The 189,701-nt window shown below is 61.9% G+C and carries 195 protein-coding genes, 3 pseudogenes and 2 riboswitches (1 of these 200 running past the window's edge); of the genes and pseudogenes, 130 read left to right on the top strand and 68 right to left on the bottom strand.

The window, feature by feature from the left end; translation table 11 throughout:
- On the top strand, positions 1–1,087 hold a 1,087-nt coding region (locus tag R4P70_RS18465; protein WP_317831068.1), incomplete at its 5' end, for a thioesterase domain-containing protein.
- Positions 1,088–1,244: 157 nt separating this feature from the next.
- On the opposite strand, the gene R4P70_RS18460 is transcribed toward R4P70_RS18465, so the two are convergent.
- From R4P70_RS18460 to R4P70_RS18440, 5 genes are all read right to left on the bottom strand, one after another.
- Positions 1,245–2,168: an esterase/lipase family protein gene (locus R4P70_RS18460; RefSeq protein WP_020969032.1), complete on the bottom strand. Its 924-nt coding sequence runs from the start codon at positions 2,166–2,168 to the stop codon at positions 1,245–1,247.
- 66 nt (positions 2,169–2,234) lie between these two features.
- Positions 2,235–3,248, bottom strand: coding sequence for an alpha/beta hydrolase (locus R4P70_RS18455; RefSeq protein ID WP_020969033.1), 1,014 nt, complete (start codon positions 3,246–3,248; stop codon positions 2,235–2,237).
- Between the two features lie 194 nt (positions 3,249–3,442).
- On the bottom strand, positions 3,443–4,300 hold the full coding sequence (locus R4P70_RS18450) for an ABC transporter permease (protein WP_020969034.1): 858 nt from the start codon (positions 4,298–4,300) through the stop codon (positions 3,443–3,445).
- Positions 4,297–5,160 (bottom strand): ABC transporter permease, encoded by an 864-nt coding sequence (locus tag R4P70_RS18445; RefSeq protein ID WP_020969035.1) that lies wholly within the window; start codon positions 5,158–5,160, stop codon positions 4,297–4,299. Before R4P70_RS18445 ends, R4P70_RS18450 begins: the two co-directional genes overlap by 4 nt.
- Positions 5,157–6,128, bottom strand: a complete 972-nt coding sequence (locus R4P70_RS18440) for a daunorubicin resistance protein DrrA family ABC transporter ATP-binding protein (protein WP_020969036.1) — start codon at positions 6,126–6,128, stop codon at positions 5,157–5,159. The genes R4P70_RS18445 and R4P70_RS18440 overlap by 4 nt, the downstream gene beginning before the upstream one ends.
- Before the next feature lie 404 nt (positions 6,129–6,532).
- Here R4P70_RS18440 and R4P70_RS18435 point away from each other — a divergent pair, with 404 nt between their 5' ends.
- A complete protein-coding gene (locus R4P70_RS18435; protein ID WP_020969037.1) occupies positions 6,533–7,390 on the top strand; it encodes a glycosyltransferase in 858 nt (285 codons plus the stop codon).
- Positions 7,391–7,510: 120 nt separating this feature from the next.
- Here the strand turns inward: R4P70_RS18435 and R4P70_RS18430 are convergent, their stop codons facing one another.
- The 5 genes from R4P70_RS18430 to R4P70_RS18410 form a co-directional block, all read right to left on the bottom strand.
- The gene (locus R4P70_RS18430) at positions 7,511–8,488 is read right to left on the bottom strand and encodes a diiron oxygenase (RefSeq protein WP_020969038.1); all 978 of its coding nucleotides are present in this window, start codon (positions 8,486–8,488) and stop codon (positions 7,511–7,513) included.
- Between the two features lie 6 nt (positions 8,489–8,494).
- Positions 8,495–9,373 (bottom strand): prephenate dehydrogenase dimerization domain-containing protein, encoded by an 879-nt coding sequence (locus tag R4P70_RS18425; RefSeq protein WP_020969039.1) that lies wholly within the window; start codon positions 9,371–9,373, stop codon positions 8,495–8,497.
- 8 nt (positions 9,374–9,381) lie between these two features.
- Positions 9,382–11,466 carry an aminodeoxychorismate synthase component I gene (gene pabB / locus R4P70_RS18420; protein WP_317831067.1) on the bottom strand — a complete coding sequence of 695 codons (2,085 nt, stop codon included), beginning with the start codon at positions 11,464–11,466 and terminating at the stop codon, positions 9,382–9,384.
- The gene (locus R4P70_RS18415) at positions 11,463–11,987 is read right to left on the bottom strand and encodes a chorismate mutase family protein (protein ID WP_141487520.1); all 525 of its coding nucleotides are present in this window, start codon (positions 11,985–11,987) and stop codon (positions 11,463–11,465) included. The genes pabB and R4P70_RS18415 overlap by 4 nt, the downstream gene beginning before the upstream one ends.
- An 85-nt stretch (positions 11,988–12,072) precedes the next feature.
- Positions 12,073–12,549 carry a hotdog fold domain-containing protein gene (locus R4P70_RS18410; RefSeq protein WP_003940943.1) on the bottom strand — a complete coding sequence of 159 codons (477 nt, stop codon included), beginning with the start codon at positions 12,547–12,549 and terminating at the stop codon, positions 12,073–12,075.
- A 575-nt stretch (positions 12,550–13,124) separates the two neighbouring features.
- On the opposite strand from R4P70_RS18410, the gene rpsJ reads away from it, so the two are divergent.
- The 32 genes from rpsJ to truA all read left to right on the top strand — a co-directional run bounded on the left by rpsJ (position 13,125) and on the right by truA (position 31,312).
- Positions 13,125–13,430 (top strand): 30S ribosomal protein S10, encoded by a 306-nt coding sequence (gene rpsJ / locus R4P70_RS18405; RefSeq protein ID WP_003938093.1) that lies wholly within the window; start codon positions 13,125–13,127, stop codon positions 13,428–13,430.
- A 17-nt stretch (positions 13,431–13,447) separates the two neighbouring features.
- On the top strand, positions 13,448–14,104 hold the full coding sequence (gene rplC / locus R4P70_RS18400; RefSeq protein WP_003940826.1) for a 50S ribosomal protein L3: 657 nt from the start codon (positions 13,448–13,450) through the stop codon (positions 14,102–14,104).
- Entirely contained in the window at positions 14,101–14,775 is a 675-nt protein-coding gene (rplD, locus tag R4P70_RS18395; RefSeq protein ID WP_003940723.1) for a 50S ribosomal protein L4, read from the top strand. Before rplC ends, rplD begins: the two co-directional genes overlap by 4 nt.
- Complete coding sequence (rplW, locus tag R4P70_RS18390; protein ID WP_003940990.1) at positions 14,772–15,077, top strand: 50S ribosomal protein L23; 306 nt, start codon at positions 14,772–14,774, stop codon at positions 15,075–15,077. The genes rplD and rplW overlap by 4 nt, the downstream gene beginning before the upstream one ends.
- A gap of 39 nt (positions 15,078–15,116) precedes the next feature.
- Positions 15,117–15,953 (top strand): 50S ribosomal protein L2, encoded by an 837-nt coding sequence (gene rplB, locus R4P70_RS18385; protein WP_003940895.1) that lies wholly within the window; start codon positions 15,117–15,119, stop codon positions 15,951–15,953.
- Between the two features lie 13 nt (positions 15,954–15,966).
- Positions 15,967–16,248 (top strand): 30S ribosomal protein S19, encoded by a 282-nt coding sequence (gene rpsS, locus R4P70_RS18380; RefSeq protein WP_003940820.1) that lies wholly within the window; start codon positions 15,967–15,969, stop codon positions 16,246–16,248.
- Positions 16,245–16,649, top strand: coding sequence for a 50S ribosomal protein L22 (rplV, locus tag R4P70_RS18375; RefSeq protein WP_003940717.1), 405 nt, complete (start codon positions 16,245–16,247; stop codon positions 16,647–16,649). The genes rpsS and rplV overlap by 4 nt, the downstream gene beginning before the upstream one ends.
- Complete coding sequence (rpsC, locus tag R4P70_RS18370) at positions 16,649–17,455, top strand: 30S ribosomal protein S3 (RefSeq protein ID WP_003941003.1); 807 nt, start codon at positions 16,649–16,651, stop codon at positions 17,453–17,455. Before rplV ends, rpsC begins: the two co-directional genes overlap by 1 nt.
- Before the next feature lie 3 nt (positions 17,456–17,458).
- On the top strand, positions 17,459–17,875 hold the full coding sequence (rplP, locus tag R4P70_RS18365; protein ID WP_003940899.1) for a 50S ribosomal protein L16: 417 nt from the start codon (positions 17,459–17,461) through the stop codon (positions 17,873–17,875).
- Positions 17,875–18,111 carry a 50S ribosomal protein L29 gene (gene rpmC, locus R4P70_RS18360; RefSeq protein ID WP_003940734.1) on the top strand — a complete coding sequence of 79 codons (237 nt, stop codon included), beginning with the start codon at positions 17,875–17,877 and terminating at the stop codon, positions 18,109–18,111. The genes rplP and rpmC overlap by 1 nt, the downstream gene beginning before the upstream one ends.
- Entirely contained in the window at positions 18,108–18,389 is a 282-nt protein-coding gene (gene rpsQ, locus R4P70_RS18355) for a 30S ribosomal protein S17 (protein ID WP_003941020.1), read from the top strand. Before rpmC ends, rpsQ begins: the two co-directional genes overlap by 4 nt.
- Positions 18,390–18,746: 357 nt before the next feature.
- Positions 18,747–19,115 carry a 50S ribosomal protein L14 gene (rplN, locus tag R4P70_RS18350; protein WP_003940951.1) on the top strand — a complete coding sequence of 123 codons (369 nt, stop codon included), beginning with the start codon at positions 18,747–18,749 and terminating at the stop codon, positions 19,113–19,115.
- On the top strand, positions 19,115–19,432 hold the full coding sequence (rplX, locus tag R4P70_RS18345; protein WP_003941019.1) for a 50S ribosomal protein L24: 318 nt from the start codon (positions 19,115–19,117) through the stop codon (positions 19,430–19,432). Before rplN ends, rplX begins: the two co-directional genes overlap by 1 nt.
- Before the next feature lies 1 nt (position 19,433).
- Positions 19,434–20,000 (top strand): 50S ribosomal protein L5, encoded by a 567-nt coding sequence (gene rplE, locus R4P70_RS18340; RefSeq protein ID WP_003940924.1) that lies wholly within the window; start codon positions 19,434–19,436, stop codon positions 19,998–20,000.
- A 4-nt stretch (positions 20,001–20,004) separates the two neighbouring features.
- Positions 20,005–20,190 (top strand): type Z 30S ribosomal protein S14, encoded by a 186-nt coding sequence (locus R4P70_RS18335; protein ID WP_003940698.1) that lies wholly within the window; start codon positions 20,005–20,007, stop codon positions 20,188–20,190.
- A gap of 452 nt (positions 20,191–20,642) precedes the next feature.
- Positions 20,643–21,041, top strand: a complete 399-nt coding sequence (gene rpsH, locus R4P70_RS18330; protein WP_003940873.1) for a 30S ribosomal protein S8 — start codon at positions 20,643–20,645, stop codon at positions 21,039–21,041.
- Between the two features lie 14 nt (positions 21,042–21,055).
- Complete coding sequence (rplF, locus tag R4P70_RS18325; protein WP_003940970.1) at positions 21,056–21,595, top strand: 50S ribosomal protein L6; 540 nt, start codon at positions 21,056–21,058, stop codon at positions 21,593–21,595.
- Between the two features lies 1 nt (position 21,596).
- The gene (gene rplR / locus R4P70_RS18320) at positions 21,597–22,004 is read left to right on the top strand and encodes a 50S ribosomal protein L18 (protein ID WP_003940996.1); all 408 of its coding nucleotides are present in this window, start codon (positions 21,597–21,599) and stop codon (positions 22,002–22,004) included.
- A gap of 31 nt (positions 22,005–22,035) precedes the next feature.
- The gene (gene rpsE / locus R4P70_RS18315; protein ID WP_003940718.1) at positions 22,036–22,707 is read left to right on the top strand and encodes a 30S ribosomal protein S5; all 672 of its coding nucleotides are present in this window, start codon (positions 22,036–22,038) and stop codon (positions 22,705–22,707) included.
- Positions 22,707–22,886 carry a 50S ribosomal protein L30 gene (gene rpmD, locus R4P70_RS18310; protein ID WP_003940751.1) on the top strand — a complete coding sequence of 60 codons (180 nt, stop codon included), beginning with the start codon at positions 22,707–22,709 and terminating at the stop codon, positions 22,884–22,886. Before rpsE ends, rpmD begins: the two co-directional genes overlap by 1 nt.
- 2 nt (positions 22,887–22,888) lie before the next feature.
- Positions 22,889–23,332, top strand: a complete 444-nt coding sequence (gene rplO, locus R4P70_RS18305) for a 50S ribosomal protein L15 (RefSeq protein WP_019747555.1) — start codon at positions 22,889–22,891, stop codon at positions 23,330–23,332.
- 257 nt (positions 23,333–23,589) lie between these two features.
- On the top strand, positions 23,590–24,909 hold the full coding sequence (gene secY, locus R4P70_RS18300; RefSeq protein ID WP_020906895.1) for a preprotein translocase subunit SecY: 1,320 nt from the start codon (positions 23,590–23,592) through the stop codon (positions 24,907–24,909).
- Positions 24,906–25,451 (top strand): adenylate kinase, encoded by a 546-nt coding sequence (locus R4P70_RS18295; protein ID WP_003940868.1) that lies wholly within the window; start codon positions 24,906–24,908, stop codon positions 25,449–25,451. Before secY ends, R4P70_RS18295 begins: the two co-directional genes overlap by 4 nt.
- The gene (gene map / locus R4P70_RS18290; protein WP_003940806.1) at positions 25,451–26,248 is read left to right on the top strand and encodes a type I methionyl aminopeptidase; all 798 of its coding nucleotides are present in this window, start codon (positions 25,451–25,453) and stop codon (positions 26,246–26,248) included. Before R4P70_RS18295 ends, map begins: the two co-directional genes overlap by 1 nt.
- A 313-nt stretch (positions 26,249–26,561) precedes the next feature.
- Positions 26,562–26,783, top strand: a complete 222-nt coding sequence (infA, locus tag R4P70_RS18285) for a translation initiation factor IF-1 (protein WP_003418601.1) — start codon at positions 26,562–26,564, stop codon at positions 26,781–26,783.
- Positions 26,784–26,873: 90 nt separating this feature from the next.
- The gene (gene rpmJ, locus R4P70_RS18280) at positions 26,874–26,987 is read left to right on the top strand and encodes a 50S ribosomal protein L36 (RefSeq protein ID WP_003938068.1); all 114 of its coding nucleotides are present in this window, start codon (positions 26,874–26,876) and stop codon (positions 26,985–26,987) included.
- 250 nt (positions 26,988–27,237) lie between these two features.
- Entirely contained in the window at positions 27,238–27,612 is a 375-nt protein-coding gene (rpsM, locus tag R4P70_RS18275; RefSeq protein ID WP_003940834.1) for a 30S ribosomal protein S13, read from the top strand.
- The gene (gene rpsK, locus R4P70_RS18270; protein WP_003940683.1) at positions 27,612–28,025 is read left to right on the top strand and encodes a 30S ribosomal protein S11; all 414 of its coding nucleotides are present in this window, start codon (positions 27,612–27,614) and stop codon (positions 28,023–28,025) included. The genes rpsM and rpsK overlap by 1 nt, the downstream gene beginning before the upstream one ends.
- 22 nt (positions 28,026–28,047) lie before the next feature.
- The gene (rpsD, locus tag R4P70_RS18265; RefSeq protein ID WP_003940769.1) at positions 28,048–28,653 is read left to right on the top strand and encodes a 30S ribosomal protein S4; all 606 of its coding nucleotides are present in this window, start codon (positions 28,048–28,050) and stop codon (positions 28,651–28,653) included.
- A gap of 120 nt (positions 28,654–28,773) precedes the next feature.
- Positions 28,774–29,835, top strand: a complete 1,062-nt coding sequence (locus R4P70_RS18260; protein WP_003941016.1) for a DNA-directed RNA polymerase subunit alpha — start codon at positions 28,774–28,776, stop codon at positions 29,833–29,835.
- Positions 29,836–29,864: 29 nt separating this feature from the next.
- A complete protein-coding gene (gene rplQ, locus R4P70_RS18255; RefSeq protein ID WP_020906897.1) occupies positions 29,865–30,422 on the top strand; it encodes a 50S ribosomal protein L17 in 558 nt (185 codons plus the stop codon).
- 5 nt (positions 30,423–30,427) lie between these two features.
- Positions 30,428–31,312, top strand: coding sequence for a tRNA pseudouridine(38-40) synthase TruA (gene truA / locus R4P70_RS18250; protein WP_283569645.1), 885 nt, complete (start codon positions 30,428–30,430; stop codon positions 31,310–31,312).
- Between the two features lie 57 nt (positions 31,313–31,369).
- Here the strand turns inward: truA and R4P70_RS18245 are convergent, their stop codons facing one another.
- Positions 31,370–32,512 carry an acyl-CoA dehydrogenase family protein gene (locus R4P70_RS18245; protein ID WP_172933403.1) on the bottom strand — a complete coding sequence of 381 codons (1,143 nt, stop codon included), beginning with the start codon at positions 32,510–32,512 and terminating at the stop codon, positions 31,370–31,372.
- Between the two features lie 57 nt (positions 32,513–32,569).
- Here R4P70_RS18245 and R4P70_RS18240 point away from each other — a divergent pair, with 57 nt between their 5' ends.
- Both R4P70_RS18240 and R4P70_RS18235 read left to right on the top strand, forming a co-directional pair.
- A complete protein-coding gene (locus tag R4P70_RS18240) occupies positions 32,570–33,148 on the top strand; it encodes a TetR/AcrR family transcriptional regulator (protein WP_021343562.1) in 579 nt (192 codons plus the stop codon).
- 22 nt (positions 33,149–33,170) lie between these two features.
- The gene (locus R4P70_RS18235) at positions 33,171–33,728 is read left to right on the top strand and encodes an NADPH-dependent FMN reductase (protein ID WP_020906901.1); all 558 of its coding nucleotides are present in this window, start codon (positions 33,171–33,173) and stop codon (positions 33,726–33,728) included.
- Between the two features lie 16 nt (positions 33,729–33,744).
- Here the strand turns inward: R4P70_RS18235 and R4P70_RS18230 are convergent, their stop codons facing one another.
- On the bottom strand, positions 33,745–34,389 hold the full coding sequence (locus R4P70_RS18230) for a hypothetical protein (RefSeq protein ID WP_317831066.1): 645 nt from the start codon (positions 34,387–34,389) through the stop codon (positions 33,745–33,747).
- 19 nt (positions 34,390–34,408) lie between these two features.
- Positions 34,409–35,326 carry a type VII secretion protein EccE gene (gene eccE / locus R4P70_RS18225; protein ID WP_283569688.1) on the bottom strand — a complete coding sequence of 306 codons (918 nt, stop codon included), beginning with the start codon at positions 35,324–35,326 and terminating at the stop codon, positions 34,409–34,411.
- Between the two features lie 157 nt (positions 35,327–35,483).
- Between eccE and eccB the strand changes: the two genes are divergently transcribed.
- Positions 35,484–36,950, top strand: coding sequence for a type VII secretion protein EccB (gene eccB, locus R4P70_RS18220; RefSeq protein ID WP_283569689.1), 1,467 nt, complete (start codon positions 35,484–35,486; stop codon positions 36,948–36,950).
- A 14-nt stretch (positions 36,951–36,964) separates the two neighbouring features.
- On the opposite strand, the gene mycP is transcribed toward eccB, so the two are convergent.
- Positions 36,965–38,377 (bottom strand): type VII secretion-associated serine protease mycosin, encoded by a 1,413-nt coding sequence (mycP, locus tag R4P70_RS18215; protein WP_020906904.1) that lies wholly within the window; start codon positions 38,375–38,377, stop codon positions 36,965–36,967.
- A 14-nt stretch (positions 38,378–38,391) separates the two neighbouring features.
- Positions 38,392–39,858 carry a type VII secretion integral membrane protein EccD gene (gene eccD / locus R4P70_RS18210; protein ID WP_060938797.1) on the bottom strand — a complete coding sequence of 489 codons (1,467 nt, stop codon included), beginning with the start codon at positions 39,856–39,858 and terminating at the stop codon, positions 38,392–38,394.
- Between the two features lie 239 nt (positions 39,859–40,097).
- Between eccD and eccCa the strand changes: the two are divergent.
- The 16 genes and pseudogenes from eccCa to R4P70_RS18140 form a co-directional block, all read left to right on the top strand.
- Positions 40,098–41,678, top strand: a pseudogene (gene eccCa, locus R4P70_RS18205) (type VII secretion protein EccCa); the annotation flags it as partial.
- Positions 41,679–41,694: 16 nt separating this feature from the next.
- Positions 41,695–43,047, top strand: a complete 1,353-nt coding sequence (locus tag R4P70_RS18200; RefSeq protein ID WP_317831065.1) for a recombinase family protein — start codon at positions 41,695–41,697, stop codon at positions 43,045–43,047.
- Between the two features lie 642 nt (positions 43,048–43,689).
- Positions 43,690–43,905: a helix-turn-helix domain-containing protein gene (locus R4P70_RS18195; RefSeq protein WP_042922429.1), complete on the top strand. Its 216-nt coding sequence runs from the start codon at positions 43,690–43,692 to the stop codon at positions 43,903–43,905.
- Positions 43,906–44,168: 263 nt separating this feature from the next.
- On the top strand, positions 44,169–44,675 hold the full coding sequence (locus tag R4P70_RS18190) for a hypothetical protein (protein ID WP_317831064.1): 507 nt from the start codon (positions 44,169–44,171) through the stop codon (positions 44,673–44,675).
- Positions 44,676–44,691: 16 nt separating this feature from the next.
- Positions 44,692–45,057 carry a helix-turn-helix domain-containing protein gene (locus R4P70_RS32740; protein ID WP_411742478.1) on the top strand — a complete coding sequence of 122 codons (366 nt, stop codon included), beginning with the start codon at positions 44,692–44,694 and terminating at the stop codon, positions 45,055–45,057.
- Positions 45,058–45,475: 418 nt separating this feature from the next.
- Positions 45,476–45,670, top strand: a pseudogene (locus R4P70_RS32735) (helix-turn-helix domain-containing protein); the annotation flags it as partial.
- 174 nt (positions 45,671–45,844) lie between these two features.
- Positions 45,845–46,591, top strand: coding sequence for a hypothetical protein (locus R4P70_RS18185; RefSeq protein ID WP_317831063.1), 747 nt, complete (start codon positions 45,845–45,847; stop codon positions 46,589–46,591).
- 77 nt (positions 46,592–46,668) lie between these two features.
- The gene (locus R4P70_RS18180; RefSeq protein ID WP_317831062.1) at positions 46,669–46,995 is read left to right on the top strand and encodes a hypothetical protein; all 327 of its coding nucleotides are present in this window, start codon (positions 46,669–46,671) and stop codon (positions 46,993–46,995) included.
- Positions 46,996–47,048: 53 nt separating this feature from the next.
- Positions 47,049–47,420: a hypothetical protein gene (locus R4P70_RS18175; RefSeq protein ID WP_317831061.1), complete on the top strand. Its 372-nt coding sequence runs from the start codon at positions 47,049–47,051 to the stop codon at positions 47,418–47,420.
- Positions 47,421–47,819: 399 nt separating this feature from the next.
- Positions 47,820–48,500: a hypothetical protein gene (locus R4P70_RS18170; RefSeq protein ID WP_317831060.1), complete on the top strand. Its 681-nt coding sequence runs from the start codon at positions 47,820–47,822 to the stop codon at positions 48,498–48,500.
- Positions 48,501–48,730: 230 nt separating this feature from the next.
- On the top strand, positions 48,731–48,991 hold the full coding sequence (locus R4P70_RS18165; protein WP_042922452.1) for a hypothetical protein: 261 nt from the start codon (positions 48,731–48,733) through the stop codon (positions 48,989–48,991).
- Complete coding sequence (locus tag R4P70_RS18160) at positions 48,984–49,412, top strand: hypothetical protein (protein WP_317831059.1); 429 nt, start codon at positions 48,984–48,986, stop codon at positions 49,410–49,412. Before R4P70_RS18165 ends, R4P70_RS18160 begins: the two co-directional genes overlap by 8 nt.
- 102 nt (positions 49,413–49,514) lie before the next feature.
- The gene (locus tag R4P70_RS18155) at positions 49,515–49,790 is read left to right on the top strand and encodes a hypothetical protein (protein WP_317831058.1); all 276 of its coding nucleotides are present in this window, start codon (positions 49,515–49,517) and stop codon (positions 49,788–49,790) included.
- A gap of 30 nt (positions 49,791–49,820) precedes the next feature.
- Positions 49,821–54,260 (top strand): tape measure protein, encoded by a 4,440-nt coding sequence (locus tag R4P70_RS18150; protein WP_317831057.1) that lies wholly within the window; start codon positions 49,821–49,823, stop codon positions 54,258–54,260.
- Between the two features lie 192 nt (positions 54,261–54,452).
- Positions 54,453–55,199: a hypothetical protein gene (locus R4P70_RS18145; RefSeq protein ID WP_317831056.1), complete on the top strand. Its 747-nt coding sequence runs from the start codon at positions 54,453–54,455 to the stop codon at positions 55,197–55,199.
- Entirely contained in the window at positions 55,192–55,686 is a 495-nt protein-coding gene (locus R4P70_RS18140; RefSeq protein WP_317831055.1) for a type II toxin-antitoxin system VapC family toxin, read from the top strand. The genes R4P70_RS18145 and R4P70_RS18140 overlap by 8 nt, the downstream gene beginning before the upstream one ends.
- 79 nt (positions 55,687–55,765) lie before the next feature.
- Here the strand turns inward: R4P70_RS18140 and R4P70_RS18135 are convergent, their stop codons facing one another.
- From R4P70_RS18135 to R4P70_RS18125, 4 genes are all read right to left on the bottom strand, one after another.
- Positions 55,766–56,473, bottom strand: coding sequence for a hypothetical protein (locus R4P70_RS18135; RefSeq protein ID WP_317831054.1), 708 nt, complete (start codon positions 56,471–56,473; stop codon positions 55,766–55,768).
- A 55-nt stretch (positions 56,474–56,528) separates the two neighbouring features.
- Entirely contained in the window at positions 56,529–56,696 is a 168-nt protein-coding gene (locus R4P70_RS32730; protein WP_080726632.1) for a helix-turn-helix domain-containing protein, read from the bottom strand.
- A 201-nt stretch (positions 56,697–56,897) separates the two neighbouring features.
- Positions 56,898–57,437 carry a hypothetical protein gene (locus tag R4P70_RS18130; RefSeq protein ID WP_317831053.1) on the bottom strand — a complete coding sequence of 180 codons (540 nt, stop codon included), beginning with the start codon at positions 57,435–57,437 and terminating at the stop codon, positions 56,898–56,900.
- Between the two features lie 449 nt (positions 57,438–57,886).
- Positions 57,887–58,042, bottom strand: a complete 156-nt coding sequence (locus R4P70_RS18125; protein WP_317831052.1) for a hypothetical protein — start codon at positions 58,040–58,042, stop codon at positions 57,887–57,889.
- 97 nt (positions 58,043–58,139) lie between these two features.
- Here R4P70_RS18125 and eccCb point away from each other — a divergent pair.
- The 9 genes and pseudogenes from eccCb to R4P70_RS18080 form a co-directional block, all read left to right on the top strand.
- Positions 58,140–60,593, top strand: a pseudogene (gene eccCb / locus R4P70_RS18120) (type VII secretion protein EccCb); the annotation flags it as partial.
- Positions 60,590–62,092: a type VII secretion-associated protein gene (locus R4P70_RS18115; RefSeq protein ID WP_070796259.1), complete on the top strand. Its 1,503-nt coding sequence runs from the start codon at positions 60,590–60,592 to the stop codon at positions 62,090–62,092. The pseudogene eccCb and the gene R4P70_RS18115, both read left to right, overlap by 4 nt.
- Positions 62,093–62,274: 182 nt before the next feature.
- Entirely contained in the window at positions 62,275–62,580 is a 306-nt protein-coding gene (locus R4P70_RS18110) for a WXG100 family type VII secretion target (protein ID WP_003940986.1), read from the top strand.
- Between the two features lie 87 nt (positions 62,581–62,667).
- Positions 62,668–62,961, top strand: coding sequence for a WXG100 family type VII secretion target (locus R4P70_RS18105; RefSeq protein ID WP_003940975.1), 294 nt, complete (start codon positions 62,668–62,670; stop codon positions 62,959–62,961).
- Between the two features lie 289 nt (positions 62,962–63,250).
- Entirely contained in the window at positions 63,251–63,694 is a 444-nt protein-coding gene (gene rplM, locus R4P70_RS18100; protein WP_019747566.1) for a 50S ribosomal protein L13, read from the top strand.
- Positions 63,691–64,203 carry a 30S ribosomal protein S9 gene (gene rpsI, locus R4P70_RS18095; RefSeq protein WP_019747567.1) on the top strand — a complete coding sequence of 171 codons (513 nt, stop codon included), beginning with the start codon at positions 63,691–63,693 and terminating at the stop codon, positions 64,201–64,203. The genes rplM and rpsI overlap by 4 nt, the downstream gene beginning before the upstream one ends.
- A 154-nt stretch (positions 64,204–64,357) precedes the next feature.
- Positions 64,358–65,695, top strand: a complete 1,338-nt coding sequence (glmM, locus tag R4P70_RS18090) for a phosphoglucosamine mutase (RefSeq protein WP_070796113.1) — start codon at positions 64,358–64,360, stop codon at positions 65,693–65,695.
- 111 nt (positions 65,696–65,806) lie between these two features.
- Positions 65,807–66,112, top strand: a complete 306-nt coding sequence (locus tag R4P70_RS18085) for a hypothetical protein (RefSeq protein ID WP_019747569.1) — start codon at positions 65,807–65,809, stop codon at positions 66,110–66,112.
- Positions 66,113–66,288: 176 nt separating this feature from the next.
- On the top strand, positions 66,289–67,257 hold the full coding sequence (locus R4P70_RS18080) for a hypothetical protein (RefSeq protein ID WP_279163697.1): 969 nt from the start codon (positions 66,289–66,291) through the stop codon (positions 67,255–67,257).
- A gap of 46 nt (positions 67,258–67,303) precedes the next feature.
- Here R4P70_RS18080 and R4P70_RS18075 read toward each other — a convergent pair whose 3' ends face one another.
- Together R4P70_RS18075 and R4P70_RS18070 are read right to left on the bottom strand one after the other, a co-directional pair.
- Positions 67,304–67,531, bottom strand: a complete 228-nt coding sequence (locus tag R4P70_RS18075; RefSeq protein ID WP_283569498.1) for a hypothetical protein — start codon at positions 67,529–67,531, stop codon at positions 67,304–67,306.
- Between the two features lie 6 nt (positions 67,532–67,537).
- Entirely contained in the window at positions 67,538–68,377 is an 840-nt protein-coding gene (locus tag R4P70_RS18070; RefSeq protein WP_020969056.1) for a chlorophyllase/cutinase-like alpha/beta fold protein, read from the bottom strand.
- A gap of 122 nt (positions 68,378–68,499) precedes the next feature.
- Between R4P70_RS18070 and glmS the strand changes: the two genes are divergently transcribed.
- Entirely contained in the window at positions 68,500–70,362 is a 1,863-nt protein-coding gene (gene glmS / locus R4P70_RS18065; protein ID WP_020906923.1) for a glutamine--fructose-6-phosphate transaminase (isomerizing), read from the top strand.
- A gap of 54 nt (positions 70,363–70,416) precedes the next feature.
- Here glmS and R4P70_RS18060 read toward each other — a convergent pair whose 3' ends face one another.
- Positions 70,417–70,788, bottom strand: a complete 372-nt coding sequence (locus R4P70_RS18060) for a plastocyanin/azurin family copper-binding protein (protein WP_133728668.1) — start codon at positions 70,786–70,788, stop codon at positions 70,417–70,419.
- A 38-nt stretch (positions 70,789–70,826) separates the two neighbouring features.
- Between R4P70_RS18060 and R4P70_RS18055 the strand changes: the two genes are divergently transcribed.
- From R4P70_RS18055 to tsaD, 7 genes are all read left to right on the top strand, one after another.
- Entirely contained in the window at positions 70,827–72,260 is a 1,434-nt protein-coding gene (locus tag R4P70_RS18055) for an NAD(P)H-hydrate dehydratase (protein WP_283569497.1), read from the top strand.
- Positions 72,261–72,315: 55 nt separating this feature from the next.
- Complete coding sequence (gene alr, locus R4P70_RS18050; protein ID WP_283569496.1) at positions 72,316–73,518, top strand: alanine racemase; 1,203 nt, start codon at positions 72,316–72,318, stop codon at positions 73,516–73,518.
- The gene (locus R4P70_RS18045; RefSeq protein WP_283569495.1) at positions 73,515–74,567 is read left to right on the top strand and encodes an alpha/beta fold hydrolase; all 1,053 of its coding nucleotides are present in this window, start codon (positions 73,515–73,517) and stop codon (positions 74,565–74,567) included. The genes alr and R4P70_RS18045 overlap by 4 nt, the downstream gene beginning before the upstream one ends.
- A complete protein-coding gene (tsaE, locus tag R4P70_RS18040; RefSeq protein WP_283569494.1) occupies positions 74,557–75,048 on the top strand; it encodes a tRNA (adenosine(37)-N6)-threonylcarbamoyltransferase complex ATPase subunit type 1 TsaE in 492 nt (163 codons plus the stop codon). The genes R4P70_RS18045 and tsaE overlap by 11 nt, the downstream gene beginning before the upstream one ends.
- 165 nt (positions 75,049–75,213) lie before the next feature.
- Positions 75,214–75,897: a tRNA (adenosine(37)-N6)-threonylcarbamoyltransferase complex dimerization subunit type 1 TsaB gene (tsaB, locus tag R4P70_RS18035; protein WP_097387601.1), complete on the top strand. Its 684-nt coding sequence runs from the start codon at positions 75,214–75,216 to the stop codon at positions 75,895–75,897.
- Positions 75,898–75,907: 10 nt separating this feature from the next.
- Entirely contained in the window at positions 75,908–76,402 is a 495-nt protein-coding gene (rimI, locus tag R4P70_RS18030; protein WP_020906927.1) for a ribosomal protein S18-alanine N-acetyltransferase, read from the top strand.
- Complete coding sequence (tsaD, locus tag R4P70_RS18025; protein WP_019747579.1) at positions 76,399–77,436, top strand: tRNA (adenosine(37)-N6)-threonylcarbamoyltransferase complex transferase subunit TsaD; 1,038 nt, start codon at positions 76,399–76,401, stop codon at positions 77,434–77,436. The genes rimI and tsaD overlap by 4 nt, the downstream gene beginning before the upstream one ends.
- A 3-nt stretch (positions 77,437–77,439) precedes the next feature.
- Here the strand turns inward: tsaD and R4P70_RS18020 are convergent, their stop codons facing one another.
- Positions 77,440–79,026: an Hsp70 family protein gene (locus R4P70_RS18020; RefSeq protein ID WP_283569493.1), complete on the bottom strand. Its 1,587-nt coding sequence runs from the start codon at positions 79,024–79,026 to the stop codon at positions 77,440–77,442.
- A 161-nt stretch (positions 79,027–79,187) separates the two neighbouring features.
- On the opposite strand from R4P70_RS18020, the gene R4P70_RS18015 reads away from it, so the two are divergent.
- Positions 79,188–79,748: a potassium channel family protein gene (locus R4P70_RS18015; protein WP_020906930.1), complete on the top strand. Its 561-nt coding sequence runs from the start codon at positions 79,188–79,190 to the stop codon at positions 79,746–79,748.
- Positions 79,749–79,767: 19 nt separating this feature from the next.
- Here R4P70_RS18015 and R4P70_RS18010 read toward each other — a convergent pair whose 3' ends face one another.
- Complete coding sequence (locus tag R4P70_RS18010) at positions 79,768–81,483, bottom strand: TIGR03767 family metallophosphoesterase (RefSeq protein ID WP_029254930.1); 1,716 nt, start codon at positions 81,481–81,483, stop codon at positions 79,768–79,770.
- Between the two features lie 233 nt (positions 81,484–81,716).
- Between R4P70_RS18010 and groES the strand changes: the two genes are divergently transcribed.
- Both groES and groL read left to right on the top strand, forming a co-directional pair.
- Positions 81,717–82,016, top strand: coding sequence for a co-chaperone GroES (groES, locus tag R4P70_RS18005; RefSeq protein ID WP_003940763.1), 300 nt, complete (start codon positions 81,717–81,719; stop codon positions 82,014–82,016).
- An 86-nt stretch (positions 82,017–82,102) separates the two neighbouring features.
- Positions 82,103–83,713, top strand: coding sequence for a chaperonin GroEL (groL, locus tag R4P70_RS18000; protein ID WP_019747583.1), 1,611 nt, complete (start codon positions 82,103–82,105; stop codon positions 83,711–83,713).
- Positions 83,714–83,789: 76 nt separating this feature from the next.
- Here the strand turns inward: groL and R4P70_RS17995 are convergent, their stop codons facing one another.
- The 4 genes from R4P70_RS17995 to R4P70_RS17980 all read right to left on the bottom strand — a co-directional run bounded on the left by R4P70_RS17995 (position 83,790) and on the right by R4P70_RS17980 (position 86,413).
- Positions 83,790–84,527, bottom strand: coding sequence for an anti-sigma factor domain-containing protein (locus R4P70_RS17995; protein ID WP_019747584.1), 738 nt, complete (start codon positions 84,525–84,527; stop codon positions 83,790–83,792).
- Between the two features lies 1 nt (position 84,528).
- Complete coding sequence (locus R4P70_RS17990; protein ID WP_019747585.1) at positions 84,529–85,197, bottom strand: sigma-70 family RNA polymerase sigma factor; 669 nt, start codon at positions 85,195–85,197, stop codon at positions 84,529–84,531.
- 88 nt (positions 85,198–85,285) lie between these two features.
- Entirely contained in the window at positions 85,286–85,951 is a 666-nt protein-coding gene (locus tag R4P70_RS17985; RefSeq protein WP_007728616.1) for a fasciclin domain-containing protein, read from the bottom strand.
- A 165-nt stretch (positions 85,952–86,116) separates the two neighbouring features.
- Positions 86,117–86,413 carry a WhiB family transcriptional regulator gene (locus R4P70_RS17980; RefSeq protein ID WP_003940939.1) on the bottom strand — a complete coding sequence of 99 codons (297 nt, stop codon included), beginning with the start codon at positions 86,411–86,413 and terminating at the stop codon, positions 86,117–86,119.
- Between the two features lie 755 nt (positions 86,414–87,168).
- Between R4P70_RS17980 and R4P70_RS17975 the strand changes: the two genes are divergently transcribed.
- The 3 genes from R4P70_RS17975 to R4P70_RS17965 all read left to right on the top strand — a co-directional run bounded on the left by R4P70_RS17975 (position 87,169) and on the right by R4P70_RS17965 (position 89,541).
- Positions 87,169–87,867 (top strand): hypothetical protein, encoded by a 699-nt coding sequence (locus R4P70_RS17975; RefSeq protein ID WP_411742477.1) that lies wholly within the window; start codon positions 87,169–87,171, stop codon positions 87,865–87,867.
- Positions 87,868–88,043: 176 nt separating this feature from the next.
- Entirely contained in the window at positions 88,044–88,622 is a 579-nt protein-coding gene (locus R4P70_RS17970; RefSeq protein WP_003940953.1) for a sigma-70 family RNA polymerase sigma factor, read from the top strand.
- Positions 88,606–89,541, top strand: coding sequence for an anti-sigma-D factor RsdA (locus R4P70_RS17965; protein ID WP_411742476.1), 936 nt, complete (start codon positions 88,606–88,608; stop codon positions 89,539–89,541). The genes R4P70_RS17970 and R4P70_RS17965 overlap by 17 nt, the downstream gene beginning before the upstream one ends.
- A gap of 102 nt (positions 89,542–89,643) precedes the next feature.
- Here R4P70_RS17965 and R4P70_RS17960 read toward each other — a convergent pair whose 3' ends face one another.
- Positions 89,644–90,048: a DUF5319 domain-containing protein gene (locus R4P70_RS17960; RefSeq protein WP_003940777.1), complete on the bottom strand. Its 405-nt coding sequence runs from the start codon at positions 90,046–90,048 to the stop codon at positions 89,644–89,646.
- Positions 90,049–90,291: 243 nt separating this feature from the next.
- On the opposite strand from R4P70_RS17960, the gene guaB reads away from it, so the two are divergent.
- The 3 genes from guaB (at position 90,292) to R4P70_RS17945 (ending at position 94,910) form a co-directional block, all read left to right on the top strand.
- Positions 90,292–91,815: an IMP dehydrogenase gene (guaB, locus tag R4P70_RS17955; protein WP_020723641.1), complete on the top strand. Its 1,524-nt coding sequence runs from the start codon at positions 90,292–90,294 to the stop codon at positions 91,813–91,815.
- Between the two features lie 27 nt (positions 91,816–91,842).
- Positions 91,843–92,982, top strand: coding sequence for a GuaB3 family IMP dehydrogenase-related protein (locus tag R4P70_RS17950; RefSeq protein WP_021332462.1), 1,140 nt, complete (start codon positions 91,843–91,845; stop codon positions 92,980–92,982).
- A gap of 173 nt (positions 92,983–93,155) precedes the next feature.
- Positions 93,156–94,910, top strand: coding sequence for a GMC oxidoreductase (locus R4P70_RS17945; protein WP_020906934.1), 1,755 nt, complete (start codon positions 93,156–93,158; stop codon positions 94,908–94,910).
- A gap of 83 nt (positions 94,911–94,993) precedes the next feature.
- Here the strand turns inward: R4P70_RS17945 and R4P70_RS17940 are convergent, their stop codons facing one another.
- Both R4P70_RS17940 and R4P70_RS17935 read right to left on the bottom strand, forming a co-directional pair.
- Positions 94,994–96,751: an Ig-like domain-containing protein gene (locus R4P70_RS17940; RefSeq protein ID WP_283569491.1), complete on the bottom strand. Its 1,758-nt coding sequence runs from the start codon at positions 96,749–96,751 to the stop codon at positions 94,994–94,996.
- Between the two features lie 51 nt (positions 96,752–96,802).
- A complete protein-coding gene (locus tag R4P70_RS17935) occupies positions 96,803–98,575 on the bottom strand; it encodes an Ig-like domain-containing protein (protein WP_283569490.1) in 1,773 nt (590 codons plus the stop codon).
- Positions 98,576–98,942: 367 nt separating this feature from the next.
- On the opposite strand from R4P70_RS17935, the gene guaA reads away from it, so the two are divergent.
- On the top strand, positions 98,943–100,514 hold the full coding sequence (guaA, locus tag R4P70_RS17930) for a glutamine-hydrolyzing GMP synthase (protein WP_019747593.1): 1,572 nt from the start codon (positions 98,943–98,945) through the stop codon (positions 100,512–100,514).
- 56 nt (positions 100,515–100,570) lie between these two features.
- Here guaA and R4P70_RS17925 read toward each other — a convergent pair whose 3' ends face one another.
- On the bottom strand, positions 100,571–100,804 hold the full coding sequence (locus R4P70_RS17925) for a hypothetical protein (RefSeq protein ID WP_020906937.1): 234 nt from the start codon (positions 100,802–100,804) through the stop codon (positions 100,571–100,573).
- Entirely contained in the window at positions 100,801–102,195 is a 1,395-nt protein-coding gene (locus tag R4P70_RS17920) for a PspC domain-containing protein (protein WP_069145833.1), read from the bottom strand. The genes R4P70_RS17925 and R4P70_RS17920 overlap by 4 nt, the downstream gene beginning before the upstream one ends.
- A gap of 236 nt (positions 102,196–102,431) precedes the next feature.
- On the opposite strand from R4P70_RS17920, the gene R4P70_RS17915 reads away from it, so the two are divergent.
- The 3 genes from R4P70_RS17915 to R4P70_RS17905 are packed head-to-tail and all read left to right on the top strand — an operon-like array spanning position 102,432 to position 105,872.
- Positions 102,432–103,712: an ATP-binding protein gene (locus tag R4P70_RS17915; protein ID WP_037134353.1), complete on the top strand. Its 1,281-nt coding sequence runs from the start codon at positions 102,432–102,434 to the stop codon at positions 103,710–103,712.
- The gene (locus tag R4P70_RS17910) at positions 103,709–104,368 is read left to right on the top strand and encodes a response regulator (protein ID WP_020969075.1); all 660 of its coding nucleotides are present in this window, start codon (positions 103,709–103,711) and stop codon (positions 104,366–104,368) included. The genes R4P70_RS17915 and R4P70_RS17910 overlap by 4 nt, the downstream gene beginning before the upstream one ends.
- A gap of 49 nt (positions 104,369–104,417) precedes the next feature.
- Positions 104,418–105,872: an MFS transporter gene (locus R4P70_RS17905; protein WP_020906941.1), complete on the top strand. Its 1,455-nt coding sequence runs from the start codon at positions 104,418–104,420 to the stop codon at positions 105,870–105,872.
- Here the strand turns inward: R4P70_RS17905 and R4P70_RS17900 are convergent.
- The 6 genes from R4P70_RS17900 to R4P70_RS17875 form a co-directional block, all read right to left on the bottom strand.
- Complete coding sequence (locus R4P70_RS17900) at positions 105,869–107,077, bottom strand: MFS transporter (protein ID WP_283569489.1); 1,209 nt, start codon at positions 107,075–107,077, stop codon at positions 105,869–105,871. The two genes, R4P70_RS17905 and R4P70_RS17900, sit on opposite strands and share 4 nt — an antisense overlap.
- 188 nt (positions 107,078–107,265) lie before the next feature.
- A complete protein-coding gene (locus tag R4P70_RS17895) occupies positions 107,266–108,609 on the bottom strand; it encodes a sensor histidine kinase (RefSeq protein ID WP_283569488.1) in 1,344 nt (447 codons plus the stop codon).
- Positions 108,610–108,656: 47 nt separating this feature from the next.
- Positions 108,657–109,355, bottom strand: a complete 699-nt coding sequence (locus R4P70_RS17890; protein ID WP_283569487.1) for a response regulator transcription factor — start codon at positions 109,353–109,355, stop codon at positions 108,657–108,659.
- A 75-nt stretch (positions 109,356–109,430) separates the two neighbouring features.
- Entirely contained in the window at positions 109,431–110,072 is a 642-nt protein-coding gene (locus R4P70_RS17885) for a phosphatase PAP2 family protein (protein WP_019747602.1), read from the bottom strand.
- Between the two features lie 2 nt (positions 110,073–110,074).
- A complete protein-coding gene (locus R4P70_RS17880; RefSeq protein WP_019747603.1) occupies positions 110,075–110,659 on the bottom strand; it encodes a M15 family metallopeptidase in 585 nt (194 codons plus the stop codon).
- A gap of 110 nt (positions 110,660–110,769) precedes the next feature.
- Complete coding sequence (locus R4P70_RS17875) at positions 110,770–111,447, bottom strand: winged helix-turn-helix transcriptional regulator (RefSeq protein WP_029254940.1); 678 nt, start codon at positions 111,445–111,447, stop codon at positions 110,770–110,772.
- A 151-nt stretch (positions 111,448–111,598) separates the two neighbouring features.
- Here R4P70_RS17875 and R4P70_RS17870 point away from each other — a divergent pair, with 151 nt between their 5' ends.
- The gene (locus R4P70_RS17870) at positions 111,599–112,435 is read left to right on the top strand and encodes a class I SAM-dependent methyltransferase (RefSeq protein WP_317831050.1); all 837 of its coding nucleotides are present in this window, start codon (positions 111,599–111,601) and stop codon (positions 112,433–112,435) included.
- Positions 112,435–113,823, top strand: coding sequence for an FAD-binding oxidoreductase (locus tag R4P70_RS17865; RefSeq protein ID WP_019747606.1), 1,389 nt, complete (start codon positions 112,435–112,437; stop codon positions 113,821–113,823). The genes R4P70_RS17870 and R4P70_RS17865 overlap by 1 nt, the downstream gene beginning before the upstream one ends.
- Before the next feature lie 27 nt (positions 113,824–113,850).
- On the opposite strand, the gene R4P70_RS17860 is transcribed toward R4P70_RS17865, so the two are convergent.
- Positions 113,851–115,050, bottom strand: a complete 1,200-nt coding sequence (locus R4P70_RS17860) for a serine/threonine-protein kinase (RefSeq protein WP_020969081.1) — start codon at positions 115,048–115,050, stop codon at positions 113,851–113,853.
- 227 nt (positions 115,051–115,277) lie between these two features.
- Between R4P70_RS17860 and R4P70_RS17855 the strand changes: the two genes are divergently transcribed.
- From R4P70_RS17855 to R4P70_RS17825, 7 genes are all read left to right on the top strand, one after another.
- The gene (locus R4P70_RS17855) at positions 115,278–116,168 is read left to right on the top strand and encodes a hypothetical protein (protein ID WP_019747608.1); all 891 of its coding nucleotides are present in this window, start codon (positions 115,278–115,280) and stop codon (positions 116,166–116,168) included.
- Complete coding sequence (locus R4P70_RS17850) at positions 116,165–117,718, top strand: DNA polymerase Y family protein (RefSeq protein WP_029254945.1); 1,554 nt, start codon at positions 116,165–116,167, stop codon at positions 117,716–117,718. Before R4P70_RS17855 ends, R4P70_RS17850 begins: the two co-directional genes overlap by 4 nt.
- A gap of 164 nt (positions 117,719–117,882) precedes the next feature.
- Entirely contained in the window at positions 117,883–118,728 is an 846-nt protein-coding gene (locus R4P70_RS17845) for an alpha/beta hydrolase (RefSeq protein WP_070796129.1), read from the top strand.
- Entirely contained in the window at positions 118,715–119,470 is a 756-nt protein-coding gene (locus R4P70_RS17840; RefSeq protein WP_019747611.1) for an alpha/beta fold hydrolase, read from the top strand. The genes R4P70_RS17845 and R4P70_RS17840 overlap by 14 nt, the downstream gene beginning before the upstream one ends.
- Before the next feature lie 67 nt (positions 119,471–119,537).
- A complete protein-coding gene (locus R4P70_RS17835) occupies positions 119,538–119,879 on the top strand; it encodes a DUF6292 family protein (protein ID WP_020906953.1) in 342 nt (113 codons plus the stop codon).
- A 45-nt stretch (positions 119,880–119,924) separates the two neighbouring features.
- The gene (locus tag R4P70_RS17830; RefSeq protein ID WP_283569486.1) at positions 119,925–121,553 is read left to right on the top strand and encodes a sulfatase-like hydrolase/transferase; all 1,629 of its coding nucleotides are present in this window, start codon (positions 119,925–119,927) and stop codon (positions 121,551–121,553) included.
- A gap of 87 nt (positions 121,554–121,640) precedes the next feature.
- The gene (locus R4P70_RS17825; protein ID WP_019747614.1) at positions 121,641–122,597 is read left to right on the top strand and encodes a R2-like ligand-binding oxidase; all 957 of its coding nucleotides are present in this window, start codon (positions 121,641–121,643) and stop codon (positions 122,595–122,597) included.
- A gap of 9 nt (positions 122,598–122,606) precedes the next feature.
- Here R4P70_RS17825 and R4P70_RS17820 read toward each other — a convergent pair whose 3' ends face one another.
- Positions 122,607–123,245, bottom strand: a complete 639-nt coding sequence (locus R4P70_RS17820; protein ID WP_283569485.1) for an HD domain-containing protein — start codon at positions 123,243–123,245, stop codon at positions 122,607–122,609.
- A 126-nt stretch (positions 123,246–123,371) separates the two neighbouring features.
- Here R4P70_RS17820 and R4P70_RS17815 point away from each other — a divergent pair, with 126 nt between their 5' ends.
- Entirely contained in the window at positions 123,372–124,328 is a 957-nt protein-coding gene (locus R4P70_RS17815; RefSeq protein WP_024487375.1) for a GlxA family transcriptional regulator, read from the top strand.
- Here R4P70_RS17815 and R4P70_RS17810 read toward each other — a convergent pair.
- A complete protein-coding gene (locus R4P70_RS17810; RefSeq protein ID WP_283569484.1) occupies positions 124,325–125,158 on the bottom strand; it encodes an alpha/beta hydrolase in 834 nt (277 codons plus the stop codon). The two genes, R4P70_RS17815 and R4P70_RS17810, sit on opposite strands and share 4 nt — an antisense overlap.
- A 292-nt stretch (positions 125,159–125,450) precedes the next feature.
- On the opposite strand from R4P70_RS17810, the gene R4P70_RS17805 reads away from it, so the two are divergent.
- From R4P70_RS17805 to R4P70_RS17785, 5 genes are all read left to right on the top strand, one after another.
- Positions 125,451–126,011, top strand: coding sequence for a TetR-like C-terminal domain-containing protein (locus tag R4P70_RS17805; RefSeq protein WP_070386976.1), 561 nt, complete (start codon positions 125,451–125,453; stop codon positions 126,009–126,011).
- An 8-nt stretch (positions 126,012–126,019) separates the two neighbouring features.
- Positions 126,020–126,523 (top strand): hypothetical protein, encoded by a 504-nt coding sequence (locus R4P70_RS17800; protein ID WP_283569483.1) that lies wholly within the window; start codon positions 126,020–126,022, stop codon positions 126,521–126,523.
- Between the two features lie 9 nt (positions 126,524–126,532).
- Positions 126,533–127,105: a YdeI/OmpD-associated family protein gene (locus R4P70_RS17795; RefSeq protein WP_283569482.1), complete on the top strand. Its 573-nt coding sequence runs from the start codon at positions 126,533–126,535 to the stop codon at positions 127,103–127,105.
- A 30-nt stretch (positions 127,106–127,135) separates the two neighbouring features.
- The gene (locus R4P70_RS17790; protein ID WP_411742475.1) at positions 127,136–128,038 is read left to right on the top strand and encodes a sucrase ferredoxin; all 903 of its coding nucleotides are present in this window, start codon (positions 127,136–127,138) and stop codon (positions 128,036–128,038) included.
- A gap of 184 nt (positions 128,039–128,222) precedes the next feature.
- Complete coding sequence (locus R4P70_RS17785; protein WP_020906959.1) at positions 128,223–128,804, top strand: GNAT family N-acetyltransferase; 582 nt, start codon at positions 128,223–128,225, stop codon at positions 128,802–128,804.
- 14 nt (positions 128,805–128,818) lie between these two features.
- Here R4P70_RS17785 and R4P70_RS17780 read toward each other — a convergent pair whose 3' ends face one another.
- Positions 128,819–129,433: an NAD(P)H-dependent oxidoreductase gene (locus R4P70_RS17780; protein ID WP_283569481.1), complete on the bottom strand. Its 615-nt coding sequence runs from the start codon at positions 129,431–129,433 to the stop codon at positions 128,819–128,821.
- Between the two features lie 77 nt (positions 129,434–129,510).
- Between R4P70_RS17780 and R4P70_RS17775 the strand changes: the two genes are divergently transcribed.
- The gene (locus R4P70_RS17775; protein WP_283569480.1) at positions 129,511–130,095 is read left to right on the top strand and encodes a TetR/AcrR family transcriptional regulator; all 585 of its coding nucleotides are present in this window, start codon (positions 129,511–129,513) and stop codon (positions 130,093–130,095) included.
- Positions 130,096–130,120: 25 nt separating this feature from the next.
- Here R4P70_RS17775 and R4P70_RS17770 read toward each other — a convergent pair whose 3' ends face one another.
- Entirely contained in the window at positions 130,121–131,035 is a 915-nt protein-coding gene (locus R4P70_RS17770) for a LysR family transcriptional regulator (protein ID WP_283569479.1), read from the bottom strand.
- An 81-nt stretch (positions 131,036–131,116) separates the two neighbouring features.
- On the opposite strand from R4P70_RS17770, the gene R4P70_RS17765 reads away from it, so the two are divergent.
- Both R4P70_RS17765 and R4P70_RS17760 read left to right on the top strand, forming a co-directional pair.
- On the top strand, positions 131,117–132,106 hold the full coding sequence (locus R4P70_RS17765) for a threonine/serine dehydratase (protein WP_283569478.1): 990 nt from the start codon (positions 131,117–131,119) through the stop codon (positions 132,104–132,106).
- A 156-nt stretch (positions 132,107–132,262) separates the two neighbouring features.
- On the top strand, positions 132,263–133,381 hold the full coding sequence (locus R4P70_RS17760; protein ID WP_283569477.1) for a transposase: 1,119 nt from the start codon (positions 132,263–132,265) through the stop codon (positions 133,379–133,381).
- A gap of 162 nt (positions 133,382–133,543) precedes the next feature.
- Here R4P70_RS17760 and R4P70_RS17755 read toward each other — a convergent pair whose 3' ends face one another.
- The 4 genes from R4P70_RS17755 to R4P70_RS17740 form a co-directional block, all read right to left on the bottom strand.
- Positions 133,544–133,993, bottom strand: a complete 450-nt coding sequence (locus R4P70_RS17755; RefSeq protein ID WP_230091124.1) for a hypothetical protein — start codon at positions 133,991–133,993, stop codon at positions 133,544–133,546.
- 52 nt (positions 133,994–134,045) lie between these two features.
- Positions 134,046–136,040, bottom strand: coding sequence for an SDR family oxidoreductase (locus R4P70_RS17750; RefSeq protein WP_283569476.1), 1,995 nt, complete (start codon positions 136,038–136,040; stop codon positions 134,046–134,048).
- A 50-nt stretch (positions 136,041–136,090) separates the two neighbouring features.
- Positions 136,091–136,213, bottom strand: coding sequence for a hypothetical protein (locus R4P70_RS17745; protein ID WP_019747629.1), 123 nt, complete (start codon positions 136,211–136,213; stop codon positions 136,091–136,093).
- A gap of 129 nt (positions 136,214–136,342) precedes the next feature.
- Complete coding sequence (locus tag R4P70_RS17740) at positions 136,343–138,463, bottom strand: MMPL family transporter (protein ID WP_019747630.1); 2,121 nt, start codon at positions 138,461–138,463, stop codon at positions 136,343–136,345.
- Positions 138,464–138,534: 71 nt separating this feature from the next.
- Positions 138,535–138,681: riboswitch (cobalamin riboswitch) on the top strand.
- A 115-nt stretch (positions 138,682–138,796) separates the two neighbouring features.
- On the opposite strand from R4P70_RS17740, the gene R4P70_RS17735 reads away from it, so the two are divergent.
- Genes R4P70_RS17735 through R4P70_RS32725 form a run of 5 tightly spaced genes read left to right on the top strand, consistent with a single transcriptional unit; the run spans position 138,797 to position 142,425 of the window.
- Positions 138,797–139,792, top strand: a complete 996-nt coding sequence (locus R4P70_RS17735; RefSeq protein WP_029254958.1) for an ABC transporter substrate-binding protein — start codon at positions 138,797–138,799, stop codon at positions 139,790–139,792.
- Positions 139,789–140,829, top strand: coding sequence for a FecCD family ABC transporter permease (locus R4P70_RS17730; protein WP_029254959.1), 1,041 nt, complete (start codon positions 139,789–139,791; stop codon positions 140,827–140,829). The genes R4P70_RS17735 and R4P70_RS17730 overlap by 4 nt, the downstream gene beginning before the upstream one ends.
- Complete coding sequence (locus R4P70_RS17725; RefSeq protein WP_081098365.1) at positions 140,826–141,659, top strand: ABC transporter ATP-binding protein; 834 nt, start codon at positions 140,826–140,828, stop codon at positions 141,657–141,659. Before R4P70_RS17730 ends, R4P70_RS17725 begins: the two co-directional genes overlap by 4 nt.
- Entirely contained in the window at positions 141,656–142,282 is a 627-nt protein-coding gene (locus R4P70_RS17720) for a hypothetical protein (RefSeq protein ID WP_317831049.1), read from the top strand. Before R4P70_RS17725 ends, R4P70_RS17720 begins: the two co-directional genes overlap by 4 nt.
- Positions 142,261–142,425: a (2Fe-2S)-binding protein gene (locus R4P70_RS32725; protein ID WP_411742474.1), complete on the top strand. Its 165-nt coding sequence runs from the start codon at positions 142,261–142,263 to the stop codon at positions 142,423–142,425. The genes R4P70_RS17720 and R4P70_RS32725 overlap by 22 nt, the downstream gene beginning before the upstream one ends.
- A gap of 37 nt (positions 142,426–142,462) precedes the next feature.
- Here the strand turns inward: R4P70_RS32725 and phoA are convergent, their stop codons facing one another.
- Positions 142,463–143,995, bottom strand: a complete 1,533-nt coding sequence (gene phoA, locus R4P70_RS17715; protein ID WP_047888592.1) for an alkaline phosphatase — start codon at positions 143,993–143,995, stop codon at positions 142,463–142,465.
- Between the two features lie 269 nt (positions 143,996–144,264).
- Here phoA and R4P70_RS17710 point away from each other — a divergent pair, with 269 nt between their 5' ends.
- The 4 genes from R4P70_RS17710 to R4P70_RS17695 all read left to right on the top strand — a co-directional run bounded on the left by R4P70_RS17710 (position 144,265) and on the right by R4P70_RS17695 (position 149,967).
- Positions 144,265–147,552, top strand: a complete 3,288-nt coding sequence (locus R4P70_RS17710) for an error-prone DNA polymerase (protein ID WP_283569602.1) — start codon at positions 144,265–144,267, stop codon at positions 147,550–147,552.
- Between the two features lie 216 nt (positions 147,553–147,768).
- Complete coding sequence (locus tag R4P70_RS17705; protein ID WP_007727425.1) at positions 147,769–148,116, top strand: hypothetical protein; 348 nt, start codon at positions 147,769–147,771, stop codon at positions 148,114–148,116.
- A 14-nt stretch (positions 148,117–148,130) separates the two neighbouring features.
- Positions 148,131–148,901, top strand: coding sequence for a glucose 1-dehydrogenase (locus R4P70_RS17700; RefSeq protein WP_020906972.1), 771 nt, complete (start codon positions 148,131–148,133; stop codon positions 148,899–148,901).
- 58 nt (positions 148,902–148,959) lie between these two features.
- Complete coding sequence (locus R4P70_RS17695) at positions 148,960–149,967, top strand: zinc-dependent alcohol dehydrogenase family protein (RefSeq protein WP_047888593.1); 1,008 nt, start codon at positions 148,960–148,962, stop codon at positions 149,965–149,967.
- Here the strand turns inward: R4P70_RS17695 and R4P70_RS17690 are convergent.
- Both R4P70_RS17690 and R4P70_RS17685 read right to left on the bottom strand, forming a co-directional pair.
- On the bottom strand, positions 149,954–150,844 hold the full coding sequence (locus R4P70_RS17690) for an alpha/beta hydrolase (RefSeq protein ID WP_060938826.1): 891 nt from the start codon (positions 150,842–150,844) through the stop codon (positions 149,954–149,956). The two genes, R4P70_RS17695 and R4P70_RS17690, sit on opposite strands and share 14 nt — an antisense overlap.
- 33 nt (positions 150,845–150,877) lie before the next feature.
- A complete protein-coding gene (locus R4P70_RS17685) occupies positions 150,878–151,717 on the bottom strand; it encodes a CPBP family intramembrane glutamic endopeptidase (protein ID WP_031330946.1) in 840 nt (279 codons plus the stop codon).
- An 85-nt stretch (positions 151,718–151,802) separates the two neighbouring features.
- On the opposite strand from R4P70_RS17685, the gene R4P70_RS17680 reads away from it, so the two are divergent.
- Complete coding sequence (locus R4P70_RS17680) at positions 151,803–152,111, top strand: rhodanese-like domain-containing protein (protein ID WP_019747641.1); 309 nt, start codon at positions 151,803–151,805, stop codon at positions 152,109–152,111.
- Positions 152,112–152,160: 49 nt separating this feature from the next.
- Here the strand turns inward: R4P70_RS17680 and R4P70_RS17675 are convergent, their stop codons facing one another.
- The gene (locus tag R4P70_RS17675) at positions 152,161–152,802 is read right to left on the bottom strand and encodes a dihydrofolate reductase family protein (RefSeq protein ID WP_029254966.1); all 642 of its coding nucleotides are present in this window, start codon (positions 152,800–152,802) and stop codon (positions 152,161–152,163) included.
- A 74-nt stretch (positions 152,803–152,876) separates the two neighbouring features.
- Entirely contained in the window at positions 152,877–153,962 is a 1,086-nt protein-coding gene (locus R4P70_RS17670; RefSeq protein ID WP_044480105.1) for a TDT family transporter, read from the bottom strand.
- 90 nt (positions 153,963–154,052) lie between these two features.
- Between R4P70_RS17670 and R4P70_RS17665 the strand changes: the two genes are divergently transcribed.
- Positions 154,053–154,964, top strand: coding sequence for a LysR family transcriptional regulator (locus R4P70_RS17665; protein ID WP_019747644.1), 912 nt, complete (start codon positions 154,053–154,055; stop codon positions 154,962–154,964).
- A 25-nt stretch (positions 154,965–154,989) separates the two neighbouring features.
- Here R4P70_RS17665 and R4P70_RS17660 read toward each other — a convergent pair whose 3' ends face one another.
- Positions 154,990–155,670 (bottom strand): TetR/AcrR family transcriptional regulator, encoded by a 681-nt coding sequence (locus tag R4P70_RS17660; protein WP_020906975.1) that lies wholly within the window; start codon positions 155,668–155,670, stop codon positions 154,990–154,992.
- Positions 155,671–155,745: 75 nt separating this feature from the next.
- Here R4P70_RS17660 and R4P70_RS17655 point away from each other — a divergent pair, with 75 nt between their 5' ends.
- The 3 genes from R4P70_RS17655 to R4P70_RS17645 all read left to right on the top strand — a co-directional run bounded on the left by R4P70_RS17655 (position 155,746) and on the right by R4P70_RS17645 (position 162,115).
- Positions 155,746–156,909 (top strand): NAD(P)/FAD-dependent oxidoreductase, encoded by a 1,164-nt coding sequence (locus R4P70_RS17655; RefSeq protein ID WP_317831048.1) that lies wholly within the window; start codon positions 155,746–155,748, stop codon positions 156,907–156,909.
- 7 nt (positions 156,910–156,916) lie between these two features.
- A complete protein-coding gene (locus R4P70_RS17650; RefSeq protein WP_317831047.1) occupies positions 156,917–157,750 on the top strand; it encodes a DUF3626 domain-containing protein in 834 nt (277 codons plus the stop codon).
- A 180-nt stretch (positions 157,751–157,930) separates the two neighbouring features.
- Positions 157,931–162,115: a bifunctional nitrate reductase/sulfite reductase flavoprotein subunit alpha gene (locus R4P70_RS17645; protein ID WP_317831046.1), complete on the top strand. Its 4,185-nt coding sequence runs from the start codon at positions 157,931–157,933 to the stop codon at positions 162,113–162,115.
- Between the two features lie 6 nt (positions 162,116–162,121).
- On the opposite strand, the gene R4P70_RS17640 is transcribed toward R4P70_RS17645, so the two are convergent.
- Positions 162,122–162,586: a tRNA (cytidine(34)-2'-O)-methyltransferase gene (locus R4P70_RS17640; protein ID WP_007727408.1), complete on the bottom strand. Its 465-nt coding sequence runs from the start codon at positions 162,584–162,586 to the stop codon at positions 162,122–162,124.
- A 421-nt stretch (positions 162,587–163,007) separates the two neighbouring features.
- Positions 163,008–163,820, bottom strand: coding sequence for a hypothetical protein (locus R4P70_RS17635; RefSeq protein WP_047271803.1), 813 nt, complete (start codon positions 163,818–163,820; stop codon positions 163,008–163,010).
- Between the two features lie 714 nt (positions 163,821–164,534).
- On the opposite strand from R4P70_RS17635, the gene R4P70_RS17630 reads away from it, so the two are divergent.
- From R4P70_RS17630 to R4P70_RS17610, 5 genes are all read left to right on the top strand, one after another.
- The gene (locus R4P70_RS17630) at positions 164,535–164,948 is read left to right on the top strand and encodes a hypothetical protein (protein WP_317831045.1); all 414 of its coding nucleotides are present in this window, start codon (positions 164,535–164,537) and stop codon (positions 164,946–164,948) included.
- A 143-nt stretch (positions 164,949–165,091) separates the two neighbouring features.
- On the top strand, positions 165,092–165,616 hold the full coding sequence (locus R4P70_RS17625) for a hypothetical protein (protein ID WP_047271799.1): 525 nt from the start codon (positions 165,092–165,094) through the stop codon (positions 165,614–165,616).
- Positions 165,609–166,034 (top strand): hypothetical protein, encoded by a 426-nt coding sequence (locus R4P70_RS17620; RefSeq protein WP_317831044.1) that lies wholly within the window; start codon positions 165,609–165,611, stop codon positions 166,032–166,034. The genes R4P70_RS17625 and R4P70_RS17620 overlap by 8 nt, the downstream gene beginning before the upstream one ends.
- 1,336 nt (positions 166,035–167,370) lie before the next feature.
- Positions 167,371–168,042 (top strand): DUF2510 domain-containing protein, encoded by a 672-nt coding sequence (locus tag R4P70_RS17615; protein ID WP_317831043.1) that lies wholly within the window; start codon positions 167,371–167,373, stop codon positions 168,040–168,042.
- Positions 168,043–168,093: 51 nt separating this feature from the next.
- Positions 168,094–168,714: a pentapeptide repeat-containing protein gene (locus R4P70_RS17610; RefSeq protein WP_287483430.1), complete on the top strand. Its 621-nt coding sequence runs from the start codon at positions 168,094–168,096 to the stop codon at positions 168,712–168,714.
- A gap of 6 nt (positions 168,715–168,720) precedes the next feature.
- On the opposite strand, the gene R4P70_RS17605 is transcribed toward R4P70_RS17610, so the two are convergent.
- On the bottom strand, positions 168,721–168,996 hold the full coding sequence (locus tag R4P70_RS17605; protein ID WP_020969121.1) for a DUF1905 domain-containing protein: 276 nt from the start codon (positions 168,994–168,996) through the stop codon (positions 168,721–168,723).
- Positions 168,997–169,027: 31 nt separating this feature from the next.
- A complete protein-coding gene (locus R4P70_RS17600) occupies positions 169,028–169,507 on the bottom strand; it encodes a GNAT family N-acetyltransferase (protein ID WP_019747653.1) in 480 nt (159 codons plus the stop codon).
- 64 nt (positions 169,508–169,571) lie between these two features.
- Here R4P70_RS17600 and R4P70_RS17595 point away from each other — a divergent pair, with 64 nt between their 5' ends.
- Both R4P70_RS17595 and R4P70_RS17590 read left to right on the top strand, forming a co-directional pair.
- Positions 169,572–170,429 (top strand): bifunctional methylenetetrahydrofolate dehydrogenase/methenyltetrahydrofolate cyclohydrolase, encoded by an 858-nt coding sequence (locus tag R4P70_RS17595; protein ID WP_007727401.1) that lies wholly within the window; start codon positions 169,572–169,574, stop codon positions 170,427–170,429.
- A 5-nt stretch (positions 170,430–170,434) separates the two neighbouring features.
- On the top strand, positions 170,435–170,719 hold the full coding sequence (locus tag R4P70_RS17590; protein ID WP_003940740.1) for a DUF3017 domain-containing protein: 285 nt from the start codon (positions 170,435–170,437) through the stop codon (positions 170,717–170,719).
- A gap of 5 nt (positions 170,720–170,724) precedes the next feature.
- Here R4P70_RS17590 and R4P70_RS17585 read toward each other — a convergent pair whose 3' ends face one another.
- From R4P70_RS17585 to R4P70_RS17570, 4 genes are all read right to left on the bottom strand, one after another.
- On the bottom strand, positions 170,725–171,300 hold the full coding sequence (locus R4P70_RS17585) for a hypothetical protein (protein WP_020969123.1): 576 nt from the start codon (positions 171,298–171,300) through the stop codon (positions 170,725–170,727).
- The gene (locus R4P70_RS17580) at positions 171,300–173,129 is read right to left on the bottom strand and encodes a DEAD/DEAH box helicase (protein ID WP_241896052.1); all 1,830 of its coding nucleotides are present in this window, start codon (positions 173,127–173,129) and stop codon (positions 171,300–171,302) included. Before R4P70_RS17580 ends, R4P70_RS17585 begins: the two co-directional genes overlap by 1 nt.
- A 118-nt stretch (positions 173,130–173,247) precedes the next feature.
- A complete protein-coding gene (gene metX / locus R4P70_RS17575; RefSeq protein ID WP_020969125.1) occupies positions 173,248–174,384 on the bottom strand; it encodes a homoserine O-acetyltransferase MetX in 1,137 nt (378 codons plus the stop codon).
- Positions 174,381–175,706: a bifunctional o-acetylhomoserine/o-acetylserine sulfhydrylase gene (locus tag R4P70_RS17570; RefSeq protein WP_080909702.1), complete on the bottom strand. Its 1,326-nt coding sequence runs from the start codon at positions 175,704–175,706 to the stop codon at positions 174,381–174,383. Before R4P70_RS17570 ends, metX begins: the two co-directional genes overlap by 4 nt.
- Before the next feature lie 143 nt (positions 175,707–175,849).
- Positions 175,850–175,990, bottom strand: a riboswitch (SAM riboswitch).
- Positions 175,991–176,295: 305 nt separating this feature from the next.
- On the opposite strand from R4P70_RS17570, the gene R4P70_RS17565 reads away from it, so the two are divergent.
- The 7 genes from R4P70_RS17565 (at position 176,296) to yhjD (ending at position 182,955) form a co-directional block, all read left to right on the top strand.
- The gene (locus tag R4P70_RS17565) at positions 176,296–177,519 is read left to right on the top strand and encodes an NADP-dependent isocitrate dehydrogenase (RefSeq protein WP_019747659.1); all 1,224 of its coding nucleotides are present in this window, start codon (positions 176,296–176,298) and stop codon (positions 177,517–177,519) included.
- Between the two features lie 129 nt (positions 177,520–177,648).
- Positions 177,649–178,857: an MFS transporter gene (locus R4P70_RS17560; protein ID WP_021332495.1), complete on the top strand. Its 1,209-nt coding sequence runs from the start codon at positions 177,649–177,651 to the stop codon at positions 178,855–178,857.
- 36 nt (positions 178,858–178,893) lie between these two features.
- On the top strand, positions 178,894–179,739 hold the full coding sequence (locus R4P70_RS17555) for an exodeoxyribonuclease III (RefSeq protein ID WP_020969128.1): 846 nt from the start codon (positions 178,894–178,896) through the stop codon (positions 179,737–179,739).
- Positions 179,740–179,765: 26 nt separating this feature from the next.
- Entirely contained in the window at positions 179,766–180,314 is a 549-nt protein-coding gene (locus R4P70_RS17550; protein ID WP_046378291.1) for a ribonuclease domain-containing protein, read from the top strand.
- Positions 180,314–180,808: a barstar family protein gene (locus tag R4P70_RS17545; RefSeq protein ID WP_029254979.1), complete on the top strand. Its 495-nt coding sequence runs from the start codon at positions 180,314–180,316 to the stop codon at positions 180,806–180,808. The genes R4P70_RS17550 and R4P70_RS17545 overlap by 1 nt, the downstream gene beginning before the upstream one ends.
- 26 nt (positions 180,809–180,834) lie before the next feature.
- Positions 180,835–181,869: a tryptophan--tRNA ligase gene (gene trpS / locus R4P70_RS17540; protein WP_003941025.1), complete on the top strand. Its 1,035-nt coding sequence runs from the start codon at positions 180,835–180,837 to the stop codon at positions 181,867–181,869.
- A gap of 51 nt (positions 181,870–181,920) precedes the next feature.
- Complete coding sequence (gene yhjD / locus R4P70_RS17535) at positions 181,921–182,955, top strand: inner membrane protein YhjD (RefSeq protein WP_317831042.1); 1,035 nt, start codon at positions 181,921–181,923, stop codon at positions 182,953–182,955.
- Here yhjD and R4P70_RS17530 read toward each other — a convergent pair.
- Complete coding sequence (locus R4P70_RS17530) at positions 182,952–184,274, bottom strand: D-alanyl-D-alanine carboxypeptidase family protein (RefSeq protein ID WP_317831041.1); 1,323 nt, start codon at positions 184,272–184,274, stop codon at positions 182,952–182,954. The two genes, yhjD and R4P70_RS17530, sit on opposite strands and share 4 nt — an antisense overlap.
- A 198-nt stretch (positions 184,275–184,472) precedes the next feature.
- Here R4P70_RS17530 and R4P70_RS17525 point away from each other — a divergent pair, with 198 nt between their 5' ends.
- Complete coding sequence (locus R4P70_RS17525; RefSeq protein ID WP_019747666.1) at positions 184,473–185,045, top strand: dihydrofolate reductase family protein; 573 nt, start codon at positions 184,473–184,475, stop codon at positions 185,043–185,045.
- 62 nt (positions 185,046–185,107) lie between these two features.
- Here the strand turns inward: R4P70_RS17525 and R4P70_RS17520 are convergent, their stop codons facing one another.
- The 5 genes in view from R4P70_RS17520 to iolD are tightly spaced (at most 52 nt apart) and all read right to left on the bottom strand, a layout consistent with a single transcriptional unit that may run on beyond the window.
- Positions 185,108–186,613, bottom strand: a complete 1,506-nt coding sequence (locus tag R4P70_RS17520) for a CoA-acylating methylmalonate-semialdehyde dehydrogenase (protein ID WP_317831040.1) — start codon at positions 186,611–186,613, stop codon at positions 185,108–185,110.
- A gap of 24 nt (positions 186,614–186,637) precedes the next feature.
- Entirely contained in the window at positions 186,638–187,522 is an 885-nt protein-coding gene (locus R4P70_RS17515; RefSeq protein ID WP_317831039.1) for a sugar phosphate isomerase/epimerase, read from the bottom strand.
- A gap of 2 nt (positions 187,523–187,524) precedes the next feature.
- A complete protein-coding gene (locus R4P70_RS17510) occupies positions 187,525–188,565 on the bottom strand; it encodes a Gfo/Idh/MocA family oxidoreductase (protein ID WP_317831038.1) in 1,041 nt (346 codons plus the stop codon).
- A gap of 26 nt (positions 188,566–188,591) precedes the next feature.
- Entirely contained in the window at positions 188,592–189,497 is a 906-nt protein-coding gene (locus R4P70_RS17505; RefSeq protein ID WP_151530929.1) for a sugar phosphate isomerase/epimerase family protein, read from the bottom strand.
- A gap of 52 nt (positions 189,498–189,549) precedes the next feature.
- Positions 189,550–189,701, bottom strand: the end of a protein-coding gene (gene iolD, locus R4P70_RS17500) for a 3D-(3,5/4)-trihydroxycyclohexane-1,2-dione acylhydrolase (decyclizing) (RefSeq protein WP_317831037.1). It continues 1,804 nt past the right edge of the window; the window shows 152 of its 1,956 coding nt (coding positions 1,805–1,956); its start codon lies beyond the right edge, outside the window; it ends in the stop codon at positions 189,550–189,552.

The following is a 189,701-nucleotide window of genomic DNA, read 5'->3' as shown; positions in this document are numbered from 1 at the left end:
TGCTTCGGGGAAGTTGGATCGGAAGTTGTTGCCGGAGCCGGTGTTCGAGGCCGCGGTGTTCAGGGCTCCGGTGACGGAGGTCGAGCGTCTGGTTGCTTCTGTGTTCGAAGAATTGCTCGGTATCGATCGGGTCGGTCTCGATGACGATTTCTTCGAATTGGGCGGAAACTCCCTGATCGCCACGCAGTTGGCAGCGAAGTTGGGCCAAGCGATTTCGGTTGAGGTTCCGCTACGCATGCTATTCACCAGTTCGACTGTGTCGGAGATGTCCGACAAGTTGGTTACCGGTATGCACGTTGGATTTGAACTGGATCTTGATGCGGCACTCGCTGTCACGTTGCCCTTGCGTGCACGCGGATCTGAGCTTCCACTGTTCTGCGTGCACCCAATGGTCGGGCTGGCCTGGCCGTACGCACCTCTCGCCGCGTTCGTCGACAGATCAGTGCCGCTCTACGGGTTGCAGACACCAGCGTTGACCGAGGAGGACTTTTCCGCGACCGCACTGACCGACTACATAGATCGATACGTGTCCGAGATCCGATCAGTGCAACAACAGGGGCCGTACAGACTTCTGGGTTGGTCGTTCGGTGGAGTTGTCGCGCATGGAATCGCGGCAAGGCTCGAAGCCCTCGGCGAGAAGGTGAGTGCCTTGGTGATCTTGGACGGCTCGCCCTTGAGCTTGGATGATGAAGCATTTGCGGCGATGGTCAGACACGAAGTTGCTGGCTTGGGCGTCGTCATTCCGGATGACGAAGACCTTGAGAACCTATCGATCGACTGTGCCAGTGATGTCCTCACTGCAGTGAATGGCGGAGCTATCGGGCTTAATGCCAGCGATATCAGGCGGTTGTTCTCCAGCATCGCGCGAACCGCGGCGCTGACACGTGAGTACGAACCGGACACGTGCACGGGGCCAGTGCTGTTCGTGGGATCCAATGAAACTGAGGCCGATGGGGTCGAACCGTGGCGTTCACTGATCGACGGTGAAATCGATGTTCGTCAGGCAAGCGTGAACCATGTTTCGATGATGACGCCAGAGGGGCTGGAGGAGATCGGCCCGATGATTGCCGCCTCGCTGAATTCCTGACGCTATCTCGGTGGCCGTCGATCCGCGGGCCTGGCTAGGCGTCGTGCCGTCGAGCCAGACCCACGGACGTACATGAAGATACAAAAATAGGCTGGCGGCGCTGGATTTCTCCGCGCCGCCAGCCTGCTTCAATCCTGCTGTTGCTTGTTTGACGTGCCTATTCGCAAGGGAGCGACCGGTACTCCGGGTCAAGCGCTGACTTGACGAGATCAAGAGTGTGAGGGTCTCTGACCAACTGTCCGTGGGACGCGGTGTTCCCGGCACAGTTATCTTGAGTCCAGACATTATGGACCACGGCGCCATCACTTGGACTAAGGAAAGTTGCCTCGGGTGGCGTCGAGATTTCGTCGTGAGCCGAAGCGATGACGGTGTACTCGATTCCGGGTTGCGTCTCGGATTCCGCGTTGAGTGCTGTCAAGAATGGTGTGCCGCTGAGTTGTTGGACGCCAGCAGGCCCCCAAATCGCTTGGACGAGTAGATCGCCAGGGAGGCCCATCGCCGACAGTGATCGTGCATTCGCTTGAAGACCACCGAATGTAGTTCCGTGGTTGGTCGCGCCGAGACTGATGAGCGAGTGCACTTTGTTATTCGACGGATCTTCACGAGTTGCTCCGCCGTTGAACTTAAGATACTGGCGAGCAACGACGCCGCCCTGGGAATGACCGACGATGTCCACCTGTGTCGTACCGGTGTGAAATTTCACCGAGTCAACGAACATTGCAAGCTCCTCAGCGGAGCTTGCAATGTCTGTGATTCCCCAATGCACAGCATTGGGATTCAGAATTTCGCGCACACCGCCATAATTCAGCGCAAAGACGCAGTAGCCCAAATCAGCAAGCTGAGGCGCCATAACATCCCAGGTGTCGGTCATGCTCATCCCGGTCCCGTGTACGAGTACCACCGGACGGGGATGTTCGAGACTTGGCTTGCAATCCCAGTCGTTGGCGCCGGCAGGGGAAGGACCCATGCTGGACAATCCGGGCGCGGGTTCCGCCGGGTCTGCTGATGCTGCTGTTGGCATTCCGGCCAGCACCACACAGGCCGACAAAGACGCCAGCGTTGCCAGAGCGAATCGGTTCATTCTTTCCTTGCGTGCTGAATCTGGTTGCTCGCTTTGCTACTTGCTTACAGAATCCGCGTCTCGGGATCAGACCCCGAGGGACTGGGCGATGAACGGCCATGACTTGTGCAAGTCGTCTTGCCAGTAACCCCACGAATGCGTACCCACCGGCCGGAAGTCCACAGTTGCCGGAATATTCAGGTCGGCAAGTCGTCGAGCGAGGTTTCCGGTGCAGATGCTAGTCGCGAATTCGATTGGTCCTCCCACAACAATCTGGTCGAACATCGCGGCTCGGCCATCCTGGATGCGAGGGTTCTCCGGAGTATCATTCGGAAAGCCGGGCAAGCCACTACCCGTGCTGATGTACAGGGGAGTGCCACGCAACTTTTCGGCGTTGACTACCGGGTCGTGTTCGACCCAGCCCGGACCGTCGAATGGGCCCCACATGTTCTGAATGTCGCCAACTCCGCCGATCCATTCAGTGGTCGCCCGCACGAAGGCCTGCCCCATCGGGTCACTCGTCTGTGCACAACCCGAATAGGATGCAACTGACTTGTAGAACCCGGGATACTCGATCGCAAGATTCAGAACAGAGGTCGCAGACATCGAGATCGCTGCAATCGACTGGTCACCGTTGCTGCCGAGTTCCTTGTTCAGCAGTGGAGGAAGCTCCTTGCCTAGGAAGGTGCTCCACATGTTCTTTCCGAGTACGGAATCTTCCTTCTCCCAGTCGGTGTAGTACGACATCAGACCCTTGGCCGGAATCGCAACATTGACGTTCTTATCTGCGAAGAAGTCGACCACATCAGTTTGGCGGTCCCATGTTGCTGTGCCTTCTCCTCCGTCAGCACCGTTGAGAAGGTAAAGAATGGGGCGCGGCTGCGAGTTGTCTGCAGGCAAAATCACCTGAATGGGGACCGACTTGTCCATTGATGCTGCGTAGACATTCACAACGATTTGACGATCATTGACTCGCTCGACAGATTCGATGTACGAACCGTCCGAATCGTCCTGTGCTGCATCTCCCCCGCCTTGGTGTGCAATGGGTGTGGCACCGGCGATGCCCATGCTGCTGGAAACAAGGACGACGCTCGCCGCCATCAGTGCACCTGCGACGGTGCGCCTCCAGGGGGACCGAAATTTTCGAGTCAAGACAACGCCTTTCGGTTGGTTCAACTGTGCTGCCGGAACTGCTCGGCAATCGTGTTTCGTGAGTCTGAGCTACTTGTAATTCGGATGGTCAGCCGTAGACGTTACCGCGCGTACGGATCCACCAGGCAATACCGAGATGGTTATCAATCCGAAGCGGCGCGTCGGTATCCGAGTATCGCTGGATACACGAACACCACGACCATCCCGAACGACCAGGCCAATGTCTTGAGCAGGGGCTCGGCGACGGGCCCCCCCAAGGAGAGGCCTTTCATCGCATCGATTGCCACGGACATTGGTTGCTCGGCAACAACTGGTTGCAGCCACTTCGGATAAGCCATCACCGGAACAAAGCCGGAGTTGAAGAACATCAACAGCGTGCAGGAGATCGACACGATCTCTACAAGCGGGAGATTGTCTGCCACTGTTGCCAGCGCCGTGACCATCATCGCGAAGCCGATGCCGAAAACGATCGGCAATACCAAGAGTGCCACCGCAGCCAGGGGACCCTGGTTGAATCGGAATCCCAACAGATAGCCGACACCAAGGATGACGATGGAGGTGACGAGAACTCGCACTGCTTCGGCGATCATGCGTCCGACCAGACCGGAGGCACGATGCGCAGGGAGAGTCCAGAACCGGCTCAAGAGTCCAGATGCTCGTTCGCCTTTGAGTCCGACTGCGCTCGCAATCGAGCCGAACATGGCGCCAACGAGGATGATCAGCGGGACCGTTCCGAAGATGCTTGATTGGCCCGTCGCTGCTGTAATCGAATTGCCCAGGACGACTCGGAACATCAACAGCATGAACGCTGGGTACACAAGAGCTTGAATGGTGGTTGATGGATCGCGCAGCCACGTGAGCAACAAACGTTTGGCCTGAATCCCGCTGTGCACGACCAGGGCCTTGAAAGAGCTTTCAGGGAGCGCTTTGTCCGGGTAAGGAAAGTTAAACCCCTCGGCGGGGCGGACGGCCGCCATGAAACGATCTGTCGGTTCGCTCATGACCGCCTCATACTTGCCCAGAACGCAAGTGGCGCGAAGAAGACGATCAACCCGATCGTCCACGCAACGACGGGAAACAGGACGCCCCAGGTGACTCCGCCCTGCGCAAGATCACGCATGGCGAAGGAGAACTGCGATACCGGTTGATTGCGCACGAACGGCCGAATCCATTCGGGAAAGCCAGTCTCGGGCGCGAAACCGCAGGACAACATCCCCAGAATCAATTGGGGGAGTGTCAGCGCCTGACTGGTGGCTTGTGGACTTTTCGACAGTGAACCGATTGCATCACCGGCGAAGGACAGGCAAGTGCTGAACGCGAGGGCGATCGCACAAAACAGAACTGCCTGACCCATGCCTGCTGAGAATCGGAAACCGATCAAGTGGCCGAAGGTCAATGCCGCGGCGAGTGAGACTGTCGAACGGACGAAGCCACTCGATTGACGAGACAACAGCGGCACGGGGCCGACTACTGGCATGGTTTTCATGCGGTTACTGAAGCCGGTGATCGACTCGGTCGAGGACATCTGAGCGGCGGAGATCGACGTGAAGGCCATGGCTTGCAGCACGATGATCGGCATCAGAAACTGGGCATAGTTGATGCCCTGAAGTTGCATGACGAACTTCAACGGAAGGTAGAAACCGATCGTGAAGATCAATGGCGCGACTACCGCGATCAGTAGTTCGTAGCGCTTCACCATGGATTTGACGGTGCGTGCCGTCAGCACCCACCACTGATTGATCGCTGACGGATGTGGTCGGCGGTGCTTTCCAACGCTTAATGCCTCGGGGACTGCAATCTTGCTGCGAGTGTCCTCGCGGACAGTCACTTGATCGACCCCGAATTTTGTAGTTGTCGTCACGGCGTCTCACTCACGTGCTGTTCACCTGTGAGTGAAAGGAAGACATCATCGAGTGACGGGCGACGAAGTGCAATGTCTGCAAGCGGAATCCGTGCGTGGTCCAGACGACGCAGTGCTTCAGAGAGCGTTCCTGCGCCGACAGGTGCGGGGATCGCGATCCGCCCGCTCTCTTGTGCCAGATCGAATCTGAAGTCGCGGGGGACCAGATTGCCGAGTGCATGGACCGCGTGAGGCAGCTGTTTGAGATCTGCGGGCACGATCTCGCAGAAGCTTGCGCCGGTTCGAGCCTTCAATTGGTCAGCAGTCCCCTCGGCAATGACCGCGCCTTTGTCGATGACGATGATGTTGTCGCTCAGTAAATCTGCTTCTTCGAGGTACTGAGTTGTCAGGAGCACGGTGATTCCCTGCTCCTTCAGTGATTGAACCAGCGACCAGACGCTCTGCCGACTGCGCGGATCCAAGCCGGTGGTCGGCTCGTCGAGGAAAACGACCTCGGGGCGGACAACCAGGCCACACGCAATATCGATTCGTCGGCGCATACCGCCGGAGTAGTTCCGGACTACTCGGGATCCTGCTTCGACGAGGTCGAATTGAGAGAGCAGGTCGGCAGCGCGCACCTTCGCGGACATTCGGTCGAGCCCCATCAACCTGCCGAACAGTTCGATGTTCTCGCGGCCGGTGAGTGAATCGTCCAGGGCGGCGAACTGCCCGGTCATCATGATGGAGCGTCGAACCTCTGGAGCATTGCGCACGACGTCGTAGCCAGCCACCATCGCGCGTCCGCTGGTGGGGCGAATGAGCGTGGAGAGGACCTTCACCGTCGTTGTCTTGCCTGCGCCGTTGGGACCCAAGATGCCGAGCACCGTCCCACGTGGTGCGGTGAAGTTGATCCCTCGCAGCGCGTGCACGTTCTTGAAGGACTTGTGTACGTCCTCCACTAGTACCGCTGCGTCCGTGGAAAAGGGCATCAACACTCCGCTGTCTGCATTGTCGGAACGGGCACGCGCTCCCGACGGGCGCACAGATGCCTTCTGTCTTCTATCCGTGATCTCCGCTCAGATGTTACCGGAGGGTCAAACCGACACTCGGGCAATCGGACGCGTGAGAGGGGGTATGTGGCTCCTGCCAGCAACTCTCACCTTCGATTTCACCTTGTGGCAAGAATCACAAATACTCTTTGTAACGTGAAGATCTCCTCTAATTGAACGAATGACCAAATGGATTCTTAGCGCATCTACGCAGGTGGGTATTCAGTTGCACGGACCGAAGGTCTTTGATTTGACCGGTGACGAAAGTCCTCCGATTCCTTCCGGTTGGTTCCCTGGGTCCGTTGCTCAATGTCTTGTGGAGAGATTCGCGATACCGTTGGGAAATGGCGAACGCGACGTTGTCGGTGGTTGTTCCGGCTTTTAATGAATCTGAATACATCGAAACGTGCATCGAAGCGCTCATTGCTCAAGGTGAGTATGTCGACGAAATCATCGTCGTTGACAATAATTCCTCGGACAACACTTCCGAGTTGATCAAGAAGTATCAAAGTGGTTGTCCCAAGGTTCGGCTTCTCAACGAATCCCGCCCCGGTGTGGTGCATGCGAGAAACAAAGGGTTTGACGCAGCTAGTGGCGAAATTATCGGACGTATCGACGCAGATACGATCGTGGGGGAAGGCTGGGCAGCTGCAGTTCACGAATTCTTCGAATGTCGCGACGATTTCTCGGGCGTAACTGGCCTGACTTATCTTTATGAATCTCCGATCGCCGGCCTTCAGCGCCGATGGACGAATTGGCGACTCGGCCGCGGGGTCCAGGGCGCGGTTCGGCCCGTTGTTGCAGTTCCAGGCAGCAACATGGCGATGCGTCAGTCGGCTTGGTTGGCCGTCAGGGGTGCGGTCAGCGATCGAACCGACATTCACGAGGATATCGATCTATCCCTCTGCATGGCGCATGTTCGTTGCACTGTGGGGCAGATCTCGAGCATGGCCGCAAAAGTTTCGGGTAGACGTGGAGTTAGTTCGCCGCGAGTGTATGCGCGATATAATCGAGCATCAAAGAAAACCCTCGAGCATCATGGTGTGTCGAATTGGAAGTTAACATTCTTGATTGCAGCGGACAGTGTCCTGCATGCAATCTTGTGGCCTCTTTATCGAATGTATGACAAGAATTCCGGACAACTCTCTTCCCGGTTTCTGGGTCGGAGGCAGCGTGCGCGGGATCTTCCCGTCTTTTCTTGAGTGATCCGTCCGTATTTATTTGCTCAAGCTCTTGTCTAGCTGAATAATCGGGAGTGCCCGATAATTGCGGAATATTACTGGATCGGGTTTGTTGGGGAAATTCTCATTTATTGCACAGGATTAACTGGGAAGGTATTTTTCTCCAGCGATTGATACTTCTGACGTAACTTGCAACTTATGGAGCAAGGACGATATTCCACTGTAGTCCTGCACGAACTGCTCGTTGCGCCGTCCCGATTCGACGTCGTCGAGCATCTTCTGCCCTCGGGGTATGGCTTCGATCTCCATGATTGCTCGCCAAGCGCCGAAGTCGGTTCCACTGAAAGCGCGCATGGCGCCCTCGAAGCCTTCCAATAGATAGCTGCGATCTCCACGATCCAGGGAATCCCAGACCGACACGGCCAGTTCCCCGGCAATCGAGGCATGGCAGTACTCGTCGCGAGCGTGCAACCGGATCGTCGCGCGGTTGATCGACTGCACGCCCGGGTCATCCGAGATCAGGTCGAGGTATGCGGTGATCGACACCTCGGCGACGGTCATGAACGCCAACTGTGTCAGGGCGATCTTGCGAGGCCCCTCGGCTGCGTCGAGGGCTTGCGCCCGCGTGCGGACCGTCAGGACGTCTGGCAGTGCCTTCGACGGAAGCGCCCAGCCCCTGCCTCGACGGGTCGCTGAACTGGCATTGAAGTGCATGAGCGTGTGATATTGCTCGTCGACCATCGCCTGATTGACGGCCACTGCAGCCCAATCTCCGAGTCCGACGCCGAGTCGGTCTTCGGCGAGAACGTCGAAGCCGGGATTGACGACGTACTTCTCGATGTCCATGACGTTCTTGTTGAACGCGATCCATGCCCAGGCTTGCAGGCGTTGCTTCTGCTCGGGACTCAATGCCAGGTAGGTCGGATGCTCCGCGAACGGGAGAAGTGCTTCGGGGTAGTCGGACAACGACGAATCGAAGAGATCGTCCAGTTCCGGCTCCGCCTTCTTCACGGTTGCCCGGCGCGCCCAATTGCTCGCAAGCCGACTGACGATTGCACTCTCGACCGGATCCGAGGCGTCGTACTCCGGGAGGCTGGGCGGACTCACTCCAGGTCTCATCGTTCCCTACTCTCTGTGCCCTTCGGCAATGCGATCGAACAAGCTCTGGCACTCCGCGTTCAATTCGCCGGAGTGATCGTCGAGCGCTGCCTCGGCGGTTTTCATCAGCGTCGTGAAGTCGCCGAGCGTCTCGGCCGCCGTGTCCACCTGTGAGGTGGCATCAAACAGTGCTTTTCGTGTCGCACCTGCATGCGGATTGCCCGCTTGTACGTCCCAGTACACCTCCGGTTCGCCGCCGGCTATCCGCGCCAGGAGCGCGAGCAAGGTCCGATGCGGGGGAGGGGCGACCGCGAGGAGTTCGTCCGCAGAAACTCCGAGTTCGGCCAGGGCAACGCCGAAAGCCAGCACCGACGCGTGTGTCAGAACCTGGGTAGCCGCGGCCAACCGGTCGTGACGATCGGCGTCCATCACCGCGACCGACGCTCCCCACGAGCGCACGACGTCGAGGAATCTGGCGGACTGCGGACCGTCGACGTACGGCACTGCGATGACGGCCCGACCGCGCGGTCCGAGCGACGGACGGAACATGGGGTTGAGTCCGAGGAACTCCCCTTCTCGGCCGGCGTCGGCGATTGCTGCGTCCATCCGCGATTTGACCGACAGTGTGTCCACAACGAGAGCACCGGATGTTCGAAGGCTCGGTAGTGCGGCTAGAGCGACCTGTTCGGGAACCGCGAGCACGATGACGCTCGAGGACTCCACGTGTGCGAGGACCCGGTCACTGGGTTTCGTGATGTCTCCGACGACTACATCTCCGTCAGGATCGCTGCCTGCTGGGTCGACGACGGTGACCGTCGACCCCCCGGCGCGAAGCAGTTCGACGAACATGGATCCGACGGCACCCAGGCCGCCGACAACCGTCGCGGTGCCTGATGCCGCCGTCATGGCTGGATCTACCCGCCGTACTCGAGGACCCGCGAGGAAACCGCATCGAGCGCACGGAGCAGCGTGGACGCCTTGACCGTGGTCTCGTCGAATTCTTCTTCCGGGTCGGACAACGCTGTAATGGCACCACCGATTCCGAAGGTCACGCCGCTCTCGGTGCAGACCAGCGACCGGATCACGATCGAGAGGTCTGCGGCGCCACCGAGGGCGAAGTACCCGATCGATCCCGAGTAGACCCCACGTGGGCCGGATTCGAGGCGGTCGATGATCTCCATCGTTCGTACCTTCGGAGCACCTGTCATCGATCCGCCGGGGAACGCGGCGCGGACACAGTCCACCGCCGACGACCCCGGGCTCAGATGTCCACGCACCGTCGACACCATTTGGTGAACGGACGAGTACGACTCGATCGCGAACAGCCTCGGAACGTGGACACTTCCCGGAACGCAGACCTTGGTGAGGTCGTTGCGAGTGAGGTCCACGATCATCAGGTTCTCGGCGCGGTCCTTCTCGCTGTCGAGCAGGTCCTGCCGTAGCGCAGCATCACGCGCTCGGGTGACGCCGCGCGGACGGGTCCCTTTGATCGGCTTGGACTCGACGTTGCCGTCCGAGTCGACACGAAGGAACCGCTCAGGCGAGGCCGAGACCACCGAGATGCCGGTGAAGTCGAGAAGTGCGCTGTACGGCGTCGGATTGATCGAGCACAGATACTCGAACGCCTGCTGTGCATCGATCGTCTCGTCGACGCTCGCCATGTTGGTCAGACACACCTCGTAGGACTCACCTGCCCGGATCTCCGAGAGGGCCGTTCCGATCAACGACAGGTACTGATCGCGATCATGCCGCAGGCGAGCCTGCGTCCAGACGGTGTCGCTGATCAGCGGAACCGGGGTGCGTTCCGGAAGGTCCGCGCCGATCCGCGCCAAGGTGTCGACGGTCGATTCGAGCCAATCGTCATAGCCGGCGTCCCGGACTTTCTCGCGCAACCTCAAAACGTGAGTGCGGCCGACGGTGTGATCGATGACGACGGCGCGATCGGCAAACACCAGAGCGGCATCAGGAGTGGGTGCCGGATGGGCTGCCCTTCCTCCGGTCTGTGCTTTCAGTTCGTAGCCGAGGTAGCCCACGTAGCCGAGGTTGAAGTCGAGTTCCGGATGCGAGGGCACGAAGCGCGTCGCGAGTTGTGCGTCCAAGTAATCGAAGAACGGAACTCGAATGTGCTCGTCGGACAAGCCTTTTCGGCTGACAGTCAGTACCTCGGCTTGCACGTCGTACGTGATGAACTCGGCCAGCGGCCCCGACGAATCGCCGAGTATCGAAAAGCGCGCACTCGGCTCTGCGGTTGCCGCGCGGTCCAGCCAGAACGCGTTCGGCCCGTCGGCGAACAGTGCTGCATAGGCCGCCGACGGGTCCACTGCAAAATCGAGAATCACGTCGTCGACGTCGTAGTTGATCGCCGGCCGCAGGTCGGGTGTTTGCGAAGTCGGTTCGGGTCGGATCACCGAATCCAGAGTGCGTCCGACGGACAGATCGCGGAAGTTCGCGAGCAAATCTATGCCGAACTCGGTACTGATGGACTCCGGATGGAACTGAACGCCCCACATCGGCTTGGTCCGGTGCCGGACACCCATGAGCAGTCCGTCGGACGTCCACGCGGTGCGAACGAAGGCGTTCGGCAGATTCTCGACGGTCAACGAGTGGTAGCGAACAGCTCGGAACGGCGACGGAAGTCCGGCAAAGATGCCCGAGCCGTCGTGATCGATCAGTGAAATTCGGCCGTGCATCGGTACGGGCGCAACGACCACGTCCGCGCCGAACAACTCGCACAGGCCCTGGTGGCCGAGACAGACACCGAGAAGTGGGAGAGGCGCTTCTTCGATGAAACGGCGGCTGATTCCGAAATCACGGTCGCGATCCGGCCGGCCGGGACCTGGGGAGATGACCACGTTGTCGTACGACGCGAGATCGAGGGAATCCCAATCCGCGTCGTTGCGGACCACGGTCGGCACAACCCCGTTGACCTCGGTCAACAGGGTGAACAGGTTGTAGGTGAACGAGTCGTAATTGTCCACCAGAAGGGTGCGGGAACTCATGTCGATGATCCTGATCTCGGTCCGACGGATTCCCGAACAGTGTCCTCCTCCTCAACAGGTGCGTTGATCACCAGGTCTTCGAGTCGACAGGTCTCGGCAATCATCAGCTCGTACAGGGCGTTGAAGAAGTCAGGAGAGAGGTCGTGTCTACGAGCGAATTCACGCGCCCGCTCCTTCACGACGCGCACGCGGCCGGGTTGCATCATCGGAACCTCGCGGGAGCGCTTCCACTCACCGATACGCAGGCAGAGTTCCAGCCGCTGCCGCACCGTCTCGAGAAGTAGAGCGTCGATGGCGTCGAGGTCGCGCCGGAAGCTGTCCAATCCCTCGGCCTCGTCCGGATACGACGAGGTCTGCGTGCCTGCTTCGGAACTCGTTGTGGTCAAGAACTCTTCCACGAGGCCTCCCGGTGCTCGGCGTGACGCGAGGTCGACAATGTGGTGCCCGGAACGCAACCCACCTCCGGACACCGGCACCCCGACCGACCATCGCCGTTCGGGGAGGTGTTCCACGATCGTCATTCGCCGAAACCTGCGGTGGTGCCTAATTCTGCGAAACCTGATTGGCGGGCGAATCAGGTTGCGATGCAGGCGGGTTCGTGAGTGCCTACTTGGGGGAGACCCAGGTGGTGATTTCGGCGTGGACTACTTCCTTGCCGCCCCGGTCGAAGATCGAGATGGGAACGAGAAGTTCCGTGCCACTCTCGATCGCCGCGAAGTCCGGCAAAGTCTCGAGTCGGGCGACCGCCCGCAGGCCGGTCTCGGCCTTGGCGAGGTAGTCGACCTTCATCGACTTGGGGATCCAGCGGTGCGAGTTCGGAACCGTCGCTTCGCTCAGCATGCCCATCGCGACCTCCGCGAGGTTGCAGGCTGCGATCGCGTGAAAAGTGCCGAGATGGTTGTGGACGCCCCACCATTTGGGGGAGCGGACCTCGCAGAGCCCTGGTTCCAACTTGGTCACCCGGGGGAGAACGGAGGCGAAGTAGGGCACGCGAATGGACATCGCCGCCGAGAAAACTGCATGTCCGAGGGCGTTGTCCGGCAATTTCTGCCATCCGCGATAGGTGGGGCTGGAAGTAGTCATCGGCCTATCTTACTTCTGAGTAAGGTTGTTGTCGCGCAGCTCACTCGGAAAGGCTGGTTCGGGGGAGTTGAGGAATCGGGCCAGGTACGGCATACTGGTCGGGTTGCCTTGTCCGGGACGCGGTCGTTTGCGGCCGTGATCGGGTAAGGGTAAGACGTCACAGACTATCGATCGCAGATCCCGTCAGGGTAATCGGGTCAACGACTGTGACCATGCAAGACATGCAAGACGAGAAGTAATGCAGGACGGAAGCAGTACCTACTTTGTGTTCGACATCGAACACGTCCGGTACGCATCACGCGCCAGATGATCGAAAGATTGTCCGGCGCAGGATGAGTGAGAAGGCGACACGCCCGACCGCGTGTACCGGAGAACAATGACAAACGAACAGCGGCAGCAGATCCTGATCTGATCCGATGCTCGGTTTACCGCTAACACGGTCTTCCGAACTTTCGGACTTGGTCCCGATCGCTTCAGTGTTCGTCGTGTCATCGTCCAGGCAAGGACTGTGCAGACGAGGTAGCTCGAGCCTGACCAGGCGGGCTACGAAACGCGGCAAGAAAAGGACACTAAGCGTGGCGGGACAAAAGATCCGCATCAGGCTCAAGGCCTACGACCACGAGGCGATCGACGCGTCAGCGCGCAAGATCGTCGAGACGGTAACCCGTACGGGTGCCCGCGTCGTTGGACCTGTGCCGTTGCCGACCGAGAAGAACGTATATTGCGTCATCCGCTCGCCGCACAAGTACAAGGACTCGCGCGAGCACTTCGAGATGCGTACTCACAAGCGGCTGATCGACATTCTCGACCCGACGCCGAAGACGGTTGACGCGCTCATGCGCATCGACCTTCCGGCCAGTGTCGACGTGAACATTCAGTGACGGCGGAGACAAAAACAATGACTGATACCAAGATCAAGGGAATCCTGGGCACCAAGCTCGGCATGACCCAGGTCTTCGACGAGAACAACCGGGTTGTCCCGGTCACCGTCGTGAAGGCTGGGCCGAACGTCGTAACCCAGATCCGTACCGAAGAGCGTGACGGCTACAGCGCCGTTCAGCTCGCGTTCGGCGCCATCGACCCGCGCAAGGTGAACAAGCCGACTTCCGGCCAGTTCACCAAGGCTGGTGTGACCCCGCGTCGCCACGTAGTGGAGCTCCGCGTTGCGGACACCTCCGACTACGAGGTCGGCCAGGAGCTCACCGCCGAGGTCTTCGAGGACGGCGCATACGTCGACGTCACCGGAACCAGCAAGGGCAAGGGCTTCGCCGGAACCATGAAGCGTCACGGCTTCAAGGGACAGGGCGCGTCGCACGGTACCCAGGCTGTTCACCGCCGCCCGGGCTCCATCGGTGGCTGTGCAACTCCCGGCCGCGTGTTCAAGGGCATGCGCATGTCCGGACGCATGGGTAGCGACCGCATCACGACGCAGAACCTCTCGGTCCACAAGGTGGATGCCGAGAACGGCCTGCTGCTGATCAAGGGTGCGATCCCCGGCCGCAAGGGCGGCCTCGTGATCGTCAAGAGTGCAGTGAAGGGTGGTGCACGGGCATGACCAGCACCGAGACCAAGTTGACCCTGGACGTCAAGGTCGCCGGCGGCAAGACCAACGGCACCGTCGATCTCCCCGCTGAGATCTTCGACGCTCCGGCCAACATCGCGCTTCTCCATCAGGTTGTCGTCGCGCAGCTCGCAGCTGCTCGTCAGGGAACCCACTCCACCAAGACCCGCGGCGACGTCCGCGGCGGTGGCAAGAAGCCGTATCGCCAGAAGGGCACCGGCCGCGCACGCCAGGGCTCGACTCGCGCACCGCAGTTCGTCGGCGGCGGAACCGTTCACGGCCCGCAGCCGCGTGACTACAGCCAGCGCACCCCCAAGAAGATGAAGGCAGCCGCTCTTCGCGGAGCCCTCTCTGACCGCGCACGCAACGAGCGCATCCACGTCATCACCGAACTGGTTGCAGGGCAGACGCCTTCGACCAAGGGCGCAATCGCGTTCCTCGGCGAGATTTCGGATCGCAAGAAGCTGCTGCTCGTCGTGGGTCGCCAGGATGTAGCCGCTTGGAAGAGCGTGCAGAACCTGGAAGGCGTGCATCCCATTGCACCCGACCAGCTCAACACCTACGACGTGCTCAATGCAGACGATGTCGTGTTCAGCGTCGAGGCACTCAACGCGTTCATCCACGGGCCCGCAGAGAGCGCTCAGAACAAGGAGGACGCCAAGTGAGCACCATCGCTGACCCCCGCGACATCCTGCTCGCTCCGGTCATCTCCGAGAAGTCCTACGGACTGATCGAGGAAGGCACCTACACCTTCCTGGTGCACCCGGACTCGAACAAGACGCAGATCAAGATTGCCGTCGAGAAGGTCTTCGGCGTCAAGGTGACCAGCGTCAACACCGCCAACCGTCAGGGCAAGCGTAAGCGGACCCGATTCGGTTACGGCAAGCGCAAGGACACCAAGCGCGCGCTCGTGACCCTGTCCGCTGACAGCAAGCCCATCGAGATCTTCGGAGGACCGGTCGCGTAAGCGCCGGGACTTGACGAGACATAGAGGACGAGAAGACTCATGGCAATCCGTAAGTACAAGCCGACAACACCGGGCCGTCGTGGCTCGAGCGTCTCGGACTTCGCCGAGATCACTCGGTCAACCCCCGAGAAGTCGCTGGTTCGCCCGCTGCACGGTCGCGGTGGACGTAACGCACACGGTCGTATCACCACCCGTCACAAGGGTGGCGGACACAAGCGTGCATACCGACTGATCGATTTCCGTCGCAACGACAAGGACGGCATCCCGGCAAAGGTCGCTCACATCGAGTACGACCCCAACCGCACAGCAAACATCGCACTCCTGCATTACGCAGACGGTGAGAAGCGCTACATCATCGCCCCCAAGGGCCTGGTGCAGGGTTCGCCGGTCGAGTCCGGTGCAGGCGCCGACATCAAGCCGGGCAACAACCTGCCGCTGCGCAACATCCCGACTGGTACCACCATCCACGGTGTGGAACTGCGTCCCGGCGGCGGAGCCAAGATGGCTCGTTCCGCAGGCGCCAGCATCCAGCTCCTCGGTAAGGAAGGCAGCTACGCCACGCTGCGTATGCCTTCCGGTGAAATCCGTCGCGTCGACGTGCGCTGCCGCGCATCCGTCGGCGAGGTCGGCAACGCCGAGCAGTCGAACATCAACTGGGGCAAGGCCGGCCGTATGCGTTGGAAGGGCAAGCGCCCGACCGTTCGTGGTGTCGTGATGAACCCGGTCGACCACCCGCACGGTGGCGGCGAGGGCAAGACCTCAGGTGGACGCCACCCGGTCAGCCCGTGGGGTAAGCCTGAAGGCCGTACCCGCAAGAACAAGGCAAGCGACAAGATGATCGTCCGTCGCCGCCGCACCGGCAAGAACAAGCGCTAGGAGGGAGTGAAGGATGCCACGCAGCCTTAAGAAGGGCCCGTTCGTCGATGACCACCTCCTCGCGAAGGTGGATGTACAGAACGAAAAGGGAACCAAGCAGGTCATCAAGACCTGGTCCCGTCGTTCGACAATCATCCCGGACTTCATCGGCCACACGTTTGCAGTTCACGACGGCCGCAAGCACGTCCCCGTGTTCGTTTCCGACTCCATGGTCGGACACAAGCTCGGAGAGTTTGCACCGACCCGCACGTTCAAGGGTCACATCAAGGATGATCGGAAGGCGAAGAGGCGATGAGCAACACCGAAACCGCCAACCCGACTGCCAAGGCTGTAGCGAAGCACGTTCGCGTTACGCCGATGAAGGCACGTCGAGTTGTGGACCTGGTCCGCGGGCGCTCGGTTGAAGACGCCCTGAACATCCTGAAGTTCGCGCCGCAGGCAGCGAGCGAGCCGGTCGCCAAGGTGATCGCCTCCGCAGCAGCCAACGCCGAGAACAACCTCGACCTCGACCCCAGCACGCTTGTCGTTGCTACGGCGTTCGTGGACGAGGGCGCGACCCTCAAGCGGTTCCAGCCGCGTGCACAGGGACGTGCGTTCCGTATTCGCAAGCGCACCAGTCACATCACCGTGATCGTGGAGAGCCTGCCGAAGACCGGAACATCGACCCGTAATCGCCGGAAGGGAAGTGCTCAGTAGTGGGCCAGAAAATCAACCCGCACGGCTTCCGTCTCGGCATCACCACCGACTGGAAGTCTCGCTGGTACGCAGACAAGCAGTACGCGGAGTACGTCAAGGAAGACGTCGCGATCCGTAAGCTCCTCGCCACCGGCATGGAGCGCGCAGGAATCGCGAAGGTCGAAATCGAGCGCACCCGTGACCGTGTTCGCGTGGACATCCACACTGCACGTCCGGGCATCGTCATCGGCCGCCGCGGCGCCGAAGCCGATCGCATCCGCTCCGAGCTCGAGAAGCTGACCGGCAAGCAGGTTCAGCTGAACATCCTCGAGGTCAAGAACGCAGAAGCTGAAGCACAGCTCGTCGCACAGGGTGTGGCCGAGCAGCTCTCGAACCGCGTTGCCTTCCGTCGTGCAATGCGCAAGGCCATCCAGTCGGCCATGCGTCAGCCCAACGTCAAGGGAATCCGCGTTCAGTGCTCCGGTCGTCTCGGCGGCGCCGAGATGTCCCGGTCGGAGTTCTACCGCGAAGGCCGTGTGCCGCTGCACACGCTTCGTGCGGACATCGACTACGGCCTCTACGAGGCCAAGACCACCTTCGGTCGCATCGGCGTCAAGGTCTGGATCTACAAGGGCGACATCGTCGGTGGCAAGCGTGAGCTCGCCGCCAACACGGCCGCACCGGCCGGGGATCGCCCGCGTCGTGAGCGTCCGAGCCGTCCGCGTCGTTCCGGTGCCACCGGTACCACTGCGACCAGCACCGAGGCCGGCCGCGCAGCGACCGCAACCGCCGATGCTCCCGCAACTGAACAGAATCAGGAGGGCTGACGCATGTTGATCCCACGGCGGGTCAAGCACCGCAAGCAGCACCACCCGAGCCGTTCGGGTGCCGCCAAGGGCGGTACCCAGGTGACCTTCGGTGACTACGGCATCCAGGCTCTCGAGCCTGCCTACATCACCAACCGGCAGATCGAGTCCGCTCGTATCGCCATGACTCGGCACATCAAGCGTGGCGGCAAGATCTGGATCAACATCTTCCCGGATCGCCCCCTCACGAAGAAGCCGGCCGAAACCCGAATGGGTTCCGGTAAGGGTTCGCCCGAGTGGTGGATTGCCAACGTCAAGCCCGGACGCGTTCTGTTCGAGATGACATACCCCAACGAGGAGATTGCTCGTGAGGCCCTGCGCCGCGCGATGCACAAGCTCCCGTGCAAGTGCCGGATCGTGACCAGAGAGGAGCAGTTCTGATGGCTACTGGAACCCCAGCAGCAGAGCTCCGCGAGCTCAGTGAAGACGAGCTGGTCACCCGGCTCCGTGAGTCGAAGGAAGAGCTTTTCAACCTTCGTTTCCAGATGGCTACCGGCCAGATGGACAACAACCGACGACTGCGCACCGTTCGTCACGAGATCGCGCGCATCTACACCGTCCTGCGTGAGCGTGAGCTCGGACTCGCTGTGGGTCCGGATGCAGGTGACGCGGCATGAGTGAGGAAAAAGCAGTGAGCACAGAAGAGCGCGCGAGCCGTAAGGTCCGTGTCGGATACGTCGTGTCCGACAAGATGGAAAAGACGATCGTGGTCGAGCTCGAAGACCGCGTCAAGCACAAGCTCTACGGCAAGATCATCCGCCGTACGACCAAGGTGAAGGCGCACGACGAGAACGGCGTTGCCGGCGTCGGCGACCGCGTTCAGCTGATGGAAACCCGTCCGCTGTCCGCGACGAAGCACTGGCGTCTGGTCGAGGTCCTCGAAAAGGCCAAGTAAGCCTGATCGAATCCTCGAGCTGATCGAGTATCACCGAATGGCCCGCTTCCCCTTGGGGGAGTGGGCCATTCGGCTTTCCGGGGGCTTTCCGGGGGCTTTCGGCGCTTTCCGGGCGAAGGGTTCGAGTTGCGTCGAGTACGGCTGATTTGGTATTCGGTGAACCCTTCCCTACAATAGAACGGTTGCCTGTGGCAGAGGTGTGTCTTCACGTGCGCAGCTCGAACGGTGCTTGCAGTGATCGTCTCCCGACGTCAGTCGGTGGGACTGCAGCTCAGACACGACGCAGGTGGCAACAATGACCGCGCGCACCGGGTCGGTAATCCGTTGCGCACGAAATTCCAGGTCTAGGGAGATCAAGTGATTCAGCAGGAGTCGCGAGTTCGCGTCGCTGATAACACGGGTGCCAAGGAAATCCTTTGCATCCGCGTTCTCGGCGGTTCGTCACGTCGCTACGCCGGGATCGGTGACGTCATCGTCGCCACCGTCAAGGACGCAATCCCCGGTGGAAACATCAAGAAGGGTGAGGTCGTCAAGGCCGTCATCGTTCGCACGACCAAGGAGCGCCGTCGTCCGGACGGTTCCTACATCAAGTTCGACGAGAACGCTGCAGTGCTCATCAAGGCTGACAGTGATCCCCGTGGAACCCGCATCTTCGGACCCGTCGGCCGTGAGCTGCGCGAGAAGAAGTTCATGAAGATCGTTTCGCTTGCCCCGGAGGTGCTGTGATGAAGGTGCACAAGGGTGACACCGTTCTGGTCATCGCCGGCAAGGACAAGGGCGCGAAGGGCAAGGTCATTCAGGCCTACCCCGCGACCGACAAGGTCCTCGTCGAAGGCGTGAACCGAATCAAGAAGCACACCGCGGTTTCCGCGAACGAGCGCGGAGCATCCTCCGGCGGCATCGTCACGCAGGAAGCCCCGATCCACGTTTCCAACGTTGCAGTCGTCGACTCGGACGGAAACCCCACCCGCGTGGGCTACCGCACCGACGAAGAGTCCGGCAAGCGCGTTCGGATTTCCCGGAAGAACGGGAAGGACATCTGACATGACCTCCACCGAAAACAAGGTCCAGCCGCGCCTCAAGGCACGCTACCGCGCTGAGATCAAGGACGCGCTCAACAGCGAGTTCGACTACTCGAACGTCATGCAGATCCCCGGCGTCGTCAAGGTTGTCGTCAACATGGGCGTCGGCGACGCTGCCCGTGACGCCAAGCTGATCAACGGCGCTGTCCATGACCTGTCGCTGATCACAGGCCAGAAGCCCGAGATCCGCAAGGCACGTAAGTCCATCGCGCAGTTCAAGCTCCGCGAAGGTATGCCCATCGGCGCACGCGTCACCCTCCGTGGTGACCGCATGTGGGAGTTCCTGGACCGTCTCGTGTCTGTCGCTCTGCCCCGTATCCGCGACTTCCGCGGTCTCTCGGGCAACCAGTTCGACGGCAACGGCAACTACACGTTCGGCCTCAACGAGCAGTCGATGTTCCACGAGATCGACGTGGACAAGATCGATCGCCCCCGCGGTATGGACATCACCGTCGTGACCACCGCAACCAACAACGAAGAAGGCCGTGCACTGCTCAAGCACCTCGGCTTCCCGTTCAAGGAGAACTGAGCGCATGGCTAAGAAGGCATTGGTCAACAAGGCCAACAAGAAGCCCAAGTTCGCGGTTCGCGCCTACACCCGCTGCCAGCGGTGCGGTCGCCCGCACTCGGTGTTCCGCAAGTTCGGCTTGTGCCGTATCTGCGTTCGCGAGATGGCTCACGCCGGCGAGCTTCCCGGAGTTCGCAAGAGCTCTTGGTGATCTGAGGCCCTCGGGCTTCGTCACACCACGCATGTGAATGGGCGTGGGTTCCTTTGGAACCCACGTCCATTCGTGGTTTCCATCGAGTTGTGTATCGCGCCGATCCTGAAAAGAACTGTCCCGCTGCGACTCTGGTTGAAAGCGATCATCGTTCGTCGATGTCGTTCTTCGGTGCCGAACGAGCAGTTCAGATTTCGGGGTGCGTCGATACCTTCCCGATCAGCGACCTTCGGGTGGCGGTGGGGGAGCCGACGTGGCATCCCGGTGGACACCTGCGCCAAAGTTCCCTACACTAGAGCGGTTGCCGTGGCTGACGCATGCGTTCAGCTCGGTGCGGTAACTTACGCCGTCTGACACAAGTCGGACGGCCCAGCCGAATTGCTGGAGGCCCACGATCGGATTCGTCCGGTGTTGCATGGGAACCACAGCGAGAAAGGTGTCGAGGTCGACCTATGACCATGACTGACCCCATCGCAGACTTCTTGACGCGTCTGCGCAACGCCAACACGGCGTACCACGATGAGGTGAAGCTTCCCCACTCGAAGATCAAGGCGAACATCGCCGAGATCCTCAAGCGCGAGGGCTACATCTCCGATTTCCGTACCGAAGACGCAGAGGTCGGCAAGACCCTCATCGTCGATCTGAAGTACGGTCCCAGCCGCGAGCGTAGCCTCGCCGGCGTGCGTCGCGTTTCCAAGCCCGGTCTCCGGGTTTACGCGAAGTCCACCAACCTGCCCAAGGTCCTCGGAGGCCTCGGCGTGGCCATCATCTCCACGTCGTCCGGTCTGCTCACCGATCGCCAGGCGGCCAATCAAGGAGTAGGCGGGGAAGTCCTCGCCTACGTCTGGTAAGGGAGGCCACCACAATGTCGCGTATTGGAAAGATTCCGGTCACCGTCCCCGCGGGCGTTGACGTCACGATCAGCGGCCAGGATGTCACCGTCAAGGGTCCCAAGGGCACCCTCGCGCTGACCATCTCCGAGCCCATCGCAATCGAAAAGGCAGAGGACGGCTCGCTGAGCGTCACGCGCCCCGACGACGAGCGTCGTAGCCGCGCGCTGCACGGTCTGTCGCGGACCCTGGTTGCGAACATCATCACCGGTGTCACCGAGGGTTACACGAAGAAGATGGAGATCCACGGTGTTGGTTACCGTGTGGCACTGAAGGGCAAGGACCTCGAGTTCGCGCTCGGCTTCAGCCACCCGGTGCCGATCGAGGCTCCTGAAGGCATCACCTTCGTCGTCGAGTCGCCCACCCGGTTCTCGGTGTCCGGCATCGACAAGCAGAAGGTCGGGCAGATCTCGGCCAACATCCGTCGTCTCCGTCGTCCGGACCCGTACAAGGGTAAGGGCGTGCGTTACGAGGGTGAGCAGATCCGCCGCAAGGTCGGAAAGACGGGTAAGTGATATGAGCCAGACTGCAAACCAGAAAGCCAAGCGGATTCCGCTGGGCAAGGATGCGTCCACCAAGCGTCGTCTCTCGAAGACGCGTCGTCACTTCCGTCTCCGCAAGAAGGTCTCCGGCACGCCCGAGCGTCCCCGCTTGGTCGTCAACCGGTCCTCGCGCCACATCCACGTCCAGCTCGTGGACGACCTGGCCGGCCACACCCTGGCCTCCGCGTCGACCATCGAAGCAGACGTGCGCGTGGCAGAAGGCGACAAGAAGGCTGCGAGCGCGAAGGTCGGTCAGCTGATCGCCGAGCGCGCCAAGGCTGCCGGCGTGGAAGCAGTTGTCTTCGACCACGGCGGACACGGCTACCACGGTCGCATCGCGGCCCTGGCAGACGCGGCTCGCGAAGGCGGGTTGAAGTTCTGATGACCAACATTTTCAACGGAAGGACAGCCTGATGCCGGGACGTCAAAGGCGTGACGGCGGAAGCGGACCCGCCGGACAGAATGGCCCCAACAGCGGTGACAACAGCAACGCTCGTGGGGACAACCGTGGTGGCGGCCGTGACCGTCGCGACGGTGGCCGTGGCGGAAACGCTGCGGAGAAGTCACAGTTCATCGAGCGCGTTGTCACGATCAACCGCGTTTCCAAGGTCGTCAAGGGTGGTCGTCGCTTCAGCTTCACCGCTCTGGTGATCGTCGGAGACGGCAACGGACTGGTCGGCGTCGGCTACGGAAAGGCCAAGGAAGTTCCCGCGGCCATCCAGAAGGGTGTCGAGGAGGCTCGCAAGAGCTTCTTCCGCGTCCCGATGATCGCCAACACCATCACTCACCCCGTTCAGGGTGAGGCTGCTGCCGGCATCGTCATGCTTCGCCCGGCAAGCCCCGGTACCGGTGTTATCGCCGGTGGCGCTGTGCGCGCCGTGCTGGAGTGCGCTGGTATCGCGGACATCCTGTCGAAGTCGCTCGGTAGCGACAACGCCATCAACGTCGTGCATGCGACCGTTGCTGCGCTCAAGGGTCTGCAGCGTCCCGAGGAAGTTGCGGCTCGCCGCGGCCTCACCCTCGAAGAGGTTGCACCCGCCGGCATGCTTCGCGCTCGCGCACAGGCTGCTGGGAGTGTGAAGTAATGGCAGATCTCAAGGTCACTCAGATCAAGAGCATCATCGGGACCAAGCAGAACCAGAAGGATTCTCTGCGCACGCTCGGTCTCAAGGGCATCCGTCAGACCGTTGTTCGTGAGGACAACGCACAGAACCGCGGTCTGATCAACGTGGTGCGCCACCTCGTAACAGTTGAGGAGGTCTAACCATGACCATCAAACTGCACCACCTGCGCCCCGCTCCGGGATCCAAGTCCAACAAGATTCGTGTTGGACGCGGTGAGGGCGGCAAGCGTGGTAAGACCGCAGGTCGCGGTACCAAGGGCACCAAGGCACGTAACACCGTGCGCGTGGGCTTCGAGGGTGGACAGATGCCGCTTCACATGCGTCTGCCCAAGCTCAAGGGCTTCACGAACCCGTTCCGCACCGAGTACCAGGTCGTCAATGTCGGCGACATCGCCCGTCTGTTCCCCGAAGGTGGAGCAATCACGGTCGAGGATCTCGTTGCCAAGGGCGCAGTCCGCAAGAACCAGCTCGTCAAGGTTCTGGGCGACGGCGAACTGACAGTTGCCGTTCAGGTGACCGTCGACAAGTTCACCGGTTCCGCCAAGGAAAAGATTGCTGCTGCCGGTGGTTCCGCCACCGAGCTGTGAGTAATCACGCGTAGCTAGTCCGATGGCCGCAGCGCAGCGTTTGCTGCGCTGCGGCCATCGGCGTCTACCAGGTCTTGTCACAGATTGGTCGTGCATGCCTCGGATGGGCCAGTATTCTGGTCACCGAGTGGCAAATGTATCTTCGGCTTACCCGGTTTTCGTGGTCTGCCCGCTTAGTTCCCAAATGCTCACTGTTAGAGTTCAAAAGTTCGACAGGTCAAACGATCTGTCTCCCTACCGTCGTGCCAGGAGGATCTTTGCTTTCCGCCTTCGTCTCGGCCCTCAGGACCCCAGACCTGAGGCGGAAGATCCTCTTCACCCTCGGCTTGGTGGCTCTGTATCGGGTCGGCGCTCTCATTCCGTCCCCAGGTGTCGACTACGGCCGCGTGCGTCAGTGCATCGATATCGCCAACTCCGGTGACTCAGCAGGTATCTACTCGCTGATCAACCTGTTCTCCGGTGGCGCTCTGCTGCAGATGTCGATCTTTGCGATCGGCATCATGCCGTACATCACGGCAAGCATCATCGTGCAGCTGCTGACCGTGGTGATCCCGAAGTTCGAGGAACTTCGAAAAGAAGGCCAGTCCGGTCAGGCCAAGATGACGCAGTACACGCGTTACCTGTCCATCGCTCTGGCAATCCTGCAGTCGACCGGCATCGTCGCTCTTGCGGCACGCGGACAGTTGCTCCAGGGCTGTGACGACATCATCGCCGACAAGTCGATCTTCGGTCTTGCCATCATCGTGCTGGTCATGACTGCCGGTGCTGCCATGGTCATGTGGTTCGGCGAGGTCATCACCGAACGTGGCGTGGGTAACGGTATGTCGCTCCTCATCTTCGCCGGTATCGCATCGCGTATCCCGAGCGAGGGCAAGTCGATTCTCGACAGCCGCGGTCCACTGGTCTTCGCCTTCGTCTGCCTCGCAGCGCTGTTGATCATCGCCGGTGTCGTCTTCGTCGAGCAGGGTCAGCGCCGGATCCCGGTTCAGTACGCAAAGCGGATGGTCGGACGCAAGATGTACGGCGGATCCTCGACGTACCTGCCTCTGAAGGTGAACCAGGCCGGCGTCATCCCGGTGATCTTCGCGTCTTCACTGCTGTACCTCCCGAACTTGATCGCACAGCTGACTTCGGCCAGTACAGCGGTCGACCCCAGTTGGTGGCAGCGCCTCATCAACACCTACCTGGTGAACCCGGCCAACCCGGTGTACATCGCGATCTACTTCGGCCTGATCGTCTTCTTCACATACTTCTACGTCGCCATCACCTTCAATCCCGAAGAGCGCGCCGACGAGATGAAGAAGTTCGGCGGCTTCATCCCCGGTATCCGACCAGGTCAGCCGACCGCGGACTACCTCAACTACGTGCTGAGTCGCATCACCCTTCCGGGTGCGATTTACCTCGGCACCATTGCTGTTCTGCCCAACCTGTTCCTCGACATCGGGAATGGCGGCGGCGCGCAGAACCTGCCGTTCGGTGGCACCGCGGTGCTGATCATGGTCAGCGTCGGCCTGGACACCGTGAAGCAGATCGAGAGTCAGCTAATGCAGCGTAACTATGAAGGGTTCCTCAAGTGAGACTTGTCCTCCTTGGTCCTCCCGGTGCCGGCAAGGGCACCCAGGCCGCTATCTTGTCCGAGAAGTTCGGCGTTCCCCATATCTCCACGGGTGATCTCTTCCGCGCGAACATCGGTCAGGCCACCGCTCTCGGTGTGGAAGCAAAGAAGTACATCGACGCCGGCGAACTCGTACCGAGTTCGATCACCAACGACATGGTGAAGGCTCGCGTCGCAGAACCGGACGCAGCAAACGGTTTCCTTCTCGACGGATTTCCGCGCTCGGTCGAACAGGCTCAGGCACTCGAGGGAATCTTGAAGGATCTCGACACCAAGCTCGACGGTGTCCTCTCTTTTGTTGTCGACGAGGACATCGTGGTCGAGCGCATGCTCGCCCGCGGTCGTGCAGACGACACCGAGGACGTCATTCGCAACCGACTCCGGGTCTACCGCGACGAGACGTCACCGCTGTTCGATTACTACAAGGACAGCATCGTCTCCGTCGACGCGATCGGCGAGGTCGAAGAGGTCAACGCACGCGCACTGGCAGCGTTGGGTAAGTAATGGTCTTCGGGCGTAAACGCAAGGTTGTTCCGTTCCGCTCCGCGGGCGAACTCGACGCGATGGCTGCCGCCGGTGCGATCGTGGGTTCGGCCCTGGTGGCGGTGCGCGCTGCGGCAAAGCCCGGTGTCAGCACTTTGGAATTGAACGCGGTCGCAGAATCGGTCATTCGTGACGCCGGCGCCGTGCCCTCGTTCCTCGGGTACCACGGCTTCACCGGTTCGATCTGCTCTTCGGTCAACGATCGCGTCGTTCACGGGATCCCCTCAGCTCAGGACATCCTGGCTGAAGGCGACCTCGTTTCCATCGACTGTGGCGCGATCCTCGACGGTTGGCACGGTGACTCTGCCTGGACGTTCGGAGTCGGTGAGATCAGCGTCGCCGATCAGGAACTCAGCGAAGCTACTCGGCTTTCGATGGAAGCCGGGATCGCGGCGATGATCGCCGGTAACCGTCTGACGGATGTTTCGCACGCGATCGAGGTCGGTACTCATGCCGCCGAGAAGTTGCACGGTCGTTCCTACGGCATCGTCGACGGATACGGTGGACACGGAATCGGTCGGGAAATGCACATGGATCCGTTCCTCGCGAATGAAGGTGCCCCGGGTAAGGGTCCTGAACTGGTTGTCGGATCGTGCCTCGCGATCGAGCCGATGCTGACGCTCGGCACCACCGACACGGTGATTCTCGACGATGACTGGACCGTTGTGACGACCGACGGGTCCCGTGCGGCGCACTGGGAACACACTGTCGCTGTGACCGAGGACGGTCCGCGGATTCTGACACTCCGGCCGGAGTAGTTGACGCCGTTGCTGACAAGTGTTGGCAGCGAGCATGATTCACGTTCGAGAAGTCCCAGCCTCATGTCGAGGCTGGGACTTTTTCGATGGGGGAGCGGTGTGCGTCGTCACCCTGACCGGAGGCGCATTTGGCCTGGTCGTTTACATCGCGTAACATGGCTAGGCGGTGCGCTATGCGCGTCGATAGTTCGTGTGCCTACGCCCGGATCGCTCCGGGATCGGGCCCCCGAGGTGCCGACGATCTTTCCATTGCGTGCCAATGTAACGGAAGCCGATGCACGAAGCATGCCAAACCAAACGGATCGCGGAGGATATGGCTAAGAAAGACGGGGCCATCGAGGTCGAAGGACGAGTAGTCGAGCCGCTGCCCAATGCGATGTTCCGCATTGAGCTCGAGAATGGCCACAAGGTCCTCGCCCACATCAGCGGAAAGATGCGTCAGCACTACATTCGCATCCTCCCGGAAGATCGCGTTGTCGTGGAGCTATCGCCCTACGATTTGTCGCGCGGACGCATCGTTTACCGCTACAAGTAACGAACTTCCCGGACCTGACCTGGGTCAGGGAGAAGTATGTCTGCCGCGGTTCATCGCGGCGGGCTGCGACAAAACAGGAGATCAGAAGACGTGAAGGTTCAGCCGAGCGTCAAGAAGATCTGCGAGAAGTGCAAAGTGATTCGCCGTAACGGTCGAGTCATGGTGATCTGCGAGAACCTGCGTCACAAGCAGCGTCAGGGCTAGATCTAGCTTTTCGAAGATCTGCTTGGCAACAAGCAAAGAAGACCTCCCAGTACCAGCCATTGTTGACGAGACCCCACGCGATCGTTCACCGATCGCCAAGGTCGGACAATGGTTCACCCCCGGCACGGAGGCCGGGGCCCCACTGAGTTAGTTGATGAGATCATCTGCGCCTTCGGGCGTCGGTACTCGGCAAGAGGCACAGGGGAAGGGCTGGGAGCAGACCTCCGCACACCGATAAGGAAATGCCACCATGGCACGTCTCTCTGGTGTTGATCTTCCTCGCGAAAAGCGTATGGAGATCGCACTGACATACATCTACGGCATCGGCCGTACCCGCTCCAAGGAAATCCTTGACGCCACCGGCGTCAGCCCGGATCTCCGGAGCAAGGACCTCTCGGACGAGGACCTGGCAAAGCTCCGCGAGTACATCGAGGAGTCGCTCAAGGTCGAGGGTGACCTTCGCCGCGAGGTTCAGGCCGACATCCGTCGCAAGATCGAGATCGGCTGCTACCAGGGCCTGCGCCACCGTCGTGGTCTGCCCGTGCGTGGTCAGCGCACCAAGACCAACGCCCGTACCCGTAAGGGTCCGAAGCGCACCATTGCCGGCAAGAAGAAGGCGAAGTAATGCCCCCGAAGTCACGTAGCACCGGTCCGAAGAAGACCCAGAAGACGCGTCGCAGGGATAAGAAGAACATCCCGCACGGCGCCGCTCACATCAAGAGCACCTTCAACAACACCATCGTGTCCATCACGGACCCCGCCGGAAATGTCATTTCCTGGGCGTCTTCGGGACACGTCGGCTTCAAGGGTTCGCGTAAGTCGACTCCCTTCGCCGCTCAGCTTGCTGCTGAGAGCGCTGCCCGTAAGGCGCAGGAGCACGGTGTCAAGAAGGTTGACGTCTTCGTCAAGGGACCGGGATCCGGTCGCGAGACCGCAATCCGTTCCCTCCAGGCTGCTGGCCTCGAGGTCGGCACCATTTCCGATGTAACCCCCCAGCCGCACAACGGCTGCCGTCCGCCCAAGCGGCGTCGGGTATAGCGGGAAGGATAGGTAGAAGAAAATGGCACGTTATACCGGACCCATCACCCGCAAGTCGCGTCGTCTGCGCGTCGACCTCGTTGGAGGCGACCAGGCATTCGAGCGTCGCCCGTACCCGCCCGGACAGCACGGCCGCGCGCGTATCAAGGAGAGCGAGTACCTGCTCCAGCTGCAGGAGAAGCAGAAGGCTCGCTTCACCTACGGCGTCATGGAGAAGCAGTTCCGCCTGTACTACAAGGAGGCGAACAACCGCCCCGGCAAGACCGGCGAGAACCTGCTTCGCATCCTCGAGTCGCGTCTCGACAACGTCGTGTACCGCGCAGGCCTCGCTCGCACGCGCCGTCAGGCACGTCAGCTGGTCACGCACGGTCACCTTCTCGTGAACAACAAGAAGGTCGACATCCCGAGCTACCGCGTCTCGCAGTACGACATCATCGATGTCAAGGAGAAGTCGCTCTCCACGCTTCCGTTCCAGGTTGCGCGTGAGACCGTCGGCGATCGCCCGGTTCCCGGGTGGCTGCAGGTTGTCGGCTCGCGTCTGCGGATCCTGGTTCACCAGCTTCCCGAGCGCGCGCAGATCGACATCGCTCTGCAGGAACAGCTCATCGTCGAGTACTACTCGAAGTAAGGCGCTTCGCACCCCGTGAGTGGTTGAGGAGTCTCCGGACTCCTCAACCACTCACAGGGCCGCAGGCCCTTTCCCATCGTGGGCGTCAAATAGTGGACGTCCGTACAGGAGGAAATACCAATGCTCATTTCTCAGCGACCCACGCTGACCGAAGAGGTCATCGCTGATAACCGCTCGAAGTTCGTCATCGAGCCCCTGGAGCCAGGTTTCGGGTACACGCTCGGCAATTCGCTGCGCCGCACGCTGCTCTCGTCGATCCCCGGCGCTGCTGTCACCAGCATCCGTATCGACGGCGTTCTCCACGAGTTCACCACCGTCCCGGGAGTGAAGGAAGATGTCACCGACATCATCCTGAACCTCAAGGGCCTCGTCGTGAACTCCGAAGAGGACGAGCCGGTCACCATGTACGTCCGCAAGCAGGGCCCCGGCGCTGTTACTGCAGGCGACATCGTGCCCCCGGCAGGCGTCACCGTGAACAACCCTGATCTGCACATCGCCACCCTGAACGACAAGGGAAAGCTGGAGATCGAGCTCGTTGTCGAGCGCGGTCGTGGCTACGTCCCCGCCGTCCAGAACAAGGCGTCCGGCGCAGAGATCGGCCGTATCCCGGTCGACTCGATCTACTCGCCGGTGCTCAAGGTCACCTACAAGGTGGAGGCCACTCGCGTCGAACAGCGCACCGACTTCGATCGGCTCGTTCTCGACGTGGAAACGAAGAACTCCATCACCGCACGGGACGCGCTCGCTTCGGCGGGCAAGACCCTGGTTGAGCTCTTCGGCCTGGCCCGTGAGCTGAACGTCGAAGCAGAAGGAATCGAGATCGGACCCTCGCCCGCCGAGGCCGATCACATCGCTTCCTTCGGACTCCCCATCGAGGATCTGGACCTCACGGTCCGCTCCTACAACTGCCTCAAGCGCGAAGGTGTTCACACCGTCGGTGAGCTTGTCGGCCGTACCGAGTCCGATCTGCTCGACATCCGCAACTTCGGACAGAAGTCCATCGACGAGGTCAAGGTCAAGCTGCATTCGCTCGGCCTGTCCCTCAAGGACAGCCCCGCATCCTTCGATCCCACCACCGTTGCCGGCTACGACGCCGCCACCGGAACGTGGAGTGACACTGATGCCGGTTCCTTCGGCGATGCCGAAGGTACCGAGGACTACGCCGAGACCGAACAGCTGTAGCAGCTCAGGTCCTTTACTAGGAGATCATCATGCCCAAGCCCAAGAAGGGTGCCCGCTTCGGCGGGTCGGCTTCCCACCAGAAGGCGATTTTCGCCAATCTGGCTACCGCGCTCTTCGAGCACGGTCGCATCACCACCACCGAGTCCAAGGCCAAGGCACTGCGCCCCTACGCCGAGAAGCTCGTCACGCACGCGAAGGCCGGCACGCTGGCTCACCGTCGTGAGGTGCTGAAGGTCATCCGCAACAAGGATGTCGTTCACACCCTGTTCGCCGAGATCGGCCCGTTCTACGCGGACCGTAACGGTGGATACACCCGCATCATCAAGACGATCCCCCGCAAGGGCGACAACGCTCCGATGGCAATCATCGAGCTCGTCAAGGAAAAGACCGTCACCTCCGAGGCTGACCGCGCTCGTCGCGTCAAGTCCTCGCAGGAAGCTCCCGCCGCAGAGAACGTCGTCGAGGCCGTAGAGGCCGACGCGACCGAGGCTGAGGTCGAGAACGCTGACGCAGTCGTCGAGGCTATCGAGGACGAGACCGCAACTGCGGCCGACGCTCCCGAGGCCGAAGAGGCCAAGAAGGACTAGTTCCCTTGGTTTCGGCACACGCTGAATCGAACGAGCCCGCCGCCCCCATCGGGGACGGCGGGCTCGTTCGATTGCGGCTGGACATCTCCTACGACGGCACTGACTTCTCGGGCTGGGCCCGTCAAACCGATCTGCGCACCGTGTGCGGTCAGATCGAAGACAAGTTGGGAACGGTACTACGGCAACCGGTTCAGCTGACTGTTGCCGGTCGAACCGACGCCGGTGTCCACGCCACCGGACAGGTAGCGCACGTGGACGTCCCGGGCGAGTTGCTCCCCGACGATCCGTCGCGACTCGTGCGCAGACTTGCACGCTTCCTGCCCAAGGACGTTCGGGTCAAACAGATCTCGGTGGTTCCGGGTGACTTCGACGCACGCTTTTCGGCGATGCGACGCTACTACGAGTATCGGGTGACCAACGCGGCATTCGGAGTGGAACCCCTACGCGCACGCGATACGGTGTCGTACCCCAAACCACTCGATCTCGCAGCGATGCAAGAAGCGTCGAATCGGCTTCTGGGCCTGCACAACTTCGCGGCATTCTGCAAGCGTCGAGAAGGCGCTACGACGGTGCGGGAGTTGCAACGCTTCGACTGGGCGCAGGAGGGCACGGTGTTCACGGCGTACGTGAATGCCGATGCGTTCTGCTGGTCGATGGTCCGGAGTCTTGTCGGGGCAGTCCTCTCGGTCGGTGAGGGACGCCGCACCGCCGACTGGGTGGCAGGTTTGCTCGACGAAACGTCGCGGTCGAGTTCGATCCTCGTTGCGCCGGCGCACGGACTTTCGTTGGTTCGCGTGGACTATCCCGACTACTCGGAACTGGCTGCCCGCAACGCGATTACCCGTGAAACCCGCGAGATTCCGTCTTCGGGCGGGTGCTGCGGGGACTGACCGCCTTGATACAAAATGCCCTCCCACTCTGCGTGGGAGGGCATTTCATGTAGACGACTATCCCGCCAGTTGACGCGCGATGACCAGACGCTGAATCTGATTGGTGCCCTCGAAGATCTGCGTGATCTTGGCCTCGCGCATGTAGCGCTCGACGGGGAAGTCCTGGGTGTAGCCATACCCGCCGAACACTTGAACGGCGTCGGTGGTGACCTTCATTGCTGCGTCGGTGGCAACGAGCTTGGCGACGCTGGCGTTGCGCGAGTACGGAACTCCGGCGTCGCGGCGGCGGGCTGCATCGAGGTATGTGGCTCGAGCGGAGTCAACTGCGGCCGCCATGTCCGCGAGCACGAATCCGAGGCCCTGGTGATCGATGATCCGCTTGCCGAATGCCTTGCGCTCCTTCGCGTAGGCGACCGCGTCGTCGAGCGCGCCCTGAGCGATTCCGACGGCAACAGCAGCGATTCCGAGTCGGCCGGAGTCGAGCGCGCTGAAGGCGATCGGCAATCCCTGGCCGCGCTGACCGATCAACCGCTCGTCAGGAACGAAGGCGTCGTCGTAATTCGCGGATGCAGTGGGGACCGCGCGCAGTCCCATCTTCTCCTCGGGCTTGCCGAAGCTGAGGCCTTCGGTGTCCTTGTCCACCAGGAGGCAGGAGATGCCGCGAGAGCCGTCGTCACTGGTGCGGGCGAAGAGGTTGTAGAAGTCTGCCTTGCCGCCGTTGGTGATCCAGGCCTTCGAGCCGTTGATGCGATAGCCACCGTCGGTGGCCGTCGCCTTGCACGACAATGCGGCGGCGTCGGATCCGGCCTGCGCTTCGGAAAGACTGTACGCGCCGATGGTGTTGCCGCCCAGCATGTCCGGCAGCCAGCGGGTCTTCTGTTCGTCGGTGCCGAAGGTGAACAGTGGGAAGCACGAGAGGCTGTGTACGCTCACCGCCACTGCAACCGCTGCCCAGCGCGAGGCGATCTCTTCGAGGACTTGGAGGTACACCTCGTACGGCTGATCGCCGCCACCGAATTCCTCGGGATACGGAAGGCTCAGCAGGCCTGCCTGTCCGAGTGCGGGGAACACGCCTTCGGGATACTTCTCGGCCTTCTCGTATTCGTTGACCTTGGGCGCGAGTACCTTGTCCGCGACATCACGCGTCAGTTCGATGAGATCGCGAGCTTCTTGGCTGGGCATCAGGCGTTCGACGGGCACGGTCGGCTCCTAGCTAGGTAGTAGTACTGAGAACGATACTGCAGTACTGTCTTGCGTATGGCAAGGCTGGTTCACAAGACGACTGCGCGCAGGGCAGAGTTGTTCGATCAATTGGTCGAACTGTTCTTGAGCGAGGGTTTCGCCCACCTCACGCTCGACGAGATCTCAGCTCGTCTGCACTGCTCCAAGAGCACCTTGTACACCGTGGCGGCCGGCAAAGAGGATCTGGTGCGGGCTGTGACGGTGCACTTCTTCCGTGCGGCGACCGATGCGGTGGAGAGTGCCGTCGCTGCCGAAGCGGCACCGACTCGTCGAGTCGCGGTGTATCTCGAAGCAGTCGGTGATCAACTGACCGCGGCGTCCCGTCAATTCATGGAAGACCTGGCTGAATCGGTGTCGGCGAGTCAGGTTTACGAGAAGAACACGTCGATCGCCGCGGATCGTGTGCGAGCGCTCATCGTCGAGGGAGTGGATTCGGGCGCATTCCGGCGGGTACACGCGTCATTTGTCGCTGATGCGGCCGCAGCGACAATGGTTCGGATCCAGCAACGCGCGGTCTATCGGGCTACCGGGTTGGACGATGCCAGCGCGTATCGGGAACTGGCCGCACTCATCACGGACGGGATCACTGCGTGACGAGTCGCTAGCATCGACGTTCATGGCACCTTTGAAGGTCGAAGTCATCGTAGGTTCGGTCCGCGAGGGGCGAATAGGACGAGCAGTGGCGGATTGGTTTGTCGAGCGCGCAACCGCGAACCCGTCGTGGAACGTATCGGTGATCGACCTCAGAGAGCTGTCGTTGCCCCAGGATTTCTCGGATTCACCTGCCACGGAGGTTTTCCGCCAGCGAATCGGACGAGCCGACGCTGTTGTTGCTGTGACCTCCGAATACAACCACGGGTACCCGGCTGCCCTCAAGACCGCATTCGATTCCGTGAAACACGAGTGGCGTGCCAAGCCGATCGGATTCGTGTCCTACGGCGGGATTTCAGGTGGTGTTCGGGCCGTCGAACAACTGAGGCAGGTAGTGGCGGAGCTGCACATGGTCTCGGTGCGTCAAAGCGTGACCATTCACCGGGTACGCAAGCAATTCGGACACGAGCCGTACGGCGTCGATTCGATCGCGATCGATGCGAGCGAGAAGATGATTCGTGAATTGCATTGGTGGGGGAGCGGATTGCGGATGCAGCGTGCGAGTGATCCCTATCCTGGCTGATCTTGGACATACGCGATCACGCCATCTGGTGAGCGTCGCCGGCTCGAGGACGGCCGATGAACGAGGTCTCGGAAGCAATGGTTACCAGAGTCAGTTCGACGCGCGTGCGGCCGGTTTCGACTGTGATCTTGTCACCGAGTGCGAATGGCTGGACTATCGAGATTTCAGGGTCGATCCGAGGCCATTGGCGTGGATGTCCGTACACGTAGATCGCGGTCACGCCGGCACGCGGCGGTAACCCCTCGACTCCGTCGAACACGACAGTGTTGAAAGCGCCCTCGAGCCCACCACCCTGCCCGGACACGCGGAGTCGGTCAGGCACTCCCATGGAGTCGGTGAGCGCGGTCCATGCTTCCGGTCGATCGGTGTGGATGAGTACCAGTGCGCCGGTCGCGATGGCTCGAAAGATCAATTGCTGAGCCAGATAGAGTTCGCCGGCGACAAAAACGGTGTTGACGCCTGGCCCCGAAATTCTGGCCGCGACACCGTGCCCGTTTCGGTCCGAGCCGATGAGCTGGCCGCACCCGGCAAGAGGTAGAGCGAGTGAGTCGAGTGTGCCCCCGTCCATGCGAATGTGCGGCGTGATGCGGTCCAGCGCGGCCAATGCGGTTGGCAGGTTGGTCAGCAATCCGTCGCGCTGGCGCCCACGTAGCGAGACCAAACCGGCCAGCGGTGCGTTCTCAGGTGGATTGCGCGTGGTGAAGCGACATGTCGCACTGACCCTCGCCTCTCCGCGTTCGCCCGTGGGGCGCAACCGAATTGTCACGGACGTCCCGACCGTTGCCACTGCCCAAACTCGGGTCAGGGTCGAGTTGGTGATGAAACGGGGTTCGATTCCGTATCCGACGTTGGACACACCAGGCAAAGGGGGTACTTCGCCACGTTTCGGTGACCTCGTGGCTGGCGACTCCTCTTGTGACCTGGGCAGTGGACGAGGCGATCTCCGGTGCGGTCAGGATCCGCGCCTTGCATCCCGCCGAATCGAGCACCCGGATGACACGATTGGCGGCAACAGCGATCGCGCGGCCCGCGCCCTGTTCGCCCCCGCCTCGGCGTTCGACTGCCGCACCACCCTCCAAAGCGTCGAAACGTAGTGCAAGCCAAACACTTCTGGTGGCGGTGGCTGGTAGTGGCCCGATGAGACGTTCGTAGACTTCGGTGGCCGGCGTTCCTGATGCGGCGCGGTATCCATGACTGACAATGTCGATGCCGGTGAGTGAGATGTCGTGCTGATACAGACAATTGACCAGGGCTGCCGTGGGCAGAAGGTGGGAAGCGTCGAATGAATGACGCCCGATCCTGGTCAGGTAGTCGCGTGGGGGAGCGATCTCGACGACGGCGACGAGTGAAGATCCGTCCACTCGGAGCCCGATCGACTGTTCGGAGGGAGTGTGAAAACTGACGATCGTGCTGCCGTCGACGTCTTTGCGGCGCAAATAGCGAAAGTACTTGACAATCCAGGACATTACCGACCAACCGCCCACATGGAGGAGCATTGATCCGGCAACCACACAACCGATTGCCAGCGCCCAGAGCCAATCCGGCCCACTGGCCGTCGCGATTCCGCCTGCACTGATTCCGAGAATCTGTGCCGACACGAATTCGTGCGTCGAAATCCTGTGTGACGACGGCCAATGCTTCAACCGCGATCGGTCCACGGTTCCTCCCCGATACCTGACCTGCGAACTACCCGAAAATTTCCGCCCCAGCCAAACTGTACTGTGTCTTCGCAAGGGGATGTAAGGCACGGGGGGAATGATGGCTGCAACACCTACCACGCGCTGGCAGGTCAACGGGTACCGATTCTTGGTCAGGCGGATGGAACATGCGCTGGTCAGACGAGACGTGCGGATGCTTCACGATCCGATGCGGTCACAGTCCCGCGCCTTCACCGTCGGAATAGTCCTCGCTGCACTGGGATTGGCGGGTTGCGCGGTACTCGCTCTGTTTCGACCTCAGGATAAAATCGGCGATGCAGAAATCGTTGTTGCAAAGGAATCTGGCGCAATGTTCGTCGCCATGGAGGGTACTTTTCGCCCTGTGCTGAACTTGGCCTCCGCCCGACTGATTCTGGGTTCGCCAGTAAAACCGGCAATAGTCAAGGCGTCTGAGGTCGAGGCGAAACCGAGGGGCGCGCTCGTCGGCATTCCCGGCGCACCGTCCGCGCTGCCGGAATCAGCCGACCCGAGCAACGCCTTGTGGACGGTATGCGATTCCGTCGGATCCGACGGGAGAAAATCGTTGACGACTTCGGTCCTGGTCGGATCGTCCAATGTCGGTGAAAACACGACATATCTGACGAGGGACCGTGCATTCCTGGTGAAGTCGGGTTCCGATCACTTTCTCGTATACGACGGGAAGCGAGCGGAAATCGATGTGGACAATCCGGCGATCATGCGGGCTTTGGGGCTGGAAGGAGCACAGGCGCGACCGATCAGTGCCGGATTTCTCAATTCGATCCCCGAAGTTCCGCGCATCGAGGCTCCGCGAATCCGCGAACTGGGATCAGCGCCCCGGTTCCCGCTGCAGAACAAGACTGTCGGCTCCGTCGTTCAGGTTTCGGTGGGCGCGGACCTGCAGTACTACGTGGTGCTCGAGAACGGTATCCAGAAGGTCGGTGCGGCGCTCGCCCAACTGATCTACTTCTCGGATTCGCAGGGCGCCACCGGGATCGCGAGCGTCACCCCTGACGCCATCAGTCGTATTCCCTCGGTGAGGGAGCTGGCCGTCGACTCGTTGCCGCAGGTGGTTCCGGAGATCGTCGATGATCATGGCGCACCTGTCGGCTGTCTGGAATGGGCTCCCTCGCCTGCAGTCGAGGGCGGCGAAAGTAGTTCTGCAACATTGAAACTCGTCGCTGGATTGCAGGTTCCGATCCCGGCGGGTGGCAAGTTGGTGTCCTTGGCGCAGGCGGACGGATCGGGCGACAATCTCGACAGCGTCCACGTCGGACAGGGCTTCGGTGGGTTTGTTCAAGCGACCGGAATCGAGACGAACAGCACCAGGCACGACGGAGTGTTCTACGTAGCGGATACCGGTGTGAAATACGGAGTACCGGACGAAACCTCCGCTCGCGCGCTCGGATTGACGCGAACGCCTGATCGCGCGCCTTGGCAGATACTCGATCTACTTGCATCAGGTCCGGCGCTCGAGAAGAGGAATGCACTGATAGCTCACGACGGAGTCGCCCCCGATTCAACGCCGGCCGCTCCAGTGAACTGAACACCGTTGACGGTTCAGAGATCGACGTCCCGTCGTTCGGGAAGTCTCCGACGAATTACTCGACGAATGGGCATCGACGCCAACAGCGTCAGTAGGGCTAGGGTGCCGACCGTTCCGGCTCCGACGAGTGCCGCGTCGCGAGATCGGTTGTCGGGGGCCGGCGGCGTGGGTAGGGGATCGATCGTTACCGACTGATGATTGACCTTGACGCGTTCCCCCGGTGCCAATTCGCCCGTTACTGCGGCGAGCGGATCGATGACGCCGTGACCGACGTAGGGATTCCAACCCTGCGCCGGGGCGTGGGCGGTGGCTTCGATACGTTGCATGACCTGAAGTGCAGTCAGTTCCGGGTGAACCGACCGGACCAGCGCGGCGGTTGCCGCGACATAGGGCGCAGCGAAACTGGTCCCGTTGAACGACTGTACGGCGCCGTCGGAGCCGTAGACTCCGTTGGTCAGACCAGGCGACGTCGGGTGAAGTGAGATGATTCCGGTGCCGGGCGCCGCAACGTCGACCCATGGACCGCCGAGGCTGAAGGAGCTGGCGGTGCCATTGGGGTCGACCGACCCGACGGTGAGGACATAGTCGTCGTACCAGGCAGGACTGGCAATCGTCGTAACCGAGTTCCATGGATCGGCTTGTGGATCGAGGGGATCCGGCGGTGGATTCTGGTTCTTGCAACCTCCGGATCCGACGTTCCCTGCAGCAGCGACGACTACGGCGTTCTTCGCGATCGTGGCGTATTCGATTGCAGCGCCCAGTCGTTGGTCGTTGATCCCGTCCCCGGCAGGCTTGCAAGCGACCTCGGAGATGTTGATAACGCTTGCACCCAAGTCAGCAGCGTGACGTACGGCCAGTGCCATGGTGTCGACGTTTCCGTAGCCAGACGAATTCTCGGCTACGGCAGGGTCTTCGCGTTGGCCGGCCACCGAGAAAGCTGCACTGGACTGCCTGATCGAGATGATCTGTGCGTCCGGCGCAGCTCCGGAAAATCCGGAACCGTCGACCTGCTCGGCGGCGATGAGACCGGCGACGACTGTTCCGTGTGAGTCACAATCGTCGGTGCCGTCGGAGGTCCCGACATAGTCACCGCCGCCTTCGAGGGCCGGTAGCCGGGGATGTCTGCTGACGCCGGTGTCGATGACAGCAATTCGCTGCCCTGCCCCTCGGGTGATCGACCACACCGAATCGAATCCCAGATCCTGTTGAGAACGTGGAATATCCGCGCCGTCACCACCCGCTACGGCGGGGACGCACAGGGTTCGTTGTTCGGTGGGTTGGGGAGGCGCGGGTGGACCGTCCTCCGGCAGCATTGCAGGATCGATGGGGGAAGGAACCGCACTCGATGCGCCACCCGCCCCGGCGAGGACTGTTAAGACAACGATCACGAGTGCGGCACAGATGTTCGTCGCGCGTCGAATCACCATCGAGATCCGATCGCTCAGAGACCGCGCATGAGCGCGAAGAGCCCACTGACCCAGCAGATCAGCGGAACGATTGCTGCAATCGCAGCGAGGTCCAACAGTTCGGCCGCGCGTCGCATCACGGGGCTGAATGTGTTCTGGGGGGCGAGGATTCCCAGAATCAGTGACAGGAGGAGAACAGTCATCGTGATGGCGAAGACGACCAATGCATGGTCGCGATGGGTCCATGCCATGCCGCCCAGGAGAACGAGAATCACCGAGATGCCTGCCGCGATGAGTGGGACCGCCTGATGTGCGCCCGCGTAGGTGCGCCCGCGAAACATCAGCACGACGGCCGTCGCGAATGCGAGAGCAAGGTTCGGCCAGACGATTCCCTGACCGGGCCAGGACCACGCGAGCGCGACTGCGGCAGTGAGCGCGACCACTGACGTGGCCACGATCAGTCCGGTCAGGTAGCTACGAGCCCGCCCTGCCCTTTCAGTCAACTCGGTCAGCCCGGGCAGTTCGGGCTCGGGCAGTCCGTCGCGATCGTCGTCGAGGGGATTACTCGGCGTCGGAACCGGGGGAAGCGGTAATCGCGCGAACAGCATCGACAGTCGAGCGGTGAACGTGAGAACGATCAATGCTGCGGCAATCACCGCGCTGCTGACGGTTGCGGTGCGCGCCTCGGGAAGCGTCGTCGCGACGGCGAAGGTGCCCACCGCAGCAAGGAGGACGACGAGAAGTGCGGTGAAGACGGCTAATCCGGCACCGCACAAACGGAGGCAGATCAGACTCACCGCGGCTGCGAATGCCGAACCGAGAAGGAGATGAGCAGAAAGAACAGTGCCGGGTACGCAGAGTGCGCCGGAGACGAACGCCAGTGGCACCGCTGTGCATCCGAGCGTGATGGAGCTTGCAGTGTCTCCGTACACCCGCGCTGCCACGACGGCGGCGACGGTGAGCACCAAAGACGTCACTCCACCGCAGACAGCGCCGATCAGACCTGCATCGCCGAGGACCAGGGCGAGGGCCGCGACGAGCGCAGCGACGAGGGCGGCGGACGAGCCGACAATGCGCGCGGTGATCGGAGTCCACCGTCGGTAGATGTCTGCATCCGTCGCCGCGACGGTGTACATGATGTCGTCGAAGAGTGGGGGCGGGGCAGCGGTGTCCGCGGCCTCGAGTACGAGCAATTCCCCATCGCGGATTCCATGCTCGTGCAGCGACAGCGTCGGTGCCAGCGGTGCCCTGCCGACTTTCGACAGAGTCCAGTCGACGGGCTCGAATTGTTCGGCGCTGTGGTCGAACTCGTTGAAATTGCTGTGGTTGACAATTGTGTCCACAATGCCCGGAATGACCACCGCGAGTGGAACACGAAGCGGCACCGCAAGATCCACCTGCGAATGGGCTGAAAGTACCGTCAACCTGCACAGTTCGGCAGAATGGGTCGCGCGTCGTCCGTTTGCGGTGTGCGCAGCGCTGGTTTCAGTGGTGCTGGTCAAGATCTGTCCCCTCCCATGACGCGATTCCCCTGTCACGTCACCCCAGTTCACCCGAACAATACGACATGAACTGTGCGCCTGTGTCGGCGACAGCGCAGACAACAGGTGGCACCGACCCGAGTGTCGGTGTTGTGATCTACTCTCTTGCAATTGCGTGACTACGCCTTGGGGGGCGGGCCGGCGGTAGTCGGACGAGGCGCGTGGCGGCAACAGCTGCAGCACCGATGGGGGTGGGTGAATTGAGCACTGTCAGATTTGCGCGTCGAGCGCGCCGTGAATCGCCGCGTACACCGGGCGGCGAGGTGACGCTTCAGGCCCCACCGGAGATTCCTCGCGTCACGCCGGGAAACCTACTGACCAAACTACTTCCGGTGATCATGGTGGTTGCCATGATCGGCATGGTGGCGCTGATGTTCTCTTCCGGCATGGCGCGCAATCCGATGTCTCTGCTGTTTCCGGTCATGATGATGGTGTCTATGCTCGGGATGCTCGCCGGGGGCGGTCGTAGCGGTGGGGCACGAGCGTCCGAAGCGAACGAGGACCGCAAGGACTACCTGCGGTACCTGGATCAGATGCGCAGCGATGTTGCTGCGACGTCTGGTGCGCAGCGTGCTGCTCTCGAGTGGAGCAATCCCGAGCCGTCGCAGCTTTGGACACTGGCCGGGACTGTGCGGATGTGGGAACGTCAGATCACCGACTCGGACTACTGCCACGTTCGGGTCGGTCTGGGTACACAGCGATTGGCCACCAGGCTTGTATCTCCGGAGACGGGGCCGGTCGAGGATCTCGAACCCGTCGCTGCTGTCTCACTTCGGCGATTCGTCCGTGCGCATTCGGTTGTAAAAGACCTGCCGACCGCCGTCTCGCTTCGCGGATTTGCTGCGATGTCCATTGAGGGGCAGAGGGATTCCGCTCGAGCGCTCGTCCGCTCGATGTTGATGCAGCTGTGCACTTTTCACGGTCCGGACACCGTCCAAGTTGCAGTGGTGTGCGGTCCCGATACCGAAGCCGAGTGGGAGTGGGTCAAGTGGCTCCCACACGTACAACACCCGGAGTCTCAGGACGGCGCCGGCACTTCACGCATGGTGTTCGGTTCGTATCTCGAGTTCGAAAGTTCCCTCGGGGAAACGCTTTCGATGCGTGCTCGATTTGCTCGCAACACTCCAGCGAGTGCGGGCGTTCCGCATCTCGTGTTGGTCGTGGACGGTGGCTTGCTCGAAGGTGACACCGGCCTGTTGTCCGAATCCGGGCTCGACTCGGTGACCGTCCTCGACCTGTGCGGGTTCTGCCCGCGGCTGGCGGCGGCGCGTGGTTTGCGACTGGTCGTCGGTAGCGATCAGATCGGCGCGGTGAGCAGCGCAGGAGTCGAGAATTTTGCGACGCCTGACGCCGCGACGACGAGCCTGGCGCAGTCGTTCGGACGTCGCATCGCACCGTTCCGTGCGGCATCGCAGAACGCCGTGGACGCGACTGACGACGACCGATCCCTTCGGACCTGGAGCCAGATGTTGGGGATAGGAAATGTTGCGAGGTTCAATCCTGAGCATGGCTGGCTGCCACGTCAGGGGCGCGACCGACTCCGCGTGCCGATCGGTGTCGGACAAGATGGAAACCCTGTCGAACTGGATCTGAAGGAGTCGGCCGAGAACGGTATGGGTCCGCACGGGCTGTGTATCGGAGCCACCGGTTCTGGTAAGTCGGAGTTCCTGCGAACCTTGGTGCTCGGCCTGATCGCGACGCACTCACCCAACGCACTGAATCTCGTCCTGATCGACTTCAAAGGTGGTGCAACCTTTCTCGGCCTGAATGTCAAGTACCACACGCTAAGATGTAGCCATGCGTACCGCGATCTACACCCGCATCTCACTCGACCGAACAGGCGAGGGGTTGGGCGTTGAACGGCACTTCGAAGACTGCTCGGCATTGGCGGAATCGCTCAATTGGGAAGTGGTAGAGCACTATTCGGACAACGATATATCCGCCAGCAGGGGCCTGGTGCGACCGCGGTACGAGGATATGTTGGCCGACATTCAGGCCGGCAAGATCGACGCCGTGATCGTGTATCACGCAGATCGCCTCTATCGCTCGCCGCTCGAACTCGAACGACTAATCGCGATCTTCGCCAACACGGAGATCCGGACAGTCAAATCGGGAACGCTCGACCTGACCACCTATTCCGGACGGATGGTGGCCAGAATCCTCGGCAGTGTCGCCAGAGCAGAAGTTGATGCGATGTCCGATCGACGGAAACGTGCCAACGATCAGAAGGCCGCTTCTGGCCTCTGGATCGCATCGCGCCGACCATTCGGATACACGATTGACGGAGAGCTACTTGAGCCGGAGGCGACGGCAATTCGAGAAGCCGTTCAGTCCGTGTTGTCGGGTATGTCTGTGCGGCAGGTGGCGCGTGAGTGGAATGCGGCAGGACTGAGGACGGCACACGGTGGACAGGAATGGAAGTCGACCAGCGTGCGGCGAGTACTGAAGAACCCGAGATATGCAGCCCTGCGGGTACATCGTGGCGCAGTCGTCGGGACTGGTCAGTGGCCGGCGATCATCGATGTTGATGCCCATTACGGCATCGTGGCGTTCTTGGATGACCCGAAGCGGTCGAGCAGTTTGGGATTTGAGCGCAAGTGGCAGGGCAGCGGCGTCTATCGGTGTGGGGTTTGCGAGGAGCGCATGGTGGTTCACGTAGACGCCAACAAGCGGCGGTCGTACAAATGCCCTCAGAATCATGTTCGCCGGCAGGGTGTGGCGCTCGATGAGTTGGTGGATGGTGTGGTGATTGCTCGGCTTTCGATGCCTGATGCTGCGGTGGTTTCGCAGTCTGACGAAATCGACGTGGCTGGACTTCAGGTTGAGCGGGATTCGTTGCAGGTTAGGGCCGAGCAGATCGCGGGGATGTTCGGTTCTGGGGCGATGGATGCGGGTCAGTTTGAGGCCGCGAACGCAGCTCTGCAGTTGCAGGTCGACAGGGTTGATGCGGAGCTGGGTAAGGCGCGGATGGGGGATCCGCTGGTGGAGCTGGTGTTGGCGGGGGACCGTCTCGTGGAGGTTTGGGAGGGTAAGTCTCCTGATCTGCGAGGGAAAATTATTGATGCGTTGATGGTGGTTCGGGTGCATCCTTCGGATAAGGGGCTTCGGCGCTTTGATCCTCGGTTCATCGAGATTGAGCGCAAGGTGTAGCAGGTGCTTAAGCAGGTGCTTGAGCAAATGGTTAGCAGGTGGTTGCTTTTTGCTAGTCGATCATCCGTGCAATTCGATAGGTCCTATTGAGGATCTAAGTAGGTTCTATATTGACCCGATGGAGACTCTATTGAGACTGTCGGTGCAGTAGTACTACCGTAGTACTTCTCCACGAGAAGCTCCCCAGCATCGAGAACCTTTTAGGCGCGCACCTAAAAAGACTGGTGGCATTGTGGGGTTGTCCCACTGGGACACCTGGTGGGACAACCACCGGGACACCGACCGGGCGTGGTTGTTTTTGGGGCGGTTTTCGGATGGTCTGCTTGTCGAGCAGACCGTTCAACGGTTTCATCAAGGCCGACACCGAGGAAACCTTCTCCGGCAGTCGGAGAAGAGAAAGTCTCCGGAAGACCTTGTTGGAGGGTCGACCCGCCGATTTGAACCAGTCGCGATTCGCCGTATCGGTTCAACCTGCGTCTTTAGCTCATCTGTCTCGTTACATCTCGCATTATGTGTTTCTGTCCGCCACTGGGTGTAGTTTTCTCAACAAAGCGGTGTGGCCGAGCCGGTCGATACGATGCACTTATAGGGAAACGGTTTCCCAGAAAATCAATTATCGACTAATCAAAGTAGGGAGAAACCATGACGGAAGCGATGCTCACTACGCGCCAGGCTGCCGAGCACGTGAACCGCACGCCGCGCACACTGCGGAACTGGCGTAACCGAGGGGACCTGGTGGGACACCCGCGGGCCAACGGATCGATTCTGTATTCACGGGACGATCTTGAGCGTGCTGTGAAGATTCAGGTGGAGCGTTTCGCCACCCAGAACGTCGGCGGCAGGCCGCAGAACACCTAGTGCGGAACTAGGTGGCACGTCGGCGGTGCGGCATATACTCGAAAACACGTTCGAACTGAACGTCTGATTGCTCGACCTGCCCTGAGTTCGCAGCTCAGGGATATTTTCTGTGCTGTTTTTCTGATCGAAGGGCGCAGCTTGCCAACAAAAACGTACCACCCCAACCCTGAAATTTCCAAGTTCATTGACGATCTCATTCGAGACTGGCCTCCGCTCACGCCTGAGACGAAAGCCCGCGTTACGGCGCTGATGAGGTGCGGAGATTGACCACACACGTCTATTCGCTGGAGACAGTGGTCAACGCGATTCCCGAAGTGATCGCACATCTTCGCGGCGGGCTGTACCGACAGCCACGGATCGGTACCGCAGATTCCAATCCGGACTCGAAGCCCACCAGTAAGCCTGGTCCTCGGGCACCAGTAAATCTCGATGCCGTCGATGCAGCTGACGAACAGTTGCGTTGGCTTGCTGAGTGGGCTGAGCATGCGGGTGTTGACATGTCGAATCTGGGTGCTACGTGGAGGTTTCGCTGTGGTGAGAACGCCGGGTATATACGGGGCATTCGTGACAACGACGCACGGCCTGCTGATCGACTCCGTGAGCGACTTCTGCGCGTGATGGCTACTCCGGGTTGGGTTTCCCCACAGGGGATGCACACGCACCTTATGCAGCTGATGGCGCGTCACATGAAACTGTTCCCCGCGATCGGGGACATTCTGTCCGAGTCGAGAGTGGGTGATCCCCTTGCGGGCCTTGCCAATTGTGGATGAGTCCGTGCCAGTTCTCATGCCGGTGCGGTGGATGGGCGAAGTGGAAGCCGCGAGGTTCATTGGTAGGAGTCGTCGCAGTCTACGAAATTGGCGCTCGAACGGGCTGATTCCGGCCCGCTGTCGTGGCGGCGAGTGGGTCTACTTGCCTGCGGATCTGACTGCGGCCAGGGATAAGGCTGACCAGCGAATGCGTCATGGGCTGTTGACGGCATCGAAGCCTGGTCCTGGCAGGGGGCACAAGCATCCCGCGAGACCGCGGATCAGGGAGCTTGTCGAAGCCGGCGGGATGAGTCAGATGGCCATTGCCCGCGAGGTCGGTTGCAACGCCTCGCTGGTCGCGGTCGTCAGCCGGGAACTGAAACGAGCGCGGGGGACGAGTTAGTGAATGTTGGTGATTCTATTGCGGCCACTACCTGAAGTGGACGAGTCAGTCCCTGTGGTCTTGCCAGCCATATGGTTGAACGAGGTTGAGGCACAGAGGTTCATCGGCCGGTCTTATCGCTCGTTGGTTCGTTGGAGGAAGAACGGACACATCCGAACTCGGAAGGATGAGACCGGAGAACGGTTGTATTCGACGGTAGATCTGCTTGCCGCTCGTGACGCCGCTGTTGGCCGAACCCACCATGTCGGCGTGCAGATGCCTGGCCCTCAACCCTCGTCGGGACATCCTGGGCGTCCGCGCATCAAAGAACTGCTCAGGGCCGGGGATTTGAATCAGATTGAGATCGCCACGCTGGTTGGTTGCAGTGTCGATCTAGTTCGACGTGTGAACCGAGAACTGAAGGGCCGGAAGTGAGGCCGTGACAGACAAGTTTCATTGGCACAAGGCGTTCGGGAAGTCTGACGTTCCGAGTCACATCCGTCCGATCGGCTACATCATCTGGGACTACACCAACGAGCGCGGCGAACAGGCGTTCCCTGGCAACGAGATCATCGCGCAGAGCACAGGACTGAACAAGAAGACCGTGGAGCGTGGACTGACGTTCCTTCGTGACGCGGGATGGTTGTTCCGTGTGTCGACGGGGTCGAACTCTGGGCGCAAGGCAATGAACTCGGTTTACCGTCTTTCTTACCCTGCCGGGTACTCGGAACAGGCGACACACACGACCTCTGTTCCATTGGGCGAGGACGGAACAGGCGACACACACGACCCCAACCAGGGGACACCAGTGTCCCGAACAGGCGACACACACGACCCCCTAAACAGATCATTATCAAATCAAGTAACAGATCCTCCTCCTTCGGCGGGCGAGGACGAGGAGGAGGACGACCTCTCATATCTCTACGAACAGGAAATCAACACCGACGACGCTGGGGACACCGAAACACTCAGATACGTCAGGATCACCGAACTCCTCGACAAAGGGTTCGCACGGTCAGCACGAACTGAAGCTGAGAATCAGGAACTCCTCGATGCCGGATTCACCTATGTCGACGGCCCTCGCTTCTCGATCAACGGCGGACCAACAGGCGGGTGGACAGATCCATCCCCCGAGGCTTTCGCCCGACGCCGGTCACTAGTCGACGCCCACCGTGCCCAGCGTCTCGCTGTCCGGCGGTGCAAGTGGGAGGAGATGCAGCGCGTCGAAGCTGAGGCCCGCGCCGAACGTGACCGACAGTTCGAGGCTAAACGTGCACAACGTCAAGCACAGGCAGAAATCGACAACCTCGCCGAACTGAAGTCGATCGAGTGGGTCTCGAGGAACTGGGACCGCTTCGAAAAGTACTGCGCCACCGAGGGCGTCAACCTCGAGCGACAACTCGCCCTCGCCCAACGCGCCCAAGAGAAGGCCACCTCAAGCCCATTCGGTTTGTTCAAGTCAATGGTCGCCAACGGCGTGGATCCTGGCTCATCGAGCAGTGGCTGGGATACAGCCTGCGCCTCACCTTCATCGGGTCATGCGTGGCAGGAATGAGCACAGCGACCCCTGAGCCGTCCTCTGATCGACTTCCAGCCCTAAGGAGACCCGATATCAACAACCCGCCTCCCTACGTGCTCACCGCAGTCCTCCGCCAACGCCCAGGCAGACGCGCCAACAGACGCCACTACCGCCTCGAAGTACCCACAAACGATGGCTACTACTGGAGGTTGACCGCGTCGAAACTCCGGCAACTGTGTGATGCAGCCGGCGATGCCCTCGACACAGGCACCGGCGCAGTCGGACCCTTTCGCGTGACATGCGATGCGAGCGGCATCTACACCGCCCGCGAAGGCCACAAGCAATTCGAACTCCCCGAGCACGATCTCGTCGATCTGATCACTCGGGCAGACGAATTGATCTCCAACCACTCAGCCGACATCAACCCTGACAACGAATGAAACCTATGCCAGTAACAGTCATCTCGAAATCGATCCACATTGAAAGGCGCCACATGCCAGCGCACGAAACGACACTCGAAGCGATGTTCCTCGGACCATCCGATGCCCCGATCCGCCCAAGCCAATACAGGCCGTCACAGGTCGCCCTTACTGAACACCTCGACGTGAAGCCGCTGACGCCCAATCTGGAGCCACGCATCAGTGCGGCCGACGATGAACTCCTGACGCACATCTTGAGTTCCCAGAAGACATACGGTGAAAGGTCACCAGAGAAGTGGCTGGAACCTACGCAACCACCTACTGACGACTCCGCAAAACTCGATGCGATCGCGGCCGATCAGAAGAAGATCTACAGGCAACTCAGGCTCATCACGAACCTCCTCGTCAGTGTTCTCGACGACCGAGACGAGGATTGCGAGCTATGACGGACAAGTGGCGTTGGAGCTACACAAGGTGGGGTCGACGACACAAGCTCAGACGCGACAAGAACGACATCGAGGTTTACTGCTGGCGGCTTGATGACCAGCAACTCCAAGGGTTCTGTGACGCCGGCACCGCATCAATAAGTGGACAACGAGCGCGAGTGGGGGAGTTCTACGCTCGACCACTACGGCACCTCGGAGAGCACCACATCACATGGGTTCGACGCCAGCGTGAGCCATCAAATATGAGAATTGCGGACGCGGACCTAATTGCGATCATCGCCGCGGCCGACCGAGAACTACAGGACAAGGCATTCGGGGATCCCGAAGTTGTTCACATAAGCCGATAGACCTACCAAACATATTGCGTCACAACAATTAACACCGATAGGAACAAATCAAATGGGCATCAACAACCACGAAGCAGCAGCACAGGCCTGCACCAACTACGACAACGCACTCTACGAACTTCGCCAGAAGTACCCCACCGACCTACCAACCGGAGTGGGACAGCCCTACACCAACGCATCAATCAACGAAGCAAACAAAGGCATCCGCACCGTCCTCGCTGCCCGAGCATGGACCGAACGCCGCAACGAACTCCTCGCCCTCAAAGCAGACCAAGAAGCTAGCCGCAAGATCTACCGACTCGAACTGGAACGAAAGCTGTACGGACTCAGCGGAACCCCAGCACCCGAACAACATCGATACTTCCGCGAAGCACGTCGTGAAGTCGCAGCAGCAGAGGGAGACCGACAGGAACTCTCAGCGCTCTACCGAGACGCGCAAGTAACCGGTGACACGACCCTGATGCGTGCCGTAGTCAGGGAAGCATCCGCCCATCAGTACACCGAACTACTCAGCGACCACTATGCCCAGCACCCAAACGACCGTGAACACGTCGAAAACCTCAACGCCCTCGACGCCGTAGACAAGCCAGGGGAAACCGACGACATGATCTACGACCTCGAAAGCCTGCCTGACGAGCTGACCGGCTCCAACAAGGTCGCAGCCCAGATGGCCCACGACGTTGCGCTCACCCCCGAAGGCATCGAACAGATCGCCAACACCGAGGGATTCTGACCAACACAGCAGCAAGGTTGCAACGTCTCTACCTGCACTTATGTCAGATTCACTGCATAAGTGCAGGTCAGGGACTCGCAGAAACCAAGCAAGGGGCGCCCCATCCCCTTAAGGGGCTAATAGCCCCCCTCGGGCGTAGGGCCGAATCCCTCCCCACGGGGTCTGTACACCAAGTTGGTTCTGACCTGCGGCGATGGTGAGGAGTCGAATGAGTATGAAAGGGCGAATTTATGGAAGTCGTCAAAGTTAAGGTCGCGCCGGTCGCCCTCCTGGGTGGCCATCTGAAGACGTTGGAAGCCTTGCGGGACAGGTTGGCGGGGGCGATCGATGCGACGACCTCAGCCCGCGATGTGGCGATGTTGTCGTCGCGGCTAATGGACGTCATGAAATTGATCGGCGAGCAGGATGCGGTTCCGAAATCGCGGACGCCGTTGGACGAACTGCATGAGCGTCGAGAATCGAAATTGAGGGGAAGGCTAGTTGATGGATGAGGACTTGGGTGGGTTGACGACGGCGGATCTCGCTGAGGAGCGCGCTGCCCGTAAGGAAGCCGATAAGGCGGTGAGGGCCGCGAATGCTCGACTGGCCGAGTTCGAATCAGCGTCGGAAAATTCGAGCCCGGAGGATCCCGCGGAGATTGAAGCCGTGACTGCGGAGAGGGATTCAGCGGTCGCTGCCCTGCTTCGGCATCAGGTGCGGGTCGAGAAGAAGCTGCCGGCGGAGTCGCTGGAATTTCTGACTGGCGGCACTCGCGAGGAGTTGGAGGAGCAGGCGGAAGCAATGGCGGCGGTTCTTGCGCTGAGTCGTCCTCCGGCGCCGATTGTGCCGAGTGAGGGGACTGCTCCTGATCGTGTGAACAGTCCCGATCTGCAGGCGCGTCGGATTCTTATCGGTGGGAACTCGTTCTACTGATTGAGGTTCGAAATAACTGAATAGCAAGACATCTCGGAGGCTCGGACCGCATTGGTTCGGGCCTCCTTTGCATGCCCAGATTGGGCAATCTTTGGGGGATTAGTGATCAAAACACATAGGGGAGTCCATCTTTGGGCGCGGCTCTTGGAGTCGAAGGGTGACCCGATCGAGGTTCGGCGACTCCTGGACGCTGAATCTCTAGACGAGGACGGCGAGCAGTTCCTGCGAACGCTGGGGATCGCATTAACGCTCTTTTTCGGATCGAGTTGGGGGCGCATTGTCGCGCTGCTCGAAGACGCAGGCATCAGTCACGAGGAACTTCAGGGGATTTTGGCTCTGGGTCTCGACGCGGACAGCCGTTCGTCTGCGGAGGGCTGAGGCATGGCAGTTGAACTGGCCACTGCTTATGTGAGCCTAATTGTTGACACCAAGCAGGTTCCTGGACAGGTTCGGGCGGCACTCGGTGCGGCTGAGCAAGGCGCGGACGCTACCGGCAAGAACATCGGTTCAAAGATGTCGTCGGGCATCGCCACGGCGCTAAAGGCCGGCGCTATCGGGTCAGGGCTCGCCGTTGGCGGTCTGATGGCCACCGCCCTGGTGAAGGGTATGGGTCGTCTCACGGCGATCGATACCGCTGAGGGCAAGCTCCGCGGACTTGGACACACTGCAGAGTCCACAGCCCAGGTCATGGAGTCGGCTCTTGCCTCGGTGAAGGGCACTGCGTTCGGTCTGGGTGATGCGGCCACGATCGCTGCTTCGGCGGTTGCTGCGGGTATCGCTCCGGGCGAGCAATTGACGAACTACCTCAAGCTCACTGCAGATGCGGCGACGATCGCGGGCACATCTCTCGAAGAGATGGGTTCCATCATCAACGGGACCACCACGAGCGGCGTGGTCTTCACCGACACACTGAATCAGCTCTCGGACCGTGGTGTTCCGATCTTCACGTGGCTCCAGGACGAATACAAAGTCACCGGCGCTGAACTGTCCAAGATGGTTTCGGATGGTGAGGTCGATTCCGCGACTTTCCGAAAGGTCATCTCTGACAACATCGGCGGGGCTGCTCTCGAATCGGGTAACACCGTCAAGGGTGCCTTCGAGAATATGAAGGCTTCGATCGGCCGTCTCGGTGCTGAGGCGATCGGTCCCGGCTTTGAGCGTCTGCCAGCCGCCATGGCAGGTATCACTGCAGCATTCGATGAGACCGCTAAGCATGTCGGCCCTCTGGCACAGGCTGTCGACGAACTGATTTTCGGGAAGCTGTTGCCCGAAAACTTCGATATCGGTGGGGCGATCGCTGGTGTCACGTCCAAGGGTCTGGATTTCGCGACCGCGGCAGTCACCTCGTTTGGAACGTGGGTTGACACTGCCGGGCCGGGGATCGCTTCGAAGATCAGCGGCATCTTCTCCGCGGCACTTGATTCGGATCTCGTTCAGACATCTGGATACCGGCTCACCGAGGTCTTCAACACTCTCCTCGGGACTGTGCAGAAGGTCGGACCCTCTCTCGCGGGGATCGCTACGTCGCTGGTGAATGCTTCTGGCGCTCTGGGTGTTTCTTCGTGGGGTGTGTTCTTGTCAGCTCTCGAAGTGACTGCGAATATCGCTGATGCGGTGTTGGTTCCGGCGTTCGCTGCTTTGTCGGGGCTGATGTCGGCGAATCAGGGCATCGTGACGGCTCTGGTTGGCGCGTACGCGGGCTTCAAGCTGATTTCGATGGTGGCGGCTACCCAGGGGATGCAACGCCTCCAGGGGGCGAGCACAAGTGCTTTCGGTGCATTCCGAAATGGTGCCCGCGGAATCGCTGACACGCAGCGGATGTTCGCGGCAACTGGCACTCAGATCAGTCGTCTGGGCGCTTCGGTCGCCTACCTGTCCACAGGCACCGGGTCTGTGGCTCGTATGGCGTCGTCTTTCCGCAACGCACAGAGCAGTGTCTCTCGCTTCGGTTCTGCGCTAGGTACTGCTGCGGCAGCCGGCACGGGCATGCGGATCGCTGCCGGCGGCTTGATGAACGCAATGGGCGGACCTTTCGGTATCGCAATGGCTGCAGGTATCGGAGCCTTGGTCCTGTTCGGGCAGAACAGCCAGAAGGCAGCGGCACATCAGCGTGAGTTGAAGGAAGCCGCAGAAGGTCTCGGCAAGGCCCTCTACGCATCCAACGGCGAACTGAACGCGACCACCCAGCGTGCTGCGGCGACTGCTCTGGAGACGAGCAAGCTCGCAGGCACAGGGCGCTCGCTGGTCGAGTTCCTCGAAGCGGTGGGTGTGTCCGGCGGTGTCGCATCGAAGGGTCTGGCGGGATCCCGACTAGAGATGCAAGAGACCTTGAAGGTTCTCGAAGAGCAGGCTCGCATCGAAGCTGAAGTGAACAAAGAGCGGGTCGGTAAGGGCTCGGAGGGGTTCGCATCCTCGGCTCTGGGTTCGCTGTTCAATATCGGCGGGTCGAAGGACAAAGCCAATGAAGCTGCAAATGCGTTGGCGGACTTCAAAAAGCTTGACGAGGAAGCACGCAAGGTTCAGGAGTCTCAGACTCGTTTGAGCTTCGCCGCGGGCTTCATCGACGCTTCAGGTACATCGACCGCTCTGGGCACGATGACCGAGACGATGAAGCAGTTCCAAGATTCGACTGGTGGTGCTGCGGCGAAAATCGACATTCTCAATGGTGGTTTGGCGACACTCCGCGGGGACTCGATGTCAGTCGAAGCCTCCCAAAAAGCGGTCAACGATGCTTTGAGGTCGTTTGGTTCTGCTGCGGCTGAGGCCGGTGCGGGTGTTGTCGATGCGGGCGGCAAGATCAACACCACGACTGAGGCTGGTTCTCGGTTGTGGGATGCGATGGCTCAGGTTCAGTCGGCGTTCGATAATGCTGGTTCTGCGGCGTTCACGTCTGCGATGCAGCAGACGAATTCGGTTGAGCAGGCTGCGGCTGCGGCTGAGGCTGCTGGTCAGCGTGTGCGTGACGACTTCATTAACCAGCAGATTCAGTCGGGCAGAACGCGCGAATACGCTGAGGCTCTGGCGAACACGTATCGTCTGTTCCCCGCTGATCTGAAGACGAATGTGTCGGTTGTCGGCATCCCGAAGGCCGGGGCCGAGTTGGATGCGTTCACGAAGCAGCAACGTCAGATTGCCATCGACGTGGAACTTCGCCGGATCAACAGTGTCGACGCGAGCTTGCCGGCTTGGTCTGCCGAGCGTGCTCGGGCTATCTGGGGGATCGAAGGCAACCATCTCGGTGGGCGTTTGCCGCAGTATGCGACTGGTGGGAAGCTGCCGACCACAGGGCCGGGAACCGGCATGGTTGACGGATTCCTCGGAGTCGGCGCAGACGGTGTTCCACGAGCCCGACTCGACAAGGGCGAATGGGTCATCAATGGCCGATCCTCCGACAAGTACGACCGGGAACTGGCGGCAATCAACGCCGGCACATTCCCGAAACTCCCCGGATACGCAGAGGGAGGACGGAACGGCATCGCGAATGCTCTGGCTGCGGGTGCTTCGGTTGATGGGAACAAGTACGCGTGGGGCGGAACGGGGCCGACCAATTTCGACTGCTCCGGATTTGTTGGTTGGTTGCAACAAATCGTGATGGGTGTGACCGGATCCGTAAAGCGGTTGTACACGACCTACAGCCTCCTCGGCTCTAGCGGTGTCGCTGGTCTTCAGCCTGGTCTCGGTCCCGCAGGTACGCAGTTCCAGGTTGGTGTTTCCGAAGAGCATATGGCGGCGACAGTTGGTGGTCACTCTGCTGAATCTGGTGGTGCGCATGGCACTTCGGGTCTTGACAACGGTCGCGCAAATGCGCAGTCGAGCCAGTTCCCGTTCAAGTGGCATCTGCCGAACTCGATGATCGCCGGCTGGAACGAAGCACAAGGAACCAGCATCGGCGCAACCAGTGAGGTGACGTGGACAGACAAGCAGGAACTTGACCTGCAGTCCGCGGACATTGCTGTTCAGCAGGCGAAGGAAGCCCGCGACAAGGTTTACGCCGACGAGAAAAAGTCGCAGGCTGATCGGGATCAAGCTGATGTGAAGGTGCGTCAGGCCGAGCAGAAAGTCGTCGATCTTCAAGCGAAGAAGGATGAGGCCGGAACAGGAAAGAAGGGACCGTCACCACAGGCGCCCGAACTTTCGAAGGCCTACACCGACGCGGAGATTGAACGCCTCGAAGCTCAGATGCAGGTCGATGATGCGGATGAGCGTCGTAATGATGTGTACGCGGACGCCGAAGCATCACCGAATGATCGTTTGCGGGCCGACATCGCACTGCAAGAAGCGAAGGATGGACTCGCCGAGGTCCTGAAGGGCAAGCAGGAAACAGGAAGCAAGGACTACTCGCTGAATGGGATCCTGAAGTCGTTCGGCCACAACGCCGTGGACGCACTCTTCACAGGCCTTGAGGGTCAGGACTACTTCGGGATCGGGGAGTCCCGTTGGTTGTCGACGGACTTCGCCGAGTTGATGGGTAAGCCTGCGATTCCTGCACCGACGCCTGCAACATTCACTCAGGCTGAGATTGATGCGCAGACGGGCGGTATGTCTGCTGCTGAGATTCTTGAGCGTTGGGGTGTGAAGGCGCCGAAAGTTTTTGATGATGGTGGTTGGTTGATGCCTGGTGAGATGGGTATCAATTTGTCTCAGCGTCCTGAGCCGATTTTCAATTCGCCGGGTCAGTTGCAGGCGTTTGCGGGTTCCACTTTGGCGCCTGCGAAACCGACATCGGTCTCGAATGATCACAGCGTGAATTTCAATGCGCCGATCAGTACGGCGAACTTCGAGGAGTTCGCCCGCTGGATGCGGCTCGAACAGCAGAAGAAGGTCCATGGATTCACAGGTTCGTGGTGAGTCCAGTCATAAGGCTAGGAGCGATACCTACAGGAACGTCTGAGTGCGGTCCTGCAGGTTTGCCTGAACCTGCGAGTTAGGCGAGGAGCCGCCCACTGGCCCCGGCTGGTGGGCGGCTCCTCGCCCGCGAAATAAACCGTGACAGTATGAGGCAGGTAGTGGAACATGGACACCAGACGAAGGAGGTGCGCATTGGCAAAAGACGAAGTTCTCGTAAAACTACAGGGGAAGCACGGCGAAATCGATCCCCTGGCGGTCGCCGATGCCATCACCGCTCTCGACAAGATCATGCGAAACATCGACGGCGAGGGTGAGCCTGAACTGACATTGTCAGAACTCAAGATCGGCAGCGCGCAGTACGGAGTTAAGACAGACTTTCATCGAGTTGAGCGGCTCAGCACGGGAATACAGTCGCTGACTTATTCGCCGATCATGCCGGATGGCTGGAACTTGGCCAGCATGGCTGGCCTTGTCGAACTTGAGAAAGTCAATCAGCGACGCGGCGTTAAAGCCATCGTGGTTGACATCGATGGCGCGGTCTGTGCCATCGACGAGGTCATTGCAGACAACGCAAGTCTCGGACTTCGGGATGTCTCAGTTTCCTTAGGATCCGTTCGGGGACAGCTATTCCGCTATGCAAATGACGTTTCCAGGAGGAGCGCAGGTTTGCGGGATCGGAATACAGGTAAGGCCGTTGACCTTAAATTCCCAGAGAGACTTGCTCAGGACGTAAAGGCAAATCTTGACCAGCAGGTGACTGCATGGGGTGAGGTGTATCGGTCTCAAGACGGCACTATTGCCAAGATCAAGCTTGAAGGTATTGAGGCTGTCCCTGGGTCTCAGGAACAACTGACGCTGGACGAAGTTGCGGGTATTTTGGGTCGCGATTGGACGGGTGGCTTAAATCCCGTGGATTGGGTGAGGCATCAGCGTGATTAAAGACCTGCCTCGTGTCGTAGTCGATACGTGCGTTCTGCTGGACTTCCTGGTCGGCGCGGACCTCCAAGACCAGAAACGTGCACGATCAATTCTGGAAGGTCACAACAACAAGCACATTGTGGTCCTTCCCGCGATCGTGGTTGCCGAACTAACTGGGTCCGGGCCGATCCGGGGAAGCGAGGGCGGCAAGTCTGCACGCCAGGATCGGATCGATCGTGCCATGGGATGGCTTAGTAACAGCCGATTTATGGTTGCGGATCTGTCTGCGGATCTAGCTCACCATGCAGCGACGCTGGCGTACACCTATGACCTCAAAGGTGCGGACGCATCAGTCTTGGCTACGGCAGTTCGATGGTCTGAAACTCTCTACACCAGGGACAATGGGCTGTTAAAGGTCAGTTATCCCGGAATCGCGATCATCGAACCACCGGAATCTGATGACGATCTCGCTTTGCTGACGTCGACTGGTGCCGTCCCGGAATATTGAGTCTCCAGGTCCTTACGAAGTTCAGCAGAAACCCACCCGCCAGAGAGCGGGTGGGTTTCTGCGTTTCCGGCGTGGCTGTCTAATTGTCTAACGTCCAAGTGCAGCCTAGAGATTGGACGATTTGGCCTTCATAGAGTTCCATGTATCCGGGCCCGAAAATCGAGGCACCGCCCTCAGCCTCCTCCAATGTTGCGCCCTTACGGGGCAGGAAGGTGTACGCGCACATGCCTACACTGCTGCTCGGACCATTCGTCGAGTAGTTTCCTGCCGAAACATCAGTGCCCACAACAAACGTGCCGCTCGCAAAGGTTGTTCGCGGCCCTGCCGGAACGGGCGCCGCACTCGTTGTAGTAGCGGCAGCACGTGTGCTGCTGGGAGTAGTTCGGGGCGCGCGGGGTGTTTCCGGGAAGATATTGAAATCAGTTTGTGCGCGTGTCAGCGTCGGAACTTGGTCGTCGCAGAGGATTGGAATCATCGTTTTGATGCGTCCGATTCGGTGTGCGGTTGTGCTGTCGAGTCCTGGCGGGCGCGTGATTTTCTCAACTAGAAGTGGGACTGGGTCGCCGCCAGATGCGGCGGTGGTGCGCAGGGTTTCACATAGCGCAATGTCATCTTGGTAGTCGCCGGCAGCTAGTTGAATCTTTGCTGAGGTCATTTTCGCGTTGTATTGCTCTTCGAGAGTGAGCGCTGGCGCTGCTGTTGCCTGACCCTCAGCGTTGCTGGAGCATCCGCCCAGGATGAATGCAGCCGAACTGATTGCCACTACTGCGGCGAATGTCCTGTTCATGCGAGTATTACTACCAGGTTGCTCAGACAGTGGATACCAGTCGGTCCGAAAAATTTCATAGACATAGGAGCCACTTCTCAAGCTCTGAGTTTTCGATCAGCCAGCGACCTTTAAACTTGCGTTGGATTCCTTTCAGCTCGCCGCTCTGCAAAGCCATGTAAATCATGTTTGGGTGGCATTTGGCGATGGCCGCAGCCTCGTTCGGTGTGTGAAGTTCGAGCATTGTGACTCTCCGTTGACGGCAATGGACGACAGCACGTTATCGGCCGTGTGCACTACGATCAACGTCTCCCAACTTTAGGCGTGTCGACTCCCAACTTCGCTGTCATTCTTGGGTTTTCGCACAACTTCTTGCACAAGTTTGACAACGAATGCGCCCCACCTGGCTATGTGTCAGGTGGGGCGCTTTTTGTCGTTTCTGGGTCTATTCGGACTTCGATAGCGACTCGGTGAACCATTCGTGAAGAGCCGCGAGAGTTTCGGGGGTGGCATCCGGGTTGCGTAGGGCGTGAAACGCTGTGCACGAAGCGGCGTCGTCAGCGATGTTCGTTCTGCGGGCGCGGTTGGCGAAGAGCCTGGGGTGCACTGGTTTCGCGTTGGCCCACGGTTCTAGCTTCTTGGCTGGTTCTGCGACGGGCGACGCACAAGCGGATTCTCGTGCAGTCTGAGCCTTTCGGTACTCAACAGTTGCTTCGTGATCAGGCTGCAAAACCATCAGCGTCTCCAATGCTTTCGTCAGTGACTTCAGAAGTTCGAGACCCGTAGTCAGATCCACCTCGAGTTCACGGCCATGACTCTGCTCAACCAGAACGTCATAGGAGGGGACTTCCCCTGGGGTGATCGTGGTGTGTGTCGTTACGCGCATCGCGTAGGCAGATTCGGCGGCGATGTCATGCTTGGTGTGGGTGATTTGGTAGGTGCCGTCGATGTCGACATCGAGTCCGTAGGCGGGTGTTGAGTTCATGGGGTACTCCAAGTGTGATGCAGCGCTACTTGGCGCTGAGAATGCTTCTGGGGCATGTGTATTGGTGACCGCAGAGGGAGCCGAGGGAGTAGCAGCGCAGGGCTGACCCCTGACGCAATAGGTCAGAGGACTGCCACAAGGGCCGCGTCGGTCACGTCGGTCGATTGCTTGGTATGTCCACAGTCCGGGAATTACTCGGGCTGTCAGGGCCGGGATGTTCACCACAGGGCTACAGCTGCCACGCTGTCCTCGTCCGGGCCTGCCTTCAACGAGTGCCTGTGTGTGATCGGAATGGGTGCTACTACCCATCTGACGGGTGACTTCAACGGTGGCTAGCCGTCACACCCGATATGACTCTTGGGCGCAGGAGGTAAATCGAAATCCGAGCGGGGGGAGTGGTGATCTACGGGTGCCGGAATGGTCCGTGCATCACCGTTGCCCCGTTCAGATCAGGCGCACCATCCCAGCGCTATGAGCGCTTTAAGGAAGCCGTATGTGGCGGCGTAGGCGGTAGTGAGGATCAGCATTACGGCGGCGATTTCACGCACGTTCTCGCTGGTCGAAAGTTTGTCGGTAGCTCTTGCTACATTTTTTGTACGGTTCATCGGAGTCTCATTCCGTTTGGGCCGAGGCCCTGGCTGAGTGTTGACGCACTCGCTGGGGCCGTCTTTTTTGTGTGGATCCTTACAGTGGATAACCCTGACATCGGTTGGCCTGGAGGAGGCGCCGCACGTAGCTGCGATCATCACCAACCTTGCCGAGGAATTGGCGATGGTCGATCGTATGAAGGACGCGCTCGCCGGCGAAATGAATCGTCGACAGGAACTGCTGCGTGCGGCAGGAAACTTCGCAAACGTGTCTGACTACGAGAAGGCGAGGCTGGCCGGCGCTGCACTCGATCCGTTGCCTGCACTCTTCGTCGTTGTCGACGAGTTTTCCGAACTGCTCAGTCAACAGCCGGAATTTGCCGAATTGTTCGTGGCCATCGGGCGATTGGGCAGGTCACTTCACATTCACCTGCTGCTGGCCAGTCAGCGGCTCGACGAAGGAAAGCTTCGGGGTCTCGACAGCCATCTTTCGTATCGCGTCGGTTTGAAAACGTTCTCGGCGAACGAGTCTCGTTCCGTTCTCGGCGTTCCCGATGCTTATCACCTGCCGGGCACACCCGGTGCGGGATACCTGAAGTCCGATTCTGCTGAGATCGTTCGCTTCCAAGGTGCATACGTGTCAGGCCCGTACGAGGGTGAGCGGATAGTGCCCACTCGATTCTCGGTAGATTCCCCCGTCGAACTCGCGCCGCTGCCGTTTACCGCGACGCCCGTGGTCGGGCCAGAGGCTGTTGTCGTTCCCGTCGAGCCCGATGTCATCGACATGGGTGAAGTCGGTGACGATGCACGTACTCTCATGGGAGTCCTCGTCGACCGAATGCGCTCTCACGGCCCACGCGCGCACGAGGTGTGGCTACCGCCGCTCGAGGCATCCCCGACGCTTGACCAGTTGTTGCCGCGGTGGGCGGCCGGTGATCAACCTCGCGGAAATCTGAGCGCACCCTTCGGCGTAGTCGACAGGCCGTTCGATCAGCGCCGCGATCTTCTCGTCGCCGATCTGAACGGATCAACGGGCAACCTCGCGATCGTCGGCGGCCCGCAGTCGGGAAAGTCGACGGCCTTGCGCACGTTGATCTTGTCTCTGAGCATGACGCACACGCCGGAACAGATTCAGTTCTACTGCCTCGACTTCGGCGGTGGAACGCTCCTCGGATTGAAAGATCTGCCGCACGTCGGATCGGTGGCAAACCGCTTGGATTCCGACCGCGTCCGCCGCACGGTCGCCGAGGTACTCGGTGTGGTCGCGAAACGGGAGCGGCTGTTTCGTGACCTCGGCATCGACTCCATGGCCGATTTCCGAGGATTGCGAACAGCTGATCCCGCCGGGGAAGGTGTGGCGGCGGGACTCCGAGATGACCCGTACGGTGACGTCTTCCTCGTCGTCGATGGTTGGCCCAGCGTTCGTTCGGATTTCGAATCACTCGAGCCTCAGATCAACATGCTCGCCGGTCAAGGTTTGTCCTTCGGTGTGCACGTGATCGTCACGACGTCGAGGTGGGCCGAGATCCGGCCGGCACTCAAGGATCAACTGGGTACTCGCATCGAACTTCGATTGGGTGATCCGGGAGATTCGGATGCGGGTCGCCAGAAAGCCAGCCTGGTGCCGGAAGGTCGACCGGGTCGTGGCATCACGCGCGACGGGCTTCACCTTCTCACCGGACTACCTCGAATCGGCGGTTCGCCAGGTAGTGAGAATTCCGGTGGGTCTGTGGCGTCGACGGTCGAACATATTGCAGCCATGTCGAATTCGCGCCCGGCGCCCACCGTGCGGATGCTTCCGGATTCGTACTCGCGGGCAGAACTTCTCGAAGCTGTCGGGACCCGGTGGCCATCACCGAGTGCGGCCGACGGTCGGTGCCTCACCGTGCCGATCGGGCTCGGTGAGACCGACCTCTCCCCGGTGTACATGGACTTCCGGGAACACCCGCACCTCTTGATATTCGGCGACACCGCGTGTGGCAAGACATCTCTTTTGCGCGGAATAGCGGAAGGGATCATCGCGTCGAACACACCGGCGCAGGCCAAGTTGATTATCGGTGACTATCGGCATTCCCTGCTGGGAGTGGTCGAAGGGAATCACCTCGGCGGTTACTCGGCGTCGTCGACGACCTTCGGTGAGTTGATGGTCGACTTGGCTCGGATCGTCGCCGCCAGAATGCCGAACGCCGAAACAACACAGCAGCAATTGCGGGAAAGGTCGTGGTGGAGTGGACCGGAGATTTATGTACTGATCGACGACTACGACCTTGTGGCCACACCGAGTGGTAATCCGGTGGCGCCGTTGCTCGAGTACATTCCGCATTCCAAGGACATCGGTTTGCACCTGGTGATTGCCCGCCGTTCCGGTGGCGCGGCCAGAGCACTCTACGAGCCGGTCATTGCGAGAATTCGCGACATGGCACCGGCCGGATTGATCATGAGCGGAAGTCGCGACGAGGGAAATCTCGTCGGCACCGTCCGCGCGTCGGCATTGCCGGAAGGTCGTGGGGTCTACGTTTCTCGGTCGCAAACCCAACTTGTCCAAGTTCCGTGGATGCCACCGCTGTGACCGTTCCGTCCTTGGTGTCGGTCTCGCTACATTGGGGTGCATCCAATATCTGGGTCGTCTCGGGTCAACGCGAATTCTGTTGCAGTGCAGACCTCAGACGCGAACCGGCGTCGGGTCCCGGTACGACCGGTGAAAATGCGATCGATTACGTCGACGACGATTATGTCGACGTAGATGGTCGGATTGTCCCCACCGTCCTGGAGCTGGCCAGGCTGATCTCCAGTGCGATGGACGGGTGCGGAATCGTCGATGCAGACATCCTCTATCTCAGTCATCCCTCGGACTGGGGTGCCCCACGCAGGCGGCGATTGCTCGATGCCGCACGGCGAGTGGCGCACGACGTCGTCCTCGTTCCGACGTCGGTCGCGGCGGCGAGGTCGGCTCGTACAGCCTGGCGATCACGGTGTGTCGTCCTCGAACTGCGTGGCGGAATGGTGGTCGCTTCTGTTGTCGTTGAGGTCGACGGTGAACTCCGAATCGACGGGGCACAAAGCTCGGCGATCGCAGACGTTGCGGGGTTGTTTTCCGGAATCGGGGACTTGTCGGTTCGGGACGCTGTGGTGTTGGTCGGGCCGCGCTCCCATGCCGTTGCGGCTTCGCTCGAACGTGGGTCGACGAATGTCCACGGCCATGCGAGCATTCGAATTCTGGACGAGAGTCGGGTGGCGTCGTCTCTGGTGGATCCTCGGACGCTCGTTCGCCAGACAACTGCGCGGGACAGTTCCGGTCGAATCGTCGACAATTCAGCTTTTGGCGCCGGGTGGGTAGGCGATCCGGATGGCGCGATGTCGATTCCTTCCGTGGACTCGACTGCCACCTCGCCCCGTCGAGTCGGCGGGTGGCACGGAGGCCGTCGACGGTTCGCGGCGGCGCTTGCGGTGCTCGCCGTCGTCGCTGCTGTCGCGGCAACGGTCGTGGTGTCGACTCGCGACCGAGGCGATTCTCGGTTGGCGGACTCGGTCGCAGCTGCGGCGGAAGACAAAGTCGAGATCGTGGAGGCGTCGAAAGAGCAGGAAAAGCCTGCGCCGAAGACTTCGATTCCGTCGATCGAGTCCGGTGTCACGCCGGAACTCACGCGTGTGGAGGTGGGGAGCGTTGCAGCAGAGCTGCCTTCCGATTGGAAGCTTCTGTCACGAGGGACCTCGAGCGGGCGCACCGATTTGATACCCAGTTCCGGCGCTGATCGCAAGATCGTGGTCATCGAGAAACGTCTTGCGGAAGGTGCTGGATTCGATTCCGTCGAAGCCGCTTTGCGTCAGCAGTTTTCGGCGTTCGAGGACCCATTGCGGTTCGGAGAGTTTTCTGTGATCGACGATGCCGCAGGAAAACAGGCAGTGGTGTACGTCGAGTTTCCGGACGATTTCTCCGAGGTGCGTTGGCGCGTGTACGTCGACAACGGTCGGCAAGTGAGTATCGGCTGCCAGTATCTGGTCGGTGAGTGGGACAGTCTCGAAGCGGACTGCCTGCGGATGTGGCAGTCACTCGAATTCACGCCCTGACCGGATCGGTCGGTTCTGCAAACATTCTTCGATCGGGCCGGAACCGTTGGCACGGAGGTCGCGTCAAAGTATGTGTAGCGCACATCAGGGAGTTCCGCTCGACCCCGGTGCACATCCGACGGACAAGCCGTCGTGGGTGGTCGCCGATACCGAACGGTACTCACCGAATCCAGGGGGACGACATGGGCTTTACCGCAACTACCGCTGAATTGATCGATTCGGCGGGGACCATCGACGGACATCTCGGTGACATCAGGGGACTGGTCAACGCTGTTCGGTCGGAGGCCGACGCTTCGCACAATTCGTGGAACGGTGCGGCGCAGGTCGAATACGCAGGAATCATGGAGCGATACAACAGCGCGGCCCTGAAGTTGGACACTGCTCTAACCGACATCTGCGAGCAGATCAAACAGGCTGCGGGAACCTTCGACTCGACCGAAGACGACAACGTCAGCTCGCTTCGCGGCGCGACGGTGAACATGTCCTGACCGTCAGCTCTTCGCCGTTCGATCAAGCAGTCCTCAGCCAGTAGTTCTCACAAAGTTCTCTCCAGTCACACCGAACCGGGAGCAGTTATGTCCGACAGGATCAAGTACGACTTCGGCGGCCTCGCAATGCTGTCCGATCAGATGAAACAGCAGGCCAAAGCGATCAACGACAAGCAGGGCGACATCAAGGTTGTCGTCGACAAGCTGCAAGCAGGCTGGGAAGGGGCAGGTTCCGAAGCCTGGAACGACGCACAGCGCCGCTGGGCCCAGGCGTCCGAAGAACTGAACATGGTTCTCGCGCAGATCGCCGGAGCGACGGCGAGCGGCTCGGAGAAGATGCAGGAAGCTGACCGGATCGCCGCAAACGGGTTCGGTCGCTGACAACATTCATGTCGTGACGACACCCCGACTGCCCCGGTACCGTCAGGTTGCCGGGGCAGTCGCATGTCGATCGCTTACCTGCTGGTTCCGGACGAGGGCATTGTCGGCGGAGATGGCTGCGCTTTGACCTGGCAGCGGGTAGACCGGTATCGTCTATCGGTGGCGTGCCGTAGGGCTCCGGCAGAAATGCGTGGAGACCGGCGGTTCTCGGGTCTCAACTGGCCGCCGAGGATCGTTTACGCGATACGCACATGGTCAGCAGTGGAATGAATTAAGACGAGGAAGATCTGTGTCTACGTACACCCCGAAGGCCGGAGATGTGACCCACTCGTGGCACGTCATCGACGCCACTGACGTGGTGCTCGGCCGTCTTGCCGTTCAGGCAGCGAACTTGCTGCGTGGCAAGCACAAGCCCACCTACGCGCCGCACATCGACGGTGGTGACTTCGTTGTCATCATCAACGCTGAGAAGGTTGCCATCAGCGGCAACAAGCTGCAGGGCAAGAACGTTTACCACCACTCCGGATTCCCGGGTGGCCTGAAGTCCCGCACTGTCGGTGAGGTCCTCGACAGGACTCCCGATCGTCTCGTCGAGAAGGCCATTGTCGGCATGCTCCCCAAGACGAAGCTCGGCCGCGCAATGAGCAGCAAGCTCAAGGTCTACGCGGGCCCGAATCACCCCCACACCGCGCAGCAGCCGGTGCCGTTCGAGATCAAGCAGGTCGCACAGTGACATCGCCGGAAGAGCAGAACGTGTCCGAAGAGAACATCGAAGCAGTGGAAGAGCTTGTCGCCGCTGACGCAGTCGAGGTCGTCGAAGAGGTTGCTGCAGCTACGCTCGCACCGATCGTCCTCGATCGCCCGGTCCAGACCGTCGGTCGCCGCAAGGAGGCTGTCGTTCGCGTCCGGATGACTCCCGGTACCGGTCAGTTCAAGCTCAACGGCCGTACGTTGGAGGATTACTTCCCCAACAAGGTTCACCAGCAGCTGATCAAGGCTCCGCTGGTGCTCGTCGAGCGTCCCGAGTCTTTCGACATCATTGCACTGCTGCACGGTGGCGGCCCGTCCGGTCAGGCAGGCGCACTGCGTCTGGCTATCGCGCGCGCACTCATCGAGGTAACCCCTGATGATCGTCCGGCCCTCAAGCGTGCAGGCTTCCTGACGCGTGACGCCCGCGCGGTCGAGCGTAAGAAGTACGGCCTGAAGAAGGCCCGTAAGGCATCGCAGTACTCCAAGCGCTGATGCTTTGCCGAGGTTGACCCGACGGGTCTGCTTCGGCACCTGTTCACCACAAGAGCGGGCGTCCATCGTTACCGGACGCTCGCTCTTGTGTTTCTCGGAGAAATTCCATTCTCGAGTTTCATTCTCGAGGTTCACAGGATTCAGGAGTCGTTCTATGGGTCGGTTGTTCGGTACTGACGGTGTTCGTGGACTTGCCAATTCGGATCTGACTGCAGATCTTGCATTGAGATTGGCGGTTGCCGCGGCGAGCGTACTGACAGCCGGCACTTCGGATGCCCGTCCGACCGCCGTGATCGGCCGCGATCCTCGCGCCAGCGGTGAGATGCTTCAAGCCGCGGTGACGGCCGGGTTGAGTTCCGCAGGCGTCGACGTGCTCGACGTGGGTATCCTTCCGACTCCGGCAGTTGCATACTTGACGGCAAAGCTCGACGCCAGTCTCGGTGTCATGATTTCTGCATCGCATAATCCCATGCCGGACAACGGAATCAAGATTTTCGCGGCCGGTGGGCACAAGTTGGATGACGCTGTCGAGGTGGCGATCGAGGATGCACTCGACGGCACTGCGCCGCCGGTCCTTCCGACAGGTGCCGGCATCGGCCGAGTCCGCGCGGTCGACGACGCCGCTCAGCTGTACCTTGCGCATCTGGCGAGCGCGGCGAGCGAGCCACTCGCTGGACTTACCGTTGTCGTCGACTGCGCCAACGGCGCTGCTTCCGCGCTCGCACCGGTTGCCTACGCAGCAGCGGGCGCTCGCGTCATCGCGATCAGCGCCGATCCCGACGGCCTCAACATCAACGACGGCTGCGGATCGACGCACCTGGAGAATCTTCAGAAAGCCGTAGTCGATCACGGGGCGGATCTAGGCCTCGCGCACGACGGCGACGCCGACCGCTGCTTGGCCGTCGACGAGACCGGCGCGGTGGTCGACGGTGACGCGATCATGGCTGTTCTGGCGATCGCGATGAACGAGGCCGGGGAGTTGGTCGAGAACACTCTCGTCGCGACTGTCATGAGCAATCTCGGTTTGCACATCGCGATGCGCGAGGCAGGCATCAACATCGTGACTGCTGCCGTAGGCGACCGCTACGTCTTGGAGGAATTGCGCGCGGGCGGGTACAGCCTCGGTGGCGAGCAGTCAGGTCATGTTGTGTTGCCGGCGTTCGGCACCACGGGCGACGGAATTCTCACCGGTCTCCGGCTGCTCGGACGCATGGCTCGTACGCGTAAGTCGGCATCGGCATTGGCTGCAACGATGACCACCCTCCCGCAAGTGCTGATCAACGTGAAGGTCGGGGACAAGGCGACAGTCGCAGCGTCGCCGTCGGTACTTGCAGCAGTCGCGGACGCCGAGCGCGTTCTCGGTGACGGTGGTCGAGTGCTCCTGCGCCCGTCCGGGACAGAGCAACTGGTCCGCGTCATGGTCGAGGCCACTGAACTTCCGCTCGCGCAGAAGCTGGCTGACGAGTTGGCCGAGATCGTCGGTTCGGTGTAGCCCCCTCATTACGCGTTCGCGTTTAGAGGGAACGCAATTGCGCCCCGCTGCGTCCAAGGAGTCAAAGGCCGCTCGACGTGCGAGTGGTTCCGTTGAAACTTGGGGGCGCTCGTGGATGTCGACCGCGCTGGAACAGATGAATTGGCACGTCATGCGGTGTCGGTGGCCCAGGGTCTGCGCGATTCTGCCGAGCCGATCAAGCGTTTGCGATGGGGCGGTGCCGCTTCGGGCCGTGACTACGCCGAGCACGGAGCCGCGTTGGCGTCGGCATTGGCGGTCCTGAATTCTCGCTTGACTGGCCGTGCGGATCTTCTCGATACGTTGGCGCGCCGGCTTTCCTCTTCGGCTGAGGCAATCACTGAGGCGGATCGCGAGGGTGCGCGGCGGGTGCGGGACTCCGGCGGGTCGGCCTCGTGATACCGAACAGCCTTACAGCCCAGGCAGTACCGAACGGCCCGTGTTCTTTCGAAGATATTCTTGCACTGCGTGATTCACATGCTCATCCCGACGAAATTCTGGAAGCGGGCGCTAGCGGACTGCAGTTCTTCGGCCGATTTCACGACCTGGCCACCCGGTTGGGTTTCGAAGAACGGATGCTTACCTCCTATGAGGATGCATATCGCGCAGAGGCGGGCATCGATATCGCGGCACTGACGCGAGACATGTCGGACATGGCTGCGGCGGTGGACGGTTCGGTCGCGGAGATCGCGATGCTGACGGTCCTGGCCGAGAATCTTCCCGCAGTGTGGAATGTTTCCGGCGTGGATGCGGTCGTCGATCAGGTCTTCGCCGCGCGGCGCGAAGCTCGGTCCGATGCGGATTCGGCGCCACTGTTGATCACGCTAGCCGACGAACTTGCGCGGACTGTTCGAACGGCCTTGGCAGACAAAGCTTTCAAGGTGGCCAGCCTCGACCGGGCGACCATCGGCGGTCTGGGTGCGGGGGAGATCGATCAGCTGGCTCACGTCGCTTCCAGCGGTCGTGGCGCGGCGCCATGGCTGGACACCGTTTTTCGCTCGGCGTATCTGGATGCCCGCGACGAATTCGACAGGGCGTGCGCGCAGTGTGCGAGCGCGGTAGGCGATGCTTTTGATGCCGCGACTCAGTGGGTGACAGACGCCTTCCCGTCGACCTTGCCGGTCGCCGAGTCGATCGAATCCGGTGCCGCGGCTGCGCCGATCTCTTTCTCGATCGGCGGCAACACATGGGGTTTCTCGATTGCGTCCGACGGTCGTGGGGTGAGTCTCGATGTCGCCGGTGCTGACGGGAACTCTGTGTCGGTCGCCGTGGAGTTGGACGAAAACGGTTGGCCGAGAATAGTTTTTGATGCCGATCGGGAGGCGGTCATGCAGGAGACATACCCGCAAGAAGCGTCCCAGCCCGCGACACTTCACCCCGAAATTCCCCAGCCCGATATTCCCCAGCCCGAAATACCGGTTGAAACCACCGCCGAAGTCTCGCCCGCGCCGGACCCGGAGCCGCCTGTCACAGTCCCGGACGAGTCGATCGCCGGCCCCGACGGAGAGACGGGCGCTGAGCTGGCCGGAGCTGGTCCGCTGTGAAGTCCGTTCACGCGCCCTTCGAAGAGATCCGTCGAACTCTCGATTCTCAACTCGAGGACTTCCGTGAGCGCAGAGCGCTCGAGGACTTCCGTGAGCGCAGAGCGGCAGTGGCGAGCGAGGAATCGCGCCAGGAGCCGCCGCCCGAATCGACATCTGCCGATAACGACACGGAAGGGTCGGTCAGATCCGGCCCGTATCTGCGATCCGCGTCAGAGCCGACGCCGACGCCGACGCCGACGCCGACGAAGCCGAGCCCGCAGGCGGAGGCGAGCACGGACTCCTACTTACGCAACAGCTGGCTGGCCCGCGCGTCGGAGTGAGGTTCAACCGGGAGCAACGGCGCCGTGTGTGGAATCTCGACATCAGGATCAGCAAAGTCCTGGTACTTCTTGTCGCCGGTCAGATGGAACAACAGGAAGCCCGTGAGCAGGCACCGTGTGGCGGACTGTGTCTTGCGCTCGGATCCACCGAGGCCCAGGGCTCCGAGGAGTCGGCGGCCTTCGATCAGTCCGGCGTCTTGGCCGTCGTTCACGGTGCGTGCGACGACGGGACCGCCCCACTCCACGCTCAGCGGGCGCGCATTGCTGGTCAAGGAATCGACGTCGTCTTGGCCGGCAAGGATCAATCCGGGCGCTGTGATCTTCGACGCGTAGTTCTCCGCCTTGGGTGCTGTCGGGGCCGGGAACAGCGCGGCTACCGCACCGACATCCCCGCGCTGCGCTGCGGCCAGTACCGCCGCGCCCGCGCCCATGCCGTGACCGGCAAAGGCGACTCGATCGGGGTGGACGCTGATCTGGCCGGGGCCGAGTCGCACGCCGACGCAGATGTCGAGCGTCGCTCGAAGATCTGCAGCCAAGCCGAGATGGGACGGGACCGGACCGCGTTCGCTGTCGGGCGCCGCTGCGACAATTCCCCAGGAAGCGAGGTGCTGGAGTGTCTGCTCGTACTTGTGGGACCCGACCATCCACCCGTGCGCGAACGCAACGGCGGGGAGATTGAAACCGGTTTCCGGCGTGTACACGACACCCGGCTGTCCGGCCAGGGCGAGGTTGCCGCGGAGAACTCGGTGCGGGCCGCGCTTGGACAGCTCACGGGTCAGTGTCTTCAGTTTCGGTGCCACGGTTGAAGACGTTATCCGATGAGCCGTCTCGTGTATGCGGAGCCGACGCTGCAACCGGCTGGGGGATGTCTGGGGAACCGCAAAATGCGCCCACCGCCGATGTCCAAGTACCCTGAGTCACCATGTGCGGAATCGTGGGATACGTCGGCCACCGCCCAGCTCTGGGCGTTGTGGTGGAGGCTTTACGGCGAATGGAGTATCGCGGGTACGACTCGTCGGGAATCGCGATTCTCGACGGAACCGGTGGGGTCGAGATCGAGCGTAAGGCCGGTAAGTTGGCCAACCTCGAGGCGGAGCTCGGCGAGTACGGCGCGGATCACTTTGTCGGTACGTCGGGTATGGGTCATACCCGGTGGGCGACGCATGGGCGACCGACCGACCGTAATGCGCATCCGCATCGTGATGCGTCGGGCAAGCTGGCTGTCGTTCACAACGGAATCATCGAGAATTTCGCCCCGCTGCGTGCGGAGCTCGAGGCTGCAGGCGTCGAGCTTCAGAGCGACACGGATTCCGAGGTGGCAGTTCACCTGGTAGCCCGGGCGTACTCCCACGGACCGACGGCAGGTGATTTCATCGAGAGTGCGCTGTCGGTGGTTCGTCGGTTGGAAGGTGCGTTCACGCTCGTCTTCACGCACGCCGACCACGCGGACACGATTGTCGCCGCCCGCCGCTCGACGCCGCTCGTCGTCGGTGTCGGTGAGGGCGAGATGTTCCTCGGCTCCGACGTCGCTGCGTTCATCGAGCACACACGCGATGCGGTTGAACTCGGACAGGATCAGGCAGTGGTGATCACTGCCGACAGCTATCGGATCTCCGACTTCGCGGGCAACGAGGCAGAGGGGCGCCCGTTCCGCATCGACTGGGATCTCGCGGCCGCCGAAAAGGGTGGTCACGACTACTTCATGCTCAAGGAGATCGAAGAGCAGCCGACCGCTGTCGCCGACACGCTCCTCGGCCACTTCGAGAACGGGAAGATCGTCCTCGACGAGCAGCGGTTGTCCGATCAGGAACTGCGCGACGTCGACAAGGTGTTTGTCGTCGCCTGCGGTAGTGCCTACCACTCCGGACTGTTGGCGAAGTACGCGATCGAGCATTGGACGCGTCTACCTGTCGAGGTCGAACTCGCCAGCGAATTCCGTTACCGCGACCCGGTTCTGGATCGCTCGACGCTTGTTGTCGCGATCTCCCAGTCGGGGGAGACGGCGGACACACTCGAAGCGGTCAAGCACGCCAAGGACCAGAAGGCACGCGTCCTGGCGATCTGCAACACCAACGGTGCACAGATCCCGCGCGAAGCCGACGCCGTTCTCTACACGCGGGCAGGACCGGAAATCGCGGTTGCGTCGACCAAGGCCTTCCTGGCGCAGGTGACCGCGAACTACCTCGTCGGTTTGGCTTTGGCGCAGGCTCGCGGCACCAAGTATCCGGACGAGGTTGCGCGCGAGTACGCCGACCTCGAAGCTATGCCCGCATTGGTCAGCAAGGTGCTCGAGACGGCAGAACCGGTGCGCGCGTTGGCACGCCAGTTCGCGCACGCGTCGACCGTGCTGTTCCTGGGGCGCCACGTCGGCTACCCGGTGGCGCTCGAGGGTGCGCTCAAGCTCAAGGAGCTTGCGTACATGCACGCCGAGGGCTTTGCCGCCGGTGAGCTCAAGCACGGCCCGATTGCGCTGATCGAGGAGGACCTTCCGGTCATCATCGTCATGCCGTCGCCGCAGGGTCGCGCTGTCCTGCACTCGAAGTTGGTGTCCAACATTCAGGAGATCAAGGCGCGCGGGGCAACGACTATCGTCATCGCGGAGGAAGGCGATACCGTCGCCGCGGCGCACGCGGATCACCTGATCGAGATTCCCGCGTCACCGACTCTGCTGCAGCCGTTGCTGTCCACGGTTCCGTTGCAGATCTTTGCGGCCGAGGTTGCCGCGGCACGCGGATACGACGTCGACAAGCCGCGTAACCTGGCGAAATCGGTTACGGTCGAATAGTTTTCGTAGGGAATTTCGGGCCCCGCAGTCGAAAGACTGTGGGGCCCGAGTGCGTTACGGCGTCTTGACGACGACGGTTCCGCGCATCTCGGGATGCGGTGTACAGGTGTAGTCGTAGGTCCCGGGTTCGGTGAACGTGTAGGTGTAAGTTCCCGATTTCTTGAGTGGGCTGCGGAGTTTGCCCTTGGCGTCTCCGAGGCCGTTGACGTCGTGGGCCATTCCGTTGTCGTCGAATACCCACGTGACGGTGTCGCCGACGTTCACGGTGATGGAAGCGGGGGAGTACGCCATCCCGGAGATGGTCACCACGGGTCCGCTCGCCGTCGTTTCGGCCGCAGATGGTGTGGAGTCGGTGCCGGAACTGCACCCGACCAGGCCGAGAGCGAGGACGAGTCCCGCGATTGCCGGGCGAAGACGTGATTTCATGGTTTCGAGGGTAGCGACGGCAACTGAAGGGTTCCGACATGCGTGGGTACTACACAGCCGATCAGGTGCGAGCAGCGGAGGCGCCGCTGCTCGACAAGCTGCCCGACGGAGTGCTGATGCGTCGAGCGGCGTACGGTCTCGCGCGAGTCGTCGCGGACGAATTACGTTCCCGTACAGGATCGGTCGCGCATCGGTCGGTGACGCTTCTGGTCGGTACCGGCGACAACGGCGGTGATGCCCTGTGGGCGGGTGCGTTGCTCCGCAAACGAGGTGTGAGTGTTCGGGCCGTGTTGCTCGATCCGGCGCGCGCTCATCGGTCGGGCCTCGACGCTCTCCTGAAGGCCGGTGGCCGAGTCGCTGCCGAAGTCGGGTCGCCGGATCTGGTGATCGACGGCATCGTCGGGATTTCCGGGCACGGCGGTCTGAGGCCTGACGCAGCCGAGCTCGTCGGCCAGGTGGAGGCACCGATCGTGGCGGTCGATCTTCCGAGCGGCGTCGACGCGAACACCGGCGCAGTGGACGGCCCGTCGGTGACCGCTGATGTGACGGTCACATTCGGTGCGCTCAAGCCGGTGCACGTACTCGCGGCTCCGCTGTGTGGTCGTGTCGAACTCGTGGATATCGGATTGAGCGTCGGCGAACCGGCGTTCGGTTCGCTCGATCCGGCCGAGGTCGGTGCGCTGTGGCCGGTGCCAGGCGCGGAGGACGACAAGTACTCGCAGGGTGTGGTGGGCATCGTTGCGGGAAGTGAGCAGTATCCCGGCGCGGGAGTGCTCTGCACCGGCGCCGCGGTGACCGCGACCTCCGGACTGGTTCGCTACGCCGGGCACGGCGCCGCCGAGGTGCTCGCCCGGTTCCCGGAGGTGATTGCGAGTGAGACGTTCCAAGCCGCCGGGCGGGTTCAGGCCTGGGTGGTCGGACCCGGTATGGGTACCGACGACGACGCCGCGCGGCTTCTGGCGTCGGTACTGGCTACCGATGTACCCGTTGTCGTCGATGCGGACGGACTTACCCTCCTCGCTCAACGTCCCGAACTTGTCGCAGCCCGGACCGCGCCGACTCTTCTGACGCCCCACGCCGGCGAGTTCGCACGATTCACACCACTCGGCGACGACAGAATCGCGGCCACGCGTGCTCTCGCCGAACGCCTCGGAGTCACGATTCTGCTGAAAGGCCGTACGACGGTGATCTCGGATCCCGGCGGTGAGGTCCTGGTCAACGACGCCGGCGGCTCCTGGGCGTCGACCGCAGGCTCGGGTGACATCCTCTCCGGTGTGATCGGCGCGTTGCTGGCGGCGGGTCTGAGCCCTCTCGAAGCCGGGGCCGTCGGGGCGCGGGCTCACGCGTTGGCTGCGAACATCGCCGCTGCCGGCGGTCAGAGCGATGTCGCCGGAGCACCGATTTCGGCTTCGCCGCTGCTGGGAGGTCTGCGCGAGTCGGTGCGTGTGCTTCGCGCTTTTGCCCTTGATTGAGGGTGTTCAAACCCGAACACGTGTCCGATTCTGCGCGGGTGGCAGGATTGTCGCCATGACGCTTGCCCAGGGAAGAGCACCGAAGGAGCCTGCGGAGGGGAAGGCGAGCCGACTCGACGACGCAGTAGGGCCGCAGACGGAGGCAGTCGTCGATCTGGACGCGATCGCGCACAACGTGCGTGTCCTGCGTGAATTTGCCGGTGATGCAGCGTTGATGGCGGTCATCAAGGCGGACGGATACAACCACGGCGCAGTTGCGGTTGCGCGGACGGCACTGTCGGCCGGAGCCCGGGAACTCGGCGTCACCACCATCGCGGAGGCACTGGTCCTTCGCGAGGCAGGCATCACCGCTCCCGTCCTGGCCTGGCTGCACGGCCTCGACGCCGATTTCTCCTCGGCGATCCGATCCGACGTCGAGATCGGCGTGTCCTCGCCGCGGCACCTGGCTGCTGTCGTCGACGCGGCACGGGTTCTGGGACAACAGGCGACCGTGACACTCAAGGTGGACACCGGTCTCAATCGCAACGGCGTCTCGAGAACCGAGTGGCCGCAGATGCTCGACGACCTCGCCACGGCCCGGGACGAGGGCACGATCAGGCTGCGCGGAGTGTTTTCCCATCTTGCGCACTCGGACGAACCGCATCACGACGTCATCGACATGCAGAAGCAGCGTTTGATCGAAGCGGTTGCCGACGTCCGCGCTCGCGGATTCGAACCCGAAGTTGTTCATCTTTCCAACTCCGCCGCTACAGTCACCCGTCCTGACCTGCAATTTGACATGGTTCGACCCGGAATCGCGATATATGGATTGTCTCCGGTGCCCGAACTCGGAGATTTCGGTTTACGACCGGCGATGACGCTGCGAGCGAAGGTGATTCTGGTGAAGAAGGTGGCCGCCGGAGAGGGCGTCTCCTACGGGCATCAGTGGGTCGCACCGCACGACACCACTCTTGCGCTGCTTCCCGTCGGCTACGCCGACGGTCTGACTCGTTCACTGAGCGGCAAGTTCGAAGTGCAGTTGGGCGGCAAGCGTCGCCAGGCCGTCGGGCGGATCTGCATGGACCAGGTGTTGGTGGACCTGGGGCCGGACGGCGACGGAGTTCGCGAAGGCGACACCGCGATCTTCTTCGGCAACGGCGATCACGGCGAACCCAACGCGCAGGCCTGGGCCGACGTACTCGACACCATTCACTACGAGGTCGTGACCGGAATACGTGGACGCACTGTGCGTACGTACACCGGGGGAGAGACGTCATGAAGACTGCAGGAAAGATGAGCATTCTCGGTGGCCTGCTCAGCGCTGTGGCGCTCGGCTCGATGGCCGGCGTGAATGCATTCAAGACCGCGACGCGTCCGGGCCGGGAAATCTACGCGGACGAGGACTTCGACCTCATGACGCGCGACCGCAAGAGCACGGTGCGCACCGAGGACGGCGTCGAGCTGGCAGTTCGCGAAGTGGGACCGGATGACGCTCCGCTGACAGTCGTTTTCGTGCACGGGTACTGCCTGAGTGCGCTGTCCTGGCATTTCCAGCGCCGCCAGCTCGAAGAGCGATGGGGCAACAAGGTTCGCATGGTGTTCTACGACCAGCGCGGACACGGAGATTCAGGTATGCCGCGTTCGAAGAGTTGCACGGTCTCGCAGCTTGGCCGCGACCTCGCGACTGTCGTCGAGGCCAAAGTGCCCAAGGGACCGATAGTTCTCGTCGGCCACTCGATGGGCGGCATGACGGTGCTCGCGCTCGCCGGTCAGCGACCCGAATGGTTCGAGGGCCGAGTCATCGGCGTCGGGCTGGTCGCGACGACGGCGGCAGGGCTGGCCGAGACCGGTCTGACCCGCAATCTGCAGAATCCGATCATCGACGGGTTCCGGTTGGCAGTGCGCACCTCGCCAGGAGTGGTTCAGCACGCCCGGGGCGCTGCGCGAGTACTGATCACGCCGATCCTGCGTGCAGCGTCGTACGGCACCGATGTCAGCCCACGACTGCATGAGCTGTCGGACGGCATGCTCGACCGGACCTCGGTCGTGACCATCGTCAATTTCTTGCGGACGTTGGAACTGCACGACGAGTCCGCGTCCCTCGAGGTGCTCGTGCACACACCGGCAGTCGTGATCTGCGGCGATCAAGACATGATGATTCCGTTCATCAGCTCCAAGCGTCTCGCTGCCGATCTCCCCGAGTCTGAACTCGTGAGAGTTCACGGGGCCGGCCATCTGGTGCAGCTCGAGTTCCCGGCGATCGTGACGGACGCAATCGACAAGCTGGTGCAGCGTGCACAGGTAGAAGAGCGGTCCGATGTCGTCTGAGAACGCCACGGGACTTCCCGAATCCGGACAGATCACGTTGGAAACGGCCGAGGACACCGAGGCTTTCGGCCGACGGTTGGCGGCGGGACTTGTTGCCGGCGACCTGGTGGTGCTGGACGGGCCACTCGGGGCGGGCAAGACCGCGTTGACGCGCGGAATCGGCGCCGGGCTCGGAGTGCAGGGCCGGGTGACGTCCCCGACGTTTGTCATCGCTCGTGAGCATCGTCCGGGCACCCGCCCCGGCGGCGGAGTTCCCGTCGGCATGATCCACGTCGACGCATACCGGCTGGGAGACAGCGGACCGCATGCGCTCGACGAACTCGATGCCCTCGACCTCGACACCGACCTCACCGATGCAGTGGTGGTGGTCGAATGGGGTGGTGACGTCGTGGAAAGGCTCGTCGAACGACACTTGCGCGTGCAGCTTCATCGGGAACCTGAATCGGATGTGCGGACTGCGAGTTGGTCCTGGACGTCGTGAAACGGCGTTTCGTGTCGCAGACGTCGTGAAACGGCGTTTTGTGTCGCAGACGTCGTGAAACGGCGTTTTGTGTCGCAGACGTCGTGAAACGGCGTTTGGTGTTACGGACGTCGTGACCCTCCCGGGCCGGAAGTAGTTCTTCACGTGCGGGTACCCTGAGAAATCGTGCTTGTTCTCGCAATTGACACCTCCACGCCGGCAGTCACTGCCGGAGTCGTCTCCCTGTCTGCTCCGTCACCGGACGCAGAGTCACCGGGCACCGAGTCGCCGGGCACAGTGGAGACGCTTGCCGTGCGTGTCACGGTCAATCCTCGTGCGCACGCCGAGGTCTTGACCCCTCACGTCCTCGAATGCCTCGCCGAGGCCGGGCTCACGCCGGCAGAGTTGAACGCCGTCGTCGTGGGTGTCGGGCCGGGGCCGTACACCGGACTGCGTGTCGGCATGGCGACAGGCGCTGCCTTCGGTGATGCACTCGGTGTTCCCGTGTACGGCGTGTGCAGCCTCGACGCCATCGCGGCTGCGGTACCGACCACACAGAGCCTGCTCGTCGTGACTGATGCGAGGCGTCGCGAGATCTACTGGGCGCGCTATGCCGGCGGAGTGCGCGTCGAAGGACCGGCTGTGAATTCCGCCGGCGACGTTGATCCTTCGCCTTCGACGCTGATTGCCGGATCAGCTTCGCACGTGGACTTCTTCGATCTGCCCGTCGACCCGGCGGAGACACCCTCACCGGCCGGCTTGGTCACAGTCGCTGCTCGCGAGATTCTGGCCGGATCGGTTCCGGCCCCGCTCGAGCCGCTGTACCTCCGACGCCCGGATGCGAAGACCCTCGCAGAACGTGGCAAGTGAGACCGAGCAGATGAAGTACAGCATCGAGCCGATGAACGTCGATGACGCCGAACGGTGCGGGGAGTTGGAGCGCGCGTTGTTCGCGGGCGACGGACCCTGGAGCGCGCAAGCGTTCGTCTCGGAACTTGCGGGCGCACATAATCATTACTTCGTTGCCAGGGAACCCGACGGTCACGTCCTCGGCTACGCCGGAGTCGCGTTGTTGGGCGCGTCGCCGAACATGGAGGCCGAGGTTCACACCATCGGTACCGATCCCTCGGCTCAGCGACTGGGAATCGGCGGCGCGTTGCTCGATGCGCTTCTGACCCTGGCGGATTCACGGCAGTGTCCGGTGTTCCTGGAAGTGCGCACCGACAACGACCCTGCCATCGCGCTGTACCGGCGCGAAGGATTCGAGATCGTCGGAACACGAAAGAAGTACTACCAGCCCAGTGGGGCAGATGCGTACACGATGAGACGGCCCGCCGTGCTCGGTGTCCGCGAAATTGAGGAGCAGCAAGCATGATCGTCATGGGTGTCGAAAGCTCTTGCGACGAAACAGGTGTCGGTATCGTTCGCTGGAACGGTGACGGAACCTGCGACCTGTTGGCCGACGAGGTGGCATCGAGCGTGGATCAGCACGCCAGGTACGGGGGAGTGGTTCCCGAAGTAGCCTCGCGGGCTCACCTCGAGGCGATAGTGCCGACGATGCGCCGTGCCCTTGCTGCCGCCGGTATCGAGAAGCCCGACGCACTTGCCGTCACCATCGGACCCGGCCTGGCCGGTGCGCTACTGGTCGGTGTCGCCGCCGCGAAAGCCTATGCCGCAGCCTGGAACATCCCGTTCTATGCGGTCAATCATCTCGGTGGTCACGTCTCGGTTGACACTCTCGAGCACGGTCCGTTGCCCTCGTGCGTCGCATTGCTGGTCTCCGGCGGTCACACGCACCTGCTTCACGTCGAAGATCTGGGCAAGCCCATTGTCGAACTGGGCACGACTGTCGACGACGCCGCCGGTGAGGCCTTCGACAAGGTGGCCAGACTGCTCGGGCTCGGCTTTCCGGGCGGACCGGCACTCGATGCTGCTGCGCAAGAGGGAGATCGGAACGCAATCGCCTTCCCCCGCGGCATGACCGGCCCGCGCGATTCGCGGCACGACTTCTCGTTCTCGGGACTCAAGACGTCCGTCGCCCGCTATGTCGAATCGAAAGAGCGCGCAGGCGAGGCCTTTTCGATCCCGGACATCGCTGCCTCGTTCCAGGAAGCGGTTGCCGACGTCCTGACGCTGAAGGCAGTGCGTGCAGCCAAGGACGTCGGGGTCGACACGTTGGTTCTCGGCGGCGGCGCCACGGCCAATTCACGTATCCGTTCACTCGCCGAGCAGCGCTGCGCCGAAGCCGGCATCACGTTGCGCATTCCGAAACCTCGACTGTGCACGGACAACGGCGTGATGATCGCTTCGTTGGCTGCCCACCTGATCGGAAACGGTGCAGGCCCTTCGGAATTGAGTGTTGCCACGGACCCGGGGCTGTCGGTCTCGGTCAGCCAGTTGATGCGCTGAGAATCAACCGACTGGGACCGGTTCCCGATCCGGTGTGGTCGCGGGGCCGGTTTCGGGCGTCGAGGTATTCGGTTCACCGGGTCTTGTTGTCGGATCACCGCCGGGGGTGGTGAGTTCGGTTTCGGTGGAACCGGATCCAGGATTCTCCGGCGTCGTCGGGTTTTCGCCGCCGCTCTCACCCGGGCCGAGACCGCCGCCGGGGTTTGCCTCGGTCGGATCGACCGGGGGCGTCGCCTCGGTGTCCGGAAGCGTCGGCCACCACGCCGGTGGATCGGGCAGCGTGATTCCGGGGATGGTCGGCCAATTCGGAGTGGTCGTTGTCGTCGTCGGCGGTGTGGTTGTCGTCGACGTGTCTGGTATCGGCGCCGGCGGAAGCGTGTACTGATGCGTTGTGTACGAGTGAGTGTCGAACGGCTGTGAGTCGAACGGCGTTGTGGGATAGCCGTACTGCGGGAAAGTGCTGCCCACTACCGAAGGCAGAGGATCATGTGAGGGGATGATCGTCGATCCGGTGCTCGGCGTCGCTTCGGGGCTCACCGTCGTCGTGGTCGAACCGGTTCCGACAGGCGAGACCGCGGTGTCGTCGGTCGGCACCAATTCCTTTGCGCCGTAGCCGAGTACCAGTCCGCCGACCACGAGCGCACCGATCAAAGCTCCCGAGACCTTGGCGGTGGATCCCGAGCGCTGGTCACTTCCGGAGCCCAGCAAGGGGAAACGAATTGCGGTGATCGAATCTGCCAGGAGTGCAGCACCTTTGGTTGCCGCAGTCTCGGGCTCGACGATCTCGACCAAGGGGAGGTCGACGGCAGCGGCGACGGCGGACCGCACGGCCGGAATGTGTGCGCCACCGCCGATGAGCACAACGGCACCGACCGGCCGCGGTGAGCCGTTCACGACTTCACGGATGAAGGTGACGGCGCGCTCGATATCCGGGGCGATGATGGCTTCGAACTCGTCGCGCGTGATCGCCATTGCATCGACGGGAAGGTCGATGGTCACCTTGGCGGCCGTGGACAGTTGCTCCTTCGCGACGTGGCACCGGGCAGCAAGAAGCTCCGCGTCGGTGTACCGGCGCAGGTGCCCTGGCGCCTTCTCCGTCACGAAGTCGACCAATGCCCGGTCGATTCCGGCCCCCGCGAGGGCGTCGATACGGTCGGAATGCAGAACTTCACCGGTGTGATCGACGACGGACACCGTCAGACCCTGATCGCCGACGTCCACCTGAGCTGTCGTGTCGTACCGCTCGGTTTTCCCGGTCTCGGCGAGATACGCGTGTACTGCGGCAGGTTCGGGGATGGCACGGACCTGCTTCGGCGAGCGCGAGAGAGATGACCTGATGCTCGCGAGCTGGTCGTCCGTGCGATAGCTGACACCGATCGAGCGCGGCGCTTCAGATCCGTCCGTTACCTGCGTCGTCATCAGCTTGATGGACGCCCGGACGAGGTCACCGACGTTGGAATTGGCCTGATCCGCCGAGACGAAGCGAGTCTCGGCAGGCACCGCTCCTGGCGCGTTTGTGCTGGTATCGGTGTCGACGAGGGCTGAATAGACACCGGAAGATCCAGTGGAAATTCCCAGTGAACAACTCATCGCGCACCTCCTCACAGTCAATACCGGTCAATGTTCAATCGACCGCCGTTATATGAACGTTACAGAAGGTTCGTGAGGATTGCTCAGTGCTTTTTGTCTCCATGACACCCTTTTCGGACCGAAAGGGTGGTTTTACCTGCGAAATTGTCGATCATTGATTCATGCGGAAAAAAGGCGATTCTCCCCACATCGACCGGGATCGACGACGCGCGCTGATCCGGGGTGCGGTGCTTCGACCCACGCTGACGATGATCGCCTTCGGATGTGCGTACTTCTTCCTGCCGTGGATCGATGTCCACACAGTGGGTGCGATTTTCCTCTTGATCGGTGGAGGGGCAGCGGTGCTTGCCGTGACGACCTGGCAGGTGCGTCGAATTCTGCGTTCCGATGTGCCTTCTCTGCAGGCGGTCGAAGCAGTGGCGGTCGTGATGCCGACCTACTTGCTGTTGGTGTCCATCACCTATTTTTCGGTCGAGCATGCGAGTGCCGGCAGTTTCACCGAACCGCTGTCGCGTATGGCGGCCCTGTACTTTTCGCTGTCGGTGTTCTCGACCGTCGGCTTCGGCGACATCGCTGCACAGACGGACCTTGCCAGGGGACTCGTGAGCCTTCAGATCGTCTGCAATCTGGTGTTGATCGGATTCGGCGTTCGATTCGTGGTTGCCGCAGTGTCGTGGGCGAAAGCGCACCGCTCGCCTTCGAGCGGACCTGAAATCACCTAGGACACTGCGGCAATCGGAGTCATCGTCCGGTGTGGACCAACAATTCGACGTTCTGGTCGACGCCGGTACCCGTCAACTTCGGGTCGCGGTGGATGTCGTTGAACGACAGTTCGCGGTACAGCGAGGCGAGCCCGGCTGCCGACTTGTCGCTGTACTCGACTGAATTGGGACTTTCCGCTTCGAAGAGCGTCGCAAGCAACGACACCGTTCCGTCGTGATTGTCCGCGATCTCGATGATGCGCCCGAGCTGTGGGTAGTCGATGTGAGAGGCGGTGTTGATCTCCCAGAAGCCCTGCTCGGGGGTCGCGCCGGGCCACGGGGTGATCTTGTTCTCGTGGGTGTGTCCGTTCACCCAGGCAAGTACGTTCGGGAAACGATGCAGCAAGTCCAGAAGCTGTGAACCGCGCAGGCGCGGCTCGAGGACGTTCTCGGGGTCGGGAATGAGATTGTCCATCGTGTCGCTCGTGTGGTGACTGAACAGCACGAAATAGGTGTCACTGCGCGACTCGGTGACGCGAGAGCCCGCGGCGTCGTAGTAGGTGCTGCTGCCGGCGCGCAGGGTGTTCTCGATCCACTGGAACTGAGCGGCGCCCAGCGAACCGTCGACAAGGCCTGCGCGGTTGGTGGAGTCCATGCTGATGCCGACGACGCCCGGTGCGATCTGGAACGCGTAGTAGCCGATACCGGTTTCGCCGGCGTCGGGGGCGAAACCGTGCCCGACAGGGCCGGGGCCGGTGTGCGCGGGATCAAGGTGTGCGGCGATGAACTGCCGGGGTGTGAACGGTGCGCGCGACGGGTCGGGGGTGACCTGGCGCGGCGGCGTAGTGAAGGCGGACAGGATTCCGGGAATCGCACTGGGATCGAACTTGGTGGCGATGTCGATCTGCTTGGCCTGCTCCGGTGAACCGGGCACCTCGAATTTGAGAGATCCCGTGTACATCGCTTCGAGCGGTGGGATGCCGCTGGGCACCGTGCCCGACACCGAATCGTCGTGGTTGCCGAACACGCAGTACCAAGGGGTGTTCAGGCCGGGGCTCGACACGGGAGTGAAAGCGGCACCGAAGAAGTCCGGAATCTCCGGGAAGCCGGCCTTCTTGTACATGTCGAGCATCGGCGATTCAGGGTTCCAGTACAGATCGGCACCCGAGTTCTGCACACCCTCGTAGCGGTCCTTGGCGCCGGTATTGGCGACGACGGTTCCGCCGTTGAGTGAGGTGAGGAACCAGTCGAGTTCGGCGAATTCCTTGTTGTCCGTGTTGTCGCCGGTGGTGACAACGGCATCGAAGGGGCGCGAGGTGTGCGGGCCGCTCCCGATCGAATTGACGCGTCGGACAAGCGAAATCAGCCCGTGCGCCGTCAAGGTCTCCTGGGGGCGGAACGCAGAACCGGTGATCTGATGGACGTATTCGAAGCGCATGGGGGACTGGGCGTCGACGATGTGGACGTCGGTCAACTGCACGAGTGAGGCGAGCGCGGTGCGTCGGTCCTCGCGTCCTGACTTCGGCTCGGCCAACTCGCTGCGCACGATGTTCGCCCAACCGGGACCGGCAGTGAGCCTGGTGTAGCCGCTGCTGCTGACGGGCGTGGACACGGACTCGAGAGTGGTGCCGGGACCTGACGTCGGAATGGTCGACGCGCCTGCGTATTGCAGGCCCCACGGCTTGCCAAGGCTGACCGCGCCGACGGCGCCGAGTCCGGCGAAGGTCAGAAAACTACGGCGATTGATGTTCGTCACGAAGTGAACAATAGGTGAACGTGGTGGACGGCTGTCTTGTTTCGCTCTGGACGAAGAGAAAAATGCGCCCAGTCCTTGAGGGTTGGCACTCTCACGTATAGAGTGCCAATTGGCGCTGATCGAGTTCCGGCACCCGCGACGACGGGACTGCAGTGACGCGCCGTAAACGGCATACCCAAACAGCTGTCCGAGGATCGCCTCGGACGCACATACCCCAAAGTGGAGGGCTCATCGTGGCGAGCGTCAACATCAAGCCGCTCGAGGACAAGATCCTCGTCCAGGCCAACGAGGCTGAAACGACGACGGCTTCCGGCCTGGTCATTCCTGACACAGCCAAGGAAAAGCCCCAGGAGGGCACTGTCGTTGCAGTCGGCGAAGGCCGCGTCAACGAGCAGGGCAACCGCATCCCGGTCGACGTCAAGGAGGGTGACACGGTCATCTACTCCAAGTACGGCGGAACCGAGATCAAGTACGCCGGCCAGGAATACCTGATCCTGTCGGCACGCGACGTGCTGGCTGTCGTCTCCAAGTAAGACACACGTGATCCGCCCCGGAGTCCACACAGGATCCCGGGGCGGAATGCGTTCACGCCCCGAAGATTCAGGAGCTGACAGAACAGATGTCCAAGCAAATTGCGTTCAACGAGACCGCACGCCGCGCTCTCGAAGCCGGAGTCGACAAGCTTGCCGACGCCGTCAAGGTGACCTTGGGCCCGCGTGGACGCCACGTCGTGCTCGCCAAGGCATTCGGCGGCCCCACCGTCACCAACGACGGTGTGAGCATCGCCCGTGAGATCGAGCTCGAAGATCCCTTCGAGAACCTCGGCGCGCAGCTCGTCAAGAGCGTCGCCACCAAGACCAACGATGTTGCCGGCGACGGCACCACGACCGCGACCGTTCTGGCCCAGGCCATCGTCCGCGGCGGACTCAAGAACATCGCAGCGGGCGCGAACCCGATGGCGCTCGGCGTCGGCATCAACGCCGCAGCCGACAAGGTCGTCGAGGAACTGCTCGCCGCGGCCACCCCGGTCGAGGGCGAGAAGTCGATCGCCCAGGTCGCCACCGTCTCCTCGCGTGACGAAGAGATCGGCAAGCTCGTCGGCGAGGCACTCACCCGTGTCGGAACCGACGGCGTCGTGACGGTCGAGGAATCCTCCACCGTTGCAACCGAACTCGTTGTCACCGAAGGCGTTCAGTTCGACAAGGGCTACCTCTCGCCCTACTTCGTCACCGACATCGATGCGCAGAAGGCCGTCTACGAAGACGCGTTGATCCTGCTCTTCCGCGAGAAGATCAGCTCACTTCCCGACTTCTTGCCGCTGCTCGAGAAGGTTGCCGAATCCGGCAAGCCGCTCTTGATCATCGCCGAGGACGTCGAGGGTGAAGTTCTCTCCACCCTGGTGGTCAACTCCATCCGCAAGACCATCAAGGCCGTCGCCGTCAAGGCGCCGTTCTTCGGTGATCGTCGCAAGGCATTCCTCGACGACCTCGCAGTCGTCACGGCAGGCACCGTCATCAACACCGACGTCGGCCTCTCCCTGAAGGAAGCCGGCCTCGACCTGCTCGGCAGCGCTCGCCGCGTTGTCGTCACCAAGGACGAGACGGTCATCGTCGACGGTGCCGGCACCGCTGACGACATCGCGACCCGCGTCGCGCAGTTGCGTCGCGAGATCGAGAACACCGATTCGGATTGGGACCGCGAGAAGCTCGAAGAGCGTCTGGCGAAGCTGTCCGGCGGCGTGGCCGTCATCAAGGTCGGCGCAGCCACCGAAACCGATCTCAAGGAACGCAAGTTCCGCGTCGAGGATGCGGTCAACGCAGCCAAGGCAGCAGTTGCCGAGGGCATCGTCCCCGGTGGCGGATCGGCTCTCGTTCAGGCCGGTACGGCTCTGATCGGGAACCTCGGCCTGTCGGGTGACGAGGCCACCGGCGTTGCCGTGGTCCGTGAAGCCCTCAACGCTCCGTTGTTCTGGATCTCCAGCAACGCAGGCATCGACGGATCCGTCGTTGTCAGCAAGGTCGCCGAGATGACCAAGGGCGAAGGCTTCAACGCTGCCACCCTCACCTACGGCAACCTGCTTGCCGACGGCGTCGTCGACCCGGTCAAGGTCACTCGCTCGGCAGTGGTCAACGCCGCTTCCGTCGCGCGCATGATCCTCACGACCGAGAGCGCTGTCGTCGAGAAGCCGACCGAGGCAGTTGCCGACACCGGACACGGTCACAGCCACTAGCTCGCTGCTCGTAGTTTCGACAAAGAAGAGATCCCCCACCGGATTCCGGTGGGGGATCTCTTCTTTCGTCTGGCGATCAGATGAGCGGGATCGTTGCGAACGGCTCGCTGGTGGGCTGCTGCGATCCGCCGGGCGGTTCGACCGTGAACGCCAACTTCGTGTTCGGGCCGATGCCGTCGAGCACCACCTGGGTAGTGGGTTTGACGTCGCTCGGAGCCATCGTCCCCATCGGGATCATCGTGGTGTCGTCGGTGTCGCCCGGCACCAGCCACATCTGGTAGACGGTATCCGGACTCGGGGGAGTCACATCGTTCATCACGAGGACTGCGGCGTCTTCGGAGGGCGAGAACAGCGTCGTGGCACTACCGCCGCCCGGGATGTCACGCGTCGTGGCATGAACGTCGGGTGCTGCCATGATTTCGGATGCGGGGTTCTGCGGCGGCGTGTTGTCGGACAGCGTGCGTCCGATTCCGATGCCGCCGACCAGGATTGCGACTGCGGCGGCCGCCGCAAGAGCCATGGTCCACGGGCGTCGACGGTTACGACGCTCGGCCAGCGAAACCGGGGCGTTGGGAGCCGCGGTCTGTTCTGCGATCGAGGCGAGGACGCTGCTGCGCAGTGACGGCGGGGGCTCGACGGCGTCGACGACGGTCATCGCGGCCATGGTTTCGGAGGTGAGTCGGACCTGGGCGTCGAATTCGGCGCGGGTCGCGGAGTCCGAAGCGGCAAGTCGTCTGTCGACCTCACGGCGCTCGTCGAGGTCCAACGCATCGATCGCGTAGGCGTACGCGTAGTCGATCAGCTCTTCGTCCATCTCACATCACCCCCAAACATCCACGTAGGCGCAGTAGTCCGTCGCGAATTCGCGACTTGATCGTGGGAATCGCCACGCCGAGATCTTCGGCCACCTCGCGGTACGTTCGGCCGCCGTAATAGGCGAGAGTCACCGATTGGCGCTGAGTGTCCGTCAGCGTTTCGAGACAGTCGGTGACAGCACGATGCTCGTCTCTTCGTGTCACTTCGTCGCTGACGACGTCGAACTCGGGAGTGGCATTGGTGGTGTCGTAGAGAGCCTGTCGATCCGAACTCGACTGTTCGGAGCGCACGCGATCCACCGCGCGGCGGTGGGCAAGCGTCAGAAGCCAGGAGAGTGCGGACCCCTTGGCAGGATCGAAGCTGTCGGCCGATTTCCAGGCTTGGAGGTAGACCTCTTGGACCGCTTCCTCGGAGAAGCCTGGATCACGGAGTACACGGAGAACCATGCCGTAGACACGGGAGCTGGTTCGGTCGTAGAACTCGGCAAAGGCGCTCTGGTCGCCACCGGCCACGTTCGCGAGGATCACTGCCAGCTCGCGTGATTCCACGATTCGCGCGGTGCGGGCCGCAGAATTGTCCGTCGGGCATGCGTCGGCCGCATCCGACGCATGGTCTGGCTCGCTCACGAAGAGTTGTCTCGCTTCATCGCGTACAACCGTAGCGTGCATGTCCGGTTCTTTTCTCTCGGCCCGCCGTTGGCCGCTGTGCGCCTTTATTAACCGCGGGGGGTTAATAAAGGCGCACAGCAGGTGGGGACTACTGCGGCATCAGCACCGAATCGATGAGGTAGACGGTGGCGTTTGCGGTCTTGACTCCACCGCAGACGACAGTTGCGTCGTTGACCTTGATGTTGTCACCGGATCCGGTGACGGTGACCGTTCCGCCCTCGGCGGTGGGGTGCGTTCCGTCGATCGCGTCAGGAGCGATCTGGCCGGGAACCACGTGGTAGGTGAGGATCTTGGTCAGCGTGGCGCTGTCCGTCTTGAGGCTGTCGATCGTCGCGGGGTCGATCTTGGCGAATGCCGAGTCGATCGGTGCGAAGACGGTGAACTCGCCGCCGTTGAGAGTGTCGACCAGGTTGACGTCCGGGTTGAGCTGTCCGGAGACTGCCGCGGTCAAGGTGGTGAGCAACGGATTGTTGGATGCCGCTGTGGCAACCGGATCCTGGGCCATTCCGCTGACCGATCCGGCGCCGCTCGGCACTGCGGCTGCATAGTCGGCACAACCGGCACCGACCAGATCAGAAGCAGGCTCCGCCATCGCGCTGCTGGGAGACATGCTCGATCCCATGGCAGAAGACGTCATGGCGGCGCTGGACGTGTCGGTCGACGAATCGTTGTCGTCGGAGGAGCAACCGACGACGCCGAAGACGGCGAAAGAGGCTGCTGCGGTGACTGCCAGAACTCGAGTAGAGGTGTTCATGGGTCTGCCTTCCTGAAGGGATGTGCTGAGGTGCACTGTCAGAAGGCATTCGGAGTCGGTTGTCGACAGGATGGGTCGGAGTCGGAAATTCTTTTCAGGAGCTGGTGTACACAAGCAAAAGCCCCCGAAAACTCTCGGGGGCCTTGTGCACTCGACCTACGTGTATCAGGAAGCTATGCGGGTGGTGCGACGGTGGCGCGCATGTAGTTCACGTTCGGTTTCCGACATTCCTCCCCAGATGCCGTACGGCTCGGCGACGGTCAGCGCGTGGCTGCGGCACTGCATCAGTACCGGGCACTGACGGCACATCTCTTTTGCGCGGGTTTCGCGCTGGGCACGTGCTCTACCGCGTTCGCCATCGGGATGGAAGAACATGGAGGAGTCGACTCCGCGGCACAGACCGTGCATCTGCCAGTCCCAGATGTCTGCGTTGGGGCCTGGAAGGTGATTCGGTGCAGGCATGTTGACTCCTTACTGCAAGCTCGCGTTGATCAACGAGCGGACCAAGTTGCCCGGAGGTTATCCGGGCCTTCTGAATCGTTCACGCTTGCTAACCGTAAGGGTGCTGAGTAAATCGCGTCAATAGGCTCGTTCAGTGGCGATCGGCATATATCGAAATGCGAGAGTTAACGAAGTATATATTTACATTTCGGGTCTCTCATGCGTTGCGCTGCGTCGATGTTGAAATCGGGTCGATCGAGGTGGTGGCAGGCAAGCCTGGCTGCTCGAGATGCGAAACCCACAGATCAGGGATATGTTTGGTGCTGATCGCCCGGCGAAAAGACTCAGTCGTTCGGCTCGGTTTGCGTCATTTGTCCGATATTGCACGGGCAGGGTCGTACTCCATTTCGGGACTTAGTGCCCAAGTTTCAACTAGGACATCTGTCCAATAAGTAATGCGCAGTTAACGTCACGGATATATGCCCGTTAAATATCATTACGAGTACATTCGGCAAATCTCAGTTGAATATCTGATTAACTCCGACAAACTTGCCTTTTCGTCTTCCCGTGCGGCAAACGGCATCGGTCAGGCGCTTGTCTGTTGGCGCTGCTGCGATGATCTACCTGTGTCGACACTTGAGCCCCCTGAATCGCCTTCGTTCACTGAGTCACCTGGCCTTCCCGGGACTCTCGAATCCGCCGCATTCGGTGCGGATCCGGACCTTGACCGTCTCCCTGCGCCTTGCTCTACCCGGGATTGGTGGACAACGGCAGTAATACTGGGTGGTCAGGGGCACTACGCCAGGGCGCGGGCAGCATTGGATGTCCTCGATCGGCTCACGACGGGGTCCTCGACGCACTCGGATCGAGTTCTTGCCTCTCTCTCTGCCAGCGCGAGGGCGTCGTTTCTTCGCCAGAGTGGACGTCATGCACTCGCGTCGACGTGGGACGGGCGCGCACTGGCGATTGTCGGCGGTCTGCCAGTCGATCCAGAGGCTGCCTGTGACGCTCTGACCGGTCTGGCCGCGGACGCCCTCGGTTGTGGCCGGCTCCCGCTCGGCTGGCGCCTGCTGGGGGAGTGTCGGACCCGTCTGGGCGGCGAGGGCGGGCTGTGGCGGCAGGAAATTCGGATCGAATGGGTCTCGGCGGAACTGGCGCTGGCGGGAGGTGACTTCGCGCGCGCCCGCAGACACGCAGAACGCGCCGTCGAATTGTCGGGGAAATCGGAGTCCGTCCGGCACCGCGTGAAGTCGGATCTACTGCGCAGCGCCGCGCTGACCGGAACAGACCCAAGCGCTGCCGTGGAGTCGGCAGCGGAAGTGCTTGCGAGGTGTCAGCAATACGGCCTGCTGCCCCTGGCCTGGGCGTCGTCGCTGCTGATCGAGGGTGTGAGCGGCGGGAGGACCTCGCCGAGTGCCCGTGAGATCGGCGATCTGATTGCGATGCGCGGTGGATCACTCCTACCTTTGTCGTAATCGATCCACCCGAAGTCTCTCGCGAACGATTCCCACAGGGCTGTTTCGATATCGCGACTGCTGGGCGGGCATGCGGAGACCAGCCGGTCCGGATGGTTACTCTTAGAGGGTTCCGCTGAGAGCGGGAGCACACCCGCTCGGGAGGTGCCACTGTAACGCCAGGATTTTCGCTGACGATGACAAATACGAGCGATGAGTTGGACACCGCGGTCGCCGCTGCTGCGCAGGGCGACCGTACAGCTCTAGCTTTGGTTCTGGAGAACATCCGACCGATGGTGGTGCGCTACTGCCGCGGTCGAGTGGGTGCGGCCGAGCGGGGACACCTGTCCGCTGACGACGTCGCGCAGGAAGTGTGTCTGGCCGTGATGACCGCGCTGCCGCGTTATCAAGACCAGGGACGCCCGTTCATGGCCTTTGTGTACGGAATTGCCGCGCACAAGGTTGCGGACGCACATAGAAGTTCCGCCCGTAACAAGTCGGAGCCCGTTTCCGAAGTACCGGATGTAATAGCACTGGATGATGGTCCCGAACAGCGAGCACTCGATTCGGAGTCCAGCAGACAGATGCATGAACTTCTCGGCACACTTCCGGAGAAGCATCGAGAAATCTTGATACTTCGCCTGGTGGTCGGGATGTCGGCCGAGGAAACGGCCGTCGCCGTCGGTAGTACCGCCGGAGCTGTACGAGTCGCTCAGCACAGGGCGATCGCGAAACTGAAAAAAGAAGTAACGAAAGCAGGTGAGAGCTTTGGCTAGAGATGAGGGGCGTGACGCTTCGAATCTCGGTGATCTCGCCGACGACGGTACGCCAGTGGACTTGGCTGCGGTTCGGCGTGACGATGCGCTGATCGAGTCCATTTCGAGTGGCGGGCCGGTAGCAACCGATAGCACCGAACAGTACGAACTTGCGTTGATTCTCTCGCAATGGCGTGACGATGTCGTTGCGACTCCGATGCCCGAGGGTCCGTTGTTGGACGATGTCATCGCTGCAATCACAGCGACGCCGTCCGGCTTCTCCGATCGTCAGCGTTCACGTTCCCGTTCCCGATTGCGTGTGGTCCGCCCGATCGCCGCCGCAGCAGCTGTTGCAGCAGTGGTCTTCGGTGGTGCCACAGCGATGGCGTACGACGCCCAGCCCGGCGATGCCCTCTGGGGCGTCAAGCAGGTCGTCTTCGCCGACGAGGCCAACTCGACGGTCGCGAAGATCGACACGACATCCGAGCTGGAAAAGGCCGAGCGTCTGTTGGCCGCCGGGGACACTCCCGCGGCAAAGATGGTGCTGGACAACGCAGCTCACCGTGCCGATGCGGTCAAGGACTCGCAGGACAAGACGGATCTCGTCGAGCGTTGGGGCAAGTTGATGACGCAGGTCCAGGAGACCACGTCACCCGCAGTACCGCCGTTGACGTCCGATCAGCAATCCTCGCTTGCCACCTCTCCCACGGCGATTCCGGGGACTTCAGTCAATCCGGCCAACCCTCAGTTGTCTGGCGGCGTGACCACAACGACAACGCCCGACCCTGGAATCATGCAAGCGCCTGGTCCAAGCGCGGCGTCGTCTACACCGTCATCGTCGCCCACGACGACTACCACGACCACGACGACCACCACGACAACGACGTCACTGGCCCCGGCCTCGTCGCCGTCGGGTGATTCTTCTTCACCCCCACCCTGAGGTTCCCGCTCTGATCGCATCGTTGCGGTCCAAGTTCATACGAAAGTGGCCGACAAGCAATTGCTTGTCGGCCACTTTCGTTTGAACCTGGTGGGGTTTCGCTCAGCTGTCGAAACCGTCGCCGTGCATCGCCTCGTTCATCGACGCGTCGGCGTATCCACGGCAGTAGTCCCACGTGACATATGCCTCAGGCATCGGGTCGTAGGCAGGCTCGTGGGGGCGGACGGTTCCGTCCACGAGGAGCTGCAGCAGGTTTGCGCGCAGCATGTCCCAGTCGTGGTAGTGATCTTGTTGGCAGTCTTCGCAGCACACTACGAGACCGCGGATGCCGCGGTGAGCGAGGAGTGCCTCGTAGACGGCGAGGTCAGCGAGATCCTCCTCGACCGCTTGGCGTTCGTGGGGGTCGAGTGGTTGACCCGGCTCGATGGCATCGAGAGCCGCGGAGGGGTCAGCTGGGTCGCCGGCGAAGGGATCTGGCGGCAGACCGGGGGGCAGTTGATCACGCACAGCACCACGGTACGCAGGTCAGGGGGGTCAGCGCCACTTGTTACGCGTACCCGCAGCGTGGGTGGGATGGTTCGGACCTTTGAGTGAGCCGATACCATGGTGTGCAACGCCGGGAAAAGGTGCCAGGAATTTCTTTCCGTGCAGGCGCCTTCTATCCGATATCCAGCTTTCGTAATCCGTTTCGAGGCGGCTGCTACAGCGGTCGCCCTGGGCGAATCTAGGTCCATGGAGGGTCCTGACCGCATGAGTAGTTCTGCAGGACATGTACACACCGGAGGAGACGACCCCAACAAGGTCGCAATGCTGGGACTGACTTACGACGACGTGCTGCTGTTGCCTGCTGCGTCCGACGTCATCCCGAGCCAGGTCGACACGTCCAGTCAACTGACCCGCGACATCCGTCTGCGGATTCCGTTGGTCAGTTCTGCGATGGACACCGTCACCGAGTCGCGCATGGCAATTGCGATGGCACGCGCCGGCGGCATGGGTGTTCTGCACCGCAACTCGTCCGTCGAGGTTCAGGCAGGACAGGTCGAGACCGTCAAGCGCTCCGAGGCCGGCATGGTGACCGATCCCGTCACGTGTAAGCCGACCGACACGATGGGTGAGGTCGACGCGAAGTGCGCTCGCTTCCGCATCTCGGGTCTGCCGGTCACCGACGACGCCGGCCAGTTGGTCGGCATCGTCACGAACCGTGACATGCGGTTCGAGGTCGACCAGAATCGTCCGGTCGTCGAGATCATGACCAAGATGCCGCTGATCACCGCTCAGGAAGGCGTCACCGCAGACGTGGCACTGGGCCTTCTTCGTCGGCACAAGATCGAGAAGCTGCCGATCGTCGACGGCAACGGCAAGCTCACCGGTCTGATCACGGTCAAGGACTTCGTGAAGACCGAGCAGCATCCGGACGCTACCAAGGACCGTGACGGTCGACTGCTCGTCGGCGCTGCAGTCGGTGCAGGCGACGACGCCTTCCAGCGTGCGATGGCGCTCACCGATGCCGGTGTGGACGTACTCGTGGTGGACAGTGCGCACGGTCATTCGTCCAACGTTCTCGACATGATCGCCAAGCTCAAGCGTGAACTGGGTGAGCGGGTTCAGATCATCGGTGGCAACGTCGCTACGCGCGCGGGTGCTCTGGCACTGGTCGAAGCCGGCGTCGATGCCGTCAAGGTCGGAGTCGGCCCTGGTTCCATCTGCACCACCCGCGTCATCGCCGGTGTCGGTGCCCCTCAGGTCACGGCCATCCTGGAAGCGGTTGCCGCGTGCAAGCCTCTGGGTGTGCCCGTCATCGCTGACGGTGGACTCCAGTTCTCCGGTGACATCGCGAAGGCTCTTGCCGCGGGTGCGTCGACGGCCATGCTGGGTTCGCTCCTGGCCGGTACCGCTGAATCGCCCGGCGAACTGATCCTGGTCGGCGGCAAGCAGTTCAAGAGCTACCGCGGTATGGGTTCGCTCGGCGCGATGCAATCGCGTGGCGAGGCCAAGTCGTACTCCAAGGACCGGTACTTCCAGGACGACGTACTTTCCGAGGACAAGTTGGTTCCGGAAGGCATCGAAGGACGTGTTCCGTTCCGTGGCCCGCTTTCCCAGGTGACGCACCAGCTCACCGGTGGTCTGCGCGCTGCCATGGGTTACACGGGGTCGGCGACGATCGAGCACCTGCAGAACGCTCAGTTCGTCCAGATCACGGCGGCCGGTTTGAAGGAAAGCCATCCGCACGACATCACGATGACTGTCGAAGCACCCAACTACACCGCTCGTTAGCAACCAGTACACGAGAAAGGGGCGCGCGTGCGCGACCTCGTTGAGATCGGCATGGGTCGAACGGCCCGACGTACCTACGAGTTGGACGATGTGAACATCGTTCCCTCCCGGCGAACCCGTTCGTCGAAGGAGGTGTCGACTGCTTGGCAGCTCGACGCTTACAGGTTCGACATCCCAGTCCTCGCACATCCCACCGACGCGTTGGTCTCGCCGACCTTCGCGATCGAGCTGGGTAAGCGCGGCGGCCTCGGTGTCATCAACGGTGAAGGCCTGTGGGGTCGTCACCCCGATGTCGAGGAGAAGCTCCGGCGTCTCGTCGAGATCGCCGAAAAGGACGGTGGCGTCGACGCAGCCATCCGCTACTTGCAGGAGCTGCACGCGGCACCGCTGCAGGCGGGTCTTCTGGCTGCTGCGGTGGCGCAGGTCCGTGATTCGGGGGTCACCACTGCCGTTCGGGTCAGTCCGCAGAATGCGCGCGCACTGACGCCCGAGCTGATCAAGGCCGGAATCGACCTGCTGGTCGTCCACGGGACGATCATCTCGGCCGAGCACGTCGTGCACACCGAGCAGGAACCGCTGAACCTCAAGACGTTCATCTCGGAACTCGACGTTCCGGTTGTCGCTGGTGGGGTCAGTGACCACCGCACCGCGCTGCACCTGATGCGTACCGGCGCTGCCGGTGTCATCGTCGGGTACGGCTCCACCGAGGGTGCAACCACCACCGGTGAGGTCCTGGGTATCGGCGTTCCGATGGCCACGGCCATTGCCGACGCTGCAGCAGCCAGGCGCGACTACCTCGACGAGACGGGTGGACGCTACGTCCACGTCATCGCCGACGGTGACATCGCAACTTCGGGTGATCTGGCGAAGGCCATCGCCTGCGGTGCCGACGCTGCCGTTCTGGGCGCGCCGCTGGCCGTGTCCGCCGAGGCGCCGGGTGGCGGCTGGTACTGGCCGTCCGCTGCGGCTCATCCTTCGGTTCCGCGTGGAGCGCTTCTTCCGGTTTCCTACGGCGAGCGTCCGAGCCTGGATCAGGTCCTGAGCGGTCCTTCGGATGATCCGTACGGTTCTCTGAACTTCGTCGGCGGTCTTCGTCGGTCGATGGCCAAGGCCGGGTACTCCGACCTCAAGGAGTTCCAGAAGGTCGGGCTGACGGTCCGCGCGTAGTTTGTACCTTTCTGTGGCCCCGGTTCTTCGTGAACCGGGGCCACAGTTCGTTGTGCAGGACTTTCTTCCGTTCCTGATACTTGCGGTTATGCTTATGGGGCCCCTTGTGGTGGTAGTCACAAGGGATAGGTGCATACTGGCGGGTAACTACGGTTCACGGTGGAGGTGTCCTGATGGGCAAGCAACGGGCAACGGACTACGACGTACTGATCGTCGGATCCGGGTTCGGCGGAAGCGTGAGCGCGCTTCGTCTCGTGGAGAAGGGCTACAAGGTCGGCGTCATCGAAGCCGGCCGACGGTATGCCGACGAAGATTTCGCGAAGACCAGCTGGGATCTCAAGAAGTTCCTCTGGGCTCCGAAGCTGGGTTGCTTCGGCATTCAGCGCGTGCATCTGCTGCGCGACTGCCTCATCCTCGCGGGTGCAGGGGTCGGCGGCGGGTCGTTGAACTACGCCAATACGCTGTACCAGCCACCGGAGCCGTTCTTCCAGGACAAGCAGTGGGCGCACATCACCGACTGGCGAAGTGAGCTCACCCCGTACTACGAGCAGGCTCAGAAGATGCTCGGCGTCGTGCAGAATCCGCACATGACGCCCGCTGACGAGATCATGAAGTCGGTCGCCGACGACATGGGCGTCGGCGACACGTTCATCCAGACGCCCGTCGGCGTCTACTTCGGTGAGCCGGGCAAGAAGGCGAAGGACCCGTACTTCGGCGGCGTCGGACCCGAGCGCACAGGTTGCATCGAGTGCGGCGAGTGCATGACGGGCTGCCGTCACGGCGCGAAGAACACTCTCCTCAAGAACTACCTGGGCCTTGCCGAGACAGCCGGCGCCGAGATCATTCCGATGACCACTGTGTCCGGACTTCGTGAGGCTCGCGACGGTTCGTGGGATGTGTTCACCGAGCGAACCGGTGCATTCGGACGAAAGAACCGCCGCACCTACACGGCTGCGAACGTGATTCTCGCGGCCGGAACGTGGGGCACTCAGCATCTGCTCTTCGACATGAAGGACACCGGAGCGCTGCCCAAGCTCTCCGACAAGCTCGGCGAGCTGACTCGAACGAACTCCGAATCCATCGTCGGCGCAGGCAAGTACAAGGTCGATCCTGCACTCGACCTGACCCGCGGAGTGGCGATCACGTCGTCGTTCCACCCGAGTAGTGACACCCACATCGAGCCGGTCCGCTACGGCAAGGGTTCCAACGCGATGGGACTGCTGCAGACCTTGATGACGGATGGCGGTGGCTCGACACCGCGGTGGATCAAGTTCCTCGGTGTGGTCGCGAAGAACCCGTACCAGATGCTGCGCATGCTGACTGTCAAGGACTGGAGCGAGCGCACGATCATTGCGTTGGTCATGCAGAACCTCGACAACTCGATCACCACGTACACGAAGAAGGGCCTGTTCGGTCGACGCAAGGTCACCAGCAAGCAGGGCCACGGTCAGCCGAACCCGACGTGGATTCCCGAGGGCAACGAGGCGACGCGTCGAGTTGCCGCGAAGATCGACGGCGTCGCAGGCGGCACGTGGGGCGAGATCTTCAACGTTCCTTTGACCGCGCACTTCCTGGGTGGTTGCGCTATCGCGTCGGATTCCGATCACGGCGTCATCGATCCGTACCACCGCGTGTACGGCTACCCGACGCTCAGCGTCGTCGACGGTGCAGCGGTGTCGGCCAATCTCGGCGTGAATCCGTCGCTGACCATCGCCGCTCAGGCCGAGCGCTCGGCCTCGCTGTGGCCGAACAAGGGGGAGACGGACCTGCGTCCCGCCCAGGGCAGCGGCTACGAGCGTTTGGCTCCGATTGCACCCAAGTCGCCCGTGGTGCCGGCGTCGGCTCCAGCCGCGCTGGTTCTGCCGATCGTGAAGATCACCGGCGGCAAGACGGCTACGGCTGTTCCGGCGGAGCCTGCTGCCGGATAGTTCACCGCGAACCGAAAAGGGGCGTGTCGTCGAGGATTCGACGGCACGCCCCTTTTGCAGTTTCAGATCGTCAGCCCACCTTGTCAGCCGCCCAGCGACCCGAAGAGGGTGCCGAGGTCGAGGCTGCCGGTTCCGCCACCGGGTCCGCCGTCGGTATCACCGGGGACGGTCAGGGTCTGCGGCGCAGAGGCCGAGGACGTGTAGCCCGAAGCACCCACGAATTCGGCAGTGACACTGTAGGTCCCGGAGTTGTAGAAGGTGGCCGGTACCGTTGCGACACCGTTGACCACGTCGACCGGTCCACCGATGAGGGTGTCACCGACCTTGAACTGGACCTTGCCCGTGGCACCGGCCGGATCGACCGTTGCCTTGAGTGTCACCGGGGTGTTCTTCTGAACAGTTCCGACGGCGTCGAGAACCGTGGACGTCTCGACGTCAGCGGGAGCCGGAGTCGTGACACTGACCGGGAATGCCGGGGCAGCGGACGGCGCGAATCCTGGTGAACCCGTGAACTTCGCGACAACCTTGTGCGTTCCTGTCGAGGTGAAGGTGTACGGAGCGATGGCAACTCCGTCGGTTCCGACCGTGGCAGTCAGCGTTTCGGTGCCGTCGACCATGAAGTCGACGGTGCCGCCGGTGCCCTGCGGATCGACCTTGGCGGTGAGGTTGACGTCCTGACCGACCTTCGCGGTAGACGGAGAAACCGTTGCGGTAGTGGTCACGGCGTCAGGCGGCGCATCGGTCGTGACGGTCACGATCTTGGCCGACGCCGACGTCGACGCCAGGAATCCGGGTGCACCGCTGTAGCTCGCGGTGATGGAGTGCGGTCCGTCCTCGGTGAAGGTCGGGGAGATGCTTGCCGACCCTCCGGTGACCGGCACCGCGTCCCCGAGGGGGTTGTCGCCGTCGAAGAACTGGACGGTTCCACCGTTTGCGCCGCCGCTCACGTTGGCCGACAGAGTGACAGGAGTTCCGTTCTTGGCGTTGGCCGGTCCGACGACAGTGGTGGTGGTTGCCTTGTCCGCCTCGATGATCCGTGTCGTGGCGAGGGGGCCTGCGCCGCTGTTGAGAGGACCGTTCTCAGCGTCACGAGGGGTGCACCGCGTAGGCGCCCAAGCGGTGATGACCAGGGTGGCCTTGGGGAGGAACGTGAGAAAGTTGCGATCGTTGTTCCATGCTCCTGCGCTGCCGCCGGTGCGTACCTTCATCGCGACGTCCCCTGAATCGCCGGCCTTGAGAACTGCCTTGACCTGGGGGAGTTGGAACTGGGTGTAGCCGTCGGCATTGTTGGAACCGTCGACGTTCTTGCCGGTCGCCTTGACGACTATCCCGCCCTCGGAGTTGATGCTCGAGCTGGGGCTGTTGCCGATGACCTGGTTGTTTCCGGAGAGACGCAGAATCGTTCCGTTGGGATCGACGTTGCCGTTCTCGTTGACACGCAGGATGTTCGGCGCGACACCGCTGAGCCCAGCCGAGGTGCCTGGGACGATGGTGGCTTCCACCAGGGTGGCGTTCGCGGGAACGTCGACGTCGACCTTGATGCGGGAGACGTTCTGGACGGTCGCCCCCGAAGCCGATCCGGGGAAGGCGATGGGACCGGGTTGGATGGTGACCTCGAAGGTCTCACCCGCTCCGACGCTATCTGGTGCGTCGACGATGACCGAACCGGACTGGGACTGCGTGGTCGGACCGGCGACGGCGGACGGGGTTGCGAGGCAACTCGTTCCGAAAGTTGTTGTCACCGGGGCCGCTGATGCGGGGATTCCCGCGAGGATGACGCCACTGGCGAGTGCCGTGGCGGCGATCGGCGCCGCGATGCGGCGTCTGGAATGCACGAACATGGATTCTCCTGAGCTGGGTACGGGAGTGGTGTCCAAAGCTGATGTGGGGGACTAGCTTCCGAAGAGCGGGATGAGGCCACTGAGTGAACCGGTGTCCACGCTTCCGGTGCCGCCGCCGCCGTCTGTCGGTGCGGTGCCGACCTGTACGACCGTCGGGCCGGAGACGGAGTTCTTCCAGCCGGCGTCGCCGACGAAGTTGGCAGTGAGGCCGAACGTTCCCTCGTCGTCGAAGGTGTGCGTGAGCGTCGCGACGCCGTTGACGACGGCAACGGGTGCGCCGATGGGCGTCGTGCCGGACTTGAACTGGATCATTCCGTTTGCTGTTCCGGGTGCAACGGTGGCCTTGAGTTGCAATGCCTTTCCGACCTGAGCGGAGCCGCTGACAGTCAGGACGGTCGTGGTGTCCGCGCGGGCGGGCTCGGGATCGGTGACGTTCACCGTGAACGATGTGGACGTGGAGCCGATGAATCCGGTTCCGCCGGAGAACTCGGCAACCACGGCTGCGGCACCGGCTGATGCGAAGGTGTGCGGGAGGATCGCGACGCCGTCACCCGTGCCGACGGGTGCGGTACCGATCTCGGCGCCGTCGACCTTGAACGTCACGGTTCCGCTGCTCGGGATGGGGGAGACGGTGGCCGAGAGGTTGGTCGGTTCACCGACGACTGCTGTGAGCGGTTCGACAACGGTGGTGGTGGTTCCCCAGTCCGGGTCACTGACGTCGAGTTGGGTTGCGGTGGAAACGGAATCGCCGTAGCCGGCCTCGCCGGTGAACACTGCGGTGAAGCTGTGCGTGCCGGAGGCGTCGTAGCTGCGGGTCAGGGAAGCCGTTCCGTCGACCACGGCCACCGGTGCGCCGAGGTTCGTGTCGCCGTCCTTGAACTGCACCGTGCCCATGGCGTTGGCCGGAGTGACGACGGCGCTCACGGTGATGCTGTCACCGACCAATGCGGCGTTCGGAGCCGAGATCGTGGTGGTGGTGTCCGCGGAGACGTCGACGGTCTGGACTCCGGAGTTCGAGCTGTGGAATCCCGGACCGGCGTTGTACGCGGCGGTGATGTCGTGGGCGCCGACGCTGTCGAAGGTGTGGGAGAGGGTGGCGCTACCGCCCGAGACCGGGACGGGTGCGCCGATGTCGTTGCCGCCGTCCTTGAACTGGACGGTGCCGCTCGCGTCGGACGGCGCAACCGTCGCGGTCAGGTCGACCGGCGTGCCGACCTTCGCCGTTGCCGGTGCAACCAGAGTGGTACCGGTGGCGACAGACGGGTCGACGACCTGGACGTTGACGTTGATCGGGTTGAGGCCCTGCTGCGTGCTGAAGGCGTTGACGTCGAAGAGCATGCCGCTGTCGTACGTCCCGAACGCTGTGCCGACAGGGACCGTGTAGGTCGCTTCGAGCGTGACGGGTTGGTTCTTCTTGACGACGAATCCACCGACGAGGAAGGTGCAGCCGCTCGAGCACTTCGCTGAGACTCCGCCATCTGATTCGTTGCTGATCGTCGCCCGGTTGGTCACACCCAGGTAGGTGGCCTTGGCGCTGCCCGGCACGAGGACGAATCCTGCGGGCGGGATGTCACGGATCTTTGCGATCGACCGTTCGATGCCGCTTTCGTTGTGCTTGATCTCGGTCTTGTACGTGACGGTGTCACCCGGGTGAACTGCCGCGTTCCCGATGACACTCTTCGTGAAGATCAGATTGTCGGTCGTGCCGGTGAAGGTGGTCGGCGGGGCTTCGTCAGCGGTGGCCGGCGTGCCGAGGACTAGAAGTCCGGCGGCAGCCGTCACAGCCGCGACAGGTATGGCGAGTCGTCGTATGAATCGACGCACAGGTCCTCCTCGAGGTGAGCGCCGTTCGGCGGCGCCGGCCGTTTGCGATCGTGATCCTGATCACTTGACGGGCGAGATTACCTTTACTGGACGTTTGGTTCAGGCGAATCGGTCAAACGTCCAGAAAATTCACCCTCCGTCCATTTCGGGCTCTGGCCTGCGATGATGTCGCTAATTTGATTGCCGAAGCTAAGGTGCGGGTGATTGGGGCATCGTTGACCTGGACGGTGGTCTAGGTCGCCCCGAGGTCGCCGCGCAGTCCGGAGGGTCGGCCTTTGTAGTGACGTACCTCGCGCTCACTCGGCCGAGGAGCGGGCTGAGTCCATGCATGCGCAGAAGCGCTGGCTGCGGCGATTAGACTGCACCTGTGGCAGATATCGAGCAGCAGAGACCAGTTCTTGTCGTCGACTTCGGAGCGCAGTACGCGCAGTTGATCGCACGGCGAGTTCGCGAAGCCAAGGTCTACTCGGAGGTGATTCCGCACACCACGACCGTCGAGGAGATCGTGGCCAAGAACCCCTTGGCTGTTGTGCTCTCGGGTGGGCCCTCGAGTGTCTACGCAGACGGTGCTCCCAAGCTCGATCCCGCACTTTTTGATCACGACATCCCGGTTTTCGGAATCTGCTACGGATTCCAGGCAATGGCAGGCGCCCTCGGCGGCACCGTTGCCGAGACCGGTACCCGCGAATACGGCCGTACCGACATCGCGGTATCCGGTGGGTTGCTGCACGACGGACTTCCCGCGACGCAGCCGGTGTGGATGAGCCACGGTGACGCCGTCACCGAAGCGCCGTCCGGCTTCGAGGTGACTGCGACCAGCGATGGCGCTCCCGTCGCAGCGTTCGAGGACCGCGCTCGCAAGCTCGCCGGCGTGCAGTACCACCCCGAGGTTCTGCATTCCCCGCACGGTCAGCAGGTCCTGAGCCGCTTCCTGCACGAGATCGCCGGTATTCCGGCAGCGTGGACGGCGTCCAACATCGCCGATGCGCTGATCGAGCAGGTTCGCGAGCAGGTCGGCGACGGACACGCCATCTGCGGTCTGTCCGGTGGTGTCGACTCGGCTGTCGCTGCGGCTTTGGTTCAGCGGGCAATCGGCGACCGGTTGACGTGTGTCTTCGTCGATCACGGTTTGATGCGAGCCGGTGAGCGCACGCAGGTCGAGCAGGACTTCGTCGCGGCAACCGGTGCGCGTCTGATCACCGTGGATGCTGCGGACACCTTCATCGGTGAGCTGGCTGGGGTCACCGATCCCGAGACCAAGCGCAAGATCATCGGCCGCGAGTTCATCCGCAGCTTCGAAGGCGCAGTCAGTGATGTTCTGGGCGAGAACGCATCTCACGGTGCAACCGTCGACTTCCTCGTGCAGGGCACCCTGTACCCGGATGTCGTGGAGTCCGGCGGCGGCACGGGAACTGCAAACATCAAGAGCCATCACAATGTCGGCGGGCTGCCGGAAGACCTGCAGTTCAAGTTGGTCGAACCGCTGCGTCTGCTGTTCAAGGACGAGGTCCGTGCAGTGGGCCGCGAACTCGGCCTGCCGGAAGAGATCGTCGGTCGCCAGCCGTTCCCCGGTCCCGGACTCGGTATCCGCATCATCGGTGAGGTCACCCGTGATCGCCTCGAGATCCTGCGTCATGCAGATTCCATTGCGCGCGAAGAGCTTACGTCTGCAGGCTTGGACGGAACGATTTGGCAGTGCCCGGTGGTTCTCCTTGCCGACGTCCGCAGCGTGGGCGTGCAGGGTGACGGTCGGACGTACGGTCATCCGATCGTGCTGCGTCCGGTCTCGAGTGAAGACGCGATGACCGCGGACTGGACGCGTCTGCCGTACGAGACCCTCGAGCGCATCTCGACTCGAATCACCAACGAGGTTGCGGACGTGAACCGCGTAGTCCTCGACGTGACGAGCAAGCCGCCGGGAACTATTGAGTGGGAGTAAAAAACAACTGTGCGCCTTTATTAACCCCCCGCGGTTAATAAAGGCGCACAGTAGTTTTACTTGCGGTTGCGCCGATTCGGCAGAATCACCAGCAGTAGTCCTGCCACGACGGCGGCACCGACGAACAGCCAACGGAATTGAATGTTCGCTGCCGGCGCCAGAGAGAACGGCCCGACCAACGCCCACACGCTGACCAGTAGTGCGGCCAGTCCTGCGATCAGCAGAAGTGCCGAGGGGCGCTTGGATTCTCGGGTCTCGTCCTGGTCTGTAGTCTCGTCGTACTCGCTCATGATTGCGTCACCTTCAGGCTGCCGAACGTGGCTTTGGCGTTGATGGTCAGGGTGGGAGAGTCCGGTGTCACATCACGGCCCGGGTGTATTCCGCCGTCGAGGCAACCTGATCCGTCACCCATGACGACGGTGCAGCTGTTCTTGACGTTGACGGTTGGTGGCACCATGACGGTGAACTCGCCGAACGACGCCGCGACGTCGATGGTCTTGTCCTCGGTGAACTTGACCCCGTTGAGGTCGAGAGTGAAGCTTCCGAAGGCTCCTGAATACGACGGCTCCAACTCGGAAGCTGTTGCCGGAGTCCATCTTTGCTCACCCGAGGCGTCGAACTCGATCGGGTAGACCAACGAGGCGAGAAGCACGAAACCCACGAGTGGTCCGGTGACGACCAGCAGGCCGTACCCCTTGCGGAAGAATGCCCCGAGGATCAGGCCGAGTGCGATGACGGCGAGTCCGACAGCACCGACTCGGCCGGGAGTGAACCACTCGTTGCCGGTTGCGGCGCCCGCTGCCCCGGTGACTGCGGCGACGATGATTGCGAGTCCGAGGACCGTCAGCGTCCAACGCGAGCGACGCTTACGTGGCGGCAACGGGAGCAGCGGTGTGGCCTTGGCTGCCGGATCCGGAAGATCCCAGGCGAACGGAGCGACACCGAGCGGATCCCAGGACGGCGGCGTGATGGCGGCCTCACCGATCACCTCGGTCGGATTGGTGCTGACCGAAGCGCTCGGGTCCTTCGACAGGTTGATCGTCGGATGAGCGGCCTGAGATTGTGGTGACTGCTGCGGATGGTCGGCCGGTCGTTCCTCGGGCACATAGCTGTCGGGGAGTTTGGTGTACGGCGTGTACACGGGAGGCTGATTGGGCGCGAAGTATCCGGGGGTGAACGGCCCAGGCGTGAATCCGGTGCCTGGATACGCGGTACCTGCGCCGACATAAGGCGACGTGTTCTGCGGCAGTGCGGGCGGGATGGGCGCTCGTTGGTAGAGCAGCCACAGGCCACCGACCATCAGGATCAGCCCGATCAGTCCGGAACCACCCAGACCGACGCCGACGGGGCCGACAGTCGTAGCCGCGATGGCGAGGGCCACCAGCAAGACGATGGTCTTGGTACTGGAATCGGAACTGTGTCCGCGGCCCATCAACGACTGCGCGGGGGACGATCCGTCACCGGCACGAGCAAGTACCAACCAGCCGGCGAGGTAGAGAAGGATGCCTGAGCCACCGAAAATGGTGGACGCGACAAACGCCACGCGTACGAGAACGGGGTCGATGCCGTACCGGTATCCGATTCCGGCGCATACCCCAGCCACGTGACCTTGTGCCGGCAGACGCACGGGGCGGGTCCGCCACAGATCCTGGATCTGTTCTTGGAAAGTCGGATTGTTCATGAATCAATCCTGGCTTCCGAGGCAGCCTCCGCGCATCAGGGCCAACCCTGATCTTTGTGGTGATCGCGGGTGAGGGTGGCGGCCTGATTCAGGGTTGGACCCTGATGTGTGTCCGCGTGGTTCGTGCCAGTATCGACTATGTGCAATATCTGTCAGATCCGCCGTTCGTGAGCGGTCCCGCTCCCGGGTTTGCGGGAGGCCCGCCCGTCAACGGGGTACCGGTGCATCCCGTACCCATGAAGAAGGGCGTGCCCATTCCGGGTGCCGTGCCACTGCGAAAGCTGGAGCGGCGCTCCGGCGGTCGCATCGTCGCTGGAGTTGCGGGCGGGATCGCCGATCATCTCGGTATCGACGTCCTGAAAGTGCGCGTCGCCTTCACGATTCTTGCGGCGATGGCCGGATCCGGCATCGTCATTTACGGCGCCCTGTGGATCTTCACCTCCGCCGGCACGGACACGCAGAAGCCGTCCGCGGCCGAGCGGCAGCGGGCGTACGGCTTGATCGCACTCGGATTGGGCGGCGCAGCCGCGTTGTCCTGGTTGTTCAGCGGCACGGCGGGTTCGGTGCTCGCGCCGTTCTTCGTCGTCGCGATCGGTGCCGCCTTGGTGTGGCGCGAGTTCGACTCCGACGGTCCCCGTACTGTCATCGGCTTGCCGCAGCGGCCTACCGTTCTGACGTGGGCGCGGGTGGTCGGGGGAGCCACCTTGATCATCTTGGGTCTTGGCGTTGTCGTCCTTGCTCAGGTCGACCTCGAAGCACTGCGCTCGTCTCTCTTGGCTGTGGTCGTGACGCTGATCGGTGTCGGTTTGTTGACGGTGCCGCTGTGGCTGCGGATGTGGCGTGCTCTCGGCGCCGAGCGTGCGGCCCGAATTCGCAACGACGAACGTGAAGAGATCGCGTCGCATCTACACGACTCCGTCCTTCAGACGTTGGCGCTGATTCAGAAACAGTCCGACAACCCACAAGAGGTGGCGCGCCTGGCCCGCGGTCAGGAACGCGAGCTGCGCAAGTGGTTGTTCAGCGGCGGCGACATCGACCACACGAGCCTGACGGAAGGCCTGAAGATCATCGCCGGTGAAGTGGAAGACCAGCACGGTGTCACGGTCCGTCCCGTCACTGTCGGCGACGTACAACTCGAAGGCGAAGGCGTCGAGAACGGCCTGCCCAAGGAAGCGTTCACCGCGCTCCTCGGTGCGACGCGTGAAGCTCTCGTGAACTCGGCAAAGCACTCGGGGGAGAAGGAAATCAATCTGTTCGCCGAGGTCGAGGGTGATCAGGTCAGTGTGTTCGTTCGTGATCGCGGCGTCGGATTCGACGTCGACGCGGTGCCGGAGGATCGCCAGGGGCTGGCCAAGTCGATTCGTGGTCGAATCGAGCGGCGCGGTGGCCGCGTCGTGGTTCGATCCGACATCGGAAAGGGCACCGAGATCCGCGTGCACATGCCGCTCGGTGACTCTGCTCTAAAGTGGGACCAGACTGCTGACCGTGTCGACAACCCCGAGGAACAGCCCCAGTGACTTCGCTTGCGCCGCCCCCGTACCGCGTATTTCTTGTCGACGATCATGCAGTGTTCCGCTCCGGGGTGAGGGCCGAACTCTCGCGCGAGACGGATATGGATGTCGTCGGTGAGGCCGGCGGCGTCGCGGAGGCAATCGCCGGTATCAACTCGACGAAGCCGCATGTCGTTCTGCTCGATGTCCACATGCCCGACGGTGGTGGAGTGGCAGTTCTGCGCGGAATCGATTCCGGCCCGGTGTGCCTGGCGCTCAGCGTTTCCGATGCCGCCGAAGACGTGATCGCGGTGATCCGCGGCGGTGCGCGCGGGTACGTGACCAAGACGATCTCGGGATCCGAACTTGCCGAGGGCGTACGACGCGTTGCCGGTGGTGACGCGGTGTTCGGGCCGCGCCTGGCAGGTTTCGTGTTGGACTCCTTCACCGGACGCTCCAATGCACCCGAGCCACAACTCGATCCGGAACTCGATTCTCTTACTCCGCGGGAACTCGAAGTGCTCAGATTGCTGGCACGTGGGTACACCTACCGTGAAATTGCCGAGGACCTGGTGATTTCCGTGAAGACCGTCGAGACTCACGCATCGAACGTTCTGCGAAAGACTCAGCAGTCCAATCGCAATGCGCTGACACGTTGGGCACATCGCCGACAGATCGACTGAATTTCCGCGCACCCTTTCGCGATTGCGAGTGAAGGCGCACCATGGACCGATGACGGAACCACTGGCGCTCGCGTCGAGACGTGGGCGTTGGGTTGTCGCCGCCACCGTTCTCGGCTCGAGCATGGCTCTCCTCGACGGCACCGTCGTCAACATTGCTCTGCCGCACATCGGCGAGGACTTGAATTCCGGTGTCGCCGGGCTGCAGTGGACTCTGAGCGGATACACCTTGGCATTGGCGTCGCTGATACTGCTCGGCGGAGCCCTCGGCGATCGTTGGGGTCGGCGGCGGGTATTCGTGTGGGGGACGGTCTGGTTCGCGGTCGCGTCGTTGCTGTGCGGAATTGCACCTGACATCACGTTTCTGGTGATTGCGCGGATCCTGCAGGGAGTGGGAGCTGCGCTCTTGACGCCTGGCAGCCTTGCCATCATTTCCGCGTCACTTCGCGAGGAGGACCGCGGCGCGGCAATCGGCTTGTGGTCGGGCTTGGGTGGTGTCGCCGGCGCTATCGGTCCGCTGTTCGGTGGTTGGCTGGTGGAAGTGGCGGGATGGCGATCGGTGTTCCTGCTCAACATTCCGTTGGCGATCGTCGTGGTGTGGGCAGCGGTGCGCCACGTGCCGGAGAGCCGCGATCCGCATCCGCCCGAGCACCTGGACGTGGTCGGATCTGCCTGCGCAGTAGTCGGTCTCGGGGCGCTGACGTACGGGCTGATCGAAGTCAACCCGATAGTCGGGCTGGTCGGGGTGCTCGCTCTGTGCCTGTTCGTTGTGGTGGAACGTCGATCGCCGAGTGCGTTGGTGCCGCCGTCCCTGTTTCGTTCGCGGATGTTCGTCGCGGCCAATCTGGTGACTCTCGCGGTCTATGCGGCTCTTGGCGGTGTGTTCTTCCTGCTCGTGCTGCAATTGCAGTTGGTCGCGGGGTACTCACCGGTGGCTGCCGGCGTCGCAACGGTACCGATCACCTTGGCATTGTTGCTGTTGTCTTCGCGCGCGGGCAGTTACGCGCAGACGCACGGACCGCGATTGCCGATGACGGTCGGGCCCGCCGTGGCCGCGGTGGGGTTGGTGTTGATGACGCGGATCGGCCCGGATGCGTCGTACCTGACCGTCGTGCTGCCGGGAGTTCTGGTCTTCGGCCTCGGCCTGGCGGTGATGGTGGCGCCGTTGACCGCCGCCGTGCTCGGCTCGGTGCCGGTGGAGCAGTCCGGAATCGCGTCGGGTGTGAACAATGCCGTTGCTCGCACGAGCCAGCTTCTTGCGGTTGCGGCCTTGCCCGCTCTCGTGGGTATCGATGCCGAGAGCCTGGTCGATCCGTCGAGTTTCTCCGACGGTTTCCGGTACGCGATGTACATCTGTGTGGCGCTGCTGTTGATCGGTGCGGCCATCGCCGCGACGCTGATTCGTACTCCGACTGTCGAGCCTGTTCAGGAATCGGATTCGGTTGCGTGCAAGCCGCATTGTGATCTGACGGGACCTGCAGTGCAACCGAATCCGATGAGGGACTAGACGCTGATGTCGCGATCTCGGCTGGGCACCAAGGGGATTGCCGCGGCTGGAAATGCCGCGACTATCGCGAAAGCGAGCGGGTAGCCGACCGCGCCGATCAGCGCACCGACCACCGGGCCCACTGCTGACGCGGCAATGAACTGGCCGGTGTTCTGTGCGCCCAACGCTTTTCCTTGCCATTTCGGCCCGGCCGCTTCGGCGACGGATGTGAACGCCAAACCGTTGTCGGCGACGCTGACGGTGGTTGCCAGCAGCAGGATCAGGGCCGGAACGCCCCAAGGCGCTGCGCCGGCTGCTGCCATGGCCAACATGACCGCGGATGCGGAGACGGCAACCAACCTCAGCGGGCCTACTCTGCTTCCGGCGCGATCACTCCAGATGCCGACGACGATGCGGCCGAGCGCACCCACGAACTGGGAGATCCCGATCAGGAGCCCAGCGGGCGCCGCGTCCCAGCCTTGCTCGCTGATCAGCCAGACCAGACCGAACGTCGAGAGGGTGAACTGCGGAAACACCAACAGGGCGGAGACGACGTGAATGCGCCAGAGGAACCAGTTCGAGCGATAAGGGTTGATCGTCTCGACCGGGATATCTGTGGACCGTGCCGCCGGGCGCGGGGGATTGACCAATGCGACGGCACAGATCAGGGCGAGGACGCCGTTGAGCGCCACCGACAGTCCGACGGCCGAACCGATTCCTACGTTCGCGGCGAGAGTCGGGATGGTCAACGACGCAATGGTCACGCCCAGTGGCTGTGACATCTGCCTGATGCCCATCGCAAGGCCGCGCCGATCCTTGGGAAACCAGCCGACCACAACACGCCCACTGGCGGCGTTGGTGCTCGCCGCAGCCATTCCACCCAGTAGAAATGCGATCCCGAGGAGGGCGTAGTTGTCGGTGGTGGTCGCAGCCAGTGCGGCGATCGCCGTCAGCGCGAGCCCGATGGAGATGACCCATTTCTCACCGAATCTGTCGGCCATCGCTCCCCACGCCACCAAGGTGAGAACCATGCCGAAAGTGGGTGCAGCGGCCAGGGTTCCGGCTTGTGTCAACGAGAGACCGTGCTCGGAATGCAGCAGGGGGATCAAAAAGGCGGAGGTGCTGACGAAGACGGTGCCTGCGGCCTGGGCTGCGACGCCGATTCCGAGCATCGTCCACGCCTTCGGGGAGACGGCCGTCTTTTCCAACCGCGACGCCTGCGTCATGGTGCCCTCCGATTTCTACGCTGTTCGACGATGCCGACGCTACTCGCGTAGTTTCACATGTTGAAACCAGAATCCCATTATTTGGTCAAATGTGGGCGGCCCAGGGTGCGAAATGCCCACCCGTTTTCGAGCGAACGGTACGACGATCGCCTTGGGTGCGCCGAAAGGTACGTTCGCTCGGGAAGGGGTCAGCGATGGGGCAGGCGAACCGTGAAGATCGTGCGCCCGTCCACCTGGTCGACGCCGATGGTGCCGCCGTGCAAGTGCACGTTTTCGACGGCGAGGGAGAGCCCGAGTCCGCTGCCCTCGCTGCGTCCGCGCGCGGTGTCGACCTTGTAGAACCGCCGAAAAATCGCCTGCCGGTCTTCGGGTGAGATGCCGGGGCCGTGGTCGACGACGGTGATGACGGAGAAACCGGGTTCTGCGCTCAACTCGACGCGAACCGGAGGCGCTCCGTGGCGCAGTGCGTTGCCGACGAGGTTGGCGACGACTATGTCGATTCGACGCGAATCCACTCTGGTGCTGACGTTTTCGGGTGCACGGAGTTCGACGGTTTCTGTCCAACCTCGGCTTTCGAGTGTGCGCTCGGTCAATTCGACGAGGTCGACGTCGTCGAGGACGAGACGCGCCTGTTGTGAGTCGTGGCGCGACATTTCGATCAGATCTTCGACAAGTCGAGTGAGCTTGCCGATCTCACTGCTCACGATGCGCGCTGCAGCGGCGGCGTCCGGCGGAAGATTAGGGATCTCTTCGCGGAGGATTTCGCTGACCGGAACCAATGCCGCCAGCGGCGTTCGAAGCTCGTGGGAGACGTCGGCGACAAATCTTCTCGACTGTTCTTCCGATTCTTCCAGACCTCGGATGACCGCTTCGTTGCGAGCGACCATGTTGTTGAAAGTTGTTGTGACCTGGACAAGTTCGGCTACTCCGTCTTCGGGGAGCCGGACGCTCAGGTCGCCGTCGGCGGCGCGGGCGGCGGCCTCGTCCAGGCGTTTGAGCGGACGGACCAGCGTCGACGCGATCCAGAGTCCGAGCAGACCGCTCACCAGCACACCCGCCGCGAGGGTGAGACCGACAGCTCGAAGCAGGTCGTCGAACTTGTCCTGCACCCCTACCAGCGGCCGGATGGTGACGGCTTTGACCAGTGTCTCGTTGTCGTAGCCGTCGTCTGCAGTCATGTCCACGACATTGACCGACATTCCCAACATGATGCGCTGGGAGTCGAGTCTCTCGAAGCGGATCAGTTTGGGACTGTCCAAACCCTCTTCGAAGCTGGGTGGGATCGTTGCCGCATCCACTGATCCTTGACGAATGACTTCGCCGTCGACGATCAGAGTCATGTCGGACTGGAAGATCTGTCCGAGGGTGTCAGGTGTCAGCCCGTCTACCGGCGGTCCGTTGCTGTACTGCAGTTCGTCGCGAAATTGTGCCGTTGCCACGTCCTGAGCGTTGGAATAGATCCACGACCGCGCCATGAACGAGACGACGCCTGCGGTTGCCCCGGCGATGATCACGACGATTGCGATGAACACGAGCACGAGCCTGGTCCGAAGACCGTCGACCCGAAGCCAGGTCGGTCTCATCGGGCCGGGCTGGTGTTGAAGCGATACCCGAACCCGCGCACCGTTTCGATCACGGTCGGTGTGGCTGGGTCGTGCTCGATCTTTCCGCGCAGCCGCTGCACTGCTGCATCGACGATTCGTGAGTCGCCCAGGTATTCCTGGTCCCAGGCTGCGGACAACAATTGCCTGCGGCTGAGAACCTGTCCGGGGTTTTCGGTCAGCGCCAGTATCAGTCGGAGTTCGGTCGGAGTCAGGGTCAGCAGCGTCCCGGCTTTGCGTACCTGCAATGACGACCGATCCAATTCCAGGTCGCCGAACTTCTCTGCGCCCGGCGCCACATCTGAACGCGTCGTTGCGGGCGCCGAGCGCCGCACGACGGCTTTGATCCGAGCATCGAGGACACGCGGACTGGCCGGTTTGACGACGTAGTCGTCGGCACCGGCCTCGAGGCCGGCAACAGTGTCGATGTCGTCGGATCTGGCGGTCAAGATGATGATCGGGATCGAACTGCGCGTACGGATGCGTCGACAGATCTCGTAACCGTCGGCTCCTGGCAGTCCGAGGTCGAGTAGGACGAGGTCGGTGGAGCCGAGGACGTCGTCGAAATCGCCGTTACCGTCGGGCCGATGGCTGACGTTGTGCCCGAGTCGGTTCAGTCCCAACGTGATTGCCTCGGCCACCGCTGGATCGTCTTCTATGAAAAGAATGCTCACCATGCGCTCACCTTGGACTCGCCATGATCAGGGGCCTTCTGCGGTCGGAGGAATCTCGGTCAGCCAAGGGTACAGGGGTCACACTTTCGAGAGCCGTTCGTTGCCTGAGTCCGCCAGTACTGCGTGCCGTGCGACGCTGGTGTTCAACGGAAATGCCGACACGGCGAGGGTGTAGCAGCCGACGAGCAGTAGCGCACCGATCACGTCACTCGGCCGGTGCCATTGCAACACGACTACCGAGATCGCGGTCCCGATGGTGATCAGCGCGCCGTTGACTGCAACGACTGCCCGCCACCTCGAGGGTGTGACGAGCACGATCGCGCAGACCAGAGCAGCGATGGCCGTCAGCGTGCCGCTGGGGAAGGAATTGTGCATCACCAGGCCGTTCAGGTCCGGTCGATCCAACGATTGTTTGAGAACCCAGGCCGTCGTGATGGGACCGAGGGTCACGACGACGACGCGTAGGGCCAGCGCAATCGGGTTGTTGCGCAATGTGATCATGAGTGCCACGAGCACTCCTCCCACTATCAGTATCGGAGTGACGAGGCCGATGAACTCGGTGGAGAACACACTGAGTCCTTCGGAAGTGGCCGCGCCCACCATGAGTTGTTGGTCGACGATCTGACCACCAGTCGTGTTGACTGCCAGTTCGAATTCGACGACTCCGAGGATCAGGAGTGCCAGTGCGGCAATCAGTCTCGCGGGTTTGACTCGAGTCATGATCAGCCTTCCGCTCTCTCGTCCGAAGGGTTGCTCAGTTGGGGCGGGCATTCCCCGCCGGGAGTGGTTGCCAATTCGAAATGCCACATCTCGTTGGCATAGGTCTGACAGAGGCCGTAATCATTGCCGTGCTGGATGAGCCAGTCGTCGGCATCGGTCGGTCCGATGTCGACGGCTTGTCCGCTGACATGCTTCGACAGACTCGGGGAGTGCACCCATTTGGACGCTTCGTTCATGCTGCCGTACTTGACGACGGCTTCGTCGAACAGTCGCTGTTGGTATGCGGCGGACCGCCAACCCGAGGTGACGTGCATGTTCACTCCGGAGGCCTGTGCGTCGGCCGCTGCCGACTGCAGCGCCGCGAGAAGGGCGGAATCGAGACGGGCCAGTGCAGGTACATGGGTATCCTGCACGCTGATGCCGTCCTCGATCTCGCCGCCTGCGGGTCCTGAATCAGGCTGAGTGGCAAGGTAATTACCACTCTTGGGCTTTGCTTCTTCTGTGTACGAGCATGCGCTGAGCGTGAGCGCACCGAGTACGACTGCACCGAGTGCGGCGAGGCGGATTATTCCGCGGTGGCTGGGCATACAACAGAGACTGCTCGGTCAGTGTCACCGTCAGGTGGTCGCCGTTCGTCGACGGTGTCACGGTCTGAAACAGCTCTGTAACAGGACGGAACGGGGCTGGTGAGCGCGCTTTACACGGGGCGCGGGATCGATGCGAAAGTCGACAGTTCGAACCACGAAGGCAAGCTACGACGCAACGCCGTAGGCCCCGAAATGGTGACGTCACCTGACCGTATGGCGTCCGACCAGGTCAGGTTACCGCGCCAGATCTCGGTCATCGGTCGCAAGCCCGCAGAGACCGACACCGCAACGTCGAAACCCGGATCGATATCGCACATGTCCACCTCCCCGGAATTGATGACGAGCCACCAGTTTCGCGAATGTTCACGCACTCCGGAGAAAACGAAGTGCACCACGGTCTTTCCGTCGGGAACCACGGAGTGATCCACGCGTCGATGCATGTCCCACAGCAGCAGTTTCGGATCCAGGTCTTCATCGCCCAGCTCGCCGATCCACCTGGTACCCCAGATTCCGAGAGCTTCGACCACAGGGCGCAGTTCTCGGCCCGCGTCGGTCAATCGGTAACTGACGACGCAGTCGGTTTCTTCTCGCTCCACGATGCCGGCGATCGCGAGTTGGTGCAGCCGCGTGGAGAGCAGAGTCGGTGACATTCGCGGAAGTCCGCGTCGGAGATCGTTGAAATGGTCGCTTCCCATCATCAGTTCGCGGAGGAGAAGCAGCGTCCACCGCTCGTCGAGTAGCTCCATCGCCTTGGCGACGGGGCAGAACTGGTGGTACGAGGACCCCATCATTTGATCGTAGGCCTCTGGAGTGCTCCGGTACAGATTTCGTACTGGAGCGGAGTGAACCGTCGTCGTAGCGTCGAAGTAACGGCATGAATGTTGTCGGGCTCCGAGGTTGTTGGGCTCCGAGTACCAAAAATATTGAAGGAGAACGGTAATGAGTGAATCGACGGAAACGCTCGGGCTGGATCGTGAGCTGAAGGCCAAGCATCGGGCCATGTGGGGTCTCGGTAACTATCCGGCGGTGGCCACGCAGGTCATTGCGGAACTCGGGCCGGTACTGGTCGGCGAGTGCGGTGTGCAGAAGGGTGACCGCGTGCTGGACGTCGCGGCGGGGTCCGGCAATGCCGCCATTCCGGCGGCCGCGCTGGGTGCGCAGGTGATTGCCACTGACCTGGCTCCCGAATTGTTCGTAGCGGGTAAGGAGGCCGCTTCCCTCGCCGGAGTCGAATTGGACTGGCAGGAGGCCGATGCCGAGGCTCTTCCTTTCGGTGACAACGAGTTCGACGTGGTGCTTTCGTGCGTCGGTGTGATGTTCGCACCGCATCATCAGCGCGCCGCGGACGAACTTGTGCGAGTATGCCGACCCGGCGGAAAAATCGGAGTGCTGAGTTGGACTCCGACGGGATTCATCGGCGAGATGTTCAAAACGATGAAGCCGTACGCACCGCCGCCGCCTCCTGGTTCGCAGCCGGCGCTTTTGTGGGGCGATGAGAACCATGTTCGTGATCTGCTCGGCGATGTGGCCTCGAGGAAAGACGTACTTCGTGTGGACACATTCAGCGGGCCGGAAGAGTTCCGTGATTTCTTCAAGAAGAATTACGGGCCGACCATCGCGGTGTACCGGAACATCGCTGGCGATCCCGACCGAACGCAGGCGCTGGACCGCGATCTGCTCGAGTTGGCGGAAAGGTACGGCAGCGGAAGCGAACCGTTCACGATGGAGTGGGAGTACCTGCTGGTCACCGCGACGCCCGGTGGGGGAGGTGCGTGATGACGACGGTCGAGTTCGCGCCACTGAAATCGGCGATCACAGGTTCTGTGTTCGGCCCCCGAGATCCGGAGTACGACGACGCCAGATCGATCTGGAACGGGCAGATCGATCATCGTCCGGCGGTGATCGCTAGGTGCCGGTCGGCGTCGGATGTGGCTGTGGCACTTGCATTTGCCAGAGCCCATTCGTTGGAGGTTTCGGTCAGAGGTGGCGGGCATTCCTACCGAGGCACATCGGTGTGTGAAGGCGGAGTGATGATCGATCTCAGTGCGATCAACGTAGTCAGCGTCGCCCCGTCAGCGAAGCGAGCCAGGGTCGGTGGTGGTGCGACGATCGCCGACCTCGACAAGGCGACGCAGGAACACGGGTTGGCGGTGACCGGCGGAGTGATCAGTGATACCGGCGTCGGTGGCCTGACACTCGGTGGTGGCATGGGGTGGTTGACCCGCACGCTCGGCCTGGCGATCGACAATCTGGTGTCGGCAGAGGTGGTGCTCGCCGACGGTTCGATCGTTCGAGCCTCCGAGAACGATCACAGCGACTTGTTCTGGGCACTGCGCGGTGGCGGCGGAAATTTCGGAGTGGTCACCGAGTTCGAGTACCGTCTGAGCGAGATCGGTCCGGAAGTGCATCTGGGACTGTTCTTCTGGGGGATGGAGGACGGACCCGCAGCGCTTCGTCTGTGCCGCGAGGTAGTGCCTGCCCTGCCGAGAAATGCGGGTGCGATGGTTGCCGTCAGTTTGTCCGCGCCGCCGGCGCCGTTTGTCCCGGATCAATTTCACCTACTGCCCGGATACGCGTTGCTGGTAGCCGGTTTCGGATCGGAAGTAGAACACTCGAACGCGATTGCGCCGATTCGAGAGGGCTTGCCGACGCTTTTCGAGTTCGTCACTCCGATCCCGTACGTCGGCTTGCAGTCGATGCTCGACGAATCGGAACCGTGGGGTGCGTACGCCTATGAGAAGGCTTTGGACCTGGTGGATTTCTCCGACGACGTGATCGATGTTCTGACCGAACAAGCGGGCAAGAAATCGTCGCCGATGTCCTTCATGCCGATCTTTCCGCTGCAGGGAGCTTTCACTTCCGTCGGCGAGGACGACACAGCGTTCGGTGGTTCTCGCACACCGCATTACGTGTGCAATATGACGGCGACGGCCACCGATGCCGGGACGCTGGAATTGGATCGATCGTGGGTGCGTGAGACCTGGGAAGCCTTGCGTCCGTTCTCGTCCAACCAAGGCGGGTACGTCAACTTCATGACCGACGTCGACGAGGACCGAGTGCGAGCTTCCTACGGCGCGGGGAAGTACGCGCGGTTGTCCGCAGTCAAGGCGAAGTACGACCCGGACAACGTGTTTCACCTCAATGCAAATATTCTGCCTGCGTGAAGCTTGTGCTCAGACCGTGAACACCAGTCAGGCCGTGAACACCAGGATGACGACGATCAGTGCGGCCAAGATGATGACGGCGACCATGCCGGTCATGGCGAGGGGAGCCCACGCGACTACCTTGTCGCGGGTGCTGGCATCGGTGGGTCCGGTCGGTATCCGCGGCGGCCAGGAGAACATGTCCATCGGACTGGGAACGTTTCGCAGTGGCGTGTTCTGTTGCACTGCAGGAAGTCCGGTGACCGTGGAGCCGGTCAGGCGATTGCGGCGGTGTGGGTCGGCGAGTTGTGTGGTGCGGTGAGCCCAGGCCGGCACGGCGCCCTCGGACGAGTAGACGGGAGCGTCGATCAACTGATCGATCGTGCCGCCGCCGGTCGCGGCTGCGGCGAGCGCGTCGCGTGCCTGAGCCATCGTCGGCCGACGGGTCGGGTCCGGCTCGAGGAGCTGAAGGAGAACATCGGTGAGCGGTCCAGACTTGGTGGGTCGGTAGATCTCGGCCTTGGCGACACGATGCAGTAGGGCGATAGCGTCCGAGTCGATGCCGAAGGGCGGTTGGCCCTCGATCACCGTGTAGAGCGTCGACCCGAGTGAGAAGACGTCGCTGGCCTCGGTGGGGTCGTCGCCGCGGGCAACTTCGGGTGCGAAGTACGCGGGAGTGCCGGTGATGACCTCGTCCTGGGTGTCGGACACGTCGCTCTTTGCGCGGGCGATGCCGAAGTCGCTGATCTTGACGGTGCCGAGGGACTTGCCTCGGTCGGCGATCAGGATGTTGCCGGGTTTGATGTCGCGGTGGACGATGCCGGCGGCGTGCGCTTCGGTGAGTGCCGCAGCGATCTGCGCGCCGATCTGCGCGACTTCGAGTGGTGGCAACGTGTCCGCCAGGTTCATGGCCTGGGCGAGGCTGCGAGCCGGGAAGTACTCCATGACCAGCCAGGGTTCGCCGGACTCGATCGCGACGTCGTACATGGCGATGGAGTGGGGATGGGTGAGCTTTGCGGCGTTCCTGCCCTCGCGCAATGTACGTTCACGGACCTCTTCGGCCGTTTCGGTGTCGAGGCCTTCCGTGCTTGTGACCTGTTTCACCGCGACGTCACGGCTGAGGAGGGTGTCGCGGGCCAGCCAGACGGCGCCCATCCCTCCGTCGCCGATCTTGGAGCGGAGTCGGTACCGCCCCGCCAGCAGGTATTCGGGCCCGATGCCCCTCCCGGTCTGCTCTTGAGCTGTCACATCTCAAGGTTAATGGATTGATGCCACTGTGACGCTCGAGGCTCCTGTGAACTGGGTTTTTGGCTCTGCTTGACGTGTCGGGGGTGACACGGTTTACTGAAAACAGTTCGAAAATATGTTCGAAATTGCTGTTCGTTGGATGCATGTCAGACCCGACTTCCCCGCGGTTTGCCGGCTGGTTATGGATTGCTGCCGAGTGAGTTTTTCCGGTGTTCCGGAGGATGGGGATGACCGAGGTGACCGAGTTGGTAGAGCTGTCGGCAGATGCGGCGGGGTTGTCCCGTCAGGATCGGCTGGCACAGCTCCGCCGACAGATCGCGTCCATTCCCTCGCGAGGCGATACGTCGTTTTCGGGACCGAGTGTTTCCGGACCTGGTGTTTCTGTGGCCGGTGTTTCTGTGGCTGGTGTTTCCGGGACAAGTGCAGCGGCCTCCGAGAGTGTTGCCGACCGGGACAGGCCGGTCGTGGACCGTGCGCACAAAGCCGGTGTCCTCCCGGTGCCGGAGGGTATCGCCGCATTGTTACCGCAGGGCGGTTTGGTGCGCGGAACCGTGGTGTCCGTCGAGGGCGCAGCGTCCTTGCTTTTGGGATTGGTCGCGTCGGTGACGGCGTCCGGAGGACATGTTGCAGTCATCGGGCAGCCTCGACTGGGATTGCTGGCGGCGTACGAGATGGGTGCGCAACTGGAACGTCTGGCACTCATTCCGGCGCCTGGGCCGGATCCGGTCGAGATCGCCGCCGTGCTGCTCGACGGTATGGATCTGGTGATTCTGGGATTGGCGGGTGCGTCGGTATCCCCGTCGCGTGCGCGGGCGGTGGTCGCACGTGCTCGGAGCAAGGGCTCGACTCTTGTTGTCACCGAAGGTCACTGGGACGGAGCCGAGGTTCGGTTGGACGCTCGGGTTCATGGCTATGGTGGGTTCGGTCAGGGTCGGGAGTTGGGGCGTGGACGGCTCAGTTCCCTGAGCCTCGCGGTTCGTGCTCGGGGGCGCTCGTTCCAGCCCCGGACCACGCGTCTGGACATCTGCAGTGCAGCCGGGCGGGTCGAGTGGGTACCTTCTCGGCCGGTCGAGGATGTGTCGTCGCAGGTGGTGTCGGAGCAGGTGGTGTCACTGTGAGCAGAGTTCTGGCGTTGTGGTGCCCGGACTGGCCGGCGGTGGCAGCGGCAGCGCTTGCCGATCTTCCGGCCACACATCCCGTCGCGGTCACTTCGGGTAATCGGGTGATCGCATGTTCGGCGACGGCTCGTGCGGAGGGAGTGCGACGAGGCCTGCGCCGACGCGAGTCGCAGGCTCGCTGCCCGGAACTGTATGTGGCGATGGCAGATCCGGAACGCGATGCAAGATTGTTCGAGCCGGTGGCCGCGGCCATCGACGCGGTGGCACCGGGCGTCGAGGTACTCCGTCCTGGTTTGTTGGTGCTCAGCGCGCGTGGTGTCAGTCGGTACTTCGGTTCTGAGGAAGCTGCGGCGGAACGATTGGTGGATCAGGCATCTGCTGCGGGTGTCGAGAGTCAGGTGGGGGTGGCAGATCAGCTGTCCACGGCGGTCATTGCCGCGCGCCGGGCAGCGCTGGTGCCGCCGGGGGAGGGAGCACGGTTTCTGGCGCCGCTACCCATGCCGGAGTTGGCGGCCGAACCCAGCCTGTCTGCACCGCATCGCGGGGAGTTGGTGGATCTGCTGCGCAGGCTCGGGATCAGAACCATCGGTGCTTTTGCGGATCTACCGGCAGTGGACGTCGCTTCGCGTTTCGGTGCCGATGCGGTGCTCGCGCATCGTGCGGCGCGCGGTGAACCCGAACGGCCACCGTCGGCGCGGACACTTCCGCCGGACCTGGAGGTGGAGCAGCATTACGATCCGTCGATCGAGCGGGTGGATGCCGCAGCGTTTGCCGGGCGCGCCTTGGCGAGTCTCCTGCACGACAAGTTGTCTGCTGCCGCGGTGGCGTGCACCCGTCTGTCGATTTCGGCCAGTACGGGTAACGGTGAAAATCTTTCTCGGACTTGGCGTTGCGCCGAACCTCTGACGCCGGAGGGAACGGCCGATCGAGTGCGATGGCAACTGGATGGCTGGCTCACCGGGCGCAGTGAGACCCGGCCAACCGCAGGCATAGCCGTGTTGCGTCTGGAACCGGTGGAGGTGGTCAGTGCCGGCGCTTTGCAGTTGGGGCTGTGGGGCGGTGTCGGCGACGAGGAGGAGCGAGCCAGGCGAGCATTGGTGCGCGTGCAGGGTCTTCTGGGTGGCGAATCGGTTCAGGTCGGTGTCCTGAGCGGAGGTCGAGGGCCCTTGGAGCGAATTACCTTGTTGCCCTTGGGTGACGAGCGGGTAGCTACCCATGATCCGACAGCCCCGTGGCCGGGCCGTCTGCCACAACCGTCTCCGGGGTCGATCTTCGTCGACAATCCCAAGGTGTGGCTGGGGGATGTGGCCGGTAACGCCGTGTACGTCACTGAGCGCGGTGTCTTCAGTTCGCAGCCGGGAAGGCTGAAGTGGGGGAGCAAGGAATGGGCAGTGCAGGGGTGGGCCGGGCCCTGGCCGGTTGACGAGCGATGGTGGGACGCTGCCTCGGCACGCACGGCGGCGCGGGCTCAGGTTCTGTTGGAGGAATCACGTGCGCTGCTGATGATCTGTGAAGGCGGTGGATGGTCGGTGGAGGGTGTGTACGAATGAGCTCGCAGGTATAGCTAGCTGTACCCGCCTGGTCGAGTCGACTGTACGAACAGTAGGGGCGTTGGCACCATCGTCATGCCGTCGCTCGGCTCCTAGCGTTGATGACATTCAAAAAGTAACCGTTGCAATGATTCTCACCGTTGCAACTCTTTACGAGGAGTGTCATGGCAACGGCGGGTCGACCTGAAGTTTCCGGAACCGATCGACTTCACTACGAGCAGACGGAGCTGCACGACGCACAACTTCTGGCGTACGACGAGTCTGGCGAAGGCCGGATCGTGGAGGTGTTCGGCGATGTCGCCACAGCCGAGCACATCGTCATCTTCGTGCCGGGCAACGACAACGGATTGGGAAACTACTTCGACGAGAACCGTCCGACAGGACCACGAGCGAGCGGATGGACACTGGGAAGAATGCTCCGAACGCTCGGACGGAACGACCACGTCGCGGTGATCGTGTGGGTCGGTTATCGGACGCCGTGGGGATTTCTCGAGTCGTTCTCGCGGACACTCGCAGAACGCGGTGCGATCGATCTGGCGCGATTGACACGCATCCTGCCGCGTTCGGCGCATGTGACGCTCGTCGGACACAGCTACGGGGCCGTGGTGTGCGGACTCGCCCTCCCGTCGGCGCGAGTAGACGATTGTGTGGTGCTCGGTAGCCCGGGGATGGGGACCAGTTCTCGCGAAGACCTGTGCTTTGCCGGAAATCTCTGGGCCGCGCTAGGGCCGTCGGACTGGATTCGGTATTTCCCACGCGTGAAGATCGGTCGCCTCGGGCACGGCCCGTCTCCAGTTCGGGCGCAGCACGGAGCTGTTGTTTTCGACACCGGTGCCATTCGAGGGCATTGTGGATACTTCGCCGATGCAAGCGAGTCGCTGCGCAACATCGCGAGGATCGGGCTCGGTCGCTACGACGAGGTCACGCGGCCAGGGCAGTTGCCGCCTCGGCTGACAGCTTCAGCAATCCACGAGGACAGGTCTATCCTGGGAACTCGTGAGTGTCGCTAACGTACGAAGTGCCGGCGGGGTCCAGATCAGCTACCGCGATTCCGGCTCGCATCCCAGTGTTGCCGATCTGCCTCCGGTAGTCCTCGTGCACGGGATGGGTGGCGACAGCGGTACCTGGGACAAGTTCGCGCGGACCTTGCGATCACGCAACCGGCGAGTTGTCTCGGTCGATCTTCGCGGCCACGGCCGGAGCGCTCGGGCGTCGTCGTATCTGTTCGACGAGTTCGCCGACGACGTTATGGACGTGTGTGATCATCTCGAACTCGATCAGGTGGATCTCGTCGGCCATTCGCTCGGCGGGCACGCGGCGTCGTTGATCGCGCAGAAACGACCCACCGTGGTGCGGAAGTTGGTCATCGAGGAAGCACCGTTGCCGCTACGCGCAGGTGACGCAGAACAGGTATTCGCGAGGAAATTGCCGAGTGTGCCAGAACTGTGGCATGCAACAACAAGTTTGGTGCGGCATCCGCGAGCTGCGCTGACGTTCGATCGCTCGATGACGCGGTCCGCGCTCGAGCAGTTCCGCCGACCGGATCCGCAGTGGTGGGATCGGTTGCCGCTCATCGAGGCTGACATGTTGTTCCTGCGTGGAGGTCTGGGCGGGATGGTGGATCCCGATCGCCTCGACGCTGTTGCCGCCACCGTCGCGCGCTGCGAATTGGTCTCGTTCCGTACCGGCCACAGTGTCCATCGCGACGGCCATCGCCAATTCGAATCCGTTGTGTTGCCGTTCATTTCCTGAAAGCGCAATACTCGATCAGTTCCGGCAAGAACCCATCCGCTACGCGTGCGGCACCGAATGTACTTCCATGCATACCAACGGCAACGACTGGTCCGCACACGAATACGTCGACGCGGTAGCACGATCCGTTCACGGTGAGACCGTCCGATGGCCGCAGGGACCGAGTATGGATGCGGTGATCGTTCTGCCAGTTCATGCCCGAAACCATCCGGGGAAGAACGCGGTTCTGCTCTGGAATCACGACTTCGGTTGGTCGTGGGGTGTCGAGGAGGCTGACGTGCGAAGGACGATTTCGATTGTCGACCCTCTCGGTATCGGCCGGACACCGGATCCGCTGCGCTGCGCGGATCGAGTCATCGAACTGATCAGCGCCGAGGCAGTTTGCTCGCGCATGTGTAGCGAACACTGATTCGGTCAACTCTGGGGCCACAACGCCTCCGAGAGGACGACGCCCGTGAACCCAGAGAACGTTCCTGCCTCGCACTGTCATTCATTGCCGCGCCGGACGTTCCTCGGTGGCGTCGGTGCTCTTGTCCTCGCCGGAGTGGCAGACGTGGCAACCGGCGCGGCGCCGGCGAAAGCATCGCCCGCCGATCGGTTTCCGCAGAAACCCAACATCGTTGTCATCATCACCGATCAGGAGCGCCGGCCGATGTATTGGCCGCAGGGCTGGGCTGATCAGAATCTGCCCCACCGCAAGAGGATTGCCGATCACGGGCTGACGTTCGACCAGGCAGTGTGCAATACCGCGATGTGCTCGCCCAGTCGTAGTACGTTCTTCACCGGCCTCTTTCCCGCGCGGCACGGGGTCACCAGAACCCTCACCGAAGGCGGCACTGTCTCACCCACCGAGCCACAGTTACAAGTCTCCGAGCAGAACATGGCAAAGCTGCTGGCGTCGGCCGGTTACAACGTTCAGTACCGGGGGAAGTGGCATCTGAGCAAAGGCGTCGAGGGTGGTGATCCGACAAGTGACGATGTAGCGGGATTCGGCTTCGAAGGGTGGATTCCCCCCGACGCGGGTCAGGACACCAATCCGGACCACTTCGGTGGCGGGTGCGCCGACCATGATCGCCGTGTTGCCGAGGAGGCAGTCGATTTCCTCTCCGGATCTGCGGTCACATCCGGGCAGCCTTGGGCGCTCATCGTCTCGTTCGTGAACCCACACGACGTCCTCGCGTACCCCCAGACCTGGAATGCGATGAACGGAACGTGCGACAACTATGGATCGGACGCGCCAGGCGCCTTCGAGCAGGGGATCGACTTGCCGCCCACTTTCGACGAGATCCTGGCACTCAATCACAAACCGACAGCGCAGGTTCAGTCGGAATTGCTACTCGCAGCCGGGCTCGGCCCGCTGCTCGGGCCTGATCAGGCACGCAACTACATCAACTTCTACGCCTACATGCACAAGGTGGTCGACGAACACATCGGCAGCGTGCTCGACGCGATCGAAGCCACCCCGCAGATGCTCGACGACACCGTGATCGTACGGATGTCCGATCACGGGGAGATGGGGATGAGCCACGGAGGTTTGCGGCAGAAGGTGTTCAACGCCTACGAGGAAACGCTGCGCGTTCCACTGGTCATCAGCAACCCCTTGCTGTTTCCCGAACCCGTTCGCACAGACGCCTTGGCGTCGTTGATCGACGTGATGCCCACTCTCGCCACTCTCGCCCAAGCGCCAGCGCGTGAATCGTGGAACTTCTCGGGTACCGATCTGACACCGGTCATCGTCGACGCTGCCGCCTACCCCCACGGTCCCAGCGCGCAGGTTCAGGACACGATTCTGTTCACCTACGACGATCAGAATTGTGCGACGCCCGACGGTCAGAACATCGTCACCCAGCCCAATCACATCCGCTGCATCCGGGAGAACCGATGGAAGTACACGATGTACTTCGATCCTGCGGGAGTTGCTGCGCCGCAATACGAACTCTACGACTTACAAGCCGACCCCTTGGAACTGAACAATCTCGCCAATCCGCTCAATATCGGCTCGTATCGGCCGGATCTGGCGGCTCAGATGAACGCCAAGCTCTTCGCAGTGATGGAGACCAAGGGCGTTTCTCTGAAGGAATAGATCGAATTTCGCCAAAACTGATTCACGTTTCAGTTCTGCGGGCATGCTGATGGGGCATCTGTCTTCGGTTCGGGAAGAAGGAATGTCATGACTGTCACCTCGCCGGGGCGAGAAGGTTTCAGTACTCTTCGGTCGGGAGGGTTGAACTGGGATTCGTTCCCACTCCGATTGTTCACCAAGGGAAATGCCAAATTCTGGAACCCAACCGACCTCGATTTTTCCCAGGACGCTCGTGACTGGCAGGAGCTGACCAGCGAGCAGCAGCGCAGCGCCACCTTCCTGTGCGCGCAGTTCATTGCCGGTGAAGAAGCCGTCACCGAAGACATTCAACCGTTCATGAAAGCGATGTCGACCGAGGGGCGATTCGGCGACGAGATGTACTTGACGCAGTTCTGTTTCGAGGAAGCCAAGCACACCCAGGTCTTTCGGCTGTGGATGGACGAAGTGGGATTGACCAGCGATCTGCATTCCTACGTCGCTGACAATCCGTACTACCGGCAACTGTTCTACGAGGAGTTGCCTTCGTCGCTACGCATTCTCGAGACGGATCCGAGTCCGGTCAACCAGGTGCGTGCCAGCGTCACGTACAACCACGTCATCGAGGGCAGTTTGGCGTTGACGGGCTACTACGCCTGGCAGAAAGTCTGTGCGACGCGCGGAATCCTGCCTGGCATGCAGCAATTGGTGCGCAAGATCGGTGACGACGAGCGACGGCACATGGCTTGGGGGACGTTCACCTGCCGAAGGCACGTAGCCGCCGACGATCACAACTGGGACGTCGTCCAGCAGCGGATGGGTGAACTCATGCCCATGGCACTCGGAATGATCAACTGGGTCAACGATCAATTCGAGGTGCAGCCGTTCGGTTTGGACAATCAGGAGTTCCTCGAGTACGCCGCAGACCGTGCGCAGCGCCGACTTTCGGCGATCGAGTCCGCGCGCGGGCGCGACGTCGCCGAGATCGACCTCGACTATTCGCCGGAGACCCTCGAGGAAAAGTTCGGGGCGGAAGATGCCGCTGCGATGAGTGAGGCGGCCAAATGACAGCGAATTCTATTGGGGCCAAGCCGAGTTCTGGATGACCTCGACAAAATCGATGTGCCGAAATCCCGGCACAAAATGTTCGAGTACGTCAGCGTTGACCGTCCCGAATGTACTTTCGGGACGGTGCTTGAAGCCTTCGGTGAAAGCCTTCAAGATCTGATTCTTGAAATCCGGGCGCGGGTGAGCCGCGGTGACGGCGTCAATGTCGGCCTGGTCGAGTTCGCTGTATCCGATTCCGAGTACGTCGGTCTCCACACCCGCTGTCACCAAGGCGATTTCGGGTTCCAATTGGGAGGGGATCTCGGGCGTCGTGTGCAGAGCGATGCCTTCCCACACTGTGCGGATGTCGGTTTCGTCGACTCCGTAGCCGGTGAGGAATCGCCGCGCTTCGTCGGCGCTGTCCAATTCGAAACGTGACGTACTGTCCCGGAATTTCGCGGTGAGCCCCAGGTCGTGGAACATGGCGCCGACGTAGAGCAATTCGGGGTCGGCCTGCAGACCCAGACGCGCTCCTTGAAGCGATCCGAAGAGGAAGACACGTCGCGAGTGGTGAAACAGTAACTCGGACGCCGTATCTCGTACCAGCTCGGTGGCGTCGGCAGCCATCTTCGAATCGGGGATTTTCACACCGGCAATGATCGTGGTCATCGGTACCTGCTCTGCTCGTCGTTGCTGCGAATTTCTCGGTCTATCCCAGTGTCGGTCGAGCACGCCCGCGGGCGCACCCTGATCTCGGCCATACTGTCCACAGATCAGGACGAAGGAGAGCGCATCGTGACCGCAGTGCATCGAGTTGCCGTCCTGGTGTTCGACGGCGTCAAACTGCTCGACGTCGCAGGTCCGAGTGAGGTGTTCGCGGAAGCCAATCGCGGCGGGGCGAACTACGAGTTGGTGATCTGTTCGGTAGGTGGACACGATGTCGACTCCTCGACCGGGATGCGCATTCCGGTCGACCGTGACGTTGTAGATTCCGGTTCTTTCGACACGTTGCTGGTCATGGGTGGAGACGTGTTCCCGTCGACGCCGGTGAGTCCGGAACTGCGCGAGGCAGCGAGCGATCTGGCGGGGCGTTCGGGCCGGGTTGCCTCGATCTGTACCGGGACATTCATTCTTGCGGCGAGTGGATTGCTCGACGGACGCCGCGCTACGACACATTGGCAACACACGGCAACGCTGGCGCGCGCCTATCCACAGATCACGGTGGTTCCTGACGCCATCTTCATTCAGGATGGCGCGGTGTTCTCGTCTGCGGGTGTGACCGCCGGCATCGACCTCGCGCTCGCATTGCTCGAGCGTGATCATGGTGCAGAAATGGCTCGACGCGTCGCACAACTTCTGGTGGTATTTCTCCAGCGTCCAGGCGGACAGTCACAGTTTTCGCCCTCGCTCAGTGGGCCGCGGCCTCGGGTCCCTGCGCTGCGAGAAGTGGTCGACGCAGTTGCGGCCGATCCGGCGGGGGAGTATTCGGTCGAGCAACTGGCTGCCCTGGCGCACCTGAGCCCGCGTCATCTGACGAGGCTCTTTCGCGAAGAATTAGGGACGACGCCGGCCAAATACGTCGAGTTGATCCGTTTCGACTCTGCGAAGGCGCTCCTCGATGCCGGCCACTCGGTGACCGAAGCCGCGCAGTTGGCGGGATTCGGCAGTTCGGAATCCCTACGACGAGCATTTTCGACTCATCTCGGAATCTCGCCCCAGGTGTACCGTCGTCGGTTTCAAGCGTTCGGCTAGGACTGACTTTCGTGCTTGCCTTGTGGCGGGCTCATGCCCTGCTTGTCGAGCCAGGCAAGGCTGTAATCGGCGATCTCACGCCAACCGTGGTCGATGGTCAGCGAGTGACCTCGGTCGCCGAATACCTTGTATTCGTTGATCGTCGGGGCCTTGGCGTACTTCTTGAACGAGCTGTCCGAACTGGCCTTCGGTACTGTGCGATCCTTACCGCCGCCGATCATCAGGAGGGGGCCGCGGCGGGCGTTGAAATCCACTGCAGCGGGGCTGTGGGGCGCGAAGTTGGCGAGTGCTGCCTCGAACAACGGCCGTCCGGGGGCGGGAATTGCATACTGCTCGAACAGGGCGTCGGACTCGTCCTGGGACACGGCGCTGGCGAAGGACTTGTGGAACGATTTTCTGTTGTGTGAGTAGGCCTTCCGGTAGTTGCCGGGGTTGGACAGGACAGGGAACACGCTTCCAAGCTGAACGAGAGGAAGTTTCAACACACCTTTGCGCTGAGCGGGGTCGATGGCAATTGCCGCGGTCGCCAACTTCTGGCCCAGCAGTTTCTGCGCGATCAAACCTCCGAACGAATGCCCGACCACGATCGGTGGTTCGTCGAGATCAGCGATCACCTTGGCGTAGTGGTCCGTCACGTCGTCGATGCCGTGTCCCGCGATGTCCTCCGGGTGTTCGCGCGTCTCACCCACCGTGGACGCATCCCCTGGCCATCCGGGTGCCATCGTGGAGTACCCCTGCGCGTTGAAAACCTGCGCCCAGGGATCCCACGTGGTCGGGTGCATCCAGAGTCCGTGGATGAACAGAACAGTCGGGTTGGACTTGGGCGACATGCGCGCTCCCCGCTATCGGACCGATGATCGATACGGGATGCCCGCTTTTTACGGACTCATTCACCAGTGACCAGATCCTCGACAGAGGTCATTGTCACTCGTCCGTGATCAGGCGGTAAATGACGTATATGGCAAACCATCCCATCGCGACCGATGCGAGAACAAATAGCACTTCGAAGAACATGACCATGTAAATCGCTGCCTCACTGGTTGAAGGAATCGCTCTAGTATCGAACATATCGCAAGTGGTTGTTGCGATATGACGGGGTGTCGCGGTTGGCACAATGAGGCCATGAAGCAAAGGGGCCGAGCGGTCCGAACGGCCGTGATCGAAGCGACTGTGCGAAAGGTTGCTGAACTAGGACCGCAGTCGGTGACGATCGCCGCGATAGCGGTCGAAGCGGACGTTCATCCAACGTCGATCTACCGCCGATGGGCGACGGTCGACTTGCTGGTCGTGGATGCTCTCCGCGAGTTCACGGATGCAGGTTTGGCGATACCTGACACCGGGACACTCTTCGGCGATCTTCGGACTTTTGCTCGGAGTCTCCAAGATTGGCTCGCGACAGACACCGGATTGGCACTGGCCCGTACGGGTGTGATGCCTACCGACGACGCGGAAATCTTGGCTGCGCGCGCACAGTTCTGGCGCGCCCGATTCGATGCGGCAGCGGTCATGATTCACCGTGGAATCGAACGCGGCGAGGTCCCGGACGGTACTGATCCAGATACTGTTCTCGCGGCACTAGCTTCGCCGATCCGGCTGGCAGCGATTTCCCAGAACACCGAGCCTCGTATCGAACTCGACAAACTGGTTGCACTTGTCGTCGGCGTTGATCCAATAGTGAAATGATCGACGGCATGGCACTAACCGGCTCTGCGAAGACGATGGCACTGTGGACCACCGCTTTTGTTGTCTCACAAGCAAACATTGCGCGTTTACTCGGGCCGGTGGCTCCTAAAGTATTGGAAGTGCAGACGGCGTTTTCCGCTCGTCGGTACCTCGAGATCTTGGACTCCATGGATGCGGAGGCCACGGCGCGATTTCGTAGTCACTACTACCCGGACTTCGTACATCCCGCGATCTACGCGATGGCTTTGCGGTCCGCAGGCAAGCGGCTCGGAGAGCGGGTTCCCCTTTCGACCGCAACTCGGCGCGCGCTTGCCGTAGCGCCGGTGCTGTCGGCGGCGGGCGATTATGTCGAGAACGTGATCGGCCTCCATTTCCTCGATCATCGCGACAGCATCACCGACTCGAGGGTTCGCGCCGCCTCGACGGTCAGTATTGCCAAATGGGTACTCGCACTCGGAACTTTCGGATATTTGTCGCAGGGTTTTGTCAGAGTATGGGTATCGCGAAAATGAGGAGCACTGATGGCAGTCGAACTCGGTACCGAATACTTCGCTGACGGAGAAGAGTTCCGTCGATGGCTGTGCGAGAACCACGAGGCGGTCCCCGGGCTTTGGCTGAAAATGGCCAAGAAGACCTCGTCACACAGTTCGATCGACTACGACCAAGCGTTGGACGTTGCCCTGTGCTTCGGCTGGATCGACAGCCTCTCCCGGCGAATCGACGACGATTTTTTCGTGCAGAAGTTTTCGCGTCGCACTGCGCGGAGTCCGTGGTCCAAACGCAACGTCGAGATAGTCGCCCGCCTCGACGCTGCGGGACGTCTCGAGCCGTCCGGCATCGCTGAGATAGAGAAGGCCAAGGCCGACGGCCGCTGGGATCGCGCATACGAGGGAGCAGCCAAGGCCGAGGTCCCGAAGGACTTTCTCGATGCGCTTGCGGAAAACCCGAAGGCTCGCGAGTTCTACGCGACGCTCAATTCCACCAATCGATTCACCATCGCGTACCGACTGCAGGAGGCAAAGCGTCCGGAGACACGCGCCAGGCGGATCGAGAAGTTCGTGAACCAACTCGCGGAGGGCAAGAAGTTCTACTGAGCTGACTGGGACGGCTGATCGACTTTCAACGTGGCTGACACAATAGGGCTCGTGATCGAAGCCGAGACCTGTTCCGCGCTGTCTGCTGTTGACGAACCGTTGGCAGGCAGCGCTGCCGTCGTGCGGGGTTGGGTATGCCTCGAATTCAATGCCGCTTGGGGTCGTGACGTGCTGGACGGTACGGCCTTGGGGGAGGAGCTTGCCGCCGAGCTGAGTCGGCGAGCTGATGCTGCCGACGTACGAATCATGTTCATTCGGCGACCAGGCCGCACCGATCCGCTGACTGATGGGCACACGGTCTTGCTCGCGCGCTCCGATCCGAGCGACTCGTGGTGCGAACGGTTGCGCATCGATTCACCGGCTGATCTGCTCGACATCGATTTCGCGCTACTCGACGGCCCTCCACCAGGATTGGGCGACTCGGTGGACGAGCCAGTCGTCTTGGTTTGTGCGCACGGTAAGCGTGACCAATGCTGCGCTGTGTTCGGCAGGCCGATTGCCGCAGCGCTGATGTCGTCCTTCGGACCCCAGGTGTGGGAGTGTTCGCATACTGGCGGGCACCGATTTGCGCCGTCGATGATCCTGCTGCCGAGCGGCAATACGTACGGCCGTCTGTCCGCTGGTGAGAGTGTCACGGCCGTGGAGGTGGCTTCCCGAGATCAGGTCCATTTGCCAGGCCTGCGTGGACGGAGTTGCTGGTTTCCTGCGGGGCAGGCTTCGGAAGTTGCTGTACGACAACAAATCAGCTGCGGAATCGACGATTTGGCCGTCATCGAGCAGGCCAGTGACGGGACATGCGTCGTCGCACATGTGGACGGACGGCGGTGGATGGTCGAGACTGCGGTCTCCGAACTCGCGCCGCGTCCACCGAGCTGCGGCGCGGCGCCCAAACCGGTCAGGCCAGTTGTCGTCACGTCGATTCGAGAACTGTGATTCCCTCGTCGGTTCCATACGATCAGTCTCGATGAATGCGATCACATGGGCCGGCAGGTGGCGCGGAGGATACGGACTCCATCAGATCCACAGTCTGCTGGCGTGACAAGCGGATTCGGGACTTAGGCAGCGGCGGTTCGGGGGAATAGCGGCACCGTTGCAGGTGCGAAGTAGCATCGCAGCTATGACTGTCGATCTGGTTGCACCTGACGAGGCCTTGTGGGCGTCCTGGTTGGAGTCGCGTGACGAGTGGGGCGGACCGCAGGCGGACCAGCCCGGTTCGGCATTGGGAGTTGCGCAACGTCTAGATCTCGATCTTGCCTCCCGGGATGGATTCGGGCAGTGGGTGCAGGAGTTGTTGGCGCAGCCAGAGGCAGTGCCGGGGCCCGACATTGTCCCGGCAACCAACTGGTGGATCGTTCGAGACGGCAGGTACCTCGGCGCTATCCAGTTGCGGCACAGCTTGAATGAGTTCTTGGCCGATGTCGGTGGTCACATCGGCTATGGGGTCAGGCCGTCGGAACGCCGGAAAGGTTTAGCGTCGGCTGCTCTGCGGGAGGTGCTCACGTATGCAGGCGACCCGGTGGGGCTCAGTCGCGTCCTGATTACCTGCGACGAAACGAACGCGGGTTCACGTAAGGCAATCGAAGGGTGTGGTGGTCTACTCGACAGCGTGCGCCCAGCTGATCAGTTGTCGCGCAACCTCGGTCACACGGGGGATACGCTTCGCTACTGGGCAGTCACGGGCCGGTCAAGCGTCAGTTGACCGATGTCTGACCGTCAACGGGAAGCCACGGTCGCAGGGTAGGCGACACGGGCAGCGATGCTTTCGCTGAGGTCTTGGATTTCTGCGGCGAGGGTATCGCGGCGCTTCGTGTCCGACTCGTGAACGAATGTTGTAGATCCCAGTGTGGCACCGCAGTATTCGATGATGCCGCGCTCGATCTGTGTCCGGAAGGCCTCGTACACACCGTGGCGTTCGAAACTTTCCGCGTCGTCACCCGCGACAGGGATCAGGTGGACCGTGAGTCGGTCCAGTTTCTTCACGAATTCGCTTCCCGGGGTGAACTCGTACGCCCATCCGCTGACGAAGACTCGATCGATCCAACCTTTGAGTAGTGCGGGCATCGACCACCAGTACATCGGAAACACGAGAATCAGATCGTCTGCTCGATCGATTCGGTCCTGCTCGGCTACAACGTCGGCCGGGGGAGTCCCCTTGCCGCGGAACAGGTTCACATCGGCTTTGGAGAATCGGGGATCGAAATTCTCGGCATGTAGGTCCGCGATGTCGACATCGCCGCCCAGGTCGCGGATCGCGTCGGCGGTAGAACGGGCGACATGCTGGGTAAGTGACTGTGGATCGGAGTGGGAGACTACGACGAGTGTGGTCATGAGCGTTCCTTCGGTAGATGGTGCGCTTATGTACTAAGAGTAGGTTACTATTGGTATATAGCGCAAGGAGGTGTCCGATGGCACGAACGAGACTGTCGCGAGCCGACAGGTACGAACAACTCGTGGAGGTGTCATGGGCACTGGTGCGAGAGGAGGGCGCGGATGCGCTGACCCTCGGCCGGTTGGCTGAACGTGCCGGCGTTGCAAAGCCGGTCGTCTACAGCCATTTCGCCTCCCGCGCTGCGCTGTTGGCGGCCCTCTTCAAGGAATTCGACGATCGTCAGACGGTGATGCTCGGGGAATACCTCGAAGCTGCGGAGGAGTCTGTGAACGGGCGGGCGAATGCCATCGCCGACTCCTATGTCGGATGTTCACTGGCACAGGGGCGTGAACTGGCGGGAGTGCTTGCAGCGCTGGAGGGCTCGCCCGAGCTGGAGCAGGTCAAGCGCGAGTCGGAACGCGCCTATTCAGAGCGTTGTCGCGAGGTGCTGGCTCCTTTCAGTGCCGACGGGCTTGGACAATCATCGATGACTGCGATATTCGGTGCTGCAGAGGCCCTCTCGCACGCGGCGGTCGTCGGAGTGCTCTCGCCCGAGGACGCCAAAGGTGAACTTGCCGCGCTGATCGTCGCGGTCGTCGGCAGGCCATCACTGACTGGGTAGTGCGGTGCAGCCGTGATCTCATCGCCTACAGGTGCCCATCCAGTTCGAACCGCTCTCGCACGGAGTCGGATATCGCCGCGAGGGTGCTGACGAACGCGTCGATGGCGGGAGCGAGCGGAGGTTTCCCGTAGGTTGCGACGGAGACAGTGCGTCGCTCGCCGGGAATGCGGTGTGCGCGGATGCCCGGGTTCTGATGTGCATGGAGAGCGAGGGCGGGAAGGGTGCTGACTCCGCTTCCGGAGGTGACCAGCGCTTGGACCGCGACGTAGTCGTCGGTCTCGAACTCGATCCGTGGAACGAACCCAGCTCGATTGCAGGCGGTGAGAAGGTGGGCGCGGCAGCTCGGACAGCCTGCAATCCAGGTCTCACCGGCGTAGTCCGTGATCTCGTTGGCGGCATCTGCATTCCGCGCAGAGGTGATCAGGTACAACGGATCGTCCAGCAACGTCGTTAGGGTGACGTGCTTCAGCCCCACATCCGGGGTATCCGCGTGTGCGAAAACGACAGCTACGTCGACGTCGTTGTTACGAAGCATTGCAAGTGCTTTGGGTGGTTCTGCATCAACGAGGCTGATGGACACGTCGGGGTACTGGGATGTGAACGCTGCCATCGCCTGCGGAATCAAACTCGCCAGGGCTGACGGGAATGCGGCAAGTCGTACCCGCCCCGCCCTCAGTCCCGCGTACGTTTCGACTTCGGCTACGGCAGCGTCGACGTGACCGAGAATTTCCGTGGCGCGCCGAACCAGTACCGCACCGGCATCCGTCAGACGAAGCCCACGACCGGCTCGCTGGAACAGCGGAACTCCGACTTCCGATTCGAGCTGTCGAAGGTGGTGACTGATGGAGGGCTGCGCGTAACCGAGCGAATCGGCGGCGGCTGTCACCGATCCTTCCTGTGCGACAGCGACCAAGACCCTAAGCCGAATTAGATCGAGCATGACGAAATCATAGAGGATTTCGATGCTTTCGACGAAAACATGTATTAGACCTATGAATCAGTGTTTGACAGGGTGATCCACATGGCACAGGCACCTGATCTCGCGGCAACAACCGGGCTACAACCACCCACTTGGGCGGACATTCAGCGTGCAAGTCAGGTTGTCCGACGCCACCTACCGGTCACGCCCCTGATATCGCACCCGACCTTGGGAGCGGGCTCGTGCAGCCAATTGTTCGTCAAACATGAGAACGTGCACCCCACAGGTGCGTTCAAGGTTCGTGGTGGACTGAACTTGGTGGCTGGACTCGATGAGCCGACGCGGGCCCGAGGCATCATCGGCTACTCGACGGGAAATCATGCTCAGTCCCTGGCGTATGCCGCAGCGGATACGGGCGTGCGGTGCGTAATTGTGATGCCGGCTGGGGCGAATCCGGTCAAGGCTCACGCTGTCCGCATGCTTGGGGCCGACCTCATCGAGCATGGCGCAAACTTCGACGAGGCACGCGCTCACGCAGAGTTCATCAGCGAACGTGACGGCCTGCGTCTCGTCAGCGCCGCCAATGAGCCGGCAATCCTCGCCGGTGTTGCTACGGCGTACGTCGAACTCGTCGAGCAGCAGTCAGATCTGGACGCCGTGGTGGTCCCCGTCGGTGGTGGCAGTGGTGCGGCGGCCGCTTGCCTCGTCGCCAGTGCGCTTGCACCGCACCTGGAGGTGTTCGCGGTGCAGTCGGAGGCCGCACGAGCGGCGCACGACTCGTGGACTTCCGGCACTTGTGTCGAGCGCCCGAACGCCACTCGTGTCGAAGGGCTCGCGACCGGGGCCGGATTCTCATTGACTCAACGTGTCATGCGAGAACGGCTAGGTGGTTTCTTGCTCGTCACGGACGATGACATCACCCTCGCTCAGCGGGCTCTCCTCTTCGACGCACACACTTTGAGTGAGGGCGCCGGTGCGGCCGCACTTGCTGCGGTCTACGCACATCCGAACACCTTCGCGGACAAGCGTGTTGCCGTCGTCTGTACGGGCGCCAATGCCTCCGAGAGTGAGATCCGCAGGGTCGTCAGCTAATCGATAACACGATCGGAAGAATGTGTAGTGGCAGGGAACTGACGCGCGAAGCTGTTCTCGCGTCAAACTCGTCCGGATATCGCATCACGCCGGTCTTCAAGGTGCACGGCACTGCGCACAAATCGCGTCGCGAACTTTTGCGATAGGTTCCCAGATATGAAACAGTCCGGGGTTGCTGTTGTCGATCACCATCAGTTCGTTGTCGGATCGAGGGACGCCGAAACCTACGAACCGTTGGAAACGGGCAGTGCAATGGAAGTAGGCCCAAATTTTGTCACGATCCTGACCGGTATCGCGTATGGGCCGGTCGCGTTAACCGTCGAGGTATTGGACTACGTACCAAGCGAACTCGATCCATCTGCGGTGTGGGAGGTAATAGAGGAAGCGACGATCAAAATCAGCAAACCTGTCCGGGTTGTCACCATGGATGGAGAGCTCTCGTCGGACTTCACGCGAGTGTCAATCGGCAAGGGACTGCACACATTCCGTGTTTCTGGCCTTGGCCGCGACAGCAACTGGGATCTCACAGTGACAGAACCCGTGGAGTCCTACTTGCTGCAGGTGTGGAAGGCTACCTATCCCGCTGCCATGCGAAGACTTCACAAAACCGATGCCGCTTGGGACCAGGAGATTGTCACTCACAAGGTTCGCAACTTCTGGGATCCTGATCCGGCAGGAGATGCGACCCTCTACCTGAAGTACGGCTACGAGCAGATGGCGACGTGGGCCAAAGAGGAGGCAATCCGATGGGGAGGACGCCCACCCACCGACAAACTGCGAGGCCAGCCATATGCCAAAGAGTTTGCGGGCCAAGACAGGATGCTTGTTGATGCGATGGTTCGTTGCCGAGGGCCAAAGCTGCGGCGAATCGCGGCATGGTCAGCGCGCCGGGCGTACACGATCGCCGGAATCGTCGAGATCGAATGGATCCGGGCCGGTCTCGACGCGTTGGACAACGGCGATCCACTGCCGTACCCGTTCGACAGTAGGACCGGTGCGAATGTTTGGGACACTTTTCTGGCGGAATCGCGCATCGAAATGTGGACCACAGACGACACCGGAGAGAAACACGCGACGATTGCTCTCGTCGCCCACCGCGCGTTGGTCGATGCCAACATGGAAGAACCATTGTCGGCCGCTTTCAACGGACTGCGGACTGCGGCAATTGCCGATGGGCACAACTATGTGCAACTCATTGCCGACCTGCGCCGTGAGTTCTTTCCGAAGCTGGCACCAGCCGACGAGTACGAGCGCTGGATAGGGCACAGCGTTTGATCGTCTGACCATCGCCGTACACCCGCACGGAATGTGGCGGCCCACCTGGATCCGACCCACTCGACATCGCCGTAGCCAAGGGTATTTCGGCCAGAAGCGTTGTGCGACCAGGTGCTGTCCGCGGCTGACCTACTGCACTTGGCTCCGGGCTGCCAGCGCCAACTATTCCGGACCCTTGGGGTGCAGGAGTTCAGTGATGCTTATATGCCCGGCCTTGGGTTCGTTCGGAAGGCTGACCGGCACAAGCCCCATGCTTTCCCGACGCTCGTTGACCGAAAAGACGTACTGGGCAAATTCAGGTTTGACGTGCACGTCCGGAAACCGTGCGCGAAGTTCGCCCACGATCCGATAGCCCTCGTCGTACCAGTCGAAAACGTTGATCCCTGGACGCCACCTCGGTCGCATCGCGAAGCCGTCGATCTCGGTCACAAAGAACTTTTGGAAGCGATCAGTCCACGCCAGTATCTTCTCTCCGAGTTCGTCGTCGATCCCCATTTGGCTCGGGAGAACGTATGCCTGCGGGAACCGTTGCGGCGGGACGACAATCAATTCCTTCGACGGCCATAGTGAACTGGGATGGCCATGGTCAGGATAGATTCTGATGACTAGCACTGCAGATCCCTTGCGGTGGCCAACACGCTACGAGGCGAAGTCACACCACCGGTCACCAGTGCGTTCCGGGCACGAGTCGGGCGGCGCGTCGGCCGAGTCTGCGGATGCGCGAGCGTGAATGGCGCTGACGCGACGGTGTTGCCGAAACGTCTGACGGAGTTTCTTTGTCTACCTGCCCCTTTGCCGCCGGGGAGTCAGGGAAGGCCTGGTACATCTGGTTGAGAATCCGGTCCTTGGTGTGCGGTGCGAACAAGGTTCCCAGATCACCCAGAGTGCCCAGTGGCACGTCGATGCGCTTGGGGCGTTCGATCAGCGCGCGGATCACCATTGCCGCAGCCTTTTCCGGGCTGGTGATCGGGCCGTTGTTGTATTCGCCGGTCGGAGCGATCATCGGCGTTTCGACCAGCGGCATGTGGATGGTCGTGAAAGTGATTCCGTCCGCCAGGGTTTCGGAGGCAGCTACGTCGGAGAAACCGTCGAGCGCGGCCTTGCTCGCCACGTAGGCCGAGAATCTAGGCGTTGCCGCCTGGACTCCCGCGCTGCTGATGTTCACGATGTGACCGAAGCGGCGAGAACGCATGGTGGGCAACAATGCGAGCACCAATCGCACAGCGCCGAAGTAGTTCACGGCCATTGTTCGTTCGTAGTCGTGGAAACGATCCGTGGAATGGTAAATGCCGCGCCGAATGGATCGGCCGGCGTTGTTGACCAACATGTCCACGTGATCATGTTCTGTCAGAATGCTTTTGATCGTGTGCTGGACCGACTCGTCGTCGGTGATGTCGCAGGGATAACCGAACGCTTTGCCTCCGCTTGATCGAATCTCCTGTACCGCGGCATCGAGTTCGTCGGTGCGGCGTGCGATCAGGAGAACTGTGGCGCCTTTCTGGGCGGCGGCGATGGCAGAGGCCTTGCCGATTCCGGACGAGCCACCGGTGATCAGGACTATCCGCCCGACCAGTGGTCCTTCGGGATGGTTGCGACGTGCGCGATTGGGATCGAGGTTTGCGCGCCAGTACTTCCACAAGACCGTCGAGTAGGAGCCGAACTCGGGGACCGTCAGGCCTGATCCGGCGAGGGCGGCAACGGTTCTCTCGGAGGTGAAGGTCGGCGCCATCGTCATGTTGTCGAGCAACGCTGCAGGCATGCCGATGCGATCGAGGAAGACTTTCCGTGCCGATTCTGCCGAGTCCATCGGCAATGGCGAGACAAAGGGTTTGGCGATCACGCCCGGCAGGCTGAGCGCGGGCCGCGGTGCTCCGGCGGCCTTGGCGAGGCCGGCATAGATTTCGCGTACCGGTTGAGGTTTCGGATTGACGAGATGGAATGCTTCGCCGTCACGGCCGGGCACATGCATCAACTCGACGAGGGCAGCGGCCACATAATCGACCGGCACCACGTTGGTTGCCCCGAGGTTGGGGATCGGGACAGGTAGTGCTGCAGGTAGTTTCGCGAGTAGCGCCAGACCTGGGAACAAGTAATACGGTCCGTCGATCTTGTCCATCTCTCCGGTGACGGAGTTGCCGACCACGGCAGACGGCCGATAAACACGCCAGGTGAGGCCTTCTCGTTCTCGAACGAGCTTCTCGGCCTCGAACTTGGTTCGGTGGTACGGCGTCGGAAAGCCTTGGCCGCAATCGAAATCGGTCTCGCTGAACGTGCCCGGATAGTCGCCTGCGACTGCGACCGATGACACGTGATGAAGGGTGGCTCCCAGTTTCGCAGCAAGTTCGACCACGGAGCGTGTGCCCTCGACATTCGTCGAAGCCTGCTCGTCTCCGGCCGTGATGTCGTAGATCGCGCCGAGGTGAAGGACATGGTCGGCCGGCGGGGGAGAGTCGATGCCCAGCTCGGGCTCGGTCAGATCGCCAACGAGCGGATGCACTCGATCGCCGCCGGGAATTGCCGACACCTGTGCTTCGAGTTTTGCGACAGAACCCGCTCTGACCAGCACGTGGATCTGAGCAGTTTCATCATGCTCGAGCAGGAGCGGTAGTACAGCTCGTCCGAGGAACCCGGTGCCGCCAGTGACGATGTATGTGGCCATGGTCGGTAACTTACTCCAAAGTAAGATCGACGGCTAGAGGGAACCGGACATCAATGCGTCATGACGCCATCCTCGGTGTCGAAGTCGATGCCCGCAGTGATGATTCCGGAAAACAGGAACGCGACGGCAAGTGCAAGAGCGGGGATTGCAAGGATCCATTCGAAAATTGTCATGCTCCAAGTCTGACGAAATCAGCTTCGGAGAACATCGCCCTGCGGAGCGATTTAGGCGATCGGGCAGTCATCCTCGAGGACGACTGCCCGATCAGGGAAATCCACTAGTGCGTGATCAGTGGCCCGAAATCAGTGGCCGATGCCGACCTTCGCGTGAACTTTTTTCATCCAGGCCGGAGCCCACCAGTTCGCTTCGCCCATCAACTTCACGAGCGAGGGCACGAGCAACATGCGGATGATGGTCGCGTCGACGATCAGCGCGACGATCATGCCGACGCCCAGGAACTTCATCACCGACAACCCGGACATCGCGAATGCCCCCGTCACCACGATCAGGAGTAGGGCGGCGGCCGTCACGATTCGGCCGGTGCGTTCGGTTCCGAACTTGACTGCTTCCTCCGTCGTCGCTCCCGCGTTCTTGGCCTCGACCATCCGGGACATCAGGAAAACCTCGTAGTCCGTGGACAATCCGAACACCACCGCCAGGATGAGCACGACGAACGTCGCCTCCAGCGGAGTTTGACTGACCCCGAGGAGTTCGACGCCGTGACCGTCCTGGAAGACGAAGGTGAGGACGCCGAAGGTGGTCGCGAGGCTCAGCGCGGCCATCAGTACCGCCTTGATGGGCAGGACCACCGAACCGAACGCGAGGAACAACAGGATCAAGGTCGATCCGACCATGATGAGGATCATCACCGGCAACCAGTGCAGGACGGCGTTGTTGCCGTCGTCGACCATGGCTTGACCGCCACCGACAAGCAGCACTGTTCCGTCAGGAGCGGAGATCGCGCGCAGATCTGTCACTGCGGTGCTCTGTGATTGGGGTGTAGAGCCCTCGCTGTAGAGAGCCTGAACCGCGATGAGTTGATTGGTGCTCGCGACGACGGTCGCCTGACCGATGCCCTCGACCTGACCGGCGGACTCGGCGATCGCTGCACCTTCGGCCGGGGTGAGAGTGTTCCCGTCCTCGGCCTGAAGGATCATCGTCGCGCCGTTGCCGGTCTGCGGGAAGTCGTTGACCAACGTGTCCATTGCGACGCGAGCGGGGTCGTTGTCCGGGAGTGCGGTGTACGAGAGTTCTCCCAAACGGGCACCGAGCAGCGGCGAGGCCATCACGAGCAGCACGGCCACGATCGTCACCGAGACCGCGACCGGACGCTTCATCACCCACGTGACGACGCGGCCCCAGAACTTGCGCGAGCGTTCCTCGCCGCGTTGCGCCGCATCCTTGCGCCACGTCAGGGCGTTGATGCGATGCCCCAGAATGGCAAGCAGCGCAGGCACAGCGGTCAGCGACAGAACTGCCGCGCTCAGTACTGCTGCGATCGCACCGAAACCCAAAGACCGGATGACGGCCTGCGGGAAAACGAGCATGCCGCTGAACGCGCAGATCAGCAGCAGACCCGAGAACATGACGGTGCGACCCGCGGTCAGAACTGTCCGCTGCGCAGCCGCTCCCGGGTCCGAGCCCGAATTCAGTTCTTCACGGAACCGACCGACCACGAACAGTCCGTAGTCGATTGCAAGTCCCAACCCGAGAAGAGAAGCGACGTTGATCGAGAACGAGGACACATCGGTGATCAGCGTGAGGACTCGCAGAACCGCCAAGGCGCTCAAGACACTGAGTACACCCACGAACACCGGAACCGCCGCAGCGACGACGCCGCCGAAGATGAAGACCAGCAGCACCAGAGTGATCGGAATGGCGATGGCTTCGGCGACCACCAGGTCTTTCTCCAGCTTGGTGTTGAACGCGACGCCGACAACGGTATTACCCGCGAATTGTGCCTCGGCACCTTCAACTTCGAGCTTCGGCAAGAGATCGGCGAAAGTAGCAGGTGTGACGCCCGAGTCCGGTGCCAACGTGATCGCAACGGCCGCCATGGATCCGTCGTTCGAGAGCAGACTGGCCTTGGCCGCGGCGTCCGTTCCCCAATACGACTTCACCGACGCGGTCGGCACTTCCGTTTTGAACTGGTCGACGGCGGCCGTCACTGCCGGCCCGATGTCGTCGAGGGTCTTACCGTCGGTGGGTGAGTAGATCGCGATGATGTCCGGGGTCTGCGGTCCGAGATTGTCTTCGATGATGTCCGCAACCTTCGCGGAGTCGCTGCCCGGATCGATGAAGCCGCCCTGGCTGAGCTTGCCGAACACTCCGAGTCCCCACACCCCACTGATGAGAACTATCAGAACCGCGAGGCTCAGTACCCACCATTTCCGGGCGACGACGGTTTGGGCCCAGCGTGTCATGTATCAACTCCGGTGTGTGGGGGCGTCTGGCCAGATCGACTGTAGTGGGCGTTTGGTCTTGAATCGGAAACGTCATGCATACTGCTCGAAGCACTTGCAAGCCACGTGTGTGGGGGAAGCCGGTCCGAATCCGGCGCTGACCCGCAACGGTAGGTCGATTCTCGGTAGTCACCGAGCGTCGGCAAGCCCGATTACCCACCGCGCGGTGTGCGACATCCATTCGTCGTGGTCTACGAAAAGGAAGTCCAGCAGGAGCTCTGGCCGAGTATCAGTGTGCGGGCGGAGTTGTCTGTCGGATTCTCATTCGTGGCTCAGAGCCCTTACGAGGTCCCCGTGTCACTTCAGTTCTCCCCGTCCCGCGCCGCCGCTGTTCTCATCGCGGTCGCCTTGGTTTCGGCAGGTTGTTCCAAAGGCCAGGAATCAGAGTCCGCGTCTGCTGCGGAATCCTTCGCACAGCCTGTGTCCGTGACCAACTGCGATCGAGAGATGACCTTCGACTCGCCGCCGCAGCGCATCGTGTCTTTGAACGGGCATGTCACCGAGGCGCTCATCGAAATCGGTGCGGGTGACCGGATCGTCGGTCGGGCGTACAGCGACAATCCGCCAACTGCCGAGACCGCCGATGTATTCAACAAGATTCCCAGCCTCTCCGATACGTTCCCCAGCATGGAGCAGGTTCTCGACGTCGACCCGGACTTCGTGGTCGGAGGAATGACCAGTGCCTTCAACGAGAAGCAGGGCCGTTCCCGAGACGCCTTCGGCGAGCGCGGAATCAACACCTTCTTGTTCTCCGAATACTGTGGCACCGGTTTCCCCGACATCGGATTGCTCGAGAACGACTACACGCAACTCGGTCGAGTCCTGGGCGTTGAAGATTCCGCCCGCGAGGTCGCAGAGGAGATCAGCGATGGTCTCGATTCCGTCCGCGCTTCGGTCGGGGACGCGGCGCCGGTACCGACCTTCTTCTACGACAGTGGTGACCAGGTTCCGACGACTATCGGCGGAGTCGGCGTCGGTCAATTGGTCGCGGAATACTCCGGTGTCTCGAACATCTTCGCCGAAGGGACAAAGCCCTACATCGACGCATCGTGGGAAGCTGTTGCCGAGCGTGCACCCCAGGCGATCGTGGTCATCGACTACGGCGACAAGACGGCCGAGCAGAAGATCGACTTCCTCCGTGCGCAGCCGTTGATGGCGACCACCCCTGCTGTGCAGCAGAACCGGTTCGTCGTGGTTCCTCTCGCGGACCTGTTCGAGAGTTCACGGTTGGTGCGTTCGGCACAGACCATCGCGACGGCCTTCCATCCGGGCGCTGACGCGGCGAAGTGACCCGCACGCGTTACGGGTACGGCGCCCTACTTGTCGGCTTGGCGGTCGCCTTGGCGATCGTCCTGGGGTTGGCCGTCTCCTTGGGATCGGTTCGCATTCCCGTCGGTGACGTCTGGGCGATAGTCGGAGCCCGTTTGGCGCCAGGGACTTTCGAAACGTGGTGGACCGCGGCGCGGGAGTCGATCGTGATCGACTCCCGCCTGCCACGTGCACTCACGGCTGCGGTGGTGGGTGCTTCCTTGGCGATGTCGGGTGCTGTTGCTCAGGCTGTCACACGGAATCCTCTTGCCGACCCGTATCTGCTCGGAGTTTCGTCGGGTGCGGGATTCATGGTGGTGCTCGTGTCGGTGCTGGGTTTCGGCGCCGGCCTCCTCGGGGTTTTCACGATTCCGGTCGCAGCATTCGTCGGGGCGATGATCCCGTTGTTTCTCGCACTGCTGATCGGCGGCCGGTATCCGCAGCCGACCGCGATCATTTTGGTGGGTGTAGCGCTCGCCCAGATATTCTCGGCGCTCATCACCTTTTGCATCCTGGTGTTGGCCGATGATCGGCACGTGACGTCGGTGATGCACTGGATTGCCGGCGGATTCGGTGATGCGCGATGGTCGACGCTGATCTTCCCGACGATCGCACTGGTCGTCGTCGGCACGGCCCTTCTGTTCAGTTCGCGGTGGATGGACGTCTTGCAGACCGGTGACGACGGGGCTGCAGCACTCGGTATGAACGTCCGACGGTTCCGAGTGTTGTCCTTGCTTGCGGTCTCCGTACTGGCGGGCGCGGCAGTCAGCGTTGCCGGTGGAATCGGATTCATCGGCCTCCTGATCCCACATCTGGCCGGTTTCATCGTCGGCACCAGAGCAATTCGACTGCTCCCTGCTGCAGCCCTTCTGGGCGCCGTCGCGATGGTTGCCGCGGATACCGCTGCGCGCTCGGTGGCACAATCCACCGAAGTTCCGGTCGGAGTGATCACCGCCCTCGTGGGTGCACCGATCTTCGTCTGGATGCTCTACCGGCAGTATCGGAGGCTCGAACAGTGACGCAGACCAGAACAGTGACGCAGACCAGAACAGTGACACGCCCGAAGGACGGCGAAGCTGCGCCTCTGCTCGAACTCGTCGAGACCCGGGCGCGGCTTGGCAACCGCGAAGTCTTGCGCGGCATCACTTTCGCGGTGACGTCCGGTGAAATATTGGGCTTGGTCGGACCCAACGGCAGTGGCAAGACGACGGCGCTGCGCTGCTGCTACAACGCTTTGACTCCGACAGGTGGCGCAGTTCTGATCGATCAAGCCGACTCGACGACGCTCTCGCGTAAGGACATCGCCAAAACCATCTCGGCGAGCGTCCAGGAACCTACTGTCTCGGCAGGACTTTCGGTTCGTGAATCGATCGCGCTCGGACGAACTCCGCACCGTAGCTGGTTGGACCGAAGCACTGAGCGAGATACCGCCATCGTGGACCGGTGCATCGAGCAGGTTGGTTTGGTCGAGCTTGCCGGACGCGACGTGTCCACCCTGTCGGGTGGTGAGCGGCAACGTGTCTCGATAGCGCGCGCATTGGCTCAGGAGCCCAAGGTTCTGTTGTTGGACGAGCCGACCAATCATCTCGATCTTCGTCACCAGTTGATCGTGATGGAATTGCTCGCCGAACTTGCGTCGGCGGGGCTCGCGGTTGTGGTCACGATGCACGATCTACGGTTGGCAGTCGAGTACTGCGACAACCTTGCCGTGCTCACCGAAGGTGAACTCCGCGCGTGTGGGTCTACGGTCGAGGTGTTGGACGAGCCGTTGTTGGCCGAGGTTTTCGGCATCAAGGCGCGAGTCGAACGCGGAGTACGTCCGCGGATGGAGATATTGGGGCTGGCATGACGGAATCGGTAGCCGGGATCTACGCCCGTATGGCATTAGCGGTGCCGTTCTTCGACAACCTGAGCGCGTATCCGGATACGGTGCCCGCGGTGTTGATGACCGACCCCCAGTGGTTGGCAGCACGTGTCGCCGATACGGCCGAGCGATGGGGGAGTGCGGACAGCCGAGTGAACGGCACATTGTGGTGGTACTCGGCCAGTTCCACGCTGACTGGCATTCCGATCGGAACCGGAATGGTCACCGGGTTCGCGGCCGATCCATCGTTGAACGGTGGGCGGATCTTCTTGCGTGACAACGGCTATCTGGGCGGGTTTGCTGCCGGATCGGTCATTCCGATCTCGCGGAGTGTGGCGGAGTTGGGCCACGCGATGCTCCGCTCACTCAGTCCCGTGATCGAGGTACTCGCCGAGGTGTCCGGCGTTCGGCAGCAGGCGCTGTGGGCGATCGCGACGGACTCCATCGCCAATCGCAGCCTCGACGCCGCCGGTAGCGCGAGGGAGCGCGGAAGTGCATTTGCTGCTGGTCTGATCGGTGTTCTCCGCGGTGAGAACCCGGGCATTCCCGTCCCGCGTTTCGTCGATGTCGACCGCATGAAAGTGTTGTGCGCGTTTCTAATCCGTTGACACCGGTGGCATCCGGGCGACGCAGATTCACGCAGCGGGCATCGTGCTGCCTGATCTACGAGGTGCCAGGTGAAGGCAAGTGCACCAGTTGCCCGAAGCGCGCACCCGAAGATCGGGTGCGCGCCTTGGCTACTCTGGTGTGACTGGACCCAGGCTTTTACCGGGTCGGGTTTGGTCAGGTCAGTGAGCTGCGACCTTGGAACGGTCGAGTCCCAGCGCGTCGGTCATCGTGAAGAACAGGTCGGTCTGGTCCGTGAGGCCGCTGACATTGGCCGCGTGCGGGCCGAAAGCTGCTACGCGCAACTGAGTTCCGGTATGCCCTTCGGATTCGACGGCCGGATCTTCGGACGTTCCGTAGCTGATCGTCATCTCCGAGCCGTCCTTCGTGGTCAGCTTGCGGGTCAGACCGGGGTAGACGATTTCCTGGGCGCGCTCGACCGGGATGTTCTGGTCCTTGGCGATGGTGGCGATGTCGTCTGCGCTGACGTTGGTGACGATCTGGCTGGTGTGAGCGTGGTCGGCTGTGACGATGACCAGGGTTTCTCCGTCGGTCTTCGCAAATTCGAGTGCCTTCTGCACAGCTTCGTCGAGGTCGACGGTTTCACCGATCTGACCGCACGCGTTGGCTGCGTGATCTTGCTTGTCGATCGAGGCACCTTCGACCTGGAGGAAGAATCCGTTGTCGTTGACCTTCAGTAGATCGATCGCCTTCTGCGTCATGTCCGCGAGCTTCGGTACGTCGGAGGTTCGCTTGGGGTTGTCGACGCAGGTTTCGGCGGGCTGCAGGTAACCGTCGCGGGTGGCGACAGAGCCTTCCCAGCGGACGGGCATGTTGCCGTCGGCGAACAGCCCGAGCACGGGTGCGTCCTGATCGGCCTTGCCGACCTCGTTCATCTCGGCGGCATTCTTCACCAGCTGGTAGCCACGAGCGGCAGCTTGCTCGTTGAGGGTCTTGCCCTGCCAGTCACCGGCTTTCGCGGTTTCAGCGAAGGACTTGGCGCCGCCGGCAAAGGTGACGTCGGCGCGGGTGGCGAGGAGCTGTTCGCTGATCGACCCCTTGCCGCCGTTCTCGATGGCGTTCTCCGGGCAGGACTTGGACGTCGCCTCGGGTCCGTAGCACTTGCGGCCGCTGACGTGCGCGACCTGCACTGCGGGGGTGGCATCCTGCACCTCGGCGGTGGAGACGTTGCCGGTGGCCTTGCCGTTCGCCTTGGCGATCTCGAGGACGGTCGACTGGGCCTGCCCCTTGATGTCGACGGAAATCGCGCCGTTGTAGGTCTTGGTGCCGGTGGACCATGCCGATCCACTGGCAGCGGAGTCGGTGACGTAGTCGGGCTTGCCGTCCTTGGTCAGTGCGTAGTGCGTGTACTGGCCGGTGATCGGCAGGGCGTCGAGGCCGGCGAAGCTGCCAGCAGCACCCTCGGCGTAGTTGCGCGCGGCGGTGATCTCCGAGTCGCCCATGCCGTCCCCGATCAGGAGGATGACGTTCTTCGCGCCGGAAGCGTTGACGGCGTCACGCACCGCGGCCGACTGATCACCGTCGATGCGGCGAGCACCACCGTTCGAGGACAGTTCGCCGGTCGCGGCGCGATCGACGGTCGTGCCGTTGGAGCCTGTTGCCTCGTCGGCACTGCTGCTGCAGCCGGCGGCGGCCAGAACGGCGACGGCGCCGGCGACGGCCGTCAACCTACGTGTGTTGCGCGAGAACGACATACGAGTAGTACTCCTGGAAACAGTATGGATGGAGATTATGAACGCCGCTAATGATCTGGGGCCAAAGTGAACGGAGTGCAGACATGCGTACATCTGAATGTGACGAGACGGTGAGGGTTGAGATTCGCTCTGTTGACTGCGGGTGAGTGACCTGTCAGACTGAATCTGCATCGAACATCAGTTCGATGCATGTGGTGCGTCTTCCCTTTCGGCATCCTCGAGCAGTCGGTCGTCCCGTGACGGCCGGCTCGATCAGGTGCGAGGTCAGTGTGGGTTGGGGAAATGGGCCGCCGACGTGGTCCGAGATGGAACGGGTGCTGTCCGGACGGCCAGGCCGCGTGGAACACGAGGATTTGTTCCCGGGCGACGGAAGTGACAGTCCCGCCTGGTCACGAAAGCGCGGCGAGTATCACGCAGGCGAACTCACTCGTGGCACCGGCGTGGTTCCTTATGCAGAACTGCACGCTCACTCGGCCTTCAGCTTCCTCGACGGCGCATCACCGCCGGAAGAGCTGGTCGAGGAAGCTGTGCGTCTCGGGCTCGAGGCGATTGCCGTCACCGATCACGACGGGTTCTACGGCGTGGTGAGGTTTGCGGAGGCTGCGCGTGAATGGGGAATGCGGACCGTGTTCGGGGCCGAGTTGTCGCTCGATTCGGTACCTAGAACTGGGACGGCAGATCCCGGTGGAACGCATCTTCTGGTACTTGCCCGTGGGCAGGAAGGATATCGCCGTCTTTCGCGGGAGATAGCCGCCGCACATCTGGCGGGCGGTGAGAAGGGCAAACTGCAGTACAACTACGACGCGCTGACCGAAGCCGCCGGTGGGCACTGGCAGATCCTGACCGGGTGCCGCAAAGGTCATGTGCGGCAAGCCTTGACGTCGGGTGGTCGCGAAGCCGCGGCGGAGGCCTTGCAGGATCTGGTCGAGCGTTTCGGGGCGGAGCGAGTGTCGGTGGAGCTCACTCATCATGGGTTGGCGGAGGACGACGAGCGCAATGCCGTTCTTGCAGAACTGGCGAGAGAACGTGGACTACGTACGGTGGCGACCACCGCCGCACACTTCGCCGCTCCTCCGCGTCGACGCCTCGCCATGGCAATGGCAGCTGTGCGGGCGCGTCAAAGCTTGGATGAGGCAGCTGGATGGTTGGCTCCGACCGGCGGAGCACACCTGCGGTCCGGCGCGGAGATGGCGACGCTGTTCTCGCTCTATCCCGAGGCTGTCAGTGGTGCCGCCGATCTTGGTCGTGAGTGCGCTTTCGATCTCAAGCTCATCGCGCCCAAATTGCCACCGTTCGACGTTCCTGCCGGGCATACCGAGGCGTCGTGGTTGCGTGAGCTGACCATGGTCGGGGCGCTGGAACGCTACGGACCCCCGGAAGGTGCACCGAAGGCATACAAACAGCTCGAACATGAACTTGCCATCATCGAGGGATTGAACTTTCCCGGATACTTCCTGGTCGTGCATGACATCGTGTCGTTCTGCAAGAACAACGACATCCTCTGTCAGGGAAGGGGTTCCGCTGCGAACTCTGCGGTGTGTTACGCGATCGGCATCACCAACGTCGATCCGGTTCGCAACAAATTGCTGTTCGAGCGGTTTCTTGCGCCCGAGCGCGACGGCCCACCGGATATCGACGTGGACATCGAGTCGGATCGCCGGGAAGAGGCGATCCAGCACGTGTACGCGAAATACGGGCGTACGTATGCCGCGCAGGTAGCCAATGTCATCACCTATCGAGGAAAGTCGTCGGTGCGGGACATGGCCCGCGCGCTTGGCTTTTCGCAGGGCCAGCAAGATGCGTGGAGTAAGCAGGTCGGCCGGTGGGGTGGTATCGACAAGAATGCGGATACCGATATTCCGCGTCCGGTACTCGAACTGGCGGCGCAGATCGAAGGCTATCCACGGCACCTCGGTATCCACTCCGGCGGAATGGTCATCTGTGATCGTCCCATCGCCGACGTTTGCCCGGTGGAGTGGGCGCGGATGGCCAATCGCAGTGTCCTGCAGTGGGACAAGGACGATTGTGCTGCCGCTGGGTTGGTCAAGTTCGATCTACTCGGGCTCGGCATGCTCTCGGCTTTGCATTACATGATGGATCTGGTGGCCGAACACAAAGGCATCACAGTCGATTTGGCGCATCTCGATCTGTCGGAAACAGCGGTGTACGAGATGTTGCAGCGGGCAGATTCGGTAGGGGTGTTCCAAGTGGAATCACGTGCGCAGATGGCGACACTGCCGCGTCTGAAGCCTCGAAATTTCTACGACCTGGTGGTCGAAGTCGCGCTCATCCGTCCCGGGCCGATTCAAGGCGGATCAGTCCATCCGTACATCCGCCGGCGCAACAAACTCGAACCTGTGTCCTATGACCATCCGTCGCTCGAGAAGGCACTCGAACGCACATTGGGGGTTCCGTTGTTTCAGGAACAGTTGATGCAGATGGCCGTCGACGTTGCGGGTTTCACGCCGTCCGAGGCCGATCAATTGCGTCGGGCAATGGGATCGAAACGTTCCACCGAGAAGATGGAGCAACTGCGAGCGAGGCTGTACCAGGGCATGCGAGACCTACATGGCATCGGCGACGAGGTTGCCGACCGAATCTACGAAAAGCTGTACGCATTCGCTAATTTCGGTTTTCCGGAAAGTCATTCACAGAGTTTTGCCGCACTGGTCTTCTACTCCTCGTGGTTCAAGCTTCATCACCCCGCCGCGTTCTGTGCCGGACTTCTGCGAGCGCAGCCGATGGGTTTCTACTCACCACAGTCCCTGGTCGCCGATGCGCGCCGGCACGGAGTGCAGGTACACGGTGCAGACATCAATGTCAGCCTCGCGCATGCCACCGTCGAGGCAGGTGGATTCGAGGTTCGGCTGGGACTGGGGGAAGTGCGCAACATCGGCGATGCGCTCGCCGAGAAAATTGTCGAACAGCGCGACCTCGGTGGACCGTTCACGTCGTTTCTCGATCTGACCGGTCGGGTGGAACTGACTACCGCGCAAGCTGAATCGTTGGCGACTGCCGGCGCGCTTGCCAGCTGCGGCATCTCGCGTAGAGAAGCGCTGTGGGCCGCGGGCGCTGCGGCAGGGGAGCGTCCGGACCGCTTGCCCGGTATCGGTGCGTCGGTCACAGCTCCCACCCTTCCCGGCATGAGCGACGTCGAATTGGCGGCAGCGGATGTCTGGGCGACAGGAGTATCTCCCGACACGTATCCGACACAGTTTCTTCGCCCACAGCTCGACGCGCTCGGCGTGGTGCCGGCTTCGAGGCTGCTCGACATCCCGGACGGCGACCGTGTGCTGGTAGGGGGAGCGGTCACACACCGGCAGCGTCCGGCCACAGCTGCGGGCGTCACGTTCATCAACCTCGAAGACGAAACCGGCATGGTCAATGTCGTGTGTTCGGTGGGGTTGTGGGCAAAGTACCGAAAACTGGCAAATACGGCGCCGGCGTTGCTTATTCGAGGAAAGGTGCAAAATGCGGAAGGCGCTGTCACTGTCGTGGCAGACCGGATGCAGCTGATGGATCTGCGAGTCACAGCCAAGTCGCGAGACTTTCGCTAATGCCCGATTCTGCTCGGAGTTTTGTGCCGAGAGGACAAATGTGGAGCTCAACTCTGACCTCCGAGCATATGGCGCGGGTCACAATCCCTACCTAGGGTTGTCGCTTGAGCGGCCATCGAATCGCCTGGCACCGCCACGACCAGTGGCCTCGCTGGTGAATATTGTCGCCTTCCAAACATGCTGAATCCAAAGCACTTCGAGTTGAAGAGGAACTCCATGAGCACAGCGATTCTCGTCGCACACGTACACCCTGCCGATCCGTCTTCGGAGGACGCGTTCAACCGCTGGTACGACGACGTGCATATTCCGCAGGTCGTCGAACGAGTGCCTGGAGTTGTCTCCGCCTCCCGATTCTTCCTGGCGGATGTGCAGTTGCTGCCCGAGGATGCATTGCCCGCGCGCCGCTACCTGAGCATCTATCAACTCGACACGGAAGATCTCGCGGGCACGGCGCAGGCGTTGGGAAGTGCTTTGGGCGACGGGACTCTCGACATGTCCGAGGCCATCGCGACTACCGGCGACACCGGACCCGAATTGCTTTTCTACGTCCCGACCGAGAACTGAAGGGGAACGCTGACATGTCCGATCTTCTCGCGAACAAAGTTGCAATTGTCACCGGCGCAGGTGCCGGAATCGGCGCCGCCATTGCCCGGGCATTCGGGGCGGAGGGCGCGAGCGTCGTAGTCTCCGACATCAACGGTGACGCAGCACAGGCAGTGGCGGACTCGATCGACGGAGCTATCGCTGTCACCACTGATGTCACCGACGAACAGCAGGTCAAGGATCTCGTCGCCAGGGCGGTCGAAGAGTTCGGCGGACTGAACGTCGTAGTACCCAACGCCGGCATCGCCACCACGACTCCGCTGATCGAGACCTCGTTCGAGGACTGGCGGAAAGTCATGTCGGTCAACCTCGATGGAGTGTTCTTGACCGTCCGTCATTCGCTACCCGCGCTCGTCGCATCCGGAGGCGGTTCGATCGTGAACATCTCGTCGATCTCGTCGACCACCGGGTCGCCCTTGATCGGTAGCTATGCCGCCGCCAAAGCAGCAGTTCGCAATCTCACCGAAACCCTGTCAGCCGAACTTCGCTTCCACGGAATCCGAGCCAATGCCCTGCTACCCGGATTCATCGACACAGACCTGGTCAAGAGTCACCAACAGGATTTCGAGAACGCACTCGGCCTCGAGTCCGGCGGCTTCGACGACCTGATGGTCACGAAGCAAACCCGCTACGGCCGGACCGAGGAAGTCGCCGCCGCCGCAGTGTTCTTTGCGAGCGACCAGTCGTCGTGGTGCAACGGCAGCAGCCTGGTTCTCGACGGAGGGTTCACCGCTTCTCTCCTCTGAGCAGCGGAACCCTTTCCGAACGTCACCCGAAATCGTCAATCGTGCGAGGATCCACACCATGACCAACCGCGCTGTATACGTACTTCCGCCTGGAGGGTTGAACAACCTCGAATCGAGGACGATCGAGACGCCAGGGCCAGGTGCGGGTGAGGTGAAGATCGCGATCCGCGCGAATTCGCTCAACCACCACGACTACCTCGTGGCGACCGGCGAGATACCGACCGACGGCCCTCGCATTCTCTTGTCCGACGCAGCGGGCGAGGTAGTTGCCGTCGGCGACGGCGTCACACAGTTCGGGGTCGGGGACCGTGTGATGAGCACCTATCTGCCGCATTGGCGCAGCGGTGCACCGGATTTCGACGGATTCGGAAATTCACCCGGTGACGGCGTCGACGGGTTCGCCCGTGACACCGTCACCGTGCCGGTATCGGCAGTGACGTCGATGCCGCGAAACTACACGTACGAAGAAGCCGCTACCTTGCCCACTGCGGGCTTGTCCGCGTGGCGTGCATTGTTTGCCGGCGTCCCGATCATCCCAGGTTCGTCGGTGTTGATTCCCGGGACCAGCACGGTAGCGCTGTTTGCCGTCCAGCTTGCCAAAGCTGCTGGAGCTCAGGTGATCGCAACCTCGTCGGCTCCCGACAAGATGGCTCGATTGACCGAGCTAGGTGCCGATCACGTGGTCAACTACCGTGAGCGCCCGGACTGGGGATCGGAAGCGATGCGGCTCAGCGGCGGGATCGACCTTGTGCTCGACGTGGGCGGGCCGTCCACCCTCGGTCAATCTCTGGCGGCAGTCCGACCAGGCGGCCGGATCTGCGCGCTGGGCATCATGAACGGCCCGTCGTCGTCGATCGACCTGACTTCGCTACTGACCAAACAGGTCACCATCGAAGGTGTTCTGGTGGGCAGTCGTGCACATCAGGAGGAGATGGTTGCAGGGCTGGAGAGCCTCGCGCTTCGTCCCGTCATCGATTCGTCGTACCGTCTGGACAATCTTGCCGAGGCGTTCGAGCAGCAGAAATCCGGGCAGGCCTACGGCAAGATCGTCATCACAAACCCTTGATCGCTTGCCGGTCCCAGTGGGGATCGGTGAGGATTTCCGCCGAGTCGCCGACAAACGCACGTCCGGCAGTCTGGTCGCCGCTGAGGGCGAACCTCAGCCACGCGGTCAGGTAACCCCGGAATCCTTCGCCGTCGGCGGCCCAATTGTGGCCGACGCCAAGTAGTCTGCCCCGGACCGCCGGTGCTGCGGTTTTGTCGAAGTACTCAGCTTGTGGATCGGCGGTGGAGACCGGATCGTCGGCGCCGGTCATGAAGAACGTCGGCCCGGTCAACTTCGCCACGTCGACGACATCGACAGGTCGCGAAGCCCACCACGGGTCCGGCAGGTCGAGCACCGCAGTGGCGGTGATCAGATTCGCCGACTGCGTTGCAGCGTTGATCGCGCCACCTGCCCCCTGGGAGTGTCCGACTGAGGCGATGTTGTCGGTATCGATCCTCTGGTGAAAAATGCTCTCAGCGTTGGTGTTCTGATCGACGAGGTACTGAGCGGCACCCAAGATTTCAGTACCGTCGCCGGTCACACTGCTGTCGGCCACCACAACAACAAAACCCCACGACGCAAAGTGTCGGAGGAGGGCCTCGTACTCTTCGAACGTCGCGTAGCTGCCGTTGCCGAACGTGATGACGGGATGCCGCTTGCCATCAGCGGACAAGTCGGCTGGGTAGAACAATTGGTATCCGGGAACCGAGTCGGCCGCCACCTCGTGCGCACCCTGGGCTGCGTACAGATCGCTGATCGACTCCGATGCGATGGATTCGGTAGTCGCGGCTTCGGGAGCGGCCGGAACCCCCGCACTGGCGTGTGTGACGGCGCCCGATAGTGCCAGAACAAAAGATGCGGTCACGACGGTGATCGAATGTGTGGTCCGAGAAGGCATGGGTACAAGTATGTCTTGTACCCATGCGATCAGTCAGGCCGAGACGCGCGTGGGCTGCTCTTCGCCGACCCGGCCGCGGATGAAGAAGATGGCAACTACGCCGAAGGCGACCAGCACGACAGTGAGCAGTGTGGCGATCGTGGTGGCTCCGCTGGCACCCGTCGTCACCGAGGTGTCGAGCCCGCCGGTCGAGAGAATGGTGGTGGGGTCGGTGAGGCCGTGCAACACGATTGCGGCCCAGATCGTGCCCGTCACGCGCATGGTCAAGTACATGCACATTCCGAATCCGAAGGTGTAGACGACGGTGGCAAGGACTGTTGCCAGTTCCATTCCCGCGATGAAGTTCACCGTGTGCATGAGTGCGAACAGTAGGGACGACACAACAGCGACGAAGCGTTCTCGGTGGCCGGCATCACGAAGCATCTTCACTGCAATACCTCGGGTGACCAATTCCTCTGCGAGACCGACACATACACCGAGGGCGATCAACGAGACGATTTCGCCGGCCGACCACGCGCTCCAGTCGGTTCCGGCCAGGTGGGCAGCGATGGCGGCAACGACGATAATCGGCCCGATCCACATCCAGCCGCGTCCGCGTACCGGTTGAGGACCGAAGATACTGCTGAGCCAGCCGACCTTGACCGTGAAGATCAGCAACGCAACTGCACCGATCGCGATGGGCAACATGACGCCGAAGATGATGCTCGAGGCACTCGAGACCACGTTGTCCGTGTCGATCTGGTCGGCGAAAACACGCGAGATCACCTGCCCGGCGGCAAGGTAGAAGACCAAATAGGCAACGATGAGAAGGAGCAACTTCCACAAAGTGGGTCGACTCCAAAAACCCGACTTTTCGGGAACAGTATTGGTCATTGTCAGATCGTAAAGGCAACCACACGAAATCACGCGGTACCGTCTATTCGGACAGCAGCGAACACGAAGGCAGGACGCAGAAGACATGTTGGAAGTCGACTTGAATGCACTGGACACGGCATTGGCGGCAGGTGAGCCGCTGATCGACGTCCGTGAGCCCGACGAGTTCGCTCAGGTCCGAGTTCCCGGTGCGGCGCTCATTCCGCTCAGCGAATTCGTCTCTCGCGTCGGTGAAATTCCGGACGCGGAAACGGTGTACATCATCTGCGCCGTCGGTGGCCGTAGCCTGCAGGCCGCGGAGTATCTGCAGGCCCGTGGCATCAATGCCGTTTCGGTGGCCGGTGGAACAATGGCGTGGTACCAGTCGGGGCGCCAGGTCGAGACTGGAGCCTAAGACACAACTGATGGGGGCAGTTCCCGTTTCGGGAGCCGCCCCCCACCGGTCACTTTCGCCAGAACAGGTGATGCGTCACGCCGCTCGGGCTCGGCACGATTTCGAGGTTGAAGCGGTCGCGCAACTCATCAGGTGTCTCCCACAGGCGTAGACCGGATCCGAATTCGATCGGGCAGACAGCGATGTGCATCGTGTCGACCAGATCGGCGTCGAGGAATTCACGGATAGTGCTGACCCCGCCGCCGAGTCGAACGTCCTTGCCCTGCGCTGCCTCACGTGCCTGCTCGAGGGCCGTCGCCGGGTCAGCGTTGACGAAGTGGAATGTCGTGTCCGATAGCGTGAACGACGGCCGCACGTGGTGGGTCAAGACAAAAACCGGGGTGTGGAACGGTGGCTCGTCGCCCCACCACCCCTGCCACTCGAGATTCTCCCAAGGGCCGCGGTATGGTGCGAATTTGTTGCGGCCCATGATTTCGGCACCGATGTTGTTGGAGAAGTCCCGCGTGAAATAGTCGTCGATGCCTCGGCTGCCGCCGGGATCGGTGCGATTGGGCCAGCTCGCTGTAGCTCCCGCCCACGCAAACATTTCACCGTGGTCCAGGCCGAACGGGCTCTCGAAGCTTTGGTCCGGACCGCAGGCTATTCCGTCACTGGAAACGCTGAAATTCTGTACTCGTAATAACTGACTCACCATGTACTCCCGCTCTCGACAATGGTCTACGTGAGTACAGACCGTACGGCGAGGCAAAACTCATCGGTGCCAATTCATGCAGCCGCGGGAAGAGCTCCACTGCGGATCGATCGGACGGTCCGCACCGCGACGGTTGCCCAGATGGGGATCAGCACGGTCAGCAGGGCAAGTGCGATTCCCAGAATCAGTGTCGAACCGGTGGCGACTCCGAAGGCATTCGCTCCGACTGCACATGCTCCGATGGGGAAGGTGAAGCTCCACCAACCGAGCGAGAAGTCCAAGCCGCGGCGCAGTGCGTGGATGGTCACGGTGGTGACGGTGACAAATGCGATGACGCCGATGATTCCGACGACGGTTCCGTATGCGATTCCGAATTCGTGCAGGGTGTCGGCGTGCTCGGTACTGAGTGCATGCCGTGAGGCGGCGGCCAACAGGTTGGATGCTGCGATCGACTGTCCGATCACGCCCAACGGAATCCACAGCGAGGGAATGGCATTGAACGGGATCACGTCGACGCCGGCCGAGCGGTTGCGTGCGAACTGCCTCGCGACGGCTATCAGAATGCCGATAGCGGCGGTCAGTGCCAGAGCGAACAGGATGTAGCAGAAGATCAGTACCGCGATGCGCGGAGCGCCTTCGGGCATGTGGGTGCTGACCGCTGCGCCGGTGGTGGCCGAGACCATCGGTGGTACGACGGGCATCAGCCAGAACGGCATTGCCGTCGCCATCCCAGCATCTCGAACGAGACGAATCATCATCACGACGTAGGTGACCAGGCCGAGTGCCGTGCCGAGTATCCACAGAGTCAGCGAGACGGTGATCGCCACGTCGTGGCCGAGGAAGTCCGGCCCGGTGATGCCGGTTGCCGATCCCACGGTCAGTAGGGCCATGGCGACGGCTCCGTAGAACGGGAACATCGCGGGACTGTGCAGGTAGGCGAGGGCCTGACATCGATGTTGTGACCAATGGGTGGCAAATGCGCCGATCAAGGCGCACAGTACGAGAACCGCCAGAACCCAGAAGATTTCCGAGACCAGCTTCAAGCCTTCGATCTCCGGTTCGAGCGAAGCTGCGGCCACCGAGACGATTCCCGTTCCCATCGCTGCCGCGAACCAGTTCGGGGTGATGTGGGCGAAGGTGGGACTCGTTGTGGTGGTCATGTATTTCACTGTCGTCTCATCCGGTTCGTACCGGTAGGCCGGTTGTCCTTGAATGCCCACAATCTCGCCTTGTGGGTCTAATCTTGGTCTATGTCGTTGTCTCCTCGGGTGCCGGAACTCAGTGCCCTCGACGTCCTGCTTTCCGTAGGGCGTCTAGGCAGCATGGGCGCTGCCGGCCGGGAGCACGGACTCAGTCAGCAAGCGGTCAGCGCCCGGGTGCGTTCGGTCGAACGGCAGCTCGGAATCAAGGTTTTCGATCGAGCGGCGACCGGTGTTCGTCCCACCGCCGAGGGCGGTCTGATTCTCGAGTGGGCAAGTCACATCCTCGTCAGTGCCGAGGAAATGGCATCGGGAGTTGCCGCACTTCGCGGTGAACGCGACGCTGCCGTCACAGTTGCCGCCAGCATGACCATCGCCGAGTATCTGGTTCCCGGATGGACGGTCGCGATGCGGCACAAGTTCCCCAACGTCGTGGCGTCGGTGAGCTTGCACAATTCCTCGGATGTCTCTGCTCAAGTGCAGGCAGGCCAGGCCGATATCGGATTCGTCGAAGGTCCGGATGTGCCGTCGGCGCTCGCGTCGTGCGAGGTAGCGCGTGATCACCTCGTCGTGGTTGTGCCGCCGGGACACGACTGGGCCAATGGTGTGCCTGTTCCGGTTGCGGACCTCGCACGCACGCCGCTGATTCAGCGCGAGTCAGGGTCAGGGACGCGTCTGACGCTCGAGAATGCTGTTCCCGATTGTGTGCCGCCGTTGCTCGAGCTCACCTCGTGCACCGCAGTCAAGGCTGCGGTGGTGGCAGGCAACGCGCCCGCCGTTCTGTCGTCGTTGGCCGTTGCTGCCGACCTGACGGACGGCCGACTGGTCGCGGTCAACGTCGACGGCTTGCGGATGCCGAGGCGACTCCAAGCCGTCTGGGATCCCGATCGCGGATTGCGCGGTGCGGCAAGAGATTTCCTCGACATAGCGCTCGGCTCCAATACTGCTGTTCATTCGCGTTGACGGCTGCGGCTGACGGGAACGGCTGCTATCGGACGGTGTCGATCCCCGCGAGGATGAGATCGATGCCTGCCAGAAACTGTTCTCGGTCGTCGTGGTCGCGCAATTGCGCCGTCACCTGATTGAGGAACGGGTACTTCGCGGAATCGAGTTCTTCCCACCGCTGCGCGACGGTGGCGAGGAAGGCGGACCGATCTGTCTCGCGGGGGAGGAGGCGGGCACCCGCGGCATACTGTCCGGCGAGGCCGAGCACGTAGTTCAGGAGTGCGGACGCACAATCGAACTGTGCCGGTTGGGGAACGCCGAGTGCTTGGAGTTGCCCTCCCAGACTCTCGAAGATCTGCATCACCGCTGATTGCCACGGCTCGCGAGAGAGTTGGGTGCCGACCCACGGGTGCGCGTCGATCGCGTCGAACACACCGAGAGTGATGATCCGGATCGCCTCCCGTGGGGTTGCGCTTTCGGTTCCTTCGGTGGTCACGCGGGCGATGACGTCGTCGGTCGCCGCGGCGAGCAGTTCGCTCTTGTTGGCAACGTGCCAGTAAATCGCCCCGCTACCTGTTGCCAGGCGTGCGGAGAGTGCGCGAAATGTCAGCGCAGCTTCGCCCTCGTCGTCGAGGATCTCGATCGCAGCCTCGACGATTCGCTCCTTCGAGAGCGCGTCCGTACGTCGTTCGGTCCGCTGATTCCTGGTCGCCATGCGCACCATCTTGACATATCTGGAACGTCGTTCCAAGATGGACACTGGAACGACGTTCCAATAGAAGGCTGAAAGGAAACAAACATGAGCAACTCGATAACGATCATCGGGGCGGGCCTCGGCGGTCTGACCCTCGCGCGCGTCCTCCACGTTCACGGAATTCCGTCGAAGATCTACGAGGCGGAACCGTCGGCAGAAGCTCGCACGCAGGGCGGCCAACTCGACATCCATGAACACAACGGTCAGGCGGCGCTCGATGCTGCCGGCCTCATCGACGAGTTCCGTGCGATCATCCACGAGGGCGGTGCCGCGTCGCGCGTACTCGATCAACACGCCGCTGTACTCCTCGACGAACCCGATGACGGCACGGGAGTCCGTCCTGAAGTGCTGCGCGGAGACCTCCGACGGATCCTGCTCGAATCCCTTCCGGACGGCATGATCGAATGGGGACGCAAGGTCGACAGTGTCCGCTCGCTCGGCTCACTGAACACCGCCGACGAGCGCGCCGACGGCCGACACGAACTGACCTTTGCCGACGGTTCGACGGTGACTACCGACCTCCTCGTCGGCGCCGACGGTGCCTGGTCGAAGATCCGCCCCTTGCTCTCCGATGCGAAGCCCGAATACGTCGGCACCACGTTCGTCGAGACGTATCTGTACGACGTCGACGAGAAGCATTCGGCTGCAGCCGAGGCAGTCGGTGACGGGGCGATGTACGCGCCCGCACCCGGAAAAGCGATCGCCGCGCATCGAGAGGCGGGGGACATCGTGCACACCTACGTCCAGCTGAACCGTACGGCGGAGTGGTTTGCCGGTATCGATTTCACCGACGCCGCTGCTGCGACAGCGCGGGTCGCGGCCGAGTTCGACGGTTGGGCAACGGAACTCACTGCGCTGATCACAGACGGCGAAACCGCTCCGATTCCGCGCGCGATCCATGCACTTCCCGACGAGCACCGATGGGATCGCGTGCCTGGGGTCACGCTCCTCGGTGACGCGGCACATCTGATGGCTCCGTCCGGTGAGGGTGCGAACTTGGCCATGTTCGACGGCGCCGAACTGGGAAGGGCGATCGCCGCGCACCCGGACGACATCGAAGCGGCACTGAGCGGCTACGAGGAAGCGATGTTCGTGCGCAGTGCATCCGAGGCCGCTGACTCGCACGTGATCCTTGATCTCTGCCTCGGTGAAGGCGCACCGTATTCACTGGTCGACTTCTTCACCGGCGCTGCTTCCGTATCCGGATAATGGACGAATGCCTGTTGATTCCACTCCCTCATCTGCCGCGATTGCGCACGTGCGCGATCTCTCGAAGGGTGACCAGGTGGATCGAAATCACCGGGTGACGTTGCACTTTCATCCAGACCTCCCGTCTGAACGTGGTCTGACACTGGCCTCGATCGCACGTCAAGGCACCTACGTGACCCAGTTCGAGACTCGTACCAGCAACGGCGGACTGACAGCGCATCACGGCGGCGACCGTTGGCGGTGGGAGAGTCGGATATTCGGCGGGGCTTACGACGAGCGAGAGCCGTCGGAACGGCCGAAGTACGGATCGTTGAACTTCTCCGCCGATCCGTACGGGGCAGCCCCTCGGTTCGGCTCGTCCTACTTCCGGCTTGCCGAGCACACACTCGACCGCACCACCTTCTGCTTTCCGGACAGCGTCTTCGAGCCTGATCTCTTCGGAACGGCCGAAGCGATGAGCTTGGTCGGCGCCGCCAGAGTCGCCGAGTTCGACGATCCGCTCGACCACTACATCGAGGCGCACGTCCACGGCGTCGTCGACATCGGAACGGACGTCGAGGCACTCGTCCTGGACCCGAGCTACCGCGGCACACGGATCGAAGAGATCGCCCACTCACTCACGTGCCCGGTCCTGTGGCACGACGGTTACGCGGTCGATGTCGAAGAGATAGCCGAACATCCCGAATACCGGGGAGCGACCGTCGTCGACCTTGCCCGAGAAATTGCCCGCGGCAGGCGACTGACGCCTGCCGTACTGGGGCTCGCACGGAGCGCGTCCTTCGATCCGCAGGACGTCAAAAAGGTCTGGCACTACATTGCTCGATTCGGCGGCAGGGCGTAGAACTGGGCATTCGCGTATCGCTGCCCGTCGACGACCGCCGGTTCCGGGACCGCACATCGGTCCGAAGGGCGCGGTGAGGAAAGAGTGATTGATACGCAACATCGAGCATGAACTCCCGAAACAACTGCATCCGAAGATAGAAGTCGACCTTGATCCTCGGTCGAAGGGATGCATGAATCGATGGGCGCTCAACTCACCACCACCAGTGTCGACACACTCTGCGCGTATTGCGGGGTCGGCTGTGGTCTTGTCCTCGACATCATCACCGATCCGGAGACGGGACGCCGGAAGGCTGCGAAGTCTTCCGGTCTGAAAACACATCCCACCAACTTCGGGCGTCTGTGCACCAAAGGGACCACGACCGCAGACATGCTCGCAGGTCCGGGGCGAATGGACTCTGCATATCGCCGTCCGCGCCGAGGGGATGCGATCGAAGCCGCGGACATGGACGCCGTCATCACTGACACCGCCCAGCGTCTACGGGCAATCATCGACGAGCACGGCCCCGACGCATTTGCGTTGTACGTGTCCGGGCAGATGTCTCTCGAAGCCCAGTACTTGTCGAACAAGCTGGCCAAGGGATTCATCGGGACCAATCAGATCGAATCGAACTCCCGGTTGTGCATGGCGAGTGCCGGCACCGGGTACAAGCAGTCTCTCGGGGCCGACGGACCGCCCGGTTCCTATCAGGACTTCGAACACGCCGACGTGTTCTTCGTGACCGGCGCGAACATGGCGGACTGCCATCCGATCCTCTTTCTGCGGATGCAAGAGCGGATCAAGGCAGGCGCGAAGTTGATCGTCGTCGATCCTCGACGCAGTGCCACCGCCGACAAGGCGAACTTGTTCCTGCAGATCGCTCCCGGCACCGATCTCGCGCTACTCAACGGACTACTCCACCTGCTCGTCGTGAACGGCCACACCGACCCTGACTTCATCGCCGACTTCACCGAAGGCTGGGAGGTGATGCCCAGTTTCCTCGCGGAGTACACCCCGGAGAAGGTCAGTGAGATCACCGGTATCCCCGAAGCCGACATCCGCACTGCAGCGCAGTGGATCGGTGAGGCTGCAAACTGGATGAGCTGTTGGACAATGGGTTTGAACCAGAGCACCCACGGCACGTGGAACACCAACGCCATCTGCAACCTTCACCTTGCGACCGGTGCGATCTGCAAGCCCGGCAGCGGTCCGTTCTCGCTGACCGGGCAGCCGAACGCCATGGGTGGGCGTGAAATGGGCTACATGGGTCCAGGTTTGCCCGGCCAGCGTGCAGTGATGGTCGACGCCGATCGCGAATTCGTCGAGGAGAGGTGGGGGATCCCGCAAGGCTCGCTGCGCACCGACATCGGCGGTGGCACCATCGACATGTTCTCCCGCATGGCGGCGGGTGACATCAAGGCATGCTGGATCATCTGCACCAATCCCGTTGCAACGGTGGCCAACCGCAAGACCGTCATCGACGGCTTGGAGAAGGCTGACCTCGTCATCACCCAGGATGCGTTCCTGGGCACCGAGACCAACGAATATGCCGATGTTCTGCTGCCCGCGTCACTGTGGACAGAGTCCGACGGAGTGATGATCAATTCCGAACGCAACCTGACGCTCTTCCAGCAGGCGTTGGATCCGGTCGGGCAGGCGCTGCCTGATTGGCAGATCATCGCCCGGATCGCCTGCGAGATGGGGTATGTCGAGGCGTTCACCTACACCGGTGCCGAAGAGGTGTTCGAAGAGATCAAGCAGTTCTGGAATCCGAAGACCGGCTACGACTTACGCGGCGTCACCTACGAGCGCCTCCGCAAGACATCAATCCAGTGGCCGTGCCCGCCAGACAGTGATCAGGACCGTCATCCCATCCGATACGTCAATAACGGTGTCAGTCAAAGGCTCCTGATCCGCGAGGACGGCAGCACTCCGCGGCTCGCATTTCCCACCGCCACTGGCCGTGCGATGTTCTTCGCACGGCCGCACATGCTTCCCGCCGAAATGCCCGACGACGACTATCCATTCCTGCTCAACACCGGTCGTCTCGCGCACCAGTGGCACACCATGACCAAGACGGGCAAGGTCGCCAAGCTGAACAAACTCAACCCAGGTCCCTTCGTCGAGATCCATCCCGACGACGCCGCCAGGCTCGGCGTCGTCGACCAGGATGCGATCGAGATTGCCTCACGCCGCGGTCGCGCTGTGCTTCCGGCCGTCATCACCGACCGAGTGCGTCCGGGGAACTGCTTTGCCCCGTTTCACTGGAACGACGCCTTCGGCGAATATCTGTCCATCAACGCTGTCACCAACGACGCCATCGATCCAGCCTCGCAGCAACCGGAGTTCAAAGCCTGTGCTGTCACTATGACGAAGGTCGCCGTGAACACACCTGAAACAGTGCTCGCCGAGGCGCCGCTGGTGGCTTCCGCGCCAGCTGATCGGGCTTTGTCGCGAACCGATGTCCTCGCGGATGTCATCGGTCAAACAGGAACACCTGCAGTGGTATTCGATGCGCTCCAGCAGAGCTACCTGGCCGGTCTTCTCGCCGCGCTGCGTGCGGACGCCGATCGCACTGCCGGGGTCCCGACGTTGCCGTCGACGGCGCCGTTCGACGCCGAAAAGCGGATGTGGGTCGACGGGGTATTGGCCGGCCTGTACTCGCGAACCTCGCTCCCTGACACCGACGGGCCCGCGTTGTCCTCGGCTCCGGGCATTGCGACAGAACGCGCGCCGATCGTGGTGCTCTGGGCATCGCAGACCGGAAACGCGGAAGAATTTGCCGCCGCCTGCGCTGCTCGCCTCCGGGAAGTTGGCTTGCCCGTGGTGATGCATGCAATGGACGAGTTCCCGGCCGCCGACCTGGTGGACACCCGGGAGGTCCTGCTGATCACCAGTACCTCCGGTGACGGCGAATCCCCGGACAACGGCAGCGGTTTCTGGGATGCGTTAGCTGCTGACACGGCGCCCCGTATGGCCGAGACATGGTATGCAGTCATCGCTTTCGGCGACTCGAACTATGACGACTTCTGTGGGCATGGACGAAAGCTTGACGCCCGCCTTGCTGAACTGGGGGCCAGTCGTATCGTCGATCGCGCCGACTGTGAGCCCGATTTCGAGGACACCGCTGCTGGATGGCTGGACTCTGTCACGGCTGAACTTCAGCGCTCGGCGGCTGGTGAGACGGCCGACGTCGTCGTTGCAAAGAAGTATTCTGGGACAACCGTTGCAACCCCGCCGATTTCACCGGCGATGCCGGCGCCGCTGCAGTACAACAAGAAGGCGCCACTGACCACAGCCTTGACGCGCAATGTCGTGCTCAACCGTCCGGGTTCTTCCAAAGACGTGCGGCAGTTGGGCTTTCACCTTCCAGGTGACACGGTCAGTTACGAAGCCGGCGACGCTCTCGGAGTCTGGCCCCGAAACAGCTCTCCGTTTGTCGACGAGTGGCTCACCCTTACCGGCCTCGACGGTGACGAGACCGTCGAACTGGGGCAGTACGGGGAAATGACGCTGCGTACCGCGCTCACCGAGCGCTTGGAGATCACTCGAATCTCGACCGACATGATTCGATTCGTGCATCAACGAACCCGCGATTCGGACCTGGCCGAGTTGTTGAAGCCGGAGAATGTCTCCACGTTCAAAGACTGGTCGTGGGGACGACAGTCCGTCGACATTCTCGCACAGTCGCCCGTTCGTGCCTCGACAGACGAATGGCTCTCGCTGCTCAAACCGCTTCAGCCGCGGCTGTATTCGATATCTTCCAGTCCGAAAGAGAACCCGCGCGAAGTGCAGTTGACGGTGTCCGCGGTGCGCTACAACGTTGCGGGTGTCCCACGGCGTGGAGTGTGCTCGACTTACCTCGCCGACCACGCTCACGATGACGACATCGGTATCTACGTGCAGAAGTCGACCCACTTCCGGCCACCGTCTGATCCCGAGACCCCGATGATCATGGTCGGTCCGGGGACCGGCATTGCACCGTTCCGTGCCTTCCTGCATGAGCGGCGGGCATTGGGGCACACGGGTCCGAACTGGCTGTTCTTCGGAGAACAGCACGCCGCGACCGACTTCTACTACCGCGAAGAAATCGAAGAATTGCGGAAAGACGGATTCCTCACCGAACTCGACCTCGCGTTTTCCCGGGATCAAGCCGACAAGGTCTACGTGCAGGACCGGATGCGTGAGCGGGGTGCACTGCTGTGGGAGTGGTTGCAGAAGGGAGCGCACTTCTACGTCTGCGGCGATGCCAACCGGATGGCCAAGGACGTCGACAGTGCCCTCAACGGGGTGGTCGCTCAGCACGGAAAACTGGCACCTCGCAGTGCCGAGGCGTACGTGAAGGCTCTTTCGGCGGAGAAGCGCTATGTCCGGGACGTCTACTGACGTCGATCAGACAGCGCCCTTGAACCCGTGCTGACGCCAGGCCTCGTACGTCACGAGGGCGGCAGCGTTGGACAGGTTGAGGGACCGGCGTCCGGGCAGCATCGGGATACGCAGGCGCTCGGTGACGTGTTCGTCCGCCAATACTTCTTCGGACAGTCCGGTGGGTTCGGGCCCGAACAGCAGGACGTCGCCGGGTTGGTAGGCGATATCGGCATACGACGTGGTCGCGTGCGCGGTGAAGGCGAACACGCGAGCGGGGGTGACGGCTTCCCAGGCAGCGGTCAGGTTTTCGTGGACCGTGACAGTCGCCAGGTCGTGGTAGTCCAAGCCTGCGCGCTTGAGCTTCGGCTCCGACAAGTCGAACCCGAGAGGGCCGACCAGGTGGAGTTCGCAACCGGTGCCCGCGACCATGCGGATCGCGTTTCCGGTGTTGGGTGGGATGCGGGGCTCGTGGAACATCACTCGGAACACAGCACGCAACCGTACAGTACGCCGAACTGCCTGCTTCAGGTCTGAGTGTCCTCTGCAGGCTTCGACTGTCCAAGCCCACGGACGAGTCGAACTCCATCGAACGCCAGCGAGAGACGATTCAGCGGTGGGCTGAGGCCCAAGGCCACACGGTGATCGGCTGGGCCTAGGATGCGGACGTATCTGGTGCAGTCGACCCGTTCGATACTCCGCAGCTAGGCAGGTGGCTGAACCAGCGTATCGAGGAATACGACGTGATCGCCGCTTGGAAGTTCGATCGGCGGCACTCGCGTCCTCCACGCGGCATTGGCTGGAGGGGGCGGGACGATCGAGAGCACTCGCCCGTAACACAGCAGCAGGTCTAGTGCGCCTAGAGCGTGTCTCCTGAGTGGAGATGGCTCCATCCGCAACACTGGGCGTCGTGTCACGTATCGAGTTTCAAACTCGGCCACGGCTCGTGAAGTTCGGGGTAGGGCAGATCGTCCCGGTTGTAAAGGGACAGGAACCGACCGTGCCAGAATCCAGTGTCCGCCTTCTGATCTGCGGCCCACTTCACGAGGAAACCCACAGGACCGACTGACAGTTCGGTCACATGGTCTACGACGGTTCCACGTGATCGACTTGCGGTTGCAATGTGCGGCCCGCTGGACAGGATCTGTATGGACCGGGCGTTGTCATTCCGCGCGCGCATCCGCGCGGCCCGTTCATGAGAGTAGAACGCTGCCATTTGGATGGATTGCGAAGACTCGTCCCCGTTCAGGTAGGCCAGTAGGTCGGACGGGACAGCAAAGTCGCTGGCGGCGATCTTGCACCCGAAATGCTTCAGTACGTACCGCGCAAGTTCAGTCGCGTGTGTGCCAATCGGCTTGGGGAACACGTCCCGGAAGTAGATACGTCGGGTGTCGGCAAGGGAGTCCCAGTGGGCGTGGACGTACTGACTGAACAGATCCCAGGCGCGGTCGGAGTCCTGGCTTCGGGCGTTGTTGCACTCCGCGCACAGATTCGGCCTGAACTTTGCAAGGTCGGAGTTTGGACCCTGGACGTGTTTGACCTGCGTGCCGTCCGTCCAGAGAACCTTCGTCCCTGACTTGAACAGGCCTTTGAGGTCCGCGCGTTTGAACTTGTGTTCCCCGGTCAGTGTGGTGTCGCCGCACCGCCAGCACTTCCCATCGAACGGTGTTGAGTACGCCGCCACCTCGTCGGCCGTGCGGTAACGCTGACCCTGTTCGTTCTTCACAGCACCGTCTCGCTTCTTCCATGTCGGTTGGACCTTCGAAGCCTATGTGTACCGACCGACGCCGCGGACGCCTAGCGGCGGCTGATCGGAACCCCGATTCAGCTGCTGTGATTCACTCACCTGGGCACATCGCCCGGATTTGTCGGTGACTACTTCTCTGATCCCTCCATTAAGTGGGAAGAATGAATACTCAATGACTGGAAGGATTTTCGGATCAGCACCCTATCCGGCAGCGCCGGTCAGGACTCAATTCACCGCAAACGCATGCGCGACCTGTTCTCGACAGGAGTACACAGGTTCGATCGAACCTGTCTTCGCAGCACACGCTGCAGACACAGGCTGGACACGGCGGGGGCTGCGTCGTTGCCGGTCGGCCACCGGATCCGGGGCTTCCGTCGGACCGCACAGGCGCGTCTGCGCGTCTCAGGCGGTCGACCCCACGAGGTTGACGAAGCTGATCGACCCATCTCTGCAGGCCAAGCGGGATGCTAGGCACCGCAGGGGGTATCCCAGGCCCCATCCCTGACCGGGCGGTTATGCGGCCGAGCCATCATGTACGGGTTTCCAAGCTGAATACGCGGGTTCGATTCCCGTCATCGGCTCTCTTGAAGGCCCTGGTCGGTGTCGTGCAGCCGGGGCATTCGTCGTTCCCGAAGAGCCTGTACCTCCGTCGTACCTCTCGCAATGTCAGTCTGTACCGCTATTGTCCGCCGCGTGAACCTAGCTGTGTACGGACTCAACACTGCGGCGCTTCTTTTTCAACTCGCCGGGGCAGTCCTAGTTGCACTCGACGTCATGCAAGCTCAACGAAATCTCACGGGGTTCAAGGTTCGGCTGGATGAAGCCGCCGAAAAACGGCAGGAACACCTGGATCATCTCGCCCGGCAAAGCGGCCGATCGATACCAGGATTCGGCGGAGGCTCGATCAAGCTACCCACGATTGCAAACCAGGCACGTGAACAGCTGGCTGATCAGCTTGGTCCGAGCGGCATGGTCGAACGACAAGCTCTAACCGACTTTGTTCAAGCACAATTTGCGATCAGTAAGCACCGCCTATGGCTCGGGATCAGCCTGCTGTTCGCCGGCGTCATTGTCGGGTACACGGCAAACATGCTCGCCGTGGGTTAATCCAGCGTTTGCACACCAACAGCTGAAGTTGTAGGCGTGGATTCATCGTTGCTACTAATACACCCACCGATGAACTGCTACAAACCTCTCGATGAAATGATCTTCGACATCCGCATAGAGCGCCGCCACGGAACAGGAGAGATATGGAACCACACGAGAGGAAGCAGCCCTTGTGGTACTGGATCCTCGGATTGCTGCTCCTGGGTTCCGCTGTCGCCAGCACTGTTGGCGTGTACCAGGCTACGAATGGACTAAAAATACTATGCCAGGTCGCAAGTCCGATATTTATTCTGGCAGTGGGCATCTGGGTAACCGACTTCTATTTTCGCCGCGACGCGAATCAGAAGCTGCAACGAGATGTCAAAAATGCCGCGTACGGAATCAACGTGATGCTGCACGGGGTCCACGACATCGACTCCCGGCTCGCAGCTGCTTCGAATGCCCTCAACGAGGGGCGCCACCCGGAAGCACATCGGGAGGTCTACAGCGCCCTTGCGGTTATTAGCGTCACCGTACGTCAGGCATATCATTCGCTGAGAGAATGGCAAAGCCTGTCGACCGCAGGCGCAGACGCCGCACGCAAAGACTTCGAGCAGGACGACGCTCAGATCGGCAGTCGTCAACAGATCGCTGGAGTGGATGGCAAGGGAGAAACACAGAATGGCTGAACGACCTCAGATCCGCGGCAAGGTTGCCGATATCGAGGACCGCTTTATCTTGCTAATCAACAAGGGCGAGGACGAGGGGGTAGAACTCGGTATGATTTTTGCCGTAATGGACCCAGATGGTGCGCCCGTAATCGATCCCGACACAGGGGATGAACTGGGGAGGCGAGATACCGAGAAGCTTCGAGTAAAAGTTATCGACGTCTATCCACGGTTCTGCCGCGCCGAAACCTACAGGATGACCTCCCCCACGGGCATACTTGGCGGGGGCAATTATGGTCAGATCACAGACTTTCTCAGCACATTCAGTGGCCGTGAACGAATCGCAAATCAACCGCCGGCGCGCGAGGCACAGCCCACTCAGGCGGTAGTTCACGTCAAAATTGGTGACGCGGTTCGCGAGATAGCCGCATCGGTCTGACCGCCATCCCTTACCCCAGTCGCATCCTCACCACGTTCCCGACGTCCGACTGACCCGCTCCTAGCATCGCCATTGCGTCGGCATGGTCGTCCTCGAACAGATGCGCGTAGACGCCCGAGCGTAGTGGTGGCCTTCGACCGCTTCGGAGGATCATGTCATGCACCGTGCCGCCTTCGCCGTGCGTTCTGGGCGTTCCGCCGATTCCTGACTTCCCGAGCGTCGTGGAGGGCTGTCCACTCAGCCACCCGACACAGTGCGTGCCCGAACGGCGGGGCAGATCCCCAATAGGCCACTGATTCCCCCGAACCGTGTGGACTCCGCAGGGGTAGCACTTGTTGCCCATTTCAAACTTCTGAGGGAACCGCTGGCGGATCACGCCAGCCGGATGAATCGGGATCCTGGCGGAAGCCGTCTGCTCGGCTCGATGACGTTCGCGGTTGTGCTTCACGTCGGGGAGCACCGATAGAAGCACTCGAGGTGAGGTCTGCTCGAGGTAGACCCACTGACGAATATGCATCCAGTCTGGGCAGTCGCGACGATCGAGTTTCGCGGATCCTCCGGGGTGTGTGATCGATGTGGAGGCAGGCAGGCAGCCTCCACCCCTTGATAAGTAACCCAGCGCAATCGCGGTATAGGGCCCTCTACCCACCGGGCGCACCCAGAGCGTGCGTCCGTTGCTAATCGGGCCGCACCGATTGATCAGACCGGGTTGGCATTCGATCAGGCTGGCCGTACAACCTGCCGATGTAGCTCACGGCGGGTGGTTGGTTTACGTCGAACTCCCCTGGGAAACGACGGCAGACCAAAGGCCCGCACCGTGCTCCCCGCGGACGGGCCGTCGAGAACGGAGCGGGTCGTTAGCGAACGCGGTAGATGCGGTGGGTGCCGGACTTGTGACGGGCCACCGTGGTCCAGTCCTTGTCGATCCAAACTGCAGTGACTGGATCGCCCGGGATCCAGACGACTCCGTCGATGTGCTCGCAGATGAAATCGACAGGAGCGGAAGGGATATCCCGAGCGCTACGAGCTCTGCGTACCGGCTTTCAGCCTCACAGGTGATGGTGTGCGTTGCTACGCTCGGCAACTGGTGCAAGACAACCTCCATTGTCTGGTGCCAGCCCCCAGACGTGTTCCAGCACGCCGGGGGCTTCATGTTTTGTGGAGGCTGTTGTTCAATTCGTGGAACATCACTCGGAACACTCGAGGAACTGTACCGGGCGTCGTATCGGTGCCCGCGTCCGTGAGAAGACCGGTCGGGAAGTGTGGGCGAATTGGTAACAAACCGGCCAGTCCGTGCGAATCTATTTCCGGCACTCTTCGCAGAACGGACATTTTGATGAACCCTCCCGCCGGTTGGAACCCCGACCCCTTCGACCCCACGATCGACCGTTACTGGGACGGTCAGCAGTGGACTGCACAGACCCGGCCCAAGGGCGTCGACGCACCCACTCAAGCCTTCGGCACTCCCACCCAGGTCTTCGGTGCTCCCGGTTCGCCGCTGCCGGACGCAAACGCCGAGGAAGGCAAGACGCGGCGTAAGTGGCCGTGGATCGCCGGCGCAGCAGTCGTGGGGCTGGTTGCCATCGCCGCGGCGACGGGCGCGGGCAAGTCGGAAGAATCAACGACGCCTGCTGTGACCTCTTCCACGACAGCGGCGGCGACGACAACCAAAAGCACGGTCCCGTCGACGACGAAGACCGCGACTTCGTCCCTCTTGCCGACGACGACAACGATCGTGCCGCCACCGACGACGACAACCGTGGCAATCGTGCCGCTGGTTCCGCAGGTTCCGGTAACCACGACTACGCCGTACGTTCCGCCCGCCCCGGCGTACACGCCGCCGAAGACAACGGAACCCGTCTACGTTCCCCCGAAACCGTCGGGAGGAACGGTGAATCCGGGATCATTCTGCTCGTCACCTGGAGCGACAGGCGTGACAAAGAAGGGCACTCCCATGGTGTGTGGGATTGGTAGCGACGGACGAGATCGCTGGGTGTCGGCTGGCTGATTGTCCGCCGCCATCAGGGGCGCTGAACCGGTGTCGGTGCGGCGGGGCAGTATGGACGGCATGCTCCCCGAAGAATCCGACGACGTCGTCGGCGAAGACTATTCAGACGCGCGGCTGGCCGGGCAGAAGTGGCGTCAGCGCACTTTCACCAATTGCAATTTTCGAGACGCCGACCTCACCGGACTCACGACGGAGTCGGTGGTGTTCACGGATTGTGACTTCACCGGCACCGATCTGGGGGAGTCCGTGCACACGGGAACGGCGTTTCGCTCCTGCAATTTTGCTCGGACCAGCCTGTGGCACAGCACGTTCCGAAACTGCAGTCTGCTCGGGTCGACGTTCGACGGTTGCCGTATCCGGCCGTTGACGCTCGACGAAGTCGACTTCTCGTTGACCTCACTCGGTGGGGCGGACCTGAGGAAGATCGACTTCACCTCATGCCGATTCCGTGAAGCGAACCTGGTTCGGGCCGACCTGCGGGGCGCGGTCCTGGCGTCGGCGGATCTGTCCGGTGCTCGTACGGGTGGACTCAAACTCGAAGGTGCAGATCTGCGCGGCGCGCGGATCGATCCGAGCCTGTGGACGTCCGCATCCGTCGGAAACGCGCAGATCGAGTTGATGCAGGCGGTGGCTTATGCGTCGGCGCACGGTCTTGTCGTAGACATGAAGTAGAGGCGCCTAGCTCTCCACGCGCTCCTCGAGGCGCACTGTCACCATCTCGCCGGTCTCCTTGCCGATGGCTTTGCGAAGATCGGCTTTGACCGGCAGCTTGTGGTTGCCGTCTCCCAGCGCCATGAACGAACTCTGGAACGGATGTCCGTCGATCGTCCCGCGTACCTTGACCAGGCCGCGGGTGCCGAAGAACTCGGCGGACTCCGGCCAGATCACGTAGGTCCACCCACCCTTGGCGTCACTTTTCTGCAAGGTGGCTGTGAATTCCTTGTCCAGCAACATGATGACTGTCCCTTCGGGTCGTACCTTGTGATCAGCGGATGAATTCCCGTGCGAGCAGATCCATCAGCAGTCCGTCCTTCCACACACCATGGCGATCTCGCGAGTACTCGCGCATCACCCCGACGTCTTTGAACCCCACCGATCGGTAGCAAGCGATGGCGACGGAGTTGTCGACTTCCGGGTCGATGACCAGACGGTGGAATGCGAGGTCGTCGATCAGGTGGGCACACAGCACGCGAATCGATTCGCGACCGAACCCTTGGCTGTGAAAGTCTGGATCGAGGAACAAGTCGAGCCCGGCGTGGCGGAAGTCGGGGTTGTCCTCCGCCTCGTACCACTGGATGAAGCCGATCAGGTGGTCGCCGTAGAAGATGCTGTAGCGCGTGGTGCCGGCCTCCGGCGCTGCAGGCCAGTCGTCGTCGGGATTTTGCCACCACTGCACGACGTCCGGGTGCAGGTGAATTGCCCGCAGACGGGCGTGATGATCGGGCGCGACAGGGGAGAGGAGCACCCTCGGGCCGCGTAGTTCCGGAGCCGTTGTCACTCATCGACCCTAACCTGGAACAATGGTCGCCGTGACTGCAACGATCCTCGACGGCAAAGCTACCCGCGACGAAATCTTCGAAGACCTGAAGGTGCGGGTGAGCGCTCTGAAGGCAGAGGGCATCACACCCGGCTTGGGCACCATCCTGGTGGGCGACGACCCGGGATCCGCGGCTTACGTGCGCGGCAAGCACAACGACTGCGCCAAGGTCGGTATCAATTCTTTGCGACGCGACCTGCCTGCCGACATCACGCAGGAACAGCTCAACGCGACGATCGACGAGCTCAATGCCAATCCCGAGTGCACCGGCTACATCGTGCAGTTGCCGCTCCCCAAGCACCTCGACGAGAACGCGGCCCTCGAGCGTATCGACCCCGACAAGGATGCCGACGGCTTGCATCCGGTCAACCTCGGTCGACTGGTGTTGGGCAAGGAAGCCCCGCTGCCGTGCACCCCACGTGGAATCCTCCACCTTCTGCGTCGCTACGAGGTCCCGATTGCCGGTGCACACGTGGTGGTTGTCGGACGCGGCGTCACGGTCGGTCGTCCGATCGGATTGCTGCTGACGCGTCGTAGCGAGAACGCGACGGTCACGCTCTGCCACACCGGTACCCGCGATCTCGCGGCCGAGGTTCGCCGCGCCGACATCATCGTCGCTGCCGCCGGCGTTCCCGGCCTCATCACCGCAGACATGGTCAAGCCCGGAGCAGCGGTCCTCGACGTCGGCGTCAGTCGCACCGACGACGGCCTGCGCGGCGACGTGGCAGCCGACGTGAACGAGGTCGCCGGCTTCGTCTCACCCAATCCCGGTGGTGTCGGACCGCTGACCCGCGCGTTCCTGATCACCAACGTGGTCGAGCGCGCCGAGCGGGTTCTGGCCGGAGTCTGAGTCCGATGTCCTCACTGGTCGGCCTCGCGAAGAAGAATCTGCCCATGCTCGCGGTCCTCGCCGTGATCGCGGCGGCCGTGGTTCTCGTGCTGGCCGACCGGTGGCGTCGCGGCGCCCTCGTCTTCGGTGTTGCCGTCATCATCGGAGCTGCCGCTCGGTGGTTCGTTCCCGAGAATCGTGTGGGGTTGCTCGCGGTGCGCGGAAGGGTCTTCGACACTGCGGCGATGGGTGTGATGGGTGTGTTGATCGCGACGCTCGCCCTGACCATCGATCCGCTCGGCACCGACTGAGAAGATCAGTCCCCGTAGAACGAGCGAATGTCGATATCACTCAAGGGGATCCACTCCGGTGAATCTGTGGATGTCGACTTCTTTCCAGCCTTGACCGGTGCACTTCGCAGCGTCACCGCAAGTGCAGGTTCCTCGTCGATTCGCCCGGCCAGGGCGTAGATCGCGGCGAGATGGTGAACGCACGGCGAGCGTCGACCTGAGCAGTCGCAGCTGGCAGTGCACTCCGAAAGATCAACGGCTACTGCGATATTTCGAGCCTGCAGTTCGGTGACGATGCTGTCCGGCAGTTCGCCGGTGGAGACGGATCTGTTGGCCTTTCCCGCCGAACGGAGAAGGCTCTTCACTGCGGCGATTTCGGATTTGGTCCAGAGCGGGACAGAAATTGTCACCGACGAGGTTTTTGCTTTGGTGCTCACCTCCGCGACGACGGTCCCCGATGAGACCACGGTGAACTCCACGGAACCGTTGCGTGCGAGGGTACGAGCCGTCGGCAGGGACGGGTTCGGACCGGATGCCGCAGTCCGCTCCACCGTGCGCAGCCATGCTCGACCCCAAGCGGTGACACCGAATTCGTTGGCCATCAGATGATCACCGCGCCGTCGAGTTCGAGGAGTTCACGCAGTTCGGTGTCGGGTAGATCGGCCAGGGCGGCCTCGACGTTCCCGGAAACAGCATCGGCCACAGCTCGTTTGGACTCGTGCATCGCTGCGATGTGATCCTCGACGGTACCGCCCGTCACCAAGGTGTGGACGTTGACGGTGCGCTTCTGGCCGATGCGGTGTGCCCGGTCGGTTGCTTGGTCCTCGACGGCTGGGTTCCACCACCGGTCGTAGTGCACGACGTGACTTGCTCGCGTGAGGTTGAGGCCGAAGCCGGCGGCGCGCAAGCTCAGAATCAGAACCGGTGGTGAATCCGTGTCGTTCTGGAACGCGTCGACCATCGCGTCGCGCTTGTCGGTGTTCAGGCCGCCGTGAAGGAAGGGGATTGCGCCGATTCCCAACTCGGAGCCCAGGTGCCGTGAGAGCATCTCGCCCATCGTCCGGTATTGCGTGAATATCAGCGCGCGATCGCCGTCGTCGACGATCTCGGCGATCATTTCCGTTGCGCGGTCGAGCTTTCCGGATCTTCCGTAGAGGTCGTCCGTATCGCCGGTGACCTGCGCCGGATGATTGCATACCTGCTTGAGGGTGGTCAGCAGTGCAAGGATATTGCCGCGCCGGGCAATTCCCGTACCCAAACCGGTGTCGAAAGCATCTGCAACTGCAGACCGATAGATGCGCGCCTGTTCCGACGTCAGAGTGCACGAGACGGTGGAAAATTGCTTGGGCGGAAGATCCTTGGCCACTGTGTCTTTGGTTCTGCGCAGAATGAAGGGATCGATGACTGCGGCAAGCCTGGTCGCCGCGGTGGCCGATCGACCGGATTCGATCGGTACGGCAAAGCGTTGACGAAACCGTGCGCGAGTTCCGAGGACTTCGGGATTGGCGACGCGAAAGAGCGACCACAATTCTTCGAGACGGTTCTCCACCGGCGTGCCGGTCATCGCTACCTTGACGTCGGCCGACAACTGCATTGCTGCTTTCGCTGCCAGCGAAGAGGGGTTCTTGATCTGTTGTGCCTCGTCGAAGACCACTGAACTCCAATGGATCGGGGCCAATTGTGCTGCGTCGGAACGCAAGACGCTGTAGCTGGTCAGAACCGTGGTGCCGGCAGGAACACGAGTGGGAAGTGTGCGAGCAGTCCCGTGATGAACGTGTAGTGGCAGATGCGGAGCGAATCGCTCGATCTCGCGGCGCCAGTTTCCTATCACCGAGGTGGGACACACAACCAGGTGCGGACCGTCGTCGGCGCGGATCGCGATCATCGAAATCGCTTGCAGTGTCTTGCCCAAACCCATCTCGTCGGCGAGGATTCCACCGCCCGAACCCGACAGTGCAGTCAGCCAGGCAACTCCGTGCACTTGATACGGGCGCAATGTCGCCTGAATCTTTGCTCGGCGAAGACTCTCGATGGCCGCGCGCGCTTCCGTGAACAATTGCACCGTCGACCGGGCGCTTCTGATTCTCGTGTCGTCGCGCTCGATCGCGGCATGCGCTGCAGTCGGAATGTCATGTGCGCCGGTGTCGATGACGCGCTTCCATGCGAGCAACGACGGTCCGAGGTCGTCGCGACGTGCATCGAGGGTGTGCAAGGCGTCGATCGCGGTGGCGAGGTCGAGCAGTTGCGCTTCGACATCGGTCGCTGTGATCGACTCGTCGACCGGGATCGCCAGCCGGCAGATGCCCGGCGATCCCGTCGGCATCCCCAGCGCCGACAGACGCGCTGCCGGATCTGTGTCACCCCAGAACGCGAAGGACATGTGCTCGGGAATGTACGTAGCCTGCAGGCGCGTCGAGCATGGCTGATTCACGTTCGCCGATGCTAGCCGCGCCGGCTCAGGGACGCCAATGAAAATGTCGGGAAAACCTGCAGATCAGCTGTGGTTTTCCCGACATTGACGGATCCTGAAATTGTGCCTCTGTGCCGGATCAGCGGGCCGTGCGTGCGAACTCCATCGTTCGGCGAAGCAGTCCGGCGACAGCGTCCGCCTCCGTCAGGAAGCCGTCATGGCCGTCTCTGGACTTGAGTATCTCGAGGCCAGTGCACGTCGAAATGCCGTCCGCGATCTCCTCCTGCAAACGAAGGGGATACAGCCGATCCGAGTCCACGCCGCCCACGACGACCGGCGCCGTGATCGATGCCAACGCCGCTGCAACGCCGCCGCGTCCACGACCGATGTCGTGCCGGTTCATGGCCTCGGTCAGGAGGACGTACGTGCTCGGGTCGAAGCGGTCGACCAGCTTGTCTGCCTGATGTTCCAGGTAACTCTGGACGGCGTATCGTCCACCGTTCCAAGGATTTTCGTCGTTCTGAGCGGAGTTCTCGAAGCGCGCATCCAGTTCGGACTCGGTGCGGTACGTCAGGTGCGCGATGCGACGGGCGATGCCGAGTCCGGCGCGAGGTACCCGCCCCGTTCCGTGGTAGTCACCGCCCTGCCAATCCGGATCGGAGACGATGGCAGCGATCTGCGTCGTCTGGGTGCCGATCTGATCTGCGGTGGCCCGTGAACCGGTTGCGAGAACCAACGCGGAGCGAATGCTGTCCGGGTAGGTAACTGCCCATTCGAGGGTGCGCATGCCGCCCATGGATCCGCCGACTACCGAGGCCAACTGGTCTATCCCGAGGAGATCGACGAGCTTCTTCTCCGCCGCGATCTGATCCCGGATGGAGATCTCCGGGAACCTGCTGCCCCACGGCTTGCCGTCGTCGGCCAGCGAACTGGGACCGGTCGTGCCGCGACAACCACCGAGGACATTGGTTGCGATGACGCACCATTCGCCGGTGTCGATCGGTTCGCCGGCGCCGACCATCCCGTTCCACCAACCGGGGGAGGGCTGATTTGCGGAGATCGGTCCGGTGACGTGTGAGTCTCCGGTCAGTGCGTGCTCGACGAGTACGACGTTGTCGCGGTTCGGGGACAGCTCACCCCACCGCTGAACGGCGAGCGAAACCGAGGGGAGTACCGCGCCGCTCTCGAGTTCCAGGGCGCCGATGTCGACGAACCCCACCTGGCCGTCGGGCGGGGGAAGGAGGTCGATCCTGGGCTCCAATTCGTTCACGGTCACGAGTTTGCCACCGCAGCCAGGCCGACGGTGATATCGGCGATGATGTCGTCGATTCCTTCGATACCGACCGCGAGGCGAACGAGTCCGGGTGTGACACCGGAGGCGAGCTGCTCTTCGGGGGTGAGCTGCGAGTGTGTCGTCGAGGCGGGGTGGATGACGAGTGAGCGAACGTCGCCGATGTTGGCGACGTGGCTGTGCAGCGTCAGAGCGTTGACGAACGTCTTGCCCGCATCGATACCTCCGGGCAGCTCGAAGGTGACGATGGCGCCGGTTCCCTTGGGCGTCAGCTGCTTTCCGCGTTCGAACCATGGCGAGGAGGGGAGTCCCGCGTAGGAAACGGAGGCCACCTCGCCGTGGCCGTCGAGGAATTCGGCGACCTTCTGTGCATTGGACACGTGACGCTCGATGCGCAGGCTCAAGGTTTCGATGCCCTGCGCGATGAGGAACGCGTTGAACGGCGCCACGGCGGAGCCGAGATCGCGCAGCAGTTGGACGCGCGCCTTGAGTGCAAACGCCGGCGCGCCGAGGTCTGCGAAGGTGACGCCGTGGTAGCTGGGATCAGGCGTCGTGAAGTTCGTGTGGCGACCCTGCGTCCAATCGAAGGTGCCGCCGTCGACGATCACGCCGGCGATCGCGGTGCCGTGTCCGCCAAGGTATTTGGTGGCCGAGTGAACGACGATGTCGGCGCCGTGTTCGAGTGGGCGGAGCAGGTACGGCGTCGCGACTGTGTTGTCCACGATCAACGGAAGACCGTTCTCGTGGGCCAGCGACGAGATGCCGGGGAGGTCGAGGATGTGGTTCTTGGGATTAGCGATCGTCTCGCCGTAGAACGCCTTCGTGTTCGGGCGAATGGCTTCGCGCCACTGCTCGAGATCGTCGGGATCCTCGACGAAGGTGACTTCGATGCCCAGCTTGCGAAGGGTGTAATGCAAGAGGTTGTACGTGCCGCCGTACAGGTACGGGCTCGAGACGATGTGGTCGCCGGCTTCGGCAATGTTGAGGATCGCGATGGTTTCGGCAGCCTGACCCGAGGAGAGGAGGAGTGCGGCGACTCCGCCTTCGAGGGCGGCGATGCGCTGCTCGACGGCGTCCTGTGTGGGATTCATGATCCGCGTGTAGATGTTGCCAGGCTCGGCGAGGCCGAACAGTGCCGCAGCGTGATCGGTGCTGTCGAAAACGTAGCTGGTGGTCTGGTAGATCGGCAGAGCGCGCGCATTGGTGGCGGTGTCCGCTGTCTGCCCGGCGTGCACCTGCTTGGTCTCGAACGACCAGTTCGCGGTCGGATCAGAAGTTGCTGCGCCGTCGGCTGTGTTGTCGGTCATGATTTGTTCACTCCAGTGGTCTGACGGATAGATGTCGGACGGGGGCGAAGGATCGCCGCCCCGTGCTGGGGTCTATCTACAAGTGCGACACATACTGAGTTACCTCCGTGGGGCTCGGCCCGGTCTGGGGTCCGTCCCTGTCGGACCCGCGCTTGTCACCCGAATTGCGGTGGAACTGCGTGAGCAGATCCACGTCGGGAAACCTGGTCATCACCCGGGGCACCCCACCGCGGTTGGAGGGTTGCCGTCCAGCGAGCCGGGGCTTGACGCTGGCACTCATGACCAAGTCGGATTCTACCGGGAAGTGAGCGCAGTCCTGACGCGGGGCGAATTGTGAGCCGCAACCGCACGTGAGACAGAGCGACGCAGCCCACTAGCAGGCAAAAGTTACTCGCGAGTAGAGACCGATGGGTGGACCTGCCGGTTGCGGCCTCACGGGTTAGCAGTACGCTTGTCTTGTTTGGGACTCATCTCCCGAGATCAGTCCACACCGTCTAGGTTTGATAATCGAACCGTTCGCGGACCCACTCACAAAGTGTGACCGCAACCGTGTAACCAGGGAAACTTCCTAGGAGGACGCGAAGCACCCATGTCCAAAATCAAGGTTGAGGGCACCGTCGTCGAACTCGACGGCGATGAGATGACGCGCATTATCTGGCAGTTCATCAAAGACAAGTTGATCCATCCGTATCTCGATGTGAACCTCGAGTACTACGACCTCGGTATCGAGTACCGCGACGAGACCGACGACCAGGTCACCATCGACGCAGCGCACGCGATCCAGAAGCACGGCGTCGGCGTCAAATGCGCCACGATTACGCCGGACGAGGCACGTGTCGAGGAATTCGGTCTCAAGAAGATGTGGCGTTCCCCGAACGGAACGATCCGCAACATTCTCGGCGGCACGATCTTCCGCGCACCGATCATCATCTCCAACGTTCCGCGACTCGTTCCGGGCTGGACCAAGCCGATCATCATCGGCCGTCACGCATTCGGCGACCAGTACCGCGCCACAGACTTCAAGGTCCCCGGCCCCGGCAAGGTGATGATCACCTACACGCCTGAGGACGGCAGCGCACCGATCGAGCACGAACTGGTCAACTTCCCCGAAGAGGGCGGCGTCGTCCAGGGGCAGTACAACTTCACCACGTCCATCCGTGACTTCGCTCGCGCGTCGCTCACCTACGGACTGCAGCAGAACTACCCGGTGTACCTGTCCACCAAGAACACCATTCTCAAGGCGTACGACGGTGCCTTCAAGGACATCTTCCAGCACGTCTACGAGACCGAGTTCAAGGCTGAGTTCGATGCCGCAGGTCTGACCTACGAGCACCGCCTCATCGACGACATGGTCGCTTCCGCACTCAAGTGGGAGGGTGGATACGTCTGGGCATGCAAGAACTACGACGGCGACGTCCAGTCCGACACCGTGGCCCAGGGCTTCGGCTCGCTCGGCCTCATGACGTCGGTTCTGCTGACACCGGACGGAAGGACCTGTGAGGCAGAGGCTGCTCACGGCACCGTGACGCGTCACTACCGTCAGCACCAGCAGGGCAAGCCCACCTCGACCAACCCGATCGCGTCCATCTTCGCGTGGACCCGCGGACTCGAGCATCGTGGCAAGCTCGACAGCACCCCTGAGGTCATCGGCTTCGCGCAGGCGCTCGAAGACGTTGTCATCAAGACCGTCGAAAGCGGCCAGATGACCAAGGACCTCTCGATGCTGGTCGGCGGCGATCAGGGCTACCTGACCACCGAGGAGTTCCTCGGTGCACTCGACGTGAACCTGCAGAAGGCCATGGCCGCGAAGTAGATTCACTGTTTCACCTTCTGATGGGACGTCCGGGAAACCGGGCGTCCCATTTGTGTTCGCGGTCTCACGTGAGTGAACTCACCCGCTCTCACTTGGAAGTTCAACCAGGTGTGAGACCACAATTGATCAGTGACTTCGTCTACCCTCTCTCGTTCTGACACCTCGACACCCGGGGTTCGTTCCGCCAGAGGTCCAGCGATGCTCGCTCTTGCCCTCGGCGGTTTCGGTATCGGCACAACCGAGTTCGTCGCCATGGGATTGCTCCCGGAAATGGCATCCGGGCTCGGCGTCTCGGAACCCATCGCGGGTCACGTGATCTCGGCGTACGCGCTCGGGGTTGTCGTCGGTGCTCCGCTGATCGCTGCTCTCACCGCACGGGTACCGCGCCGCACCCTGTTGATCGCACTCATGGTCGCATTCACCGTCGGCAATGCCGCTTCGGTCTTTGCGCCCTCGTACACGACGCTGATGATGGCTCGATTCGTCGCTGGATTGCCGCACGGCGCGTACTTCGGAGTCGCCGCACTGGTCGCCGCTCATTTGGCCGAACCAGGTAAACGCGCGAAGGCCGTGGCGATGGTGATGATGGGTCTGTCCGTGGCCAATGTGATCGGGGTGCCGGTCGCGGCCTGGATCGGCCAGGCACTCGGCTGGCGCAGCGCCTTCGCCTTGGTCGCCGTGATCGGGGTGGCAACCGTTGCTTCGCTGTTCGTCTGGATTCCGCGGTTGGACGGTATGCCGGTGACGAATCCGATCACCGAACTCGGGGCGCTGGGCCGCGTTCAGGTGTGGATGACCCTGATCGTGGGAATGGTCGGATTCGGCGGGATGTTCGCCGTCTACACCTACATCAGTACGACGCTCACCGACGTGTCCGGTCTCGGTGCTTCGTTCATTCCTCTGGCGCTCATGCTGTACGGACTGGGCATGGTCGCCGGCAACTTCGTCGGTGGATACCTCGCGGATCGCGCACTGATGAAGGGTTTGTTCCTGTCGATGGGATCCCTCGTGGTGATCCTCGCGGTCTTCGTGATCGCCGTGCGCAATCCGTACACGGCGCTTGTCTTCGTCTTCCTCATCGGGCTTGCCGGGTCCTCGATGGTTCCTGGCCTTCAGACACGGTTGATGGATGTCGCCGAGGACGCTCAGACCTTGGCTGCGTCTCTCAATCACGCCGCGCTGAACATCGCCAATGCCTTCGGAGCGTGGATCGGAGGCGTCGTCATCGCTGCCGGTTACGGGTATACCGCACCGGCAGCGGTTGGGTCGTTGCTGGCCGTCGCGGGTCTCGTCGTGCTGGCGGTTGCGGTGATTCTGCAGCGTAGGGCCGTGCGCTGACCTGGGCGCCCATCCGCGTCGGTGGAATCGGCTACGGTGCTTGCCGTGCCACAAACTGCTGACTCCCACATTCTTGCGCCCCACACCATCACGTCCGTGAACGTCAACGGCGTTCGAGCAGCTGCCCGCAAGGGCATGCTCGATTGGCTGGAGAAGACGTCGGCGGATTTCATCTGCCTTCAGGAAACGCGTGCGTCGGACGATCAGCTTCGCGAGACTCTCGAACCAGCGCTCGGCAACGGATGGTTCCTCGTCTCCGCCGAGCCGTCCGCGAAGGGACGCAACGGAGTCGCTGTGCTTTCACGCACGGAACCTGACGCGGTGCGGATCGGTCACGGCGACGACGAGTTTCTCGACGCCGGTCGATACATCGAAGCCGACTTCGCGGATCTGACCGTCGCGAGCCTGTACCTGCCCTCCGGTGAGGCGCTCACGCCGAAGCAGGAGGAGAAAGAGCGGTTCATGGCGTCCTTCGCAGTTCACCTCGCCTCCACCGCTGCGGCGGCCGAGGCTGCCGATCGTCACGTGGTGGTCAGCGGCGATTGGAACATCGCGCACACCGAACTCGACCTCAAGAACTGGAAGACCAACAAGAAGTCTTCGGGATTCCTCCCCGAGGAGCGCGCCTGGATGGATCTGCTGTTCGCCGAAGATTCCGCGTGGGTCGATGTCTTCCGCACCCTCCATCCGGGTGTCGACGGTCCGTACTCGTGGTGGTCGTACCGCGGCAAGGCATTCGACAACGATTCGGGTTGGCGTATCGACTACCAGGTTGCCACCCGCGGATACGCCGAGCGGGCCAAGGTTGCGCTCGTGGAACGCGCTGAGTCCTACGACCTCCGTTGGTCGGATCACGCACCTGTCACTGTCTCGTACCGGTAGGAGCGCTCGTGTCTGAAGGTCTGAAAATGCCGAGCGCAAAGACGCGCAACGCCATCATCACCGTCGTGGTGGCTGTGGTGGCGCTCGTACTGGCGGTAACCCTTTCTTCACGTGACTCCGACAGTTCGGCGTCGTCGGTTACGAAGTCCTCGAGTGCCCAGTCCTCGACTGTTCAAGCCAAGCCGGGTGCTACCACCAAGGCCGCGCCGTCGAGTTCCGTGCCCTCGAGCTCCGCGCCCTCCAGCTCCGCGCCCTCCAGCTCCGCCGTCAAGACAACGCAGCAGACGAACAGCGATGCGCCGACGCGCGTTCTCGCCACGCTCGTGGAGATCGACGCCGGGCGGTGGCCGGATTCCGCCAATGCGCCGGGCACCAAGGGCGGCATCACCTTCCGCAACAGCGAAGGGCGTCTGCCCGCTGTCGGTGCCGGTGGCGGACGTGTCGTCTATCAGGAATGGGACGTCAACGCGAAGAAAAACGGCCAAGGTCGTGATGCCGAGCGAATCGTCACCGGTAACGACGGTTCGGCGTGGTACACCCTCGATCACTACGACACGTTTGTGAGGATTCGCTGATGTCCGACTCGTCTACGGTCAGCGTGGCGCAGTGGCTGGATCCGTCTTCGGATGTGGCTTCAGTGGCCCTGCGGAGCGACCCGGCCGTCGCAGATGATCTTGCACGTGAACTCCGTGGCGAGAATTTTGTCGTTCGGGTGGTTCGCGGCGAGAACATGCGAACAACGGCGCAGGTCTTCGACGAGTTCGCGGCAGCCTTCCAGTTTCCGTCCCACTTCGGGCGCAACAAAGACGCTTTCGACGATGTCATGCGCGATCTCGACGGCGTACTCGGACTTGGCGCCGGATATGTAGTTGTGATCCGAGGTGCGGGTTCTCTACTGTCCGAGCAACAGGATCAGTTGGAGTGGTTCCGCGAAACGATGGACTTCTACACCGAAGAATGGGAACCCGTCGTTTTCCGGACCGTCTACCAGTTCGGTGCGGAGGACCTCACCGCCCACGGTGAAGACCTCGTCGAACTCGACTACCCGGGCACCACGCCACTGCACTGATTTCCACTCGTGAAAAGATCGGAACCATGTCGACCCCTGCAGAACAGAAGCCCACCGCAAAGCCTCGCGTGCTTTCCGGAATCCAGCCGACGTCGGATTCTTTCCACCTCGGCAACTACCTGGGTGCGCTGCAGCAGTGGGTTCCGTTGCAGGACGATTTCGACGCTTTCTACTTCATTCCGGATCTTCACGCCATCACGGTGACGCAGGACCCGAAGGAATTGCGTCGTCGCACCAAGGTTGCGGTGGCTCAGCTTCTTGCGGTGGGGATCGATCCGGATCGGGCGACGCTGTTCGTACAGAGTCAGGTTCCCGAGCACGCACAGTTGGCGTGGGTCCTGAACTGCATCACCGGTTTCGGTGAAGCCAGCCGTATGACGCAGTTCAAGGACAAGTCCGCCAAGCAAGGCAGCGACAACGCCAGTGTCGGTTTGTTCACGTATCCGGTTCTGATGGCCGCGGACATCCTTCTGTACCGCCCGCAGCGAGTTCCGGTGGGTGAGGATCAGCGTCAGCACCTCGAACTCGCACGCGATCTGGCCGGCCGGTTCAACACCCGCTACGGCAAGGCGTTCGTTGTTCCCGAGCCGCAGATCATCAAGGGCACGGCAAAGATCTACGACCTGCAGGATCCGACCGCCAAGATGAGCAAGTCCGCCGCCAGTGCGGCCGGACTGATCAATCTGCTCGACGATCCGAAGGTGTCGGCAAAGAAGATCAAGTCGGCCGTCACCGACAACGAGCGCGAGATTCGTTTCGACCCGCAGGCCAAGCCGGGCGTCAGCAACCTGCTCACCATTCAGTCGGCTCTCTCGGGAGTACCGATCGAGACTCTGGTCGCCGGTTACGAGGGCAAGGGGTACGGCGACCTCAAGACCGATACCGCTGATGTGCTGACCGAGTTCGTCACCCCACTCAAGGCGAAGGTCGACGGTTACCTTGCCGACGAGGCAGAGCTGGATCGCATCATCGCGGCTGGAGCGCACCGCGCCCGTGAGGTGTCTTCACGCACTCTCGCCGCTGTCTATGACAAGGTCGGATTCCTGGCACCGAAGGGCTGACTTACGCGAATTCGGACTCACGACGCCTGACCGAACATGAGGGGGACGGCAATGGCTGACACGGACGACGACGCACCGAGCTTTCTCGAGAAGCAACGAGCAGCGCGACCCTGGCTCGATCATCTGGTTCGCGCCGCAGGACGTTTCCAAGAGCAAAAGGGCGATTACTACGCTGCGGGAATCACGTACTTCAGTGTTCTCGCATTGATTCCGATCATGATGGTCGCGTTTGCAGTGGCCGGTTTCGTATTGGCCGGGCATCCCGAGTACCTGGAGTCGATTCAGGAGCAGATCACCAAGAGCATTCCGGGCAGCTTGGGTGACACCATCAACACGCTGATCGATTCGGCTATCGACTCGCGCGCGAGCGTCGGAATCTTCGGTCTCCTGGGTGCCGCGTACGCGGGTCTCGGTTGGATGGCAAATGTTCGCGACGCGCTGACGGCGATGTGGGAGAGCAAGCGCGAGCCGAAGGGTTTCGTTCGTACCAAACTCGGTGACGCAGGGGCCCTCATCGGTCTGGCTCTCGCCATGGTCGTCTCACTGGGAATGTCGGCGCTGAGCAGCGGGCCGGTTGCGACTCAGATCGTGAAATGGCTCAACCTCGAGAACATCACCGGTATCGGTGTGGGGCTCAGAGTCGTTTCACTGTTGCTCTCACTCCTGGCGACGTGGGCGGTGTTCCTGTGGGTGATTGCCCGGCTACCGCGCGAGCCTGTCACGCTGCGGAGCGCCGCGCAGGCAGCGCTTATCGCCGCGGTCGTATTCGAGATCTTCAAGCAGGTAGGTGCGATCTACCTCGCGGCCGTCACCAGTGGCCCGGCGGGCGTGGCATTCGGCCCGATCATCGGTTTGCTCGTGTTCGTGTTCACTGCGTCGAGGATGCTGCTGTTCTGCACGGCGTGGGCGGCGACGACAAAGGAAAGTATGGCTCTCGCCTTCGTTCCGCCGCCGGATCCGGCCGTGATCTCGCCGCGAATCGTTGTCAGTGACGGAGCTTCACCGTCTCGCGTGGCTGCGTTGATCGCCACGGGTGCGGTTGCCGGCCTGGGTCTTTCGGGCTTCATGCGCCGTCGGCCGCGCTAGCGCCTTCGACGGTTCAGGGCAACGGCTCCCGCCACCAGCGCGATCACCACAACTCCGCCGACAGCACCGATGAGGATGCGGTCAGTGGTGTCCGACTCGGTGTCGGTAGCGGTGGGTGCTGCCGAAATCGAGCCTGGTGCAGCGGCAGACGGTGTGCGAGTGACGTCGGGCGTGGCATCGTCGGTCGATCGGTCCGTCAACGAGCCGACGGTTGTGCTCGCGGGAAGTGCATATCCGTAGTCGAGTAGACGGGCAGCCTGCTCCCACGGACGGATCGGCTTGGCTTCGCCGCCCATCAATGTCACCAGTAGTTTCCGGCCGTTGCGCTCCGCAGCACCGACGTACGTGTGGCGGGCGTCGTCGGTGAAGCCGGTCTTGCCGCCCAATGCGCCGTCGTAGTTGTAGAGCAACTGATTGTCGTTCGCGAGAGTGAATCCGGGGCGATCCTGATCGTCCGGAATCGTCGGATCTTTGGGGAAGCCGGGAAACTCGACGGTTTCGGTATGGATCAGTCCGGCAAACGTCGGATTCTGGAGGGCTGTATGGAAGATTACGGCCAGGTCGTACGGTGAGCTGCTCATTCCCGGGCCGTCGAGTCCGGATGGAGTTGCCGTGCGGGTGTCGAGGGCGCCGAGTTCGGCCGCGAGCGCGTTCATTTTCGACACGGCTGCAGCGTCACCGCCGAGTTGGCGGGCAAGAGCGTGCGCGGCATCGTTTCCCGACGCCATGACCAGACCCTGCATCAGTTGCCGGTTGGTGTACTTGCCGCCCTTGCCGATGCCGACAGCGCTACCTTCAGCGTCCGCGTCTTCGGCAGTTGCGGTGATTTCGGTGTCGAGATCGAGTTCGTCGAGAGCGACGAGAGCCAACAGCATCTTGATGGTGCTGGCCGGTCGGTAGCGACCGTGCGGATCTTTCGCGGCGAGGACCTCACCGGTTTCGGCGTTCGCGAGTACCCATCCGGATGCCGCGATGTCGGCCGGGAGCGGGGGAGCGCCGTCAGGAAGTACGACGCCACACTCGCCGAGCTTGTCTCCACCGACGGGGCTTTCCGGAATCGGGACGGCAGTCGGGGCCGTGGATCCGGGCGCGGGTGCTTCGGAGAGATCGATCGCCGGCGCCGGGCTACTCGTGAACGGGCAGCTGTCGGTGTTGGGTGTTGTGAACGGTGCCTCGGTGGTGGTGGTGGTGGTGGTGGGCGGCGGCGGGGCCGGTTGGGCGCCGGCCACTCCCGAGGTCCCTACGACACCGGTAAACGCAATGCTCCCTGAGAGCACTGTTCCGGCCACTGCCACTGCACACTTTCGACGCCACATCATCGATATACGAGGGTATGCGAACGTGAGGGAACGTCCGAATCGCCACGCAAGCAGAGGGATCGAAAACAGGCGATTCGGTTTGTACATCGGTCATAGTGGACGATCGCCGCTGATGAGTTCCACCACCACGCAGAGTCTGTAACAGTGGGGTAGTCGACTACTCGAATGGCGCACACGCACTGACGACAGGGGATCGGTATGGGCAAGATCGTGGTGACAGAATTCGTGTCTTTGGACATGGTCATGGAAGCGCCCGGTGGCGAACCGGGCTATGCGCACACTGGATGGGTCTTTCCGTACCAGGAGGGCGATCAGATGAAGTTCAAACTCGACGAAACCCTCGCCGCGGACGTGCTTCTACTCGGTCGACGGACCTACGAGAGCTTCGCCGGTGCCTGGCCTGAGCGCGAGGACGACCAAGGCTTTGCGGACAAGATGAACGAGATGCCCAAGTACGTCGTCACGAGTTCGACGGAGCCGCTCGAATGGAACAACTCGACGGCGCTCGACGGTCCCATCGAGGAATCCGTTCCGAAGTTGAAGGAACAGATCGACGGCGAAATCCTGGTCGCGGGAAGTCGGACGCTCGTCCACGCGTTGTTGCTGGCCGGTCTGGTCGACGAGCTGCGACTGATGGTCTTCCCGGTCATTCTCGGGTCCGGCGGGAGAGTGTTCCCCGAATCGGCCGACAAGATCGACCTCGAGTTGAAGGACGATCGTCGGTACGAATCCGGAGTTCAGGTGCTGACGTACCACCCCACGGTCGCGTAGACCTCTCGAAAACATCTGTGGCCGAGCCTCTTCGAGAGTTTCGGTCACAGATGTTTTGCCGGCTAACTGTTCTCGGGGAAGCCGAGGTTGATGCCGCCGTGGCTGGGGTCGAGCCAGCGACTGGTGACGGCTTTACCTCGCGTGAAGAAATGAACACCTTCTGTCCCGTGAGCGTGGGTGTCACCGAAGAGGCTGTTCTTCCAGCCGCCGAAGCTGTAGTAGGCCATGGGAACCGGGATGGGGACGTTGATGCCGATCATGCCGACCTCCACCTCGTTCTGGAAGCGTCGGGCAGCGCCGCCGTCGTTGGTGAAGATGGCGGTGCCGTTTCCGTACGGGTTGTTGTTGATCAGTTCGAGGGCTTGGTCGTAGGTATCGACGCGCACGACGGAGAGAACAGGCCCGAAGATTTCGTCGGTGTAGATCGACATGTCGGTGGTGACGTGGTCGATGAGGGTGGGTCCAAGCCAGAAGCCGTCCGGTCCACCATCGGCCTGGACTGTACGTCCGTCGACCACGATGGTGGCGCCGTCCTTCTCGCCTGCATCGACGTATGAGGCGACCTTGTCGCGGTGGGCCTTGGTGACGAGCGGACCCATGTCGGAGTTCTTGGTGCCGTCACCGGTGACGAGGGGAGTGGTGCGCTCGACGATCTTGGCGACCAGTTCGTCGGCGATGTTGCCGACTGCGACCAGGGCGGAGATCGCCATGCATCGTTCGCCCGCGGAGCCGAATCCCGCGTTGACCATTGCGTCGGCGGCGAGGTCGAGGTCGGCGTCCGGCAGAACGATGGCGTGGTTCTTGGCGCCGCCGAGTGCTTGCACGCGTTTGCCGTTGGCGGTGCCGGTGGCATAGACGTACTGGGCGATGGGGGTGGATCCGACAAACGAAATCGATTTGACTGCTTTGTTTTCCAGAAGTTCATCGACGGCGAGCTTGTCACCTTGGAGTACGTTGAAGACGCCGGGGGGCAGACCGGCTTCGGCCCAGAGTTCGGCGAGCCAGATCGCCGCGGTGGGGTCCTTCTCCGAGGGTTTGAGAATCACGGTGTTCCCGGCGGCGATGGCGACCGGGAAGAACCACATCGGGACCATCGCGGGAAAGTTGAAGGGGGAGATGATGCCTACGGGGCCGAGGGGTTGGCGGATGGAGTAGACGTCGACCTTGGTCGATGCATTCTCGGTGTATCCGCCCTTGAGGAGATGCGGTATTCCGCAGGCGAATTCGACTACTTCTTGTCCGCGGCTGATTTCGCCGAGGGCGTCGGAGAGAACCTTGCCGTGCTCGGCTGTGATGATCTCGGCGAGTTCACCTTTGCGAGCGTTGAGGAGTTCGCGGAAGCTGAACAGTATCTGTGTGCGCCGGGCCAGGGAGGTGTCACGCCAGGCGGGGAAGGCCGCCGCAGCAGCGTCGATGACGGTGCGGGCATCCTCGAGGTTCGCCAGGGCTAGTCGGCCGGTGATCTGTCCGGTGGCGGGGTTGGTGACGGGGGCGGTGTTCTCGGATGTTCCGGCGAACGACTTGCCGTCCAACCAGTGTGCGATGACACGAGTATCAGTGCTGGTCATGGTATTTCCTAGTGGTCTGGTGGCTCAGGAGTTCGGGGAGGTGTACTTGGCGACATAGTCGTTCATCGTCTCGCGCTGGTACCGGGAAACCTCGTGTGCGTTTTCGTTCTCGGCGAAGACGCTCGACACCATCACGGTGTTGTCACGATCGTAGAAGCCGAGTTTGCCGAGGCCGCCGAAGAATTCGTCCCAGTTGACGTCTCCGTCCCCGATTTTGAGGTGTTGATGCACGCGAACGGCATTGCCTGGCGGATTGGTGATGTAGCGAAGTCCGTGGGAACGGTGATGATCCATGGTGTCTGCCACATGTACGAGACGGACCATGTCGCCGGCGGCCTCCATGATGGCGGGAAGGTCCCCACCCATGTGGAATTGGTGGCACGCCACGATCACCATGCCGAGGTTCTTGGAGTTCACGCCACGGATCGTGCGGATCGCGGCAAGTCCGTCTTCGACAAAATCGTCCGGGTGCGGGTCGATCAGGACGTCGATCCCCTCGCGTTCGATGATCGGAAGCAGTTCCTCCATCGAACGATAGAACGCACGCTCGGACTCTTCGGCTTTCTCGGGGCGGCCGGAGAATTCGGTGTTCATGACGTTGACACCGAGATCGACCGTGATCTGGATGGCCCGCTTCCAGTAACGCACTGCTGCTTCGCGAGCGTCCTCGTCCGGGCCGGACCACCGAAGGACCGGGAGCACCGACGCGATGTCGACTCCCGCACTCGCGCAGGCCTTCCGGAACTCGGCGACGAGCGCGTCGTCGGCTTTCGGGTGATTGAAGAACGGGATCATGTCGACGTGCGGTGTGAGCTGCAGGTACTCGTACCCGAGATCGGCAACAACTCGGGGAAGCTCCAGCAGCGAGTAATCGTGATGGAACGGAGTGGGATCGAGAGCGACCTTCATCGCTACGCCCCGGCCACAGAGTCGCGCGCAACCATGTCCACGACGACGCGCTGACCCGTCTCCAGAGACTTCACGCCAGCGGCGCAGACAGCGGCCGCGGCGTACCCGTCCCAGGCACCAGGTCCGTCGATGTAGTTGCCGGTGCCGGCGCCCGTCTTCACTGCCTTGATCCACCGGGCGAACTCGGTGTCGTATGCCTGCCCGAAGCGTTCGCGGAATCCTGGGGTGATCTGCCCACCCCAGTTGCCGGGCTTGGTCTTTCGGATCAGTCCCACGTCGAGTCCGATCATCGCGCTTCCGAGTTCGCCGACAACTTCGGTGCGCACTTCGTAGGCAACTCCGGTGGTGACAAACACCTCGGCGTCGACGTGTCTACCGGACTCGGTCTCGAATATAGCGATCTGTGGGTCTTGAATGCCCTCGGGAGCAAGCGAATTCGCAGACGGCCGAATTATCTGCACCGAGGTGATCTCTTCGTCGAGCAGGAATCGCGTCACGTCGACCTCGTGGACGAGTGAGTCCTTGACGATCATCGCGCTGTCGAAGCCGTTCGGAACCGCAGGATTGCGGTGCGCGCAGTGAACAACGAGAGGGCGACCGAGATCGCCGCTGTCGATCAAATCCTTGAGCTGGGTGTATTCGTGGTCGAACCGGCGCATGAAACCGACCTGGATCAGTTTCTTTCCCAGCGCTGCTTCGGCTTTGACGATCGCCAGCGAACTGCCCGCGTCGGTGGTCAGCGGCTTCTCGCAGAGAACCGGCTTGCCTGCTTCGAGGCAGGCAAGTACCTGCTTCTCATGGGTCGGGCCCGGGGTTGCGAGCACAACGGCGTCGACGTCCTCGGCTGCGATGGCATCGAACGGATCGACGACGACGCGTGACCCCGGCGTCAATGCTGCGATTTCCTCGGCGCGGGCAAGAGAGTAGTCGTTGACGACAGTGACTCGGGCACCGCCGATTTTGTTGGTGATGCGGTCGACGTGATCGGCCCCCATGATGCCGACGCCGAGCACTGCGATCCGGAGATCCTGGTTGTCAGACATGCGGTGGTACTCCTCGATTGTGTTGCTCAGCTGAAACGGACGGCGGGGACGCCACAGGTGGACAGGTACTTCTGAGTGCGCGCTGCGATGGGCAGCGGTGTGTCGGGATGGCAGGGATACATGTCCTGCTCGACGATCGCGAACACGTCGATGCCGAGCTTCTCGATGGCCTCCAGAAGCGGCGGCATGTCCGGGATTCCGCGCGGTGGTTCGATCATCGCGCCGAGTTTGACGGCTTCGCCGAACGGCAGGTCCTCCGCCTCCACCTTGGCGACGATCGCCGGATCCACCTGCTTGAGGTGCAGGTACCCGATGCGCTCCGGATGCTTGTTGATGATGGCCAGGTTGTCGCCGCCGCAGTAGCTGATGTGGCCGGTATCGAGGCACAGGTTCACGAAACGCTCGTCTGTACCTTCGAGGAACTTGTAGACGTTGTGCTCGATGTCGACGTGGCTGTCCGCATGAGGGTGGTACTGCGCCATGACGCCGTACTCCTCGAGCATCGCCTTGCCGAGAGCGTTCATGCCGTCGGTTTTCTTGCGCCACTGCTCGGGAGTCAGATTGCGATCCTCGAGTACCGCTCCGGTGGAAGGATCGCGCCACATCTCGGGTATGACCACTACGTGCTTGCCGCCGACGGCTGCGGTCAACTTGGCGACGTCCTTGATCTGATTCCAGACGGCATCCCAGGAATCGTCCTGGTGCAGGTGTTCGAAAACGGTACCGGCCGAAAGCTTGAGGCCGCGTGCTCCGAGTTCGTCAGTCAGCTTGGCTGGATCGGTCGGAAGGTATCCGAACGGACCGAGTTCGATCCATTCGTATCCCGACGCGGACACCTCGTCGAGGAATCGCGTGTACGGGGTCTGCTGAGGGTCGTCCGGAAACCACACACCCCAGGAGTCGGGGGCTGATCCGACGCGAATCGCGCTCATGTCTAGATTCCTTTCGCGGGCAGTCTTTTTGGGGTGTGGCTGTGCGGAATTTTCATTCGGATGGACGTAGATACGGTCGCTGGATCTTCTTCCAGGACTCGTAGGTTGTCCGGGCGTTCTTGGTCGATTCCAGTTCGGAAGTAGCTGATACCGGTACGTCCCACCATGATTCGCTGTCCGGGGCGCCGATCAGCGGATCGGTTT

Origin of the sequence: Rhodococcus sp. IEGM 1241 (assembly GCF_033142365.1) — a bacterium.
Taxonomy (GTDB): Bacteria; Actinomycetota; Actinomycetes; order Mycobacteriales; family Mycobacteriaceae; genus Rhodococcus_F; species Rhodococcus_F erythropolis.
Note: the sequence above shows the minus strand (reverse complement) of the source record. Positions and strands in the feature narration are given on the sequence as shown.

Coding starts and splice junctions, on each gene's coding strand:
- R4P70_RS18460 (WP_020969032.1), bottom strand. CDS start 2,168: ATGAACCGATTCGCTCTGGCAACGCTGGCGTCTTTGTCGGCCTGTGTG.
- R4P70_RS18455 (WP_020969033.1), bottom strand. CDS start 3,248: ATGGCGGCGAGCGTCGTCCTTGTTTCCAGCAGCATGGGCATCGCCGGT.
- R4P70_RS18450 (WP_020969034.1), bottom strand. CDS start 4,300: ATGAGCGAACCGACAGATCGTTTCATGGCGGCCGTCCGCCCCGCCGAG.
- R4P70_RS18440 (WP_020969036.1), bottom strand. CDS start 6,128: ATGCCCTTTTCCACGGACGCAGCGGTACTAGTGGAGGACGTACACAAG.
- R4P70_RS18435 (WP_020969037.1), top strand. CDS start 6,533: ATGGCGAACGCGACGTTGTCGGTGGTTGTTCCGGCTTTTAATGAATCT.
- R4P70_RS18430 (WP_020969038.1), bottom strand. CDS start 8,488: ATGAGACCTGGAGTGAGTCCGCCCAGCCTCCCGGAGTACGACGCCTCG.
- R4P70_RS18425 (WP_020969039.1), bottom strand. CDS start 9,373: ATGACGGCGGCATCAGGCACCGCGACGGTTGTCGGCGGCCTGGGTGCC.
- pabB (WP_317831067.1), bottom strand. CDS start 11,466: ATGAGTTCCCGCACCCTTCTGGTGGACAATTACGACTCGTTCACCTAC.
- R4P70_RS18415 (WP_141487520.1), bottom strand. CDS start 11,987: ATGACGATCGTGGAACACCTCCCCGAACGGCGATGGTCGGTCGGGGTG.
- R4P70_RS18410 (WP_003940943.1), bottom strand. CDS start 12,549: ATGACTACTTCCAGCCCCACCTATCGCGGATGGCAGAAATTGCCGGAC.
- rplC (WP_003940826.1), top strand. CDS start 13,448: ATGACTGATACCAAGATCAAGGGAATCCTGGGCACCAAGCTCGGCATG.
- rplD (WP_003940723.1), top strand. CDS start 14,101: ATGACCAGCACCGAGACCAAGTTGACCCTGGACGTCAAGGTCGCCGGC.
- rplB (WP_003940895.1), top strand. CDS start 15,117: ATGGCAATCCGTAAGTACAAGCCGACAACACCGGGCCGTCGTGGCTCG.
- rpsS (WP_003940820.1), top strand. CDS start 15,967: ATGCCACGCAGCCTTAAGAAGGGCCCGTTCGTCGATGACCACCTCCTC.
- rplV (WP_003940717.1), top strand. CDS start 16,245: ATGAGCAACACCGAAACCGCCAACCCGACTGCCAAGGCTGTAGCGAAG.
- rplP (WP_003940899.1), top strand. CDS start 17,459: ATGTTGATCCCACGGCGGGTCAAGCACCGCAAGCAGCACCACCCGAGC.
- rpmC (WP_003940734.1), top strand. CDS start 17,875: ATGGCTACTGGAACCCCAGCAGCAGAGCTCCGCGAGCTCAGTGAAGAC.
- rpsQ (WP_003941020.1), top strand. CDS start 18,108: ATGAGTGAGGAAAAAGCAGTGAGCACAGAAGAGCGCGCGAGCCGTAAG.
- rplX (WP_003941019.1), top strand. CDS start 19,115: ATGAAGGTGCACAAGGGTGACACCGTTCTGGTCATCGCCGGCAAGGAC.
- rplE (WP_003940924.1), top strand. CDS start 19,434: ATGACCTCCACCGAAAACAAGGTCCAGCCGCGCCTCAAGGCACGCTAC.
- R4P70_RS18335 (WP_003940698.1), top strand. CDS start 20,005: ATGGCTAAGAAGGCATTGGTCAACAAGGCCAACAAGAAGCCCAAGTTC.
- rpsH (WP_003940873.1), top strand. CDS start 20,643: ATGACCATGACTGACCCCATCGCAGACTTCTTGACGCGTCTGCGCAAC.
- rplF (WP_003940970.1), top strand. CDS start 21,056: ATGTCGCGTATTGGAAAGATTCCGGTCACCGTCCCCGCGGGCGTTGAC.
- rplR (WP_003940996.1), top strand. CDS start 21,597: ATGAGCCAGACTGCAAACCAGAAAGCCAAGCGGATTCCGCTGGGCAAG.
- rpsE (WP_003940718.1), top strand. CDS start 22,036: ATGCCGGGACGTCAAAGGCGTGACGGCGGAAGCGGACCCGCCGGACAG.
- rpmD (WP_003940751.1), top strand. CDS start 22,707: ATGGCAGATCTCAAGGTCACTCAGATCAAGAGCATCATCGGGACCAAG.
- rplO (WP_019747555.1), top strand. CDS start 22,889: ATGACCATCAAACTGCACCACCTGCGCCCCGCTCCGGGATCCAAGTCC.
- map (WP_003940806.1), top strand. CDS start 25,451: ATGGTCTTCGGGCGTAAACGCAAGGTTGTTCCGTTCCGCTCCGCGGGC.
- infA (WP_003418601.1), top strand. CDS start 26,562: ATGGCTAAGAAAGACGGGGCCATCGAGGTCGAAGGACGAGTAGTCGAG.
- rpsM (WP_003940834.1), top strand. CDS start 27,238: ATGGCACGTCTCTCTGGTGTTGATCTTCCTCGCGAAAAGCGTATGGAG.
- rpsK (WP_003940683.1), top strand. CDS start 27,612: ATGCCCCCGAAGTCACGTAGCACCGGTCCGAAGAAGACCCAGAAGACG.
- rpsD (WP_003940769.1), top strand. CDS start 28,048: ATGGCACGTTATACCGGACCCATCACCCGCAAGTCGCGTCGTCTGCGC.
- R4P70_RS18260 (WP_003941016.1), top strand. CDS start 28,774: ATGCTCATTTCTCAGCGACCCACGCTGACCGAAGAGGTCATCGCTGAT.
- rplQ (WP_020906897.1), top strand. CDS start 29,865: ATGCCCAAGCCCAAGAAGGGTGCCCGCTTCGGCGGGTCGGCTTCCCAC.
- R4P70_RS18240 (WP_021343562.1), top strand. CDS start 32,570: ATGGCAAGGCTGGTTCACAAGACGACTGCGCGCAGGGCAGAGTTGTTC.
- R4P70_RS18235 (WP_020906901.1), top strand. CDS start 33,171: ATGGCACCTTTGAAGGTCGAAGTCATCGTAGGTTCGGTCCGCGAGGGG.
- eccB (WP_283569689.1), top strand. CDS start 35,484: ATGATGGCTGCAACACCTACCACGCGCTGGCAGGTCAACGGGTACCGA.
- mycP (WP_020906904.1), bottom strand. CDS start 38,377: ATGGTGATTCGACGCGCGACGAACATCTGTGCCGCACTCGTGATCGTT.
- R4P70_RS18200 (WP_317831065.1), top strand. CDS start 41,695: ATGCGTACCGCGATCTACACCCGCATCTCACTCGACCGAACAGGCGAG.
- R4P70_RS18195 (WP_042922429.1), top strand. CDS start 43,690: ATGACGGAAGCGATGCTCACTACGCGCCAGGCTGCCGAGCACGTGAAC.
- R4P70_RS32740 (WP_411742478.1), top strand. CDS start 44,692: ATGCCGGTGCGGTGGATGGGCGAAGTGGAAGCCGCGAGGTTCATTGGT.
- R4P70_RS18175 (WP_317831061.1), top strand. CDS start 47,049: ATGCCAGCGCACGAAACGACACTCGAAGCGATGTTCCTCGGACCATCC.
- R4P70_RS18170 (WP_317831060.1), top strand. CDS start 47,820: ATGGGCATCAACAACCACGAAGCAGCAGCACAGGCCTGCACCAACTAC.
- R4P70_RS18165 (WP_042922452.1), top strand. CDS start 48,731: ATGGAAGTCGTCAAAGTTAAGGTCGCGCCGGTCGCCCTCCTGGGTGGC.
- R4P70_RS18160 (WP_317831059.1), top strand. CDS start 48,984: ATGGATGAGGACTTGGGTGGGTTGACGACGGCGGATCTCGCTGAGGAG.
- R4P70_RS18135 (WP_317831054.1), bottom strand. CDS start 56,473: ATGAACAGGACATTCGCCGCAGTAGTGGCAATCAGTTCGGCTGCATTC.
- R4P70_RS32730 (WP_080726632.1), bottom strand. CDS start 56,696: ATGCTCGAACTTCACACACCGAACGAGGCTGCGGCCATCGCCAAATGC.
- R4P70_RS18130 (WP_317831053.1), bottom strand. CDS start 57,437: ATGAACTCAACACCCGCCTACGGACTCGATGTCGACATCGACGGCACC.
- R4P70_RS18125 (WP_317831052.1), bottom strand. CDS start 58,042: ATGAACCGTACAAAAAATGTAGCAAGAGCTACCGACAAACTTTCGACC.
- R4P70_RS18110 (WP_003940986.1), top strand. CDS start 62,275: ATGGGCTTTACCGCAACTACCGCTGAATTGATCGATTCGGCGGGGACC.
- R4P70_RS18105 (WP_003940975.1), top strand. CDS start 62,668: ATGTCCGACAGGATCAAGTACGACTTCGGCGGCCTCGCAATGCTGTCC.
- glmM (WP_070796113.1), top strand. CDS start 64,358: ATGGGTCGGTTGTTCGGTACTGACGGTGTTCGTGGACTTGCCAATTCG.
- R4P70_RS18080 (WP_279163697.1), top strand. CDS start 66,289: ATGCTTACCTCCTATGAGGATGCATATCGCGCAGAGGCGGGCATCGAT.
- glmS (WP_020906923.1), top strand. CDS start 68,500: ATGTGCGGAATCGTGGGATACGTCGGCCACCGCCCAGCTCTGGGCGTT.
- R4P70_RS18060 (WP_133728668.1), bottom strand. CDS start 70,788: ATGAAATCACGTCTTCGCCCGGCAATCGCGGGACTCGTCCTCGCTCTC.
- R4P70_RS18055 (WP_283569497.1), top strand. CDS start 70,827: ATGCGTGGGTACTACACAGCCGATCAGGTGCGAGCAGCGGAGGCGCCG.
- alr (WP_283569496.1), top strand. CDS start 72,316: ATGACGCTTGCCCAGGGAAGAGCACCGAAGGAGCCTGCGGAGGGGAAG.
- R4P70_RS18045 (WP_283569495.1), top strand. CDS start 73,515: ATGAAGACTGCAGGAAAGATGAGCATTCTCGGTGGCCTGCTCAGCGCT.
- tsaE (WP_283569494.1), top strand. CDS start 74,557: ATGTCGTCTGAGAACGCCACGGGACTTCCCGAATCCGGACAGATCACG.
- rimI (WP_020906927.1), top strand. CDS start 75,908: ATGAAGTACAGCATCGAGCCGATGAACGTCGATGACGCCGAACGGTGC.
- tsaD (WP_019747579.1), top strand. CDS start 76,399: ATGATCGTCATGGGTGTCGAAAGCTCTTGCGACGAAACAGGTGTCGGT.
- R4P70_RS18020 (WP_283569493.1), bottom strand. CDS start 79,026: ATGAGTTGTTCACTGGGAATTTCCACTGGATCTTCCGGTGTCTATTCA.
- R4P70_RS18015 (WP_020906930.1), top strand. CDS start 79,188: ATGCGGAAAAAAGGCGATTCTCCCCACATCGACCGGGATCGACGACGC.
- groL (WP_019747583.1), top strand. CDS start 82,103: ATGTCCAAGCAAATTGCGTTCAACGAGACCGCACGCCGCGCTCTCGAA.
- R4P70_RS17995 (WP_019747584.1), bottom strand. CDS start 84,527: ATGGACGAAGAGCTGATCGACTACGCGTACGCCTACGCGATCGATGCG.
- R4P70_RS17990 (WP_019747585.1), bottom strand. CDS start 85,197: ATGCACGCTACGGTTGTACGCGATGAAGCGAGACAACTCTTCGTGAGC.
- R4P70_RS17985 (WP_007728616.1), bottom strand. CDS start 85,951: ATGAACACCTCTACTCGAGTTCTGGCAGTCACCGCAGCAGCCTCTTTC.
- R4P70_RS17980 (WP_003940939.1), bottom strand. CDS start 86,413: ATGCCTGCACCGAATCACCTTCCAGGCCCCAACGCAGACATCTGGGAC.
- R4P70_RS17970 (WP_003940953.1), top strand. CDS start 88,044: ATGACAAATACGAGCGATGAGTTGGACACCGCGGTCGCCGCTGCTGCG.
- guaB (WP_020723641.1), top strand. CDS start 90,292: ATGAGTAGTTCTGCAGGACATGTACACACCGGAGGAGACGACCCCAAC.
- R4P70_RS17945 (WP_020906934.1), top strand. CDS start 93,156: ATGGGCAAGCAACGGGCAACGGACTACGACGTACTGATCGTCGGATCC.
- R4P70_RS17940 (WP_283569491.1), bottom strand. CDS start 96,751: ATGTTCGTGCATTCCAGACGCCGCATCGCGGCGCCGATCGCCGCCACG.
- R4P70_RS17925 (WP_020906937.1), bottom strand. CDS start 100,804: ATGAGCGAGTACGACGAGACTACAGACCAGGACGAGACCCGAGAATCC.
- R4P70_RS17920 (WP_069145833.1), bottom strand. CDS start 102,195: ATGAACAATCCGACTTTCCAAGAACAGATCCAGGATCTGTGGCGGACC.
- R4P70_RS17915 (WP_037134353.1), top strand. CDS start 102,432: ATGAAGAAGGGCGTGCCCATTCCGGGTGCCGTGCCACTGCGAAAGCTG.
- R4P70_RS17905 (WP_020906941.1), top strand. CDS start 104,418: ATGACGGAACCACTGGCGCTCGCGTCGAGACGTGGGCGTTGGGTTGTC.
- R4P70_RS17900 (WP_283569489.1), bottom strand. CDS start 107,077: ATGACGCAGGCGTCGCGGTTGGAAAAGACGGCCGTCTCCCCGAAGGCG.
- R4P70_RS17890 (WP_283569487.1), bottom strand. CDS start 109,355: ATGGTGAGCATTCTTTTCATAGAAGACGATCCAGCGGTGGCCGAGGCA.
- R4P70_RS17885 (WP_019747602.1), bottom strand. CDS start 110,072: ATGACTCGAGTCAAACCCGCGAGACTGATTGCCGCACTGGCACTCCTG.
- R4P70_RS17880 (WP_019747603.1), bottom strand. CDS start 110,659: ATGCCCAGCCACCGCGGAATAATCCGCCTCGCCGCACTCGGTGCAGTC.
- R4P70_RS17875 (WP_029254940.1), bottom strand. CDS start 111,447: ATGGGGTCCTCGTACCACCAGTTCTGCCCCGTCGCCAAGGCGATGGAG.
- R4P70_RS17870 (WP_317831050.1), top strand. CDS start 111,599: ATGAGTGAATCGACGGAAACGCTCGGGCTGGATCGTGAGCTGAAGGCC.
- R4P70_RS17865 (WP_019747606.1), top strand. CDS start 112,435: ATGACGACGGTCGAGTTCGCGCCACTGAAATCGGCGATCACAGGTTCT.
- R4P70_RS17855 (WP_019747608.1), top strand. CDS start 115,278: ATGACCGAGGTGACCGAGTTGGTAGAGCTGTCGGCAGATGCGGCGGGG.
- R4P70_RS17845 (WP_070796129.1), top strand. CDS start 117,883: ATGGCAACGGCGGGTCGACCTGAAGTTTCCGGAACCGATCGACTTCAC.
- R4P70_RS17835 (WP_020906953.1), top strand. CDS start 119,538: ATGCATACCAACGGCAACGACTGGTCCGCACACGAATACGTCGACGCG.
- R4P70_RS17825 (WP_019747614.1), top strand. CDS start 121,641: ATGACTGTCACCTCGCCGGGGCGAGAAGGTTTCAGTACTCTTCGGTCG.
- R4P70_RS17820 (WP_283569485.1), bottom strand. CDS start 123,245: ATGACCACGATCATTGCCGGTGTGAAAATCCCCGATTCGAAGATGGCT.
- R4P70_RS17810 (WP_283569484.1), bottom strand. CDS start 125,158: ATGTCGCCCAAGTCCAACCCGACTGTTCTGTTCATCCACGGACTCTGG.
- R4P70_RS17805 (WP_070386976.1), top strand. CDS start 125,451: ATGAAGCAAAGGGGCCGAGCGGTCCGAACGGCCGTGATCGAAGCGACT.
- R4P70_RS17800 (WP_283569483.1), top strand. CDS start 126,020: ATGGCACTAACCGGCTCTGCGAAGACGATGGCACTGTGGACCACCGCT.
- R4P70_RS17795 (WP_283569482.1), top strand. CDS start 126,533: ATGGCAGTCGAACTCGGTACCGAATACTTCGCTGACGGAGAAGAGTTC.
- R4P70_RS17785 (WP_020906959.1), top strand. CDS start 128,223: ATGACTGTCGATCTGGTTGCACCTGACGAGGCCTTGTGGGCGTCCTGG.
- R4P70_RS17780 (WP_283569481.1), bottom strand. CDS start 129,433: ATGACCACACTCGTCGTAGTCTCCCACTCCGATCCACAGTCACTTACC.
- R4P70_RS17775 (WP_283569480.1), top strand. CDS start 129,511: ATGGCACGAACGAGACTGTCGCGAGCCGACAGGTACGAACAACTCGTG.
- R4P70_RS17770 (WP_283569479.1), bottom strand. CDS start 131,035: ATGCTCGATCTAATTCGGCTTAGGGTCTTGGTCGCTGTCGCACAGGAA.
- R4P70_RS17765 (WP_283569478.1), top strand. CDS start 131,117: ATGGCACAGGCACCTGATCTCGCGGCAACAACCGGGCTACAACCACCC.
- R4P70_RS17760 (WP_283569477.1), top strand. CDS start 132,263: ATGAAACAGTCCGGGGTTGCTGTTGTCGATCACCATCAGTTCGTTGTC.
- R4P70_RS17750 (WP_283569476.1), bottom strand. CDS start 136,040: ATGGCCACATACATCGTCACTGGCGGCACCGGGTTCCTCGGACGAGCT.
- R4P70_RS17745 (WP_019747629.1), bottom strand. CDS start 136,213: ATGACAATTTTCGAATGGATCCTTGCAATCCCCGCTCTTGCACTTGCC.
- R4P70_RS17740 (WP_019747630.1), bottom strand. CDS start 138,463: ATGACACGCTGGGCCCAAACCGTCGTCGCCCGGAAATGGTGGGTACTG.
- R4P70_RS17720 (WP_317831049.1), top strand. CDS start 141,656: ATGACGGAATCGGTAGCCGGGATCTACGCCCGTATGGCATTAGCGGTG.
- phoA (WP_047888592.1), bottom strand. CDS start 143,995: ATGTCGTTCTCGCGCAACACACGTAGGTTGACGGCCGTCGCCGGCGCC.
- R4P70_RS17705 (WP_007727425.1), top strand. CDS start 147,769: ATGAGCACAGCGATTCTCGTCGCACACGTACACCCTGCCGATCCGTCT.
- R4P70_RS17700 (WP_020906972.1), top strand. CDS start 148,131: ATGTCCGATCTTCTCGCGAACAAAGTTGCAATTGTCACCGGCGCAGGT.
- R4P70_RS17695 (WP_047888593.1), top strand. CDS start 148,960: ATGACCAACCGCGCTGTATACGTACTTCCGCCTGGAGGGTTGAACAAC.
- R4P70_RS17690 (WP_060938826.1), bottom strand. CDS start 150,844: ATGCCTTCTCGGACCACACATTCGATCACCGTCGTGACCGCATCTTTT.
- R4P70_RS17685 (WP_031330946.1), bottom strand. CDS start 151,717: ATGACCAATACTGTTCCCGAAAAGTCGGGTTTTTGGAGTCGACCCACT.
- R4P70_RS17680 (WP_019747641.1), top strand. CDS start 151,803: ATGTTGGAAGTCGACTTGAATGCACTGGACACGGCATTGGCGGCAGGT.
- R4P70_RS17670 (WP_044480105.1), bottom strand. CDS start 153,962: ATGACCACCACAACGAGTCCCACCTTCGCCCACATCACCCCGAACTGG.
- R4P70_RS17665 (WP_019747644.1), top strand. CDS start 154,053: ATGTCGTTGTCTCCTCGGGTGCCGGAACTCAGTGCCCTCGACGTCCTG.
- R4P70_RS17660 (WP_020906975.1), bottom strand. CDS start 155,670: ATGGTGCGCATGGCGACCAGGAATCAGCGGACCGAACGACGTACGGAC.
- R4P70_RS17655 (WP_317831048.1), top strand. CDS start 155,746: ATGAGCAACTCGATAACGATCATCGGGGCGGGCCTCGGCGGTCTGACC.
- R4P70_RS17650 (WP_317831047.1), top strand. CDS start 156,917: ATGCCTGTTGATTCCACTCCCTCATCTGCCGCGATTGCGCACGTGCGC.
- R4P70_RS17645 (WP_317831046.1), top strand. CDS start 157,931: ATGGGCGCTCAACTCACCACCACCAGTGTCGACACACTCTGCGCGTAT.
- R4P70_RS17625 (WP_047271799.1), top strand. CDS start 165,092: ATGGAACCACACGAGAGGAAGCAGCCCTTGTGGTACTGGATCCTCGGA.
- R4P70_RS17620 (WP_317831044.1), top strand. CDS start 165,609: ATGGCTGAACGACCTCAGATCCGCGGCAAGGTTGCCGATATCGAGGAC.
- R4P70_RS17615 (WP_317831043.1), top strand. CDS start 167,371: ATGAACCCTCCCGCCGGTTGGAACCCCGACCCCTTCGACCCCACGATC.
- R4P70_RS17610 (WP_287483430.1), top strand. CDS start 168,094: ATGGACGGCATGCTCCCCGAAGAATCCGACGACGTCGTCGGCGAAGAC.
- R4P70_RS17605 (WP_020969121.1), bottom strand. CDS start 168,996: ATGTTGCTGGACAAGGAATTCACAGCCACCTTGCAGAAAAGTGACGCC.
- R4P70_RS17590 (WP_003940740.1), top strand. CDS start 170,435: ATGTCCTCACTGGTCGGCCTCGCGAAGAAGAATCTGCCCATGCTCGCG.
- R4P70_RS17585 (WP_020969123.1), bottom strand. CDS start 171,300: ATGGCCAACGAATTCGGTGTCACCGCTTGGGGTCGAGCATGGCTGCGC.
- R4P70_RS17570 (WP_080909702.1), bottom strand. CDS start 175,706: ATGACCGACAACACAGCCGACGGCGCAGCAACTTCTGATCCGACCGCG.
- R4P70_RS17565 (WP_019747659.1), top strand. CDS start 176,296: ATGTCCAAAATCAAGGTTGAGGGCACCGTCGTCGAACTCGACGGCGAT.
- R4P70_RS17550 (WP_046378291.1), top strand. CDS start 179,766: ATGCCGAGCGCAAAGACGCGCAACGCCATCATCACCGTCGTGGTGGCT.
- R4P70_RS17545 (WP_029254979.1), top strand. CDS start 180,314: ATGTCCGACTCGTCTACGGTCAGCGTGGCGCAGTGGCTGGATCCGTCT.
- trpS (WP_003941025.1), top strand. CDS start 180,835: ATGTCGACCCCTGCAGAACAGAAGCCCACCGCAAAGCCTCGCGTGCTT.
- yhjD (WP_317831042.1), top strand. CDS start 181,921: ATGGCTGACACGGACGACGACGCACCGAGCTTTCTCGAGAAGCAACGA.
- R4P70_RS17530 (WP_317831041.1), bottom strand. CDS start 184,274: ATGATGTGGCGTCGAAAGTGTGCAGTGGCAGTGGCCGGAACAGTGCTC.
- R4P70_RS17525 (WP_019747666.1), top strand. CDS start 184,473: ATGGGCAAGATCGTGGTGACAGAATTCGTGTCTTTGGACATGGTCATG.
- R4P70_RS17520 (WP_317831040.1), bottom strand. CDS start 186,613: ATGACCAGCACTGATACTCGTGTCATCGCACACTGGTTGGACGGCAAG.
- R4P70_RS17515 (WP_317831039.1), bottom strand. CDS start 187,522: ATGAAGGTCGCTCTCGATCCCACTCCGTTCCATCACGATTACTCGCTG.
- R4P70_RS17510 (WP_317831038.1), bottom strand. CDS start 188,565: ATGTCTGACAACCAGGATCTCCGGATCGCAGTGCTCGGCGTCGGCATC.
- R4P70_RS17505 (WP_151530929.1), bottom strand. CDS start 189,497: ATGAGCGCGATTCGCGTCGGATCAGCCCCCGACTCCTGGGGTGTGTGG.